At 70.3% G+C, this 191,683-nt stretch carries 172 protein-coding genes, 7 pseudogenes and 1 riboswitch; of the genes and pseudogenes, 81 read left to right on the top strand and 98 right to left on the bottom strand.

Annotated elements, in window-relative coordinates:
• From ACZ55A_RS15625 to ACZ55A_RS15610, 4 genes are all read right to left on the bottom strand, one after another.
• A partial coding sequence (locus ACZ55A_RS15625) for a hypothetical protein (protein WP_468839712.1) occupies positions 1-1,182 on the bottom strand: 1,182 nt, incomplete at its 3' end.
• Positions 1,179-1,820 carry a WhiB family transcriptional regulator gene (locus ACZ55A_RS15620; protein ID WP_468839710.1) on the bottom strand — a complete coding sequence of 214 codons (642 nt, stop codon included), beginning with the start codon at positions 1,818-1,820 and terminating at the stop codon, positions 1,179-1,181. The genes ACZ55A_RS15625 and ACZ55A_RS15620, both read right to left, overlap by 4 nt.
• Before the next feature lie 157 nt (positions 1,821-1,977).
• Positions 1,978-2,688, bottom strand: a complete 711-nt coding sequence (locus ACZ55A_RS15615) for a zinc finger domain-containing protein (RefSeq protein ID WP_468839708.1) — start codon at positions 2,686-2,688, stop codon at positions 1,978-1,980.
• Between the two features lie 2 nt (positions 2,689-2,690).
• On the bottom strand, positions 2,691-3,575 hold the full coding sequence (locus ACZ55A_RS15610) for a helix-turn-helix domain-containing protein (protein WP_397881675.1): 885 nt from the start codon (positions 3,573-3,575) through the stop codon (positions 2,691-2,693).
• Positions 3,576-4,207: 632 nt separating this feature from the next.
• On the opposite strand from ACZ55A_RS15610, the gene ACZ55A_RS15605 reads away from it, so the two are divergent.
• Positions 4,208-5,092 (top strand): helix-turn-helix domain-containing protein, encoded by an 885-nt coding sequence (locus ACZ55A_RS15605; protein ID WP_468839705.1) that lies wholly within the window; start codon positions 4,208-4,210, stop codon positions 5,090-5,092.
• Between the two features lie 168 nt (positions 5,093-5,260).
• Here the strand turns inward: ACZ55A_RS15605 and ACZ55A_RS15600 are convergent, their stop codons facing one another.
• Positions 5,261-6,514 carry an MAB_1171c family putative transporter gene (locus tag ACZ55A_RS15600; protein ID WP_397881998.1) on the bottom strand — a complete coding sequence of 418 codons (1,254 nt, stop codon included), beginning with the start codon at positions 6,512-6,514 and terminating at the stop codon, positions 5,261-5,263.
• A gap of 42 nt (positions 6,515-6,556) precedes the next feature.
• Positions 6,557-6,856 carry a hypothetical protein gene (locus ACZ55A_RS15595; protein WP_397881673.1) on the bottom strand — a complete coding sequence of 100 codons (300 nt, stop codon included), beginning with the start codon at positions 6,854-6,856 and terminating at the stop codon, positions 6,557-6,559.
• A 666-nt stretch (positions 6,857-7,522) separates the two neighbouring features.
• Here ACZ55A_RS15595 and ACZ55A_RS15590 point away from each other — a divergent pair.
• Both ACZ55A_RS15590 and ACZ55A_RS15585 read left to right on the top strand, forming a co-directional pair.
• Positions 7,523-8,173, top strand: a complete 651-nt coding sequence (locus ACZ55A_RS15590; protein WP_468839702.1) for an HAD-IA family hydrolase — start codon at positions 7,523-7,525, stop codon at positions 8,171-8,173.
• A 452-nt stretch (positions 8,174-8,625) separates the two neighbouring features.
• A complete protein-coding gene (locus tag ACZ55A_RS15585; protein ID WP_468839699.1) occupies positions 8,626-9,663 on the top strand; it encodes an HAD-IA family hydrolase in 1,038 nt (345 codons plus the stop codon).
• Between the two features lie 42 nt (positions 9,664-9,705).
• On the opposite strand, the gene ACZ55A_RS15580 is transcribed toward ACZ55A_RS15585, so the two are convergent.
• Entirely contained in the window at positions 9,706-10,662 is a 957-nt protein-coding gene (locus ACZ55A_RS15580; protein ID WP_468839697.1) for an XRE family transcriptional regulator, read from the bottom strand.
• A 577-nt stretch (positions 10,663-11,239) separates the two neighbouring features.
• On the opposite strand from ACZ55A_RS15580, the gene ACZ55A_RS15575 reads away from it, so the two are divergent.
• Genes ACZ55A_RS15575 through ACZ55A_RS15550 form a run of 6 tightly spaced genes read left to right on the top strand, consistent with a single transcriptional unit; the run spans position 11,240 to position 16,709 of the window.
• Positions 11,240-12,142: a dTDP-4-dehydrorhamnose reductase family protein gene (locus tag ACZ55A_RS15575; protein ID WP_397881669.1), complete on the top strand. Its 903-nt coding sequence runs from the start codon at positions 11,240-11,242 to the stop codon at positions 12,140-12,142.
• A 14-nt stretch (positions 12,143-12,156) separates the two neighbouring features.
• Complete coding sequence (locus tag ACZ55A_RS15570) at positions 12,157-13,377, top strand: SIS domain-containing protein (protein ID WP_468839693.1); 1,221 nt, start codon at positions 12,157-12,159, stop codon at positions 13,375-13,377.
• Between the two features lie 14 nt (positions 13,378-13,391).
• Positions 13,392-14,057, top strand: coding sequence for an RraA family protein (locus ACZ55A_RS15565; protein WP_468839691.1), 666 nt, complete (start codon positions 13,392-13,394; stop codon positions 14,055-14,057).
• Between the two features lie 11 nt (positions 14,058-14,068).
• Positions 14,069-15,130 carry a DUF2332 domain-containing protein gene (locus ACZ55A_RS15560; protein ID WP_468839688.1) on the top strand — a complete coding sequence of 354 codons (1,062 nt, stop codon included), beginning with the start codon at positions 14,069-14,071 and terminating at the stop codon, positions 15,128-15,130.
• Positions 15,131-15,145: 15 nt separating this feature from the next.
• Entirely contained in the window at positions 15,146-15,922 is a 777-nt protein-coding gene (locus tag ACZ55A_RS15555) for a sugar phosphate nucleotidyltransferase (protein ID WP_468839685.1), read from the top strand.
• Positions 15,897-16,709 (top strand): alpha/beta hydrolase, encoded by an 813-nt coding sequence (locus ACZ55A_RS15550; protein ID WP_468839683.1) that lies wholly within the window; start codon positions 15,897-15,899, stop codon positions 16,707-16,709. Before ACZ55A_RS15555 ends, ACZ55A_RS15550 begins: the two co-directional genes overlap by 26 nt.
• A gap of 27 nt (positions 16,710-16,736) precedes the next feature.
• Here ACZ55A_RS15550 and galE read toward each other — a convergent pair whose 3' ends face one another.
• The 5 genes and pseudogenes from galE to ACZ55A_RS15525 all read right to left on the bottom strand — a co-directional run bounded on the left by galE (position 16,737) and on the right by ACZ55A_RS15525 (position 20,615).
• Positions 16,737-17,732, bottom strand: coding sequence for a UDP-glucose 4-epimerase GalE (galE, locus tag ACZ55A_RS15545; RefSeq protein ID WP_468839680.1), 996 nt, complete (start codon positions 17,730-17,732; stop codon positions 16,737-16,739).
• Between the two features lie 351 nt (positions 17,733-18,083).
• Positions 18,084-18,380 (bottom strand): annotated as a pseudogene (locus ACZ55A_RS15540) (transposase); the annotation flags it as partial.
• A 65-nt stretch (positions 18,381-18,445) separates the two neighbouring features.
• Complete coding sequence (locus ACZ55A_RS15535; RefSeq protein WP_468839677.1) at positions 18,446-18,892, bottom strand: hypothetical protein; 447 nt, start codon at positions 18,890-18,892, stop codon at positions 18,446-18,448.
• Between the two features lie 34 nt (positions 18,893-18,926).
• On the bottom strand, positions 18,927-19,466 hold the full coding sequence (locus tag ACZ55A_RS15530; RefSeq protein ID WP_468839675.1) for a hypothetical protein: 540 nt from the start codon (positions 19,464-19,466) through the stop codon (positions 18,927-18,929).
• 240 nt (positions 19,467-19,706) lie between these two features.
• The gene (locus ACZ55A_RS15525; RefSeq protein ID WP_468839672.1) at positions 19,707-20,615 is read right to left on the bottom strand and encodes a hypothetical protein; all 909 of its coding nucleotides are present in this window, start codon (positions 20,613-20,615) and stop codon (positions 19,707-19,709) included.
• 137 nt (positions 20,616-20,752) lie between these two features.
• On the opposite strand from ACZ55A_RS15525, the gene ACZ55A_RS15520 reads away from it, so the two are divergent.
• Together ACZ55A_RS15520 and ACZ55A_RS15515 are read left to right on the top strand one after the other, a co-directional pair.
• Positions 20,753-21,070, top strand: a complete 318-nt coding sequence (locus tag ACZ55A_RS15520; RefSeq protein ID WP_468839669.1) for a hypothetical protein — start codon at positions 20,753-20,755, stop codon at positions 21,068-21,070.
• A gap of 62 nt (positions 21,071-21,132) precedes the next feature.
• Positions 21,133-21,909 carry a hypothetical protein gene (locus ACZ55A_RS15515; protein WP_468839666.1) on the top strand — a complete coding sequence of 259 codons (777 nt, stop codon included), beginning with the start codon at positions 21,133-21,135 and terminating at the stop codon, positions 21,907-21,909.
• 96 nt (positions 21,910-22,005) lie between these two features.
• On the opposite strand, the gene ACZ55A_RS15510 is transcribed toward ACZ55A_RS15515, so the two are convergent.
• Entirely contained in the window at positions 22,006-22,527 is a 522-nt protein-coding gene (locus tag ACZ55A_RS15510) for an NUDIX hydrolase (protein ID WP_468839663.1), read from the bottom strand.
• Positions 22,528-22,610: 83 nt separating this feature from the next.
• Between ACZ55A_RS15510 and ACZ55A_RS15505 the strand changes: the two genes are divergently transcribed.
• Complete coding sequence (locus ACZ55A_RS15505; RefSeq protein ID WP_468839660.1) at positions 22,611-23,030, top strand: NUDIX domain-containing protein; 420 nt, start codon at positions 22,611-22,613, stop codon at positions 23,028-23,030.
• A 590-nt stretch (positions 23,031-23,620) separates the two neighbouring features.
• Here ACZ55A_RS15505 and ACZ55A_RS15500 read toward each other — a convergent pair.
• Both ACZ55A_RS15500 and ACZ55A_RS15495 read right to left on the bottom strand, forming a co-directional pair.
• Positions 23,621-24,685, bottom strand: a complete 1,065-nt coding sequence (locus tag ACZ55A_RS15500; RefSeq protein ID WP_468839657.1) for a hypothetical protein — start codon at positions 24,683-24,685, stop codon at positions 23,621-23,623.
• Between the two features lie 253 nt (positions 24,686-24,938).
• Positions 24,939-27,116: a hypothetical protein gene (locus ACZ55A_RS15495; RefSeq protein ID WP_468839654.1), complete on the bottom strand. Its 2,178-nt coding sequence runs from the start codon at positions 27,114-27,116 to the stop codon at positions 24,939-24,941.
• 330 nt (positions 27,117-27,446) lie between these two features.
• Here ACZ55A_RS15495 and ACZ55A_RS15490 point away from each other — a divergent pair, with 330 nt between their 5' ends.
• Positions 27,447-27,605, top strand: a complete 159-nt coding sequence (locus ACZ55A_RS15490) for a hypothetical protein (RefSeq protein ID WP_468839651.1) — start codon at positions 27,447-27,449, stop codon at positions 27,603-27,605.
• A gap of 560 nt (positions 27,606-28,165) precedes the next feature.
• Here the strand turns inward: ACZ55A_RS15490 and ACZ55A_RS15485 are convergent.
• Both ACZ55A_RS15485 and ACZ55A_RS15480 read right to left on the bottom strand, forming a co-directional pair.
• On the bottom strand, positions 28,166-29,293 hold the full coding sequence (locus ACZ55A_RS15485; protein WP_468839648.1) for a hypothetical protein: 1,128 nt from the start codon (positions 29,291-29,293) through the stop codon (positions 28,166-28,168).
• Positions 29,290-30,573: a hypothetical protein gene (locus ACZ55A_RS15480; protein ID WP_468839645.1), complete on the bottom strand. Its 1,284-nt coding sequence runs from the start codon at positions 30,571-30,573 to the stop codon at positions 29,290-29,292. The genes ACZ55A_RS15485 and ACZ55A_RS15480 overlap by 4 nt, the downstream gene beginning before the upstream one ends.
• 231 nt (positions 30,574-30,804) lie before the next feature.
• Between ACZ55A_RS15480 and ACZ55A_RS15475 the strand changes: the two genes are divergently transcribed.
• From ACZ55A_RS15475 to ACZ55A_RS15465, 3 genes are all read left to right on the top strand, one after another.
• Complete coding sequence (locus ACZ55A_RS15475) at positions 30,805-31,344, top strand: hypothetical protein (protein WP_468839642.1); 540 nt, start codon at positions 30,805-30,807, stop codon at positions 31,342-31,344.
• A gap of 161 nt (positions 31,345-31,505) precedes the next feature.
• Positions 31,506-31,814, top strand: coding sequence for a 2'-5' RNA ligase family protein (locus tag ACZ55A_RS15470; RefSeq protein WP_468839639.1), 309 nt, complete (start codon positions 31,506-31,508; stop codon positions 31,812-31,814).
• Positions 31,815-32,108: 294 nt separating this feature from the next.
• On the top strand, positions 32,109-32,294 hold the full coding sequence (locus tag ACZ55A_RS15465) for a hypothetical protein (RefSeq protein WP_468839636.1): 186 nt from the start codon (positions 32,109-32,111) through the stop codon (positions 32,292-32,294).
• On the opposite strand, the gene ACZ55A_RS15460 is transcribed toward ACZ55A_RS15465, so the two are convergent.
• A complete protein-coding gene (locus ACZ55A_RS15460) occupies positions 32,269-32,862 on the bottom strand; it encodes a hypothetical protein (protein WP_468839634.1) in 594 nt (197 codons plus the stop codon). The two genes, ACZ55A_RS15465 and ACZ55A_RS15460, sit on opposite strands and share 26 nt — an antisense overlap.
• Before the next feature lie 598 nt (positions 32,863-33,460).
• Between ACZ55A_RS15460 and ACZ55A_RS15455 the strand changes: the two genes are divergently transcribed.
• The gene (locus tag ACZ55A_RS15455; RefSeq protein WP_468839631.1) at positions 33,461-34,024 is read left to right on the top strand and encodes a hypothetical protein; all 564 of its coding nucleotides are present in this window, start codon (positions 33,461-33,463) and stop codon (positions 34,022-34,024) included.
• A gap of 32 nt (positions 34,025-34,056) precedes the next feature.
• On the opposite strand, the gene ACZ55A_RS15450 is transcribed toward ACZ55A_RS15455, so the two are convergent.
• The 20 genes from ACZ55A_RS15450 to ACZ55A_RS15355 all read right to left on the bottom strand — a co-directional run bounded on the left by ACZ55A_RS15450 (position 34,057) and on the right by ACZ55A_RS15355 (position 57,549).
• Positions 34,057-34,191, bottom strand: coding sequence for a hypothetical protein (locus ACZ55A_RS15450; protein ID WP_468839629.1), 135 nt, complete (start codon positions 34,189-34,191; stop codon positions 34,057-34,059).
• Between the two features lie 113 nt (positions 34,192-34,304).
• Entirely contained in the window at positions 34,305-35,063 is a 759-nt protein-coding gene (locus ACZ55A_RS15445; RefSeq protein WP_468839626.1) for a hypothetical protein, read from the bottom strand.
• A 417-nt stretch (positions 35,064-35,480) separates the two neighbouring features.
• On the bottom strand, positions 35,481-36,155 hold the full coding sequence (locus ACZ55A_RS15440; RefSeq protein WP_468839623.1) for a hypothetical protein: 675 nt from the start codon (positions 36,153-36,155) through the stop codon (positions 35,481-35,483).
• A gap of 163 nt (positions 36,156-36,318) precedes the next feature.
• Positions 36,319-37,155, bottom strand: a complete 837-nt coding sequence (locus tag ACZ55A_RS15435) for an endonuclease/exonuclease/phosphatase family protein (protein WP_468839620.1) — start codon at positions 37,153-37,155, stop codon at positions 36,319-36,321.
• Positions 37,156-37,502: 347 nt separating this feature from the next.
• Positions 37,503-38,798: a methyltransferase domain-containing protein gene (locus ACZ55A_RS15430; protein ID WP_468839617.1), complete on the bottom strand. Its 1,296-nt coding sequence runs from the start codon at positions 38,796-38,798 to the stop codon at positions 37,503-37,505.
• Complete coding sequence (locus tag ACZ55A_RS15425) at positions 38,795-40,666, bottom strand: ABC transporter ATP-binding protein (protein ID WP_468839614.1); 1,872 nt, start codon at positions 40,664-40,666, stop codon at positions 38,795-38,797. Before ACZ55A_RS15425 ends, ACZ55A_RS15430 begins: the two co-directional genes overlap by 4 nt.
• Positions 40,667-41,618: 952 nt before the next feature.
• A complete protein-coding gene (locus tag ACZ55A_RS15420; protein ID WP_468839611.1) occupies positions 41,619-43,046 on the bottom strand; it encodes a glutamine synthetase family protein in 1,428 nt (475 codons plus the stop codon).
• Positions 43,043-44,467: an amino acid permease gene (locus tag ACZ55A_RS15415; RefSeq protein WP_468840121.1), complete on the bottom strand. Its 1,425-nt coding sequence runs from the start codon at positions 44,465-44,467 to the stop codon at positions 43,043-43,045. Before ACZ55A_RS15415 ends, ACZ55A_RS15420 begins: the two co-directional genes overlap by 4 nt.
• Positions 44,468-44,645: 178 nt before the next feature.
• Complete coding sequence (locus tag ACZ55A_RS15410; RefSeq protein ID WP_468839608.1) at positions 44,646-45,485, bottom strand: hypothetical protein; 840 nt, start codon at positions 45,483-45,485, stop codon at positions 44,646-44,648.
• A 173-nt stretch (positions 45,486-45,658) separates the two neighbouring features.
• Positions 45,659-47,509: a glycoside hydrolase family 15 protein gene (locus ACZ55A_RS15405; protein ID WP_468839606.1), complete on the bottom strand. Its 1,851-nt coding sequence runs from the start codon at positions 47,507-47,509 to the stop codon at positions 45,659-45,661.
• A complete protein-coding gene (locus ACZ55A_RS15400; RefSeq protein ID WP_468839603.1) occupies positions 47,493-48,644 on the bottom strand; it encodes a glycosyltransferase in 1,152 nt (383 codons plus the stop codon). The genes ACZ55A_RS15405 and ACZ55A_RS15400 overlap by 17 nt, the downstream gene beginning before the upstream one ends.
• 152 nt (positions 48,645-48,796) lie before the next feature.
• Complete coding sequence (locus tag ACZ55A_RS15395; RefSeq protein ID WP_468839600.1) at positions 48,797-49,711, bottom strand: aminoglycoside phosphotransferase family protein; 915 nt, start codon at positions 49,709-49,711, stop codon at positions 48,797-48,799.
• A gap of 690 nt (positions 49,712-50,401) precedes the next feature.
• Positions 50,402-50,965: a histidine phosphatase family protein gene (locus ACZ55A_RS15390; RefSeq protein WP_468839597.1), complete on the bottom strand. Its 564-nt coding sequence runs from the start codon at positions 50,963-50,965 to the stop codon at positions 50,402-50,404.
• Entirely contained in the window at positions 50,958-51,719 is a 762-nt protein-coding gene (locus tag ACZ55A_RS15385; protein WP_468839595.1) for an SDR family NAD(P)-dependent oxidoreductase, read from the bottom strand. The genes ACZ55A_RS15390 and ACZ55A_RS15385 overlap by 8 nt, the downstream gene beginning before the upstream one ends.
• Positions 51,704-52,840: a hypothetical protein gene (locus ACZ55A_RS15380; protein ID WP_468839592.1), complete on the bottom strand. Its 1,137-nt coding sequence runs from the start codon at positions 52,838-52,840 to the stop codon at positions 51,704-51,706. The genes ACZ55A_RS15385 and ACZ55A_RS15380 overlap by 16 nt, the downstream gene beginning before the upstream one ends.
• On the bottom strand, positions 52,837-53,985 hold the full coding sequence (locus ACZ55A_RS15375) for a glycosyltransferase family 9 protein (protein WP_468839589.1): 1,149 nt from the start codon (positions 53,983-53,985) through the stop codon (positions 52,837-52,839). The genes ACZ55A_RS15380 and ACZ55A_RS15375 overlap by 4 nt, the downstream gene beginning before the upstream one ends.
• Positions 53,982-54,560, bottom strand: coding sequence for a phosphoribosyltransferase domain-containing protein (locus tag ACZ55A_RS15370; protein ID WP_468839586.1), 579 nt, complete (start codon positions 54,558-54,560; stop codon positions 53,982-53,984). Before ACZ55A_RS15370 ends, ACZ55A_RS15375 begins: the two co-directional genes overlap by 4 nt.
• Positions 54,561-54,616: 56 nt before the next feature.
• Positions 54,617-56,416 (bottom strand): DUF4254 domain-containing protein, encoded by a 1,800-nt coding sequence (locus ACZ55A_RS15365; protein ID WP_468839583.1) that lies wholly within the window; start codon positions 56,414-56,416, stop codon positions 54,617-54,619.
• Positions 56,413-57,072 carry a hypothetical protein gene (locus ACZ55A_RS15360; protein WP_468839580.1) on the bottom strand — a complete coding sequence of 220 codons (660 nt, stop codon included), beginning with the start codon at positions 57,070-57,072 and terminating at the stop codon, positions 56,413-56,415. The genes ACZ55A_RS15365 and ACZ55A_RS15360 overlap by 4 nt, the downstream gene beginning before the upstream one ends.
• A 6-nt stretch (positions 57,073-57,078) precedes the next feature.
• Positions 57,079-57,549, bottom strand: a complete 471-nt coding sequence (locus tag ACZ55A_RS15355) for an NUDIX hydrolase (RefSeq protein ID WP_468839577.1) — start codon at positions 57,547-57,549, stop codon at positions 57,079-57,081.
• A gap of 225 nt (positions 57,550-57,774) precedes the next feature.
• Between ACZ55A_RS15355 and ACZ55A_RS15350 the strand changes: the two genes are divergently transcribed.
• The 5 genes and pseudogenes from ACZ55A_RS15350 (at position 57,775) to ACZ55A_RS15330 (ending at position 61,677) form a co-directional block, all read left to right on the top strand.
• Complete coding sequence (locus ACZ55A_RS15350) at positions 57,775-58,902, top strand: helix-turn-helix domain-containing protein (RefSeq protein WP_468840118.1); 1,128 nt, start codon at positions 57,775-57,777, stop codon at positions 58,900-58,902.
• A 19-nt stretch (positions 58,903-58,921) separates the two neighbouring features.
• Positions 58,922-59,491 carry a cysteine hydrolase family protein gene (locus ACZ55A_RS15345; protein ID WP_397881634.1) on the top strand — a complete coding sequence of 190 codons (570 nt, stop codon included), beginning with the start codon at positions 58,922-58,924 and terminating at the stop codon, positions 59,489-59,491.
• 4 nt (positions 59,492-59,495) lie between these two features.
• Positions 59,496-60,407 carry an FAD-dependent oxidoreductase gene (locus tag ACZ55A_RS15340; RefSeq protein WP_468839574.1) on the top strand — a complete coding sequence of 304 codons (912 nt, stop codon included), beginning with the start codon at positions 59,496-59,498 and terminating at the stop codon, positions 60,405-60,407.
• Positions 60,408-60,465: 58 nt separating this feature from the next.
• Positions 60,466-61,041: pseudogene (locus ACZ55A_RS15335) on the top strand (NUDIX hydrolase); the annotation flags it as partial.
• A gap of 168 nt (positions 61,042-61,209) precedes the next feature.
• Positions 61,210-61,677 (top strand): NUDIX hydrolase, encoded by a 468-nt coding sequence (locus ACZ55A_RS15330; protein WP_468840115.1) that lies wholly within the window; start codon positions 61,210-61,212, stop codon positions 61,675-61,677.
• A 4-nt stretch (positions 61,678-61,681) separates the two neighbouring features.
• Here the strand turns inward: ACZ55A_RS15330 and ACZ55A_RS15325 are convergent, their stop codons facing one another.
• The 7 genes from ACZ55A_RS15325 to ACZ55A_RS15295 all read right to left on the bottom strand — a co-directional run bounded on the left by ACZ55A_RS15325 (position 61,682) and on the right by ACZ55A_RS15295 (position 69,289).
• Positions 61,682-62,245, bottom strand: a complete 564-nt coding sequence (locus tag ACZ55A_RS15325; protein WP_468839571.1) for an HD domain-containing protein — start codon at positions 62,243-62,245, stop codon at positions 61,682-61,684.
• Between the two features lie 73 nt (positions 62,246-62,318).
• Entirely contained in the window at positions 62,319-62,753 is a 435-nt protein-coding gene (locus ACZ55A_RS15320) for an NUDIX hydrolase (protein ID WP_468839568.1), read from the bottom strand.
• Positions 62,754-62,960: 207 nt separating this feature from the next.
• Positions 62,961-64,271, bottom strand: a complete 1,311-nt coding sequence (gene hisS / locus ACZ55A_RS15315) for a histidine--tRNA ligase (protein ID WP_397881629.1) — start codon at positions 64,269-64,271, stop codon at positions 62,961-62,963.
• A gap of 54 nt (positions 64,272-64,325) precedes the next feature.
• Complete coding sequence (locus tag ACZ55A_RS15310) at positions 64,326-65,582, bottom strand: tRNA lysidine(34) synthetase (protein ID WP_468839566.1); 1,257 nt, start codon at positions 65,580-65,582, stop codon at positions 64,326-64,328.
• 36 nt (positions 65,583-65,618) lie between these two features.
• On the bottom strand, positions 65,619-65,792 hold the full coding sequence (locus tag ACZ55A_RS15305; RefSeq protein ID WP_468839563.1) for a hypothetical protein: 174 nt from the start codon (positions 65,790-65,792) through the stop codon (positions 65,619-65,621).
• A 172-nt stretch (positions 65,793-65,964) separates the two neighbouring features.
• Positions 65,965-67,251 (bottom strand): serine--tRNA ligase, encoded by a 1,287-nt coding sequence (serS, locus tag ACZ55A_RS15300; protein WP_468839561.1) that lies wholly within the window; start codon positions 67,249-67,251, stop codon positions 65,965-65,967.
• Positions 67,252-68,182: 931 nt separating this feature from the next.
• On the bottom strand, positions 68,183-69,289 hold the full coding sequence (locus ACZ55A_RS15295; protein WP_468839558.1) for a GIY-YIG nuclease family protein: 1,107 nt from the start codon (positions 69,287-69,289) through the stop codon (positions 68,183-68,185).
• Positions 69,290-70,395: 1,106 nt separating this feature from the next.
• On the opposite strand from ACZ55A_RS15295, the gene ACZ55A_RS15290 reads away from it, so the two are divergent.
• From ACZ55A_RS15290 to ACZ55A_RS15265, 6 genes and pseudogenes are all read left to right on the top strand, one after another.
• Complete coding sequence (locus ACZ55A_RS15290; RefSeq protein ID WP_468839555.1) at positions 70,396-70,677, top strand: helix-turn-helix domain-containing protein; 282 nt, start codon at positions 70,396-70,398, stop codon at positions 70,675-70,677.
• Between the two features lie 414 nt (positions 70,678-71,091).
• A complete protein-coding gene (locus ACZ55A_RS15285; protein WP_468839552.1) occupies positions 71,092-71,844 on the top strand; it encodes a tyrosine-type recombinase/integrase in 753 nt (250 codons plus the stop codon).
• A 116-nt stretch (positions 71,845-71,960) separates the two neighbouring features.
• Complete coding sequence (locus ACZ55A_RS15280; protein WP_468840113.1) at positions 71,961-72,656, top strand: glycosyltransferase family 2 protein; 696 nt, start codon at positions 71,961-71,963, stop codon at positions 72,654-72,656.
• Positions 72,657-73,140: 484 nt separating this feature from the next.
• Positions 73,141-73,293 (top strand): annotated as a pseudogene (locus ACZ55A_RS15275) (TetR/AcrR family transcriptional regulator); the annotation flags it as partial.
• 62 nt (positions 73,294-73,355) lie between these two features.
• Entirely contained in the window at positions 73,356-73,538 is a 183-nt protein-coding gene (locus tag ACZ55A_RS15270) for a hypothetical protein (RefSeq protein ID WP_468840143.1), read from the top strand.
• A gap of 341 nt (positions 73,539-73,879) precedes the next feature.
• A complete protein-coding gene (locus ACZ55A_RS15265; RefSeq protein WP_468839545.1) occupies positions 73,880-75,460 on the top strand; it encodes an alpha/beta hydrolase in 1,581 nt (526 codons plus the stop codon).
• A 1,052-nt stretch (positions 75,461-76,512) separates the two neighbouring features.
• On the opposite strand, the gene ACZ55A_RS15260 is transcribed toward ACZ55A_RS15265, so the two are convergent.
• On the bottom strand, positions 76,513-76,854 hold the full coding sequence (locus ACZ55A_RS15260) for a hypothetical protein (protein WP_468839542.1): 342 nt from the start codon (positions 76,852-76,854) through the stop codon (positions 76,513-76,515).
• Between the two features lie 464 nt (positions 76,855-77,318).
• On the opposite strand from ACZ55A_RS15260, the gene ACZ55A_RS15255 reads away from it, so the two are divergent.
• From ACZ55A_RS15255 to ACZ55A_RS15245, 3 genes are read left to right on the top strand one after another with little or no spacing between them, the layout of a single operon-like run.
• Positions 77,319-78,020, top strand: a complete 702-nt coding sequence (locus tag ACZ55A_RS15255; RefSeq protein WP_468839540.1) for a hypothetical protein — start codon at positions 77,319-77,321, stop codon at positions 78,018-78,020.
• Entirely contained in the window at positions 78,017-78,697 is a 681-nt protein-coding gene (locus ACZ55A_RS15250; RefSeq protein WP_468839537.1) for a DUF4166 domain-containing protein, read from the top strand. The genes ACZ55A_RS15255 and ACZ55A_RS15250 overlap by 4 nt, the downstream gene beginning before the upstream one ends.
• Positions 78,694-79,347 carry a TetR/AcrR family transcriptional regulator gene (locus ACZ55A_RS15245; protein ID WP_468839534.1) on the top strand — a complete coding sequence of 218 codons (654 nt, stop codon included), beginning with the start codon at positions 78,694-78,696 and terminating at the stop codon, positions 79,345-79,347. Before ACZ55A_RS15250 ends, ACZ55A_RS15245 begins: the two co-directional genes overlap by 4 nt.
• Before the next feature lie 178 nt (positions 79,348-79,525).
• Here the strand turns inward: ACZ55A_RS15245 and ACZ55A_RS15240 are convergent, their stop codons facing one another.
• The gene (locus ACZ55A_RS15240) at positions 79,526-80,197 is read right to left on the bottom strand and encodes a PadR family transcriptional regulator (RefSeq protein ID WP_468839531.1); all 672 of its coding nucleotides are present in this window, start codon (positions 80,195-80,197) and stop codon (positions 79,526-79,528) included.
• Between the two features lie 94 nt (positions 80,198-80,291).
• Here ACZ55A_RS15240 and ACZ55A_RS15235 point away from each other — a divergent pair, with 94 nt between their 5' ends.
• Positions 80,292-81,518 carry an FAD-dependent monooxygenase gene (locus ACZ55A_RS15235; RefSeq protein ID WP_468839529.1) on the top strand — a complete coding sequence of 409 codons (1,227 nt, stop codon included), beginning with the start codon at positions 80,292-80,294 and terminating at the stop codon, positions 81,516-81,518.
• Positions 81,519-81,645: 127 nt separating this feature from the next.
• Here the strand turns inward: ACZ55A_RS15235 and ACZ55A_RS15230 are convergent, their stop codons facing one another.
• Together ACZ55A_RS15230 and ACZ55A_RS15225 are read right to left on the bottom strand one after the other, a co-directional pair.
• Positions 81,646-82,140, bottom strand: a complete 495-nt coding sequence (locus ACZ55A_RS15230; RefSeq protein ID WP_468839526.1) for a peptidylprolyl isomerase — start codon at positions 82,138-82,140, stop codon at positions 81,646-81,648.
• Between the two features lie 82 nt (positions 82,141-82,222).
• Positions 82,223-83,209, bottom strand: a complete 987-nt coding sequence (locus ACZ55A_RS15225) for an alpha/beta hydrolase (RefSeq protein ID WP_468839524.1) — start codon at positions 83,207-83,209, stop codon at positions 82,223-82,225.
• A 464-nt stretch (positions 83,210-83,673) separates the two neighbouring features.
• On the opposite strand from ACZ55A_RS15225, the gene ACZ55A_RS15220 reads away from it, so the two are divergent.
• Entirely contained in the window at positions 83,674-86,637 is a 2,964-nt protein-coding gene (locus ACZ55A_RS15220) for an AfsR/SARP family transcriptional regulator (RefSeq protein ID WP_468839521.1), read from the top strand.
• A 241-nt stretch (positions 86,638-86,878) separates the two neighbouring features.
• On the opposite strand, the gene ACZ55A_RS15215 is transcribed toward ACZ55A_RS15220, so the two are convergent.
• Positions 86,879-87,907 (bottom strand): LacI family DNA-binding transcriptional regulator, encoded by a 1,029-nt coding sequence (locus tag ACZ55A_RS15215; RefSeq protein WP_468839518.1) that lies wholly within the window; start codon positions 87,905-87,907, stop codon positions 86,879-86,881.
• 147 nt (positions 87,908-88,054) lie between these two features.
• Between ACZ55A_RS15215 and ACZ55A_RS15210 the strand changes: the two genes are divergently transcribed.
• Genes ACZ55A_RS15210 through ACZ55A_RS15200 form a run of 3 tightly spaced genes read left to right on the top strand, consistent with a single transcriptional unit; the run spans position 88,055 to position 91,214 of the window.
• A complete protein-coding gene (locus ACZ55A_RS15210) occupies positions 88,055-89,380 on the top strand; it encodes an extracellular solute-binding protein (RefSeq protein ID WP_468839516.1) in 1,326 nt (441 codons plus the stop codon).
• Positions 89,381-89,385: 5 nt separating this feature from the next.
• A complete protein-coding gene (locus ACZ55A_RS15205) occupies positions 89,386-90,369 on the top strand; it encodes a carbohydrate ABC transporter permease (protein ID WP_468839513.1) in 984 nt (327 codons plus the stop codon).
• Positions 90,366-91,214 (top strand): carbohydrate ABC transporter permease, encoded by an 849-nt coding sequence (locus ACZ55A_RS15200; RefSeq protein WP_468839510.1) that lies wholly within the window; start codon positions 90,366-90,368, stop codon positions 91,212-91,214. Before ACZ55A_RS15205 ends, ACZ55A_RS15200 begins: the two co-directional genes overlap by 4 nt.
• A 6-nt stretch (positions 91,215-91,220) precedes the next feature.
• On the opposite strand, the gene ACZ55A_RS15195 is transcribed toward ACZ55A_RS15200, so the two are convergent.
• From ACZ55A_RS15195 to ACZ55A_RS15140, 12 genes are all read right to left on the bottom strand, one after another.
• On the bottom strand, positions 91,221-92,018 hold the full coding sequence (locus ACZ55A_RS15195) for a sirohydrochlorin chelatase (RefSeq protein ID WP_468839508.1): 798 nt from the start codon (positions 92,016-92,018) through the stop codon (positions 91,221-91,223).
• A 2-nt stretch (positions 92,019-92,020) separates the two neighbouring features.
• Positions 92,021-92,971: an ABC transporter permease gene (locus tag ACZ55A_RS15190; protein ID WP_468839506.1), complete on the bottom strand. Its 951-nt coding sequence runs from the start codon at positions 92,969-92,971 to the stop codon at positions 92,021-92,023.
• Positions 92,958-93,785, bottom strand: a complete 828-nt coding sequence (locus ACZ55A_RS15185) for an ABC transporter ATP-binding protein (protein WP_468839503.1) — start codon at positions 93,783-93,785, stop codon at positions 92,958-92,960. The genes ACZ55A_RS15190 and ACZ55A_RS15185 overlap by 14 nt, the downstream gene beginning before the upstream one ends.
• Positions 93,786-93,822: 37 nt before the next feature.
• Complete coding sequence (locus ACZ55A_RS15180; RefSeq protein WP_468839500.1) at positions 93,823-94,932, bottom strand: aliphatic sulfonate ABC transporter substrate-binding protein; 1,110 nt, start codon at positions 94,930-94,932, stop codon at positions 93,823-93,825.
• 213 nt (positions 94,933-95,145) lie between these two features.
• On the bottom strand, positions 95,146-96,501 hold the full coding sequence (locus ACZ55A_RS15175; protein WP_468839497.1) for a sulfate adenylyltransferase subunit 1: 1,356 nt from the start codon (positions 96,499-96,501) through the stop codon (positions 95,146-95,148).
• 2 nt (positions 96,502-96,503) lie between these two features.
• Positions 96,504-97,454, bottom strand: coding sequence for a sulfate adenylyltransferase subunit CysD (cysD, locus tag ACZ55A_RS15170; RefSeq protein WP_468840110.1), 951 nt, complete (start codon positions 97,452-97,454; stop codon positions 96,504-96,506).
• A gap of 50 nt (positions 97,455-97,504) precedes the next feature.
• Complete coding sequence (gene cysC / locus ACZ55A_RS15165) at positions 97,505-98,038, bottom strand: adenylyl-sulfate kinase (protein WP_468839494.1); 534 nt, start codon at positions 98,036-98,038, stop codon at positions 97,505-97,507.
• A gap of 20 nt (positions 98,039-98,058) precedes the next feature.
• A complete protein-coding gene (locus ACZ55A_RS15160) occupies positions 98,059-98,751 on the bottom strand; it encodes a phosphoadenylyl-sulfate reductase (RefSeq protein ID WP_468839492.1) in 693 nt (230 codons plus the stop codon).
• On the bottom strand, positions 98,748-98,939 hold the full coding sequence (locus tag ACZ55A_RS15155) for a hypothetical protein (RefSeq protein ID WP_468839490.1): 192 nt from the start codon (positions 98,937-98,939) through the stop codon (positions 98,748-98,750). The genes ACZ55A_RS15160 and ACZ55A_RS15155 overlap by 4 nt, the downstream gene beginning before the upstream one ends.
• Positions 98,936-100,633, bottom strand: a complete 1,698-nt coding sequence (locus ACZ55A_RS15150) for a nitrite/sulfite reductase (protein WP_468839487.1) — start codon at positions 100,631-100,633, stop codon at positions 98,936-98,938. Before ACZ55A_RS15150 ends, ACZ55A_RS15155 begins: the two co-directional genes overlap by 4 nt.
• 215 nt (positions 100,634-100,848) lie before the next feature.
• Positions 100,849-100,932: a putative leader peptide gene (locus tag ACZ55A_RS15145; RefSeq protein WP_350257049.1), complete on the bottom strand. Its 84-nt coding sequence runs from the start codon at positions 100,930-100,932 to the stop codon at positions 100,849-100,851.
• A 115-nt stretch (positions 100,933-101,047) separates the two neighbouring features.
• The gene (locus ACZ55A_RS15140; RefSeq protein WP_468839484.1) at positions 101,048-101,641 is read right to left on the bottom strand and encodes a GNAT family N-acetyltransferase; all 594 of its coding nucleotides are present in this window, start codon (positions 101,639-101,641) and stop codon (positions 101,048-101,050) included.
• 283 nt (positions 101,642-101,924) lie between these two features.
• Between ACZ55A_RS15140 and ACZ55A_RS15135 the strand changes: the two are divergent.
• A pseudogene (locus tag ACZ55A_RS15135) lies at positions 101,925-102,401 on the top strand (aminoglycoside phosphotransferase family protein); the annotation flags it as partial.
• Positions 102,402-102,423: 22 nt separating this feature from the next.
• Here ACZ55A_RS15135 and ACZ55A_RS15130 read toward each other — a convergent pair.
• The 3 genes and pseudogenes from ACZ55A_RS15130 to ACZ55A_RS15120 form a co-directional block, all read right to left on the bottom strand.
• Entirely contained in the window at positions 102,424-103,158 is a 735-nt protein-coding gene (locus ACZ55A_RS15130; RefSeq protein WP_468839481.1) for a class F sortase, read from the bottom strand.
• A 126-nt stretch (positions 103,159-103,284) separates the two neighbouring features.
• Positions 103,285-103,555 (bottom strand): annotated as a pseudogene (locus tag ACZ55A_RS15125) (LLM class flavin-dependent oxidoreductase); the annotation flags it as partial.
• 22 nt (positions 103,556-103,577) lie between these two features.
• Positions 103,578-104,867 carry a helix-turn-helix domain-containing protein gene (locus ACZ55A_RS15120; RefSeq protein WP_468839478.1) on the bottom strand — a complete coding sequence of 430 codons (1,290 nt, stop codon included), beginning with the start codon at positions 104,865-104,867 and terminating at the stop codon, positions 103,578-103,580.
• A gap of 278 nt (positions 104,868-105,145) precedes the next feature.
• Between ACZ55A_RS15120 and ACZ55A_RS15115 the strand changes: the two genes are divergently transcribed.
• Entirely contained in the window at positions 105,146-105,571 is a 426-nt protein-coding gene (locus ACZ55A_RS15115; RefSeq protein WP_468839475.1) for a hypothetical protein, read from the top strand.
• Positions 105,572-105,820: 249 nt separating this feature from the next.
• Here the strand turns inward: ACZ55A_RS15115 and ACZ55A_RS15110 are convergent, their stop codons facing one another.
• Positions 105,821-107,464, bottom strand: a complete 1,644-nt coding sequence (locus tag ACZ55A_RS15110) for an acyl-CoA dehydrogenase family protein (RefSeq protein WP_468839472.1) — start codon at positions 107,462-107,464, stop codon at positions 105,821-105,823.
• 18 nt (positions 107,465-107,482) lie between these two features.
• Between ACZ55A_RS15110 and ACZ55A_RS15105 the strand changes: the two genes are divergently transcribed.
• Together ACZ55A_RS15105 and ACZ55A_RS15100 are read left to right on the top strand one after the other, a co-directional pair.
• A complete protein-coding gene (locus ACZ55A_RS15105) occupies positions 107,483-108,472 on the top strand; it encodes a YihY/virulence factor BrkB family protein (protein WP_468839469.1) in 990 nt (329 codons plus the stop codon).
• A 180-nt stretch (positions 108,473-108,652) separates the two neighbouring features.
• Positions 108,653-110,020, top strand: coding sequence for an MFS transporter (locus ACZ55A_RS15100; RefSeq protein WP_468839466.1), 1,368 nt, complete (start codon positions 108,653-108,655; stop codon positions 110,018-110,020).
• On the opposite strand, the gene ACZ55A_RS15095 is transcribed toward ACZ55A_RS15100, so the two are convergent.
• Entirely contained in the window at positions 110,007-110,579 is a 573-nt protein-coding gene (locus ACZ55A_RS15095; RefSeq protein ID WP_468839464.1) for a hypothetical protein, read from the bottom strand. The genes ACZ55A_RS15100 and ACZ55A_RS15095 overlap by 14 nt on opposite strands.
• A complete protein-coding gene (locus ACZ55A_RS15090) occupies positions 110,576-112,279 on the bottom strand; it encodes an IclR family transcriptional regulator domain-containing protein (RefSeq protein WP_468839461.1) in 1,704 nt (567 codons plus the stop codon). The genes ACZ55A_RS15095 and ACZ55A_RS15090 overlap by 4 nt, the downstream gene beginning before the upstream one ends.
• Positions 112,280-112,519: 240 nt before the next feature.
• Between ACZ55A_RS15090 and ACZ55A_RS15085 the strand changes: the two are divergent.
• From ACZ55A_RS15085 to ACZ55A_RS15050, 8 genes and pseudogenes are all read left to right on the top strand, one after another.
• Positions 112,520-113,323 (top strand): annotated as a pseudogene (locus ACZ55A_RS15085) (CoA transferase subunit A); the annotation flags it as partial.
• A 222-nt stretch (positions 113,324-113,545) separates the two neighbouring features.
• The gene (locus tag ACZ55A_RS15080; RefSeq protein WP_468840106.1) at positions 113,546-114,337 is read left to right on the top strand and encodes a CoA-transferase subunit beta; all 792 of its coding nucleotides are present in this window, start codon (positions 113,546-113,548) and stop codon (positions 114,335-114,337) included.
• Entirely contained in the window at positions 114,337-115,557 is a 1,221-nt protein-coding gene (locus ACZ55A_RS15075; RefSeq protein WP_468840103.1) for a thiolase family protein, read from the top strand. The genes ACZ55A_RS15080 and ACZ55A_RS15075 overlap by 1 nt, the downstream gene beginning before the upstream one ends.
• A gap of 120 nt (positions 115,558-115,677) precedes the next feature.
• Positions 115,678-116,466: a protocatechuate 3,4-dioxygenase subunit beta gene (pcaH, locus tag ACZ55A_RS15070; RefSeq protein ID WP_468840100.1), complete on the top strand. Its 789-nt coding sequence runs from the start codon at positions 115,678-115,680 to the stop codon at positions 116,464-116,466.
• A complete protein-coding gene (pcaG, locus tag ACZ55A_RS15065; protein WP_468839458.1) occupies positions 116,466-117,125 on the top strand; it encodes a protocatechuate 3,4-dioxygenase subunit alpha in 660 nt (219 codons plus the stop codon). Before pcaH ends, pcaG begins: the two co-directional genes overlap by 1 nt.
• Before the next feature lie 61 nt (positions 117,126-117,186).
• Complete coding sequence (gene pcaB / locus ACZ55A_RS15060; RefSeq protein WP_468840097.1) at positions 117,187-118,596, top strand: 3-carboxy-cis,cis-muconate cycloisomerase; 1,410 nt, start codon at positions 117,187-117,189, stop codon at positions 118,594-118,596.
• On the top strand, positions 118,593-119,411 hold the full coding sequence (gene pcaD / locus ACZ55A_RS15055; RefSeq protein WP_468839456.1) for a 3-oxoadipate enol-lactonase: 819 nt from the start codon (positions 118,593-118,595) through the stop codon (positions 119,409-119,411). The genes pcaB and pcaD overlap by 4 nt, the downstream gene beginning before the upstream one ends.
• Before the next feature lie 117 nt (positions 119,412-119,528).
• Positions 119,529-120,716, top strand: a complete 1,188-nt coding sequence (locus ACZ55A_RS15050; protein ID WP_468839453.1) for a 4-hydroxybenzoate 3-monooxygenase — start codon at positions 119,529-119,531, stop codon at positions 120,714-120,716.
• Positions 120,717-120,723: 7 nt separating this feature from the next.
• On the opposite strand, the gene ACZ55A_RS15045 is transcribed toward ACZ55A_RS15050, so the two are convergent.
• On the bottom strand, positions 120,724-121,728 hold the full coding sequence (locus tag ACZ55A_RS15045; protein WP_468840094.1) for a PP2C family protein-serine/threonine phosphatase: 1,005 nt from the start codon (positions 121,726-121,728) through the stop codon (positions 120,724-120,726).
• Between the two features lie 322 nt (positions 121,729-122,050).
• Between ACZ55A_RS15045 and ACZ55A_RS15040 the strand changes: the two are divergent.
• The 4 genes and pseudogenes from ACZ55A_RS15040 to ACZ55A_RS15025 all read left to right on the top strand — a co-directional run.
• A pseudogene (locus ACZ55A_RS15040) lies at positions 122,051-123,103 on the top strand (NAD-dependent epimerase/dehydratase family protein); the annotation flags it as partial.
• Positions 123,089-123,844: a glycosyltransferase family 2 protein gene (locus ACZ55A_RS15035; protein ID WP_468840091.1), complete on the top strand. Its 756-nt coding sequence runs from the start codon at positions 123,089-123,091 to the stop codon at positions 123,842-123,844. The pseudogene ACZ55A_RS15040 and the gene ACZ55A_RS15035, both read left to right, overlap by 15 nt.
• On the top strand, positions 123,841-124,515 hold the full coding sequence (locus ACZ55A_RS15030) for a TIGR04282 family arsenosugar biosynthesis glycosyltransferase (RefSeq protein WP_468839451.1): 675 nt from the start codon (positions 123,841-123,843) through the stop codon (positions 124,513-124,515). Before ACZ55A_RS15035 ends, ACZ55A_RS15030 begins: the two co-directional genes overlap by 4 nt.
• A complete protein-coding gene (locus ACZ55A_RS15025; protein WP_468839448.1) occupies positions 124,512-125,243 on the top strand; it encodes a class I SAM-dependent methyltransferase in 732 nt (243 codons plus the stop codon). The genes ACZ55A_RS15030 and ACZ55A_RS15025 overlap by 4 nt, the downstream gene beginning before the upstream one ends.
• Here the strand turns inward: ACZ55A_RS15025 and ACZ55A_RS15020 are convergent.
• Both ACZ55A_RS15020 and ACZ55A_RS15015 read right to left on the bottom strand, forming a co-directional pair.
• Complete coding sequence (locus ACZ55A_RS15020; protein WP_468839445.1) at positions 125,171-125,737, bottom strand: hypothetical protein; 567 nt, start codon at positions 125,735-125,737, stop codon at positions 125,171-125,173. The two genes, ACZ55A_RS15025 and ACZ55A_RS15020, sit on opposite strands and share 73 nt — an antisense overlap.
• Positions 125,738-125,739: 2 nt before the next feature.
• Entirely contained in the window at positions 125,740-126,990 is a 1,251-nt protein-coding gene (locus ACZ55A_RS15015; protein WP_468839442.1) for a molybdopterin-dependent oxidoreductase, read from the bottom strand.
• A 114-nt stretch (positions 126,991-127,104) separates the two neighbouring features.
• On the opposite strand from ACZ55A_RS15015, the gene ACZ55A_RS15010 reads away from it, so the two are divergent.
• A complete protein-coding gene (locus ACZ55A_RS15010; RefSeq protein WP_468839439.1) occupies positions 127,105-128,520 on the top strand; it encodes a hypothetical protein in 1,416 nt (471 codons plus the stop codon).
• Positions 128,521-128,545: 25 nt separating this feature from the next.
• On the opposite strand, the gene ACZ55A_RS15005 is transcribed toward ACZ55A_RS15010, so the two are convergent.
• The 3 genes from ACZ55A_RS15005 to ACZ55A_RS14995 form a co-directional block, all read right to left on the bottom strand.
• Positions 128,546-128,797, bottom strand: coding sequence for a hypothetical protein (locus tag ACZ55A_RS15005; RefSeq protein WP_468840088.1), 252 nt, complete (start codon positions 128,795-128,797; stop codon positions 128,546-128,548).
• 214 nt (positions 128,798-129,011) lie between these two features.
• Entirely contained in the window at positions 129,012-130,205 is a 1,194-nt protein-coding gene (locus ACZ55A_RS15000) for a serine hydrolase domain-containing protein (protein ID WP_468839437.1), read from the bottom strand.
• A gap of 251 nt (positions 130,206-130,456) precedes the next feature.
• Complete coding sequence (locus ACZ55A_RS14995; protein WP_468839434.1) at positions 130,457-130,846, bottom strand: hypothetical protein; 390 nt, start codon at positions 130,844-130,846, stop codon at positions 130,457-130,459.
• 124 nt (positions 130,847-130,970) lie between these two features.
• Between ACZ55A_RS14995 and ACZ55A_RS14990 the strand changes: the two genes are divergently transcribed.
• Positions 130,971-131,594: an isochorismatase family protein gene (locus tag ACZ55A_RS14990; RefSeq protein ID WP_468839431.1), complete on the top strand. Its 624-nt coding sequence runs from the start codon at positions 130,971-130,973 to the stop codon at positions 131,592-131,594.
• 268 nt (positions 131,595-131,862) lie between these two features.
• Positions 131,863-132,270 (top strand): VOC family protein, encoded by a 408-nt coding sequence (locus ACZ55A_RS14985; RefSeq protein ID WP_468839428.1) that lies wholly within the window; start codon positions 131,863-131,865, stop codon positions 132,268-132,270.
• Here the strand turns inward: ACZ55A_RS14985 and ACZ55A_RS14980 are convergent.
• Positions 132,242-133,057: a lipase family protein gene (locus ACZ55A_RS14980; RefSeq protein ID WP_468839425.1), complete on the bottom strand. Its 816-nt coding sequence runs from the start codon at positions 133,055-133,057 to the stop codon at positions 132,242-132,244. The genes ACZ55A_RS14985 and ACZ55A_RS14980 overlap by 29 nt on opposite strands.
• Before the next feature lie 310 nt (positions 133,058-133,367).
• Between ACZ55A_RS14980 and ACZ55A_RS14975 the strand changes: the two genes are divergently transcribed.
• From ACZ55A_RS14975 to ACZ55A_RS14935, 9 genes are all read left to right on the top strand, one after another.
• Positions 133,368-133,754 (top strand): hypothetical protein, encoded by a 387-nt coding sequence (locus ACZ55A_RS14975; RefSeq protein WP_468839422.1) that lies wholly within the window; start codon positions 133,368-133,370, stop codon positions 133,752-133,754.
• A 759-nt stretch (positions 133,755-134,513) separates the two neighbouring features.
• A complete protein-coding gene (locus ACZ55A_RS14970) occupies positions 134,514-135,218 on the top strand; it encodes a 2Fe-2S iron-sulfur cluster-binding protein (protein WP_468839419.1) in 705 nt (234 codons plus the stop codon).
• The gene (locus tag ACZ55A_RS14965; RefSeq protein ID WP_468839417.1) at positions 135,215-136,264 is read left to right on the top strand and encodes an FAD binding domain-containing protein; all 1,050 of its coding nucleotides are present in this window, start codon (positions 135,215-135,217) and stop codon (positions 136,262-136,264) included. The genes ACZ55A_RS14970 and ACZ55A_RS14965 overlap by 4 nt, the downstream gene beginning before the upstream one ends.
• Before the next feature lie 155 nt (positions 136,265-136,419).
• Positions 136,420-138,531 (top strand): xanthine dehydrogenase family protein molybdopterin-binding subunit, encoded by a 2,112-nt coding sequence (locus ACZ55A_RS14960; RefSeq protein ID WP_468839414.1) that lies wholly within the window; start codon positions 136,420-136,422, stop codon positions 138,529-138,531.
• A gap of 219 nt (positions 138,532-138,750) precedes the next feature.
• Positions 138,751-139,296 (top strand): ATP-binding protein, encoded by a 546-nt coding sequence (locus ACZ55A_RS14955; RefSeq protein ID WP_468839411.1) that lies wholly within the window; start codon positions 138,751-138,753, stop codon positions 139,294-139,296.
• A gap of 131 nt (positions 139,297-139,427) precedes the next feature.
• Complete coding sequence (locus ACZ55A_RS14950) at positions 139,428-139,898, top strand: hypothetical protein (protein ID WP_468839408.1); 471 nt, start codon at positions 139,428-139,430, stop codon at positions 139,896-139,898.
• Between the two features lie 111 nt (positions 139,899-140,009).
• On the top strand, positions 140,010-140,438 hold the full coding sequence (locus tag ACZ55A_RS14945) for a hypothetical protein (RefSeq protein WP_468839405.1): 429 nt from the start codon (positions 140,010-140,012) through the stop codon (positions 140,436-140,438).
• Positions 140,439-140,538: 100 nt separating this feature from the next.
• Positions 140,539-141,714, top strand: a complete 1,176-nt coding sequence (locus ACZ55A_RS14940; RefSeq protein WP_468839403.1) for a PLP-dependent cysteine synthase family protein — start codon at positions 140,539-140,541, stop codon at positions 141,712-141,714.
• Positions 141,711-143,003, top strand: a complete 1,293-nt coding sequence (locus tag ACZ55A_RS14935; protein ID WP_468839400.1) for an MFS transporter — start codon at positions 141,711-141,713, stop codon at positions 143,001-143,003. The genes ACZ55A_RS14940 and ACZ55A_RS14935 overlap by 4 nt, the downstream gene beginning before the upstream one ends.
• Positions 143,004-143,067: 64 nt before the next feature.
• Here ACZ55A_RS14935 and ACZ55A_RS14930 read toward each other — a convergent pair whose 3' ends face one another.
• Entirely contained in the window at positions 143,068-143,988 is a 921-nt protein-coding gene (locus ACZ55A_RS14930; RefSeq protein ID WP_468839395.1) for a class I SAM-dependent methyltransferase, read from the bottom strand.
• A gap of 232 nt (positions 143,989-144,220) precedes the next feature.
• Between ACZ55A_RS14930 and ACZ55A_RS14925 the strand changes: the two genes are divergently transcribed.
• The gene (locus ACZ55A_RS14925; RefSeq protein ID WP_468839392.1) at positions 144,221-146,278 is read left to right on the top strand and encodes a phosphocholine-specific phospholipase C; all 2,058 of its coding nucleotides are present in this window, start codon (positions 144,221-144,223) and stop codon (positions 146,276-146,278) included.
• Between the two features lie 103 nt (positions 146,279-146,381).
• Here ACZ55A_RS14925 and metE read toward each other — a convergent pair whose 3' ends face one another.
• Entirely contained in the window at positions 146,382-148,715 is a 2,334-nt protein-coding gene (gene metE, locus ACZ55A_RS14920) for a 5-methyltetrahydropteroyltriglutamate--homocysteine S-methyltransferase (RefSeq protein ID WP_468839389.1), read from the bottom strand.
• A 173-nt stretch (positions 148,716-148,888) separates the two neighbouring features.
• A riboswitch (cobalamin riboswitch) is annotated at positions 148,889-149,075 on the bottom strand.
• A 124-nt stretch (positions 149,076-149,199) separates the two neighbouring features.
• On the opposite strand from metE, the gene ACZ55A_RS14915 reads away from it, so the two are divergent.
• From ACZ55A_RS14915 to ACZ55A_RS14905, 3 genes are all read left to right on the top strand, one after another.
• Complete coding sequence (locus ACZ55A_RS14915) at positions 149,200-150,252, top strand: aldo/keto reductase (RefSeq protein WP_468839386.1); 1,053 nt, start codon at positions 149,200-149,202, stop codon at positions 150,250-150,252.
• A gap of 199 nt (positions 150,253-150,451) precedes the next feature.
• Entirely contained in the window at positions 150,452-150,829 is a 378-nt protein-coding gene (locus ACZ55A_RS14910) for a cupredoxin domain-containing protein (RefSeq protein WP_468839383.1), read from the top strand.
• Positions 150,830-150,839: 10 nt separating this feature from the next.
• Positions 150,840-151,262, top strand: coding sequence for a hypothetical protein (locus ACZ55A_RS14905; protein WP_468839380.1), 423 nt, complete (start codon positions 150,840-150,842; stop codon positions 151,260-151,262).
• 21 nt (positions 151,263-151,283) lie between these two features.
• Here the strand turns inward: ACZ55A_RS14905 and ACZ55A_RS14900 are convergent, their stop codons facing one another.
• Both ACZ55A_RS14900 and ACZ55A_RS14895 read right to left on the bottom strand, forming a co-directional pair.
• On the bottom strand, positions 151,284-152,462 hold the full coding sequence (locus ACZ55A_RS14900) for a L,D-transpeptidase family protein (RefSeq protein WP_468839377.1): 1,179 nt from the start codon (positions 152,460-152,462) through the stop codon (positions 151,284-151,286).
• A gap of 208 nt (positions 152,463-152,670) precedes the next feature.
• Positions 152,671-153,852 carry a DUF6777 domain-containing protein gene (locus tag ACZ55A_RS14895; RefSeq protein ID WP_468839375.1) on the bottom strand — a complete coding sequence of 394 codons (1,182 nt, stop codon included), beginning with the start codon at positions 153,850-153,852 and terminating at the stop codon, positions 152,671-152,673.
• 344 nt (positions 153,853-154,196) lie between these two features.
• On the opposite strand from ACZ55A_RS14895, the gene ACZ55A_RS14890 reads away from it, so the two are divergent.
• Positions 154,197-155,501, top strand: a complete 1,305-nt coding sequence (locus ACZ55A_RS14890; protein WP_468839372.1) for a streptophobe family protein — start codon at positions 154,197-154,199, stop codon at positions 155,499-155,501.
• Positions 155,502-155,529: 28 nt separating this feature from the next.
• Here ACZ55A_RS14890 and ACZ55A_RS14885 read toward each other — a convergent pair whose 3' ends face one another.
• The 3 genes from ACZ55A_RS14885 to ACZ55A_RS14875 are packed head-to-tail and all read right to left on the bottom strand — an operon-like array spanning position 155,530 to position 159,518.
• Positions 155,530-156,579, bottom strand: a complete 1,050-nt coding sequence (locus ACZ55A_RS14885; RefSeq protein WP_468839370.1) for a serine/threonine-protein kinase — start codon at positions 156,577-156,579, stop codon at positions 155,530-155,532.
• Positions 156,576-157,151: a hypothetical protein gene (locus tag ACZ55A_RS14880; protein ID WP_468839367.1), complete on the bottom strand. Its 576-nt coding sequence runs from the start codon at positions 157,149-157,151 to the stop codon at positions 156,576-156,578. The genes ACZ55A_RS14885 and ACZ55A_RS14880 overlap by 4 nt, the downstream gene beginning before the upstream one ends.
• Before the next feature lie 15 nt (positions 157,152-157,166).
• Entirely contained in the window at positions 157,167-159,518 is a 2,352-nt protein-coding gene (locus ACZ55A_RS14875; RefSeq protein WP_468839364.1) for an ABC transporter ATP-binding protein/permease, read from the bottom strand.
• Between the two features lie 384 nt (positions 159,519-159,902).
• Here ACZ55A_RS14875 and ACZ55A_RS14870 point away from each other — a divergent pair, with 384 nt between their 5' ends.
• The gene (locus ACZ55A_RS14870) at positions 159,903-161,492 is read left to right on the top strand and encodes a nucleobase:cation symporter-2 family protein (protein ID WP_468839361.1); all 1,590 of its coding nucleotides are present in this window, start codon (positions 159,903-159,905) and stop codon (positions 161,490-161,492) included.
• Positions 161,493-161,582: 90 nt separating this feature from the next.
• Here the strand turns inward: ACZ55A_RS14870 and ACZ55A_RS14865 are convergent, their stop codons facing one another.
• Complete coding sequence (locus ACZ55A_RS14865) at positions 161,583-162,308, bottom strand: transcriptional regulator (protein WP_468839358.1); 726 nt, start codon at positions 162,306-162,308, stop codon at positions 161,583-161,585.
• Positions 162,309-162,963: 655 nt separating this feature from the next.
• Between ACZ55A_RS14865 and ACZ55A_RS14860 the strand changes: the two genes are divergently transcribed.
• Both ACZ55A_RS14860 and ACZ55A_RS14855 read left to right on the top strand, forming a co-directional pair.
• Positions 162,964-165,342 carry a glycosyltransferase gene (locus tag ACZ55A_RS14860; protein WP_468839355.1) on the top strand — a complete coding sequence of 793 codons (2,379 nt, stop codon included), beginning with the start codon at positions 162,964-162,966 and terminating at the stop codon, positions 165,340-165,342.
• Complete coding sequence (locus tag ACZ55A_RS14855; RefSeq protein WP_468839352.1) at positions 165,339-166,526, top strand: acyltransferase family protein; 1,188 nt, start codon at positions 165,339-165,341, stop codon at positions 166,524-166,526. Before ACZ55A_RS14860 ends, ACZ55A_RS14855 begins: the two co-directional genes overlap by 4 nt.
• Here ACZ55A_RS14855 and ACZ55A_RS14850 read toward each other — a convergent pair.
• The gene (locus ACZ55A_RS14850; RefSeq protein ID WP_468839349.1) at positions 166,502-167,161 is read right to left on the bottom strand and encodes a TetR/AcrR family transcriptional regulator; all 660 of its coding nucleotides are present in this window, start codon (positions 167,159-167,161) and stop codon (positions 166,502-166,504) included. The two genes, ACZ55A_RS14855 and ACZ55A_RS14850, sit on opposite strands and share 25 nt — an antisense overlap.
• Positions 167,162-167,535: 374 nt before the next feature.
• Between ACZ55A_RS14850 and ACZ55A_RS14845 the strand changes: the two genes are divergently transcribed.
• A complete protein-coding gene (locus tag ACZ55A_RS14845; RefSeq protein ID WP_468839347.1) occupies positions 167,536-167,757 on the top strand; it encodes a hypothetical protein in 222 nt (73 codons plus the stop codon).
• Positions 167,758-167,875: 118 nt separating this feature from the next.
• Positions 167,876-168,220 carry a VOC family protein gene (locus tag ACZ55A_RS14840; RefSeq protein ID WP_468839344.1) on the top strand — a complete coding sequence of 115 codons (345 nt, stop codon included), beginning with the start codon at positions 167,876-167,878 and terminating at the stop codon, positions 168,218-168,220.
• Between the two features lie 222 nt (positions 168,221-168,442).
• Here the strand turns inward: ACZ55A_RS14840 and ACZ55A_RS14835 are convergent, their stop codons facing one another.
• From ACZ55A_RS14835 to ACZ55A_RS14820, 4 genes are all read right to left on the bottom strand, one after another.
• On the bottom strand, positions 168,443-170,413 hold the full coding sequence (locus tag ACZ55A_RS14835; protein ID WP_468839341.1) for an APC family permease: 1,971 nt from the start codon (positions 170,411-170,413) through the stop codon (positions 168,443-168,445).
• Between the two features lie 329 nt (positions 170,414-170,742).
• Positions 170,743-171,234, bottom strand: a complete 492-nt coding sequence (locus tag ACZ55A_RS14830) for a hypothetical protein (RefSeq protein WP_468840085.1) — start codon at positions 171,232-171,234, stop codon at positions 170,743-170,745.
• A 145-nt stretch (positions 171,235-171,379) separates the two neighbouring features.
• Positions 171,380-172,561, bottom strand: coding sequence for a DUF2306 domain-containing protein (locus tag ACZ55A_RS14825; RefSeq protein WP_468839338.1), 1,182 nt, complete (start codon positions 172,559-172,561; stop codon positions 171,380-171,382).
• 91 nt (positions 172,562-172,652) lie between these two features.
• Positions 172,653-173,168, bottom strand: coding sequence for a helix-turn-helix transcriptional regulator (locus tag ACZ55A_RS14820; protein ID WP_468839335.1), 516 nt, complete (start codon positions 173,166-173,168; stop codon positions 172,653-172,655).
• Between the two features lie 196 nt (positions 173,169-173,364).
• Here ACZ55A_RS14820 and ACZ55A_RS14815 point away from each other — a divergent pair, with 196 nt between their 5' ends.
• On the top strand, positions 173,365-176,136 hold the full coding sequence (locus tag ACZ55A_RS14815) for a SpoIIE family protein phosphatase (RefSeq protein ID WP_468839332.1): 2,772 nt from the start codon (positions 173,365-173,367) through the stop codon (positions 176,134-176,136).
• Positions 176,137-176,214: 78 nt separating this feature from the next.
• Here ACZ55A_RS14815 and ACZ55A_RS14810 read toward each other — a convergent pair whose 3' ends face one another.
• On the bottom strand, positions 176,215-176,655 hold the full coding sequence (locus ACZ55A_RS14810; protein WP_468839329.1) for a J domain-containing protein: 441 nt from the start codon (positions 176,653-176,655) through the stop codon (positions 176,215-176,217).
• Positions 176,656-176,940: 285 nt separating this feature from the next.
• Here ACZ55A_RS14810 and ACZ55A_RS14805 point away from each other — a divergent pair, with 285 nt between their 5' ends.
• Both ACZ55A_RS14805 and ACZ55A_RS14800 read left to right on the top strand, forming a co-directional pair.
• On the top strand, positions 176,941-177,408 hold the full coding sequence (locus tag ACZ55A_RS14805) for a hypothetical protein (RefSeq protein WP_468839326.1): 468 nt from the start codon (positions 176,941-176,943) through the stop codon (positions 177,406-177,408).
• Positions 177,396-177,746, top strand: a complete 351-nt coding sequence (locus tag ACZ55A_RS14800) for a hypothetical protein (protein WP_468839323.1) — start codon at positions 177,396-177,398, stop codon at positions 177,744-177,746. The genes ACZ55A_RS14805 and ACZ55A_RS14800 overlap by 13 nt, the downstream gene beginning before the upstream one ends.
• 44 nt (positions 177,747-177,790) lie before the next feature.
• On the opposite strand, the gene ACZ55A_RS14795 is transcribed toward ACZ55A_RS14800, so the two are convergent.
• Positions 177,791-178,315, bottom strand: coding sequence for a DinB family protein (locus ACZ55A_RS14795; protein WP_468839320.1), 525 nt, complete (start codon positions 178,313-178,315; stop codon positions 177,791-177,793).
• A gap of 348 nt (positions 178,316-178,663) precedes the next feature.
• On the opposite strand from ACZ55A_RS14795, the gene ACZ55A_RS14790 reads away from it, so the two are divergent.
• The 4 genes from ACZ55A_RS14790 to ACZ55A_RS14775 all read left to right on the top strand — a co-directional run bounded on the left by ACZ55A_RS14790 (position 178,664) and on the right by ACZ55A_RS14775 (position 183,842).
• On the top strand, positions 178,664-178,963 hold the full coding sequence (locus ACZ55A_RS14790) for a hypothetical protein (RefSeq protein WP_468839317.1): 300 nt from the start codon (positions 178,664-178,666) through the stop codon (positions 178,961-178,963).
• A gap of 85 nt (positions 178,964-179,048) precedes the next feature.
• On the top strand, positions 179,049-179,207 hold the full coding sequence (locus tag ACZ55A_RS14785) for a DUF7196 family protein (RefSeq protein ID WP_468839314.1): 159 nt from the start codon (positions 179,049-179,051) through the stop codon (positions 179,205-179,207).
• Positions 179,208-179,391: 184 nt separating this feature from the next.
• Positions 179,392-180,333 (top strand): NAD-dependent epimerase/dehydratase family protein, encoded by a 942-nt coding sequence (locus ACZ55A_RS14780; protein WP_468839311.1) that lies wholly within the window; start codon positions 179,392-179,394, stop codon positions 180,331-180,333.
• An 89-nt stretch (positions 180,334-180,422) separates the two neighbouring features.
• Positions 180,423-183,842, top strand: a complete 3,420-nt coding sequence (locus ACZ55A_RS14775; protein ID WP_468839308.1) for an aminotransferase class I/II-fold pyridoxal phosphate-dependent enzyme — start codon at positions 180,423-180,425, stop codon at positions 183,840-183,842.
• A gap of 10 nt (positions 183,843-183,852) precedes the next feature.
• On the opposite strand, the gene ACZ55A_RS14770 is transcribed toward ACZ55A_RS14775, so the two are convergent.
• The 8 genes from ACZ55A_RS14770 to ACZ55A_RS14735 all read right to left on the bottom strand — a co-directional run bounded on the left by ACZ55A_RS14770 (position 183,853) and on the right by ACZ55A_RS14735 (position 191,459).
• Positions 183,853-184,431: a toxin gene (locus tag ACZ55A_RS14770; protein WP_468839305.1), complete on the bottom strand. Its 579-nt coding sequence runs from the start codon at positions 184,429-184,431 to the stop codon at positions 183,853-183,855.
• A gap of 12 nt (positions 184,432-184,443) precedes the next feature.
• Entirely contained in the window at positions 184,444-184,884 is a 441-nt protein-coding gene (locus ACZ55A_RS14765) for a helix-turn-helix domain-containing protein (protein ID WP_468839302.1), read from the bottom strand.
• Positions 184,885-185,228: 344 nt separating this feature from the next.
• Complete coding sequence (locus tag ACZ55A_RS14760; RefSeq protein ID WP_468839299.1) at positions 185,229-186,383, bottom strand: MAB_1171c family putative transporter; 1,155 nt, start codon at positions 186,381-186,383, stop codon at positions 185,229-185,231.
• 39 nt (positions 186,384-186,422) lie between these two features.
• Entirely contained in the window at positions 186,423-187,151 is a 729-nt protein-coding gene (locus ACZ55A_RS14755) for a TetR-like C-terminal domain-containing protein (RefSeq protein WP_468839297.1), read from the bottom strand.
• A 165-nt stretch (positions 187,152-187,316) separates the two neighbouring features.
• Complete coding sequence (locus tag ACZ55A_RS14750; RefSeq protein ID WP_468839294.1) at positions 187,317-188,567, bottom strand: GNAT family N-acetyltransferase; 1,251 nt, start codon at positions 188,565-188,567, stop codon at positions 187,317-187,319.
• 81 nt (positions 188,568-188,648) lie between these two features.
• Positions 188,649-189,515 (bottom strand): YwqG family protein, encoded by an 867-nt coding sequence (locus tag ACZ55A_RS14745; RefSeq protein WP_468839292.1) that lies wholly within the window; start codon positions 189,513-189,515, stop codon positions 188,649-188,651.
• Between the two features lie 47 nt (positions 189,516-189,562).
• On the bottom strand, positions 189,563-190,501 hold the full coding sequence (locus tag ACZ55A_RS14740) for an AraC family transcriptional regulator (protein ID WP_468839289.1): 939 nt from the start codon (positions 190,499-190,501) through the stop codon (positions 189,563-189,565).
• 34 nt (positions 190,502-190,535) lie between these two features.
• Positions 190,536-191,459, bottom strand: coding sequence for an NADP-dependent oxidoreductase (locus ACZ55A_RS14735; RefSeq protein WP_468839286.1), 924 nt, complete (start codon positions 191,457-191,459; stop codon positions 190,536-190,538).
• Positions 191,460-191,683 lie beyond the last annotated feature (224 nt).

Below are 191,683 nucleotides of genomic sequence, written 5' to 3'. Positions count from 1 at the left end.
GTCCGTGGTGGGCACGGTCCCCGTGTGGTCCCCGGTCCCGGTGTCGGTCCCCGGTTCCTGGTCCGTGGTGGGCACGGTCCCCGTGTGGTCCCCGGTCCCGGTGTCGGTCCCCGGTTCCTGGTCCGTGGTGGGCACGGTCCCCGTGTGGTCCCCGGTCCCGTCCTGGTCCCCGGTCCCCGTGTCACGCTCCCCGGTCCCGGGGACCGGTTCGCGCTCCGCGCTCGGTCCCCGGTCACCGATCGATACGGCGTCCCTGGGCGGACTGCCGATGGGGACCGTGGTGCTCTGGACCTTCGGTGAGGGGACCGTGACGGCGGGCCTTTGGTCGTGGAGCGGGGACCAGGGGGAGGGCAGCGGGACCGTGGCGAGCGCGAGTGCGTGCCGGCGGGCGGCGAGCTGGTCGAGTAGCTCGGCGCGCTGGAGGGGGTCAGTGCCGACTCCTGCCCGTCCGATTGCCTTCGATAGCCGCCGGGTGAGTCCTCGGCCGCGCCAGCCTTGCTGCTGCTTGGGGGTGCGTTCGGCGAGGCGGGCGGCGAGGGCGACGGCCCGGGCCGTGGCGCGGTCGCGAGTGATCTGTGCGGCGTCGCGGTCCCGGGCGGCAACGCCGAGGCGGGAGAGCAGACGCTCGCGCGCCTCCCGCCCCAGGGTGGCGACGAGGCCATGGGACGAAGCGCCTGGGGTACGCAGGCGCAGTTCGATGCCCATGGCCTGATGCCACAGCATCGCCGCCATGATCGGGCCGACGAAGGCGCGGACCGTGCCGCCGACGGGGCCGCTCTCGGCATAGGACGGGACCACCTGCACGCCGGTGATGACCCAGACCAGCGTCCCGGGTAGCCCGGGTGCCCCCTGGGTGGCCAGGTTCTGCCGGGCCATCAGCGCGGTGGCGAACAGCGCGAGTTCGGCTGCGGCGAACATGCCGATCCGCTCGGCGGTGCCGGCCATGTCCAGGTAGTCGGCTGCGAACCTCCACGAGGTGTCGGCGCTGTAGGCGGTGCAGCCGACCGCGGCAAGCGCGGCGACCTTGACTGCCGGGCTGCCGAGACGATTCTGCGTGCGCGTTTCCCGGCGGCGGACTGCCCAGCCGGTCAGGACCAGGGCGACGGCGGCGACGGGAATGCCGATGACGAGGAGGAGGGAGGGGTCCGGGGCGACACCGAAGGCTAGGTGGGTCAGGGTCATGCGGCCTTTCCGAGAGGGGCGCCCGTCGAGGGCGAGGACACTGGACGGGACACCGGCTGCTTCGTGTCGGGTCTGTTGGGCGTGGGCCGACTGGTCGTCCGGGCGGTCTGCGTCCTCTTCTTCTTGCGACGGGGCACGCCGAGGGTCCGGTCGCGGTCGAAGATCTTGAGGGCTGCCTGCCGCAGCAAGTCACGGGCGTGTTTGTGGCCGATCTGCAGGGCCGCGGCGAGCCGGTCGGTGCGCCAGCCCCGGACGTAGGCGTGGTTGATGACGACCTGGCGCTCGGACTCGGTCAGGTGCACGTCGCGTCCGTTGAAGAACGCGATCACGCGGCTGTAGTCGAGGCGTTGGGGCAGCCCGTCATGCCAGGGGCGCCGCTCGGCTTCGGTCAGCCCGCCCCACACGCCCTCCTTGAGGTCGTTCTCCAAGGCGTAGTTGAGGCAGTCACTGCTCACCGGGCACAGAGCGCACAGTTCCTTGGCGTCGGCGATGGCGTCGTGATCCCGGGGCAGCGGGAAGAAGGTGGCATCGGCGTCCTCGGGGTCCATGCCGTGGCACACACCGCGGGTGTGCCAGCTGGTGTCGCCGATGCTGCGCAGGCCGGTGGCCGGCGCGTCGTGGGTGGTGATGTGGCGCAAGGGGGTCTCCGATGTGCTGCCGCGTCGGCCGGTCGGGGTCCGGTGGCGGATGGACGCGGCGTCAGGGGCCGGCTGCGGCGCAGGGCGGGCGCCGCAGCCGGGGGACGGTGGTATCGCGTCGGTGCACCGGACGGGGTGTACCGACGGGGCGGGTCGATCAGGCCAGCGCGGGCTGCTGGACCGGCTCGGTCTCTTGGGCCTGCCGGGCGGCGGCGAGGTCGAGGCGACCAGGGTGCGGGGTGACTCGCGGGGCAGTTCCGCGTGCGCCGCCGTCGGGGGCGACCCGCCGACGGCGGCATGGTTCGCCGACCTGGGCCTGACACCACTCGCACCGGACGCCGAGGGCGTCGGGCTGGCCCTGGGCGACGGCTGCCTCGCGCGCCGCACGAGCGGGCCGGTAGGGCGCGAGGGCGACTCGGACCTCTGGCGGTATGCAGGAGCCGATCTCCCGCAGCCGCGCCTTCAGTTCCGGGTCGATCCGGCCGCTGGTGACTGCCCGGTACTGCGCGGGCTGAGCGCTTCCGGTCGCCACGGCGCGCCGGGTGCCGACCAGCTCGGCGGTCCAGGCCGCCTGGTCGTCCGGGTCGACCGACGGCGTTGGGTCGGTATGCCGGGCCAGCCGGTCACGCCGGTAGCTCTCCCACGGGCGAGCGATGTCCGCAGGCAGGACCTGATACGGCGAGACCCTGATGTGCTGCCGGGCGGCGGCGCGGGCGTCCCAGCCGTGCGGCGTGGTCATCGGGACGTCGCCGAGCAGCTCGTGCCACTGGGCGAGCTGGTCGCCGGCCTCGGCCTTGTCGGTGCGGCTGGTGCGGGGGTCGAGACGGCCGATGTAGGCGAGCAGGGCGGCGATTTCGCGGCGGTCCATGGCTACTCCGTTCCGGTCGGCTCGTCGAGGGCGGCGAGCAGGGCTGCGGTGTGGGCTTCGGCGCGGGTCATGCCGCTCGGCTGGGTGGGGCCGTGGCCGGGCACGGCGTAGAGCTTCGGGCGGCCTGGGGCGTGCTCTCTGGCGATCCAGGAGCGCCAGTCGGCTGCCCAAGCACCCGACGACCGGGGCTTGAAGTCGGCGCGGTGGGCACGCCACTTCGCGTCGGCGGCGGCGAGGCCCTCCTGGCCGAGGCGGTCGAGGTGGCCTTGCTGGCGGGCCCAGGTGTGGGTGTCTGGGTCGACCTGCCACTCGCTGGCCGGGGTGACGGTGGTACCACTACTGCTGTACCTACGGTTCACCTTCGGTTCACTACGGTTCTGGGGACCGGTTTCCGGTACATCGCTGTGCCGGTTTCCGGTACGCCGCTGTGCCGGTTTCCGTCGCGAGGTACCGGATTCCGGACTGGCCGGATTCCGGACCGTGCCGGAGGATTCCGGTACCTCACGGGGGCGGATTCCATACCGCCGCAGAGCCGAGATCCGCAGCGTCGGCCCGGCCTCGGGCTCGTCCATCGACGCGTTGTCGCCGTCCTGCTCCCTCGTGGCCTGCGCCATGGCCTTCGCGGCGAGGGGCAGCCGGTAGACCGTGCTGCGCTGGGGGCCGGTGAGGTCGTCGAGCTGCTCCAGCTCACCGCTGGCGAGCAGCCGGTCGAGGGCGTCGCGCACGGCGGACCGCGAGGCCCTCGTGCGCTCTTCCAGGCTGGTCAGGGAGGCCCAGGCGATGCACTGCTCGTCGGCTATTCGATCGGCGATCGACAGCAGGACCAGGCGCGCATTTCCCCGGCTTGAGGAGTTCTCCCACACCCAGTCGCGGGCTTCGCTGCTCATCGGCCGCTCCCGCTCATGAGGCGGGACCGGCGGTTCACCGAGTCCGTGGTGGGGTGCTCCGGCGCGTAGCAAAGTGGCGCCGAGGCGAAGGTGGTTGCCGCGCAGGCCAGGCAGGATGGCCTTTTGCGCAGGGCAGGAGGCATGCAACAATCCCCTTGCAGTGTTGCCACGCTGAAGCGCCCGGTGGAATGGGATCAGCGTGGTGATGGTGGGCAATCGCCGCCCTTGCCGGGGCGGCTATGCCGTTAAGCGTTCGGCGTCCGGGAGTTCCCGCTCTCGGGCGCCGCCGCTGTATGCGGACCTGCGACGTCGTGGGTCTGCCGTGCTCCTCGCATTCGTGCTGCCGGGCGGGCTGCCCGGGGACGACGAACATACGCACGGACCCGCGTCAAGATCCAGAGTTGGTTCTTAATCTCTGTACTAGTTGCAGAGCGTGAGGAGGGGAAGCGGAATGCACGCGCTCTTCCGTTCGTGGTCGATGGGCTCGGTCCGGCCGGCGGGCGCGATCAGCCAGTAGGCTGAGGCGAAAAGCGCCAAGACGGATGCCAGAGCAGCCCCCTCACCTGCCGTGATGCACAAAACCTACGCTAGGTGGGCTTGTGCATCAAGCGCGGGTAGGATTGCTCCCGTCGATGGCCGCGATCCACAGTCAGGAGAGTGCAGTGCCGGTTCGCCAGTTCGATGGTCGGCGCGTGCTGGCCGCACGGCGAGCCGCGAGACTCCAGCGCCACGAACTGGGGCGCATGCTCAGCCTGAGCAAGGACTCGATCGGCGACTGGGAACGGTGCGACAGCGCCCCCTCCCCCGAGCGCCTGCCGGCCCTCGCCGAGGCCCTGGGGCAAGACCTCGATGTGCTCTTCCCGCGACTCGGGCCACCGGATCTAAAGGATCTTCGCTGCGACTCCGGACACACCCAGGCAGAGGCCGCGCGGGCCCTTGGCATCAGCCGTCTTCCCCTGAGCAACGCCGAAGCAGGTACCCGTCCGCTGAACGCCGCCTACGTCCAGCCCCTCGCCGACCTCTACCAGGTGAGCCGCGAAGCGCTGGAGGCAGCGCAGGAGAGATCCTTCGGCAAATCCAGCGCCCCCGAGGCGGAAGACCGGCCGCCTCAGACCCTCGGTGAGAAGATCACCAGCTTCCTTCAGCGGAAGCCGCTCTCGGACGGAGAAATCGCGGAGGCAGTCAACACCGCAGCAGGCTTCCCTGCCCTTGACGCGGCAGGTATCGAGGCGCTGCGGACCGACAGCCAAGAGTCCGCCGAAGTCCAGGCCACTCTGCCTCCCGACAGCCTGTTCGCGGGGCTGGGGGCGGCCTTCGGCGTCCAGCCGTGGCATTTCGCGCCCGGGGAAGAGGTCGAGCGGCAGATCCTGGACCGGCTCCAGTTCCTGAGCCTCATGCGTAGCGACGGCGTCAGCGTGGCTGCCCGCGGCGCCAGCGAGGGAGTCTCGGCTGCCATGCTGGCGACGCTCAGCGAAGTTCTTGTACGCCACGAGAAGGCACCTCGCGAGGAGGACTAGGGTTTCCAGCCGACTCATGCCTCGTGTGGGCACACAGCACACGGGCGCCGCCCGAAATAGGGGCACTGCGGCCCCACCCACCAGTGGATCCTCCCGCAGTGGCTTGACCAGCAAAATCCCCCTGGCCAGCGACGGCCTGGCGGGCACCTGTGGCTTGGCGAGCTCCGGTCAGCTGGTGGTGAAGGGCCCCTGCCCTGCACTGGTTAGCGCTGAGTGCGTTACACACCTGTCCTGCTGACGCCCGCAAGGCGCGCCGGCCTCGGCCATCAGCTCCTCTGTCTCCTGCGCACGGATGCTGGCGTACGCGGCCTGCACTCGATTGAGCCAGGCAGCCTCACCGCGGCTGGTGCCGAAGGGTTTCTCCGGAAGAGGCTCGGTCGGCACCGTGGAGCGGCAGCCGCGGGTGGCCGAGGCGAGGGCGGCCTTGATCCAGTGAGCCTCCGCGGCTGGCTCGGCGTCGCTGTGGCTGAGCGCAGCCTCTTCCGCGGCCGGCCACAGCTCCGGTGTCGCGTGATGGCGCAGGAGGTTGACGGCGTCGCCGATTTCCTGGATCCACCCGTCCTGCCGCACATCCAGCGGGGGAGTCAAGCGGGTCATCTCTCGAAGGCGGGTGCCCGCCGGCTGGAACGTGACCTCGGGGAACGCCGTGGTCAAGTCACGCCGGAGCGAATGCAACCGCCACAGGGAACGCCAGGTACGCCAACGGTCAGCTGCCACATGGGTGGTGGGCAAACTGGCCCCGGTAGCGAACAGAGTCGCCGCCAACACGTTGAATGCGCTGCCCAGCTTTTCCGCGATCTGGTCGACGTTCGCAGGGGTGGGTGCGAGCATCGCGATCCACATGTACATCAGGCGTACCACTGCGTACAGGGTGTAGAGCCAAGTTGAGGCGGCACCCAGCGCCAATCCGGTGCGGAGCACCAGTGACTCGGCTTGACGGCTGACATGCGTCCACTGGTAGGCGACGGTCCAGGCGGACGCTCCCAGATAGAGGTAATAGCACGTCATGAAGGCCGCCGCTCCCCATTCGCCGGCGTGATCGGCGGCGAAGTCGACGCTGGGCTGCCTCCGGTCAATGGCAAGGAAGAACAGCACAATCATCGCCGGAACGACGGCGAAGAGCGACCGCCGTGCGATCCGGGCTACCTTCCGCGAGATGGCGATGTGTCTCGGGGCATCCTCGCCGGCAAGCAAGTAGCTGGTCACGGAGTAGTTCAGCATCGACAGGCAAGCTGCAATCGAGACCAGATATTTCACCAGTGCGTCGAAGTCGACTATGCCAAACTGCCCGAGGGCGTCCCTGATTGGGGGGAAGCGAGTCCATAGTGTGACGGCGAAGGCGGCACTGCAGCCCCACAATGCGCGACGGAGGGGGTCGCCATAGCGGGCCCCTGGCAGACGCCATAGCGCCACTACGGTCATCGCTAGGGAAACGGCGAGAATCAGAGAATTCAAGGCAGGCCCTTACGGCCGCCGCGCACGCGGCGGTGCCAGCGGATGCGTGAGGCTGGCTTCCATCACGCTGATGAGATCGGTGCCGAGCGCTGCTTGCTGCCGCGCCAGGCGCTTGATGAGAGAGGCGGAAAACTCTGCTTGGCGTTCCTCGTAGCTGTCGTAGTGCGCTCGCGCTTGGACCACTGGACTCTCTTCTCGGACGTCGGCGAGGAACGACCGGAACAGAGGGGGCAGCAGCTGCTCCTCCTCCTCTGAGGTCAGGGATTTGCCATGGCCGAACCACAAGTGAGCTATCTCGTGGATGATCACGTGCTCAGTCTGGTTTGGGGTGGGGCGCGGCCGGTAGAGGATGAATGTCGAATTCAAGCGCTCTACGCTGACGCGGAGTCCGCAAGCCGTTCGCATGTCTCCGTGCGCATCCGACACGGGGACGAGATGAATCTGGCACTCTCGGACCGCTTCGATCTCGGCGACGAGACCCGTGAGGCTAAAAGGGGAGGGAAGGGGGAGATCAGCCAGCTGACGCTCGCATCGCTTCCGCAATAGGCGCATCTCGCCGGCCCGGCGCAAGAGCCCCACCGCACCACCTTTCGACGGATCCCAAGTTTCCCGAACCCGAATGATTCCGCGTGCAACCTCGTTGAATGACCTTGGAATCAAAAGTGGAAGCCCTGGTTCCGCCTCGGGTTATGGGGATGATCCTAGGGCACGCGAGTGAACGTGCACGCTCCGATTCCCGGCCGCCCTGGGGGCCGCCAGCCGCCCTGCGTGCCTCCGTGTGGGGGGAGTTGGGCTTTCGCGGTCCGCGCATGGCCCTGCGAGTGTCTGAAAATGTGCGCTACGCCTCACCGGTTTTACGCGGCATCTACTTATCTATATCGGACGTATGCCTACTTAAGGTTCCCCTGCGGTGCGCTCTGCTCGCCTCGACCTCCGCACCGTTGGAGGGTGAGTGGGGCGGTATCGTCAATGAACATGAAGTTTTCGGCCGATGCCATCCTGTTCGATAGTGACGAAACTCTGGTTTCGTCCATGAAGTCGGTTTTCCGTTGTTGGTCGCAGTGGGCGGAAGCTCATGGCGTCACCATCGCGGAGATCATGGAGGTTCAACCGCACGGCCGACCCGCCGCAGCCATCGTGGCCGACCTCCTGCCGGCCGAAGAAGTCGCTTCGGCGCTAGCCCTACTCGAACAGGCCGAAGTCGATGATGCCGCCGCAGGGGGAGTTGAGCTGGTTCCCGGGTCGCGAGAGCTGCTGTCCACACTCCCGCTGGAGCGCTGGGCCGTAGTGACCTCGGGTACGCGAAGGGTCGCCAACGCGCGGCTTGCCGCAGCTGGCGTGCGCCCCGCACACGTCATCACGGTGGATGACATCACCCGCCACAAGCCCGACCCGGAGCCCTTCCTCCTCGCTGCTCAGCGCTTGGGCGTCGAGCCCCATCGCTGCATAGCCTTCGAGGATGCTCCGGCCGGACTCACGTCTGCGCGTGCGGCCGGGATGGCAACGGTGGCGGTGACCACGACTCATGACGCCAGTGCCCTTGAAGCCGACGTGGTGATCCCCGACCTGTCAGCTGTCACTGCGTGCACCACAGAATCCGGCCTAGAGCTGACCATCGCCGTTTGAAGCCTCGGAGTGCCGGGCGGCCGGAGGTACTGGCTGGCGCGGAGAGTTGCGCATGGCGATAGGCATTGTCAAGAGTTGTGGATCAAGCCGTTGGTCATTGTTGAGGTTGCTCCCACTCGGTCCGGGGAGTTCGTACTCGACTTCACCGTGCTCGGAGCCCTCGATCTGCTCCGGCCAGTCCCCGGTGAAGCCCGAGCTCAGATTCGCCGGCTGACCCAAAGCCGGGCACATGAGCCAAGAGGCCACCAGCGTTCGCCAGTTGCGCCCGGGATCCGGGACAGCCGTCGGGCCCGTGATCTCCCCTCCGTGGCGCCCAACGCATACGTCTTCGACGTGAATTCAGCGTGGAGCCATGCAGGTTCGGTTGTCGGCCGTTGGGGGTGTATCTCGCCGGTCAGCCCGATCGGCCAACGCCCGGCGGCTCCCGGCCCGCAGCCGCCATACTGCCTCCCATGCCGATGCCGCACACCCCGGTTCCGCCGCTCACCGACAGGGCCTCCCTGCTCGCTGTCGATCTCGACAACACCCTGATCAACAGGGACGCCGCCTTCCGGTCGGCTGCTATCGCGTTCCTCGCCGAGCACGACCTGCCCCGCGAGGACGTCGAGGTCATCATGGATCTCGACCGGAGCGGACACGCCCCCCGGCCCGTCGTTGTCGCGGCACTGGCGGAACACTGGGAAGGAGCCGTCTCGCCGGAAACGATCGCCGGATTCCTGCACCGCGGCCCAGCTGCCCATGTCGCCCTCGACGAGCCGGTTCATCGCGCGCTACTCGCAGTCAGGGCTGCCGGGGTGCCCTGCGTGATCGTGACCAATGGGCGTGCCGACCAGCAGGAGGAGAAGATCCGAACCGCCGGACTCGACAGTCTGGTGGACGGCTGGGTGATCTCCGAGTCGGTCGGATCCCGGAAGCCTGACCCGGAGATCTTCCACGCGGCCGCTGCCGTCGCCGGGCTGCCGGCCCTGGATCGCGCCAGCACCTGGATGATCGGAGACGCCGGCCATGCAGACGTGCGGGGAGCGGTCGAATTGGGCCTGCGCAGCGTCTGGGTCTCCGGAGGGCGGTCGTGGGCGGAGACCTCGTTTTGGCCTACCCACATCGCGGTTGACGTCGTCGAGGCCATCGCTCACGTGCTGGGGGAGCGCCCCCGCCTGATCCGAGACCGGGTACCCGAACTGGTGTGTCAGGCCGAGGGACGCCTTCCGGAGGTGTACCAGGCGGACGCGGCCGAGTTCCGCACACGGTTGCGGGACAAGCTGCGGGAGGAGGTGACGGCACTCCTCGCCGCGGACCCCGCCGCCACGGGCGTCGGCGAGCAACTGGCGGAGGTCCTGGAGGTCGTGCACGCCCTCGCCGCGGACCTCGGCATCAGCCCAGCCGCCCTGCAGAGCCTCCGCCGATCCACGACAGAGGCTCGGGGCGCCTTCGACGCCCGCACGATTTGGACGGGCCGGTACGCGTCCTCACAGGACGTCAGCCAGCCGTAGGCCGGGGTCTGGCCGGACGAGTCGCCGTTCGTTGCCAGGCCGTCACGCGGCGACGGCCGACGACAGGGCTTCGTACCGATGGACCATGCGCTGAGAGCTGACGGCGCCGATCAGACCTTCGGCCTGATCGAGCAGGTCCCGTGCCATGTCGCCGTCGCCGCACTTGTGGATGGTGTCGGCCAGGTCGAGAACGGCATGGAGGTGGTCGCGCGGGTAGTCGGGTGAAGCCGCCTCGACGCGCCGGCTCAGGAAGGGCACGGCCCGCGACGGCTGGTCGCAGGCGAGCCATGCCCGGCCGGTGACGGCGTCCACGGAGTCCTGCGTCAGCCAGGTCGCCCACCACGGTGTGCGCTCGTCGGGAGAACCGAGATGGAGAAGCGCTTCGTCGCGGAACCGGAGGACCGCCTCAGGATCGTGCCGCTGCCCTGCGGCGTAGACGCGCCGTTCGGCGATCACGGCTGCCACCGCGGACGGCAGCTCCGGCGTCCGCGAGGCGATGTCGAGCAGTGCGGCAGCATCGTTGTGGTGGCCCAGCCACGCGGCCTGATACGCGGCGGAGGCAACGAGATTGGACGTCGCGTGACGAGTGGTCAGCGACGTGCCGGTCTCGCGGGCCAGCCGCATCCCGGTGTGGTAGACGCGCTGAGCCTGAGGGTGCCGGCGGGCGTCGAAGAGCATCCAGCCGACCTGCTCGCTCAGCTCGATGTAGGCGGTCTGGAGCCGGTCGACAAGAGGCCCGTGGCCGCGGGCCTGCGCGACTACCCGGGAGGTGCTCTGCCAGATGCCGAGGCCCCAGGTGAGGTCGCCGCTGGCGCTCCCGGTGGTGTCGTCCATCTCCCGGAGGTCCCGCACGGCGCTCTCGATCGAGCCGACGAGCTTTTCGTTCAGGCGCGTGACGCCCGGCGCGGCGGCAGCCTCCGCGACAGGTCCGAGCAGGAGCGCGAGAGCGGGCGCAGTGGCTGCCGCTCCGGTGAGCATGAGCAGGTTCCGGCGGTCCATGATGTCTCCTTGGCTGATCTCGTGGAGCAGAGCCTCCAGGGGTGCGTCGCCGGGGGCGTCGAGGTGACGGTGACGAGTGCGGGGACGAGGTGTGTCCCATCCGACGTCGGACGCGGTAATACACCGTCCAGCCCTGGCTGTGAGCACGGCCAGGGCGTCCGCCTGGTTGTCAGGCTGTGGGTGAGAGGGGACCTCGCGCAGCCAGGGGTAGGCCGCCTTCAGGCTGAGGGGAGAACAGCCGCGGCGAGCACGCCTCTCGTTGATGCGGGCGATGAGCTGCTCAGGCCGCATCCCCAGTTGCTGCAAGAGGGCGGCGAGCACGGTGGCCGGCGGTGCGTCCAACGCTGCTGGCTCCATGGCACTCCAAGTCCGGCGGGGTCCTGGCCGGAAGGTACCAGCGCCGCGGCATGGCGGCAGGGGAGAGGACAACAGGACTTGGTGTACGTACACCGGACGTCAAATCCGGTGTCCGTTAACCGAGTTGGTGTGTGCACCTCGTTCACCGCAAAGACCTCTCGCGCTCACGAATCCGCCTCCGCTTGGCTGTCTCACCTCACAGACTTCGTGGAGGTGAGTGATGCGAGCAGTGATCTTCGGTGCTTCCGGTCTGCTCGGGCGCAGCGTGGTTTGCGCCTTCAACGACATGGCCGTGACGGGCACCTGCTTCAGCCGGACCGCCGGCGGGCTGGTCACGGTCGACGCCACGTCGGCCGACGACATCGAGCGCCTGCTTTCGCGGGACCAGCCGGACGTCGTCGTCAACTGCGTGGGCGAGCGCCGGCCCGAGGTGTGGGCAGAGACACCGGCTCAGGCCCGGGGCAGGAACGTCGACGCGGCTCGGCTGATCGCGGAGGGCGCCTGTCGGTACGGGGCCCGGCTCCTGCACATCTCCAGCGACTACGTCTTCGACGGGAAGGCGGCGCCCTACCGGCCCGACAGCCTCCCGAACCCGCTGAACGTCTACGGCCGGTGGAAGCTCCTCGCCGAGCACGCTGTGCGCGCCGCCTGCCCGGACGCGGCGATCCTGCGGCTGCCCGTGCTCTACGGGTCCGCGCAGTTCGCCGCCGAGACGAACCTGACTGAGATCGCCCGCCAGGTCAGCGCCGGGGTTCCGATTGAAATGGACGACGTGTGCGTCCGATACCCCACGCACGCGGACGAAGCCGCCGAGGTGTGCCGTCGGCTTGCCGGGGCGCTCCTTCGAGGGCAGCGCCAGGGATCCGTTGCCCACTGGAGTGCGGAGCAGGGCCTGACCAAGTACCAGATGGCCCAGCTGATCGCGCGCAGGTTCAGCCTGTCCGCCGGTCACATCCGCCCCGGGGAGGCGGACGCGGCGTCCGGTGACCGGCCGGTCGACTGCCGGCTCGACTGTCACGACCTGCCCGCGGCCCTCGGCCCGCTCCGCCGCCGGCTGTTCGGCACCGAGTTTCCGCCCGTGGTGGAGCCCTGGCTGCTTTCCGCGCGTCCCGCTTCGAGCTGAAGGAAGGACCCACCGTGACTTGCACTGTGTACGAGGACTTCGCCCGCGCGTACCTGACCGAGGTGGCCGCTGCTGTCCGCCGCATGCTCACCCGCGGCACCGCGGCCGCCGACCTGCTGAGGATGGCCACCGACAGCGGCGCCCAGGTTCGCGCCTTCGGCAACGGCGGTTCCTCCGCGATCGTCCGCTCGGCCCTCCTCCAGTTCCACGCCCACTCCGGTCTGCCGGTGAACGACTCGATGATGAGTCCGGCGACCATGGCCTACAGCGCCCAGCGGCAGGACTACCGAACGGTCTTCGCCCGGTCGCTCGCCACGGACATCCGCCGGGTGGACCTGGTCGTCGTCGCCAGCGTCAGCGGCCGGTCGGCCAACATCCTTGAGGCCGTCCGGCTCTGCGCGGACAACCGCGTGCCGGTGCTGGCGCTGGTGGGCGCCGACGGAACCCAGATGGAGCCGACCGACGGCATGGTCTGGGCGACCGGGACGACCGACCAGCAGATCAGCGAAGACGCCATGCTGACCGCTCTGACCCTGGCGACCGCCACCGCGCTCGACCCCCACAACGAGCCGCTGCCGGCCGGCCAGGAGCGGCACCTGCAAGCCCTGGCCGCCGTGGACACCGTCCTGCTGGCAGGCTTCCTGCACGACGCCACTGAGGCCGTCGCCGACGCGATCCGCAGCAGACGCCGGATCTACGTGCTGTGCCCCGACGGCGGCCCCCTCGCCCTTGCCGGCGAGCACTTCGCGCACAACCTCAGCTGGGACGCGCCCCTCGGCGTCGAGGGCGTGCAGTCGCCGCTCGTCATCTCCGACCCGTCGCTCGCCGACATGAGCGCGATCTACAACGACCACCCCGACCCCGCGCACGGCGTCCGCTACCAGCTCAGCAGTGCTTCCCCGCAGGACGTGGTCTTCCTCCTTGCCTACGACTCGGCCAGCAGGACGACCCAGGAGGCCATCAGCGCCGCTGCCGCGGCAGGCACCCGGCTCTTCCTCCTCCACCGAGACGGCCCCGGCCGACCCGGTACCGGTCAGAGCTTCACGCTGCCGGCAGTCGACAACTTCGCGCTGGCGGCCCTGGTGCAGTCCATCGCCCATCTGGTCTGCCGGGCCACGCGCGCCGCGCTGGCGGCGGAGCCCGGCGGTCCGGCCGTCGGGCTGTTGCCTGGCGACCTCATGGCGCAGGACCTGGCGCCGCTCCGAGAGCTCTCTGCCACCCCGCAGTCCCTGTGACGAAAGGTCCCACCGTGTCCGCACGCGAGATCCACACCATGTTCATCCGCCCCACCCGCAGCGAGATCGCCGCCCTGTCACGCCTCCCGGTCGCGTCGATCGTGGACGCCCTCGGCAAAACCGGCGCCCTGTCGTGCTGCCTGAAGCTCCAGACCCCCGGCCTGGTCCTGTGCGGCAGCGCCGTTACGGCTCTCGGCCCGGACGTGACCGTGCGCCGCGCGGCGATCGACCTCGCGCAGCCCGGCGACATCGTCGTGGTCGCGGCCGGCGGCAGCAAAGAGCGGTCCTGCTTCGGGGGCGTGACCGCCGAGCACATGCAGAGCCGGGGCATTACCGGCGTCCTGGTCGACGGCATGGTCCGCGACCTCTCGGAGCTGCGTCGCATCGGCTTCCCGACGGTCGCCCGCGGTGCCACCCCGCTCAACTACGACTACCCCGCCGGCCGCAAGGACGGCGCGGTCAACGTCCCCGTGGACATCGACGGCGTCCGCATCACGCCCGGAGACGTCGTGGTCGGCGACGAGGACGGAACCGTGGTCGTCCCCCGCGCCCAGGTCGCGGCCATCATCGCCAAGACCCAGGACGCGCTGACTGCCGAGGAGAAGAAGTGGTGGGCCCGCCGGGGCCAGAGTCTCGGCGCCGTTCAGCAGCTCGCCGACGCCGGCTACGAGATCGTCTGAGGAGACTTCCCGTGACCGAACACGCCCATCTCGCGGACATCTTCGAGCGGTTCGCCACCCAGCAGGCCGCGGGCAAGTCCCCGCTGTACGCCACCCTGTCCCGCACGGTCGCCCGTACCCCCGAGCTTCTCGACCTCGCGGCCGGCACCCAGCCGGGACAGCCGGCGCCCAACATGCTGCTCGGGGCCGTCCACCACATCCTCCGCCGCGGCGTCCAGCACCCGCTGGCCACCTACTTCACCGGCCACGAGGAACTGCACGAGGCCCGCGCCGACGCCCTGCTCACCGACTTCTGTCGACGGCACACCGGGCAGATCAGGCGGATTATCTCGACCCGCTCCGTGCAGACCAACGAGGTCAACCGCTGTGCCGTCCTCGTCCCCGCCTTCGCCGCGCTGCAGCAGCAGCTCGACGAGCGCCCGATCAGGATCGTGGACGTGGGCGCCAGCGCCGGTTTGAACCTGCTCTGGGACCTCTACACCTACGACTACGGCGAACACCGGCTCAGCCTGCCCGCCAGCGATCCGGACACGGTCCTCACCTGCGAGATGAAGGGCGCAACGCCGCCTCTGTCCCTGGACATCGCGGGGTTCGTCCGGCCGGTTGGGATCGAGCTCAGCCCGGTGGACGTCACCGACCCCGAGGCCACCGATTGGCTGGTCAGCCTCACCTGGCCGGAGCAGACCGCGCGGATGCGCACTTTGAACAGCGCTCTGGCGCTGGCGGCGCGGACCCCGCCGACGATCCTGGCCGGCCGGGCCGAGGACCATCTCGCCGACGTCGTCGCCCAGACTCCGGCCGACCAACATCTGTGCCTCGTCTTCTCGTGGTCGATCTACCAGATCTTCGGCTCACCCGGCGGCCGGGAGCGCCTCTCCGACACCCTCGCCGAGCTGAGCCAGCACCGCCCGCTCCACGAGATCTCCATCGGCCACTTCGGCAACCCCACCCCCCGCATGATCATGGCCACCTACGACGGAGGCGTCAGCCGCTCCGACGTCGTGGCCCACTGCGACGTGTACGGCACCTGGCTCGACTGGCTGGCCAAGCCGGCCAACCAGCCGGGCACCTGACAAAAGAGGAGAACCATGACACGCACGATCACCAGGGCGGTCGTGGCCGCCGGCGGGGCAGGGACCAAGATGGCCCCGGTCACCAGGATCATCCCCAAGGAGATGCTGCCCGTCGCTCGGACACCGATCCTGGAGCACCTCGTCCACGAACTGCACGTGGTCGGCATCAGGGACGTCCTCTTCGTGATCTCCTCACGCAAGAGCCAGATCCCCGCCTACTTCGGCAGCGGCGCGGCATACGGCATGGACTTCTCCTACCGCGTCCAGGACGACGGCGCCGGCCCTGGAACGCCCGTCCTCGCCGCCGAGACATGGACTCAGGGGCAGCCGTTCGTCCTCGCCTTCGGGGACAACCTGATCCGCGCGGCTGCCGAAGGCGAGGCGCCGCTCCGGCGCCTCGTCCACGGCGGCGCTTCGGACTGCTCCGTCCTGACCCGCCTGTTCGCCGCGGACAGCGTCCCCCCGCACGAGACCCTCCTGGGCGCGGCGCACCCGCCCAGGTCAGAACCCGGCCCGTACGCCATCGACTTCGACAAGGACCTCCTGGACCACACCGGCGCCCGGTGGGTACACGCCTGCGCCGCACGCTGGGTCCTCGGCCCCTTCGTCTTCGAGGCCCTGCGCGCATGCTCGCCTCGCCCCAACGGCGAGCTCTACCTCATCGACGCGGTCCGGCGCTGGATCAGCGCAGGCAACGAACTCCGGGCCGTGCCCCTCCTGCCGACCGAACTTCGGTTCAACTGCGACAACTGGGAGACCTACGCAGATGCCGTCGCCACCCTCCGGACCTGAACGCCCCGCCTCCCCACCCCGCCGCACACACCGCCTCGACGCCACCACCCGCCCCGCGGGCACCCGGATTCCCCTGGAGAGCCCGTTCCAGAGGCCCGGCACCCAGGTCACGATGATCCTGCCCAAGCAGCCCGTGCGGAGGGTCGTGCTGGCCCTGCCCGTCGAGAAGGGCGACGGGCAGAAGTACGGCCACAGCCTCGACGAGATCGCACGGCTCCCCGCGCACCTGCGCGAGGGAACCGCCTTCGCCGCGCCGACCTTCAGCGAGTCACCCTGGCTGGTCAACCACGCCACCCGAGCCGACGGCCGGCAGGAGGACCATCTCGTCCGCGTGGTCATGCCGACCGTCCTCGCCGTGCTCGGCGGGCAGGCTCGGCCGCCGGTACACCTGCTGGGGTTCAGCAAGGGAGGCTTCGCAGCCCTCAACCTGCTGTCGCGGCATCCCCGCCTTTTCGCCGTCGCCAGCGTCTGGGATCCCTCGCTGCTCAGCGAGCGGCCGCCCCACCCGCAGCTCGTAGACGTCGCCGGCAGCACCGCGCGGCTCGACGAGTACGACGTACGGCAGAACCTGCGCCACCACGCCCACGCCCTGCGCGGAGCCCGCCGCATCGCGCTCGGCGGCGTCGGCACGCTGGAGGCCGATTGGATCGCCGGCCACCAACTCCTGGGGAATCTCGAAATTCCTCACCACGCTTACCGGGACGCCCCGGCAGAACACCGTTGGGACGTCGCATGGCTCGCCCCGGCCATGGGGCACCTGCTCGCCCTCGAAGCCTGCCTGCGCTGAAGCCAGGGCTACCGGGGCGAGAGGAAGTCAGTCCTTCAGCATCTTGTCGCGCACCGGGATCCAGTCCAGGGCGGAGCGGATGCCTTCCTCCAGGGACAGCTTCGGCGTCCACCCCAGCAGTTTCTCGGCCCGGTCGCTCTTGGTGTACCCGCCGGCGACGTCACCAGGCCGCGGATCGGTGTCGACCGTGGCCAGGGGCGTGCTCACGACGTTGTTGAACGCCGTGCACAGCTCCCGGACGGTGGTGCCAGAGCCGGTGCCCAGGTTGATCGCGATCGACGGCTTTGACTCGGTGAGGATCGAGTCGAAGCGGTCGATCGCTGCGATGTGCGCCGCGGCGAGGTCCCAGACGTGCACGTAGTCGCGGATGCCCGTCCCGTCGCGGGTCGGGTAGTTCACGCCGGTGACCGGGAACGGCGTGCCCTCCTGGTGGGCCTGGATCAGCTTGCCCAGGGCGTGGCTGGGCCTCTTGAGCTGAAGCCCGGTGCGCAGCAGGGGGTCGGAGCCGACTGGATTGAAGTAGCGCAGCGACAGCACCCGCATCTTTCCGGCTGCGGCGATGTCGGCGAACATCTCCTCGCAGACCGCCTTGGTTCGCGCGTAGGGGCTCTGCGGCGCCAGCGGCGAGTCCTCGGTGACGGGGGAGCCGTCCTCAGCCTGGTAGATGGAGGCCGAGCTGCTGAAGATGAGGCGGTCGCAGCCGTTGCGGTTCAGGTGGCTGACGAACGCCAGGCTCTTGGTGACATTCGCCTCGTAGTAGCCGATCGGGTCCTCGACGGACTCCGGCACCACGATCAGCGCCGCACAGTGCACTACAGCCGAGATGTCCGGGTGCTCCGTGAAGATCCGGTCGATCAGGGCCCCGTCCGAGATGTCGCCCTCGTAGAAGATCCGCCCATCGGTGAACTCGGCGCGACCTCGAACGAGGTTGTCGAGGATCACCGGGGTGATGCCCGCGTCCAAACAGGCCGAAGCGACGGTGCTTCCGATGTAACCGGCTCCCCCGGCGATAAGGAAAGACACAATGATTCTCTTCCCGGCCTCGTTCCAGACCCAGTAGGCGACCGGCAGCAAGGCTAGCGGAGATCCGCAGGGGCCGCGGCGGTTGTGGCCAGTGAGGGACCGGGACGCCGAGGAGATCCGCAAGGTGCTGTGGAAGGCCAAGCGCAAGGAGTTCGGGAAGTCCGGCGGCGGTTAGTACTGCAACCCCATGTGTGGGTCGTGGCCCCGGCGTTGGTAGTGGCAGCGGCGGGCTCGGGCTCGGGCTTGGCTTCGGCGTCGGAAGTGTGACCAGTGCAGAAGGCGCTCGTTGGCATGGCGGCGAGGCGTGACGATGACGTGCCCGATCATCCGGCGGACCTTCGGGACGCTGAGTTCGATCATCAACGCGGCCGGCCCGATGGTGTGTTGCATCCTCCACGCGAGCCGGGCTCGCACATGGGCCGGGTCCCACGGGCTGGAGGTGATGAAGTGGGGCAGGGCCTGCCGGTTCCCGTCCTCACCAAGCCGGGCGGCCATCAGCTCGACCGACTTGCGCCCGCCGCCCGTCAGCAGCCCGCGCAGATACACCGATCCCCAGCGACGCTGATCCGCACGCGCGAACGGCTCGAACACATCCGCCGCGAAAACCTCCAGATCACACCGGACCGCAGCCAACTCCTCAGGCGTCACAACCGATCAACGGAACAACCGATCATCCGGACACGCCACCGACAACTGCACCTGACCAAGCCCTACTAGGAACCCGTGGGCGCCTCGGCCAGGAGCCAGAGCGTCGTCTCCGAGAGCAGTTCGGGCTCTGGGGGCCATTGCGCAGGCAGTTTGCGTCCAGTCAAGGCCCCAGCGTCCTGCAGCTCGGCACCGGGGGCGCAGATGGCGGATAGGAGCCCAGTGAACAGCCCAAGTCCGTAGGCGTGTTCGGCGTACAGGGCCTCGTCGGGTTGCGGGGGCTGTTGACCGTTCTTCACAGCGGCGGCGTCGTAGTGCGCCTGCGTGATCTTCACCGCGTGGAGGAGGTTGTCGCCGGTGAGGAATACGGTGAGCTTGGTGATGTCATCGATCATCCGGGCGGGCTCGCCGTAGTCGGAGGTGAGCAACAACTCGGTATCCGCTGGGCCGCGATCGGCGACGTCATCGAGACAGGCCAGTAGCAGGTGGACGGTGCCGGCGTCGTCGATGACCATGCCGAGGCCCGGGGCAGGCATGGTCTCGGGGAGGTCAGCGGGAACGTGGTCGATGGCGGTCGCCTGTAGAGGCAGGGTATTCAGGACACTGTGGCGGCCGCCGCTGCGCCAGGCTCCAAGGGCTGCGATGCGGGCCCCGTCCCGTCACTTCTGCGTTGGCGAGCATCCGCGCGATCTGGATCGGAAGGTTTCCGAACTCCTCCATGACGACGTCAAATGGGTCTACGTAGCTGGCTTCGCCGTCGGGTGCCGTTCCTTCGATGACGTAGCGGAAACCGCGCGGCGTGGTCTCGTCGTCCAGGACCTTCCATGACGCCCCGTGCTCGCGAATTCCGACATCCGCCACATACGAGGCCAGGTCATTGTGCAGGGTTACCCAGTCATCCTGCTCGAATTCGTCGAGTGGCAGCTTGGATGCGTAATCCTGCAGCGGGCCGATGAGGATCAGCGCGTCCTGCTCGTATTGCTCGGAAGGGACGTTAAGCATGTCGGCGATCCCGAGCACATTCTCGTGCGCGTCCTGGGCCCACTGTTCGAGGTTGGCCCGCGCCTGATCTGCCTCGGAAATCTGCATTCCTTCTCTCCCTAGTGATGTTCCACGAATATGATACCGGCCTCCTGGAGGTAGTCGCGCAATTCCTGTGAAGGTCTGCGTGAAGAAACACCCACCGCGGGTCGAATCCCGGGTCCATTCTTCGCAACGCCACGTCTTTGTGGATCTGTTCCTTGATGTGCTTGCTGAGCGGCACCTCGACATGCTGGGGCGCATGCTGGCCGGGGGCTACCTCGACCATGCGGTACTGCTGGTAGGTCTTCACCTCGACCCCGAGTGTCCGGCCGTCGGGCAACGGGACTGGTACGTCGACCTTCCGCCCGCCGGTGGCGGTGACGGGGTACTTGGGGGCCTGATTCGTGGGGACGGGTAGTGGGTCTCGGACTGGCCGCCGTACATCTTGCGGACGTGGTCTTCCCCTGTGGACCAGCGCTTGCGCTTGTCGCGCATCTTCCGCACCTGCTCCAGCGAGGGGCCGCCGTTGCCTTTCGCCAGTTGCCCTCGCCGTGGAGACGGTGGGAGAGCGGGGACCTCGTCACCGTTTCCGGTGCGGAACATGCGTGATGCGGAGCCGCGCGGCAGGCGCCCGCCGCCGGCCATAGCGAATCGTGGGGCGCCTAAGCCCAGGGATTCGAGGTGCATTCCGTCGAAATTCCTGAGTACGGTCTTGAGCTCGCCGGCTTCCGAAACAGCTCGCGCTGTACGGGCCGCGCCTCCGATGGCGCCTCCCATGAGGACACCGGTGACGCCCGCGTCTTTGATCTCGGCGACGTTGATGCCGTGCTGATCGCCCAGCAGATTCCTGCCGCCCTGTGCGACGACGACATCGACGGTGATCGCTTCGAGGCCGCCGATGGCAGCGGTTGCCAGGACCGTTCCGGCGATCTCGGCAATCGTGGCCGACACGTCGACGCCGGCTGTACTGGCTGCCGCGATGATGGCTTCGGTTGCGCCGGCAGCCGCGACTTCGCTGATTCCGCCGGTGAACAGGGCTAGCGCGGTGCCCGCAACGAGGACCACGCCGGCAATCTCCAGTTCGTGTTCGATCTTCCGCTTCGCATCAGCGATCTGGTCGAACTTGTCCAGCGCCTTGGCCGTGTCCCGGGCCGCGGACGCCAGATCGTCCAGATATCGCTTGCCCCCACCGTGGTACTTGCGCCAGAACGTCACCCTCAAGCGCCGGCTGGATCAGATGACACGAGAACACCGCTCGCTCCAAGAACGACTCGAAGGTTCCCGCTCAACCTGAGGTTCGCCGAGAAACGCATCGCCGACCTCGAAGTCCAACTTCTCGAACAGGGACAACCATGACCGAGCAGACCACCCCCGGCACGATTCCGCTCGACCGTCAGCAGGCCGAGAACCTGGCCAAGCTCCTTCGCCAGATCGAGCAGTTCCTCGATGAGTGCGATGAGCCTGTCGAGGAGGCACTCCGCCCACCTCGGTCTTCACCCGGCGAGCGAGGCGTTCAGCGCGGCCCTGTGCTTCCACGCGGACAACATCGAAGCCTTCCTGGCGGGCGGCGCAGAACCGTCACGGACATCTACACGACGCATCACCGCAGTTCAGAGCCAATCCGAACCCGTCGAGAGTCGGTAGGGGTGACGAGGGTCGACGGCATGTGACGAAGTCCCGTAGCTTGACCGGGAGTTCAGCAGCCGGTGGACGAACGTGACGGGGCGACGACATGGCAGGGCACGATCTGATATCGCGGATGCGCGACCACGGACTGACCCCGCGAGCGGGTGAGTTCAGCGAGCGAGACACCACAGACGGCATCTTCGGACTCTTTGAGCACGTTGGCTCCCACACCGCACGGCTCGTTCATAGCGCCCTGCTGGCTGGAGTGGAACCAGTTCAGCGGGACAGGATCATCAGCGGACACGAGCTGTGGAGCTGGACCCCGAACGCGAACCCAGGGCCCGACTTCGGCATCCTGAACGCCGACGACCGAGTCCTGGCCGTGTTCGAGCACAAGCGTGACGCCTACAGCAACGTCACCTCCTACGGAACCTTCCAAGGCCGCAGGCGTTTCAACGACGCCGTGGCCCAGTCGCTGACCATCCCGGAGCACACCCCCGGTATGCACACGCCAGAGGAGTGCCGGGGTTGCGAAGCACACTGGCACACCGGCCTTCGGAACGGCCGATGGGCTGCTGGAATGCCGCAAGTCGACTTCTACCGAAGCACTCCCGATAGATGGGTCAGGCCATTGAAGGATGGGGGCGGCAGCGTCCATCTGCCTGATCCCACCGAAGTTCTATGGGTCCTCCTCGACCGCCACGGCCGCACAGCGGAAGAGGCATTTCCCCATGCGCACACAGCAGCGGAATGGCAGACGACGAGCTACCGCGACTTCGCGCTTGGACTCTGGACCGCATACGAGTACGCGATGAACGACACGGCCGTCCCGATGGGTGCTGAACATGTCGGCAGAATCCTAGAAATGATCGTCTACCCATGACCGCCCGTTCGCCCACGGCCCGGTGGATCTGATGTCGCCGCAAATCACCCTCCCCCAGCCTGTTCCCGCGGTCCGCCGAGTGAAGGACGCCGCAGATCAGCGAGCGGAGACCTCACGCAGCCAGCGCGCGTGCTGACGGACACGCGACGCGTCCTCGGGGAAGTAGCTGGCCCAGTCCTCGTTCAAGGACGTCCACGCCGCCGGCTGTCCATTCTCTGCGACCAACGGCGTTGCAGCATCCACGATTGCGACGAACGACAGCCCAAGACTCGCCGACCACTCCCGGCGATAGGAGCGCACCGTGGCTGCGGCAGGTTCCGGCAGCAGTTCCGCCTCGATGCCGGTCTCCTCGAAGAGCTCGCGGCGCGCCCCCTCTCGGGGCGTTTCCCCTGGCTCAACGCGCCCACCTGGCGGGACCAAGCCCCGCCACCGATGCTGAACCAGCAGTATCTGAGCGAGATCCTCATCGAAGACCCACACCTCTGCGGCAAGAGGCTCCGAAGGCGCCTGGCCGTTGGCGGTGAGCCACTGGCCGGCGCCGTCGAACTCCATTCTTGCCAGCCGGACATCCGCTACTGCGGCCTCTACCACCCGGTGATCAAACGCATCATGAATCACCGAGACAACATAAGGCGAGGGTCTGACAACAGGCTGGCCCCGGACAACGTCCCGGACGCCGACGCGACGCATCGACGCAGGCCATGGACGATCCGAACGCCACACCGGTCGGTGAAGGCAGCGACTTCTACCTGCAGCGCCGCCGTGTCCTGCATCTGCCCGGAGGAAGCGGCGAAGGCCAAGATCCGCGCGATGCGGCAATGCGGGAGCTGGAGGAGGAGACGGGCCTGGTCGCTGGTCACCTGGAACTGCTCGGTGTCGTCGATCCGTTGCCCGCGATCACGACCGCGAGGACGCACCTCTTCCTGGCCACCGGCCTGCGGCCCGGAAGTGCACGCCGCGACGACACCGAGATCGGCATGACGGTGCAGTGGTGGAAGCTCGCCGACGCCATCGAAGCAGTCCGCGCCGGCCGGATCACCGAAGCGGGCAGCGTGAGCGCACTGCTCCTCGCCGGGCTGGCGCAGCTCACACAGCCAGGGACAGTTTCACCGACTGTGTGATGTCGCGTCCGCAGGAGGCGACCAGGATTGGGTGGAGTTCGGTCAGCAGGTCGACAAGGGTCCCCACATCTTTCGCGGCTTGCTCGAAATGAGACCATGTCCTGACTTTCTCGGGCAAAGGCCACTCTCGCGACATCGCGCGATATTCCTGGCTTTCGCCTGCTCTCGCATCCCGGTCGCAGTACTCCACCCAGTTGGAATGAAGGGCCCCAAGGCGTGCCGCTACGGCTTGGGTTCGGGACGCAAGGGGGGTCAGCTCATGATGTGGACCGACGTCGACCACAAGTTGACGCAATGCGTCAGCCACGTCGTTGCTGAACGTGACGGAACCGCCCACCACGGTGTCGGGGTGCCACTCCTGGGCGGGAGCTAGAACGGCGGATACAGCCCAAGACGTACCTGGGCTTTCCACGCCGCTGCCCGCGCTACCGCTTTCTTGCGGCCAAACAGCATCTCGCGATCCTCCCGCAGGGTTTAGGCGTCTCATTGTGACAACAGGCCATGGCTGACGTCACCCGTCGGGCTCGGGTACGACGTCCTGTGGAGTCTGCAGGCCCGTCGGTGGCAGCACGCGCGTCACCGAGCCCTGACTACGCCGTCGCAGCCGTGCACCGGGCGATGACCAGCGGCACGTCTTCCTCTCGCAACGCGAGGTGGTGGGTGGGTTCGGGGTCGTGCAGGTGCGTCGTGAGGACGATCTCCCACAGCTCGGCGCGCTGGTCGTCGCTGTAGTGCTCGGTGAGCTGATACCAGTGCATGATCACCTGCCAGGTGAAGCGCTGCGGCGCAGGGCTGGCCTGCCAGTCCATCTGAAGGTGGTGGTGGTCCTTCGCGGAGGCGATCGTGCGGCGCAGGTCGTCGGGGACGGCTTCCGGGTTGCTCGCGCGTTCCAGGATGTCGGCAAGGTCCTTGGCGCAGGTCGGCCGGGGCGGCAGCGGATCGTGGAGGCCGGGCGGGGGCCCGCCTTTGAGGGGTCCTGCCGGCCGCCGAGGCCAGCGGTGATCGTAGGAGCGCTTGAGCTGGTGCGCGTCGATCGGCTCCGCGTCTTCAGGGTCGTCGAGGTCGACGACATACCCTTCAGGCCCGACCATGGTCTGGGTGTCGTCGTCGGCGGCCCAGCCGGATTGGATCACGTAACCGAGGTGCCCTTTGAACTCGCCGCCGGTGACGCGGACACGTGTGAACTTGGGGAAGCCGCCCTGCTGAGCGATGATCGCGGCCTGGACGACGGCGGCCGACCAGTTCGTGCAGACTTCGATTGCCGGGTCGGGCAGGCCGGATGCGATTCCCCGGCTCATGCCGCCCCACCGAGGTTCCGGAGAGTCCGGCACCCAGTCGCTCTCGGCGCGGTGCGGCTGGCCCAGAAGTACGGAGCTGGAACCTCTCGTGGGGGCCTGGGGATCCCAGGTACGGGTCAGCCAGCGCCACGTCTCGGCCACCGGATCGCCGGGCGCTGCGGTACGGGAAAGGTCGTGGCCAGCCCCTGGCAGCACCCTGTTGACCAGGGTGTCGACGCGCCGGTCATCGGCAAGCTGCCACAGCACCGCATTCCACGAGATCGATGGGACCGGTTGGTCGTCGCGCAGGTGCAGGGCGTACAACACCATCGCGATGATGTTGCGCATCGCGACGTCGTCCCAGCACGTCTCGTCCATCCCGCCGATGTTGCGGGCGGCGGTCGCCTCGGTGGCGCGTCGTACGGCGTCGCCCCACGGATCGGCGGCTGGTGTGTGAGGGGGCATCGGCTGGCTCCTGCTGGGCTGTCGGTGCGTGGCCTGGAAGACGAATTCTGTGAACGTACCGGCGGGCCTGGCGCGTTTTCGAACCGTGGCGCTGCCGGATCGGCGGCGATGCCGGGTCTCCCGGGCCAGGTCACGTACGTGTCCAGGCCGCGGGCGCGGCAGATGCTCAGAAACGGATCATGTAGAACGATCGCTCGCCGAGGATGTGCTTGAGACCGAGGGTCAAGGCGGACTCGCGACGGCCGTCGTGGCCGTCGACGGGGCGGTCGGTGCGCAAGTGCCGCCACAGGCGGGCGATGGGGTCGTCGGCGGACTCGAGGTCGTGGCCGAGTCCTGTCAGTCGTGCACCCCACCGTCGTGGAACGTCCGCCGGGTCCTGGACGTTTTCGCCCGTATCACCCAGCACCAGCAGGCTGCGGACGTCGTCCGCGCCGATCTGGTCGACGCTGGTGTCCGCCTCGCGGGCCAGCAGGTACAGGGCGAGGGCCAGTCCTGCGCAGCCGTCGCTGATGCGCCCATCACCGACGTGGTAGCGCTCGAAGCGGTGGCCGGCCACGTCCAGGGTGCGTTGCCAGGCGTCCTGCCACAGCTGCGGGCCGCCTTCGGCGCGCCATTGCTGGAGGCGGTCCAGGACCGGCTGCCGGGTGGGCGCCCACCGGTCGCTCTCCTCCTTCAGATCGGCCACGAGGGTGCGCACGGCGTCGGCCAGCCTCCTGCCGTCCGTGCTGTCGCGTACGGCTGGCGTGGACAGGGCGTACAAGACCTGGAGGAGGAGCAGCGTCAGGTCGCGGCCGCCGTGCCGCTCGGGCAGCTTCGGCTTCAGGGCCGCGGTCAGGGCCTCCGAGAGGTCGTTGCCGCTCAGGTCGATGGCCTCGACGAGGGCGATGTCCTTGTTGTCCGGGCCGCGGTACCAGCTGGCGGCGCGAGCCTTGTGCTTGCGCTCCCGGTACTCCGCCAGCGGGGGCAGGAGGCGGCGGGCCGCGTAGGCGGGGTCCGCCTCGCACAGGATGAACCGCTTGAGCAGGCGGCGGCCCAGATCGTCGGGGCCGGCGTCGAGGGGCGACATCATGGTAATGCCGCAGCGGCAGTGCAGGGTGAGGGGATCACCCCAGCGCCCCTCGGCGAGGAAGGCGTCGCGACTTTTGCAGGCCGGGCATGCCAGAGCCTCCAGCCCAACTTCGTGGCCGTAGTTGGGCTCGCTGATGCTGGAGTCCTCGGAGATCATCTCGTTGACTCGCGAGATGCCGGCGTCCCACCGCTCCACAAGGATCCGGCCGGTGTTGATCTGCCAGGTGTGGTCGGCGGGGTAGCCGGCGGGGGCATCCTCGACGGGCTCGTCCTCGCGGTAGCCGATGCGGGGCAGGGCGACGCGACGCCCTTCCTCGGGGGTGGGCGCGGCAACCTGGGGCCGTGCGCTGTCGCTCAGGGCGGAACCTCGGTGCGCGATGGTGCACTCGTGATCAGTCTCGCGCAAGCCGTAGGGGCAGTCCTTCACGTGCATCGTGATCGTGTGCCGGGCGAAGGCGCACAGGTCGGCGAGGAAGTCGCTGTTGCTCCGGGCGAGGCGCTTGACCGGCACGGTCATGTCCTCGGTATGAGGCGGGGCCGCGAAGGTGCTCAGGATGGCCCCGGCCTGCTCCGGGGCCTGGAGCGCGGGCAGCGCGCGGGTGAAGACCAGGTCGATGAACTGCTCGACGGTCACCTGGTCCTGGCGGGCCTGGTGGTGGAGCACTGCGCCCAGCAGCAGTGCCAGCGCGTGGACGCCGTTGCCCGGCAGTCCCGCCTCCTGTTGCTCGAACGCGTACCGGTCCCACTTCTCGGTGAACTCCCGGCGGGCCACCGGCGCGGTCGTGAAGGCCCACTCGACGAGCAGCGCGCTGATCGCGCAGCACATCTCGGCCAGCGTCTCAACGTCGTCGATTCCGGTCGCGTTCGCGATGGTCAGCTGGCCGACGAGCAGTTCGATGGCATAGCTGGCTGCGGCCCGTCGCTCGGGGGCCGTGAGCTGCTCGCACACCTCGGTCAGCGGTTCGGCAGCCGTGATGGCCCGCACGAGTCGTTTGAACTCCGGCGCGGCCGGGCCGAACGGGTCGCCATCGTCGGTCATGTATGAGGGGAGTTCGCCTCGGTTCACGCGCAGTGCGGTCAGCCGCGACACCTCCACCAGGCGCGCCACACAGGCCGGATCGGCCGCGACGTCATCCAGCAGGCGGTCCACACACTGTGTGCAGCCCTTGATGGCCGCCCCCGTCAGGGCGCCGAGCAACTGCTCGTTAACCGCCCGTCCTTCGGCGTTGGTCGGGCCGCCGGGCAGTTCCACCGGTTCGTGCTTGTGCGCCCCCATCGCGGGCCCCTCTCAATCGACTCGACGCCACCCTAGTGCCGTGCCACTTCCGGCCTCGATGCCGCCTGAGCAGCCTGGCCGTACAAGCGGTAGCGCCCGCTGTCCGGCTGTCCATCGATGACTCCCGTTACCCCGCACCGCTGGCCTAGCCGAGTCGGACGTCAGGCGATCGCAGGCGCGTGCATCTTCGCCGCTTCCCAAACTTGCCCGAAGCCCAAGAGCTGACGACGCGGGCGGCAGCCCTCGTAAGTCTGGCTCCAAGCGCCGTGGAGACACCAACGTCGCTTTTCGCCCGCAGACTTGGAGGTCGCCTCGGTACGTTGACTTGCCATGAAGCCGTTCATCTTCAGGCACGGCCAGGGCCTGTGGCCCCAGAGCCCGGAGTTCTCGCTGCTACACGCCTACGTCGTGGTGGATATCGACCGCAACCCCGAACTTGCCGAACTCATCCGCTGTAGGTTCGCATTTCGTATGTCCCTTTCTCATTGACGGTGGCCCCTGTCCGACCCAAAGGACATTTCAATGAGACGAACTTCTGCCCTGTCGCATTGAAGCTGTCGGATTCCCACTCATTCTCATTCGTGCTCCGTGCCCCATAGGCGGCTTGTGGCAATGCTGAACTCGTTAAAGTTTTCGGGCCGATTTCGTGCTGCTGAAGGGCGCCTTGACGAAAGACATAGAGGCCCTCCGAACGAACCTGAGCCTGGCGGGCCTGGCTCCCGTGCGCGCCCCGGCCAGTCACGATGCTGCGCGGTGGTAGGCAGTACAGACCAGCGCCCGGTAGCCCCATTACGAGCCGGGGTAACCGGGCACGGCCGCGCGGGCGCGGCCGACTTCAGAACGCTCCGGCCAGCACCCCGGCGCGGAACGCCGCCCACTCCTTGGCGCCCAAGCACACCGCGTTCGGGCCTCCGATGCAGCGATCACGGGCCTCTTGCCCAGCATCAGGCAAGGGGGCTGCACTTCCAGCGGCCAATGCGAAGCTCGCAGTCAATGCCACCCACTTGGGGCATTGCTGACCTTCGCTCATTCGCATCGTGTGACCGGCTCTACGTCACGGGTTCGCCCAGGAATAGGGAACGGGCGCGCGCGCGGAAGCCGGTGTCCAGGCCGGCGCTGCTGACGAGGAATCCGACGACGTCAGCGGCGCGTTTGGCGGCGACGTCGTCATAGAGTCCGCCCATGTCTTCGGGCTTCTCGATGCGCTGGCCTAGGGCCGTCACGGACGTCGCGAGTTCGAGCATACGCAGGGCTGGGAGCACTGCTTCGGAGCGGATCATAATGCGCATAGCGAGTTCAAGCAGGCGGGGGTAGTAGGTCGGCAAGAGGTCGACGTGGACCTGTTCGGGGAGGGCACCGTCGCTTTTGATGCCCTCCAGCATCTGAGCCAGCCCCTGCTTTTCGCGGAGTCCCGCGGGGCCGCCGAAGAGGTATTCCTGCAGCCCTCGATCAGGGTCGAGGACATGGGTGGCGCGGATGTTCTCCACAGCGTGTGTGAGGGACATCAGATAGAGCCAGGTGCAGTCGAGCACCAGGGCCAGGTGCTGAGGGACGCGTGCATCGAGGTGTGGGGCGGCGGCGGCGAGTTCGTCGACCATCTGCAGCGGGTTGCGGTGCTGTTCAGTGATCCAGTAGGTGAATTCGCGGTAGTCGACCAGCGGCTTGAGGCGTTTATCGAGTCCGCTGAAGGCCCGCAGGACCGTGATGGCCTTGTCCGGCTGGAAGAGCCATGCGAGGGGTTCGGTGTCCAAGGCGAGAGGGCTGGGGTGGAGCTCCTCAAGGCGGGTGAGTTCGCTGCTTTGGAGAGCGGAGATCTTCAGGCGGCTGGTCAGCTGACGGGCGGCGTTGCTGAGGTCCTTCTCGCGGACCATGTAGGCGGCGTCGGCGGCAAAGAAGTCGGCGACTCCGCGGACCCAGAACATGCGGTTGGTGGAACCTTTGCTGCTGGTCTTGCAGTCCACGATGGCGCTTTGGAGGCGGAAGCCCCCGGCCACCGTGATGCCCAAGACGTCGAGGTCGGTGTACGCCTCGGGGCTGCCAGTGCGACGGCCTCGCTGGTTGGAGGGCGCGGTGTCGGTGGCGATGCTGCGGAGCTGGACGTCGAGGCGGGTGGTGTAGCCCATGCGCCACAGCAGGCGGCGTGAGGCGACCTTGAGGCCGAGATCGAGTTCGCTCATCGGGTGCGTCCCCTTCCCATGGCCGCGTCGATGACGTTCTGCCACTGCTTGGTGCTGACAGGTGCCTTGGCGCGGGTGCGGTGCATGGTCTGCATGGGGGCGCTGAAGCGCTGGCCGAGCGCCAGGGTCTGGCGGGCTTGCTCGTCTCCGATACGACCGGCCAGGTGCTCGCCGTAGGTGATCAGGTCGCGGGCGATGCGCAGGGCCTCCCGGTTGTCTTCGGTGTTGATGAAGCGTGGCCGCACCCAGCTGCCACCCGGCATCGAATCGGGGTCGAAGGCGATCAGTCCTGCGGCGTGCACAAGCCGGTACTGACGTTCGTGGGATCCGTGCGGGGCCAGAACACCGCGGTTGGGGTCGAGGAGCTTGTCGATGACGGCGACCAGTTCTTCGGGGGCGAGGCTGGTGTGGCCACCGAAATGCTGTCCGCAGCGCAGGCAGGCCAGAAGGGCCAGGGCCTTTTCCAGGACTGGCTTGCGGCCGCGCAGCAGTTCCCGGTCCAGCGTGTAGGGCAGGGCCGCGAAAGGCTGGAAGGTGTTGTCCGGCCGCTCCACGGCAGGGGCTATCAACAGGCCGCGGGAGATCGCGTCCTGCAGCAGTGGCTGATCCGGCCCGATGGGACGGCCCTGTTCACCGCGGACGGCGGCGAAAGCGTCGGCCAACTCGTCCGCGCCATGCTCGCGGATCAGGTCAGCGATCACCTGGGGGTTCTCGAAACCAAAGAACGGCGAGTAGAGCACATCACCGTCCGGCACCTGGATCCGTTTGACGATCTCGGACCGCTCCCCCACTTCCAGCAGGCTGGCCAGCGCGGCAGAGTCCACGCCCGCCTGGCTGACGACCTCTTCCTCCGGCACGGGGCCGTCCGCGAGATAGTCCACCAACAGCAGCAGCTGTTCCTCGGTCTCCGAAGGCCGACGCTCACGCCAGGCGTGTCCGAGCTTGGTGTACAGGTCGTCGTAGTACGGCACGCTCTCAGTGAACCGGGTGATCTTGCCTCCCGAGCGCTGCACGCCCTCGACGAAGCCCACCTCGTCTAGGGCCAGGACGACTTGGTCGAAGGCGAAAGGGTTCACATCCAGCTGTTCCGCCGCAACCGCTCGCAGCGCCTGGGCGTTGTCGATGACCTCCTGACCGCGGATCAGGGCGGCCAGGCTGGCGGCCATGCCTATCAGCTGCGTGTCCTCTAACGCAGTGAGGGACCCTGAGTTCGGATCCACGTTCCGCAGTCCCGCGTGCACGTCCTGGCACCGCAGTCCCTGATCGAACTCTTCCACCATTCCCCCTCGTTCATTACCAGATTCTCAATTCTCCCAGGCCAGAGGAAATTTCACAGCGCGAATCAGGGAACGTCCACGTGACGACAAGCGATGCGGCGCCGGGCCAGGGCACGGCGATCGGCGGAACGCTGGGGCAAGAGGAGGGACAAGATCGTGAGACAGAAGTGCCGTGTCCCACGAATGAGACGATCGAGAAGTCCCAGGTGGGCACAACGGAACGGGACATTCCGATTGAGGGCCTACATCCGCGGCGTTCGCGCCGCCACTAAGGACGATCCCCTCACGCACATCGGCGACAACTGGTTTCATATCACTCTCTATCAATTGTCCGAGAAGCCCACTGTCGAGGTCCCGGAAACCGAACGGCGGCCGCTCGTCGACGAGCTGACGAGGCGGATGACGGGCGTCGAACCCTTCACGCTCACGGTTGGCAGCCCTCTCGCGTACGGCTCGGGTGTCATTTTTGATCTCGGACCGGATGAGCCCCTGAACGCTCTACGCACCCGGACCACCAGCGCCTTTGAGGCGATAAGAGGCACTGCGGCGACATCGTACGAAACCGGCGTTCTCCATCTGACCGAGTCGTACGCCACGCAGGAGGTCTCACTGGACGACTTCCACCAGATTCATCGGCGAGTGCGTCGAGTTCGACCCAGCCATGCGCCTTTGCGCGTCGACGCCATCGAGCTTGTCGACGTTAGCGCCAACTCGGAGGAGAAGACCATCACGTGGAAGTCGATCGCTCAGATCCCACTCGGCGGCCGGCAATGAGGGGTCCGGGCGCCTGTGATCGTAGTCACATTGCGATGCCTGGCTGTCGCGCAATTCGACACTCTGCTCGCCCGGTGATCGCGACACGCACCGCCTCGCCACGCCCCCGGAATGCGACACGACTTGCGAGGGACACGGCCTGTGCCGCGACTTACTCCGGAGTGATCGCCGACGTCCATCCCGACGAGCCCCTCGACGACCTCCACACCGCCGTCCGCGCCGTCATCCAGGCCATTCGGGGACCCGGCGCGACGAGGTATCCGACCAAGGTCCCGCATCTCACGATTGGATACGCGACCGACGAATGCGACTCCGACCAGGTCCAGCGCAAGCTCCGAAGCAAGGTACGCCCCGGCCATGCCCCGATGCGGGTGGACGCCGTACACCTCGTGGACGTGACCGCGGATGCCCAGGCCAAGAAGATCACGTGGGACCACGTCGCGAGGATCCCGCTTGGTACGGGTCTCTGAGGACTGCGGGGGCCAGCCCGCAGGACGTGACTGCTCGGGGCGGGCGGCGATGTCGGCCGAGGTCCCTTGGGAACGTTCGCTGGATGCGGCGGGTGCCGTGGCGCTGGCCGCGTACGTCGCCTCGAAGCATCCAGGCGTTGATCCAGAGTGCTGGCGGACCTCTTCGTCGCTCGCGTCGGCGAAGCGAGGACCGGTCATCGCCCGTCCCGGCTCCGCGTCCTTCGCGCCGGTTCTTCTGGCCTTGCCGGGCGAAGGAGCCTGAGATCCCGGGTGTCCCGCCCCTGCCGGCCGGCCTTGCACGCGTCCCAGGGGGCGCTCGCCGCGGCCCACAGTGGTTACCCCTACCGGACCGCCCAAGCCCACGCCGACTTCAACGCACTCTCCCGCGAGGTCCAGATCCTGCTCGACCTGGGCCTCGCCTCGATGATCGCCACCATCCGCCGCGGATCAACCGTCATTGTCGCTTCGCGCGGACTCTGACGGAGAGCAGGTGGCCGGTGGGCAACAGGGAACCGTAGCGGCGGCCCGGCCTATGCAGGGTGTAGCTGCTGTCGGGCACCAGGCCGTCCAGCACGCGCTGCGCGGCAGCGTCGTCCGAGACCGTGGCGTGTGCTGTGTGGCAGTGGCTCAGGTCCTCGACCACCAGCTCGTCCACATCTGGCGCCGCCTTCCCGGCCCAGTCGGCCAGGGCCCGCAGCGCCTCCGCGGTGTCCGAGGTGGTCGTGGTGCGCTCCGGGAGATCGGAGTAGTTGGGCAGGTGCTGCGGCGCGGTATTGGTGAAGGCGATGATGACGGTGTTCTTCCACTGACCGCGCACCGAGGCCCCGTAGCGGGCCAGGCCCTCATCGACGGCGGGAACCTCCCTGATCTGGACTGCGATCTGATCCACCGCCACACGCTGGTCGGCCAGAGGCAACCGATGCGGAGTGGCGAGGGTGACGTACGGCGGGCTTGCGTACCGGGCGAAGGTAATGGTGAGCGGCGGCACAGCCCCGACGTCGTCCAGAAGCAAGGCCACCTCCTGAAGCTGCTGCGCGAAATCCCCCATGGCGCTCAGTCTGCCGCAGTCGGAGCCTTCCGTCACACATCGGCGGGCTCCCGCACCAGCGCCACAAGCGACGACCGCCACCGGCTCGTGCTCTGCCCGCTCGGTTCGGAGGGCGCGGTTAGGATCGGCGGATCCGCGCTCTCGGTAGCTGACACTCTCTACGGAAAGAGCCGGGGGGCACCAAGACGAAGGTGCCCAGTGAAGCGCGATAGCCCGTCAACTGCTGATGGCCAAGCGATCGGCCTGGCGCGGGCGCAGTGTGCGAACGGTATCGGGCGGTCTGCCGGCACTCGGAAACCGCGGACGACCGAAAGGGCGAACTATGACAAAACGAGAGCGCGGCGGACAATCTGGGTGACCGCAAGGTCTGGCCGGCACTGGTAGGCCGGGCGCCGCTCGATGCGGCAGCCGGTTGATCAGAGGGCGGTATGGAAACCTTTGCCGGTTCAACAAACCCCCGCAACATCATCGGCGCTCGCTGAACCGTCCAACTGGCGTGATGGAAAAGCCGTTGAGTCCGCGACGAACGGTCCGCGAGGCTGCGGCCATGGAATGTCCACACTTCACGGCACCGCCGCCCGATCCTGAACCTCCCACCGTGAACGCCTTCCTCTCCGCCGTCGATCGCGCCATGAATAGCAACACCCTGCTGCTTACGGCGGCCTGCGACGTGCCCGTCACAGCCGGCAACCGGCAGGACGTCCTACACGCCTTCCTGCGCAGCGCCATGTTCGAGCAGCTCATGCGCGCCGCTGACCGTCGCCGCGGGTGGTACAACCTGGCAGACGAGTGCGACGACCAGCCCTTCGAACGGCCGCTCCTGCGGGCCGGCTTCCGTGCCACGATCAGCTCGCTCGACCGTGCTGGCTTCCTGGCACGGCTTCGCTGGATGCTCTGCGAGGCATTCAGCCCTTACCGCCACCACTACCCGGCAAAAGAGGCCGAGCCACTGGTCCGCAACTTCGCCCGGGAACTGCTCGGTGCGGACGGACCGGCGTGGTCCTTCGCCGCCATCAGCCCTGACTTCCTGCGCACCACCGGCTACTACAGCGGCGAGGAGCCGCTGAGTCCGGTGTACTTCGATGGAGGCGCCTCCGACACCGCTACGGTCATTTACCGGGGCGGCGCTTTCCACCTGCTGCTGACGAATGGCTCGCCATGAGAGGGCGGCGGAGCAGTGGCGGACGCAGGCGGTCAGTGCGGGTGAGGAGGCGGGCAGGAGCAGGACCGCGTCTTCCAGGCCCCGGCCTCCAACTGGGCGTTGGTGAGGTTCGTGGCGATACGGGCGCGGTCCGCCTTGACGGCAGCCGGGGTGGGGTTGATCGCCATGACCGGCGCCTCGTGCCCGGCAGCACCCGGACTGCCTGAGCCCACGGGCAGCAGGCTCGGCCTCCGGCCGCCGTCTCGCTCTCCTGCACCGGGCGGCCGAAGGCCCAGCCCACTCACGCGTCGGGACCGTGTCGGCTGCCCTGATCGCGGCGCCCGCATGTGGTCGGCGCGACGTCATGCAGACGGATCCAGTGCGGTGCCGCACCTGGCAGGTCGATCCTGAATTCGACGGGCCACGGCACGACCAGCTGGTCGGCGGAACGGACCGTGATCGCGGGCGGCTGCGCTGTCCGCAAATGCCGGTCCAGCCGCCAAGCCGTCAGTGCGGCCCCGTACAGGGCCCGGATCGTGGCCTCAGGAGTGACCGGCGCTTCGGCGGTAATGTGGGCGGTGAAGCCGAAGGTAGTTCCGCAGCGTGGGTCCCCGCCGAAGTTCAGCCCGACCATCGTGCGTGTGGGGGCCGTCGACCACGGTGACACTGGCCTGGTGCTGGTCCAAGAGCCGCTGCATGAGCGTGTGCGGCCCTCGCCCACAGCCGGGGCCGCGATGTGGTCGGCCAGGGACCGCGCCTTGTCCTCGATCTCCCATGCGTCGCAGGCCCGCCGGTAGTCGTCGGCGCTCCAGGCGTCCGGCCCGTGAGACGGAATCCGTGCCGCCAGGGTCGGCCACGGCGGGGGGAGGGTGACCAGCGTCGGCGTGTACGCGGTGTCGGGCCAGTCCCTGTCGTCCTGCGCGGAGTCCTCGTGGATCTCAAGGCTGATGGTCGGGCAGTTAGTGGTACCGCGTTCCACAGTGGCGATGATCCGCGCGTACGGCAGGAGCCATTCGTAGAGCTCCCGGAGGCGCTGCTGCGCCTCGGCTCTGGCCGTCATTCCCAACTCCCCCTGTTCCGCTGGCCTGTGATCGGAACACGCTACTCCGGGGCGTGGCCGCGATGCGTGCTCGTGTTCACGGCTGTGGGTACCGTCCTTTGCGTCCGGTCGGCTGGCACGACCTGGTGGGCACGGCGTCGTACCGAGGTCACGCGAACGGCGGTGTGGAGGCGGCGGAGTGCCGGGTGTGGGTACGCACCCCGGAGCACGTGCGGCCGGCCGTCGGCATCGACTACGACCAGGTCGTCACCGAGCGGTTGGAGCGGTCGCTGCAGTCGGTCCGAGAGGTTCTCGGAGAGCGCCAGCGGACCGCACGACCCGGGGCCCAGGCCGGCTGTACGGCCGCGGTTCTTCCTGGACCTGTATGAGGCCCCGACGCGTAGGGCGCGGGCCAGTCTGCCTCCTCCTCGTCTCTGCTCAGCTGGCTTCGGCTGCCGTGACGAGCTCGTATCCCTCATACCAGCGGGGGTCGCGGACGGGCACCGGTGACATCCCCAGGGAGGGTGCGACTTCGGCCAGCGATCGGTAGTCGCCTCTGCGGCCCGGGGCCTGCCGCAGCCGGTAGTCCTGCACCGTGTTGTAGGAGCCGTCGGCGAGGTGCGGCGCATTGCGTGCGTGCCACAACAGGCATGCGAAGGCGCGGTACACCGAGCGGCGTACCCGGGACCACTGCTCCGGGTCGCTGTCGAGCACGTGCATCAGGGCGTGCCAGCGGTTGGCGTACGGTCCGGTGGGGGCTGGCCACCCAGTACCGCCGGGCGTGAGGACGGTCCCGTCCTCGTCTTCGTCCTCGATCCAGTTGCGTAGCTCGGACCCGAGCCGGTCCAGGTCCAGGTCGCCGATCGCGTCGCCGGTCCATCCCATCGCGATCCGGAGGGACTCCGCGACCGCGGCCACTAGGTGGTCGCGGGCCTGCGGGTCGTCTCGAAGCAGGAAGCCGCGGCCGGGCAGTACGGGGGGATCCTGGTCCCGGTGCCAGCGGACGATGGCTTCCGCCCATGGCCACGCGTCGGTGTAGGGGTCGCTTCCGCCGTGGGTGGCCCGGTATGCGTCGGTGAAGCGGGGCAGGACGGCGTGGGGGTCAAAGGCCATGGCCACAGTCTGCCCCACCGCCGGCCACGCCATACCGGAGAACGGGACCGCAGAGCTATTCCCCCGCAGATAGTCCGCAAACCTGATCGGATACAGCCGCATGGCTGCTGTCCGGCGGGCTGCCGCCCAACGCAGATGGGCGGCAGCCGAATTCCAGCGGCGTTCAGGTGTAGTCACGGATCAGGGACGTGTCGGCCTGTTCCAGGTCGAGTGTGAAGGCGACTCCGTAGTGGTCCGAGTGAGGGCCTGGGTCCACTATCCGGTAGTTCTTGATCGCGGGGACAAGCGTGGGAGTGACGTGGGCCTGGTCCACTCGTAGGAGGCCGGCCTTGCCGGTGGGTGCCAGCAGGGAGGCGTCGTTGCGGAGGGTGGCAACGTGGGCGGCGACGTCGGTGAGCTCACCGTCCATGAACGTTTGGCCGACGACGCGGTTGCCCTGCCAGGGGTCGGTGGGCTTCTTGCGCCGCAGGCAGCGAGAGGTTCGGTTGTAGGGCTGGACGAGGGACCAGTCGGGTTCTTCGTCACCCAGTGCCATGTGGTTGATGTCGCCTCCGATCAGGGCGATTCCGCCGTACCGGTAGGCGCGGGCGCACAGCAGTTGGGCCTCTTGGGCGGCGACGTCCGCGGAGTAGGGGGTCAGGTGTGTGCTGATCGCTACCAGCGGTTCCGGCAGGTCCTGTGAGAGGCCCAGGGGTTTGAAGCGGGGCGCGCAGTAGCCGTGATGCATCTCCGTGACGCTGTATTTCGTCTCGGTTGCCAGCAGTTCCAGGGCCTCAGGTTTCCAGGCGACCGCTGTGTTCAGGTTCCTTGATGGTGCCACCGCCAGTTCCATCCCGAGGGCCTGTTTCGCTGCCTCGGCGTTGTCGGGGTCTGCCAGCCAGTCGACTTCCTGGAGGAGGAGCAGCTGCGGACCGACGCCGCGGATAACGTCGAGCAGGCCTTCCCAGCGCCCGTCGATGTTGGCCCCGTACTGGGCGTTCTGGCTCATAACGGTCAACATGGTTCTGTTCTCCTTAGGGTGGGTCCTGCGGTCTCTGTGTCGAGGTGGTCGGTCGACGCCGAACGACGTGTTGATCGGCTCGCTTACCGGCCGATGCCCGTCTGCGCCAGGACACCGGCATCGGCGGTGGCCGCTCCGTGTGGCTCTTGGTCTGGCCACGGAACGAGCAGGCGAGGGCCTTGCCCAGCACGTATCCGGCGGGAAGGTAGTCAGGCGTGCCGGTGCGGCCAGATGGTCTCTGCATCTGGCGAGCCAGCTCTCGTCGAGCGGTTCGGACAGGATCAGCTCCGACCGAAGGCGGGCGATCTCGCCGGCGTCGGCAGGTGGGGCACGTCGGGGCAGGGGCATCATGCGTGGGCCCCCTTCGGCTCCGGGCTGGTTGGGTGGGGCAGGGACCAGGCCAGCTCCTTCTCGTCGCTGCCGACGCTGACCCACTGCTCGCCGTGGGCGTCGAAGTGGAGCCGGTATGAGGTCGGCGAACCGGCGGCCCGCCACCGGGCGGCGACGGTCTGGATCTCGTCCCAGATGTCCCGGGGCCCCCAGGCCGTTATCGTCCAGTCGCCAGAGGTGCCGGGGCGGGCGGTGAGCCAGGAGCCGCACGCGGGGGCGCCGATCATCAGGTGGTCGGCACCCCAGTTCCGCACCAAGCCAGGCCGGAGGGCCGCGACAGCCAGCCACAATCCGCGCGGCTCATCGGGCGGCGGTGCTGTGCGGCTGTGGAAGCTACGGCCGCCGTCACCGGCCGTGATCCGGTCCAAGAACGCCCGTGAGAGGAAGATCCGCTGGAAGCCGTGGCCGGGCCGGTGCCCAAATTCCACCGCCCGCAGTTCGCCCTCCACCCGACCGTGAGCGGTCCTGGTGATCACAGCAAGGCCCGGCCAGGACGGCGACGTGCCGGTCACGGTCGCCAGCACCCGACCGCCCGGGGCCAGCTGCTCCACCCACGCCCATGGCACCCACGGAACCGCGTACGAGACGAACACCCTGTCGTGCGGAGCCCGTTCCTCCCAGCCGGCCTCCCCATCACCCGTCACCACGGTCGGGCGGTACTCGAGTTCGGCCAGGTGCGTGCGGGCCGCCTCGGTTACGTGCGGATCGCGGTCGACGGTGACCACGCCGCGCTCGCCGCAGACCCAGCAGGCGACCGCGGCGGTCACGCCCGCGCCGGTGCCGACATCAAGAACCCGGTGTCCTGGCCCGAGATCCAGCTTCCGCAGCAGACCGGCGGTCATACCGACCGTGCTGGACATCGACGTGATCATCCCCCCGGACCGCGGACCGGGCACGCGCCCGAGAAGGGGTTCGCCGTTGTGCTGGATCAGCACACTCTCCCCGCCGTACAGCACTCCGAGCAGCTCCTCGCGGTCACCGGGCACAGCCCAGTCCAGCAGGTCCCACCGCGGCGTCCGCTCCTCCAGCGCGCTGCGCCGGACGTATGCCTGCGGCATCAGCACCTCACGGGGAAGGGAAAGCAGGGCATCGCGCACGAGGCCCGGGCCCAGCGCCCCTTCCTCCTCCAGCCGGGCAACCATCGCTGCCCGCGCGGCATCCGGATCCACCGCGATGCTCGGCTGGGGCGCCCGGGCTCCCGTGTCCTGGCGCCGCACCCGGCTTTCGGTCTCCGGCCCACCGTGGCGGCTCATGTGCGTGCCCCGCGGTGCTCGCCGTCACACTGGGATTCCTCAGAGGTGACCTGGTAGGACAACAATTGCTGGAACAGGCCCGGTTGCTGGGAGAGCTGTTGGTAGGTGCCTTCCTGCACGATCCTGCCCTCGTCGAGGACCACGATCCGGTCGGCCACGGCGACGTTGGTGATGCGGTGGGTCACCAGCAGTACCACCCGGTCCCGGGCCAGGTCCCGCAGCCGCTGGAAGATCCGGTACTCCGCCCTCGGGTCCAGGTTCGCGGTCGGCTCGTCGAGGACCAGCAGCCCCGCCTCTTTGAAGAACGCCCTTGCGAGAGCGACGCGTTGCCACTGCCCACCGCTCAGCTCCTCCCCGTTGAGCCACTCGCGGGCGAGGAGGGTGTCCAACCCGGCACCGAGCTTGTCGACGACCTCGTCGGCGCCGGCAGCCTCGCACGCCTCACGCACGGCAGTATCGCCGCGCGGCGATGGCTGCCCGAGGGTGACGTTCTCGCGCACGGTCAGGGGCCAGTGCGCGTAGTCCTGTGGCACCAGGGCCACCTGCTGCCACAGCGCCTGCGGGTCGGCGTCGCCGGCAGGGGTGCCGTCCCACAGCACCTGCCCGTCCGTGGGCAGGTACAGGCCGCTGACCAGCTTCGACAGCGTCGACTTGCCCGAGCCGTTGAACCCGACCAGGGCGGTGACCTCGCCACGGCGCAGAGTCAGCGAGACGTCGGACAGCGCGTCTTGGTCCTTGCCCGCATAGCGGTGGGAGACCGCCTTGAGCTCGATCTTCTGCGGCGGCTTGGGCCGGTGCGTGCCCCGGCGCATGCGGAACCCGCCGGCCTTGTCCAGGAATCCGCTCCAGTCGTCCATGTACAGCCCCGTGCGTACCGCCCGCGCCCCGATGGCCACCAGGCCGCGGACCGACTGCCCCACCGTCTGCAGGGCGAAGACGGCCGTACCGGCGTGCCCGACGCTGATGCGGCTGGTTGCCAGCAGCCACACGACCGCCGCCCACACCAGGGCCGAGCCCAACCCTCCGCACAGCGCGCCGAACAGGGACATGCGCGCCCCCTTGTCGGCTGCGGTGCGGTCCTCGCGGTTGATCCGGGCGACCGTCTGCCGATACCGGCCGGACAGGAAGCCGGCCATGGTGCCGGCGCGGATCTGGTCGGCGGCCTCGCGGGTGTAGATGTGCCAGCGCAGCACCGACAGCATCCGGTTGTCGCCGTTGCTGCGGAGGTTGGCCAGGTAGCGCACGCGTGCGGCGCTGATCTGGGCCAGGGCCTGCGGCAGGCTGGCCGCCACCAATAGCGGCAGGAGCACCCAGTGCACCCCGGCCAGCACGACGGCTCCGGCGAGGAAGGAGGCCGCCGAGGCGATCAGGTCCTGCCCTTCGTCAATCAGGTCCCCGGTGACCTGTGCTCCGCGGTCGGCGGCCTCGCGGTCGCGGTTGAAGTCGGGCTCGTCGTAGGCGCACAGCTCCACCTCTGCGCAGCCCGTCAGCAGCATCTGCTCGGCTTCGCGCGACATCAGCGGGCCCAGCCGGGAGGAGAGCCAGTTGACGGTGATCCCCAGGAGCGCTCGCACGCCGGATGCGCCGGCGAGCAGGACCACCGACGGCCACGCCTGCAGAAGCCGCTGGTAGACGTCCCCGCTGGTCAGCAGTGCGGTCAGGGTCCCGCTGATCGCGACCAGGCCCAGGGCCTGCATCACACCGGCGACCCCCTGGCACAGCAGGAGACCGACGGTCGCTGCCCGGTCGACCCGCCAGGCGAGGGCCAACGACCGGCGCACCAACTGCGGCAGGCGCTTGGCCATGTCGCTCATCCGGATCGACCGGCCGGCCGCTTCACGGCTGCCGGTCAAGTCCACGTACCGCATCTGCGACCCCGGATCGGTCGCTTCTGCGGCGGTGCCCGGCTTGGCTCCAGGGGGGACGTCATGTCCGTCCTGCCATCCGGCAGGTTTCGTGGCGGGCGGAGGCGGCTGAGGGGAGGTGCGCGGCCCCGGGACACGGTCGGTTGATGCGTCGGTGGGTTCGCTCATGCCCCCCACCCCGAATCCGGGCGTGATGAGTGGCGGGCACGGCGGGCCGCAGCGTCAACAATGCGCCCCAGGAAGCCCATGGGCAGATGGGGTTCCAGCCGTCGATGTTCGATATCGGTAGGGGGCATCACGGGGATGGCAATGGGATGCATGGTTCCTCCAGGGGAGTCACTGATGAGTACAGGTGCTCTAAGAACGGCCCCGATCGCACCCCCGTAACGGGTGCTTCGGAGGCAAATGCTGAACATGAGTTCCCATCACCGACTCGGGCTGTGCGGTTGTTGGTCTGCGTGCGACTTCGGGTGTTCGAACGGCTCGAATCGCTCCTCTGGGGTATTGCGGCAACGGGATTGACGGGGGTGTGATCTCAGCTCGAGCGCGGGTTGCGAGCGCGATCAATCCGCGCTTACCGGTGAGCCGTTCTGGCTCCGCTGAGACGTTGCTGCGGAGCAGCTGGCCAGCGGGGTGAGGTGCCCGCCGGGCTTCAGCCATGCCTGCGTAACGGCTGTCGAAGGGTGCGGTGCCCGATGAGTTGATTAGGGCCAGCCGGCGTCCTGTGCCACGAGCCACATGAGGCCCATCCACCCACTGGCGATCACGACGAAGACCAGGAACAGGAGGACGAATGTCGCGGCACGTATTGGCGGGTCAGGTTTTGGTGGCTCCGGCGGGGCATGCCCGTGGATGTGCGCTGTGCGTAGGCAATCAGGGCAGTTGGGGTGGTGCGTCATCGCAGGGTGGTCACCTCGCCGCGACGTGGGTGCTCTTCACGGAAGCCTCCTTGGGGTCATGCGCGGGTGAGCCAGCGGTGGCGTTCGGCGTCGGTGACGATGTGCTGGTGGTGGGAGATCTCCAGCTGGGCGAGGTGGGCGTAGTGCTCGACGACGGCGTCGCCGAGGGCGTCGCGGACGATGGCGCTGTTGCGGAGGGCCACCTGCGCCTGCTTCAGCGTGCTCGGGAGAGGTGGCCCTCCTTCCCGGTAGGCGTTGCCTGTCTCTGGCGGTCCGGGGGTGAGCGCGTTGTCGACGCCGTGGTTGATGGCGGCGACAGCTGCGGCGAGCGCCAGGTAGGGGTTGGCGTCCGCCCCGGGGACGCGGATCTCCAGGTGCCGGCCTTCGCCGTGGCCGACGACGCGTATGGCGCAGGAGCGGTTGTCGTAGCCCCAGCTGGCGGTGGTGGGCGCAAAGGAGTCGGGGACGTAGCGCTTATAGGAGTTGATGTTCGGCGCGTACAGCACAGCCATCTGCGGCAGAGCATCGAGCAGTCCAGCGATGGCGTGCCGGACGAGTGCGGACAGGGCGCCGTCGGTGCCGGTGATCGCGTTGTTGCCGTTCTTCCACAGCGAGATGTGCAGATGGAGGCCGTTTCCCACGCCGGTTGTGGGGGCTGCCATGAAGGTGGGGGTGAGACCTGACCGGCCGCCGATGGCGCGGACGGCGTGTTTGAACGCCAGGTGCCCGTCGCAGGCGGCAAGGGCCTCGCCGTAGGGGAACGTCACCTCCACCTGACCGGGGGCGCTTTCCGTTTTGACCGCCTCGACGGGAAGAGCGGCGCCGGCGAGGGCTGCCTGCAGGCGGCGGAAGAACCGGTCCGCGGCCGGCGGGTGGTCCAGGGCGTAATCCAGGCTCCCCATGGCCAGGGGCCGCAGATCCTGATAGCCGCTTTCGGCGGCTTCCTCGGGGGTTCCCTGGTAGACCACGAACTCGCATTCCAGACCCGCCTTGACGTCCAGACCATGGCGGGCCAGGCGCTCCAGCTGTCGGCGCAGCATCTGGCGCGGGGCCACCTCGACTGGGCTGCCCTCGTGGTCGACGGCGTCACCGAGGACCAGGGCGGTCTTCGGCATCCACGGAGTAAGGCGCAGCGTCGTGAGCGCTGGGGTGACGGCCAGGTCCTGATAGCCGGTGGCCCATGAGGTCAGGGCGAAGCCGCCGGCGGGGGTCATGTCGACGTCGGTGGCCAATACGTAGGCACACATGTCCGCCCCGCCCGTTGCGACGCGGTCGAGGAAGTGCCGCGCGCCGTAGCGTTTGCCCTTCAGCCGGCCCTGTAGGTCGGGGACAGCCAGCAGCACCGTGTCGATCCGTCCAGAGCTGACCAGGTGGCGCAGCTGGTCGAGGGATAGCTGGCTCGACGCGGCATGCCCCTGTCCTTGACCCGCAGGTGCGGCCAGAGGGGCATCGGCGCCGTTGCCGGAGTTGGCAGAGAACTTCACACGATCTCCTGGTCGAAGTGGTCGGAGGAGCGGTCGAGGCTCTGGGCGGGCATGTCGTAGGTGCGCTTGCCCGCGGCCCGCCACCACAGCCAGGCCAGCGACAGCACGGCGAGCAGCGCGAGGGGTGCGTAGTTGAAAGTGGCGACGGAGATCGGGCTGGTCTGGGGCAGGCAGAACAGGACGGTGACGAATGCCACCCAGGCCACAGCGACGGTGCCGACCGTCACGCCCCACCGGCCCAGGTTCCACGGTCCGGGCCGGAACCGGTGGCGGTGCTTGACGCGCAGGAAGATCGGGATGGCGTAGGCGGGGGTGATGCCGATGACGTTGATGCTGGTGATCGCCGCGTAGGCGGTCGGGCTGTACAGGCTCGGCACGGCGAGCAGGGCCGCGGTACCGACGGTCAGCCACACCGCGTGGCGGGGCGTACCGGTGCGGGCGTGGACCCGCCGCCACAGGCCCGAGCCCGGCAGGGCACCGTCCCGGCTGAACGCGAACACCATCCGGGAGGCGGCAGCCGTCTCGGCGTTGCCGCAGAACAGCTGGGCGACGATAACGACCAGAAGTAGCGCCTTCGCGCCGGACACTCCCAGGGCGTCGAGGAAGATCTGGGCGGGCGGAACTCCGGTCGCGGTGGCGCGGGTTGCGGCGTAGTCCTGGATGGCGAACGTGAGACCGGCCAGCAACGCGAACCCAGCGATCCAGGACCAGCCGATGGCCCGCATGATGCCGCGGGAGGCGCTGACCTGAGCGTTGGTGGTCTCCTCCGACAGGTGCGCGGAGGCGTCATAGCCGCTGAAGGTGTACTGCGCCAGCAGCAGGCCGATCAGCGTCACGTACACGGGGCTGGACCAGCCGGTGTGGTTGACGAACTCGCCGAAGACGAAGCCGGGCTCCTGGTGGCGGGCCGGGACGATCGCCAGCACGCCGACGATCACGGCGACGCCGGCCAGGTGCCACCAGACACTGATGCTGTTGAGGATGCTGACCAGCCGGACACCGAACAGGTTCAACCCGGCGTGCAGGGCGAGGATGATCAGGTAGATGACCATGGTCTTGCCCGCACTCGGCTCGAAGCCGAACTGCAGGTTCAGCCAGGCACCGGTGAACAGCGCGGCACCGTAGTCGATGCCGGCGATCGCACCGAGCAGTCCGAGCAGGTTGAGCCAGCCGGTGTACCAGCCCCATTTGCGGCCGCCGAGCTTCTCTGCCTGGTAATACAGGGCCCCGGACGTCGGGTAGGCGGAGGTGACCTCGGCGAGCCCGGCGCCGACGAACATCACCATCACGCCTACGGCGATCCAGCCCCACATCATCACCGCGGGGCCACCGGTGGTCAGACCGAAGCCGTACAGCGTCATGCAGCCGGAGAGCACGCTGATGACGGAGAAGCTGATTGCGAAGTTGCCGAACGGACCCATCCGGCGGGCGAGCACCGGCTCGTACCCCAGTTCGCGCAAGTACGCGTCATCCGGGGCACGCCGGGAGCGATCCGACCGGCGGTGCTGACCTAAGCGGAACACGAAACCTCCAGGAAGTGAAGAAAGGGGCGAATGGGCTGAACGTGCGTGTCAAGGGATGTGGCGAGGTCCGGCAGGGTCACGGACGAGGGCCGGCGCGTGGAGCCTTCCTGTGTGCGTAGGCCAGCGCTTCCCGGCGTGCCCGCAGCATCAGCTCCTGACCTGCGTCGTCTCCCGGGAGCTGGTCCTCCACCGAGGACCACGGTTCGCGGGTGGCGTAGGGCTCCATGGCTGTGAACACCTGGGCGGCTTCGACGAACTGGTGGCCTGCCCACAGCGCATACGCAAGGTGGCTCAGGTCGGTCAAAGACCGTAGAGAGGGGTTTGTGGTCTTGAACCAGTGGTGGAAGGCGTTGCGGGTGTAGGAGCGCAGTGGGTCCTCGGCCCACTGCCGTCGCCACAGCGGGTGCACCCTGCCGCGCTGCATCTGCTGGCGGCACTGCTCGACTTGAGCGTATGCCGGTAGCAGGAGCAGGGGCGATCCGGCGGGCGCCCACGATGCCACCCACCGTCCGAAGTCGAAGACCGCAGCCAGCCCGCCGGATGCCGGGGCGTCCCGGGAGAGCAGGACCTGCAGGATCCGGTGGAATGCCTCCCGGTTGAACGGATCCCGTCGGTGCACCTCGCCCAGCAACTGCCACGGCCCCGGCGGCAGCATCGGCTCCTTCGACGGCACACGGTGCTCCGGTCGCTGTTGACGCACATCGATCTGCGCGAGGGCCAGCAGGCACACCCACGGGACCGGATCGTGCGGAGCCCGGTGTGCGGCCATCTGCGCTGCATGTCGGCCACGGGTCTCGAACTCGGATACGGCGGTGTGTTGTTGGCGGTGGGCACGCAAGGCACGCTCCACGAAGACCCGGGCTCGCATGACCTGGGCGTCGTAGCTGTCCGGTTCCTCGGCCAGCCACACATCCATCACGTCGCTCCCGGCAGCGGTGACCGCCAGGACCTGAGTCCGAGACGTCCTCAGCGCCAGCGACCTCGTGGCGGACAACAGGTTCCGCGTGGCCGACCACCGTCCGGCTCGCAGCTCTACCAGGGCCACTCGCAGGTCATCATCGCTGCCCGCGGGGTGATATACGGGATACATCAGTACCCCTCGCGCCAGCTTGCGACGTCGCGGCATCTCATCCCTGCGTCGGAGAGGTGCGCCTCGCCGGCCGATATCCTGAGTGCTGTCTCGATCAGGCCGATGTGGCTGAACGCCTGCGGGAAGTTGCCCACCTGGCGCTTGAGCTTGGGGTCCCACTCCTCCGCCAGCAGGCCCAGGTCGTTGCGGAGTGAGAGCAGCTTCTCGAAGAGCTGGCGGGCCTCGTCGACCCGGCCGATCATCGCGAGGTCGTCGGCGAGCCAGAACGAGCAGGCCAGGAACGCGCCCTCCTCGCCCTCCAGGCCGTCCACGCCCACGCCCTCGCCGGCGGTCGGATAGCGCAGTACGAAGCCGTCCTCGGTGGTCAGTTCCCGCTGGATCGCCTCGATGGTGCCGATGACGCGCTTGTCGTCCGGGGGCAGGAAGCCCATCTGGGGGACGAGGAGCAGCGAGGCGTCCAGCTCCTGGGAGCCGTAGGACTGGGTGAAGGTGTTGCGCTCCTTGTCGTAGCCCTTCTCGCAGACGTCCCGGTGGATGGTCTCGCGCAGGTCCTTCCAGCGCTCCAGCGGGCCGTCGACGTCCCCGGACTCGATCAGCTTGACTGTGCGGTCCACCGCGACCCAGGTCATGACCTTGGAGTGCACGAAGTGCCGGCGCGGTCCGCGGACCTCCCAGATGCCCTCGTCCGGCTCGTCCCAGTGCTTCTCCACCCAGCGGATCAGCTTCAACTGCAGGCTGACCGCGTGGTCATCGGGTGACAGGCCGGAGGCGCACGCGACGTGGAGGGCCTCGGTGACCTCGCCGTAGACGTCGAGCTGGAGCTGGCCGGCGGCGCCGTTGCCGACCCGCACCGGGCGTGAATTCTCGTACCCGGGAAGCCAGTTGAGCTCGTTCTCGCCGAGCTCGCGCTCACCGGCGATGCCGTACATGATCTGGAGGTTGTCCGGGTCACCGGCCACCGCCCGCAGCAGCCACTCCCGCCAGGCCCGCGCCTCCTCGCGGTATCCGGTGCGCAGGAGGGAGGAGAGGGTGATCGCGGCGTCCCGGAGCCAGGTGAAGCGGTAGTCCCAGTTACGGACCCCGCCGATGCACTCGGGCAGTGAGGTCGTCGGCGCCGCGACGATCCCGCCGGTCGGCGCGTACGTCAGCGCCTTGAGCGTGATCAGCGAGCGGACCACCGCATCGCGGTAGGGGCCGTGGTACGTGCAGTGCTCGACCCACTCGCGCCAGAACTCCTCGGTGCCCTCCAGCGCCCCTTCCGGTTCCGCCACCGCCGGCGGCTGGTGGTGCGAGGGCTGCCAGCTGATCGTGAACGCGATCCGCTCGCCTGGCGAGACGGTGAACTCGGAGTCCACTGTTCCGTGGTGGGCGGTCGTAATTGCGGGGGTGTCCAGCCACACGGAGTCGGGGCCGGCAACCGCGACGGTCCGGCCGTCGACCGAGTGGACCCAGGGCACCACCTTGCCGTAGGCGAACCGCATCCTCAGCTCCGAGCGCATCGGAACGCGTCCGCTGACGCCCTCCACGATGCGGATCACCTGCGGCGCACCGTCCCGCGGCGGCATGAAGTCGATCACCCGGACCGTGCCGCGTGGTGTGTCCCACTCGGATTCCAACACCAAGCTGTCGCCTCGGTAGCGGCGGCGGTCAGCAGGCCGGGGGCTGGCGCCGGGCCCATGGGCCGGGCCGATGCGCCAGCAGCCGTGTTCCTCGGTGCCCAGCAGCGCCGTGAAGACCGCCGGCGAGTCGAAGCGGGGCAGGCACAGCCAGTCGACCGTGCCGTCCCGGCACACGAGCGCGGCCGTCTGCATATCGCCGATGAGCGCGTAATCCTCAATGGGCATGGACATGGGTTTGTGTCCGATCGTCGTGCGGGAGCGTTCCGCGGGTAGGCACGGCAGCAAGGAACCGCCGGGTGACACGGCCTTTGGTGAACAGGCGGGATTGTTCGTAAGCGGCCTGCGCGGCCTCGCAGTAGGCGCGGGGAGACGCGAGGAGAGCGCGGGCGAGGTTCAGCAGGGCACGAGGCCCGTGTTGCGGTTCGGCCAGCAACGCCCGTTCTCGCTGCGCTGGACCGATGAGGTAGGGCAGATTCCCGCTCCGGTATCCGATGACGGGGACTCCCACTGCCATGGCCTCAAGAGCCACCATCCCCAGTGAGCGGGTGGACGGCGTGATCACGATCGCGGCCCCCGAGAGCCAGGTCGGCACGGCATGCCACGGCAGCCCTCCGGACCAGCTCATGTGCGCTGCCAGATCCACCTGGCGCCGACAGGTCTCCGCCAGGACGACGCCGGCTGGTCCTGACTGCAGGTAGTGCGTTGCCGCCGCGACGCGCATCACGCAGGAGCTGACGGTGGTCTCCTGGTGCCGTGCCGCTCGCAGCAGGCCAACAATGCCGTTGGAGGTGTCACCTACCGCGGTCAGAATGCGGATGTCCCCGGATTGCAGACGGCCCAGCACACTGCCGGGACTCGGTTCGGGCGGTTCGTGGAGGAGGGCGTGAGGGACCACACGCCACGTCGATGTGTCCCAGCCACGTTGGTGCGCCGCGTCGAGGACCGCTGCCGTTGGGGCCAGAACGGCATCGGCCCGTGTCAGCGCTATCGCGTCGCGGTCGTCGGGCAGTCGGTCCACCGCCAGCAACCGGCACACCCCATCGGGGAGGTTCATGCGCAGCCGGCCCAGGCCCCACAGCGCGTCGGTGCACAGCACCGTGTCGATGTTGTGCCGGTCGATCAGCGAGCGCAGCTGACGCTGAAGTCCCCACGCGCCGACGCTGATTGCTTCCCGGAGCGTGTCTGGAGGGCAGGGCAAGCTGACGGGCAAGTCGATCTGCTCAATGACCACGCCCTCAAGCCTGGGGCCGAGCATTGGCGGGGCCGCGGTGACGATCACTGCCCGGTGTCCGGCACCCGCCAACCCGACGGCCAGGGCTGCGGCGGCCTTCACGGAGCCTGAGGCCGCGTTCATCTGCCAGGCCAAACAGACCACCAGCACGCTCCGGCGACCACAAGCGGCCGCCAATCCGCCCTGGCGGGGCCCAGGAAGCACGATCGCGGATTCCTCAGGGCGCTGCGGGGGCTGCCAGGGCCGGCGCAGGTCACGGGTGCGACGGGAGACTGCGCTAGGCATATTCACCAGCGCACCCCGTTCGCCAGCAACTTCAAGGTGCCGCGGGCGCGTTCGGTGACCTCGGGATCACGGACACGGACGCCCCGTACCAGATTGTCGACAGCATCTATCGCGGCCAGGGCCGGCAGCACCCTTCGCTCCGGACCCGTCAGCTCACGCCCATATCCGCTGAAAAACATTCGCCGAAGCCGCGGAGATTGCATCCACGGGCCGACAGCCAGCTGCACGAAATCGTCGACGGCCACCGCAGGCCGCGCCTGCCCGAAATCGAGCAGAGCAGCGCACCCGCTGGGCCCATCCCACAAGAAGTTGGGTTCCCGCACGTCACCATGGACGAATGCCGTAGGGCACGCCTCCAGCTGGGGCAGCTCCCTGACCAGGCGAAGCACCATCTCCTGCTCGTCATGCGAGAGGAGGGCACCGGCCGCAGCTACGCACTGCCCCGCGGATGCCGTCCGTGCACGCACCTCTGCCAGCACATCCACCGAGGCGCGGGGGGCGACCAGCGTGTCATGAAGCTCACGCAGCAGGTAGCCCGCTTGACGGTGCACCCGGATGAGGTCGTTCATATCGAGCACCGCTGGTGCCACCGTCTCACCGGGCACTGCGGTCAGGAGCATCGCCAGCTCGCCGGGATTCGCCGCTTGGAGCCGTGGAGCGCGGCCGGGACCGAGAGCAGGTACCGCGAATCTGTAAGCGTGGACTTCGCGGTCATAGGAGGCTTTCGTCGACGCAATCTTCAGGAAGAACCGGGTGCCGTCCGCACAGATCAGCTCCCACACCTTGGAGTTCGCGCGGCCCCGTGAGGCGTCCAGCACGCCCGTGATGGCGCCGAGCACACACGAGGCCCAATCGAGCACGCAGCCCGGAATGCTCATGAGCTGCTCGGGGCGGGGCATCTTGGTCACGTCGCCCACCCAGTCTCCGTGACACAGCGCCTGGCCGGTGCATGCCAAGCATGTGAGGCGTGCGCGGTAGCGGGGGCACGGAGACCGTGGAGCACGTAGTGGTCGTGCTCAAACACGAGGTCCGCGCGGATCGCGAGGTGACGGCTCATAATGACTCCTCGAAACAGCAGTTCGGACAAGTGGCCCGCATACGAGCCGGAGCGGACGGGGGCGGAGCGAATCCGGACGACGGTCAGGCAGCTGCGGCTCCGGACTGCGGTCTTGAAGCGCGCATCGCATCCATCTGTGCAGCAAGAGCCCAGATGTCGGTGAGAACGTTGCGATCTTGCGGAGGAGCCACAGCCGGAAGGGCCGACACCCACCGCGATGAAAGCGCTGGTCGTTGTACGGGCAGGACAGCTCGCGCCCCTTCACCCCCAGCCGCTCGCCCAGGAAACTCCCCCTGATCTCCGGACCCACGGGTACGTGAAGCCACCTGTGCCACTGGCACAGGAGTACTGGACCGACGGTCGTGCCGACTGGGACGAGAGCTTCAAGGGCTGCCCGCCCCGGCGAAGGCCGGATGGAAAGCACTGCCCAATCACGATCGGGCAGTGGATCCGGGTGGGGCCATTCGTCGAGTTGATGCCACCACGGGTATGTCGTGCTGATTCCAGTGGTCGATGAAGTCGGCGAGAACGTGGTTGAGGGCACGGCACATCACGCATTCGCGCTGGCGAAGCGGCGGATTTCGGCGAAGTTCCAGGGGGCAGCTGCCGCAGTGACGAAGGCGGCGGGACCTTCGTGGAGGTGGGCAAGCACGCCTAGGATCAGTTTGTGGGACACGACGAGGAGGGATCCATGGAGGCGCGCAGTGCGCCGTAGGAAGCAGGCACAGAGAGCCGCACGGATGTGGAGGTCGGCAAGGCTCTCCCCGTCCTCGAAACGGAGGCAGGGGTCGGTGAGTCGGCGGCTTCTCCACGCCTGGTAGCCGGGTGGGTAGGCATCGGGCGTGCGGCCGAGGACGCTGCTCGGAGCGCGCCACTCCGCCAGCAGCGCGGATGTGGCAACGGTCGGCAGACTGGTCAGGTGCGCGATGAGATCGGCGGTCTGACGGGCCCGGGGGATGGGGCTGCTGACGATGCCGGTAATGCCGTCCGGCAGAGGCAGGGCGCGTCGTACTTGGTCATGTCCTTCCTCGGTCAGCACTGCGCTGAACGGCGCATGGTGGCCGGGACGGTGGCCTTCGTAGGCGCCGTGGCGCATGAGCCAGATGTCAGCCAAGGATCCAGCCCCCGTCGATACGAAGGGTCTGGCCGGTGATGAAGCCCGCGTCGTCGGTGGCCAGGAAGGCGACGGCCGCGGCGACGTCCTCTGGGCGGCCCCGGCGCGGGACGCACTGACGGGCCAGCTGCCGTGCGGTCATGGCGACCGGGTCAGGGACGACGGAGTCCTCGGCAGCGACGCGTATGGAACCGGGCGCGACGCAGTTGGCGGTGATTCCGGACGCGCCGAGTTCGCGGGCGAGGGCGCGGGTGAGCCCTTCGAGCCCAGCCTTCGCGCTGATGTAGCCGCTCAGGTCATGCCGGCCTGCTGCGGCGAGGACAGAGCCGATCGTGATGATTCGTCCCCACCCACCGGCGGTCATGCCAGGCGTCAGCTCGTGGGCGAGGAGGTAGTGGCTGGTGAGGTTGGTGTCCAGCGCGTTCTGCCAACTGCTGGGAGTCGTCTCTGCCCACGATATGCGGGGGTACGCGCCGGCGTTGCTGACGAGGACATCGATCGTCTCGAACTGTTCGAGGGCTCGTCGGCAGAGCCGTCCGACAGCTTCGGGGTCGCGGAGGTCGGCCTCCAGAGGCAGTGCAGTGCCCCCGCTTCGAGCGATTCGTTCGACCACGTTGGCGGCGGCTGGCTGGTCGCTGTGGTGGGCGACGATGACGGCGGCGCCCTGCGCGGCGAGGCGCTGGGCGATGGCAGAGCCGATGCCGCCGGTGGCTCCCGTGACGAGGGCCGTGCGTCCGTTCAGAGGGCCGGGCATGGCGACTCCAGCGGGGAGAAGTAGGTGGCGGGATCGAAGGACGGGCTCATGGCCTCCGCCAGCCGGGCCAGGAGCACCAGCCGGTCTCCGGGGGCCAACTCGGCCAGGTTGTAGACGGCGAGGATCCGCATGGCCACGTAGGGGCGGAGCAGGTCGGCCAGGTTCGTGCCGGCCCAAAGCCGCTCGGCGACTGGCAGCACCAGCTGCTCCCAATAGGCGCTGATGGCAGCTTGCCGCGGTGCTGAGAGGTGCCATGCGTAGTCGAGGTGGACCGTGCTCGTGGTGCGGTCCACGGCGGCCCGCAGGATCCGCGGGGTGTTGGCCGGGATGTGATCGAAGGTGGCACGGTGGTCGGCGAAGGCGGCCGGGTTGTAGGTAGGGACCAGCCAGCCACCGAGGGCGGAGGTGTACCACAGGAAGTTCGCGAACTCGCCCGGGATGCTGTTGGGCCCGGCGGTGTCATAGTCGAGCCAGGCCAATGGGTGGGCGAGGTTGACGTCGGTTGGATCGCCCTGGGTGAGAGCCGCCCAGATTGGTTCAGGCGCGGCGAAGCGGTCATGCAGCCAGCGGAGGGTGGCGGCCCAGTCGAGGTGGAGCCGTTGGCCGTTGATGTTCAATGCGTACATGCCGAGGCGGGAGACCGGGATGTCGATGATGCTGGGGGCGACGGGGAAGTCCCGTCTGCGGTAGTAGGCGTCAAGGCGGCCACCGCGGGCCGCACGATCCCAGTACAGCTTGCGCACGACCTGGGCTTGGCCGGTCGGCTGTGCAGTGGTGAGGATGACGTTGCGATAGGCAGCGGTGAGCTGACGCATGTAGGCGTGGAGTTCACCGCTGGGTTCGTGCGCATTGAGGAGGTCGAGCAGGAGTCCGCGGTCAGGACCCATGGGGAGCCGCTCGTACGTGAGAACGTATCCGCCCGGTACCCGTAGGCGGGCGCGGAGGGCGGGTACGCGGTAGTGCTGGGCCAGGCGGGCGTGGCCGCGGATCTCGTCGCGGGCCTCGGCTGGGGTGCGCGTGTACTTCACGAGCAGCTGCTGGTCGAAGCAGTCGATGGGGAGGACCAGGTTGCGGGTAAAACGGCGCAGCGGGCCGATTCTCAGGTGCGTTCGTCCGGTCATCGCCTGCTCCCATCGAGTAGGTCGGCACAGAGCTGGGCGAGCGAGGCCGGAGTGATGGCCTCCATGTGGACGCCGGTATCCGCGGAGATGGCGTCGCGTACGGGGCACAGGTCGCCCTGGTGCATGCGGTCGGAAACGGCAGTGGCGATGGCGTGGTGGTGAGGGTGGCCGCTGCGCCATTTGCTGTGGCTGTGCCGGGCATAGAGCCCGATAACCGGCGGTCCGGCGCCGTCGGGCCTGCGGGCCAGCGCGGCGAGGTGGGTGAGACCGGTGTCGTTGCCGACGACCAGGTCGCAGTGAGGGAACAAGTCGACAAGGTGAAGGGCCGATACCCCGTCAAGGTGCAGGACCTGGACGTAGCGGCCAGGGCTTTCAGCTGCGGCGTGAACACCGCCGTTGTGGCCGCCGATCAGCAGCAGCTGGGCAGGGGCACCTCGCGCGTGGGCGATGCGTTCGGCGACCTCGATGAAGCGTTTCACCGTGTAGTCCTTGCGCTCGGGCCAACTGGTTGCGGTGATGGCGGCGATGGTCAGCCCGCTGAGCCAGCCCGCGTTCCTCAGCTGTTCCACCAGGCTGCTCGACCGGGCGGTGAGCGTGGGGGCAAAGGGAGCAGTGCCGGGCAATCGGACGCCGAGGCGGCGCTCCAGTGCCAGGAAGTGGCGTGCGGGCAGGTCGGGGTGGGCCCGGTCTCCCGCTGACCAACAGGGTGGCGTGGCGGGATCGACCACGACCGTCGCAGCCTCCGCCGCACGAGCCTCAATCCCGGGCCGGTCGCCGATAACAACACGGTGGCTGTTGGGTGGGGCGGCCGGATCCTGGGTGGCCAGGCCGCAGCGGGAGACCAGGTCGGAGTACGGACCGGTTGCGCGGACTATGGGTGCATCGGAGAGCAAGCCGATCCATTCGGCAAGGGCGCGGACGGCAGACAGGCCGAGCAGGGTGTCGCCGAGCTTCCCGTGGAAGGCCACCTCGACTTCGCCGCACCGGTCTAGGCGGTTGGTGAGTTCGACCGAAGCGGGGAGGGGAAGCGGTGCACCGACCGGGAGGTCATCGCGGTCGTATCCAAGCGGCGTGGTGTGGATGGTCGTGGTGGGGATACTGAGAGAGCCAGGGTGGAAATGGATCCCAGCTGAAAGGACCTTCACGTTTCTGCCTCGATCGTGGTGAGGGCGACCAGCGGGAGGCCGAGATCCTCGTTGAGGAGGCGGCGGGCCTGGCGCGTGGTGTCCTCCACGAGGCAGGCGGCAGCCAGCGGGATAGCTCCCGCCTCCCGGAGGGCCCGGGTGAGGTTGGCCAGCGTCTTGCCGGTGGTGACCTCGTCGTCCACCAGGATGATCCGCTGTCCCGGCCTGATGCCGTAGGCGAAGACGTCGGTGCGCATTGCGTGGGGTTCGCTGAAACGGACCGCGCCGTCGAGCGGGAGGTGCAGCTTCCAGGCGATCTTGTAGGGGAGCTGCGCGGCGGCGGCCAAGGACACGGTGGGCAGGATGCCGCCGGCGTCCAGGCCGAGGAGGAAGTCCACGGGACCAAGTTCTTCGGCGACGTGGTGCTGGATGCGCTGCCACAGGCAGGCGCCAGTGGTCGCGAGGGTTTGGGGGTGGACGGGATCCTCGAGGCCGTCCAGGGAATGGATGACGCGTTCACGTCGGCTGGGCGGACTGACATTCAGGCGTTCGACGATGCGGGCGGTGAAGGCCGGTGCGGCCAGAGTTTCGGGCATGGCGAAATTCCTGTGGGCGAGGTGGAAGAAGGAAGGAGCTGGCAGGCGGTGGCTCGTCAGGCCGCGAGCTGGACGGCGTACCAGGTCAGAAGCTGATCGACTGCCGTGATGACGGCCCCCAGGGCCTGCTCGCTGCGGCCATCGCGCCAGGCGGCGGAGATCTCTGCCAGGGTCGGCAGGGAGAAGCCGGGCAGCTCGGGCAGCCGGGAGGCAGCGGTGAGGATGCGGTCGGGACCGTTCTCCCACTGGTTGTGCTCGCGGAGGAGGAGACGGCAGGCCAGCACGAGGTGCTTGTACAGCTGCCGCAGCGTATCGGGGCCGGCGTCGGTGCGCAGGCGCCGCATGGTGAGCATCACCTGGGGGAGTTCGCGGACAGCGGCCAGAGCGAGTTCGTCCTGCGTGATGGCCGGCAGCTCCAGATCGGGTGCATGGTGAAGAACGGGTTGTCCCTGCTGAAGCTGGTACAGCGCGAAGGCCAGGCGCGGGGTGAGCCGCCGCGCGGTCAACTCGCCGGGGGTGACGAGAGTGAGTCCGAGAACAGCCGCATCGCCCAGTGCAGCCTGGTAGCGCTCCAGGGCTTCGGAGATCCTGCTGGTGACGTCGTGTTCGGCGACCACCAGCAGGTCCAGATCCGACCAGCCGGCGATCCAGGCTCCCTCGCCCGGACTCCCGGTCAGGGCCACCAGCTGCGCGGCCGGGCCGTTGGCGCGAAGGGCGTCGACGAAGTCGGACGTGGCCGACGCCACCGGCGCGGACAGACCCAGGCCGTACGGGGTGGCGATGCGAAGCCCGCCCGGGCCTGCGGGAGCGGCTATCCGCCGGAGTCGGGCACGCAGCGCGGCGATGCTTCCGGAGTTGTCGATCACATGGTCGGCGAGGGCGGCAACCTGGTGGGCGCCGCGGCTCATCTTGATCTCATCTTTGGCGGCGACGGCCTGGGCCGGCATTCCGGATCGCGACACCCGCACGGCGAACGAGGCGTCCAGATAGACGATCTGCAGCCGGTCGCCCATGAGCTGCTTGAGCTCGGCGATCGAAGCGTTGTCATGGACGGACTCGACGGTGAACAGTGGCGTGTCCACGTGCGCGTCCGCGAAGCGGTTCAGCTCGCCCAGGAGCATCTCGGCCTGGCGTCGCGCGGACAGCGCGTAGGGGTCCGAGAGGCCCTGACGGTGAGCCGCCTGGCGTAGGAGATAGCCGATCTTCAGGCGCTGGGCTCCGCAGGTTTGCCGGACGAACTCGGCGCTGGTGCTTTTGCCGCACTCGCTGAGGCCACCGAACGCAATTACCCTGCCAAGGTGACGGCTGGGCTTGATGTCGGCCACCTCGGAGTCGTCGCGACCGTAGAGCTTGTAGCGCGCCGGCGCGGGAAGGCGCTTGCGACCGCATATGACGTCGGCGACGAGCGCGTCGAGAGCGGCGGACAACTCCTCGCGCTGCTGGAGGAGCGCAGGAACGCGGCGCCGGGCCAGTTCATCACGCACCGAGACGCGCTCGCTGTGCCAGATCCGCAGGGTCAGTACCGACAGCCGGTCCACGACGGAAGCGAGCGTCTCGGTATGTAGCGGCGCTTCAGCGCGGCCTTCGTCCGCCAACGTCCCGAGGACTTCGTCTGCCCGTTCTGCCAGAGCATTGCGCTCGGCGTTGAGCTGGTCGATTTCGCGCTTGCAGTCGGCGACCTGCACGGCGGTCAGGCGCGCATCGCGCACCCGGTCCTCGGCGTCCCACAGGTTGGCATTGACGGTGTGGAGTCGGGTCACCGCGTCGTCGAGACGCCGCAAGTCCTTCTCCGACAACGTAGCGGTCGCCCGGGAAAGCCCCGGCGGAAGGACCAGGGGTGGGGAGTTCTGGGTCATCGGGGGCCCCTGCCTTTCAAAGAGGTCACTGGCAGGTGGGCGCTGACACAGCCGAGCACTGCGGTATAGACGTCGTCTGTGGAGCGGTCCTGGCAGTCCACGACCGCCGTGTATACGTCGTTGTCTGCTTGGCGGAGCAGTGCGGCGTGCAGCGCCCGTTGATACTCGGGGTAAATCCCGGTCCAGGGACGGCCTTCGCGGGCGCTAGTGATCGCATAGCTGCGGTCGGGATCACGCGATGGCAGGAGGAGAACGGAGGTTTCCGCTGGGGTAGGCCGCGCTCCGGCGATGCCAGCCACGGCGTCCAGTGCCTCCTGTACCGCCAGACGGTCCTTGACCACGCAGGTTGCGGCCGCCACGGCCAGGAGCATCGGAAGGCCCCGGTCAAGCAGTCCCGTCCGGCCGGTCTGGCGAGCAGCGGCCCTCTTGGCGTGGCCGGCCAGCAGCATCGTGGTCAGCTCCAGCGTCGTGGACGTCTCGAACCACCACGTGGCGTAGCCATTGGCCGCCACCCTGGCCCACGGCCCCGGGTCGTGCTCGTGGATTGCGCCCAGCGGCTGGAAGCCACTCCAGCTATCGGCCAGTTGCCGCAGCTGGGTCGTCTTGCCGACGTTGTCAGGCCCATTGAGGCTGACGAAGTTCGGAACGCTCTGCATCGGCCCTCACACCTTGCGGATCGGGGTGTCGAGGACAGAGGCGATCGCATCGGCGTTGGCGGAAATGAACTCGGACAGCTCCGGCGGCATGAGATTCAGTCCGCGAACGGCCTCGGCAGTAAACGGAACCCGGACCACCTCGTATCCGCCTCGTTCCGGCTTGGAGAACTCCGTCCCCGTTCGGGCAGAAAGGTCCATGGACGCCAGACGGGCCGCGAAGATGTGCTGGACGCCGACGCCACCGCCCTCCAACTCGTCGGTAATCAGGTGGATGAGTTCGGCGCGCTCCAGCATGCCGCCGAGTTCCTCGAACACCTCGCGGTGCAGGGCGTCCTCGATGGTCGGGTCTTCGTCCTCGATCCCGCCGCCGACCGACACCCAGTACGGCTCCCTGCCCGGCTTGGTGCGCTTGATCAGGATCAGCTCATCGCCATCGAGGAGGATTGCCCGAGCGTTCCGCTTGACGATCTGGGCCATGCCGATTACTCCTTCGAGTATTGGTACTTGGGCAAGCGGCCCCCTGAACAGGTGGAATCTTGTGAGGGGTTGCTCTCCGCCTGGTGCTCCAGCATGGAGCACTCCGGGACCGGAGCGGGATGCACAACTGCTGCACCAACGCCGTACCAACGCTGAACACCGCTCGCTACTCTGTGCGTTCGGCGCTGACACCCGGACAACGGACAGGGGGGACCGGCAGTGGTCATGGTGCAGCGATGGTCCGGACGCGAGGCCCGGATGCTTCGTGAGGCCAAGCGGATGAGCGTCCGTGACTTCGCCGAATACCTAGGAGTCAGCCCCCGTGGCGTCTCGAAGTGGGAGGCCGGCGGAGAGCTCTACTTCCCACGCTCGGCCTCGCAGGCCGTTCTCGATACTGCCCTCGCACGCGCCTCAGGCGAGGAGAAAGCACGGTTCGCGGAAGCCCTCGGCGGACCCGCCCAGAGGCCGTCAGCCGATTCGGGAATTCGGGTCGATTCCCACAAATTCCTGCCTGTTTTCATCGGTATCGACCATGCTCATCAGCTGCGCGGCCACATAACGGGGGATGCGGCAGCTGGCTGGCTGGAGTCGTCCTCTACGCACGTGGCGCACCCGGAAGCACCGACGTGCACCCTCCACGTGTTCGCCTGCGGTGTCGCCGTGTTCCATCTGATCCAGCCCCGGGAACCAGCCACTCTCACCGAACTGGCTGTGTGGCGCTACCGTTCCTACGCCTCCGACCTGACGTGGGCGAGGGCGACGATCCAGGAACTGCTGGATGCGGATCACTCCCGCGGGCCGAGCCCGCAGTACGTCCTCTCCCTCTACTGGCTCGCCTCCAGCCCATGGACCGGCAGGGAGTACGACACCGCTCTGCGCCTGCTGTCCACTCCATCGGTGCTCGTCGATCGTGGGGCGCCAGACGGCCCCGCACCCTTGGAGGGCTCGGTGGAAGAGAAGCTCCTGGCCACGGGATTCGACCATCCCGACATCGTCTCCTTCGGCGTACGCGGCGTCTCCACCGGATACGCGGGCTGGTCCGGAGTCTCCTACGCGTCCATTTCAGAGGAACGCAGCCTCACCGTCGATGAGCTGGTCGATTGTGAACTGACCGTCCAAGCCCTGTGGTGTTTCACTCATCAGGTTCAGCAACTGGTCGAGGACGGGCAGGATCCATCCATGCCCGAACGCTACGGCTGGCGCTTCCTGCGAGCCGCTTATTCCCGGCTCAGCACGGCACGCGCTCAGGAGACCGCGCAGCACTGCCTCATGCGGGAGGCCATCATGAACACCAGCGGCCTGGCCGAACGGCTTCGCGCCGCACAGGACGCGCTACGCGAAAGCGCCGGCTGAGAAGGCAAGGAGGCCACACATGGACCCCAGCAGTACAGCGCTGGTGGTGATTGACCTGCAGAACGGCTTCGTGAACCACCACAGCCGGCATGTCGTCCCCGCCATCCGCGACCTGGTGAACCGCTGGGCCGACGCAGACAGGCCGGTAATCTTCACCCGCTACTTCAACCACCCTGGAAGCCCGTACGAACGGTTCTTCCAGTGGAGTCGACTCCAGGGTGCCCCTGAGACCGATATCGTTCAAGAGCTTGCCGACCAAGCCGCCGGCGCGTACGCGATCATCGACAAGACCGCCTACACGCTGTTCACACCGGAAGCTACTGAACTGATCCGGACAGCAGGCTGGACCGACCTGGTGTTCTGCGGCGTGGCCACCGAAAGCTGCGTCCTGAAGTCTGCCGCGGACGCTTTCGAACACGGCTACGCGCCCAAGATCGTCACCGATGCCTGCGCAAGCGACGCCGGCCCGGAAACGCATGAAGCAGGTTTGCTCGTGGCACGCCGCCTCATCGGACCACGACAACTGATCACCAGCGACGACGTGATGAGAGAACTCTCAGCGCCTTGTAGTGCCGTGGTGCTGGAATAGCCCTATGGCTGCTACATCATCCCGTACCAGCGACACTGACTTGATCATTATCGGCGGAGGCCCAGCTGGCTGCGCCGCTGCTCGCATGGCCGCGAGCGTGGGCATGCACTCATTGCTCATCGAACCGGATGGCTTGTGCCGCAATCTCTACCGGATCACGGCGCTGAACAACGTCCTCGGCGGCTACATTAGCGGCCCTGAACTTGCCGACTCCATCACAGCGGACCTGAAGAGCACCGACCGGTGCCGCATCGAACTCGGTCACCGTGCCACCGAGATACGCGCGTTCGATGATCACGTCGCCGTCACCCTGGAGGCCGGCGACCGTCTGACCGCTCCACACGCAGTCCTGGCCACCGGTGTGGGAGCCCTCCAACCTCACGACGTCGCTTGGATCACGGTCCCGCCGAACTTCACCCTGCCGCCACTGTGGCAGGCAGAACCAAATGACTCCCAGGGCCGCACCCTGCTCGTCCTCGGGGGTGATCGCCCTATCGGTACCTTCCTGCGCGCTCACCCGGACATTGACACTCGTCTACTCGTGGCGTATCCAACAAGCGATGAATACAAAGTCGAGGAGATTCGCGACGACCCTCGTGTGACCCTCCTGCGCATCGATCACCTGATTCTGCGGCCGTCACAAGGGCCTGTGATCACGGCTGAGGCGCTCGCCCAAGAGGGGGAACGGAACACCGTCGTCGCCGACGCCGCGTTCCTCAGCATCGGCAGCGCTCCGATCGCCCCTCCAGGCGATCTCATCCGTGACGCCGCAGGCTACTGCCCGCCCTCTGACCAGCACCCCCGCATCATCATCGCTGGCGACCTGCGTTCGTCCCAATTCCAGCGGATCATGACAGCCATGGGCTCTGGTAGCGAAGCTGCCTTGCGTGCCTACTACGCCACTCGAAATACGTGATGCCCTGGAGTCGAGGCGAATTGTGCCCGCAAACTCGGGTATAGGGCGATGTGGCGTAATGGCCGCACGGTTGGATGCATGTCACCGCCTACGCCACACCTCTTCTTCAATCTGCTGTGTCACATTAGGCCAGGTCGTAGAGAGTGGCGCCACGGTCGTCCAGAAGGCGTGGAAGGACCGGGTCAGTGCGCTGAAGCCGAATGGCGAAATGGCAGGGGAGATATCTCGCATACCGCAGGATACGAGGACCGACATGACGTACACGCCACCGCTCTGGCCCGTCTCCGTGAAGGGCGTCGTGCTCGACGCATGGGATCGCGTACTACTGCTCAAGAACGAGCGGGACGAGTGGGAACTGCCTGGCGGTCGCCTGGAGGTCGGCAGCGCGGATGGCGCCGTACCGACGGATGCAAGCCCCGAGGCAGCACTGGAGCGGGAGATCCAGGAGGAGACCGGCTGGGAGGTCAAGGCGGGCCCGCTGATCGACGGAGGGACGTGGATCTACGAGCCCATCCCAGGGCGGAGAGTGCTGATTGTTACCTACGGCTGCACGGTACTGACCCCCGATCGGCCGCCGGTCATCAGCCATGAGCACAAGCAACTCGGAATGTTCACCGCCGATGAGGTGCCGGTTCTGAACATGCCCGACGGCTACAAGCAGGCAGTGACCGGCTGGTATGGCGTCGGCCAGTCGGCCCTTCACCGCGGCTTCGAACTCCGTTCGAGCGGTACGACCAGAGCTTCCACGCCGTCTGGAACACAGCGCGCCCCTGCGCGCCCGAGAGTCAGGAGCATCACCACAGTGGGCAGGACTGAGTACTACTACGACCCCAAGGCCCCCAAGGCCAACACACTGATCCCCGCCAGCAACCTGCTCGTCGTCAACACCGACGGCGAGATCCTGCTCCAGCGCCGCCGCGACACCGGCCAGTGGGCCCTGCCCGGAGGCGCCCAGGACATCGGCGAGAGCCCCGCCCAGTGCGCCGTGCGCGAGTGCGAGGAAGAGACCGGCATCATCGCCGAGGTCACCGGTCTACTCGGCGTCTACTCGAACCCGGAGCACATCGTCGCGTACACCGACGGCGAGATCCGCCAGCAGTTCGAGGTCGCCTACATCGGCCGCCCCGTCGGCGGCACACCAACGATCAACGACGAAGCCGACGGCGTGCGTTGGGTGCACCCGGACGACCTGGACACCCTAGACATCCACCCGAGCATGCATGAACAGATCGGCCATTACCTCGCCGGCACCTACCCGTACCTGGGGTAGCCCCTCAGAGCTTCACCCCCGCCTCGTCCGCCGCCGCACCCACCCGCTCCACACTGAGATGGATCTCCGGTGCGGCCCGGCGGATGAACCGCCCGACGACACTGTCCGCACCGTAGCGGCCCACGATGTCGCCGACTCTCTCCTCCGACGTCGTCCGCTCCCCCTCTGGCGTGGTGGTCATGTCGCAGTACACCAACGCGTCCACAAGCAGCCGGTCCTCAGGCAAGGGAAACTCGTCGGCCAACTCCGTACGGAGACCCCGTTCCTCGGCTTCCAAGAGAGCGAAGGAGTGGTTCGCCACCAGCCGTACGACGCGTGCATCCGCAGCTTCGACCCTACGGAGATGCCGCGCGCCGTCAAGCGGATGGAAGCCGGTAACAACGAGCGGCGGTGCATACCCGATGTCGTGCAACATGGCGGCTGCCTCCAACACCATGCCCTGAGTTCCCACGAGCGGCGCGAGCCGCCGGGCACAGGCCGCCACGCCCTGGGTGTGCTTCCACCTCCGAGGGAGGCTGTTGCGAAGAAGGACTTCCGCCAGCTCGTATGCCCACCCGACTGCCGTCACGCCTTGAGGATACGACCGTGATGGCGCCGATGCACACGGCTGCCTCGTGGGGTGGCCGTGACTGGTACAAGGATCAGTCGTACAGGCGTCCCAGCAGGGCGCCCTGGCCGGACTGCAAGATGTGAGCGGCCTCCAGCGGGATCCAGAAGCACTCGAAGTGCGTGGGCTCCTGCTCCCCGTCGTGGTCCTCCTGGCTCATCCACCGCTCCGGGCTGGGCTCGGTCAGCTCCAGGTGGAAGACGTGACGGTGCTGAAGTTCGAACCGGTACGGGCTGATGTCGTACTCGGTCTCGCCGAGCTTCCTCACGATCTTGAAGTCCTTCAGGCCGGTCTCTTCACGGGCCTCGCGAAGCGCCGCCGACTCCGGCGTCTCGCCCTCGCGGATGCTGCCAGCCGGGACCTGGATGCCGACCTCCTCGTAGCTGTACTCGGTGTGCCGGAACACCAGCAGCTTTCCGTCGCGTACGACGTAACACAGCACCTTGTCCTTGGTGACCTTCTCGGGCACGGGAACACCTTCTTCATTCGTCGGAACCGGTCGCGCACCCGGCAGCTTCCTTCGCCAGGGTCAACGGCGACGTGCACTCTGGCGAAGGAAGCCGGTGATCCCGAGTGGCCTCGACCACCCACCAGCGGGGGCGAATCAGGCATCGGTGCCGCAGCGCGCGCCCTGAATCCGGCCGCTGTAGCCCGAGGCGCTCGCTGACGGTCGGGGTCAGGGTCCTTCAAGCGTGTTGCGGAGGTGGGCGGCAGCCCTGGGGAGAGGTACCCGAGTCTGGTCACCGGATTGCATGTCCCGGAGTGTGACCTCCCCGGCGGCTTGTTCGTCGGGGCCGTACAGAACGGTGATTCGGGCGTTCTGTTCGTTGGCCCACTTGAGTTGCTTGGCAAGTTTCGTTGAAGTGCCCAGGTAGGTGCCCACGCGCAGGCCCTCATCGCGGAGTTCGGCGGCCAGGCGCATGAGGTCCTCTTCGCCGCCGAGCACTGTCAAAGCTACGTCGAGGCCACGTGGCTCCGTGAGCTGGGCGCCCTGGATGGCAAGGATGCGCTCGACGCCGATGGATCCGCCGCAAGCGGGGCGGTCAGGGCCCCCCAGGGAAGCAACGAGTTGGTCGTACCGTCCCCCGGCAGCAATCGAGCCCGGGTATCCGGCAGCCTCCACCTCGTAAATGACGCCTGTGTAGTAGTCGAGGCCGCGCACCATGCGGGGGGCGTAGGCAATGTGCTCGCTCGCGAGGCCGGCGCTGGTGGTCAGCTCGATGAGCCGGTCGACCTCGGCGAGCCCGGCCTTGCCCTCTTCCGTTGTGTCCAGTCGCTCCCGGACACGGTCTGGGGTATCGGCGGCAACGTCACCCACCAGGGCCTCGGCAACCTCAGGCGTGAGGCCCCGGTCCACGGTGAGTTCCTTGGCGACGGCCTCGGCACCGATCTTGTCGAGCTTGTCGAGCGTACCGAGGACGCCAGGGCCGCCGGCCGGGTCGATGCCGTAGACATCCAGCAGGGCGTAGAGCGCCTTGCGGCTGTTCACCATGAACGTGAACTCGTGCACGCCCAAGCCGTAGAGGCCCTTGGCGAGCGCCAGCACAATCTCGGCGTCGGCGAGCGGCGAGTGTGAACCGACCGTGTCAATGTCGCACTGGACGAACTCGCGGAAGCGCCCTTCCTGCGGGCGGTCGGCACGCCACACCGGGCCGATGGCGTACCGCTTGTAGGGGGTGGGCAGCTTCGCGCCGTGCGTGCCGATGACGCGAGCCAGCGGCACCGTGTGGTCGTAGCGCAGCGCGAGGTCGGCCTGCCCCGATGCCTCATGCACACCGCGCTTGAGGATCTTGAAAATCAGTTTCGACGCCTCTTCGCCGTACTTACCGGTGATGACGTCCAGATTTTCGAAGGCCGGCGTCTCCAGGGGGTCGAACCCGAAGCTTTCGAAAATCTGGGAGAGCGTGTTGAACGCTGCCCTCCGGCGACGTACCTCATCGGCCAGGAGGTCCCTGGTACCCGACGGCGTCTGAGCGGCCTGCCCCATGCTGGTGGTTCTCCCGGTGTCTGGCGAGTTGCGGCATCTGGGTCAGCCTGTATCCTACTGCGCTTGATCCGTCACTGGCTGCCACTGCGGGAAGTACCGATTCAGCAGCTCCAGCAGCTTCTTCTGCTCGTCTGCGTCTCCGTACCCGGTGTGCAGCAGTGGCGTCCCCATGACCGGAGTCAGCTCCTGCCACCCGTCGAGTTCGTCCATGAGCTGTGCCGTGCCGGTCATCAGTGACATCGACATCTGGGGGACGAGCGCGTCCAGGCAGTGAGCCATGTAGTAGATCGAAGAACGTCGTACAGCTGAGGAATCCACGCGCTCGCTGTAATTGACCTCGCTGTAGTGCGGGTAGCACGCGTCCAGCATGTTCTTCGGCACGTCCCAGACTGGCATCAGCACGTCCGTCGAACCGGTCCGGCGCTTCGGGAACGGCATGGGGCGACGCCCGTTCACGAGGCAGAACAGCAGCTCCGCCATGACGTCTTCGCGGTTGTAGCCGACGAGAAGCCGTGACCCGTTGACCTCCTCGCAGACCGCGCGGCCGGCAAGGTTGATGAAGAACGTTCCGAAGAAGTGGGCCAGATCAGCGGTGTAGCGGTCGGAGAGCTCCTCCCAAAGGCGCTCGGGGGACTCACTCATCCCCAGGAGCTGGACCATGTCCTTGGGGTACAGGACACGGTGCTCGAATCCCGCGTCGGAGCACAGCTCTCGGGCTCGGTCGGCCGCGGACTCGGGCCAGATCGGGGGCATGACCAGGGTGAAGCAGGTGATCTTGGAAGCATCCAGATTCTGCGTGCTCGCATATCGGCGCATGCCTTGCACCAGGGTGTTGCTGTCGCCGCCACCTGAGATGCCGGCGACCAGCGGGAGGGAGGCGTCCTGCCGGGTCAGGAAGTCTGAGATCTTCCCGAAGACGATGTCGCGCATGCCCTCGGCATCAACCAAGTGGACCCGGTGCGTCGGGTTCTTGGCCTCGTCCGCCCACTGGAAGTCGAACATCGCGGCAACCGCATCTTGGCTGTGATGCACCGTCTCCATCTCGTTGGGGCGCAGTGCGTCGATGTCCGTGTTGCGTATGCACTGCAGGATGACGTTGCGCCCCTCGGGGATCTCGCTGAGGGCCAGGGACATGGGTACGGCCTTTAAGGTGCCGTCGCCGGGTGCTTCATACGCTTGGAACAGCGACGGGGGGAAGCGGTTTGCCAGGAGAAGCTCCCCGAGCGTCAGTTTGTCCATGGGCTTGGGCTGCCGCACCCCAGCCGAAAACAGAAGCGTGACGTTTCCCCAGCTACTCACCGCGTACTCCATTCCCTGGCCCTCACCATTGACGTGCTCAGTTCCTGCTTAGATGTGCGCTGTCAGCGCAGGAACAGCCAGCACCTCTTCGACCCGCGCGCTGGTCATCCGGTCCATGCCGGCCTCGGGGAGAGTGCGCGTCATGATCTGTGCCAGATCATGTACTTCGGTGCGACCTTCCTGAACCTCTGTGGTCTCGATGGCCGTCAACTGATGGGGCATTACATCCTCCATACCTGTCGTCGGTTGGCCCGCAGCAGTGATCCCTGATAGCAGCCGAGCCAAACCACCACCGTAACAGTGTGCGAATACTTCATAGCTGACTGTGAGACGAGTTGGCTGGATGCCTTCGGCGCACCAGCCGGATCTCCGATGGCGTGGCGAGGCATCCGTGCTACCGGGCGGGAGGCGGCGCCATAACTTCGCACGGCATCCACTTTCTAAGGGCTTCAGGCACAGGGACCGTGCCATCCGCCCGCTGGTGTTGCTCGAGCAGCGCGGGCAGCAGGCGACTGGTCGCCAGGCCCGAGGCGTTGAGTGTGTGGACGAAGGCCGACTTGCCCTGGCGGGGCAGGTAGCGGATGTTGCCGCGGCGGGCCTGGTAGTCACGTGCGTTCGATGCCGAGCTGACCTCGACGTACGCCCCGATGCTCGGCAGCCACACCTCGACGTCGTAGGTCTTGGCCATGGCGGCGGTCGTGTCCTGGGCGGCCAGGCGCGTGACGCGGTAGTGCAGGCCGAGTCCGTCCACCAGCTCCTCGGCCTTGGTAAGGAGTTCCTCGTGCGCGGCGGCCGAGTCTTCGGGGCGCGTGAACTGGAACATCTCGACCTTGTTGAACTGGTGGCCGCGCAGCGTGCCCCGCTCTGCCGTACGGTAGCCGCCGGCCTCCTTGCGGTAGCTCGGCGTATAGGCGAAGTACTTCTTGGGCAGCTCGCTGCCGGCCAGCGTCTCGTCGCGGTGCAGATTGACCAGCGCGGTCTCGGCGGTGGGAAGCAGGAACTGCTCGGGGCCGTCCTCGCCGTGGCGCACGGTGAACACCTCGTCGGCGAACTTGGGGAACTGCCCCGCGGTGTACCCGGCCGCGTAGGTGAGCAGGTGCGGCGGCAGGACGAATTCATACCCGTCGCGCAGATGCGACTCGGTGAAGTAGTTCAGCAGCGCCCACTCCAGCTGCGCGCCCAGGCCGCGGTAGATCCAGAATCCGCTGCCGGCGAGCTTGGCGCCGCGCTGGTAGTCGACGAGCCCCAGCGTGCCCGCGAGCTCCACATGGTCGCGCGGCTTGAACGTGAACCGGGGTGGCTGCCCGACCGTGCGGACGGCCTCGTTGTTCTCCTTGCCACCGGCGGGCACCTCGTCGTCGGGCAGGTTCGGCAGCGGGTCGAGGAAGGCTCGGTGATCCCGTTCCAGTTCGGCAAGGTGCTGTTCGGCGGTGGCCAGCCATTCGGCGACGGTCCTGGCCTCGGTACGCAGGTCCTCGGCGGCCTCGCCTGCGCGCTGCCGCTGGGCGATCCTGCCAGAAAGCGCCCTGCGGTCGCCGCGTAGCCGTTCCACTTCGCTGCGGACCCGGCGAAGATCCGTGTCCAGGGCGAGGAAGGCGTCGATGTCGACCTGCATGGCGCGTTTGGCCAGCGCCTTTTGTACATACTCAGGGTTGGTGCGGATGAGGTTGATGTCCAGCATCGGCTGGAACTCCAATCGACCAGGCCCACCAGGTAGGCGTGATCCCTTGGGGGCGCGGGCGAGAAGGGGCAACTCGCGGTGCCACCGCGCCTTCACCGCCTGGTCCGGCGGCCTCGTTCACGACCCGGTGACGGGGGTCGGCCGGCGAGGCATTGGGCCGCCTACGGGTGGCCTTTCCTCCTCGCACTCGGGAGGGGATTCACTCCGGGGCGCGAGGCCGCCGTCACAGCGCTTGGCGGCTCTCTCGGCTCGCGTGATCCGGGGTTACTCGGCTCCGTCATCGCGTTGTCCCCAAAGGTAGGGCGGCTGTTGGTGCGTAGTCAGCGAATTACCCCGGGGGCTCGGAGCCACGAGTGGCGACTACCGCACCGCCCCTGCTCCGTGCACGCCGCCTACGGCGGCACCACCCCCTGGGGGCAGGCCGTGACCTCCGAGCTCGCCCGCGGCGGGACAAGTGGCCGGCAGCGCTGAGTCGGCCGGCCAATTGGTGGCAAGCAGGCCGTGGTCGACCATCTCGCCCAGAGAGTCCGCGACGAGGGCGCGGACTCCTGCTCCCAGCCGGAGAGGTGAGGTGGGAGCCCGTCGCAGCCTCTCGGCCTGGCATTTGTCCCTCGTCATCCAATCGAGGCGCTTGACAGCGAACCCAGCCGTTTCGGCTTCTATGACGGTGAACCCCGTCGTGCGGGGTGAGCACGCTAGGGATGTTGTGTGCCAGTACCGGCTGGGACAGGGCCGTGCCGTACGTCGAGGTGTTGTGCGGGCATGCCGTTCTCGGGCATCGACGGCGTCCGCTTCTGGACTGCACTACAGCCAGGTTCGAGGACGCAGTTCCGGTTCGGCCGTCGACGGTGAGCGCATTCTCCGGGGTTTGGCACTCGGGCGGCGACGACCGGGCATGCCAACTTCGAGTCGCGGCTGGAGGGTGATCTTCTCACTGGGGCGGCGAAGTCGTACTGCGATCAGGATTCTTGGCGGACGGCTGCTGGGGGATGGGCCGAGCGAGATCGGCGATCAGGGGCGAGGGTGGAACTCCAAGCAGCGCACCGTCGAGGAGGGGCGGCATGGCCGTCTTACGCTTCGCCTCCTCTTTGGCCTTGGCCTCGGCGCGCTGCTCCTCCGCGTGGGCTCTGACCTGCTGGACGTAGCCCATCAGGCACATCATGAGTGAGGCGAAGGCAAGAAAATAGGCGCTGGTGACGGCGGCCTGCGTGAAGTATGTGCGGGCGAAGGTCTCGATGTCCTCCACTGGGAGCCGGGAGAGGACAAAGTCCCGGATCAACTTGTCGAACCCAAGGGGGCCCCACAGCCAGTAGCCCACCACGGCGAGCATGGGCAGTTTCCGCACGGGCCAGATGTCCCGCGTGATCACGCGCAGCGTGAGGAACGCGGCGATGGGCATCGCGACGACCGTCACCAGGGCGAGGAGGACGAGGTTGGGCCAGCCGCCGAGGGCCGCTAACCTCGTTTTCCCGGCGGCAGCGCGCCGCGCGTGCTGGGTGGCGGCGGACTCATACATGAACGCCATCAGCCGGTTCATGTCTTCGCCGGCGGTGCGCCGCTTCTTGACCGGCACCTCCTCTTGGTCGTCGCCCCCCTCCTGCTCGGGCTCTGGGCGGATGACCCCGAGAACAACGTCCCGGACGATGCCAGCCAGCCGCTCCGGCGTGACCAGGTGCTCACCGCGCTCGGAGCGTGCACCAGAACGCTTGGGCGCGGTGCGTGCGTTGGGCCGGCTAGCGCGCGATGAAGTCCCGGAGCACTGGTGGACGGCGGCGGGAATCGCTCCGACTGGTTGCACGTCACCGAAATCGAACCACTCGCCCTCAACCCGGTGGTCGGCAAACGCCTGGTGCAGTAGAGCCTCCAGTTCGCGCCCGCCGGACGTGTACCACAGCACTTCGAGACGGTCAGGATTGCCGGTCTGCAGTTCCTTTAGCCGCTTCTCAGGGCTGACGCTGGTGCCGATCTTGACGCGGGTCGATCCGGCAGAGCCGATCACGTACACATATGAGTCGCCACCCGGCGTAGAGGAGGTCACGGCCACGACTGTACGGGGGGCCACTGACATCCCATGGGCCCTCGCGGGACTGCGCCTCGGGGTTGGCAACCACGCTCGCTCCTGTCGGACCTGCACTTCACTGGAGCCCTAGCGGGCAGAGGAGGCGCAAGGAGGCGCCTTGCCAACCAACTTAGTCGCCGTAGGTCAGCGGGCAGCGGGCGACTGGCTTCGCTGTCCAAGGACAGCATTCGCCCACGGCAGACGAGAAGGAGCCCCAAGGGACTGGAACCACCTCCGGGACTATGTCAACGTACAACGTCCCGGAAAACACCAGGTCAGCGAGGGGATGCGGAGTCTCGGATCGACCAGCGGACAGGTCGGCCGTGACGGTAGTCCGTACCCCTGCGCTGGTCGGTCTCGTCACCGAGGCCCCGATCGAATGGAGTCCCACCTGTCGAATGCCGCTCTCCGATCCGCCCGCTTCACTGCTCCCGTCCTCTTGGCGCTCGGCGCCCTGAACGTGTGGACCGCGTGCCAGCGAGAGGACTACGGCGCTCTCTCCACGGCACTGTGTCTCTGTGTCTGTGCGGCCGGGCTGTTCGGCGAGGACCTGGTGCAACGTGGCTACCGCCGCGATCGAGCGGTCCTCGTGCACATCGCGGTGCATCCCGGAGCCGCAATGCGGCACGTTGCCCGAGGCGTTGGTGCTTCCGAACGAGTCGTGGCCCGCAACCTCGACCGACTCACGGACGACGGACTCCTGGTGGTCGTCTCGGACGGCGCGACTTCCGCTCTCCGGTCGTACCGGCTGGCCTCCTGAGCATCGTGCGCTAGGAACGGTCCGTGAACCTTCTGTGCGGGCGCGCAACATAGACCACGATCGCCGGTTGGCCAAACCGGCGATCGTGACGACCATTGAGGGTGTTCGCAGCGGCTGTGCTTGGCGGTGGAGCCCTTGCGGACGCAGTCGGTAGTGCCGCAAGACGCAAGGAGCTAATGAGCGGCCCCCGCCTGCGGCTTCCCTGAAATCCGCAGCGCTGTTCGCTGAGAGGCAGCGATGCCTCCGCCGAGTCGGCGTGGGCTCCCGGCGTTGTTGATCCCGTTCTGTCGCCCCGCGCGCTCCTTTGCAAGGAACACCACCTCATGTGCCGATCCGCGATACCCCCTGCCCTGATTCGATCGCTCAGCCGTCTGCATGGGCGTCTGTCGTCACGTCGTGCAACTCGGAACTGACGATTGTGACTCCACAAAGCATGCTGACCGCGAAAGAGGCGGCAGATTTCCTGAACGTGTCCCTGACGTGGATATATCGCGATGCGCCGAAGCTGGGGCTAACTGGATACAAATTCGGCCGCGGAAAGAACGCCAAACTGCGATTTAAATACAGCGAAGTCATGAAATGGCTTGAGCAGCAGAAGATTCACTGACGCGCCAAAAGACCCAACCTAGGAGTGGCTGTATTGGATCCCGTTAAGCTTGCCCGAGGGATGGGGAGCTTCCTGAAGAACTGTTCTTGCTCGAAGCCCACGCGGTGCTCTCACCCATACACAATCCGCTACCGCGACTCTGCAGGTAAGCAGCGTGAAGAAACGGGCTACCCGACGCAAGACGCTGCCAAAGATCGCCTCACAGCAATCTACAACGATAAGCGCAACACGCCCATTTCTGTCGCTGAGGTCAGGGCTCAGCTAGGTCGAATGTCCTTCAAGGAGTATGCAGAGGATTGGCGTACCCGTCGGCGCGATATCGTTGAATATGCCACGGGTCCTGCCCATGAGACGTATCTGCGAGCACATTTGTATCCGGAATTTTCTTCTAGGAAGATGGAAACATTCGCTCCGATGATCCTGGAACGCTTCATCGCGACCATGGAACGGAACGATGTGCAGCTTGGAACACAGAGGAACGCGTACGGCCTTCTTCGTGCAATCCTGGCGGATGCCTATCGCAAAGGGGCAATCGGGGCGGACCCTACGCTCGGCGTCGTGCCCCCGAAATACATACCTGACCGGGCCGTAGTCCCCACAAAGGAGTACATAAAAGAGGCGGCGAGGAAAGCTGACTTCCAGCTGGCCATGCATATGCGGATGATGTATGGGTGTGGCCTGAGGAACGGCGAAGCTCGCGCCGTCAATATCAACAACATCGTTGCTGACGACGTGTATCGGGTGACGGAGCAAATACATCATGACACCTACCGGCCGGCTCCATTGAAGCATCGAGAGGCTGGCGAGTTTCGCGAAGTGCCGCTCCCGCGATCGGTCAAGGAAGCCATCGAACGATTCGTGGAGAGGCATGGGGTCTCGGAGGACGGGTACCTGCTTCGCGGGCCGACGGGATACTTCACGTACGCCATGGAGGCTCGGCGGGCTAGGAACCTTTTCAAGAAGGCGCCCCCTCCAGAGGGCATGACGTTGTACGGCTTCCGCCACTTCTTCGCATCGAACTGCTTGAGCCATGGCATCCCCATCACGGATGTCGCAGACTGGATGGGCCACCGCAACATCCAGATCACCTACCGCACCTATCGTCACCTGATGCCGGGTTCGATCGCCGCAGCGGCCAAGATCCTGGATCACGACTTGGCCGCGTAGAAGACGCGATCGCTGACCAGGTCAGTGGCTGGACGGTAACTGGACTGATGCTGACGGTTTGCTGACCCTCGGTGTACCCACTGCCGGTGTGACCTGCAAGAACGCAGATCTGATGCATCTGCGGCTTCCACTGGCACCGCCCCATCCAGGCACGCGCCAACAGCCCCATGGTCTGCTCGGGTTGCTGCTCGGTCTTCCGCCGCGACGATCTCATGTCCTTCGGCGGCTTCCCCGAACGCACCATCGTCGAGGACATGGACTACACCTGGTCCCAGCAGATCGCCGGCCGACGCGCGGTCTACGTCCCCGACGCGGTAGCCCTCGCCGCCGACCCTGAAGACCTCACCTACCTCCGCAAACAACTCTGGCGCTGGATGGCCGGCTTCTGCCAGAATGTCCGCCTCCACCTGGGCCGCCTGATCCTCCACAAACCCCTCCTGGCCCTCTGGGTCCTCCTCGCCCTCCTGGAAATCCTCAGCGCGCCCCTGTGGTGGGCCACCCCCTTCCTGGCCGCCGAAACCACAGGTCAGCCCCTCGCCACCACCGTCGCCTGGTGGGTCGGCGCCGAACTCCTCCTGACCCTCCCACCCCTCCTCTACGCCGCCCACCGCCGCAAACTCCCGCTCGCCACGGTCCTGTTGAACATCCCTTGCGTCTACGCCACCAAGGCCGTCAACCTCATCTACGCCTGGAAGGCCCTCATCGTGGAACTCCTACTCGTACCCCTCCACCTGGCCCGTGGCCTGACGGTCTACGAGAAGGGACGGGCTGATACACCGACGGCCCGGCCGGCATTCTCTGGGACGGGGTGACACGGGCTCGGTCCCGGTGGCGTCACAGAGCACCCCTCTCGGCGTTCCGCAGAGATCGGGAGGGGCATTGCCTGGTCGAAGTCGGGACCGGAACCGGTTTATCGGCTCCTGCACCTCCGGCGAGGGCAATACCGTAGGCGTGGGCAGAGACTGCCGCAGGGGACGTCGTTTTTCGTTTGAAACCCTCGGCCATGTGCTTCAGTGCTCGACCGCCGTGGATGCTCGGCAGCCGAAACGCCGATGACCAGGGGAAGTTCGTTGGCAGCCGACAGCAGGAGGTATATCTCGGCACCCGGCGTGCCCGGGTCCACCCGGGGCTCGGGCCTGTGAACTCTCCGTTTTCGCCCTCGGATGGGCGGAGACCAGGACCTACCAGGAGAGGGCGAGCTGCGTCCCACCACCCTGCGGCCGAACCTCTGGCGGCTCCGCCGCATCTGCCGGTCCCGACGCGACTTGCCAGTCCGGTGCCTACAACCTCTACACGGTGCTGTTCGGCGGTGTGCAATCCTTCGACCCGTCGGGCGCAGTCGGCACCAGTGACCCCATCCGGCCGCTCCTTGCGGCGATCGATCGCGCCTTGACGGAGTCCGTCCTCGCCGGCGAAGCGACGTTCATCGCCCTCTTGCTCTGGGTGACCCTGCACGGGCTGGTGACTCTCGAACTGGCTGGAGCCCTCGACGCCGCCACGGCCGAGGCCGCATGCCGATCGATGATTCCCGCGACGTGCGCGGCTGGACGACCCCGGCGGTCTTCCGCAGCCTTCGGCGCCGACCCCGCCCCCGTAACAGTGGTCGCGGCCAACTTCGCCACGGCCGCATCGCCGCCATCGACAATTACCTGTCGGATGTCGACGGCATGAGCGCCTTCTTCACCGCGCCCTGAGCTCGTCAATGCCGTCGCCGGGCCCTGCTGAGTAGCCGCAAGTGCACAACGGGATTCACGCAACCACGGTGAGATCCTTGAAAGTTCCGGCTCGAGTTCGCAGCCCAGCAGGCTGATTCGTGGCTTCGGACTGATGGTGTCGCTCCACGGCCTCGCTCTGCGGCCACTCGAACAAGGTGTGTGAAATACGGTCGTGGGTGTACGACTCCAGAACCATATGTCCCAGCAGTCCGTCCGCCCACAGGTGGACAAACTGTGTCCTGCTGAGGGATCCGCCCCAACTGCCGTGTGAGCAAGGGTGAGTGCGTCCCACTCGTACTGACCCGAAGGGCCTTCCCCACGTGCGAAGCAGACGAATAGCCCCCGTCCTGGCGGCGAGTGCCGTCGCGGCACTGATTCCGGCACTCACTCCGGCGACCGCCTCCGCCGTTGAGAACCCCTTGCAGCAGTACCTCAAGCAGAGACCGGCATGGCACCGCTGCGGCAGCGCAACCCCGGCCTCCTATCAGTGCGCCACCATCAAGGCCCCGTTGGACTACAGCCGCCCAGGCGGCAAGAACATTGACCTCGCGATATCGCGGATCAAGGCGAGCACCCCAGCCGAACGACGCGGTGTCCTGCTGCTCAATCCCGGGGGTCCGGGCGGTCAGGGCCTCAAAATGCCCCAGTCCCTGACGACCGAGCTCCCCAAGTCCGTGACGAGAAAGTACGACCTCATCGGCTTCGACCCGCGGGGTGTCGGCCAAAGCGCCCCCCTCAGCTGCGGTCTGACCGCCGAAGAGGAGAACTGGCAGCGCCCCTACAAGGCCGCGGCGTTCGCCAAGGACGTCAAGTGGGCCCGGACCGTGGCCGAGAAGTGCGACGCCAAGGAGGGCGACAGGCTGCGCCACATCACCACCCGCAACACCGCCCGTGACATGGACGTGATCCGGGCCGTGCTGGGCGAGAAGAAGATCTCCTACCTCGGGTACTCGTACGGCACCTATCTCGGAGCCGTCTACACGCAGATGTTCCCGCAGCGTACCGACCGGTTCGTACTGGACAGCGCCGTCGATCCCGCGCGGATCTGGCGGGGCATGATCCAGATCTGGGCGGAGGGCACCGAGCCCGCATTCACGAGGTGGAGCGAGTGGACCGCCCAGCGGAACACGACCTACAAGCTGGGCAACACCCCGGACAAGGTCCGCAAGGCCTTCTGGGATCTGGTCGCCCAGGCCGACCGGAAACCGATCGAGCTCAACGGCACCTCAATGAGCGGCGACGACATCCGCGCGGGTCGCGCCATGTTCTTCAGCGTGCGCGAGGCCGCCGAGGCAATCGTCGAGCTGAAGCAGGCCGCCGACGGCAGGGCCCCGGCCCCCACCCCTGACGCCGGGAGGCCCGAGCGAACCGCACCGCCGGCATTCGGCCGTGTCGTGCCCTCGGACAACGCCAACGCCAGCTTCTGGACAGTCGTCTGCGGCGACACCCGCGCCTGGCCGCGTGACCCCGAGCAGTACCGCCGCGACGCGGTCCGGGACAAGGCCAAGTACCCCCTTTACGGTGACTTCGCGTCCAACATCAAGCCGTGCGCGTTCTGGAAGAAGAACGGCAGCGAACCCGCCACCAAAATCGACAACAAGGCCGGGGCGCTCATTCTGCAGAACGAGTGGGACCCCCAGACGCCTCTGCCCAGTGGCCTCGGCCTGCACCGGGTGATGAAGGGCTCGAAGATGGTCACGGTCGCCGGGGGCGTCGGACACGGCATCTACGGCTCCAAGTCGTGTGCCGACAAGACGGCCACCGCGTACCTGACCACGGGCAAGCTTCCTGCGAAGGACGTGACCTGCCAGGCGCCCGCGCCCGATGGTAAGCGCAGCAGCGCCAACAAACTGCCGCTTCCCACTCCTCCGGGCATCCCGGGGATACCCGCCCGCTCCTGACCCGTTGCGGACGAGGTGACGTGGGGCTTCTGCCGAGCGGAGGCCCCACGTCACATGGACGCCGCCCGTCGTGGGCCGGTGAGTGTCTGACCGCCTGCCCCAAGAGGCGTGGACTGATGCTGACAGCTTGCTGACTTCTTGGCTGCGAGCGACTGCCCGTCCCGGCCCGACGCCGAGCGCGATGGCCCGCCGCCCCGTGGCGCGCACGAGGGTGGATATCCCTGCGGTCCCAGCTGATCTGTTGGGCACCCTCCGGATAACTCCGCGCCGCGCCGATCCGCTGAGGGGGGACGGCTCGGTCCTGACCGGGCCGACGCGCCGGACCGGCGCATGCGCACGCAGCAGGAGGCCCGTCAGCACCCGGAATGCCCGACTGGGCCGGGACAGGCCGAGCGTCGCGCGGACGTGCTCGGGCACCAGTGCGTCCATGAAGCTGCGGGACACGGGCAGTGGTACCTGCGGCAGGAGGTCCACGGCCAGCCGGTCCCGGTTGATTGGCCATCGCCACATGGTGGCCGCCCCTGCTGAATGCGAAGTGCTCCGCCTCGTAGCCGTCGAGGAACTCGACGAGCTCCGCATAGGACCCGGGATGTCAGAGCCACGCCGACCGTGGTGGCACTGGCGCCGTGCTTTCCTCCGCCGCATCGAGAATGCTGTCGCGTGCGCCCGCCGCCCGCTTCCCTGCCCGTGGCCGCTGCCCGGTCCGCCGGACCGGGCAGCGCTGTTGTCGGTTCCCGCGCTGCCACCGGTCGCAGCGGCGGCCGCTTCGGTCTTCACCCACGGAGGTGTCTTTCGCGACGAGGAGCACCTCGCCGACTTCCTCACCGGCGGTTTCGAGGACAGCGAGGAAGTCACCCCCTGGAATGCTCCTTGCAGCTGGAGGTGCTCAAGCGGTACTGGACGTCCCGCCCCTGAGACCAGCTGAACCGGTCCGATGACCGCGTTGGCGGAGAGCAGCGTCGATCGGTGCAGGGACCAGATCGCGTGACGGCGTCATGTAACCGTCTGGGCGGGCTCGCGCGACCCTCCAAGGTGGGCCCGGCGCCCGGCTGTCAGTGCGCATGATCCAGGACGCGCGGGCCGTCGATGCCCGGTCGGCCCCGAAAGGGCGGCGTGAGCACGAGCGGGGCGGGGCGCTCGGCCTCTCGCTGCTTCTGGGCCCGCCGCTGTTGCTCCTCCCTCTCCTCCCTCTCCGCCCGCCCCTTTGCGTCCAGGCGCAGCTCCAGTTCCGCCAGGGCGGAGTCCCGCTCGGCGCTCTTCTCGGGCGGTGCATGCATATGGACATCGCCCTCGAAGGAACCGGTCTGGATCACCAGGCCATGGTTGACCACTCCGCTGAACACGTTCGTGACGGGACGGTTGTTGACGTCGCGGCCCCGAGTGTCATCCCCCACACCATCGAAGGTACCGACGCTCCACCAGGATCACCATCAAGTTCCGCGATATGAAGACAGTTGGGTGCGGCCTTCCCTGAGGGAGGCCTGATCAACTCCGCCCCGCAGGAAGAGCTGCACGCATCAGCGATTCACGCGGGGGTGCGCCGATGGCAACGGTGCCGGACTCAGCTGCCTGCGTCGTCGGACGCATGCAGCGCGTCGCGGGGGGCCTCTTGGTGTCCCGTGAGGAGGGCCTGTCCTTGCTCCAGGCAACCCCTTCGCTCCGGCCAGCGGTGCCGTTGTACTGGCAGCGGCTTTTAAGAGCTTTAAGGCGCGAACGTTCGAGGCTGCCGATCTGAGCTACCTGCCTGCCGACCTACACGACTCCGGCGCCCGCCCTCGGCCACCCGGTTGAGCGACCGCTCAAAACGCCGTAGGCTCCGTTTTGAGCAGACGCTCAAATCGGTTGAGGGGGAGCAGCGTTGGGCTTGTACATCGAGGCGCTGATACGCGCCGATCTCGACGAACTGTGGGACCGTACGCAGCAACCGGGGCAGCACCGGCGCTGGGATCTGCGGTTCACGGACATCGACTATCTGCCGTGTGCGCCGGGGGAGCCGCAGCGCTTTCGGTATGCCACGCGGGTTCTACCGTTGCTGACGGTCGCCGGCGTGGGGGTTGCTGCCGGAGAGCGTCAGCGTCCGGACGGTACCCGGACCTCCGCCCTCCGCTTCTTCTCGGCGGATCCTCTCTCGCTGATCGAGGAGGGGCGCGGGTACTGGCGCTACGTTCCGACGGAGGACGGTGTGCGCTTTCTGACGGGGTACGCCTACCGGCCGCGCTGGGGCCGCTTCGGGCGCCTGGCCGACCGCCTCGTCTTCCGGCCCCTGATGGGCTGGGCCACGGCCTGGTCCTTCGACCGGCTGCGGTTGTGGTGCGAGCGCGGGATTCCGCCCGAGCGGTCGCTGCGGCATGCCCTGGGTGAGTGCGCCCTTCGGGTTCTGGCTGTCGTCCTGGCCGTCGTGGCCGTCCCGGTGGCCTCGCTCGCCGTTGCGGCGCTTGCGTTGCTGCTTCCACCGTTGCCCGTCACGCCGGCCGCCCGCCGCTGCCTGCGCCACCCGCCGGACCGCACGGGTTCCGCGCCCGCCCTGCTCGCCACCCTCGCCGCCCCGGAGCCGTCATGACGTCCCTCTTCCAGCGCGCCCTCGGCGCCGACTTCGACCGGCTCCACCCCCAGATCCGGCGGCGCTTCTCCGTGGGACTGGACAGCAACGAAGCCTGCATCGGGCGCGGCACCATGGACCGCATCTGGCACGGCCGCAGCTTCGTACGGCCGTTTCTCGCGCTCGGTGGCAGCCGCAATATCCTCCTCCCGCGGGCCGGGCGCGAGGTGCCGTTCACGATTGAGAACTTCCCCTACGAGGACTCGTACGGGCGTGAGACCGTCACCTTTGTGCGGACCTTCACCTTCCCCCGGCATGAGCGGCGGTTCGACGCCACCATGGTCTTCAGTCCTGAGCGCGGCTGCGTCGTCGACTACCTCGGCACCCACCAGCACCTCGCCACCGACCTGCACTTCGCGGTGGACGTAGACGGGGCGCTGGTCATCCGCTCCGGCGAGCACCGCTTCCGCGAGGGACGGGTCGACGTTCGGGTCCCGGACCTCATCGCGGGCGACGCCGTGGTGCGCGAGTCGTACGACGACGCGGCGCAGCGCTTCCGGATCCAGGTGTCCGTCACCAACCGGTGGTTCGGCCCGCTCTTCGGGTACACCGGGTCCTTCACGGCCGAATTCGTGGACGTCGAGGAGTACGGGGTCCGGGACGGTCTGCGGCCGGTGCGCGAAGAGGTGCGGGTATGAGTGCGGATACGCGTACGAAGTTGCTGGCCGGCGCGCTGCGCACGCTCACCGAGCAGGGCATCGCCAAGGTCTCCGCGCGCAGCATCGCCGCCGCGGCCGGGGTGAACCAGGCGCTGGTCTTCTACCACTTCGGCAGTGTCGACGAACTGCTCTCCGCCGCTTGCCGTTACGGCGCCGAGCAGCGGGTGGCCGTCTACCGCGAGCGGCTGGGCCGTGTCCGCAGCCTGGGTGAACTCCTCCAGCTGGGCCGGGAGATCCATGCCGAGGAGCGCGCGGGCGGAAATGTGGCCGTGCTCGCCCAGTTGCTGGCCGGAGCACAGACCCAGCCCCGGCTCGCCCCGGCCACCGCGGCGGGCCTCGCGCTCTGGATCGACGAGATCGAAGGAGTGCTCGGGCGGGTGCTGGCAGAGACGCCCCTCGCCGAGTTCGTCGATGTCGCCGGCCTGGCGCGCGCGGTCGCGTCCGCCTTCGTCGGACTGGAGCTGTACGAAGGGGTGGACGCGGACGGCGCCGGGCGGGCCCTGGACGCCCTGGACCAACTCGCCGCGCTCGTGGGCACGTTGGAGGAGTTGGGCCCGGTCACCCAGCGTGCGGTACGGGCCCGTCTGCGGCGCAGCCACGGTCGCCCGGGCGCCCGGGGCCGGTCGTGAGACGCCTCAGGCCGCGCTCGACGGCGCGATGCCGGCCCGCCCTCGGAAGGTGACGGCGAATCGCTAACGCTGCCGTCCGTCGGTCATGCCGACCGCGGCGGGCATCATCCGCCTGCCCGCCTGCCCGCCTGCCCGCCCCACGCCCGGCGGTCTGCCTGCCCGTCCGTCCGACCACCCCTCAACGCCCGACGGCCCGCCCGCCCATCCGTCCGCCGATCCAGTCGTACGGCCCTAGTCGGCCGAGGACGCCTCGGTGTGTGTCGAAGGCGGCGAGCATTTCCGGGGACCACGTCAGGGCGCCGTTGCGCAGGTCGTCGAGGACTGCGTGGACCCAGCGTTCCTCGGCGGTGAGCATGGCGTGCAGGTACTCGTCCTCGATGAGGGTCACGCGCGGGAGGCCTGAGCCGGCGTCGGTTGCCTGGCGGGTTTCGAGGGCGGTGCGCCGTGCGGCGAGGTGCTCTGCGCGTTTGTCCAGCACTTCCTGCGCCTCGGCCGGTGTGAGCATGGGCAGGTTGGACAGTGCCGCGGGGAAGACGGGGAACTCGTTCTTGGGTACCGCCAGCATCTGTTCCAGCCACTCTCGGGCGACGGCCCGGCCCTCGGTGGTGATCTCGTAGACGGTGCGCTCGGGGTACTGCTGGTCGCGCTCGGTCTGTCGTACGGCGATCAGTCCGCCCGTGTGCAGCCGCTCGATGGTGCGGTACAGGCCTGCCCGCTGGCCGACGTTGACCACCTGCTCCTTGCCCCACTGCTTGATCAGTTGCTGGAGGCCGTACGGGTGCAGGGGGCGGTAGTGCAGCAGCGCCAGCACGGTGAGGCCGAGCGGCGAACTCTTCACGGGAGCGGTCATGCCGATAAGGGTAGTGGGGAGGGAACTAGTTGCATTGAGACTAGGTGCAGTGCGACTATAGTGCATGAGCGCGGGCGGGCGCAAGGTCCGGCCGATGAGCGGCATATCCGTGGGAGGGGTCATGGGCATCCACGATGGTCGGCGCATCAGCGCCGGTGTGCGGACGGCATTGGTCATCGGGGGCGGGGTGGCGGGCCCGGTGACGGCGCTCGCGCTGCGCAAGGCGGGCATCACGGCCACGGTCCACGAGGCGTACCCCGCCCCGGCGGACGGCGTGGGCGCCTGGCTGACGCTTGCCCCAAACGGTCTGACGGCGCTGCGGGCGATCGGCGCCGACAAGGCGGTGGAGGCCATCGGGCAGCCGGTGCCCGGGGTGGTGATGGCGGACGGCGCCGGGCACCACATGGCCGGATTCGGCGGGTTCGCCGAACTCCCCGCAACCCTGGCGATGCCCCGCGCCGCGCTCTATCGGGCGCTGACCGACCACGCCGTGGCGGAGGGCGTCCACTTCGCCTACGGCAAGCGGCTGGTGGGCGCCGAGGAGACCCCCGACGGGGTCATGGCCCGGTTCGCCGACGGCACATCGGCGGCCGCCGACATACTGATCGGCGCCGACGGTATCCGTTCCACCGTCCGTACCTTGATCGACCCGCAGGCGCCCGGTCCGGAGTACGGCGGCGTGCTGAGCTTCGGAGGTCATGCCACGGACAGCGGGGTCGAGGCAGAGCCCGGCAGGATGTACTTCGCCTTCGGCCGCACCTTCATCGGCTACTGGCAGGGCCCGGACGGGCAGTTGATCTGGTTCGCCGGGCTGCCGGCCGAGGCGCCGCCGCGTCCGGACGAGGTGGCGCGGGTGCCGGCCTCCGAGTGGCTGGCCGCGCTGCGTGAGGCCTACGCGGGGCATGTCCCGGGTGAGCGGCTGCTGCGGCACACCGATCCCCGCACGCTGATCGCGGTCGGCCCGATGGAACGCATGCCGCCGGTGCCCCGCTGGCACCGCGGCCGCATGGCGCTGGTGGGCGATGCGGCCCATGCTCCCTCATCCAGCTCCGGCCAGGGCGCCTCGCTGGCCATCGAGAGTGCGGTCGAACTGGCCCGCTGCCTGCGTGATCTGCCGGCGCCCGCCGAGGCGTTCGCCGCCTATGTCGGGTTGCGCCGTACTCGGGTGGAGGCGATCGGACACCAGGCGGCCGCCGCCAACAGGGTCAAGGCCGGCAAGGCCGAGGCATCGGCCGCCGCCTTCCCCGCGCCGGAGCAGATGTTCCGCCCGCTCCACCTCCACCGGACCGACTGGGAGCAGCGGGTCACCGGCCGCGCCTGACGCACGGTGCCGGGGGCGTGGTAGGCAGCGTGTCCTGATGAGGTCTGTCTTCGTCAGCTCAGGGTGACGAAGACGGACCTCCGCCAGGCCGAGGCCATGGCGGAGGTCCGGTGAGAGGTCCGACCGACTACGCGTCGACGACGCCCGACTTCGCGATCTTGATCGTCGACCGGGTCTTGCCGCTGCCCGACCCCTGGCCCTCGATCGTCTTGACGACGTCCATCCCCTCGACGACCTCGCCGAAGACCACGTGCTTGCCGTCCAGCCAGTCCGTGACGATGGTGGTGATGAAGAACTGCGAGCCGTTGGTGTTCGGGCCCGCGTTGGCCATGGACAGCAGGCCCGGCTTGGTGTGCTTCAGCTGGAAGTTCTCGTCCGCGAACTTCTCGCCGTAGATGCTCTTGCCGCCGGTGCCGTCGCCCCGGGTGAAGTCGCCACCCTGGAGCATGAAGTCCGGGATGACCCGGTGGAACCCGGAGCCCTCGTAGCCGTAGCCGTGCTCGCCCGTGGCGAGCTCACGGAAGTTCCTGGCGGTCTTGGGGACCACGTCGTCGTACAGCTTGAAGACGATCCGGCCCGCGGGCTCGTCATTGATGGTGATATCGAAAAACACGTTGCTCATGCGGGTATCCTCACATCTTTCCTCCCGCCCGAGCACACCCGACCCACCCATCTCCGACGAGCCCGCACCGGATACCCTCCGGCTACGCCTGGCGGAGCCGGGCGAGGACGCCGTCGAGGTCGCGGAGGAACATCTCGGGGCGGATGAAGTGTCCGCCGGGCTCCTCGTGCGACTCGTGCGGGATGCCGGCATTGTCGAGGAGGCCGCGGAACTCGCGCTGGCCGGCGAGCACCTGGGTCTCGTTCATCGTGTCGAACCAGTTGATCGGGTCGGGGCTGGTCCCGGCGACCAGGAAGATCCGCTTGTTCCGGTAGCTCTCGATGCGCTCGGCCGGGTTGTCGGCGCTGACCCTGGCCTCGTCCCACCGCGGCGCGCCGTAGACCGTGCCACCGCCCAGGTCCAGGGCCGCGGAGGTCACGTTGGCCCAGTGGACGACCGCGCCGAGGTCGCGGCGCAGGCTGGGCGGGCCGGAATGGGCGCTCACCGAGGCGAAGTGGCCGTAGTACTTGGCCGCGTACTTCAGCGCACCGAAGCCGCCCATCGAGAATCCGGCGACGGCGCGGCCGTCGTACTCGGCGTACGTCCGGAAGTTCGCCTCGATCCACGGCAGCAGCTGGTCGATGTGGAACGTCTCCCAGTTCCGGGGCCCGGTGTTGGAGCTGACCGGGTTGGAGTACCAGCCCGCGTGCCCGCCGTCGGGCATCACGACGATGATCGGCTTGCCGGCGGTCCACTCGCGGATGCCCGCGCGGTCCCAGGTCATGAAGTCCTGGTCGGTGCCGCCGCCGTGGAACAGGTAGAGGACCGGGTAGGTGCGTCCGCTGGTGTGGTAGTCGTCGGGCAGCAGGACGTTGACGGCGGGCTGCCAGCCGATCGCGTCGGTGGCGAACCGGTAGTACCACATGCGGGGGTCGTCCCCGTTGTGTTCCACCACGCGCAGCCCGGAGCCGTCGGCCGCGCGGGCCGCCGATGCCGTCCCGAGGATGTTCGCTCCGCCAAGGGCAAGCGCCGCGGAGATTCCGCCGGCGGCTTTCAGGACGCTCCTGCGGGTGGAGTGGTGCTCGCTCAACCTGACCTCCTGGTCGGGACGTGGTGCCAACGGTTCGCTTGGTGCGGAAGCGGCTCGGTCTTGTGATGGGGGTGGAGGGGTGTCGGGCGTCGGGGTGGTGGGGCTGTTTGTGGTCCTGGTGCCGGTCGCAGCCGGAGCGAGTGACGGTCCCTCAGAACGGTTGCCTGGTACGTATGGAGGGCGTACCAGCCGTTGTGGAAGGCCGTCTCTCGCCGGGGTGCGATGGCCCGCCGCGCGCCGGCGCGTGAGCCGACCGCCGCGCCCCCGGTCGCCTCCCCCTCTCGCCGTTCTCCCTGCTTCCCCGCGGTTCTCGGTGTGACTTGCCAAGCATTGCGGGAGGCGCTGGAATACGGATGAAATCTCGATGATGCGTGAGCGGGGGCTTCGGGATGGACGGGGGCGTTCCTCAGCGGTTACGGATCGCGGTGCTCGGAACCGTGCGGGCCTGGCGTGACGGGAGGCCGTTGGACCTGGGGCCGGTGCGGCGGCATGCGGTGCTGGCCGCGCTGGTGCTGCGTCCGGGCACGCTGGTCAGCCATGAGCAGCTGCTCGACGACGTGTGGGGCGCGAAGCCGCCGAGATCCGGTCGCCAGGTGCTGCCGAGCTACGTCTACCGGCTGCGGAAGGCGCTCGATGCGGAGGGCGCCGGACGGGCGGGGTCGGTGATCCGCAGTGGCCGGGACGGCTACCGGCTCGTCGGCGACGAGGTGTTGCTCGATGTGGCGGAGCTCGCCGAGCGGATCGGTGCGGCCCGGCGCGCGCGGGCATCTGGTGACCTCGCCGCCGCGCGGGACCGGTACTCCGACGCGCTCGCCCTGTTCCGCGGTGAGCCCCTGGCCGGGGTGCCGGGGCCGTTCCTGCAAGGCGAGCGGCAGCGGCTGACGCAGCGGCTGCGTACGGTACAGCGGGAGCGGCTGGAGTGCCTGGTCCTGCTCGGCCGGTCCGCCGACGCCCTGGACGACCTCGCCGCGCTGTCCGCGTCCGATCCGTACGACGAGTCGCTGACGGCGCTGCGGATGCGCGCCCTGTACGGCAGCGGACGCCAGGTGGCGGCGCTCGGTGCCTACCAGGACATCTGCGCGCGGCTGCGCGACGAGCTGGGGGTCGATCCCGGCGCCGAACTCCGCCGGGTGCACCAGGCGGTGCTGCGTCGCGAGGACGAGCAGCTGCTCGGTCCGGCGGCGACGCGCTCTGCCGCTCAGCCGTCCCGGACCCACAGCGCCGTCACCGAACCGCCGTCGCAGCCCCACCCCGGCAGCGCGGCCGGCGCAGTGCCGGCCCGGCCCCGGGCCCGCCGCCCGGTCAATGAACTGCCGGGCGACACCGGCCGCCTCATCGGACGCGAGCGCGAACTGGCCCTGCTGACCGAGACCTTGCCGCCCGATGCGGTATCGGTCGTGGCGGTGGACGGTACCGCCGGTGTCGGCAAGACCGCGCTCGTCGTGCACGCGGCCCGTGCGCTCCGCGTCCACCACCCGGACGGCTGCCTGTTCGTGGACCTGCGCGCGCACAGCACTGGACGGCAGCGGCTCGCACCGCAGCGAGTGCTGCGCCGGCTGCTGCGCACGATCGGCGCGGCCGACAGCGAGGTGCCGGACGACCTCGACGAACTCACCGCCGCCTGGCGGGCCGCGACCAGCCCGCTGCGGCTGCTCCTCGTACTGGACGATGCCCTGGGCGCACAGCAGTTACGGCCGCTGCTGCCCGCCGGACCGGGCAGCACGGTGCTGGTGACCAGCCGACGGCGGCTGGCCGGCCTGGACGCCGGGCGACGGGTCACCCTGGAGCCCCTGGCAACCGGCGCCGCGGTGTCCCTGCTCAGGCACCTCGTCGGGGAGGACCGCGCGGACCGGGAGCCGGAGTCGACCCATGAGCTGGTCCGGCTGTGCGACGGGCTGCCGTTGGCACTGCGCATCGCCGGGACGCGGCTCCAGACCCGCTCCGCCTGGACGCTGGCGTACCTGGTGGACCGCATGGCGGGCGACGAGCACCGCCTCGGCGAACTGAGCGCCGGGGACCGCAGCGTGGAGGCGGCCTTCCGCCTGTCGTACGACCAGCTCCCGCCGGAGCAGCAGCGCGGATTCCGCACCCTGGGCCTCGCGCCGACGGTCGAGTTCGACCCGCTGACGCCGGCGGCCATGCTCGGCCGGCCGCCCCGTGACGCCGAGCAGATCCTGGAAGGGCTGGTCGACGCGAGTCTTGTGCAGCAGCCTCGTCCCGGCCGCTACCGCCTGCACGATCTGGTCCGGGTGCACGCGCGGCGGCTCGCGGACACCGCCCCCGACGAGAGCCGTGCGGCGCGCACCGGCGTACTCCGCCTCTACCTGGACGCGGGCCGGATCAGCAGCGACTGGGGCCCGGACGGTTTCCCCACCGGGCCCCCGCCCGCTGGAGCGCCCTTCGCGGGCTGGAAGGACGCAGACGGCTGGCTGGACGCGGCCGGCGGTGAACTCGTCGACATCGTCGGCCACGCCGCGGCGGCCGGCGAAGCCGACTACGCGTGCTGGATCGCCGAGGCGCTGAGCGACTACTTCCTACGGCGGGGCCGCTACCACGAAGGCCGGGCAGCGCTGGAGACCGCACTCGCGCACGCCGACGCGGCCACCGACCGGCGGATGGTCCCCGCACTGCGGAACTGCATGGGCATCACCGACATCCACCAGGGCCGCTACGCCCAAGGGCGCGCCTGGTTCACCGAGGCACTACAGCTCGGTCGCCGCAGCGGAGACCAGCGCGAAGAGGCCCGGGCCCTGGTCGGGTTGGGCGCGGCCGACCTCAACCTGGGCCGGGCCGACCAGGCGATCCCCCCGCTCACCGCGGCGCTGGAGCTGGCTCAGCGGCTCAACGACAGCTGGCTCGCCTCGATGGGGCTCTGCATCCTCGGCACCGTTCACCATCTCCGGGCGCGGTACGAGGAGGCGCTGGCCTGCTTCGCCGACGCCCATGCCCACGCCGAGAAGAACGGCAGACCTCGCATGCTCAGCAGGGCCCTGGCCTGCGCCGCCGACGTCCACCTCGGCCTCGGCCAGTACGGCGAGGCCAAGCAGCTGCTCCGCCAGGCCGCCGACCTGGTCGAGCAGGTCGGGGACGTCCTCCTGCACGCGATCACCCTGGCCCGGCTGGGCACGGCAGAGCTCGGCGACGGCAACCTGAGCGCCGCCGAAGCCCTCCACCACCAGGCGCTCTCCCAGCACCGGACACTCTCCCCCCTCACGGAACCCCACTGCGACCGGCTGGAGATGGACATCCGCTACCGCCTGGGCCGCACCTACTCCGCAGCGGGCCGCCCCGCCGAGGCACAGGAGCAGTTCCGCACCGCACTGGCCCTGCCCGCGGCCGCCCAGCACCCCGAGGAGCGCGCACTGGCGCTCGCGGGCCTCAAGGAGTGCAAGGAGCAGGCGCAGGGGGAGTGGGGGGAGTGGGGGTGAGCACGGGGGCGTTTTGCGTGCCCGGAGATCCTGTATGATCATTGCGTAACTCCGGCTCGCGGGCAGCGAGTCAGGGGTGATGCGTCTGTGGTCCAAGGAAAGACGTCCACCAACCGGTGGGAGATGCAGGTGCAAGGCCTGCCGGGCGCTCCATATAAGGTCCCTTCCTCATTCGAGGGAGGGACCTTTTCTGTGGGGCGTCGTCCCCTCGGTCGCCGCTCGCGCGAGAGCCCCCTCGCCCTTACGGACGGGGTGGTGGTGCCGTGCTGCCGCGGGGGACGAGTTCGGTGGGGAGCACGATATGGCGCTCGTGGTCGCCGTCGGAGCTGTCGATCACGGAGCGGGTGAGGCGTACGGCGGCGCGGCCGATTTCCGTGGCGGGCTGGGCCAGGGTCGTCAGGCCCATCACCGCGGCCATGACATGGTCGTCGAAGCCCATGACCGAAATCCGTCCGGGGACCGGGATGTTGGCCTCCCGGAGGGCTGCCAGCAGCCGGAAGGCCAGGTCGTCGGTCTCGGTGAAGAGTGCGGTCGGCGGTTGCTGGAGGCTCAGCAGCCGGCCCACGGCGGCGGCCATACCGCTGCCCTTCCAGTCGGGCACGCTGAGCACGAGTGAGTCATCGGGCTCGATCCCGGCCTCGGTGAGGGCCCGCAGATGGCCCGCGAGCCGGTTCTTGCTGCTCCAGGTGAAGCCCGTCGCGTCGGAGGTCTGGAGGAAGGCTATCCGGCGGTGTCCGAGGTTGAGCAGATGGCGGGTGCCGCGCTGGGCGGCGTCCGCGTCGTCCACATAGACGCTGGGACGGCCGGGGGCGTGCTGGCTGACGAAGACGAGCGGCATGCCCAGGTCGTCCAGGCGGGCACGCTCGGCGGGGGAGAGCGCGAAACTCACCACGAGGAGGGCGTCGGCGTTACGGCGGGCCGGCAACCGGTCGAAGAAATCGGCGCGTTCACGGACATCGGCGACGCTGTAGACCAGCAGGTCGAGGCCGGCCTCGCGCAGTGCCGGCGCCATGCCGGAGAGCGCCGCGCTCAGGAACCACGACTCCAGGTGCGGCAGCAGTACGGCGACCCGTCCGGTGCGCCCGGTGACGAGGCTGGAGGCGCTGCGGGTGATCGCGAAGGAGAGTTCACGGGCGGCCGCTTCCACCCGGGCGCGGGTCGTGTCCGAGACCGTCGGCAGTCCGCGCAGGGTGCGCGAGACGGTGGATACCGAAACCCCCGCCCGCTGGGCCACATCGGCCATGGTGGCCTCGCTCCGAGCTGAGGACATGGCGGGACGCTAGCACAGCGGAGTAATGACAGCGTTGGCAGAGGGTGACGTGAGGAATCTGTTGTTCATCCGGCGTTGACCTGGCGAAGAGCGCACTCCTAGCCTGCAAGCGCTGTCATCACGGCCGTCGACAGGTGAGGAGCGCTCATGGCCTTGAGCCGCAGAAGCCTGCTCGCCGGCGGACTGGCCGTGGGAGCCGGGCTCACCGGCGGTTGTGCGGGCAAGCCCCTGGGGAGTCTGCTGGACCGGGCCTCCCATGTACCGCGTACCCCCGCCACCCTCACCTGGTGGGTCTCCGAAATCCCCGCCCGGCACGGCCCGGTGGTGGCCGACCTGATCATCCGCGCCTTCGAACGCCGCCATCCGCACCTCCGGGTCCGGAAGGCCAACGCGCTGAGTACCACCGACGGCAATCGCGCCGCGGTCATCACCCAGCTCGCGGGCGGCTCGCCCACCCCCGACGTCTACCTCGGAGACACCACCTGGCCTGCCCAGTTCGGTGCCAACGCGCTGGCGCTGCCGTTGCAGACACTGCTGCCGAAGGACTTCTGGACCGGGTATCCGCCGGCCCTGCGACGGCTCAGCGAGTACCGCGGAGCCGTATACGCGCTGCCGTTCTTCACCGACAGCGCCTTCCTCTACTACCGCAAGGACCTGCTGGCCAAGCACGGCCTGCCGGTGCCGCGCACCTGGGAGGAGCTGCTGCGCACCGCGCGCACGGTCCAGCGCGCCGGTGACGTGCCGTACGGGTTCCTCTGGCAGGCCTCCGTGTCCGAGTCGCTGACCTGCAATGTTGCCGAGTTCCTGGCGGATGCGGAGACCCCCGTGCTGGACGGGACGGGCCGTGTGGCCCTCGACGGGCCGGGCGCGGAGCGGGCCTTTGCGCTGATGGGGGAGTTCACCGGGACCGGCGTCACACCCCGTACGGTCACCACCTACACGGAAGCCGACTCGCAGGACGCCTTCGTCGGGGGCCGCGGCCTCTTTCTGCGCAACTGGGCCTACGCCTGGGGCAACGCCGCCGACCGCTCGGTCTCCACGGTCGCCGGCCGGGTCGGCATCGCCCCACGGCCCGGCTTCGCGGACGGCGGTCCGCCCGGGGTGAGCTGCGCCGGCGGCTGGAGCAACTTCGTCAACCCCAACTCCCGCCACCTCGGAGCCGCGGTCGCCTTCGCCCGCTTCTGCGCCGGCGAGGAGGCACAGCTGATCCTGCTGAAGCACGCCGGGGTGATCCCCGCACTGGAAGGGGTGCTGGCCCGTCCGGAGGCGCGCGCGGCCGGCGATCCCACCCTCGCCGGGGTACGCGAACTGCGGCTCGTCGCCCGGCCGGTGCAGACCCCGTACTACCCCCAGGTCAGCAAGGCGCTCTACACCCATGCCAATGCCGTGACCGGCGGCCGGACCACGCCCGCCCAGGCCGTACGCGCGGCCCGGACCGACATCCGGACCGCGCTGGAAGGCAGGGCGCTGTGACGGCCATGACCAACCGTGGAGCAGTGACCCCGGCCCAGGACGGCGGGCGGACCGGGCCGCGGCGCCGACCGGCGCCGCCCCGGGGCGGTCCGGCCCTGGCGAGCCGGCGCCGCCGGGCCCGCACCGGCTGGTGCTTCGCCGCGCCGGCGCTGCTCACCATCGCCGCGGTGACGGTCTTCCCGGTGCTCTTCTCGCTGCTGCTGAGCTTCGCCGAGGTCCGCCTGGAGTACGGCGGCTTCCGCATCCTGTCGCTGACCGGCGACCACTACGCCGCGGTGCTCAGCAGCCCCGAATGGCGCCAGGCGCTCCTGTTCACCTTCGGGTTCACCGCCGTCACCGTGCTGCTGGAGCTGGTGCTGGGCACCGCCGCAGCCCTGGTACTGGAGCGGCTGGGCGCCGCCCGCGGCTGGATCCTGGCCGTGCTGCTGCTGCCCTGGGCGCTGATCAACGTGGTCGCCGCCCAGTTGTGGGGCTACCTCTTCAACGGCACCTACGGTGGGCTGACCTGGCTCTTCGAGCAGGTACTCGGCAGCAGGCCGGACATCCTGGGGCAGCCCGCCTCCGCGATGGGTGCCATGGTGGTGGTCGACGTCTGGAAGACCACGCCCTTCGTCGCCATCGTCGTCCTCGCCGGGCTGATGCTCATCCCCGGCGATGTCTACGAGGCGGCGGAGATCGACGGCGCCGGTGCCTGGACGACCTTCTGGAAGGTGACGCTGCCGCAGCTGCGCCCGATCATGGCGATCGCCGTCCTCTTCCGCATCCTCCAGGCCTTCGGCGTCTTCGACCTGCCGTTCGTGCTGACCCAGGGCGGCCCCGGCACCGCCACCCAGTCGCTGGCCATCCTCGGCTACAAAACGCTCTTCCAGAACCTCGCCATCGGCCGCGGCGCCGCGGTGGCGACCACCACCGCCGCCATCGTGATCAGCTGCTGCCTGCTCTTCCTGCGGGTCTTCCGGGCGCAGGCGGACGAAGGAGACCGGGCATGAACCGCCGGGCACGCACGACCGGACCCCGCCGGTACCTCAACGCGGTCAACCTCGGCGGTCTGGCGATCGTCGTGCTGACGGCCCTGCCGCTGTACTGGATGATCGCGGCGTCCTTCAAGGGCCCGGGCGAGATCAGCGCCGCCCCGCCGGCCCTGGTGCCGAAGGCGGCGACCCTCGGCAATTACACGGAGGCGTTCGTACGCAACGGGATCGGCCGCTGTCTGCTCAACAGCGTGCTGGTGGCCTCGGTCTCGACGGTCGCCGTACTGGGCCTGTCCTTCTTCGCGGGATACGCCCTGGCCCGTACCCCGCTGCGCGGCCGCGGCGCCGTGATGACCGCGCTGCTGATGCTCTCCGTCTTCCCGCCGATCGCGCTGGTCGTGCCGCTGTTCCTGCTGGAGCGGCAGCTGGGACTGCTCAACAGCTACGCGGGGCTGATCGTGCCGTATGTCGCGCTCAATCTGCCGTTCGCGATCTGGATCATGCGCAACTATCTCGTCGGCATCCCCCGTGAGCTGGAGGAGGCGGCCACGGTCGACGGCGCAGGACCGCTGCGCACCGTGCTGACCGTGATCGCACCGCTGGCCCGGCCGGGGCTGTTCACCGCGGGGATCTTCACCTTCACCGCGACCTGGGCGGAGTTCCTGCTCGCGCTGACCTTCAACAGCGAGGACGGCCACCGTACGGTCCCGGTCGGTATCGCGCTCTTCACCAGCCAGTACACCGTCCCCTACGGGACGCTCTTCGCGGGGGCGGTGGCTGCCACCGTGCCGATCGGCGTACTGGTCATGATCTTCCGCCGCTCGATCGTCTCGGGCATGACCTCCGGGGCGGTCAAGGGCTGAGGCCGCTCAGGCGGTCAGCGCGGTGAGCTCCCCGCGGGCGCCGGCCGCCACCGACTGGTCGTAGCGCCGCAGCAGGAGCCGGGCCAGTTCGGGGGCGGCGCCCAGGACGGGGGCGAGGAGGTCGGCGCGGGCCTCGCGGGCCCCGGCGGCGATCCGGTCCGGGAGGAACCCGGGGGCGATGACGTACGGGGCCACCGCCACCCGGTGCACGCCCTCGGCGCGCAGGGCCCGTACGGCGTCGGCCGTGCGGGGAAGAGATGCGGAGGCGAACGCAGGCCGCACGGCACACCAACCAGCGGTGCGCCGCCACTCCCGCGCGATTTCAGCGATCACTGCGCTCGCCTCCGGGTCGGAGGAGCCCGCCGAGGCCAGTACGACCCCGGTCGAGCGACGGTCACCGGGCCGCAGCCCGGCCTCCGTCAGCCGGCGCTCCAGCGCGCCGGTCAGGAGAGGGGAAGGCCCGAGCACCTCGGCCTGACGGATGGTCAGCCGGGGGAATCGCGCGGCGGCGTCGTGCAGCACCGCCGGGATATCGGACTTCGCGTGGAAGGCCCGGGTCAGGAGCAGGGGCAGCGCCACCACGTCCGGCAGGCCCGAAGGCGCTTCGCGCCGCCCCTCCGCCTCGGCCGCCAGCCGCTCCAGCACCCGGGGCACCCGCGGCGCATTGAAGTCGAGATGGCCGACCTCGACCCGCAGCCCCGGCCGCAGCGACCGGACCCGCGCGCAGAGCGCGGCGACCGTCGCCGCGTGCCGCGGGTCGCGGCTGCCGTGGGCGATGACGAGGAGTGTCGGGCGTGCGTGCATGTTCAGCTCTTGACGAGGAGGCCGCGGCTGCGCAGCACCCGCCGCTCGATCGGCGCGAAGATCAGCAGCTCGATGCCGATCCCCACGATGAGGATGAGCAGGATCGCGGCCAGCACCCAGGACATGTCCTGGAGCTCGCGGCCCTGTTCCAGCAGCTGGCCCAGACCGGTGCCCAGATCGGGCGCGTTGACGATGAGTTCGGCGGCCATCAGCGAACGCCAGGAGAACGCCCAGCCCTGCTTGAGACCGGCGAGGTAGCCCGGCAGCGCGGCCGGCAGCAGCACATGCCGTACCCCGGCCAGACCGGTCGCACCGATGGTGCGCCCTGCCCGGAGGTAGAGGGGGGAGATCTGGTCGACGCCCGCCACCAGGCCGTTGGCGATGGAGGGGACGGCGCCCAGCAGCACCACCGCGTAGATCGTGGCGTCGCTCAGCCCGAACCAGATGATCGCCGCCGGGACCCAGGCCACCGAGGGCAGCGACTGCAATCCACTCAGGATCGGCCCGATCGCCGCCCGTACGGCCTTGACCCTGGCGACGATCAGCCCGAGGACGGTACCGAGGGCGACCGAGGCGAGGAAGCCCAGCGCCCCACGGGAAACACTGGTCCACACAAAGCCCAGCAGGGTGCCCTCCAGCCACTTCTGCTGGAGTGAACGGGCCACGTCCAGGGGGCTGGGCAGCAGATAGTGCGCCTTCAGCTCGAAGTGGTAGGCGAGCTGCCACAGCGCGAGCACGATCGCGATGGCGATCAGCGGCGGGAGCGCCTTCGACACGGCGGTGCGCAGCCACGGCTGCCGCTGGACGACCCTGGACTCCAGGGCGTCGAGCCCGGCCTCCAGGCCGGCGAGGTCGGTGGCATCACCCGTCGTGGCGAGGGTGCGGTCGGAAGCGGCCGGGTCGGCGTCGGTCTGTGCCGCGGTGGACCCGGCCTCGGTCTCAGTGCTGGCCATGGCGGCGGATCTCCCCACGGAGCTGTTCGGTGATCTCGATGGACAGGTCGGCGACCGCGGCGTCCTCGATACGGCGCGGCTGCGGGATGTCCACCTGCCACTCGCGGGCGATCCGGCCCGGGCGGGAGGACAGCAGCACCACCCGCTGGGCGAGCCGTACCGCCTCACGGACGTTGTGGGTGACGAACAGGACCGAGAGGTTGCCCCCGGAGCTGCTGTTGTTCGCGTCGTGCCAGATGCGGGTCAGCTCGTCGTGCAGCACATCGCGGGTGATCGCGTCCAGCGCGGCGAACGGCTCGTCCATCAGCAGCAGTTGGCTGTCCTGGGCGAGCGCACGAGCCATTGCCACGCGCTGGCGCATCCCGCCCGACAGCTCGTGCACCCGCTTGCCGTAGGCGCCCTTGAGCCGGACGAGTTCGAGCAGCCGCTCGGCCTCGGGGCGGCGCTCGGCGCGCGGCACCCCGCGCAGCCGCAGCGCCAGTTCGATGTTGCGGCCCGCGGTCAGCCACGGGAAGAGGGCGTGCTCCTGGAACATCAGGGCCGGCCGGCCGCCGGGCGTCTCGATGGCGCCGGCGGACGGCGCGTCGAGGCCGGCCACGAGGTTGAGCAGGGTGGACTTGCCGCAGCCCGAGGCCCCCAGGAGGCAGACGAACTCGCCGGGTGCCACATCGATGGTGATGTCGTCCAGCACATGCTGCTGCGCGCCGGGACGGCCGAACGACTTCGAGACATGGTCGATGCGAGCCGCGTACGGCACGGTGGTGCCCGTGTCCGCCGTGGCGGGCTGCTGCTTGGTGAGCGTGGTGGTCGTCATCGGTGTCACCTCCTGGGGGAGTGCGGTGCGGTGGGGGCTAGTTGCTGCCGAGTCCGGCGTCGTCGACCGGCTGCTTGCCCTCGGACTTGAGCACCTTGTTCAGCAGGGTGAGGTCGTAGATGCCCTTCAGGTCCGGCGCCTTCAGCAGGCCCGCCTTGACGGCGTGATCGGCCTCCTGCCGGAGGGTGGCGGCCAGCGGGTCATCGGTGATGTCGACGTTCTTGAACGCCGGGTCGAGCACGTTCTCCGGCAGCGCCTTGCCCGCGATCTTGGAGTCGGCGAGCTGGGCGTTGAGCGCCTTCTTCGCCTCGGCCGGGTGCGAGCGGATCCAGGCGTTGGTCCGCACCGATGCCCGCAGCACGGCCTCGACGGCCTTCGGGTGGTCCTTGAGGAAGGCCTGGCGGACGATCACGTTCGTGATGACGAACTTGCCGTCCTTCCACAGCTTCTTCTCGTCCAGGAGCGTCTTGCCACCCGCGGCCACCAGCTTGGAGGCGGTGGGCTCGGGCACCCAGGCGCCGTCGATGGAGCCCTCCTGGAAGGCGGTCGGCGTCACCTTGTTGTCGGTGCGCTGGACGGTGACGTCACCCTTGCCGGTGGTGGCGTCGACCTTGTAGCCCTTCTCTGCCAGGTAGTTGAGCAGCGCCACGTCCTGGGTGTTGCCCAGCTGCGGGGTGGCGATCGTCTTGCCCTTGAGGTCGCCCAGGCTCTTGATCTTCTTGGGGTTGACGACGAGTGAGACGCCGCCGGAGGCCGAACCGCCGATGATCTTCAGGCTCTTGCCGTGCGACTTGGCGTAGCCGTTGATGGCGGGGGAGGGGCCGATCCAGCCGATGTCGATGGCGCCCGAGTTCAGCGCCTCGATCTCCGCGGGGCCCGCGTTGAAGACGGCGGGCTTGATCTCCGTGCCGCCCAGTTCCTTCTGGAACTGACCGTTCTGGAGGCCGATCAGGGGAGTGGCGTGGGTGGAGTTGCCGAAGAACCCGATCTTGACCTGATCGAGCCCATCGGTCTTGGCGCCCTTGGGAGCGACGCCGGCCGAGATGTCCTTCTTGGCCTGGGAGCCGTAGCCGCAGGCGCCCAGCGCACCGGTCAGCAACGGGACGGTGACAGCGGCCGCCAGCAGGCGGTGTCGAACGGCAGACACGGAGGATGTCCTCTCGGAGGGCCGGGGCAGTACGCGCCCCTCTAAGGCGCGCCCGGCGGAACGATGAATCTTCGGAAGGAGGGGGTGGGGGGTACGGAGTCAGGCGTCGTCAGCACACACATCGGCCGACTCCGCCCTGGCCGCTGCCGAGGGCGCCGCTGCCGATGCGGCCGCCCTCCTTCGCGAAGGTCGAGAACATGTCCTTGATCACGGTCAGAAGTCCCATCCGTCGTCGTCCGCCTCGGCGGCCGGAGCGGCGTCCGCGGCGGCCTCGGCGAAGGCGGTGCCCGCCATCCCCGCGGTCAGCGTCGTACCGTCCGCCGGGTCGATCAGCAGGAAGGAGCCGGTGCGGCGGGAGTCGGCGTAGGCGTCCAGCGCCAGCGGCTCTGCCGTGCGGATCACGACCCGTCCGATGTCGTTGGCGGCCAGCTCACCGGGCGACGGGTGCTGGGAGAGATCGTCCAGCGTCAGCCGGGACGGAATGTCCTTGACGATCGCCTTGACGGTGCGGGTGGTGTGCTTGAGCAGCACCCGCTGGCCGACGGTCAGCGGACGGTCGGCCACATGGCAGACGGTCGCCTCGATGTCCTGCGAGGTGCCCGGCGCGGCGGCGGTCGGGGCGATCAGGTCGCCGCGCGAGATGTCGAGGTCGTCGGTGAGCCGGACGGTGACCGACTGGGGTGCCCAGGCGACGTCAACGGCCTGGCCGAGTGCGTCGATCGCCTCGATGGTGCTCGTCCGGCCCGAGGGCAGGACGGTGACCGCGTCGCCGACGTGCAGCACGCCGGAGGCGATCTGGCCTGCGTAGCCGCGGTAGTCGGGGTGCTCCGCGGTCTGTGGGCGGATCACGTACTGGACCGGGAAGCGGGCCGGGTCGTCCGAGGGGTCGGCGACGACCGGCACCGTCTCCAGGTGCTCCAGCACGGTCGGGCCGCCGTACCAGTCCATGTTCGCCGACGGGGACACCACGTTGTCCCCGGCCAGTGCCGAGATCGGGATGGCGGTGATCTCCGGGACGCCCAGCGAGGCCGCGTACGAGGTGAACTCCTCGGCGATCGTGGCGAAGACGGACTCCTCGTAGTCCACCAGGTCCATCTTGTTGACGGCCAGCACGACGTGCGGGACGCGCAGCAGCGCGGCGACCGCGGCATGCCGGCGGGTCTGCTCGACCACGCCGTTGCGGGCGTCGACCAGCACCACGGCCAGCTCGGCGGTGGAGGCGCCGGTGACCATGTTGCGGGTGTACTGCACATGCCCGGGGGTGTCCGCCAGGATGAACCGGCGCCGCGGGGTGGCGAAGTAGCGGTAGGCGACGTCGATGGTGATGCCCTGCTCACGCTCGGCGCGCAGCCCGTCGGTCAGCAGCGCCAGGTCCGGCGTCTCCTGCCCGCGGCCCAGAGAGGCCCGCTCGACGGCCTCCAGCTGATCGGCGAGCACCGACTTCGAGTCGTGCAGCAGCCGGCCCACCAGCGTCGACTTGCCGTCGTCGACGGACCCGGCGGTGGCGAACCGCAGCAGCGAGGTGGCACCCGCGTCCACCACGCCCTCAACAGCGTTGATCGTGCTCATGGTTAGAAGTACCCCTCGCGCTTGCGGTCCTCCATGGCGGCCTCGGACAGCTTGTCGTCGGCCCTCGTCGCGCCCCGCTCGGTCAGCCGGGACGCGGCGATCTCCGCGATGACGGCCTCGATGGTGTCCGCGTCGGAGTCGACGGCGCCGGTGCAGGACATGTCGCCGACGGTGCGGTAGCGCACCTGCCGGGTCTCGATGGTCTCGCCGTCCTTCGGGCCGCCCCACTCACCGGGCGCCAGCCACATGCCGCTGCGGGCGAAGACCTCGCGCTCGTGGGCGTAGTAGATGGCGGGCAGTTCGATCTTCTCGCGGGCGATGTACTGCCACACGTCCAGCTCGGTCCAGTTGGACAGCGGGAAGACCCGGACATGCTCACCGGGCGAGTGCTTGCCGTTGTAGAGCTGCCACAGCTCGGGGCGCTGCCGGCGCGGGTCCCAGCCGCCGAACTCGTCGCGCAGCGAGAACACCCGCTCCTTGGCGCGCGCCTTCTCCTCGTCCCGGCGGCCGCCGCCGAAGACCGCATCGAAACGGTTCTTCTCGATGGCGTCCAGCAGCGGCACGGTCTGGAGCGGGTTACGGGTACCGTCCGGGCGCTCGCGCAGCTCACCGCGGTCGATGAAGTCCTGTACGGCGGCGACGTGCAGCCGCAGACCGTGCCGCTCCACGGTGCGGTCGCGGTAGTCCAGAACCTCGGGGAAGTTGTGCCCGGTGTCGACGTGCAGGAGGGAGAAGGGGATCGCGGCGGGCGCGAAGGCCTTCAGCGCGAGGTGCAGCATGACGATGGAGTCCTTGCCGCCGGAGAACAGGATCACCGGCCGCTCGAACTCACCCGCCACCTCGCGGAAGATGTGCACCGCCTCGGACTCCAGCGCGTCCAGGTGCGACAGCGCGTACGCGGAGTCGCCCTCGTGCCCCGGGCCGGTCTCGGTGAGGGAAGCAGCCGTGGTCACGCTGCGCCCCGTCGTCGTTGTCTGCGGCTGGGCGGCCGCGCGCGCGTCGCTCACGCCAGTCCCCTTTCGACGAGCAGCGCATGCAGTGCGGCTGCGGACTCCTGAACGGTCTGGGTGTGCGACTCGATGCGCAGATCGGGCGACCCGGGAGCCTCGTAAGGGTCGTCCACGCCGGTCAGACCGGAGATCTCACCGGCCGCCTGCTTGGCGTAGAGCCCCTTCACATCGCGCTCGGAGCACACCTCCACCGGGGTGGCCACATGCACCTCCACATACGCGGTGCCCTCGGTCTGGTGGCGCTTGCGCACCGCCTCCCGGCTGTCCGCGTACGGCGCGATCACCGGCACCAGCGCCTTGACGCCGTTGCTCGCCAGCAGCTCGGCCACGAAGCCGATCCGCTGCACGTTGGTGTGCCGGTCCTCACGGGTGAAACCGAGGCCCGCGGAGAGGAATTCGCGGATCTCGTCGCCGTCGAGCACCTCGACGCGGTGGCCCTCGCCGCGCAACTTTCCGGCCAGCTCGCGGGCGATGGTCGTCTTGCCCGCGCTCGGCAGACCGGTCAGCCAGATCGTGGCGCCCGTCATGGATATCTCCTGATGCTCTGTCATCCGTGCAGCCCGCACTCGGTCTTGTTGCTCCCGGCCCAGCGGCCGGACCTGGCGTCCTCGCCCTGAAGCACCCGGCGGGTGCAGGGCGCGCAGCCGACGGAGGCGTAGCCGTCCATCAGCAGCGGGTTGGTGAGCACACCGTGCTCGGTCACGTACGCGTCCACGTCGGCCTGGGTCCAGCGGGCGATCGGGGAGACCTTCACCTTCTGCCGCTTGGGGTCCCAGCCGACCACCGGGGTGTTGGCCCGGGTCGGCGATTCGTCCCGGCGCAGCCCGGTCGCCCATGCGTCGTACCCGGTCAGGCCCTCTTCGAGCGGCTTGACCTTGCGCAGCGCGCAGCACAGGTCGGGGTTGCGGTCATGCAGCTTCGGGCCGTACTCGGCGTCCTGCTCGGCCACGGTCTGCCGCGGCGTCAGGGTGATGACGTTGACGTCCATCACCTCGGCGACCGCGTCCCGGGTCCCGATGGTCTCCGGGAAGTGGTAGCCGGTGTCCAGGAAGACCACGTCCACGCCCGGGAAGACCCGCGAGGCCAGGTGCGCGACGACTGCGTCCTCCATCGAGGAGGTGACGCAGAAGCGCGGACCGAAGGTCTCGGTGGCCCAGGTGAGGATGTCCAGGGCGGATGCGTCCTCCAGGTCGCGGCCCGCCTGCTCGGCGAGCTGCTGAAGGTCGGTAGCGGTGGTCACGAAGTACCTCCGTCGGAAGCGGAAGGGGAGGGGCCGGTGGCTCCCGGGGCCAGCAGGCCCAGGAACTTCAGCCGGAACGCGCGGCTGCACGCCCGGCATTCCCACGCACCGTGCCCCTCGTCCTCGGAAGGCCGCAGGTCCTCGTCCCCGCAGTACGGGCAGTAGAACGGCGCCGCTCGCTCGCTCACTTCAGCGCACCCTCTTCCGCCCGGGCCGCCCAGGTGGCGAACCGCTCGCCCTCCTCGCGCTGCTCCTCGAAGTTGCGCAGCACCCGCTCGACGTAGTCGGGGAGTTCGTCGGCGGTGACCTTCAGACCGCGGACCTTGCGGCCGAACCCGGGCTCCAGGCCCAGCGCGCCGCCCAGGTGCACCTGGTAGCCCTCGACCTGGTTGCCGTTGTCGTCCAGCACCAGCTGTCCCTTGAGACCGATGTCCGCGACCTGGATGCGGGCGCAGGCGTTCGGGCAGCCGTTGAGGTTGATGGTGACCGGCTCCTGGAAGTCCGGCATCCGGCGCTCCAGTTCGTCGATGAGGGACGCGCCGCGGCCCTTGGTCTCGACGATGGCGAGCTTGCAGAACTCGATACCGGTGCAGGCCATCGTGCCGCGCCGGAACGGCGAGGGGTTGACCTGGAAGTCCAGTGCCTCCAGCCCGGCGACCAGCGCATCGACCTGGTCCTGCGTCACATCGAGGATGATCATCTTCTGCTCGACGGTGGTGCGCAGCCGGTCGGAGCCGTGCGCGGCGGCCAGTTCGGCGATCTTGGTGAGGGTGGTGCCGTCGACCCGGCCGACCCGCGGGGCGAAGCCCACGTAGAAGCGGCCGTCCTGCTGCTGGTGCACACCGATGTGGTCACGCCACTTGGAGACCGGCTGTTCGGGCGCCGGGCCGTCGAGGAGCTTGCGCTGAAGGTACTCGTCCTCCAGCACCTGGCGGAACTTCTCCGGACCCCAGTCGGCCATCAGGAACTTCAGCCGGGCGCGGGTGCGCAGCCGGCGGTAGCCGTAGTCGCGGAAGATCCCGACGACACCGGCCCATACGTCGGCGACCTCGTCCAGCGGGACCCAGGTGCCCAGGCGCTGGGCGAGCTTGGGGTTGGTGGACAGTCCGCCGCCGACCCAGAGGTCGAAGCCGGGGCCGTGCTCGGGGTGGACGACGCCGACGAAGGCCACGTCATTGATCTCGTGGACCACGTCCTGTACCGGCGAGCCGGATATCGCGGTCTTGAACTTGCGCGGCAGGTTGGAGAATTCCTTGCTGCCGATGTAGCGCTCGTGGATCTCGTCCACGGCCGGGGTGCCGTCGATGATCTCGTCCGCCGCGATACCGGCCACCGGGGAACCGATGATCACGCGCGGGCAGTCGCCGCACGCCTCGGTCGTGGAGAGCCCGACGGCCTCCAGCTTCTCCCAGATGGCGGGGACGTCCTCGATGCGGATCCAGTGCAGCTGGATGTTCTGCCGGTCGGTGATGTCCGCGGTGCCGCGGGCGTACTGCTCGGAGACCTCGCCGATGGCGCGCAGCTGGGCCACGGTCAGCCGTCCGCCGTCGATCCGGACCCGCAGCATGAAGTACTTGTCGTCCAGCTCCTCGGGCTCCAGGATCGCGGTCTTGCCGCCGTCGATCCCGGGCTTGCGCTGGGTGTACAGACCCCACCAACGCATCCGCCCGCGCAGGTCGTTGGGGTCGATCGAGTCGAATCCGGCCTTGGAGTAGATCGTCTCAATGCGTGTCCGCACATTGAGACCGTCGTCGTCCTTCTTGAACTGCTCATTGCCGTTGAGCGGCGTGAAGTGACCTACGGCCCACTGGCCCTCGCCGCGGTGGCGTCCGGCCTTGCGGCGGGTCGTGGCGGCTGCGGGGCTGTTCGGGTTGGCGGCCATGGAGGTACGTCCTTCTGGGCGGGCTCGAGGGATCGGGACCGGCGCCGGGCACCCGCGACGGCCTGCGCAGACATACCGAAGAGCGGCGCGTGGCGACGCGTCGGGAAGGTCTTCGGGCCGGGGGTTTCAGCGCGTCCGACGACGGTGGGGACGGCGGGGTGTGCGGTGGTGCTGGGTGCTGTCCGGGGGCAATGACCCCACAGGTGGGTACAGCCTCAGCCCGCCCGACAAATGGCGCTGGACATGCGGCCGAGGTCGACGTGCCGCCGACTCACCAAGGCAATTCCAGCTCGAGACATGACGGAAGCGTGGCACGCCGTTCTCCGGCCAGTCCACCGCTATCCAAGATATGGACAAAGCTGTCCCGCATCGCGAGACGCCGTGATGTCGGTCACTCTCCGCCGGGGACGGAGGTCATCCGGCCGCGACGGCCGTGACGGGTCCCGCGCCAGGCCACGGGCCCGGCGCCGGCACCTCGGGCTCCTCGGTCACCGTGGTGTCGTACACCCGGAACCCGCGCCGCCGGTAGTTGTCCATCGCATGCGTGCCGTCCAGGGTGCACGTGTGCAGCCAGACCCGCTTCGTCGGCGCCTGTCCCGGCCATCGCCCGGCCAGGTCCCAGGCCCGCTCGATCCCGTACGCCAGCAGGTACCCGCCTATCCGGCGCCCCCGGAAGGCCGGCACGAGGCCGAAGTAGACGATCTCCACGGATCCGTCCGGTGCCGCTTCGAGCTCGATGAATCCGGCGGGCGTACCGCGCTCGTACGCCACCCAGGTCTCCACCCCCGGCCGCCCCAGGTACTCCGTCCACTGCGCGTACGTCCAGGAAAGCCGGTCGGTCCAGGTGACGTCACCGCCGACCGCCGTATAGAGGAAGCGGCTGAATTCCGGCGAAGGCACCTCGGACCGGATGATGCGGACGCCCTGCTCGGCGGGCAGCTCCTGTACGGGGGACAGGTCGGCGCGCGAGGTCTGCTCGAGGTACCACGTGGTGACCGAGATGCTCATGCGGCCAGCACATCACATACCCAGGACGGTGCGGGAGCCAATTAGCCGGGCTGCATGGCCGGGAAGGGCCCCCGGCCGGGGCGGAACGCCGGGATCATCCACATGCTGAGACATTGGTTCACCGGGCGGAACGCGGAACGCCCCCTTCGCCGCCCGGGCCGGCTCACCCGGCCGCTGCCGCCGTCCGCTCACCGGAGGCGAGGGCCGGGAAAACGCGTTGCCGCCCGCCGTCCGGCTGCCTACGGTTCCGATCATGCTGCCTGCGGTGGAAACGGACGAAGGCGTCCTCGGCCCCGGAGACTGGGGCGCCTTCCTGGACCGCCGGCGGGCAGCAGCCGTGGAACAGCAGCGCGCCCACGGACTGCCCGCCGCCTGGCTGGAGCAGATCCCGGCGTTCCTGGACTCGGTCCCGCTGCCCCGCTCCCCGCACCGTTCCCTGCTGCACACCGAGGTCATGCAGCAGCACTTCCTGGTCGATCCCGACGGCTGGCGCCTGACGGGGCTCTTCGACTTCGAACCGGCCATGATCGGGGACCGCGCCTACGACTTCGTCGGTGTCGGTCTGTTCGTCACCCGCGGGGATCCGCAGCTGCTGGCCCGGCTCGTCACGTCGTACGGCAGTAGCTTCGAGCCCTCCCAACTGCTCGCGTACACGCTGCTGCACGTGTACAGCAACCTCCCCTGGTACCTGCGGGAGCTGCACGCACCCGCGGAGGGGACGCTGCGTTCGCTCGCCGGGGCGTGGTTCGGGACGGGGTGAGGCGGGCGGGGGCGAGGCGGTGTCACACCCGCCCGTCGCCCGTCGCCCGGGCGGTCATCCTGGCGAAGACCACCACATTGCCCGTATAGCCGGAGCCCGCGGCGTAGTTGCCCCCACAGGTCAGCACCCGCAGCTCGGGGCGTCCGGTGTCGGCGTAGACCCTGCGGGCGGGGAAGTTCCGCTTGTCGAAGACCTGGATGCCGTAGACCTCGAAGACCGCGGTCCGCCCGTCCTCACGGGTCACCCGGATCGTCCGGCCCTTCTCCAGGGCGCCCAGTCCGAAGAAGACCGCCGGTCCGCTGAGATTGTCGACATGCCCGACGAGGACGGCGGTGCCGCGCTCGCCCGGGGACGGTGCGCCCTCGTACCAGCCCGCCAGTTGAGGGTCCTCGGCCGGCGGGGCCTCGATCCAGCCGTCCGCGTCCAGGCCCACCGGCAGCACCGGGGCGGAGACCCTGAGCGAGGGGATCACCACCCGGGAGGGGGCGGAGCGGGGCAGCGGCGGCGGGGCCGGTCCTTCGGGCGGGGTGTCACCGGGAAATCCGGGGGAGAGCGAGGTGGCGGCCCCCGGCTGCGGCGGCCCCATGTCGTCGGACAGCCCGTTGCGCAGCATGCCGAACCCGACGAGGGCGATCAGCGCCAGCACGCCCCGTCTGGGCCGGGGCCCGGCAGCCGTCGGAGTCGCCCCGGATGCCGCCGGTGCCGCCGAAGACACCTCGGATGCCGCCGGCGCCTCCGGCCCGCCCGTCGGACTCATCGCTCACCTCCCGGCCCGCGCGCCCCGGGTCGCCTCATCCCCGGTCGCCAGGGATTACGGGACCACCCTTAGGCCCGTCCCGGGGGACGGCGACGGGGGCGGGCCGAACGGGTGGCGGCTGCGGCCGGCCGCATTGACCTGGGCCGGCAGCCGGGGCCGGCCGGTGCGTCCGGCCCGGACCAGGCCGCCTCCACATCACGGAACAGCCGGTCCATCTGCTGGACGGCAGTGCGGCGCCGAGGATGCCGTCGCCCCAGCGGGCGACCCGCTCCACCACGGCGGGTACGAACCCGCCGAACAGCACCTCGGGCCCGCCGGGCCGCGCCGGAGCGGGACCGATCGGGCCGGCCTCCGCGGAGAGCGGCTCACCGGACCAGATGCGCCGCAGGGTCGCCATCCAGCGCGGCGGCTCGTGCCCGTCACTCCCGCCGCGCCGCCGCCACCGCGGGTGCCAGCGAGTGCGGCAGCAGCCGGCCGGGCCGTCGCGGCAGCCGGAGTTCCACCTCCACCCCGTCGGCGAAGCGGTACGGCCGGTGCGCCAGCACGCCCCCGAGGTGGCGGCGCAGACGGGACAGTTCGGCGCGCACCGTGACCGTACGGCTGCCGTCACCGAACAGATCCTGGGCCAGTTCGGCGGCGCTGCGCCCCTCCGGATGCGCGGCGAGGACGAACAGCAGCTCGGCATGGCGCGGGGACAGCTCGTGCGACCAGCTGCCGGCCGGGCCGCTGACCGTGACCGTGGAGCCGTCCCGGCCGCTGACGTCCAGGACCACCCGGCTCGGCCCGGCCTCCCGCTCCGGCCGGCCGACCCGGATCAGCCAGCCGCCGGGCAGCGGCTCCAGGGTGCACGCCCCATAGCGCGGCAGCCACAGCGGCCCGGCCTCAGGCGTCTTGGGCAGCGCCACCCGGTCCGGCGGGGTCAGGCCCGTCACGCCCACCACCCAGCCTCTGGGGTCGACGGCCAGCGCCTGCCCGCCGAGCCGTGCCAGCACCGGCGCCGCGCTCGACCGCAGCCGCTCCAGGGACTGGTGGTGGCGGGTGCGCAGCTCGCCCTCCGCGAGCCGCGCGACCGCGGACACCAGCGAGAGCGTGGTGGGGTGGAAGGTGTGCGCGGGGCCACTGATGTCCACGGTGCCCAACAGCCGCCCGTCGCGCGGGTCGTGCAGCGGCGCCGCGGCACAGGTCCACTGATGGTGGCTGCGGAGGAAGTGCTCGGCGGAGTGCACCAGCACCGGACGGTGGGCCACCAGCGCGGTGCCGATCGCGTTGGTGCCGACGGCGTCCTCCGTCCAGTCCGCGCCCTTGTCGAAGCCGAGCCGGTCGGCCATCCGCCGTACCGGGGCGCTGCCCTCCCGCCACAGCACCCGGCCCTCGGCATCGGTGACGACCATGATCTGCTGGGCCGCGTCGGCGGTCGCCAGCAGCCCCTCGTGGAGCACCGGCAGCACCGCCGCCAGCTGTGACTTCTGCCGTCGGTGCTCCAACTCGGCCACCGACAGCGGGCGGTGGGGCGGTTCACCGTCCGGGTCCACACCGGATATCAGCACCCGGCGCCAGGACTCGCCGATCACCGCGCGGGGCGCGTCCAGCGGTGCGTCGGGCGGTGTCTCCCCCGCGAGCGCGGCCTCACGGACGGAGGCGAGCCGACGGGCCGTCGCGCGGATCTCCTGGGCCGACCAGATGGCGCTGTCGATCGGTCTGTCGCTCACGCTGTTCTCCGTTGTGCACTGTCCGCCGCCGTCAGGTGCCTGTCGTGCCGTCACCGGGCCGTCCTGGAAGGGCCATTGTCCCGACCGACCGCGGGGCACTGCAACGCTCTGCAACCGTTGTGGCCTATGACGCGGACGGGGAGGCTGATCCGAGCGGCCGATGGCTTCTCGCCACCACGAGGTTCGCCGGTCACCCGTCGGAGAACCCGCCGGTTGTCGCCGGGATTCCATCGGCCGCCACGCGCGACAACGGCACGGTGCGGGGGAGGGGGCTCACCATGGTGGCCGCTGCTCCGCGCGTCGTGGTGATCGGCGCGGGTGAGGGGGTGCGTGGCGCGCGGGCCGCCCGGCTGGCCGGCCACTACGGGGTCCCCCGGCTGCCCGCGGTGGATGTGCTGATCAAGCGTCAGCCGCCGCCCGCCGACGGCTATGTCATCGACAGCGCCCCCCAACTGCTCGACCGGGTGGCCGCGGCCGGCGGTCTGCTGGCCGCGCTGGCCTGCGCCGACCTCGTGGTGGTGCTGCGCGGGGCGGGCTGGACCGGCGCGGACGAGGCCTGCCGGGTGCTGCGCTACTACGAGGCGCGCGGGGCGCTGGCCGCCTTCCCGCCGGACGCACCGGACGGCGAGATCATCATGGCCATCGATGCGGCGCTGCGCGGGCGCACCGCGGCGGACGGGCCCGGGCCGAGGGACCTGCCGTAGGGCTTGTGGCGGGGATCGGCCGGCGGCCCGGTCCGGGATTCACCCCTGATGGCCCCTGAGACCGGGGAGCGGTGCCGAGTCGGCGCGGCACCGCTCCCTGACCGGCGCGGCGGCGGCATCCCCCGTCCCCGTCCCTTCGTGAGGCAACGGCCCGGAGGCGACGGGGAGCCGCCGCCGCGTCGTTGGCCGTACGGAGGGAGGCCGGCGGCCCCGCCACGGTGGACGGCGGCCGGCCACCGTGCCGCGGGCTCAGCGGTCGAGGACCGGCCGCGACCGGGTCACGATTGCCGCGAGATCCAGCGTGTGCGGCAGCGTCCCGAACGCGGCGCCCGCATCGCCGCCCAGCCGGGAGGCGCAGAACGCGTCCGCGACCTCGGGCGGTGCGTGGCGCACCAGCAGCGAGCCCTGCAACACCAGCGCCATCCGCTCCACCAGGCGCCGGGCCCGCGCCTCGGCGCCCTCCAGATCGGCGAGTTCGGTGAGCATCCCCTTGATCGCCCGGTCCAGCCGGTGATCCGCGCCCCGCGCCGTACCGATCTCGGTGAGAAAGGCGTTCAGCGCCGCGGGTTCGCGCCGCAGGGCCCGCAGCACATCCAGCGCCTGGACGTTGCCGGAGCCCTCCCAGATCGAGTTGAGCGGTGCCTCGCGCAGCAGCCGCGGCATGCCCGACTCCTCGACGTATCCGTTGCCGCCCAGGCACTCCAGCGCCTCGGTGACCACCGGCGTGCACCGCTTGGTCACCCAGTACTTCGCCGCCGGGACCGCCAGGCGCAGCAGGTGCCGGTCCAGCTCGGTGTCGGCGTCGTACGCCGCCGCCAGCCGCAGCGCGAGCGTGGTCGCCGCCTCCGACTCCAGCGCCAGATCGGCCAGCACATTGCGCATCAGCGGCTTGTCGGCCAGCCGGCCGCCGAACGCCTCCCGGTACGCGGTGTGGTGCAGCGCCTGCGCCACCGCCTGCCGCATCACCGCGGCCGACGCGCTGACGCAGTCCAGCCGGGTCGCCGCCACCATCTCGATGATCGTGGCGACCCCGCGCCCTTCCTCGCCGACCCTGCGCGCCCAGCTCTGCCCGTCGAACTCGACCTCCGCCGAGGCGTTGGAGCGGTTGCCGAGCTTGTCCTTGAGCCGCTGGATACGGAACGCGTTACGGCTGCCGTCCGGCAGCACCCGCGGCAGCAGAAAACAGGTGAGCCCGCCCGGTGCCTGGGCCAGCACCAGGAAGGCGTCCGACATCGGCGCCGAACAGAACCACTTGTGCCCGGTCAGCACGTACTCGCCGGCCGCAGCCAGCGGCTCGGCGCGGGTGGTGTTGGCCCGTACGTCGCTGCCGCCCTGCTTCTCCGTCATGGCCATGCCCGCCAGCGCACCGGCCTTCTCGGCGGCCGGCCGCAACTCCTGCTCGTACACCCACGAGGTCAGCAGCGGCTCCCACTCGGCGGCCAGCTCCGGCTCATGGCGGAGGGTGGGCACCGCGGCATGGGTCATCGACAGCGGGCAGCCGTGCCCCGCCTCGGCCTGGGTCCATACGAGGAAGCCCGCGGTGCGCCGGAGATGGCCGTCGGGCCGGGACCAGGCGGCGTTGAGTCCGGCGGAGACGGCGTGGCCGAGCAGCCGGTGCCAGGCCGGGTGGAACTCCACCTCGTCGATGCGACGGCCGTAGCGGTCGTGGGTGCGCAGCACCGGCGGATGTGCGTTGGCCTGCTCGGCCCATTTCTGGGCGTGCGCCGAGCCGGCCGCCTGCCCCAGCCGGCTCAGCTCCTCGCGTACCTCGTCGAGACGGGCGTCGGCGACATACCGGGTGACGCCCTCGGTGAGGGCCGGGTCGGTGGCGAAGACGTCATAGCCGACCAGCGGCGGGGGCTGGTTCGTGACCGTGTGAGTGGTGGCTGCCATGCCAGATACGGTAAGGAGGTGCAGCCGGCAAACGAACCAACCGAGCGGGCGGGCCGTCTGACCAGGGCCCGCGTGCTGTACCGCAATGTCTCCAAGCGCCGGCTGGTCTGGCTGCTGCTCAAGGACATCGTCCACTCCTGCATGACCTACCGGGTCACCGGTCTGGCCGCCGAGGCCGCCTTCTGGTGTCTGCTGTCGCTGCCGCCGCTGATCCTGGGACTGCTCGGTGTGCTCGGCTATACGCAGGAGTGGATCGGGCACGACACCCTCGACAGCGTCCGCCGGCACATCCTCGGCGCCGCCGGCACGGTGCTCTCCGACAAGGGCGTCAACGAGATCGCCCGGCCGCTGCTGAACGATGTCTTCACCGGCCGCCGCCCCGACATCATCTCCATCGGCTTCGCCATCGCGCTGTGGTCCGGCTCCCGGGCGCTCAATGTCTTTGTCGACACCATCACCATCATGTACGGGCTCGACGGCCGGCGCGGCATCGTCAAGACCCGGCTGCTGGCCTTCGTGCTCTACCTCGGAGGGCTGGTCGTCGGCGCCGTCGCGCTGCCGCTGATGGTGGTCGGCCCCGACACCGTCGTGGGCTGGCTGCCGGCCAGCGAGCACATCATCCGGGCGCTGTACTGGCCGGTCGTCCTGCTGGTGTCCGTCGCCTTCCTCACCACGCTCTACCACCTGTCCGTGCCGGTCCGCTCGCCGTGGCCGGAGGACATTCCCGGTGCGGTGGTCGCGCTCGGCATCTGGGTGCTCGGCAGCTTTCTGCTGCGGCTCTACCTCGTCTCGACGGTCGAGGGGCCCACGATCTACGGCTCGTTGGCCGCACCCGTCGCGGTACTGCTGTGGATCGGGGTTTCCGCCTTCGCGGTGCTGGTCGGTGCGGCGATGAATGCCTCGCTCGACCGGGTGTGGCCGTCGGTCGCCACGGCCGCGGCGCGCGAGGAGGTCGCCCGCCGGGCTGCGGCGAAGCGGGACGCCGCCGGCGACGCGCGCGACGACTGAGCGCACGCCCCATTGACAGCCCAGGACCTCGGGCGGATGATCCTGCCCACCACATTGCGAACGAAAGTTCACCTGGCGAACATCGTCTTCCGTGCACCCGCTCACGCCCGAGCGCCGCCTCCGTGCACGGCGCACCGCGCACCGCGCACCGCGTCCGCGACTCGTGAATCCGAGGTCCCCATGTCGCCCTCCAGTCCACCGCCGACCACCGGCACCCCCGCGTCCCCCGGCCGCCGCCACACCTTCCGCTCCGTCGCCCCCGTCCTCGCCCTGTGCTGGCTCGCGGTCTTCTTCGACGGGATGGACGTCAACGTCTACGGCGCCGTCATGCCTCATATGCTCGACGACCCCGGCCTCGGCCTCACCCCCGGCGCGGCCGGCACGATCGGCAGCTGGACCACCTTCGGCATGCTGATCGGCGCACTGAGCACCGGCACCCTCACCGACTGGCTGGGCCGCCGCCCGGTCCTGGTCACCAGCGTGCTGCTGTTCTCCGCGGGTTCGGCGGTCTGCGCCCTCGCCGGCTCGGCCGCACCGTTCGGCGCCGGCCGCTTCCTGGCCGGCCTCGGCCTCGGCGGCCTGATGCCGCTCTGTCTGTCGATGGTGATGGAGTTCGCCCCACCGCGCCGGGCCGCGCTCGCCACCGGCCTGCTGATGACCTCGTATCACGCGGGCGGCATGGTCGCGACGGGCCTGGGCCTCACGCTCGCCCCCGCGTACGGCTGGCGCTGGGTCTTCTGGGCCGGGGTGCTGCCCGCCGTCATCGCCGCGCCCCTGCTGCTGCGGCTGCTCCCGGAATCCCCCGGGGTGCTGCTCGCCAAGGGCCGTACCGCGGAGGCCGATGCGGTCGCCGACCGCTACGGCATGGCCCGCCCGGTCCCCGCCGATGCGCCGGCCCGAGGGGCCAAGGGCCGGCTGGACTCCGTCCTCGCCCTCTTCCGCCCCGGCGCCCGCTGGGCCACGCCCCTCCTCTGGCTCGCCTCGTTCTCCGGTCTGCTCCTGGTCTACGGCGTCAGCACCTGGCTGCCGCAGATGATGCGTGCCTCGGGCTACGGCCTGACGTCCTCGGTCAGCTTTCTGCTCATCATCAACGCCGGCGGCATCGTCGGCATGCTGATCGCCGGCCGCACCGCCGACCGCTACGGCCCGGTCAAGGTCTCCGCCCTCTGGTTCCTGCTGACCGCCGCCGGCGCCCTGCTCCTCGGCGCGCAGCTGCCGCTCGCCCTCACCTACGTCGTGGTCGCGGCCACCGGTATCTGGCTCTTCAGCGCCCAGGTGATGGTCTACGCGGCCGCCAACCGCGTCTATCCGGCCGCCGAACGCGCCACCGGACTGGGCTGGGTCACCGGCATCGGCCGCACCGGAGCCGTGGCCGGCCCCTGGCTGGGCGGCACCCTGGCCGCCTCCGGCAACGACCAACTGGGCTTCACCGCCTTCGCCTTGGCCGGTCTGCTCGGCGCCCTCGCCATCGGCCTGGTGCCCCTCGCCCGCCGCATCGGCCGCCCGGCGACGACGGCCACGGCACCGGCGCCGGTCAGCGCCGAGTAGCGTCCGGGGCCGCCGTGTCCGGACACCGGTGATCCGGGCACGGAATGCCGACGACGTGGAGCACGGGTTCGGCCGCGGCGTCGGCACCGGACGGCCCAGGTGTCCCCTCCGCCGCCTCGAACGTGAAGCTCACCCCGTGCTCCCCTGCGGTCAAGGTCAACTGGCTGCCGAAGGTGAGCGGTTCGTACGGCTGCCAGCCGCAGCCCCGGGCCTCCAGGGCCGCTACGACCCGCGCCCGGGTGACCTCCCCGGCGAACCGCCGCATCCCGGACCCGTCCACCGCCGGCAGCTCGACCTCGTCCCGCCAGGTCTGGACGCACACCGAGTCCACGGCCCCGCACCGGCACACCCCCACCTCCAGGTCCCCGAACCCGAAGAGCCTCGGCGGCCGCTGCCCGGGCAGCATCGCGAACGGCTCACCCAGCACGGCCGATACATCGGCCAGCGGTACGCCGCAGCGGGCGGGCCCGTACCGGCCGGTCAGGGCCACCTCGGCGAGGAGACCGGGAAGGCCGGCCGGTTCGGGGAGGCCGGCCGGGACCGTCGCCATGGGCGTCACAGCGCCGGAATCCTGGCGTAGCGGCCCGCCACCCGCAGGTCGGCCTCGATGGCCTCGGCGGCGGTGCGCAGAGCCGGCAGGATCGTTTCGCGGGCCTCTTCGGGGGTGCAACGGCCCGCGTGGGTCGAGACGTTGACGGCGGCGACGACCCGGCCGGTGCGGTCGTGGACGGGGACGGCGAGCGAGCGCAGGCCCTCCTCCAGTTCCTCGTCGACGAGGGCGTAGCCGTCGGTGCGGACCTGCTCCAGGAGGGCGAGGAGCCGTCCGGGGTCGGTCACGGTGTGGCGGGTGAGCGGTGCGAGGTCGGTGTGGGCCAGCCGCGCGGAGAGCTCGGCGGGGTGCAGATCGGCCAGCAGGACGCGGCCCATGGACGTCGGGTACGCGGGGAAGCGGGTGCCCACGGTGATGTTGACGCTCATGATGCGCACGGTGGGGACGCGGGCGACGTACTGGATGTCGTCGCCGGAAAGGACCGCCATCGAGGCGGAGTCATGCACCCGCTCGACCAGCGCGGCAAGGTGCGGCTGGGCGATGGTGGGCAGCGTCAGGCCGGAGAGGTGCGCAAAGCCCAGCTCCAGCACCTTCGGTGTGAGACGGAAGAGCTTGCCGTCGGTGGCGAGGTAGCCGAGGTGTTCCAGCGTGATCAGGGCGCGGCGGGCGGTGGCGCGGGCCAGGCCGGTGGCCTCCGCCACGGCGGTGAGCGGGAGTTCGGCGCGGCCGGCGCCGAATGCGGTGAGGGTGAGCAGGCCCCGGGCCATCGATTCGACGAACTCGGGGCCCAGTTCCTGCTTGGAGGCACGCATCCAGGTGGCGTGCGGGGGGTGCTCAGGGCCGGCGGGCGCGCCGGAGGCGGCGGACGGGCCGTCCTGGGGTGAGCGCAGCGCGTACTCCATCGCCGCGACCGTGTCGCGGAGGCGGGGGAGCACCGCATCGGGCAGCTCGGCCGCGCCGAGCCTGCTGGTGTGGCTGACGACGCTGAGCGCGCAGACCGTGCGTCCGGCGGCGTCCCGGACCGGCGCGGCGACGGCGACCAGGCCCGGTTCGAGGAGCTGGTCGTCGACCGACCAGCCGGCGGTGCGGGCGGCGGCCACCCGTGCCTCGAACGCCGCGGCCGAGGCGTCCGCGTCCTCGTCGGCGCGCCGCGGTGGTACGGCGGGGAAGCCGGCGTCCGTCGGGTCGGCCGCACGGCGTGCCCGCCAGCGCCGCCAGTCCGCCGTGTCCCAGGCGTCCGCGAACAAGGCGCCGGGCGCGCCGCGTTCGGCGGGCAGCAGATCGCCGATGCGGAAGGCCAGGGACATGGCGCGGCGGCGGGTCGCCTGGTGGACGAAGCGCACCCCGTCGCCGTCGGGTACGGCGAGCGAGACCGACTCGTCGAGCTCGTCGGCCAGCCGGTCGGCGAGCGGACCGAGCCGGTCGGGGAGTTCGGACGCGGCGAGGTAGGCGTTGCCGAGCTCCAGCAGCCGCGGTGCCAGCACCGCGTCCCGGCCCTCGGTCCGTACGTATCCGATCCGGGCGAGGGTGCTCAGCACGCGGTCGACGGTGGAGCGGGCCAGGCCGGTGAGACGCACCAGGTCGCCGACCGGCAGCCGGCCGCCGCCGACCGCCAGCTCGTGCAGCACGGACAGGCCGCGCATCAGCGGGCCCACCGCCTCCGGAGGCGGGGCCGGCGAGGAGGGGGCGGTGGGGACGGGGCGAGTCATGGGCCTCTCCATCGTGCGGTGATCTCGTCCGAACCGTACCCGGCGGACCGTTGACAGGGGTCGGGAGCGAGGGTCACACTCAATCTCGATACTGAACTTTAGTTCACTGCGCGAACAGACGGAAGTGGGCCGGCTGGACGCGCGCGAGCTGACGCGAACGAGCTGACACGAACGAGGCAGCACGAGCCGGTACGCCACAGCACGAGCCGGTACGACGCAGTACGACCCGAGGGCGAGGACATGGCCGACATCCGTTCCCTGCACGACGCCGTCGCTGAGCTGATCCATGACGGGGACACCGTGGCGCTGGAGGGCTTCACCCACCTCATCCCGTTCGCGGCGGCGCACGAGATCATCCGCCAGGGCATCAAAGGCCTCACGCTCGCCCGGATGACGCCGGACGTCGTCTACGACCAGCTGATCGGCGCGGGCGTGGCCCGCAAACTGGTCTTCTCCTGGGGCGGCAACCCCGGCGTCGGCTCGCTGCACCGCTTCCGCGACGCCGTCGAGAACGGCTGGCCCGCCCCGCTGGAGCTCGACGAACACAGCCACGCCGGTATGGCCAACCGCTATGCCGCGGGCGCGGCCCGGCTCCCGTTCGCGGTGCTGCGCGGCTACCGCGGCAGCGACATACCCACCCGTACGTCCACGGTCTCCACCGTCATCTGCCCCTTCACCGGCGAGGAGCTGGCCGCCGTCGCCGCCCTCAACCCGGATGTCACGGTCATCCATGCGCAGCAGGCCGACACGGCGGGCAATGTGCAGCTGTGGGGCCTGACGGGGGTGCAGAAGGAGGCGGCGCTCGCCGCCCGGCGCGTCCTGGTCACCGTCGAGGAGGTCGTCGACGGCGCGCTGGAGCCGCGCCCCGGCGGGGTCGTCCTGCCCAGCTGGGCCGTGGACGCGGTCGCGGTCGTCCCCGGTGGCGCGCACCCCTCGTACGCGGCCGGCTATTCGGTCCGCGACAACGCCTTCTACCGGGCGTGGGACGGCATTTCGCGGGACCGGGCGGCGTTCGGGCGGTGGCTGGCGGAGTGCGTACGGGGGGAGGGGCGGGCGGCCGGCCCTGCGGAAGAACTGGCCGGGCGGCGGGTGGCCGATCCGCCGGGGGAACCGGCCGGGCTGCGCGCGACCGATCCGCCGCAGGAACCGTCCGGGGCCGCCGCGCCCGCGCCCGCCGCACCCGCACCCGCCGCCGCACCCGCACCCGCGCCCCCCGCCGTCGCGGCCACCCCGGGCTCCGCCCCGCACTGCACCCCCGACGAGCTCATGGAGGTCAACGCCGCCCGTGCCCTGGCCGGCGCCCGCACCTGCTTCGTCGGCATCGGGCTCCCCAGCACGGCCGCCAACCTCGCCCGCCGTACCGTCAATCCGGACCTGGTGCTGATCTACGAATCCGGCGCCCTCGGCTCCAAACCGACCCGGCTGCCGCTGTCCATCGGGGACGGCGAACTGGCGGACACCGCCGACGCGGTGGTGTCCGTGCCGGAGATGTTCAACTACTGGCTTCAGGGCGGCCGGATCGACGTCGGTTTCCTCGGCGCCGCGCAGGTCGACCGGTTCGCCAACATCAACACCACCGCCGTCCGCCGCGGCCCCGGCAAGCCCGAGGGGCGCCTCCCCGGGGCCGGCGGCGCACCCGAGATCGCCGCCAACTGCGGTCAGGTCCTGATGGTCCTGCGGCACAGCCGGCGCAACTTCGTCGGCGCGCTGGACTTCGTGACCACCCTCGGCCACGGCAGCGGCCCCGGGGACCGCGCGGCGCTCGGGCTGCCCGGCGCCGGTCCGGCCGCGGTCATCACCGACCTCGGCGTACTGCGCCCCGACCCCGGCACTGCGGAGCTGGTACTCACCGAACTCCACCCAGGAGTGACGGTGGATCAGGTACGGGCGGCCACCGGGTGGGACCTCAGGACGGCCGGCCGGCTCGGCGTCACGGCCCCGCCCACCGACCATGAACTGGCCGCGCTGCGCGCCCTGAAGGCCGCGGCCGCCCGGACAACCCCCATACCCCCCACGCCCGTTGGCGCCCGCTCCCGGAAGGACACCGCAGCCCCGTGATCACCGACCGCCCCCGGGACGTCTATGTCGTCGACGCCGTCCGCACCCCGTTCGGCAAGTACGGCGGCGCGCTGTCCGGCGTCCGCCCCGACGACCTCGCCGCCCATGTCGTCAAGGCCCTCGTGGACCGGGCACCAGGCCTGGACCCGGCCAGGATCGACGATGTTCACCTCGGCAACGCCAATGGCGCGGGCGAGGAGAACCGCAATGTGGCCCGGATGGCGGTGCTGCTCGCCGGGCTGCCGGTGACCGTGCCCGGCGTCACCGTCAACCGCCTCTGCGGCTCCGGGATGGAGGCGGTCATCCAGGCCGCCAGGGCCGTCGCGCTCGGCGACGCCTCGGTGGCGGTCGCCGGCGGGGTGGAGTCGATGAGCCGGGCCCCCTGGGTCCTCCCCAAGCCCGAACGGGCCTTTCCTACCGGACCGGGCACCCTGCACTCCACCACCCTCGGCTGGCGGCTGACCAACCCCCGGATGCCCGACGCATGGACCGTCGCGCTGGGGGAGGGCGCGGAGCTGATCGCCGACCGCTACGGCATCACCCGCGCGCAGCAGGACGCCTTTGCGCTGGCCAGCCATGAGAAGGCGGCCCGCGCCTGGAAGGACGGCGCCTTCGACGCGGAGGTGGTGCCGTACGGCGACGACCCGCCGCGCGACGAGGAAGGGCACGGCGGCGCCGTGCGCGACGAGTGCGTCCGCGCCGACACCTCGCTCGATGCCCTGGCCAAGCTGCGGCCGGCCTTCCGTAAGGACGGAGGCACGGTCACCGCCGGCAACTCCTCGCCGCTCAACGACGGTGCCGCGGCCCTGCTCCTGATGGACGAGCGCGGGCTGCGCGCCACCGGATGCGCACCGCTCGCCCGGATCCGCAGCAGCGCGGTCAGCGGCATCGAGCCGCAGCTCTTCGGGCTCGGCCCGGTCGAAGCGGCCGGGCGGGCCCTGGAGAAGGCCGGATGCGGCTTCGACGCGCTGCGCACCGTCGAACTGAACGAGGCGTTCGCCGCCCAGGCCCTCGGCTGTCTGGCCGGCTGGCCCGGTCTCGACCCCGCCCTGGTCAATCCGCACGGCGGCGCCCTCGCCCTCGGCCATCCGCTCGGCGCCTCCGGAGCCCGGATCGTCGGCGCGGTCGCCCACCGGCTGGCGGCGGCCGGCTCCGGCACCGGGCTGGCGACGCTCTGCATCGGCGTGGGGCAGGGCCTGGCCGTCGTACTGGAGCGGTAGCCGCCCGCCCCCCAACCGCCCGACCACCACAGGGAGATGGCAGTCATGACCCTGACCCCACCCACCGCCCCCGTCCCCCCGTTCTGCACACCCGGCGCCCCGCTTCCCGGCCCCCGCCCGATGCCCGCCCTGGCCCCGCTCCCCACCCAGGACGACATCAGCCGCGAGATCGCCGCCCTGCACACCGCCGCCGAACGGGACCGCGCCCAGGGTGCCCCCGCCCCGCCGCACCCCGCGCGGGACTTCGCCCCGTACCGCAGCAGCACTCCCCGCCACCCCCACCGGCCACCGGTCGAGATCGACCACCGGGCCGACCCGGAGGCGGTGGAGCTCAGCGGGCCCGTCTTCGGCGTCACCGACGTCACCGAGCTCGACGCCGACCTCACCCGTCAGCACCCGGGCGAGCCGCTCGGCGAACGCCTCACCGTCACCGGCCGCGTCCTGGACCGCACCGGCCGCCCGGTCCGCGGTCAGCTCGTCGAGATCTGGCAGGCCAACGCCTCCGGCCGGTACGCCCACCAGCGCGACCAGCACCCCGCCCCGCTCGACCCCCACTTCACCGGCGTCGGCCGCTGCCTGACCGATGACGAGGGCCGCTACACGTTCACCACCGTCAAACCCGGCGCCTACCCGTGGCGCAACCACGACAACGCCTGGCGCCCGGCCCATATCCACTTCTCGCTCTTCGGCACGGCCTTCACCCAGCGCCTGATCACCCAGATGTACTTCCCCGGCGACCCGCTCTTCCCGTACGACCCGATCCTCGGCTCGGTCACCGACCCCGCCGCCCGCGCCCGGCTGGTGGCCGCTTACGACCACCAACTGTCGTGCCCCGGACGCTCCCTGGGCTACCGCTGGGACATCGTCCTGGACGGCCCGTCCGCCACCTGGACCGAGGAAGGCCGCTGATGCCCCGCCCCACCACCCGCCCGCAGTCCGACGCGGCGCCGGGCGCCCGGCCCGCCGCACCGCTCGCCCCGACCCCCTCGCAGACCATCGGACCGTTCTACGGCTACGCCCTCCCGTTCCCCGGCGGCGAGCAGATCGCACCGGCCGGCCACCCCGACACGGTCACCATGCACGGCTCGGTACGCGACGGCGCCGGCGCCCCTGTGCCCGACGCACTGCTGGAGTTCTGGCAGGCGGGCCCGGACGGGGGCCTGGCCGGCGCGCCCGGCTCACTGCGCCACGACCCGGCCACCGGCGCGGTGACCGGCCGCAACGGCCTGGACTTCACCGGCTTCGGGCGCGTCCCGACCGACGCCGACGGCCGCTACGTCCTGCGCACCCTGCCCGCCACCGCCCCCGCCGGACGCCCGGACGCCGCGCCCCACCTCGCCGTGTGCGTCTTCGCCCGCGGGCTGCTCCACCACCTCTTCACCCGCATCTACTTCCCCGAGCACGAGACCGCCAACGCCGCCGATCCGCTGCTCGGGCAGCTGCCCGCCGCCCGTGCGCGCACCCTGCTCGCCCGCCCGGACGGCCCCGGCCGGTACCGCTTCGACGTCCAGTTGCAGCAGACGGCGGACGGCACACACGAGGAGACGGTCTTCCTTGCCTTCCACTGACCGGCCGGAGCACCGGACCACCGCACCCGAGCGGCACGAACTGCCGTACGCCGAGGCCGATATGGGGCTGCTCGCGCCCTCCTGGGCCGGCTCCGCCGTGGCCGACACCACCGGCGACGCCGGATATCTGCGCGCCCTGCTCGACGCCGAGGCCGCGCTGACCCGCGCCCAGGCCGCCCTCGGCCTCGCACCGCACTCCGCGGCCGCCACCGTCACCGCGGCGGCCGCCGAAGCCCACGACCACGACCCCCGCGACCTCGCCCGACGCGCCCGCGCGGCCGGCAATCCGGTGGTCCCGCTCGTCGCCGACCTGACCGCCGCGGTCGCCGCCCGCGACCCCGAGGCGGCGGCCCATGTCCACCGGGGCGCCACCAGCCAGGACATCCTCGACACCGCCACCATGCTGGTCTGCGCCCGCGCCCTGGACACCGTCCTCGCGGACCTCGCCCGCACCGCCGAAACGCTGCGCCGTACGGCCGCGCGGCACCGCGACACCCCGATGGCCGGCCGCACCCTGACCCAGCACGCGGTGCCCACCACCTTCGGCCTCAAGGCCGCCGGCTGGCGCAGCCTGGTGCTCGACGCCCACGCACGGCTCACGGCCGTCCGGGCCGCGCTGCCCGCCCAACTGGGCGGCGCGGCCGGCACTCTCGCGGCATTCCACGCGTACGCGGAGGCCGAGGCGGGGACCGGACCCACGCCGCCGGACCTCGGCGTCCGGCTCCTCGCCGCCTACGCCACCGAGACCGGACTCGCCGAACCGGCCCTGCCCTGGCACACCCTGCGCACCCCCCTCGCCGATCTCGCCGGTGCGCTGGCCTTCACCGCGGGCGCCCTCGGCAAGCTCGCGGCCGATGTCCTCACCCTCTCCCGTACCGAGACCGGCGAACTGGCCGAGGGCAGCGGCGGGGGATCCTCCGCCATGCCGCACAAGGCGAACCCGGTGCGCGCCACGCTGATCGCGGCCGCGGCCCGTCAGGTCCCGGCCCTCACCGCGGTGCTGTACGGCTCGCTCGCCGCCGAGGACGAGCGCCCGGCCGGCGCCTGGCACGCCGAATGGCAGCCGCTGCGGGACGCCCTGCGGCTGGTCGGCGGCGCGGCGCGGGACGCCGCCGAGCTGACCGCGGACCTCCGGGTGCATCCGCGGCGCATGCGGCAGAACCTCGACGCGACCGGCGGACTGATCGTCACCGAACGCCTCGTCGCGGCCCTCACCCCCCTGACCGGCCGCGGCGAGGCCCGCAGCATCCTGGACGAGGCGGCCCGGCGCACCGCGCAGGAGGGCATCGGACTGTACGACGCCCTGCGCGCGGAGCTGTACGGGAACGGGGCCGCCGAGCCCGACCGCCCGGCCCTCCCCGACGCCCGCCTCCGCCAACTCCTCGACCCCACCGGGTATATGGGGTCCGCCGGCGCTCTCGTGGACCGCGCGCTGGCACGCCCCGTGCACGACCCGCAGGAGCCACAATGACCCAGCAGCCCGCCGCCCCGAGCGCGCTCGTCCATCACACCGTCGACGGTCCGGCCACCGCCCCGCCCCTCGTCCTGGGCCCCTCCCTCGGCACCTCCCTCGCCGTCTGGGACCCCCAACTCGCCGCACTTGCATCGAAGTTCCGTGTCATCCGCTGGGACCTGCCCGGTCACGGCGGCACCCCGGCCGATGCGGCCACGACCACCGTCCCCGGCCTCGCCCGGCGCGTCCTCGACCTCGCCGACGCCCTCGGCATCGACCGCTTCGGCTACGCCGGGATCTCACTCGGCGGCGCGGTCGGCGCCTGGCTCGCCGCGCACCACCCCGAGCGGATCGCCTCGCTCACCCTGATCTGCTCCTCGGCCCGCTTCGGCGAGCCCACCGCCTGGCACGAACGGGCCGCGCTCGTACGGGAAGCGGGACTCGGACCGGTCGCCGGGACCGCCGCCGGGCGGTGGTTCACCCCTCCCTTCGCCGGCTCCCCGCAGGCCGTGGCCCTGGTCGACGCGCTGCGCCGGACGGTCGCACCCGCGGGCTATGCGGCCTGCTGCGATGCGCTCGCCGACTACGACCTGCGCGGTGACCTGGACCGGATCACCGCCCCCACCCTCGTCGTGGCCGGCCGCGCCGACCCGGCCACCCCGCCCGCCCACTCCCGCGAACTCGCCGACGGCATCGGGGACGCGAGCCTCCTGGAGCTCTCCGGCGCCGCCCACCTCGCGAGCGTCGAACGCCCCGCCGCCGTCCTGGCCGCCCTCCTCGGCCATCTGGCGGCCCACCCGGCCGACGACAGCCCCGGCCCCCCCGTCCCGTAAGCCCAACGGCGGCGTCCCGGCCGCCCACACCGCCTCCGCCCTCGCCGACCGCCTCGCCGGCGGACACCCCGACGACCCGGACGGCCCGCCCCCGCACCCCGCGGAAGGAACCCCACAGTGACCCACCCCCGCCACACCACCGTCGGCATCATCGGCGCCGGACCCGCCGGACTGCTGCTCGCCCGCCTGCTGCACCGCTCCGGCATCGACTGCGTCGTCCTGGAGAGCCGAGACCGCGGCTACGTCGAACGGCGGCAGCGCGCCGGCATCCTCGAACAGGGCACCGTGGACATGCTGCGCGCCTGCGGGGCGGGGGAGCGGATGGACCGCGAGGGCCTGGTCCACGACGGCATCGAGCTGCGCTACGGCCGGCGCGCGCACCGCCTCGACTTCCCGGCGCTGACCGGCGGCCGGCGGGTGATGGTCTACGCCCAGACCGAGGTGGTGAAGGACCTGATCGCCCTCCAGCTCGCCGACGGGCCACCGCTGCTGTTCGGGGCGACGGCCACCGCCGTCGAGGGCGCGGACACCGACCGCCCGCTCATCCGCTACCGGCACGAGACCGGCGAACACACCCTCAGCTGCGACTACGTCGTCGGCTGCGACGGCTACCACGGGGTGGCCCGGCAGGCCGTGCCGGAGGGTGAGCGCCGTACCTACGAGCGCAGTTACCCCTACTCCTGGCTCGGTGTGCTCGCCGAAGTGCCGCCCTCCTGCGACGAGTTGATCTATGCGCACTCCGAGCGCGGCTTCGCCCTCTTCAGCATGCGCTCACCGGCCGTCAGCCGGCTCTACCTCCAGGTCCCCAACGGCACCGACCCGGCCGACTGGCCCGACGCGCTGATCTGGGACGAACTGGAGGCCCGCGCCGCCCTCGACACCCCCTGGAAGCTGGCGCGCGGGCCGATCACCGCCAAGTCGGTCCTCCCCATGCGCAGCTCGGTCACCGAACCGATGCGCTACGGTCGGGTCCTGCTGGCGGGCGACGCGGCGCACATCGTGCCGCCGACCGGCGCCAAGGGCCTCAACCTCGCCGTCGCCGACGTCACCGTCCTGGCCCGCGCCCTCACCCACCTCCACCGGACCGGCTCGACCGCACTGCTCGACACCTACTCCGACACCTGTCTGCGCCGCGTCTGGCGCGCCGAACACTTCTCGTACTTCATGACGACGACGCTGCACCCGGCACCGGACCAGAGCCCGTTCGACACCCGGCTACAACTCGCTCAGCTCGACCGGATCGCCCGCTCCCCGCACGCCGCGGCGGAACTGGCGGAGAACTACACCGGGCTGCCCCTGAAGTGAGGCCGGATCAGCGGTCCCCCCGGTAGCGGACCAGCAGCATCGCCGCGTCGTCGTGCAGCGGCCCGTCGGCATGCTCGACCAGGTCCTCGCGGACCGAGCGCAGCGCGGTCTCCGGGTCGGGGTCCTTGAGATGGGCGGCGCGGTCGTCGAGGGGGTAGAAGCGGCCCGCCGCGTCACGGGCCTCGCTGACCCCGTCGGTGTAGAAGAGCAGCTGGTCGCCGGGGGTGAACGGCACCTGGTAGGGGAGCGGGGTGCCGGCCCCGTTCAGGGTGAGGCCGAGCGGCAGGGCACGCTCGGGCGGCGCGGCGAAGGCGACCGCGCCGTCGGGGCGGACCACCAGCGGGGACGGATGACCGTAGTTGAGCAGCGTCGCGTCCGGACCGTCGCCGATCTCGGCGAGCACCGCCGTGACGAAGCGTTCACCGGACAGATGGCGGTTCAGGGCCCGTTCGACGCGTTCCCCGACGGCCGGCAGATCGGGCTCGTCGTGCGCGGCCTCCCGGAAGGCGCCCAGCACCACCGCCGCGCTCTCCACGGCCTCCAGGCCCTTGCCCTGCACGTCCCCGACGATGATCCGCACCCCGGCCGGCGAGGTCACCACCTCGTACAGATCGCCGCCTATCCGGGCCTCGGCCACCGCCGAGGTGTACGAGACCGCGATCCGCAGCGGACCCGCACTGCGCGGCACCGGGCGCAGCAGCACGCGCTGGGCGACCTCGGCGATCGACCGGACGCTGGCCAGCTCCGCCTCGCGGCGCTGGCGCATCACCGCGGCGACCACCCCGGCCGCGGTCACCCCGGCCACCGACAGCAGCGCGGTCAGCCCGCGGCGGCTGTCGAACAGCCCGTTGTAGACGCCCAGACCGAGGCACAGCACGGCCGCCGCGAGTCCCACCAGCGCGGTCCGCCGCCAGCCGCCGACCAGACCCGCGAACGCGGGCCCCAGGGACACCAGCGGCAGAAACCCCACCCCGGGCCCCGCGGTGAGATCGACGGCACCGACCACGGCCATGACCGTGTAGGGGAGCACGGACAGCACACGGGAGCCGGTGCGGTGCTCCCCGTTCTCCACGGCCAAGAGGTTCTCCGACGGTGTCGTAGGGGGCTACAGGATCCAGGGGGCGGTCGGCCGTCGGAGTGTCCGAAAACGGCCCCCCGGCCCCCCGGCTGAGCATATGCAACATATGCCGTACCGAAATACCTCGAATGGGCCTGTTACCGAATCGCAGTGGCTACGGTGATCCAGCGGTCACAGAGCCGCCGGATCTTACGGAGCCATGACGCGACGGTCGTGGCGCGCGCCGGAACGCCCTCCCGCGCCTAGCGTGACCAGCATGCGAGTACTGGTCACCGGCGGCGCCGGTTTCATCGGATCGCAGGTCGTCGAGGCGCTGCACACACGCGGCCATGAACCCGTCGTGCTCGACGCCCTGCTGCCCTCGGCCCACCGGGAGCCCCCGCCGCCGCGCCCGGAGGAGCGCCGGATCGTCGCCGACGTACGGGACCGGGCCGCCGTCGACGAGGCCCTCACCGGTGTCGACGCGGTCTGCCACCAGGCGGCGATGGTGGGCCTGGGCAAGGACTTCGCGGACGCCCCCGACTACGTCGGCTGCAACGACCTGGGCACCGCCGTCCTGCTGGCCGCGATGGCCGCGGCCGGTGTGCGCAAGCTGGTGCTCGCCGGATCGATGGTGGTCTACGGAGAAGGGCGCTACACCTGTCCCGGCCACGGCGTGGTGCGGCCGGGCCCACGGGCGGTCGCCGCACTGGACGGCGGACGGTTCGAGCCCCGCTGTCCGCACTGCGGCGCGGAGTTGCGGCCGGGCCTGGTCGGCGAGGACGCGCCCACCGACCCGCGCAATGTGTACGCGGCCACCAAACTGGCCCAGGAACATCTGGCCGCCTCCTGGGCACGGTCGGTCGGCGGCCACGCCGTGGTGCTGCGCTACCACAACGTCTACGGCCCCGGCATGCCGCGCGACACCCCGTACGCGGGCGTGGCCTCGTACTTCCGCTCCGCGCTGGCCCGCGGCGAGGCCCCGACCGTCTACGAGGACGGCGGCCAGCGGCGGGACTTCGTCCACGTCCGCGATATCGCGGCGGCCAACGCGGTGGCGCTGGAGTCCCTGCCGGACCGGGCCGCGGGCACCCTGACCGCGTACAACACCGGCAGCGGACAGCCGCACACCGTCGGCGAGATGGCGCGCACCCTGGCCGAGGCGTACGGCGGGCCGGCGCCGGTGGTGACGGGGGAGTACCGGCTCGGCGACGTACGGCACATCACCGCGTCCTCCCAGCGGATCGCCGACGAACTCGGCTGGCGGGCCCGGACCGGATTCGCCGAAGGCATGGCCGAGTTCGCACGGGAAGGGATGCGGGCACCGGCGTCCACGCCCGCCCCCGGAGTGACCGGCGCCCAGCCCCGCCCCTCCCGCCCCGCACCGGTCGACGTCGTACTGCCCTGTCTGGACGAGGCCGCCGCGCTGCCCTGGGTACTGGCGCGCATCCCGGAGGGCTGGCGGGCGATCGTCGTGGACAACGGCTCCACCGACGGCTCGGCCGAACTCGCCCGCGAACTCGGCGCCACCGTCGTCCACGAACCACGCCGCGGCTTCGGCGCCGCCTGCCACGCCGGACTGCTGGCCGCCGAGGCGGACATCGTCTGCTTCTGCGACTGCGACGCCTCGCTCGACCCGGCGCTGCTCACCCCGTTCGTCCACGCCGTCCGCGACGGCCAGAGCGATCTGGTGCTGGGCCGCCGGCTCCCCCAGGGCCGCGGCGCCTGGCCCCCGCACGCCCGCGCCGGCAACCTCGCCCTGGCCCGGATGCTGCGGCGGCGCACCGGGCTGCGGCTGCACGACCTCGGCCCGCTGCGCGCCGCCCGGCGCACCGCACTGCTCGGACTCGGCCTCACCGACCGCCGCAGCGGCTACCCGCTGGAGATGGTCGTCCGGGCCGCCGACGCCGGCTGGCGCATCGAGGAACGTGCGGTGCCCTACCGGCCGCGCGCCGGCCGCTCGAAGGTCACCGGCACCTGGCGCGGCACCTGGCACGCGGTCCGCGATATGCGCACCGTCCTCAACCAGCCGCCGCTGCCGCCCCGTACGCAGGAGACGACGCCCCGATGACCGAGCCCGCAGCACGCCGGGAGCGAGAGCGGCCCGGGCCGACCACGGTCCTGGTCATCGCCAAGGAACCGCTGCCCGGCCGGGTCAAGACCCGGCTCACCCCGCCCTACACCCCCCACCAAGCCGCCCAGTTGGCCGAGGCCGCGCTGCACGACACCCTCCAGGCCGTCCGCGCCATGCCCGCCCGGCGACGGGTCGTGGTCCTCGACGGCCGGCCGGGCAGCTGGCTGCCGGCCGGCTTCGAGATCCGGGCGCAGTGCGCCGGCGGCCTCGACGAGCGGCTTGCCGCGGCCTTCGCCGACAGCACCGGACCGACCCTCCTCATCGGCATGGACACCCCGCAGATCACCCCCCAACTCCTCGCCCCCGCACTGGAGTCCGGCGCCTGGAACGGCTGTGACGCCTGGTTCGGTGCGGCCGAGGACGGCGGATTCTGGGCGCTCGGCCTGGCCGCCCCCGACCCCCGGCTGCTACGGGGCGTCCCCATGTCCACCGACCGCACCGGGGCCGTCCAGCGCGCCCGGCTGACCGCCGCCGGACTCCGGGTGCGCGAACTGCCGCCGCTGTGCGACGTCGACACCGCGGACGACGCCGAACGGGTCGCGGCCGCCGCGCCCGCCGGACGGTTCGCCGCCACCCTCGCCCGGCTCAGGCGGGCCGACCGCCGATGAACACCACCACACCGCCCACCGCCACCGCCTGGGGCGCCGACCCGTACGCCGATGCGCTGCGCAGCGGCCGCGGCCCGCTCTTCCTGCGCCGCAGCGACGGCTGGCTGCTGCCCCTCGACGTCGAGCGCTGGTGCGCCGGGGCGGACGCCGCCGACCGCTCCGCGCTGCGCCGTTGCGAGGGCGCCGTCCTCGACATCGGCTGCGGCCCCGGACGGCTGGTCGCCGCGCTCACCGCACAGGGCCGGCGGGCGCTCGGCATAGACGTCAGCCCGGCCGCGGTGGCCCGCACCACCGCACTCGGCGGCGCCGCACTGCACCGCTCGGTCTTCGAACCCCTTCCGGAAGAGGGGAGTTGGGGCACCGCGCTGCTGCTCGACGGCAACATCGGCATCGGCGGCGACCCGCGCGCCTTGCTCGCCCGGACCGCCGAACTGGTCCGCCGGGCCGGACTGCTCATCGTGGAGACCACCCCCGCCGACCTCGACGAACGCGTCCAGGTCCGGGTCGACGGCGGCTACCCCGCCCGCCACGACGCACCCCGCGTACCGGGCGAACTCTTCCCCTGGGCCCGGGTCGGCACCCGCGCGCTGCTGCGGTACGCGGACGCCACCGGCTGGACGCCGGCCGAGCAATGGACCGTCACCGGCCCGGCCGGTCAGTCGCCGGGCGCGGACCGCTGCTTCGTCTCCCTGCGCCCGCGTCCCGCCGTCCCGGCCCGCCGCGGCTGAACCGTACGGCACAGCAGCCACCCGGCGGACACCGCGAACAGCCCGGCGGTGACCAGCAGCCAGCGGGTCAGGAACACCCCGGCGGGCAGCCCCGTCGCCGCCTCGTAATGCGCCGCCGAACCGCTCCCCGGCGAGCTCGCGATCAGCGGGAACCACACCAGCAGCAACAGCCCCGACAACGCCGCGGGGACCCGGACATACCCGGTCCAGGCCCGCTGCCGGGCACTCCCCGCCGTGTAACGGGCCAGCGCGCGGTCGGCGAACGCGTACAGCGGCAGCAGCACCAGATCGTGCAGCAGCGCCGCCCCCACGAACCAGACGACCACCAGCGGCCACTGCCCGCCGGCCAGCAGCCGCACCCCCGCATAGCCGGTGAGCGCGAACGAGGCGAGCATCAGCAGCAGATGCAAAGAACCCTCGCCGTACCAGTGGCGACGGGACAGCACCCGCCACACCCGGCCCGCCCCGGCCCGCCACCTCCCGCTGCCGCGCATCCTCACCACTCCCCGAACGTCAGCCGCACAACCCACTTGGTGTTGAGCACCCCGGGCGCCCCGGGGACGATGATCCGCGCCGGATAGCCGTGGTCCAGCGACAGCTCCGCACCGCCCACCCGCAGCGCCAGCAACGACCGCGGATCGCGCACCTGGTTGTCGCGCAGCGCGGCCCGCCGGAACGCGCCGTGCAGCTGCAACGACTCCACCAGCACACCGGGCGGCCGGTCCCCGAACCCCACCAGCGCCGCCAGGTCCCGCAGCCGTACCCCGCCCCACTGCTGATCGTCCGTCGACCAGCCCTCCACACAGGCGATCGGCAGCGCCGAGGTGTGCTGCGGCAGTCGCAGCAGCTCGGCGCGACCGAGCCGCACCCGGCGCCCGCCACCCTCGACCGTCAGCCGCCAGTCGTCGCCGGTGTCCCGGGTCCGGATCCCGACGGCCGCGGCCGACTTGTTGATCTGGAAGCCGTTCGGCCCGGTGCCCGGATCGCGGCCACCGTGCGGCGCCAGCACGGCGGTACGCCGCCACCACCCGCCGATGCTCTGCCCGGCACTCGTCGCGACCAGCAGCAGCGATCCGGCGCCGACCAGCAACAGCGCACCCCGCCGGGTCACCGTCGGCGCGGCAGGACGGGCGGCGACCAGCCCGGTGTCATCGGCCTCCGCCACCGGATCCGCCCGCTCCCGCAGCGCCCGTACGGCCCGCGGCACCCGCAGCACCACATGGGCGACGAACGCGCCGATGAACACCCAGGCACCGTAGAAATGCAGCGGATAGAACGAGCCCGGGAAGACGTACTCCAGCTGGATGTTCAGGATGCCGGTGACGAACTCGAAGAGCGCCCCGCCGACCAGCAACAGCAACGAGACCCGCTCCAGCGCATGCCCGACCGACCGGGCCGGCGGCAGGGTGAACAGCTTCGGGATCACCGACCACAGCTTCGCCAGCAGAATCGGCACCAGCGCCAGGCCGACGGTGACATGCAGACCCTGCGTGACCCGGTAGAGCCAGTACGGTCCGGTCGGCCAGCTGAACAGATAGAAGCCGAGCAGCCCCTTGCCGGGCGTCTTGTCGTTGACGCCACCGGCCAGATCCGGGTTGTACGCGGCGTACGACAGCAGGCCGGTGACGAACAGCAGCGTGATGCCGGCCAGCAGGACCACGCCGAGCACCGCGGTCAGCCGGGGACCGCGCAGCGGGCTGCGCCAGAACGACGGCGAGGTCGGGGGAGTGAGGTGACGGGCATTCATGCCGCGACGGTATGCCGCATCCGGTGCGCCGAGGGGGCTACGACCGATGACGAAAGTCTGACGTCAGCGGATCGGCGGCGCCGTACCGCCCGTCCGGCCCCCTAGCGTGCCGGTGTGACCTCGCGACCGACCTCCGACGCACCCGCCGGTGCGCACACGCCCGCGCCGCCCGAGGACCGCGCGGTGCGCCGCGCCGATCTGCTGGCCGCCGCGGCCGGCGCGCTGCTCGTCGCGGCTGCCGCGGTCATCGGCACCGTCATCGAGCACGCCAGCGGCAGCCTGCGCGTCAACTGGCCGCCGCTGTACGCCTCATGGTTCCCGCATCTGGGGCCCGGCACCCCCGCCGCCCTCGCGGTCGCCGGCCTCGTCCTCGCCTACGGACCACCGCTCGCGGCCCGGCTGCCCTGGCGTGCACTGGTCCTCACCGCCTGGGCCGCCACCCTGGCCTGGACCTGGTCGCTCGCCCTGATCGACGGCTGGCAGACCGGTATCGCCCGCCGCCTCACCACCGAGTACGAGTACCTGACCGTCATCCGCCGCTTCGACGCGCTCGGCCCGACACTGCGCGACTTCACCCACCACATCCTCAACAACGCGCCGGACCCCTGGCCCGCCCATGTCGCCGGACACCCCCCGGCCGCGGTGCTCACCTTCGTCGGCCTGGACCGCCTCGGCCTGGGCGGCGGCGCCTGGGCCGGCGTCTGGTGCCTCACCGCCGGCACCTCCGCCGTGGCCGCCGTCCTCATCACGCTACGGGCCCTCACCGATGAGCGCATCGCCCGCCGGGCCGCCCCGTTCCTCGTCCTGGCCCCGGCCGCCGTGTGGGTCGGCACCTCGGCCGACGGCTACTTCGCCGCGGTCGCCGCCTGGGCCCTCGCCCTGCTCGCCCTCGCCGCCACCCGTCGCACTCGGCACCCCACGGCCACCGCCCTGGCCGCCGGCCTCCTCCTCGGCCTGACCTGCTACCTCTCCTACGGCCTCACCCTGATCGCGGTGATCGCCGCGGCGATGCTGCTGCTCACCAGGAACGCCCGCCCGCTGCCCCTCCTGGCGACCGGGGCGGCAGCGGTCGCCGCCGCCTTCACCCTCGCCGGATTCAACTGGTGGGAGGGCTACCGGCTGCTGGTCGAGCGCTACTACCAGGGCGCCGCGGGGGTCCGCCCGTACGCGTACTGGGTCTGGGGCAATCTCGCCTGCACCGTGCTGATCACCGGCCTGGCCACGGTCGCCGGGCTGCGCCACACCCTCGCGGCGGCCCCCGCCGCCCTACGGCAGCTGCGTCCCACCGCCGGCCCGGTCCGCACCCCCGCCGGCCGGCTGACCGTCCTCGTCCTGTCCGCGCTGCTCGCCCTGCTGCTCGCCGACCTCTCCGGGATGAGCAAGGCCGAGACCGAACGCATCTGGCTGCCCTTCGCCGTCTGGCTGCCGGCAGCCTGCGCCCTGCTGCCCGCGGCCCGCCACCGCCACTGGCTGGCGGCGCAGGCCGCACTGGCGCTGCTCGTCAACCACCTGCTCTACACCGGGTGGTGAGGGCGCCCGGCAAGGGTTCGGGGCGTCAGGGCAGGTACGTATGGGCCGACTTCACCCGCCCGGGGCGCAGGATCCGGATCGGGCCACGGTTGCAGGACGGGCAGTCTGCACGGGTCAGCGGGGAGGGGACCCGGACACCGTGGGTGAAGTAGTTGGCGCGCCGATGGCCGCCCAGGTCCGTGGTGTGCCGGATCTCGTACTCCTCCTCCCATCCGTGTCCGCAGTGCAGACAGACGAACGCATACGCCTCGTGAACCGTCTCGGTGTCCCGTTCCATGGTCACCACGCCCTCTCCCCGGCCCCGCCGCGTGCCCACCGGGCCGGATGCATACCGCACCTCCCATTATTGCGCCGGGCAAACGCAAGCGCGGGTGCAGATTTCGCGGCAGGCGAGGACCGGACGTCGCCCAGCGCCGGGGGCAGTACCGGGGCCAGTACCAAGGTCAGCGCCGGGGGCAGTGCCGGGGCCTGCACCGGGGTCAGCTCCGGGGTCAGCGCCGGGCCTGTTCCAGCGCCTCGTACACCGCCGTGACCAGCCCGCCGTTGCGCGGATCGTCGCCGGTCGTGCCTCCGCCGTACTTGTTCATGGTGTACGCGTACGACAGCCGGTTCTCCGGGTCCGCGAAGGCGTACGAGCCGCCCGCCCCGCCATGCCCGAAGGCCCGCGGGTTGGGCCCCGCCTGCCCCCGGTGGTTGAGCATGTAGCCAAGGCCCCAGCGCAGGGAGACGCCCCCCGGGGCGAGCGCGTCGATGGTCAGATCCGGCTCGCCGGGCAGGCTCTGGGACCGCCGCATCGCCTCCAGGGTGGCCGCCCCGACGAGCCGGCCGCCCGCCAGCGCGCCGTACACCGTCGCCAGTCCGTGCGCGGAGGCGTGTGCATTGCCCGCCGGGATCTCGGCCGTACGGTAGGCGGCGCTGTTGACGTCGCCGGTGGGGATGGACGTCAGCGCCAGCATCAGCACGGCCAGCGGATGATCGGCGATCGACCGGAACGGCGGCTTCGGCGCACCGGGGAACTGCTCGGCGAGCCGCGCCTCGTCCAGCTGCCCGACCATGTCCGCGCAGGCCGCATGCTCCTCGACGGGCGTCCCGATGAACACCCGGGCACCCAGCGGCCCGGTGATCTCGCTGCGCAGGAACGCCCCCAGGGACTGCCCGGTGATCCGCCGTACGACCTCGCCGACGAGGTAGCCGAAGGTCACCGCGTGGTAGCCCTGTGCGGTGCCCGGCTCCCACCACGGCTCGGTGGCCGCCAGCACGGCGCAGACCGCGTCCCAGTCGTAGGCGCACCCGGCCGGCAGCGGCTCCCGGGGCGCAATCAGTCCGGCACGATGGCTGAGCAGCCAGCGCACCGGTATGTCCCGCTTGCCGGCCTGGGCGAACTCCGGCCAGTAGCGCGCGACCGGTGCATCGAGGTCCAACTCACCCCGGTCCACCAGGAGATGGGCACACAGCGCGGTCATCCCCTTGGACGTCGAGTAGACATTGACGAGCGTGTCACGATCCCAGCCCCGGCTGCGGTCCGCATCCACGTGCCCGCCCCACAGGTCGACCACCGCCTCGCCGTCCACGGTCACGCTGACGGCCGCGCCGACATCACCGTGCTCACTGAAGTTCCGCTCGAACGCCTCCCGTACGCCCGCAAAGCCCGGTGCGCAGTGGCCGCTGACGGTGGCTGGTCCCACGGTGGCTCTCCTCGCATCGTCCCTGTGCGGTCGTCCCGTACGTCGTACGCGCGTACGGCGTCCTCACCGGATAATCCGCCCGGGTCGATGCCCCTGGCAACCATATGAGCCCGGACGGCTCAGCGCGGCGTGTCCGACCGGGGGCGAGGACGGACGGTCAGGGGGTGGGTGCGGCGGGTGTGGGTGCGGGGTGGGTGTGGCGGGTGTGGGTACGGGGTGCGTGGGTGTGTGTGGGCGCTGTAGGGCCGGGGCTAGGGCCGGGGTGCGGGGGCCGGGGCGGGCGTGGTTGCGGGGGCGCGCACGATGGTTCCCATGACCACGACGACTGCGGCGACCACGGTGAGCATGACGCCTGCGACGCCTGCGACGACTGCGACGCCTACGACACCTACGACGACGGCGACGGTTACGGCGACGGCGGGCACGACGGCTATGGCGGGCACGACGACTGCGACGACCATGGCGAGTGAGGGGACTGCGACGACTATGGCGGGTGAGGCGATTACGGCGAGCGCGGTGACGGCGACGAATAGGGCGAGCGCGGTGACGGCGACGACTACGGCGGGCACGGTGACGGCGACGACCGTGGCGGGCACGGTGACCGCGACGACCACGGCAGCTCCCGGGGTTACGACGGGCACGGCAGCTCCCGGGGCTACGAGGGCCACGGCAGCTCCCGAGACTACGGGGACTACGGGCACGCCGCCCGCGACTCCGACAGCCGAGACTGCCGCCAAGAGTCACCTCGCCGCCGGGGCCGAGACGGTGGCCGTCGTCGAGGCCCTGATCCTCGTCGACCTCCAATCGGCCTTCGTCTCCGGCGACGGGGCCGTGCCCGACGCGGCACGAGTGCTCGACCGCAGCCGTGATCTGCTCGCCCGGGCCCGCACCGCCGGTGCCCTCGTCGTCCATTTGCAGAACGACGGCGAGCCCGGAACCGTCGACGAACCCCACACCCCCGGCTGGGAACTGCACCTGCCCGTCGAGCCGGGGCCGCGCGAGGTCGTCGTCCGCAAGACCATGGACGACGGCTTCGAAGAGACTCCGCTGGGCGTCCTCCTCGCCGAGGCCGGTGTCCGGTCACTGGCCCTGTGCGGAGTGCTCTCCGAGATGTGCGTCGCCGCGACCGCCCGCACCGCCCTGGACCGTGGCTTCCGTGTCGTCCTGCCGCACGACGCACACGCCACTTACGACATCCCCGCGGCCCCCGGCATCAGCGAGGTCGTCCCGGCCGCCATGTCCTCCCGCGCCGCCGAATGGGCCCTGGGCGACGAGGTCGAGATCATCGCCCACGCCACCGATGTCCCCTTCACCTCCGCCACTCCCCACCCCAACCACGCCACCGCAGCCCACCCCCGCCACTCCGCCGTTCCCCCCTCCGCCCCCTAGCCCTCCGCCCCCTAGCCCTCCACCCCCTAGCCCTCCACCCCCTAGCCCTCCACCCCCTAGCCCTCCACCCCCTCGCCCTCCACCCCCTCGCCCCCGCCCCTCCCCGCTCCCCCCCCTCGCGATCGATGAATCGGCTCCCCACCCCGACCGATGAATCCGCGGCTCCCACGCGGTCTACCTCACCGACCCCGTAGGCCGACAACCGTTGGCCTGCCCCCCAGGCTCACGCTGGCCCTACAGCCCGTCGGCCCCACATCCGGAGGACGCCATGTCTGACACCACCCCCTCGGCCCCCGCCGCCATCCAGCCCATCGTCGTCACCCCTGATGTCGGCCGTCTCCAGGCCTTCTACCGAGGTCTGCTCGGCGCCGAGGAGTTCACCCGAGTGCCCGAAGAGGGGCCGGCATTCTTCGTAGGGCTGCGGCTCGGCGGCTCGGAGCTGGGTCTCGTGGCGGACAAGGACGTCGAGACCGGCACCCCGACGCGCATCCTGCTCAGCTTCGCCGTCGAGGACGTGGACCGTCTCCTCGACAGGGTCGCACCCCTCGGTGGCAAGGTGCGCGGCCCGGCCAACGACATGCCCTGGGGCCAGCGGGTGGCCCACATCCAGGACCCCGACGGCAATGCGGTCAACCTCACCCAGCCGGTCAGTTCTGGTTCCTCTCCAATGCGTTGATGTAGGCGTGCATGAAGTGGTCGCGGACGCCGTCGGAGGCGGGTGCGAGCAGGTCGGCGGTGAAGCCCTTCGCGCGGTCCACCATGCCGGTGATCACCGGCATGGTGGTGTGGAGCGTGCCCTGTGAATCGATGTAGCGCACTGCGGAGACATGGTGGAACGGCTCCGGAGGGAGCTGCGGCACGATGTCGTTGTTGTTGACGAAGCGGTACATGCGGTCGGTGAAGGCCGTGTTGAACGCCTGCGACAGCAGCCGGTCGCAGGTACGCGGCTGGCCGAAGGTGTAGACGCCGGTGGCGGTCACATACGGCTCTTCGAAATGGAGCCGGGCGCCGGCGAGCATCGCCAGTGCGCCGCCGAGGCTGTGGCCGGTGAACCACACGGTCTGGCCGTTGTCCCCGAACTCGTCGATGGCGGCGCGCACCTGCGGCCAGATGCTGTCCAGCGCCTCGCCGAAGCCGTAGTGGACGTATCCCTTGCCGGCCGGCCCCGGCCGGGGTGGGGTCGTGGCGTCGGACAGCCAGTCACGCAGATTCGCCGGCTCCGTTCCCCGAAAGGCAGTGATGATCATGTGCTGACCGGCGAGGGTGTACGCCTGGGTGTCCTCCAGTGGGAACGGCGGACGGAATGTGGTGTGGTGGTGGCGCACCCGGTCGAAGCCCCAGTCATGGGCGGTGGCCTCGATGGTCTTCTCGTCCTTGTAGGCGAGTTCGGCGGCGCGAGCCATGCACAGTGCATGGCGAACGCTGTAGCTCGTGGTCTGCTGATCGATTGCGGCGCTGGTCAACGTGGTCTCCCCAAGCGGTCGTCGGTCTTCGGTCGCCGGTGGTCGCGGTCGCACTCCGGCGGTACTGCGGTTGGCGAGCGAGGCGCCTCCGGGAGCATGATCACGACGCCGGTGGGTACGCGTTCACAATCGATTACGGAGCGCTCGCTCTGACTACTCAGCGTAACGACTCTCTGTCGCGCCGCAAGGCTGCGCCCGTTTAAACCACTCGTTCGAGCCTCGGGTCGCAGACACCGGGCCGTCGGGCGAGCCTGGAAACGTTCGGCAGCCGGAGCACGGCCCGAGGACGGCCCAAGAGGAAGGCCCCACAGTGAACAGCGCGCAACAGGCATCACACGCGGAACATGTATCGGCCGAGGTGGTGGTGGAGCTGGAGAGCTGCGCGGCCCAGGACGCGCACGCCGTCTTCAGCGCGCTGCGCACCTCCTTCACCTCCGACCGGGCCCCCGACGATGTGCCCGAGGAGATGGAGGGGCCAGGGGCCACCGTGTGGACCTCGACCTTCGACGTGAGCGAGATCAAGGGCAAGGCCGAGCCCCGGCGGCTGACCGCGCCCGTCATGGTCAGCCTCCAGGGCGGCTACTGGGCGGTCGACCAGCTGTGCAAGGGCCTGGAGCCGGCGTTCGCGGTGCGCATCCTCGGCATGGCCGCCGGCGACCAGGAGAAGGAGGTCGAACTCCGCCTGGAATCCCGCTAAGGGAGCCCGAGACAGAAGCCGTGTCAGGGGCGGGGGTCACGGACCAGGGTCGGCTGGAAGCAGGGCCAGTGACGAGAACCCTGGCACGGGCCCGCGACCGGGGCTGGGTATTGGGGCCAGGGGCCGGGTCAGGGCCCGGACTCGGGCACCCGGCGCCAGGGTCAGCCCAAGGGCGAGGACGAGGGGGCGAGGCCCCGTCCTGCCCCGCGCCAGGTCCCGGCGCCAGGTCCCCGCCCCGCCGAGTCCTCCTGGTCTCCTCCCGCCCCTCCCGGCCCTCCTGTCCTGCCCCGCCCCCACCTCCGCCTCCGCCCCCACCTCCGCCTCCGCCTCCACCCCCACCCCTCAGGGTGGGCCCCCTCGTCACTGCACCCGCCCACCCCCCGAAGGGGGGTGGGCGGCGGGGAAAAAACAAAAAGGAGGTGGGCGGCGGGAAGGCGAAGCAGGCATACGGCGGGCCAAGGCGCAGCCGCGAGAGGCCCCCCGTGATACCCCGCCGCACAATCCGCCCCACGCCCCCGCCAACCAACCCACCGACCCACCCACCGACTGACCACCCACCGACGGACCGACTCACCCACCCGCCGACCCACCCCCCGACTGACCCACCCACCGACGGACCCACCCACCCACCGACTCACTCACTCACTCACCCACCGCCCCACCCGCCAACCACCCCCGCGGAAGTCCCCAACCGGCGCGTAAGTCAAAGCCGCAGGAAGATACAGACACGCACAAACCGCCTCGGAAAGGTATGAGCGAGTGGAGCCCACCAATCAGCCGGCGGACGCCGATGGCGCTCGGCCGGTGGTCGAGCAGCACTCCGAGCTGGTGCTGCACATCAACGGGAAACCGGAGGCGCTGACTCTGGACCACCGGACGACGCTCCTGGACGTGCTCCGTGAGCACCTTGGTCTCACCGGTGCCAAGAAGGGCTGCGACCACGGTCAGTGTGGCGCCTGCACGGTGCTCGTCGACGGGCGGCGCGCCAACAGCTGTCTGTTGCTGGCCGTGGCACAGGAAGGTCGGCAGATCACCACCGTCGAGGGGCTGGCCCAAGGGGAGCGGCTGCACCCCCTGCAAGAGGCCTTCCTGGAGAGGGATGCCCTTCAGTGCGGTTACTGCACCCCGGGCCAGCTCTGTTCGGCCGTCGGGGTGCTGGCAGAGGCGGCCGACGGCTTTCCCTCGCACGTCACCCCGCTCACCCCGATCACCCCCCTTGGTCAGGACACCGCGCGCTCCCCGGAAGCCGTGCTCGTCCCGGACCCGGCGCGCACCCCGGACCCCGCGCCCCCGCGAGCCCCGGTGGAGCTCACCCACGACGAGATCCGTGAGCGGATGAGCGGCAACCTGTGCCGCTGCGGCGCGTATCCCCGGATCGTCGAAGCGGTCGGCGACGTCAGCACCGGAGGTCAGGCCGCTGGTCAGCCGGCCGGGCGCTCCGCGGGCCAGGGGGTGGCCTCGTGAAGCCGTTCGGATACGTACGCGCGGGGAGCGTCGAGGAGGCCGTACGGGCCGCCGACGGCGAGCCGGGGGCGCGGTTCCTCGGCGGGGGTACCAACCTCGTCGACCTGATGAAGCTGGGCGTGGAGACGCCGCGGCTGCTCATCGATGTCACCCGGCTGCCGCTGGACCGTATCGAAGAGCTGCCGGACGGGGGAGTGCGGATCGGGGCGATGGTCCGCAACAGCGAGCTCGCCGCGTCCGTCCCCGTCCGCACCCGCTACCCCGTGCTGTCGCAGGCGCTGCTGGCCGGTGCCTCCGGGCAGTTGCGCAACACCGCGACCACCGGCGGGAATCTGTTGCAGCGCACCCGCTGCCTGTATTTTCAGGACGTCTCCAAGCCTTGTAACAAGCGCGCCCCGGGCACCGGCTGTCCGGCCCGTGACGGCGTGCACCGGGATCTCGCCGTCCTGGGCCACTCCGAGCACTGTGTCGCCACCCAGCCGTCGGACATGGCGGTCGCGCTGGCCGCCCTCGACGCCACCGTTCACCTGCACGGCCCCGACGGTGAACGCAGTGTGCCGGCGACCGACTTCCACCGGCTGCCGGACGACCACCCGGAGCAGGACACGGTGATCCGGCCCGGCGAACTGATCACCGCCGTTCAGCTGCCGCCCGCGGACCCCGGTGGGCGCTCGCGCTACCGGAAGGCCCGGGACCGCGCCTCTTTCGCCTTCGCGCTGGTCTCCGTCGGCGCCGTACTGGACGTACGGGACGGTGTCGTACGGCGGGCCGCGCTGGCGTTCGGCGGGCTCGCGCACCGGCCGTGGCGCGCCCGTGCGGCCGAGGAGGTGCTCCAGGGGGCGCCCGCCACCGAGCTCACCTTCGCCCGTGCCGCCGAGGCCGAACTCGCCGCCGCCCGGCCGCTGCGCGACAACGGGTTCAAGGTTCCGCTGGCCCGCAACCTCGCCATCGCCGTGCTGGCGGATCTGGCCGGGCTGACGGACCGGTCGGATCCCGAAGGTCCTGCGGGTCCCGAAGGTCCTGCGGATCCCGCCGTGCGCCGCTGACGGGCTCTGCACGATGCCGGCCGCTTCGGACGCATGAGCGCGGTGTTGCGGCGCTGCCCGGCGTGGCGCCGCATGCCGGCGACGGTCCCGCCCCCGTCAGGTCCCCGCCCCGTCCCCCTCCCCGCCCGACCGATCCCACCCCGAGGACTCGCCCCATGAACCCGCAATTCCCGCAAGGCCCACCCCCGTACCCCGTAGGCGCGCCACTCGTCCGGCGGGAAGGCCGGGAGAAGGTCACCGGCGCCGCCCGTTACGCGGCCGAACACACCCCTCCGGGCTGTGCCTACGGCTGGCCGGTGCCGGCGACCGTGGCCCGTGGCCGGGTCGTCGCCGTGGACAGCGCGGCGGCGCTCGCGCTGCCGGGTGTGTGTGCGGTGCTGACGCATGAGAACGCGCCCCGGCTCGCGGCCACCGACGATCCGACGCTGTCGGTGCTCCAGGAGGACCGGGTGCCGCACCGCGGCTGGTATGTGGCGCTCGCCGTCGCCGACAGCCTCGAAGCCGCCCGTGCCGCTGCCGAGGCGGTGCGCGTCACCTACGAGTCGGAGGAGCACGACGTACGGCTGTGGGACGGCCATCCGCGCCTGTACGAGCCGGAGACGGTCAACGGCGGCTATCCGGCGGTCCGTGAACGCGGCGACTTCGCAACGGCGTTCGCCGACGCCGAGGTCACTGTCGACGCCACCTACACCGTGCCGCCGCTGCACAACCACCCCATGGAACCGCACGCCTCCACCGCCTGGTGGAGCGACGGGCATCTCACCGTTCATGACGCCAGCCAGGGCGCCACGAAGGCGTGCGAGGACCTTGCCGCGCTGTTCAAGTTGCAGAAGAGCGAGGTCACCGTCGTCTCCGAGCACGTCGGTGGCGGCTTCGGTTCCAAGGGGACGCCGCGCCCGCAGGTGGTGCTGGCCGCGATGGCCGCCCGGCACACCGGGCGGCCGGTCAAAATCTCCCTGTGGCGACGGGAGATGCCCGCGGTCGTCGGGCACCGCGCGCCGACCATCCAGCGGGTCCGCATCGGGGCCGGCAAGGACGGCGTCATCACGGCCCTCGCGCACGAGGTGGCCACCCACACCTCCACCGTCAACGAGTTCGTGGAGCAGGCCGCCGTCCCCGCGCGCACCATGTACACCTCGCCCAACAGCCGCACCGCGCACCGGGTCGTCCCGCTCGATGTGCCGACCCCCTCGTGGATGCGCGCGCCGGGCGAGGCCCCGGGGATGTACGCCCTGGAGTCGGCCGTCGACGAACTCGCCGTCCTCCTGGACATCGACCCCGTCGAACTGCGGATGCGCAATGAACCGGACACCGAGCCGGACAGTGACCGCGCCTTCAGCAGCCGGCACCTGGTGGGCTGTCTGCGGGAGGGCGCCGAGCGCTTCGGCTGGCAGCCGAGGGATCCGCGGCCGGCCGTACGGCGCGAGGGCGATCTGCTGCTGGGTACCGGCGTCGCCGCGGCCACCTACCCGGTCCTGATCGCCGCCTCCGAGGCCGAGGCGCACGCCGCCGCCGACGGCAGCTTCCGTATCCGCATCAACGCCACCGACATCGGCACCGGCGCGCGCACCGTTCTCGCGCAGATCGCCGCCGCGTCGCTTGGCGTGCCGGAGGACCGGGTGGTGGTCGAGATCGGCAGCAGCGATCTGCCGCCCGCGATGCTGGCCGGCGGCTCGGCGGGCAGCGCGTCCTGGGGCTGGGCGGTCCACAAGGCGTGTACGGGGCTGCGGGCGCGGCTGCGGGACCACGTAGGGCCGCTGCCCGCCGAGGGCTTCACGGTCACCGCCGACACCCGCCAGGAGGCGGCCGAGGAGTCCCCGTACGCGCGGCACTCCTTCGGTGCCAACTTCGCCGAGGTGCAGGTCGACTCCGTTACCGGAGAGGTCAGGGTGCGGCGCCTGATGGGCGTCTACGCGGTGGGCCGGATCCTCAACGCCCGTACGGCACGGTCGCAGTTCATCGGCGGGATGACGATGGGACTGGGGATGGCACTGACGGAGGGCAGCGAACTCGACCCGGCCTTCGGGGACTTCGCGGAGTGCGATCTGGCCTCCTACCATGTGCCGGCCTGCGCCGACGTTCCGGTGATCGAGGCGTACTGGCTGGACGAGGAGGATCCGCACCTCAACCCGATGGGCAGCAAGGGCATCGGGGAGATCGGCATCGTCGGCACCGCGGCGGCCATCGGCAACGCCGTACGGCACGCCACCGGCGTCCGGCTGCGCGACCTTCCGCTCACCCCGGACAAGGTCCTGCCGCACCTGTGACGCAGAGGATCATGCGTGGGAGGCGAAAGGATCACGCAGGTGACGCAACGGGATCACGCGAGCGCGCGGGATTCCGCCAGCCCAAGATCAGTTGCGGATCCCCGGCATCCGGGTCACCATGACATATGACCCATACGTGATAAATGCTCACTCTTCGTGTTCGGGGTTCGTTGGTCCAACGAGGTGAAGGGCGTGAGCCTCGCGGTGAGGAGCCACGACATGACACTTCCCAGCGACCGGCACTACACGGTCGAACTGCATGCTTCGGCGGAGCGCGTACCGCAGATCCGGCGGATCCTCGCCGCGCATCTGCGGTACTGGGACCTTGAGCTCCATATCGAGCCCGTATGCCGGGGAGTGGCGGAACTCCTGACCAACGTCCATCGTCATATCGGCCCGGAGGCCCGCTGTGTCGTCGAACTCCGCTGGTCCGGCCGTCATCTCACGGCCTCCGTCGCCGACGAGGGGCCGCGGCTGCCGAAGCTGTCGAGCGCCGGCGGTGGCGGACTCTCCAGGGTCGCGGCGCTGAGTGACAGTTGGGGCACCTGTGGCACCCCGGAGGGCAAGGTCATCTGGTTCACCCGACGGGTCGAGGCGACCCGTAAGACCCCGCTGACCAGCCGTACCCCGCTGCGCAGCGTGCCCGACGCGAAGGGGCAGCCGGTGGTCCCGCCGACCGTACCCGTCGAGCCGCTGGTCGATCCGGCGCCCGGGACCGCCGACGAACCGGTCACGGCCCCGTCGCCTGCGGTGTCGGCGGCCTGACGTAGCGTCACTCTCGCGGCGAGGCGCCGACGCTCACCCCGTCCGCTCCCGCGCCTCGCCGACCGGCTGATATGCGTCTGCCGGGCAACGGGATTCCCGCGACCGTGGCCCGCCGCGGTTACCATCCCGGTATGGCAACGGCTCGATCGGTCAACGGCAGGCTGCGGAACCGCGGTTCAACGGTTCCGTTGCGGTTGCTGTGGCTGGTCGCGTTGCTGCTCGGCGTGCTGATCGGGCACGGCGCGCGGGCGGAGAGCGCCGAGGGTCATCTGATGAGCGCCGTACCGGCTGCCGTGCCATCGGCCGCCGCCGCAGAGGCGGCAGACACCTGGCTCGCGCCCGAGGACAGCGGTCGCTCCGCACACCGCGGTCACGCCGGTCACCCCGGTCACTCCGACCACCCCGGGCAGCACTCCCACGAACTGTGCGTCTCGGCCGCACCGCAACAGAGCGCCGCGGTGCCGACGCCGTGCGCCCGGCCCCTCGCGGGCGCCCCTGGTCAGGCGCCCGCCGCGGCCCGCAGCGGCGCCTCCGCGGACGCCGGTGCCACCGCCCTGCCACCCCTGCACAGCGCCACGGGCTCCACGGTCCAGCAGGTCTAGATTCCGGCCAACTCCGGATCACCCCCGCTGGTTTCGTGCTGATTCCGGCTGCCCGCCCGCGCCCGTGCACGCCCTGCCGGGACGCCGCGGCGGCGGCCGCACGGAGGACCCGTGCCTGCCCGCACCCCCTACCGCCGTCCCCGCTGCCCGGAGCTCCGCCCGGCAGCCCGTCTGACGCTGCCGTTGCTGCTGCTCGTCGGCCTGCTGTCGGGATTCCTGCCGTGTTCCGACGGCGCCGACGGGCATCACCACCCGGCCGTCCCGGTGGCGACCTCGTCACCGCAGCCCGCCCCCATGGCCGCCAGGGCCGACGGTCCGGACGACGGGCACTCCACCTCGGTGTGCGCACCCGGTTCGACCGGCCACCTCCCGCAGGGACGGCCGACCGGGGACACCGAGCAAGGCGCGCCCGCGTTCACCGGGGGAGCGGTGGTCGGGACGGCCGTCCAACAGGCGGCCGTACGCAGAGCATCCGCGCCCCAAGGGCGCGCACGCAGCGGCCGGGCGACCCTCGCCGCCCTGTGCAGGTGCCGGAGATAGGAGGCGACGGCCGCGTCCGGGCCCCGCGGCGCCGCTGCGCGCCCGGGGCCGACGCGGGAGATGCGTCCGCAGCCCTCCACACACGGAACGAGAGCACCTCATGCACGCTGTTCCCACCGCCGCCGGCCCTGGACCCTCCGGCATCCCGGGGTCCCCGATCACGGGCCCGGTTCCCGTGCCCGGAAACCGGGGGTCCTCCTCCGGCATCCCCGGCCTGGTCGGCAACACCCCCGTACTGCACATCTCCGCACCGCTCACCCCGCCCGGGCGCGGCTTCTGGGCCAAGCTCGAAGGCCGTAACCCGGGCGGCATCAAGGACCGGCCCGGTCTCCACATGGTCGAACGTGCCCGGGCCCGCGGCGAGTTGCGGCCCGGCGCCCGGATCATCGAATCCACCAGCGGCACCCTCGGCCTCGGTCTGGCACTCGCCGGGATGGTCCACGGCCACCCCGTGAGCCTGGTCACCGACCCCGGTCTGGAGCCGTCGATGACCCGGCTGCTGACCGCCTACGGCGCCCAGGTCGAGCTGGTGGCCGAGCCGCATCCCACCGGTGGCTGGCAGCAGGCCCGCCGCGACCGGGTCGCCCAACTCCTCGCCGAACACCCCGGATCGTGGTGCCCCGACCAGTACAACAACCCCGACAACACCACCGCCTATCTGCCGCTGGCCCTGGAGCTCGCCGCCCAGCTGGGCCATATCGACGTCCTCGTGTGCAGCGTCGGCACCGGCGGGCACTCCTCCGGCGTCTCCCGGGTGCTGCGCCAGCTCTACCCGGAGCTGCGGCTGGTCGGCGTCGACACCATCGGCTCGACCATCTTCGGACAGCCCGCCCGGCCCCGGCTGATGCGCGGGCTGGGCTCCAGCATCTATCCGCGCAATGTCGCCTACGACCAGTTCAGCGAGGTGCACTGGGTCGCACCGGGCGAAGCGGTGTGGACCTGCCGCCGGCTGGCGTCCTCGCACTACGCCACCGGCGGCTGGAGCGTCGGCGCGGTCGCACTGGTCGCCGGCTGGCTGAGCCGGACCCAGCCGCCCGGCACCCGTATCGCGGCGGTCTTCCCGGACGGGCCGCAGCGCTATCTCAGCACGGTGTACGACGACGAGTACTGCGCCGCCCACGGGCTGCTCGACGCCCCGCCGGCGGACGCGCCCCAGACGCTGAGCCGCCTGGGAGAGCGGGAGGTGACCTCCTGGAGCCGCTGCGCCGACGTCGTCGACCCGCTCGCCGCCCGGACCGGGACCGCCGCGGGCTCCGCACCGGAGGTGGCCCGGTGAAAGGCCTGATCACCCAGGTGCGTTCCTATGAGCGCAGCGTCCAGCTGCTGATGGCCAATCAGTTCACCATCAACCTCGGCTTCTACATGCTGATGCCGTACCTCGCCGCACACCTTTCCGGGACGCTCGGCCTGGCCGGCTGGCTGGTCGGACTGGTGCTGGGGGTGCGCAACTTCAGCCAGCAGGGGATGTTCCTGGTCGGCGGCACACTGGCCGACCGGTTCGGCTACAAGCCGCTGATCGTCGCCGGATGTGTGCTGCGTACGGCGGGCTTCGCCACGCTCGGGCTGGTGGACTCGCTGCCCGCACTGCTGGCGGCGTCCGCGGCCACCGGGCTGGCCGGGGCGCTGTTCAACCCGGCGGTGCGGGCGTATCTGGCGGCCGCGGCGGGGGAGCGCAGGCTGGAGGCGTTCGCGCTGTTCAACGTCTTCTACCAGGCGGGGATCCTGCTCGGCCCGCTGGTGGGCATGGTGCTGACCGGCGTCGGCTTCCGGCTCACCTGCCTGGTGTCGGCCGGCCTCTTCGCGCTGCTGAGCCTGGTGCAGATCCGCGCACTGCCGGCCCACGCGGACGGCGCCGCGACCGGCGGCCCCGGCCGGCGGGCCGGTGTGCTGTCGCAGTGGCGCGGGGTGCTCGCCAACCGGCCGTTCCTGCTGTTCTCCGGCGCCATGATCGGCTCGTATGTGCTCTCGTTCCAGGTCTATCTGGCGCTGCCGCTGGAGGTACGGCGCCTGGGCGGCGAGGGGCAGTTCGGTACGGCGGCGGTGGCGGCGCTGTTCGCGGTGTCCGGGCTGAGCACGATCCTGGCCCAGACCCGGATCACCCGCTGGTGCAAGGCCCGGATGCCGGCCGGACGCGCGCTCGCCTGGGGCCTGCTGACCATGGGGCTGGCCTTTCTGCCGCTGCTGGCGGCCGGCGCGCTGCCGGTGCCGGCCGAGGGCCCCGGACGCTGGGTGCTCGCGGTCGTCCCGCCCGCGCTGAGCGCACTGCTGCTCGCCCTCGGCACGATGATCACCTACCCGTTCGAGATGGACACCATCGTCCGGCTCTGCGGTGACCGCCTGGTCGCCACCCACTACGGGCTCTACAACACCATCTGCGGTATCGGCATCACCCTCGGAAACCTGCTCACCGGCGCTGCGCTGGACGCCTCCCGGGCGGCCGGTCTGCCCACGCTGCCCTGGCTCGTCCTGCTGACGCTGGGGCTGGCCTGCGGCGCCGCGCTGTACGCACTGCACCGCACGGGCCGGCTGACCCGGGCGGGCGGGCTGGAGGTGGTCACGGGCTGACCGACCAGGTGGCCGCCCCGCTCCGGTGACGGGCGGGGCGGCCACCGTCCAACCCGCCGACACCTCAACCAGCTTGGTCCGACTTCCCGCGCCGTGCCGTCACCAGCCACGCCGCACTGCCCAGCAGGACCCCGTCAGGACCCTGGTGTCCGGCCAGGGTCTCGCGCAGCGCGGCCAGCGCCTCGGCCCGCGCCTCCGGGCCGGTCTCGGCGAACATCGCCCGGCCCATCGGCATGTCCAGCAGCGTGGCCACCACCTCGTCCGGTTCGGACGCCATCCACAGCGGCTCGTCGAGGGCGCGGACCTCGATCTCCTCCAGGCCGGCGCCGGCCAGCAGCGCCCTGATCCGGTCGGGATCCTCGAGCGAGAACGGGCCCGCATCACCCGGCGCGCCGAGGTCCGGCAGCTGTACGTACGGGGCGACGGCGCTGAACGGCACGGCCAGATAGTCGTTCTCCCGCAGGCCGCGCCAGCACAGGAACGCCAGCCGGCCACCGGGGCGCAGGGCGCCGGCGATATTGGCGAACGCCGCCTCCGGATCCGCGAAGAACATCACCCCGAAGCGGCTGATCGCGCTGTCGAAGGCGCCCCGCTCGAAGCCGTGGACCTGCGCGTCGGCCTGCTCGAAGGTCACATGCCGCAGTCCGGCCGCGGCGGCCTGCCCGCGGGCCGCGTCCAGCATCTGCCCGGACAGATCGACGCCGAGCACCGCACCCTCGGTCGCGATCCGGCCCGCCGCCAGGGACGTGCCGCCGGTGCCGCACCCGATGTCCAGCACCCGGCTGTCGGCCCGCAGCCCGGCCGCCGCCAGCAGATGCGGGGTGAGGCGGCCGTACCTCCGCTCCTGGCGCTCCCGCTCCTTGGTCCAGTACTCCCCTTCCTCGCCGTTCCAGGCCTCCGCCTGCGCGGTGTTGCCCGCCGCGACGGCTTCTTCAGGCACCGCTCCGTCCCGTGAGCCGGCGCCCTGACCGTTGTCTCGCCCCATCACGTGCTCCTTGCCCGAATTGTTCGCCCCCTGGTCTCATACGGCCGCTCCGACCAGGGAGTTCGTTGCTCGTACCGCGATTTGTCACATCTGCGACACCCCCCCTTCCCTGGCACTCGTTCCTCTTGGAACACTCTGCTGGCCGTTGTCTTCTCACAGGTCGTGACACGACCACACAACACCGTCCCCCAATATCGCGAACTCCCCCACATTCGAAGAGGTTCCCAGACTTATGCCTGAACTCAATCGGCGTCGATTCCTCCAGATAGCCGGTGCCACGGCGGGCGTTTCGGCGCTCTCCGGCAGCATCGCCCGTGCCGCAGCCATCCCCGCCAAGCGGACCTCCGGCTCGATCAACGACGTTGAGCACGTCGTGATCCTGATGCAGGAGAACCGCTCCTTCGATCATTACTTCGGCACGATGAAGGGCGTCCGCGGTTTCGGTGACCCGCGCCCGGTGACGCTTCCCAGCGGCAAGCCGGTCTGGCACCAGGCCGACGGCGGCAAGGAGGTGCTGCCCTTCCACCCGGACGCCGAGGACCTCGGCATGCAGTTCATCGCCGGCCTCGACCACGACTGGGCCGGCGGCCACAAGGCCTTCAACAACGGCGCCTACGACCAGTGGGTGCCCGCCAAGTCCGAGCGGACGATGGCGTACCTCACGCGCAAGGACATCCCGTTCCACTACGCCCTCGCGGACTCGTTCACCCTCTGCGACAGCTACCACTGTTCGTTCATCGGTGCCACGGACCCGAACCGCTACTACATGCTGACCGGCTGCGTGGGCAACGACGGAACGGGCGGGGGCCCCGTCCTCGGCAACGAGGAGAAGGGGTACGGCTGGACCACGTACGCCGAGCGCCTGGAGAAGGCCGGCGTCTCCTGGAAGGTCTACCAGGACATCGGCGACGGCCTCGACGCGAACGGCAAGTGGGGCTGGATCGAGGACGCCTACCGCGGCAACTACGGCGACAACTCGCTGCTCTTCTTCAACCAGTACCGCGACGCCAAGCCCGGCGACCCGCTCTACGACAAGGCGCGCACCGGCACCAACGCCAAGGCGGGCGACGGCTACTTCGACCTCCTGAAGGCCGACGTCAAGGCCGGCAAGCTGCCGAAGGTCTCCTGGGTCGCCGCCCCCGAGGCGTTCACCGAGCACCCCAACTGGCCGGTGAACTACGGCGCCTGGTACATCTCGCAGGTCCTGGACGCGCTGACCTCCAACCCCGAGGTGTGGAGCAAGACCGCCCTGTTCATCACCTACGACGAGAACGACGGCTACTTCGACCACATCGTCCCGCCGTACGTGCCGTCCTCCGCCTCGCAGGGCCTGTCCACCGTGGACACCGCCCTGGACTACTACAAGGGCGACGCGAAGTACGCCGCCGGGCACTACGGCCTGGGCATGCGCGTACCGATGCTCGTCGTCTCGCCGTGGAGCACCGGCGGCTTCGTGAACTCGGAGGTCTTCGACCACACGTCGATCATCCGGTTCATGGAGCGGCGGTTCGGTGTGAAGGAGCCCAACATCTCGCCCTGGCGGCGTGCCGTCTGCGGTGACCTGACCTCGGCCTTCGACTTCAGCGGCAAGGACAGCGACCCCGCGTCGCTCCCGGGCACCGACGGCTACCAGCCGAAGGACCACGAGCGGCACCCCGACTACGTCCCCAAGGCGCCCGCCAACCCGGCCCTGCCCAAGCAGGAGTCCGGCTCGCGCCGTACCCGGCCGCTGCCGTACGCCCCGCTGGTGGACGGCTCCGCCGACCCGGCGGCCGGCAAGTTCACCCTGACCTTCAGCGGGGGTGCCGCGGCCGGCGCCTGCTTCCACGTCCGGTCGGGCAACCGCACCGACGGGCCCTGGACCTACACCACGGAGGCCGGCAAGAAGATCTCCGACACCTGGAACACGGCCTACTCCAAGGACGCCTACGACCTGTCGGTCTTCGGCCCGAACGGCTTCCTGCGCGTCTTCCAGGGCCCCGGCAAGACCGCAGGACCCGAGGTGACGGCCCGCCACGACAAGGGCACCGGCAACCTCAAGCTGACCTTGAAGAACGCCGGCAAGACCGACTGCAACCTCACGGTCACCAACGCCTACGACGGCACCAAGCAGACGTTCAAGGTGCGGGCCGGCGCCACCTGCGAGCACACCGTGGACCTGCGGGCCGGCAAGCGCTGGTACGACCTGACCGTGGTGTCCGACACCGACCGTACGTTCCTGCGGCGCCTCGCGGGGCACGTGGAGACCGGCGCGACCGGCGTCAGCGACCCGGCGTTCCTCACCGGCTGACACCCCCGCCACGCGTCCCGAAGGGCGCACGGTGAACGGGCCCCGCTGACCGGCAGCGGGGCCCGTTCCGTTCCGGCCTGCGCGGCGGACAGGCCGGACAGTGCTACAGCGCCGGGGGAGCCGGACGCGGCGCCTCGCCGCGGACCTCACGGGCCGCCGCCACCAGGTTCTCCAGCGCCGCACGCACCTCGGGCCAGCCGCGGGTCTTCAGCCCGCAGTCCGGGTTGACCCACAGCCGTTCGGCGGGGATCGCCTCAAGTGCGTTGTGCAGCAGGGCCGTTGCCTCTTGTGTGCGCGGTACGCGCGGCGAGTGGATGTCGTACACCCCGGGGCCCACCTCGCGCGGGTACCCGGCCGTGGCGAGTTCGCCGGCGACCTGCATATGGGAGCGGGCGGCCTCCAGGCTGATGACATCGGCGTCCAGGTCGTCGATGGCCGCGAGGATATCGCCGAACTCCGCGTAGCACATATGGGTGTGGATCTGGGTGTCGGCGCGGACACCGCTGGTGGTGAGGCGGAACGCCTCGGTGGCCCAGGCCAGATACGGCGCCTGGCCGGCGGCGCGCAGCGGCAGCGTCTCGCGCAGCGCCGGCTCGTCGACCTGGATGACCGCGCTGCCCGCCGCCTCCAGGTCGCGCACCTCGTCGCGCAGGGCGAGGGCCATCTGGCGGGCGGTGTCCGCGAGCGGCTGGTCGTCGCGGACGAAGGACCAGGCGAGCATCGTGACCGGGCCCGTCAGCATGCCCTTGACCGGCCGGTCGGTGAGCGACTGGGCGTAGGTCCACCAGCGCACCGTCATCGGCTCCGGCCGGGAGACATCTCCGGCGAGGACCGGCGGGCGGACGTAGCGGGTGCCGTAGGACTGGACCCAGCCGTGCTCGGTGGCGAGGTAGCCGGTGAGCTGTTCGGCGAAGTACTGGACCATGTCGTTGCGCTCCGCCTCACCGTGCACCAGCACATCGAGGCCGGCCTTCTCCTGGAAGGCCATCACCTCGCGGATCTCGGCCGCGATCCGCTCCTCGTACGCCGCGGTATCGAGGCGTCCGGCGCGCAGCCCGGCGCGGGCGGTGCGCACTTCGGCGGTCTGCGGGAACGAGCCGACGGTGGTGGTCGGCAGCAGCGGCAGGCCCAGGCGGGCGCGCTGGGCCGGGGACCGTTCGGCGTACGGCCGGTCGCGGCGGCCATCGGCGTCGGTGACGGCCGCGGCGCGGGCGCGTACCGCCGGGTCATGGGTGAGCGGTGAGCCGGCGCGGGCGGCCAGGGCGGCGCGGTTGGCGGCGAGTTCGGCCGCGATGGCGCTCGTCCCATGGGCCAGACCGCGCGCCAGCGTGACGATCTCCGCGGTCTTCTGCCGGGCGAAGGCCAGCCAGCGGGCGATCTGCGGATCGATGGCGCGCTCGGCGCCGGCGTCCAGCGGGACGTGCAGCAGCGAGCAGGAGGACGCCACATCGACCTGGCCGGCCAGGCCGAGGAGGGTGCCCAAAGTGGCCAGTGAGCGCTCGTAGTTGTTGAGCCACACATTGCGGCCGTCGACCACCCCGGCGATCAGGCGCTTGCCGGGCAGTCCGCCGGCCGCCGCCAGATCGTCGAGGTTGCCGGCCGCGGCGCCGGTGAAGTCCAGCGCCAGGCCGTCGACGGGCGCCTTGGCCAGCACCGGCAGCGCCTCGCCCAGCCGGTCGAAGTACGAGGCGACCAGCAGCTTCGGGCGGTCGGTGAGGGCGCCGAGGTCGCGGTAGGCGCGGGCGGCGGCGTTGAGTTCGGCGGGGGTGCGGTCCTGGACGAGGGCGGGCTCGTCGAGCTGCACCCACTCCGCGCCGGCCGCCCGGAGGGCAGCTAGCACCTCGGCGTAGACCGGCAGCAGCCGGTCGAGCAGCGTCAGCGGCTGGAAACCGGGCGCGGTACCGGGCGCGGGCTTGGCCAGCAGCAGGTAGCTGACCGGCCCGACCAGGACCGGGCGGGCGGCCAGGCCGAGCCCGAGGGCCTCGGTCACCTCGCCGACCTGCTTGGACGGGTCCGCGGCGAAGACCGTGTCGGGCCCCAACTCCGGGACGAGGTAGTGGTAGTTGGTGTCGAACCACTTGGTCATCTCCAGCGGCGCCACCTCCTGGGTGCCGCGGGCCATCGCAAAGTAGCCGTCCAGGGGGTCGGCGGCCACCGCGGCCCGGTGCCGGGCCGGGATCGCGCCGACCATCACGCTGGTGTCCAGGACGTGGTCGTAGTACGAGAAGTCGCCGGTCGGTACCTCGTCGAGGCCGGCCGCTGCGAGCTGCTGCCAGGTGCTCCGGCGCAGCCCGGCGGCGGTGGTGCGGAGGGCGTCCGCGCTCACCCGGCCCTTCCAGTAGCCCTCGATGGCCTTCTTCAGTTCCCGGTCCGGCCCCTGCCGGGGGTAGCCGTGCACGGTGGCCCGTACGGCCGCGGCCGCGGATGTGCTGGTCACGGAGCTCTCCTTCGCGAGCGTGTCTCCTGGGACCCCGGCGACGGGGGAGAGCGCGAAGGGATGGCCGACCGGGCGGCCGCGCGGGCGCATGCGCGCCGCCGTACCGCCTGCCGTGTCCGCCGACCCGCCCTCGAGGTCACCGAGATCACCCCGCGCACCGGTCGCGCGGGGGCACTGGCAGGTCTTCGGACTCGCGGGCACGTCCACCAAGGGCGGACATCTACTGGCCGTCGCTTCCCAGGCCCGCCGGGCCCAGTGCGTATGACGGCGGTCGTTCCCACACACCGCTGCGGGGCAGTCCCGGATTCCCACCGGGTTCCCTCTTACGACGCGCCTGCCTGGCGGACAGGGCGAACCAGTCGCGGTACGCACTCTAGGCGCTTACCGCCGCGCCGGTCACCCGCATTGCGCGCGCCTTGCGTTGGAGTGCGGTCGAACTCGTAGCGTGCGGACCACCAGCGGACGAAGGGAACGGGGAACGACCGTGCGTTACACACTGTTCGGCAGGACCGGCCTGCGGGTCAGCGAGCTGAGCCTGGGGACCATGACGTTCGGGGGCGAGGGGTGGGGCGCCTCCGAGGAGACCAGCGGGCGGATGCTGGACGCCTACGCGGACGCCGGCGGCAACTTCATCGACACCGCCAACAACTACACCGACGGCGTCGCCGAGCGGATCCTGGGGAAGTGGCTCGAAGGCCGCAGGGACAGCTTCGTCCTGGGCAGCAAGTACACCTGCGCGACCCACCAGGGGGACGTGAACGCGGCGGGCAACCACCGCAAGAGTCTGGTCCGGTCGGTGGAGGCGAGCCTGGCGCGGCTGCGCACCGACCACCTCGATGTGCTGTGGGTGCACGCCCGGGACCACTTCACCCCGGTCGAGGAGGTCATGCGGGCGCTCGATGACCTGGTCCGCTCGGGCAAGGTGCTCTACCTCGGCGTCTCCGACTGGGCGGCCTGGGAGATCGCACAGGCCAACACCCTGGCCGAACTGCGCGGCTGGACCGCGTTCGCCGGCTCGCAGCTGCGCTACAACCTGCTGGAACGCACGCCCGAGCGGGAACTGCTGCCGCAGGCCCGCGCCTTCGACCTGGCCGTGCTGGCCTGGGCGCCGCTCGCGGCCGGCAAGCTCACCGGCAAGTATCGGCGCGGTGAGACGGGCCGGCTGGACACCGCCGCCTCCCGCACCCGGGAGCACAACGAGGAGGAGACCATCACCGCGGTGCTGGAGATCGCCGAACAGGGCGGCTGGAGCCCGGCGCAGGTGGCGCTGGCGTGGCTGCGCAGCCGTCCGGGCAACATCGTCCCGATCATCGGCGCTTCCAAGGAGAGCCAGCTCGCCGACAATCTCGGGTCCGTCGAGGTCGCGCTGGACGGGGACGCGCTGGTGCGGCTCGACCGGACGAGCGAGGTACCGCTGGGCTTCCCGCACGACTTCCTGGGGCAGCCGGGCATCGTCGAGGGCGTCTACGGCGACCGCTGGGCCGACATCGAGGACCGGCGCTCGACCTACCGGCGTACGACGCGCGGGGTCAGCTGAGCGCCCCGGCGCCCGTTACGCCGAACGCCGCCGCCCGGATGGCCGGGTGGCGGCGTCTGCGCTCTAGTGAGGAGGGTGGCCCGCCCGGGACCGGACCGAAGGAGACCGACGCCCCATGAGGAACCGCCGCAGGAGGAACCGCCCTCTAGGGGCCGTCGCGCGGACGGCGCCGGCCGCGCTGACCGCCGTCCTTGTCGCCGTGGGCGCCGGCGGCTGCTCCGACGGCAACGGGGGCACCACACCCGAGAAGACCCGGACGCCCTCGCCCGCCCCGTCCGCAACGCACAGCCCCGGCGCCACCGGCCCGAGCAGTGCCTCTCCCGCGGCCGCGCGCATCGTCATCAAGGACTTCGCCTTCAAGCCGGCCACCCTGACCGTACGCCCCGGAGCCAAGGTCACCGTCGTCAACGAGGACTCCACCGCGCACGATGTGAGCGCCACCGGCCCCAAGGCCTTCGACACCGGCGACATCGGGCCGGGGAAGACGGCCACCTTCACCGCGCCCGCCAAGCCCGGCAACTACCCCTACCTCTGCGACATCCACCCGTACATGAAGGCCTCGCTCAGCGTGCGCTGAGGTGACACCGATGACGCCGACCCGTACCCCAGGAACACTGCTCGCGCGGCTGCTGGCCGCGGCCGGCCTGGCGCTGGTCGCCTATCTGCACGCGATGCTGGCCGGCCGCTTCGACGCGGTCGCCGCGACGGTCAGTCAGGGCACGCTCTTCCGCGTCGAGGCCGCGCTGGCCGCGCTCGCCGCCCTGCTGGTGCTGGTCGTGCGCCGGCCGGCCACCGATGCGTTCGCATGGCTGGTGGCGGCCGGCGGGCTGGCGCTCGTGCTGATCTACACCTATGTGGACGTCGGCAGGCTGGGCCCGGTGCCAAACATGTACGACCCGGGCCTGTCCCGTGACAAGAAGCTCACCGTCCTCGGCCAGGCCGTCGCCGTCGTGGCCACGACCTTTCTGCTGCTCACCCGTCGCCGGGGGCCGGGCCGGCACCGCAGATGAGCGGGCCGGCGGGCCGCGCCGCTACTTCAGCGCGCTGCGCTGCTGCCACTCCGACCAGCTCTCCTGCCAGACCTCCAGGCCGTTGCCGACCTCGGTCTTGTTGGGGTTGGTGGTGCCCTTCACCTCGACCGTGGCGCCGATCGGGAGGAAGTCGTAGATCTTCTTGGCGTCCGAGGTGGTCATGCCGAAGCAGCCGTGGCTGTTGTTCTCCACGCCGATCGACTTGTTCCAGGGGGCGGAGTGCAGGAAGGTGCCGGACGCGGTCATGTGGGTGACCCACTGTGAGGGCAGGCTCCACTCCGTGCCGTGGCCGATGGTGGACGAGTCCATCGTCTCCGCCGCGTTCTTGCTGCGTACGGTGTGCACCCCGCCGCGGGTCGGGTCCTGGGGGGAGCCCGCGGAGCCCTTGATGGTGCCGACGCTCTTGCCGTTCTCGTACATCGTCAGGGTGTGCGAGGGAACGTCGATGACGGCCTTGCGGTCGGTGCCGATGGTGAAGCCGAAGTTGTAGTCCCGGGCGAACCAGCCGCCCTGGTCACCGGAGTTGATTCCGGACAGTGCGCCCTTCACGGAGACCTTGGTGCCGGCCGGCCAGTAGGTCTTGGGCCGCCAGTCGATCCGGTCCTTGCCGGAGTAGTCCTTGACCCAGCCCCAGGCCCCCTCGACCTTGGGCTGGCTGGTGACCTTCAGCGCCTTCTCGATCTCCGCGCGCCGGTCCTTGGCTATCGGCTGGTCGAAGAGGAACGACACCGGCATTCCGGTGCCGACGGTCTGACCGCCGCCCGGGGTGTTGGTGAGCTTGTTGATCTTGTCGGCCTGCTCCGTGGTGAAGACGGAGGTGGCGGCGGACTCCTTGCCCTGCGTGGACTTCGCCTTGGTCTTCACCGTGTAGGTGGTCTGCGGACGGACCTTGCCCTCGGACTTCCATGCCGTGCCGCCACCGGTCAGCGTCCCGGTGACCGTGCCGCCCTTGTTGTCCTTGACCTCGACCGAGGTGAGCTTTCCGCCCTCGGCCCGTACGGATATCGCCGAGCCGAGCTTGACCGACTTGCTGCCCGCGGCCGGGGTGACGGTCACCTTGGCCGCCGGCTCGTCCGCCTTCGACGAGTCGGCTCCCCCTCCGCACGCGGACAGCAGTCCGGCCGCCGCTATCAGGGCGGGTATGTACCGGGCGGGGTGGCGACGGAGTGCGGCGTGCACGGGAGTCCCTCCAAAGCAGACAGCTGGCAGTGGCGGGTCCAGGCCCCGTGAGGGCGAAACCGTCAAAGGCTGCCAATGCACCCGCCGCATATGCAGAGGGGCTGTCGGCCGAGGTGGTTGTCCGGTGCACCGGATATTCAGGACACAGTTCGATATCGAGAGGGCACCCGCCCACGGCGGGTGCCCTCTCGTGTCAGGTGGTGGAGCGTCAGGTGGACGGCGGGGTTTCGTGGCCGCCGGTGGTGGAGTCGCCACCGGTGGTCGACTCGCCGCCCGTGGAGGACTCGCCGCTGGAGTACTGGCTGCCCGTGGTGCCTTCCGTGGTGGTGCCGGTCGTCTCGCCCGGGCTGCCGGTGGTGTTGGTGCCTCCGTTGGTCTCCGTCGGGGTCTCGCCGCCCGGGGTGCCGGTCGTGCCGGTGTTTCCGGGCTCCGACGGGGCGGTGCCGGTGGAGCCGGGGGAGCTCTCGCCGGGCGGCGGAGGCTCGTAGGGCGGGGATTCGGGCGAGGTCGGCCCGCTGGGCGTTTCGGCCGGCGGGGGCGCCGGCCGGTCATTGCTGCCGTCGTCACCCGCGGGGCGCTTGAACCACTGGCCCGTCTTCGGGTCGCGCAGGGTGAATTCCTGGATCGCGGTCTTCGCCGGCTTGACGACGACCGCGTTGCGGGCGTTGTAGCCGGGCCACTTGTTGCCGACGGTCTTCGAGTCCTTCAGCTGCTGCGGGGGAGTGAGCGGATTCCCGCACTTGCAGCGCACCCGCGGGACCCCGTGCGGGTCGACCAGGACCGCGGTGCCGGCCTGGAGCACCGACTGGAAGGGGTAGGCCTTGCCGTCCTTGAAGCCGTGGTTGGTGACCCGGGTGTCGTAGGCGAGCTGTACGGGCGTCAGCGACCGCAGATAGGAGGGGACCGTGTTCGGCGGGCGGCCGAGGACGCCGGCGAACGCCCGGTTCCTGGCGGGGTCGCTCTGGAGGTAGCTGATCTGCTTCTCGACGTCACAGCTCGCGTTGTTCCGGGTGCCGCCGTAGAGGCCGGGGGTGGCGCCCGAGACCGTACTGTTCGTGGCGCCGGGCGACTTGGTGGGCGTGGCGGACGGGGTCGCCGCTGACTCCTTCGCCGACGACTTGGTGACCGGGTTCTGGCCGGTCGCGGCGGCCGGTTCGGCGAACACCTCGGTCTGGCCGGTGCCGCCCGGCCGGGTGAGGACGACCACCACGATCACGATCGCGACCACGGCCGCCGCGATGATCGCGACCCGTGGCGCGGACCGCCACCAGGGCTGGCCGCCGCCGGCTCCGCCGCCCCCTCCGCCGCCGTAGCCGCCGGGGCCACCGGGCGGGGCGGGCGGTCCGGGGCGGGACGGTTTCGGCTGCCGCTGCCAGGGCCCCGAGCCCACCTGAGTCGGCTCGTGCGAGGGGCCGGACGGCGTGCCGGACGGGGCACCGGACGGGGCACCGGACGGCGGGCCGGAGAGTGGGCCCGACGGCGGCCCCGTCGGGTGGCTGTCAGGCGGCGGTGGAGATGTCACGGGTCGGGTCCCTCTTCCGGCGCGTGGGCCATCCGACGATGCGAATTTTGCCCGTATTTGTCGATGTCGAGACCATTGTGTCCCCTGGGATGCCACTCTCCGCAAGCGGTACGCCACACGGCGTGCTTACGGTGGGGGGTGTATGCGTGGGATGTTGTGGATGTTCTGGATGCCGCGAATGCGGTGAGGCGACCGGAAGGCCGGGAGGCAGTGTGAGCCATCTGCGAGGTCCCGCATCCACCGAACCTCCCGGCCCGGTATCCGCCCCGGGCCTGCCACCCGCCGTCCGGGCCTGGGTCCACGCGCTCGGTACGGCCCTGGCCGGCATCGTCACCATGATCGTGGTCGCCGCGCTCGGCCTGTGGGCGGCCGGCGCCGCGGACCTCCCGGGCGGGGCGTTCCCCTCGGTGGTCGCGGCCACCGTACTGATCGCCGCCGGCGGCTCGGTCAGCCTCGCCGGTGACGTCGGGATCATCGGGCAGGCGGACGCCACCCTCGACGCCGTACCGCTCTCGGTCACCCTGGCGGGCGCGCTGGTCACCGCCGCCGTCTTCCTGCTGCCGCTGCGCCATCGCGCGGTGGCCGGCACCGGGGAGCTGCTGGGCCGGATTGCCCGTACGGTGGTGTGCTGGCTGGTGCTGCTGTTCCTGCTCGCGCTCGCCGCCCGGCACGACTTCCGGATCTCGGTGGGCAACGACCTCGCCGATGAGATCGGCGCCGAGCTGGGCAGCACCCCCACCGTCGGCTTCCGCGCCGAACTGCCTGCCACGCTCGGTGTGGGACTGCTGTGGGTGCTGGCGCTGCTCGTCCTGACCTTCCTCGTCTCGCGCCGGGCGCCGCTCTCTCCCGGGCTGCTGCACTTCCAGGACTCGGTACGGCCACCCGCCTTCGCGATGCTGCTGACCCTGCTGGTCTACGCCGCGGTCGGGCTGCTCGTCGGCATCGTCGAGCTGTTCACCAGCGGGCGCCCGGCGGACACCTTCGCGGTGATCTTCCTCGGGCTGCCGAACCTCGCCTGGATGGCCCTGGGCATCGGCGTCGGCGGCGGCTGGGAGGGCCATGTCGACAAGGCGATCGGACTGCCCATGCCGCAGGCCCTGGACGCCGTGCTGCGCACCCACGGGCAGCGCACCCTCGACCTCGGCTCACTCACCGAACAGGACGGCCGGGCCTGGCTGCTGGTGGTGCTGGCGGCCGTGGTGCTGCTGGCCGCCGCCTTCACCGCCGCGGTCCGCTCGCCGGCCCGGCTGCCGGCCTGGCGGCACGCCGTCGAGATGGCCGTCGCCCTGGCGCTCACCCTGCTCGTCGTCGGGCTGCTCACCCGCATCGCCGCCCACTACGGGCTCTCCCTGATCGGCGTCGGGGACCTCGGCGGAAACCTCGGCGGCGAGGTCACCGTGCAGCCGCAACTCCTCCGCCTGGTGGGTGTGGGCATCGCCTGGGGGCTGGTCACCGGCTTCCTCGGCAGCCTGCTGGCCCGGGGCGTACGGCACCACGGCGAGGTGGCCGAGCCGTAGGAGGCCTTCCCCTAGGGCTGGCGCCCCGCTACTCCCTGGGGCGGCCGGGGAACACCGGAGTCGCCCAGCGCGGCGGTGGCGGGGGAGCGGCGCTGCGCCGGCTGCCCGTCTCCGCCGGGGGCGCCGCCTGATCCACCTGGGTCTGCGGATGACCCGGGGGGCCGGGCGGCGGCTCGGGCGGCATGGCCCGGCCGGCCGCGCGGAGCGCCGTCACAAAGCCCCGGCAGGTCTCGTAGCGGTCGTCGGGGGCCTTGGCCAGGGACTGGGCGAACACCGCGTCGACGGCCGGCGGCAGGTCGGGGCGCAGACTGGTCACGGGAGGCGGGGGATCGAACTGGTGCGCCCACAGCAACGCCATGTCGTCATCGCGCCGGAACGGCGGGAAACCGGTCAGCATCTCGAAGAGCACACAGGCCAGGCTGTAGACATCGCACCGGCCGTCCACCGGGCGGCCCGAGATCTGCTCGGGCGCCACATAGTCCAGCGTGCCGACGAACTGCCCGACGCTGGTGAACCCGGTCAGCGACAGCGACTTCTTCGTCAGCCCGAAGTCGGTCAGATAGGCGTGCTCGGGACGGTCGGTGTCGGTGCCCTCGGCGATCAGGATGTTGCCCGGTTTGACGTCCCGGTGCACCAGGTCGTGCGCATGCGCCGCGTCCAGCGCGGAGGCCACCTGTAGGGCGATCCGGCACGTGGTCTCCAGTGGCAACGGGCCGTCGCGTTCGAGCAGCGCCGCCAGATCCCGCCCCTGGACGTACCGCATCGCGATGAAGAGGATGCCCTCGGTCTCCCCCGCTTCGAAGACCGGCACGATGTGCGGATGGTCGATGGCCGCGGCCACCCGCGACTCATGGACGAAGCGCTGACGGAAGGTGTCGTTACGGGCCAGCTCGGGCGCCAGCAGCTTCACCGCCACGGTGCGGCCGAGCCGCAGGTCCTCCGCCCGGTAGACCACCGCCATCCCGCCCCGGCCGATCTCGTCCAGGAGCTGGTACTCGGCGATCCGGCGTCCGCGCAGCCCGGAGGAGTCGGGGGCGGTGGAGCGCTCCCGGCTCCGGTCGGCCGGCTCACCGTTCACCCGGCCTCACCCGGCGGCGCCGCGGTCGGTTGCGCCTGTGCGGCGGGCGGTGGCCGCGGCGGTGACTCCTCGCCCGAACCCCGCGACGACGGCCGGGAATCCACCGCGTACGTCTGGAGCGACACCCCGTCGCAGTAGCACCAGCGCTCATGCCGTACGTCGTACAGCCAGAGCGCGTCGCCGTCCACGACCACGCCCAGCCGGCAGCCACGCGCCCGCTCGGCGAAGGACTCGCCGTCCAGCTGTCCCGCCGCCAGCTCCTCGACCAGCCGCCGGTAGCGGCCCAGTTCGCCCTCCACCGCGCCCAGCAGCGGCCGGGGATCGGCGGTCCGGGCGGCGGGCTGTCCGGCGGCCGGCGGCTCGCGCGGTACGGACAGCAGCCGCCGCCCGTCGACCCAGGCCGCCCAGCCGTTGGAGCACAGCGCCAGCGCCCAGTCCCCGCGGCGGTCGACGACCTGGACGGGCAGCAGCGGATCGAGCGGTGAGCTCGGCAGCGACGAATCCGGTGCCGACCAGGTCGGCATCCCGTCAGGCGGCACGACATGGCTGGGAACGAACTCGGGAGTGGTCACAGGCGGCTCCTCGCGCTACTTGCGCATGATCTCGGGCTCGTGCCGCCGCAGCAGCTTGGTGACCAGGAACCCGAGGATCAGTGAGAGCACGATCATCATGCCCATGTTGAGCAGCCAGACCGCCGGCTTGTGCTGGAAGATCGGGTCCGCGGTGACGCCGCCCGGCACCAGCCGGTGCAGGTCGATGGTGCCCGCCATGGCACCCAGCGCCCACCGGGACGGCACCAGCCACGCCAGCTGCTCCAGCCCTGGTACGCCGTGCAGTTTGAGCAGCGCACCGCAGAACACGACCTGGATGATCGCGAGGAGGACCAGCAGCGGCATGGTGACCTCCTCCTTGCGCACCGAGGCGGAGACGAACAGGCCGAGCATCATCGCGGTGAACGCCAACAGCGCCACGGCAAGGGTGATTTCGATCAGCGGCGGCATCAACACCCCTTTGCCGCCGGGCGCATTGATCTTCACCCCGATCAGGCCGACCATGGTCAGCACCACGGCCTGGACGACGGTAATCACACCCAGTACCAGCACCTTGGACATCAGATACGCGGACCGCGACAGGCCGACGGCTCTCTCCCGCTGATAGATCGTCCGCTCCTTGACCAGCTCGCGTACCGCGTTGGCGGCACCGGTCAGCACCGCTCCGACGCACAGGATCAGCAGCGCGTTCAGCGCCGAATCCGGGGTGAGGGCGGAGCCCGCCAGGGCGTGCGCCATCGCCCCCATCACGAAGGGCAGCGCGACCATGATGATCAGGAAGGTCCGGTCGGAACTCAGCGCCGCGGCATAGCGCCGGACCAGGGTGAGCAGCTGTGCGCCCCAGCTCTGCGCCTTGGGCGGCTCCACCGATCCCTTCGGCGCCTCGGGGGTGCGCGGCGGCTGGTGGGTTTCCATGGCGATATAGCGCCGGTGCAGCGGCGAGCCACGGTAGGCGCCCGCCCAGTCCCGTTCCCGGTCGTTCTCGAAGGCCTCGAAGGCTTCCGGCCACTGGGTGAACCCGAAGTAGCTCAGCGCCTCGTCCGGCGGCCCGTAGTAGGCGATCGTCCCGCCCGGCGCCAGGACCAGCAGCCGGTCGCAGACGTCCAGGCTCAGCACGCTGTGGGTGACGACGATGACGGTACGGCCGTCGTCCGCCAGGCCGCGCAGCATATGCATCACGGAGCGGTCCATACCGGGGTCGAGGCCGGAGGTCGGCTCGTCGAGGAAGAGCAGCGACGGCTTGGTCAGCAGCTCCAGGGCCACGCTCACCCGCTTGCGCTGGCCGCCCGAGAGGCTGTGGATGTGCTGGTTCGCCCGCTGGTCGAGGCCCAGTTCATGGATCACCTCGTCGACCCGCGCCTGCCGCTCGGCCTTCGCGGTGTCCTCGGGGAAGCGCAGCTGCGCGGCGTAACCGAGGGCGCGGCGCACGGTCAGCTGCTGGTGCAGGATGTCGTCCTGTGGCACCAGGCCGATGCGCTGGCGCAGCTCGGCGTAGTCACGGTAGAGGTCACGGCCGTCGTAGAGCACCGTGCCGTCGTCCGCGGGGCGCAGCCCGGTCAGCGCGTTGAGCAGCGTCGACTTGCCCGCGCCGCTGGGTCCGACCACGGCCAGCAGCGACTTCTCACCCACCGGGAAGGACACCCGGTCCAGCAGCGTCTTCCGCGTCTTCTGGCCGCCGTCGACCCATACGGCCAGGTCCTGCACGTCCAGCGAGACCTCGCCGGTGTCGATGAACTCCTGGAGCTCATCGCCGACCAGGGCGAACGCGGAGTGCCCGATGCCGACGATGTCGCCGGGGATCATCGGGGCCCGGTCCACCGGCTGGCCGTTGAGGTAGGTGCCGTTGTGGCTGCCGAGGTCGACGATCTCGAAGCCCTCGGGGCCGGCGCGCAGCTCGGCGTGCCGGCGGGAGACCGAGAGGTCGTCGATGACCAGGTCGTTGTCGGCCGCGCGGCCGATCCGGGTGGTCCGGGCGGCCGGGAGGGGCCGTACCGAGCTGGGGCGGCGGAAGGTGTGGGTGCCGGCGGGGTGCGAGACGGCGGAAGGACGCTCGACCCGGGACGGGCGCGGCGGCACGGAGAGCACCGCACAGGGGCCGTCGGCGGGGTTCCCGAACCGGATCACACTGCCCGGCCCGACCCCGGTCTCCTGGACGCGCCGCCCGTCGGCGAAGGTGCCGTTCGTGCTGCCCTCGTCCTCCACCATCCAGTGGCCGGCCCTGGTCCGCAGGACCGCGTGGTGCCAGGAAACCCTCGCGTCGTTCAGCACGACCTCGCCCTGCGGGTCCCGCCCTACGTGGTAGACGCGGCCGGGCCTCATCACCTGGGTGCCGCCATCGGACTCGACGACAAGTTCAGGCGCGGTGGGCGTATCCGGCCGCTCAGCCATACCAGAATTTTACGGCGGCGGAACCTGTCCCGCCTGTTCACACCGCACCGCCCCCGCTCGCAACATCCCTGGCCAAAACGGCAATTCGGGGCAGGATCCCCCTTTGCGCGAGCGCATCCGACCGATTACTCGCGAGAAACGGCACAGGTCAACTAGGGTGAGCGTTCGATTAGCCCTACTTGCAAATTCCAAGGAAATCCCGGGCTTTGCCGTGCTGATCGAAGGAAGTCCTGTCGAACCAGGACACAAAGTACAGCGTAGCTACGTGGTGTCGGCGACACCGCTCAACGTCGGCTTGGTAAGACCCAGCCGGCCCGTCCGCCGCGCGCGGCAGGACGGTGCCGGTCCCTTCTTATTCACCTACCTCCTGAAGGCAAGGCAGAGATGGCACGAGTCTCCCGACAAGGCCCCCAGCAGTTCTCCCGGCAGCAGGCACACCCCGTCGACGAGGTGCTCCCCGTCGGCAAACTCGCCGTCTACGGTTTCCAGCACGTCCTCGCCTTCTACGCGGGCGCGGTCATCGTTCCCATCCTGCTCGGAAATGCCCTGGGGCTCTCCCATGACCAGCTCGTCTATCTGATCAATGCGGACCTGCTGACCTGCGGCATCGCCTCGATCATCCAGGCGCTGGGGGTATGGAAGATCGGCGCCAGGATGCCGCTGGTGCAGGGCGTCACCTTCACGGCGGTGTCGCCCATGATCGCCATCGGTCAGGGTGCCGGCGGTGGCACCGCCGGGCTGCTGGTGGTCTACGGCGCGGTGATCACCGCGGGCATCGCCACCTTCCTGTTCGCGCCGTTCTTCAGCAAGCTGGTGAAGTACTTCCCGCCGGTCGTCATCGGCACGGTCCTCACCATCATCGGCCTGACGCTGATTCCGAATGCGTTGCAGGACGCGGCCGGCGGCGCGCAGTTGATGGGTAAGCCCGAGTACGGCGACCTCAAGAACCTCGGATATGCCCTGGGAACCCTGCTGTTCATCCTGGCCGTCGTCCGGATCGGCAAGCCGTTCCTGAGCAGCCTTGCGGTGCTGCTCGGCCTCGTCGCCGGCACTGCGGTCTCCTGGTTCCTCGGTGATGCGGATTTCAGCGCGGTGCAGAAGACCGACTGGTTCGGCGTCAGCACACCCTTCCACTACGGAATGCCGAAGTTCGAGCTGTTCCCCATCATCGCGATGGTCGTCGTCATGCTGATCACCATGGTGGAGACCACCGGTGACGTCTATGCCATCGGTGAGATCACGCGTAAGCGGGTCGACAATGAGACCGTCGCCAACGCGCTGCGCGCCGACGGTCTGGCGACCGTGCTCGGCGGAATTCTCAATTCTTTCCCCTATGTGGCCTTTGCCGAAAACATCGGCCTGGTGCGGATGTCCAAAGTCATGAGCCGCTTCGTGGTGGTCGCGGCCGGCGGCTTCATGATCGTCCTCGGGCTGGTGCCGAAGGTGGGCAGCCTGGTCGCGGCGATTCCGCATCCGGTGCTCGGCGGCGCCGCAATCGCGATGTTCGGCATGGTCGCCACCGTCGGTATCCAGATCCTGGGCAAGGTGGACCTCCGCGAGGAGCGCAATGCGCTGATCTTCGCCGTCAGCCTCGGCGCCGCGGTGCTGCCGACCACGGTCGCGCCGTTCTTCGAGCGGATGCCGGAGGGCGTCCGGGCGGTCCTCAACAGCGGTATCACGCTGGGCTCTCTGACCGCGATCCTGCTCAACCTGTTCTTCAACGTCCTCACCCGCCGGTCGTCGATGGAGATCGACTGGGACGAGATCGAGGGCGACGAGGAGACGCCGGACGGGTCGCAGCCGGTGGGCGTGCCGGAGCCGGCCGGTGCGTATGAGCCGACGGGTGCCCACGAACCCGCGGACTCCTACGGCCCGTACGGCCATCAGCAGGGCCAGCAGGGCCAGTACGGGCAGTACGACCAGCAGGGCCCGCACAGCCCGCAGAGCCCGGACTGGGGCCTCCCGCCCCGCTGAGACCGCGAACGGTACGCGTAAGGGGCGGGCCCTCACCGGCCCGCCCCGCACTCGTCCACGTCCCGTCCCGCTCCGCGCCCCGTCCTCCCGTCAGTGCATGACCACGGTGTTGAACGGCGGCGCCTCGCCCGCCTCCCCGATCAGCTCCCAGAAGTGGTCCACCAGCCGGCGCAGATACGCCGAGCGTTCGGCCGCGACCTCCTTGAGCCGGGAGTTGTCGTTACGTGCCACCACGTGCCCCATGTAGCGCTCGGAGAACTCCGCGAACTCCCCGTGCATCGTGCGCAGCGCATCGCTCACCCGGGTCTTGTTCAACGTGGTGATCCCGACGACCGCGGCGACATGGGCCTTCCAGCGTCCCTCGATCGCCGACCGCAGATGCCCGGCCAGCTCCTCGTCCCGCCCCATCACCCCGATGAGCTTGCGCAGCGACAGCCCCAACGCCCCCACCAGTGCCTTGGTCTGGCGGTAGTCACCGTTCCACTGCTGGGCCTCCTCCGCCGCCCGGTACATCGCCGGGTCCATCCCGATCAGCTGCGCCAGCCGCTCCACGCCCAGCTGCCGGGCCATCCGGTGCTCCGCCAGCGTCCGCGGCTCGACACCCATCAGCGCGGTCGGCGCGCACCACAGGACATCGGCCAACACGAACAGCTGCTGCTCGGACGGTGCTTGGGAGCCGTACTCCCAGGCCTCGATCAGCTCGGGGTGCACGGGCGCGCCGCAGGCGGCCATGGCCTGGGCGACCTGAGCCGTACTCAGGCCCACCCGGGCCCGCGCGGATCTGGCCTCGGCGGGGGAGAAGGGAGTTCTGTACACGTACGGGACACCTCGCTGCACCCGGCGAAGGAGGGGTGCCTTGGGGGCGGGGACATGGAGGAACATCCAGGGGCGGGCAGATTAACAGATGGTCGATAGGTACGAACCTCCAGTCACCCTTCGAGTTGAAGGCGCCGGCCCGAAGGGCGGTCAGGGTTGAGAAATCTGCACGAGTTGCCCGATTACCCCCCTCAACTCGCTTACCGGGTATAGCCGATACCTCGGGGCTTACGGGGCGGTAGGCGGTCTTGAGATCACAGAGCCGTGGGTCTGTAATGTGAGCGTTACGCAGATGACGGTGTGGTGTCACAGTGATCCACGAGGCTGGGCGTTGCCGGTCAACCCCGCCCTTAGGGGTCGGGCGGCACCACATCCGACATCCGGTCCTCCCCCACAATCCGATAAGGATGGGACCCTTCATATGCGATCAGTGCTGGAACGCGCCTGCGCGTCCCAAGGCTTGGAGTCTGCATTAGCAGCCGCGCGCCCGCGCGCCCTCGTCCGTCCCGCTGAGAGACGGACACCCCGGGTCACCGCGGCGACCCGCATGTCATGCATCTGACAGCCGGCTGACGGCTGGAAGGTCCGGAAGCGCCCCCTGCGCGGCGACCGGACCCGCTTTCGCATGTCTCCTGGCACGAAAGGACATCCCCAGGTGCTTACTTCGCACCAAGACAACGCTCAGGGCTTCCCCACGGCCCTGCTCGACGACCTTCCCCACACCGGCCATGACGAGCCGGTCGACCACCTCCCCAACGGCGGGCATGTGCTGGTCGTCGGCGCTCCCGGACCGCGACTGGAGCGACTGACCCGCACCCTGCGCGCCACCGGACACGACGTGAGCCACGCCCCGCCCGGCGAGATCGACCGGCGGATGGGGCAGGCGCACCCCGACGCCATCGTGGCCCTCGACGAACACGGTGACCGGCACGAAAGCGGCCTCGAGGTGATCCGCGAGGTCCGCACCGCCCCCGCCGGGCGGGCGCTGCCGCTGCTCATGGTCACCGCTACACCGGAGCCCGCAGGGGTCGTCGACATGCTCCGCCAGGGCGCCGACGACTGCATACCCGAGGCCTCCGATCCGGTCGAGCTCTCCGCCCGTATCGAGGCCAAGCTCCGCCGGGTCCCCGTACCGGTCGAGAATCTCCAGCGCGATCCGCTCACCGGGCTCTACTCCCACCCGCACTTCCTGGACGAACTCGACCGCGAACTCCAGCGCCCCGAAGCGGCCCGGCACGGCGGGGTGCTCGCCGTGGTCGGGGTGGCCGAGATGGCCGCCCTGGAGGCCCGGCTCGGGCCGCGGGTGCGCCGTGAGGTCGCCGAGCGGCTGGCCGGTGTGGCCGAGCGGCTCGGCAGCTTCTGCGACCGGCTCGGCTGGGACGACGACGGCAATCTGCTGATGCTGCTGCCCGGCGTCGACGAGGAGACCGCCCACCGCGGCCTGGAGAAGTTCGCCGCCACGGTGGCCGGCACCCGCTTCATCGTCGCCGACGAGAACGTCCGCCTCACCCCGGCGATCGGCTGGCTGCCGCTGACCGGATGCGCGGACGGCACCCAGGCCACCGGCCAGGCCCGGGACGCCGTACAGGAAGCGCTCCGGCACCGGGATCTGCGCCCGGTCCGCTACGCGCCCTGGATGCGTGGCGCACCGCACCGCCACCGGCGCCCGCCGCTCAGCACGCTGATCCGTCCCGCCCTCTCGGCGCTCTCGCCGGTCCTGGCGCTGCTGCTCGGCGTCGCGGTGCCGTTCATGCTCTACCAACAGGCGTACCAGCTGGGCTGGGACCTGGGCTCTGCCATGTACTGGGTGGTGGTGGGCGGGCTGGTGCTCTCCGCGCTGCTGATCGTCCTGGAGTGCCTGTTCTCGCTCGACGCGGCGGCCCGGCCCGAGAAGCCGGGAGCGCCCTACCCGCCGGCCAGCGCGGTGATCGCCGCGTATCTGCCCAATGAGGCCGCGACGATCGTCGAGACGGTCGAGTCCTTCCTCCGCCTCGACTACCCCAACGAGCTGGAGATCGTCCTCGCGTACAACACGCCGCACCCGCTGCCCGTCGAGGACACCCTGCGCGAGATCGCCGCCCGCGACCCACGGCTGGTGCTGCTGCCGGTCGCCGGCTCCACCTCCAAGGCGCAGAACGTCAACGCCGCGGTCACCCGTGTCCGTGGCGAGTTCGTCGGCATCTTCGACGCCGACCACCACCCCGCACCGAGCGCCTTCAAGGACGCCTGGCACTGGCTGTCCAACGGCCATGACGTCGTCCAGGGCCACTGCCTGGTACGCAACGGCGACAGCTCCGAGGTCGCCAAGCTGGTGGCGGTGGAGTTCGAGGCGATCTACGGCGTCAGCCACCCCGGCCGCACCCGGCTCTACGGCTTCGGCGTCTTCGGCGGCTCGAACGGCTTCTGGCGCACGGACCTGCTCGCCCGTACCCGGATGCACGGCTCGATGCTGACCGAGGACATCGACTCCACCCTGCGCGCACTGGGCGAGGGAGCCCGGTTCGCCGTCGACCGCACCCTCATCTCCCGGGAGTTGTCGCCCACCACGCTGAAGGCGCTGTGGAACCAGCGCTCCCGCTGGGCACAGGGCTGGCTCCAGGTCTCGCTCAAGCACCTGTGGCGGGCGCTGCGCTCACCGGTCTTCACGGCACGTCAGAAACTGGGCCTGTTCGTCCTGTTGGGCTGGCGTGAGGTGCAGCCCTGGCTGACCCTCCAGATCCTGCCCATCCTGATCTACTCGATATGGAAGGCCGGCGGCCCGCAGCAGCTCGACTGGGCGGTACCGGTGTGCGTCCTCGCCGTGCTCTTCACCCTGGCGGCCGGCCCCGTACAGGCGCTCTTCGCCTGGCGGCTCGCGGCCCCCGAACTCCGGGCGCGACGTGGGTGGTTCTGGTCGTACTTCCTGGTGTCGACCTTCTTCTACAGCCACTTCAAGAACATGGTGGCCCGGCAGGCCCACCTCAAGGAGGCGTTGGGGGACCGCCAGTGGCGGGTCACCCCCCGGGCCGCAGTCAAGGCGGTGGCCCGCCGATGAGCACCGAAGCCGCACCGGCCCGCAGCCGGGCCGGTGCCATCGACGGCTTCCGCGGCCTCGCCGCGCTGAGCACCGTCGCCTTCCACGTCTGGCAGCAGTACTTCCGCTACGACGCAGCGGGCAGCCATCCGCCGGTCGACAACCCGGTGCTGGGCGCGGTCCTCTCCCTGGAGGTCATCGACCTGTTCTTCGTGCTGTCCGCGTATCTGCTGACGCTGTCGTACGCGCGGGCCGCCATCGACGGGCGCTCGACGAAACCGGCCCGGCTGTTCCTCTTCCGGCGGGCGATCCGGATCCTGCCGCTGTACGTCCTGGCGGTCCTGGTCGTCTGGGCCACCCGTAACCCCACCCTGCCGGGCAACTGGCGGGACCTGGTGGAACATCTCACCTTCACCCACGTCTTCGACCAGCAGCGGATCTTCTACACCCTCGGTCCCACCTGGTCGCTGTCGCTGGAGGTGCTGTTCTACCTCGCCCTGGTGGCGCTGGGGCCGCTGGCGGTCCGCGCCTGCCGTCCGCTGCGGCAGCGGCGCAGCCGGGTGGCGGTGTGCGCGGCGGGGTGTGCGTTCCTGTACGCCGCGCCGCTCGCCTGGATCGCCGTCGCGCACTACGTCTTCGGGGTTCCGCACACCGACTGGGTGGTGTACTTCGGTCCGCAGGCCCGGTTCGGCGGCTTCGCGGCCGGGATGGGCCTGGCGGTGGCGACAGCCGCCCTCGGTGAGCGGGGGCGGCTCGGTCCGCGTACCGCGCTGCCGCTGGCCGGGCTCGCGCTGGCCGGGCTGTTCGCGCTCTCCCTGGACTCCGGACCGGAGAACTTCACCTTCACCTTCTACCACCCGCTCGCCTCGGTCCTGTGGGTGGTACTGCTCTTCAGCACCCTCCACGTCAGCCAACAGACCATCTGGCAGGGCCTGTTGACGTCCCGTTGGCTGACCGCCGTCGGACTGGTCAGCTACAGCCTGTTCATCTGGCACGAACCGGTGATGCTCCAGCTGCACAACGCCGGTCTGCTGCCGGCCGGCCAGGCGGGCTTCCCGCTCGCCCTGCTGATCGTGTTCCTGGTGGCGGTGCCCACGGCCGCCGCCAGCTACTGGCTCATCGAGTACCCGGCGAGCCTGCTGGGCCGCCTGAAGGACACCCGCGGCCGTCCGCGCGAGTTCTATCCGGAACCCGCCACCCGCTGACCGCGCTCGGCACACGCTTCGCCGGGGACCCGCGCCGTGCGCGCCGGGGCCCCGGCGAAGATCTTGTCGAGGTGGTGGTCCAGCGTCTGCCGTACGTCCTCAAGACTGCGCCGGTTGTGCAGTACGTCCCCGCCCAGTCCCACCGCCCCGGCGACCAGCAGATCCGCCTCACGCCAGGCGTCGAGACCGGGCGCGGTCCGGCCGGCCGACTGCGCGGCCGCGATCAGCTCCGCCACCAGCCGTTCCAGGGGCTGTTCGGCCGCCAGGAAGACCTCGGCGAGCGCGGGATCGGTCAGGCTGCGGGCGTAATAGGCGGCGAACACCCTTAGTGCGGTGGCGCGTTGGGCGTCCACCGGCAGGAACTCCTCCAGTACCTCGCGCAGCAGGGCGCGCGGGTCCGCGGGATCGGGCCGGACACGGGAGCGGGCGATCCGCGCATTCTCCTCATGGAGCAGATGCAGCGCGTCGACCAGGAGTTGATGCTTGCTCGCGAAGTGGTACTGCACCGCGCGCAACGACACCCCGGCCTCGGCCGCCACCTCCCGCAGGCTCGCGGCGTGCAGTCCCCGGTCGGCGGCGATCCGCCACAGCGCCTCGGCGATCCGGCGCCGCCGCCGGCCGCGGTCACCGCTCACGGCTGGCTGCCCGGCCGCCGGGGGAGGCGTCTGCTTGCGCCGCCGGTACGCCTTGGCCTGGCAGCTCCGCGAGCAGTACAGCGCGGGCCGGCCGCGCCCCGCCGGACTGAGGGCCGCACGACACATCCGGCACACGGGCCCGGTCACCCGTCCCCCACTCCGGTCCGTCACGCGTTCCTGTTCCGTCACGCGTGCCTTTTCCTCACGCACAATTCCCCTCCCGGATCCCTGAAATAGTGTGACGTAATGCGAATCTGCCTTGAATTCAGGCGCCTGACTCTCTTTACCCAATGGTACGTTCGTAACGTGACGCGGGGACGCAAAAGGCAGTGCGTACCCCGCGGCGAACTCTCAGCGGGGACTTTGGGGGACCAATGAAGTACGACGTCCTACAGATCATCGGCGCGGCCGTAATGGTGGTCTTCGCCCAAGGGGCGATCCGGCTGCTCCTCGACCACGACAACACCGGGCTCCTCGGCCGGCTCGGTACGGGCTTCGGGCTCACGCTGGCCGCCCATGGGGCGCTCATCGCCGTCGGAGTCCTGCTGACCTGCTGGTCACACACCCGGGCGAAGGCGATCGGCCGACGGAACTGACCCGCCCGGCACCTCGCGTGTGTCCTTCGGGCAGATCGCTTCCGCGAGGCGTGTCATATCGATGGCGGAAGAAATCCGCCGCCGTATCGAATGACCAAGAACACTCTGGGAGCGCGTCATGACCGAAGGTCTGGAAACCATCACCTTTCCCGTAAGGGATCTGGCCGCGGCCAAGGACAGATTCAGCCGGCTGCTGGGCGCACAGCCCTATATGGACGAGCCGTACTACGTCGCCTTCCGGGCCGGCGGCAACGACCTCGGCCTGGACCCCAACGGCCACCGCAAGGGGCTCACCGGCCCTGTCGGCTACTGGCGGGTCGAGAACATCGAACAGAGCCTCAAGGCACTGACCGATGCGGGCGCGGAGCTGGTCCAGGAGATCCAGGACGTCGGCGGCGGCAAGCGGATCGCCTCGGTGAAGGACCCGGACGGCAACGCCATCGGGCTGGTCCAAGCGCCGTAGGGGGGTGGGCCTTTGGCGTGCGGGGCGGCGCCGTCGCGCGTTTTCGGCTGCCCTATTTTTTCCCCGCCGCCCACCCCCCTTCGGGGGGTGGGCGGGTGTAGTGGAGAGGTTCGGCTGAACGGGGCGCGGCGGAGGGGTTCCGCCGGCGGTTGCGTCGTGTCGGGAAGGGCGGTGGCGGCGCATCCCGCGCCGGGCGCCCGGTGGGACGCGACAGCCGGGCCGTCAGCCGACGTGTACCCGCGGCCGCCGGGCCGGGTCGGGCTCCGCGCGGCGCAGCACCTCCCGGGCGACCGGTGCGACCTCACCGTCGCCGAAGACCAGGAACCGCAGCAGATGGCTGAACGGATGACCCTCGGTCCAGTTGAAGTACGCGTGCGGGACCTGACCGGTGCGCTCGCGCAACTGCATCAGCACCGCGGCGATGGTGTTGGCCACTCCCGCGCCCTCCACCCGCAGAATCTGCGCCCCGTACCGCTCCTCGCCCTGGACGTGCAGATTCGTGGTGAAGTCCGAGGAGTCCCGGACGGTCACCTCCAGGAACAGCACCGGACGGCCGTCGGGTATATGGGTCTCCTCGCGCTGGCTGTACTCCTTCTCCCGGTACTCCTCCGCGTCCCGCTCGTCGGGTTCGTTGGCGATCACCCGCAGCGGTCCGGCCGCGATCGCGGCGTCGATCAGCCGCTCCGCGGTCTCGTCGAAGTCGACCTCTACGGCGCGGAGTTCGAAGGCCCGGTGGACGCGGGAGGCGAACGAGGTCAGCAGGATGCCGAGGATGAACAGCAGCGCGATCTTCAGACCGTCCGGCCGCTCGATGACATTGGCGATCAGGGTGTAGGCGAAGACCACGGTGATGGCGCCGAAGCCGATGGTGGCCGCACGGTGGTGCCGGTGGCGGGCGGCGACGGTGGAGGCGAACGACGCCGAGAGCATCAGCACCAGCACACCGGTCGCATACGCCCCGCTCTGGTCATCGACGCTGGCGTTGAAGAAGAAGGTGATGCCGAAGGCGATGGCCATGAAGATCAGCACCAACGGGCGCACCGCCCGGGTCCACTCCGGGGCCATGCCGTAGCGCGGCAGATAGCGCGGTACGAGGTTCAGCAGTCCGGCCATCGCCGAGGCGCCGGCGAACCAGAGGATGGCGATGGTGGAGACGTCGTAGACGGTCCCGAACGCCTCGCCCAGGTACTCGTGCGCCAGATAGGCCAGCGCACGGCCGTTGGCCGAGCCGCCGGTCTCGAACTCCTTCTGCGGGATCAGCAAGGTCGTGGCCAGGCTCGACAGCAGCAGGAAGCAGCTCATGATCAGCGCCGCGCTGGTCAGCAGTCGGCGGGTGCCGCGGATCCGGCCGGCCGGCTTGGCGTCGGTGTCGCCGGACCCGCCCCGTACCTGCGGCATCACCGCGACACCGGTCTCGAAGCCGGACATGCCCAGCGCCAGCTTGGGGAAGACCAGCAGCGCCACCCCGACGATCGCCAGCGGCGAGGAGTGCTCGGCGGTCATCGCGCCCCACCAGTCGCCGACCACGACCGGGTGCGTGAACACCTGCCAGGCAGAGGTCGCCAGCACGACGATGTTCAGCACCAGGTAGATCCCGACGAGTGACACGGCGATGCCGATCGCCTCGCGGAAGCCCTTGAGGAAGACCGCACCGAGGGCGGCCAGCAGCACCAGGGTGATCCACAGGTTCGCCCCGTGCAGCGCCGCCGGGGCGAACGGGTTCTCCACCACGTGCGCCGAGGCGTCCGCGGCCGACAGCGTCATGGTGATCACGAAGTCCGTGGCGGCGAACCCCAGCAGCACCAGGACCAGCAGCTTCCCGGCCCACCAGGGCAGCAGCCGCTCCAGCATGGCGATCGAGCCCTCGCCGTTCGGGCTCTCCTTGGCGACCCTGCGGTAGACGGGCAGGGCCCCGAACAGGGTCAGCGCGATCAGTACGAGCGTGGCGAACGGCGAGAGCAGCCCGGCCGCCAGCGCGGCGATGCCCGGCTGGTAGCCCAGGGTCGAGAAGTAGTCGACACCCGTGAGGCACATGACGCGCCACCAGGAGTGGCCCTGGTGTTCGGCCGGCGGTGTGCCGTGCGGACCGGGGTGGCGGGCGGACTGGCTGCTCAGTCCGTCCAGCAGCCAGCCGCGCCACCGTTGGGAGGTGGGCGCGGCAGGCGGGGGTTCGGCCTGCGTGGGGGTGGTCATGCGGGTTCGTCCTGCCGTTCGTCGGTCGTCGGTTCGAGCAACGAGGAGCGAGTATGCATCACCGGGTACCCGGTTCCCCGCCCCGCCCCGCGACCGACGACAACAAGGCGTCCACGGCCCGTGCGCCACGTCACACTGACGCAGCGTCAGGCCGCGTAAGGGCAGCATCAGGGCCGCGTCAGCACCGCGTCAGGGTACGTCCTTGCCCCGTACGGATGGCGTTAAAAGGCCGTTAAGGTGTCCCGCACCCGACCCGGGCGCCCTTTGACGGAAGGGCGCTCGCCGGGAGTTGGGGCAGCGGACCGACGGCCTGTCCGAGAAGCCCCGCACTAACGGCAGTGGCACCGGCACCAGCCGTGGTGCCGATGCGTCATGGCCCGCCGCGCCCGCTTCGCCGCCGCCCGCCGCCGGCGGCCCGGTGCGCTCAGAAACCCGAGCCCGATGCCCAGCATCCAGCTGTCCTTGGCCAGCGCGGTCCCGTCCTGGGTCGGCCGCACACTGCCGGACTCACGCATCCCCGGCAGCCGCAGATACAGGCCGACCAGCCCGCTGGAGAACCCGGTCAGCGCCAGCCCGGCCACCCGGGTCGGCACGAACGGCGTCAGCAGCGCACTCCCGACCGCGATCTCCGAGCACGCCAGCAGCCGGTTGAACCGCTCGGCGGGGATCCTCCGCAGGAACGGATACGCCGTACAGGCCATGCCGTGCAGGCCCTCGGCGGCCGCCGGGTCCGCATGCAGTTTCGTCAGCCCGGAATTGAGGATGAACGCACCCGTGGCCAGTCGCGGAGCCACATCACGCGCTTCGGGCAGCAGCACCATCGGAGCCTCCCGCATCGGGTCGTCGGCCCCTCCACCGAGCCTAGGGCCTGCCCGGTGGATCTGCGCGGGCTGGCCGGTCCGCGCAGCTCCCCCGTCACAGCGGGCGCCCCGGCCTCGGTCTCCCCGCCGATCCGAAAGACCCGCCCTAAGCGGCCGGCGACGGGGTCCGGCCCGGGTTGTGGGCGGCGGCGGCCGGACTCTCCCTCCGGGCCGGCTCGCGGGCATACATGAGGCGCAGGCTGACCACGGCCGTCGCGGCGAACGCCAGCATCCCGCAGCCGATGGCGACTCCGGCGGAGAGCGCCGCCTGCCGGTCGAGCCCGCCGTACCGTGCGAACGCTAGGGCCGCGGAGGCCGAGAGCGCGGGGGCCAGGCACAGGGCGGCGAGGTGCAGCCGCCACTCCTCGCGCGCCCAGCTTCGTCCGGCCCGCCCGGCGCGCCGCTGGCGGACCAGCATCACCGCGTACGTCGCCGCGTACGGGAGCAGATACGCGAGCAGCAGACGCCGCCCTCCGGCGCCCCACCCCAGGTAGGAGCGGATGATCCAGGCCAGCGCGGCCGCCCCGGCGAGATGGGCCCCGGCGAGCACCGGCGTCGGCACCCACGTGCCGGGCACCCCGGAGGCCGTCGCCCGTTTGTCCATCGTGCGGGAGGCGAGCAGCGCCCCGAAGGCGACCACGGAGCCCAGGTGCATGATCGCGACCCGGTTGATGTCCGCCATGGACAGCCCGGGGAGCAGCCACGGCAGCGCGCCCCACTCGAGGCGCAGCAGCGGCGCGGTCATCAGGAAGCCGTAGCACAGCAGCATCCACCGCTGGTGCAGCCCGGGGAACCGCCCGACGGCGGCGACGATGCCGAACGTCGCACTCAGTACGGTGCCCACCAGGATGGTGGCGAGCACGATCCAGAACGCCGCCCCGCTGAACGCATCGCCCGGCGCGGTGCGCACCAGATAGAGCGCGGCGCCCGCCATCGAGACGTACACCGTCACCGCGAACACCACCCCGACCACCCGGTGCAGCCGGGTGCGCCGCCGTACCGCGGAGAGCAGCTGGACGGGCCCGAGCAGCATCAGCGCCCCGCCCAGGACCGAGTGGACGATCATCGCGGCCAGGCTGCGCCCGTACGGCCCGGTGCGGGTCGCGACGGCGTCGGCGACATAGCGCGGTGACACCGCACGGGACAGGACCCACTCCCCGAACGCCGGCGCGCCGCGGTGTGCGTACGGCCACAGCTCGGTCATCGCGATCGGCGCGTAGCCCACGCAGACGGCCACCACGGCCAGGGTCGCCACGCGGCGCCAGGAGACCCTCCTCGGACGGTTCACGACGGCTCCCTCGCATCCCGATAGTCCTTTCTGGACTATGGGGAACGTAGGGGCGATCCGTCGTAGGGGGCAACGGTCAGGGCGGCGGCAATCACGAACCGCGTTGTTCCACCCACTGCCAGAAATCGACCATCATCCGCTCATAGCGGATCCCGAACTCCAGCGCCTCCCGCTGTCCGCGCGTCAGCAACGCGCCGACGCTCTCGGCGAGTTCCTCGTAGTCCGCGAGCGTCCGGTGGTGCTCGGTGAGCTGCACCGGGGCCAGCACCTCCGGCTCGGCCCCGAACCAGAGCTTCAGGATGCCGCGCTCGCGCGCCTCGACCGGCACAAAGGCCGGGTCGGCGAGCCAGTCCTCCAACGCCGCCTTGCCCGCCGCGGTCAGCTTCATCAGCCGCCGGTTGCGCCCGCCGGCCTGCCGGTGCTCGGACAGCAGGCCGGCCTCCACGAGGCGGTCGCACTGCGCGTACACCTGCGCATGCGGCATCGACCAGAACGGCGCCACCGTGCGGGCGGCCTCGACCTTCACGTCGTACGGACTGGCCTCGCCCAGCTTGTCGATGATGCCGAGCACGAGGAAGGAGGGCGTGGTCAAACGGGCGTCAGCCATGCCGCGACCGTATCGCGACGGCCGGCCCGGGAACCCGGTCGCTCTGGGGGCGCAGCGCGGGGCACCGGTAGCCCGGCCGTCGCCGCCACGGCCCACATGTGTCGCCCGACCCCGCCCCGCGAGTCGTCGTACGGCTAACCGGCACCCCGGCGTGGTGCGTATATGAACACATCGGGTGCAAGGTAGATATTGAGACATGGCCCGAATCTCCGGCCGCTTCCCGTGGCCACCGTCGCGGCGCTGGTTCACCGGTCGGCGCCCGGGCCGCAGCGACCGGCGCGAGCCGCACAACGGCTCCCCGAAGGCATCGGGGCGGCGGTTGCGCTCGGTGGTGGACGTCCACAGCGTCGCCGGTCAGATGTTCCTGCTCCAGATCCTGATCGTGCTGCTGCTCGTCGTGGCCGCGGTGGTCACGCTGCTGGTCCAGGCGCGGAGCGACCGCTTCCAGAGTGCGCGTGACCGTTCGGTCGCCGCGGCCGAGGCCTTCGCCCACAGCCCTGGTCTGGTGGACGTGCTGCACAGCCGCAATCCGTCCGCGGTGCTCCAGCCGCTGACCGAGGACGCACGCAAGCGCGGCGGCCTGGACTTCGTCGTCGTCATGAACCGGGCCGGCATCCGCTACACCCACCCCAAGCCGAACCTGATCGGGAAGCGCTTCGTCGGCACCATCGGGCCGTCGCTCGCCGGGCACGTCACCGTCGAAAGCGTGCGCGGCCCGCTCGGGAACGAGGTCCAGGCGGTCGTCCCGGTCAGGGACAAGAGCGGGGCGGTGGTGGCCCTGGTGTCGTCGGGCCTGAAGGTCAGCCGGGTGAGCAGCGCCATCGACGAGCAACTGCCGGTGGTCCTCGGCACCGGCGCCGCCGCACTCGCCCTCGCCACCATCGGCACCGGCCTCGCCAGCCGCCGGCTGCAACGCCAGACCCATGGCCTCGGCCCGGCGGAGATGACCCGCATGTACGAGCACCACGACGCGGTGCTGCATGCCGTACGGGAGGGCGTGCTCATCGTCGGCGCCGACCGGCGCGTCGTGCTGGTGAACGACGAGGCGCGCCGGCTCCTCGGGCTGGCCCCGGAGGTGGAGGGGCGCAACGTCACCGACCTCGGCCTCTCGCCCCGGGTGACCGACCTGCTGGTCTCCGGGCGGGTGGCCACCGACGAGGTGATGCCGGTCGGTGACCGGCTGCTGGCGGTGAACAACCGGCCCACGGACCGCCGGGGAGGCCCGCCAGGCAGCGTCGCCACCCTGCGGGACTCCACCGAACTGCTCGCCCTCGCGGGAAAGGCGGAGTCCGCCCAGAGCCGGCTGCGGCTGCTGTACGACGCGAGCGTGGCCATCGGCACCACCCTCGATGTGCGGCGCACCGCGGAGGAGCTTACCCAGGTCGCCGTGACCTGGTTCGCCGACTACGTCACGGTCGACCTCGCCGAGCCCGTGCTCAGCGGTGAGGAGCCACCGGCGGGGGCGTACCGCGAGGCGCCGGAACTGCGCCGGGTGGCGCTCGCCGGTATCCGCGACGATCACCCCCTCTACCCGGTCGGCGAACTCCACCGGTACCCCGCCACCACCCCGATGGGCACGGGATTCGTCACCGGACGGTCCGTCCTCGTACCCGATCTGCGGGTCGCCGACGACTGGCGCGCCGAGGACCCGGAACGCCTCCAGCTGGTCGTCAACTACGGATGCCGGTCGTTCCTCACCGTTCCGCTCCAGGCGCGTGGTGTCCTCATGGGGGTCGCCAACTTCTGGCGGGCCGCAGAGCGTCCGGCCTTCGAGGAGGGGGACCTGTCGCTGGCGGAGGAGATGGCGGCGCGGGCCGCCGTATGCATCGACAACGCCCGCCGCTTCACCCGCGAGCACGCCATGGCCGTCACCCTCCAGCACAGCCTGCTCCCGCGCGGCCTGCCCGAACAGAACGCCCTCGACATGGCCCACCGCTACCTGCCCGCACAGACCGGGGTGGGCGGCGACTGGTTCGATGTCATCCCGCTGCCCGGCGCCCGCGTCGCCCTGGTCATCGGCGATGTGGTCGGCCACGGGCTGCACGCCGCCGCCACGATGGGCCGGCTGCGTACCGCGGTGCAGAACTTCTCCACCCTCGACCTGCCGCCCGACGAACTCCTCAGCCACCTGGACGAGTTGGTCAACCGCATCGACCACGAGGCGGCCGCGGCGAACGAGGACGTCATGATCGCGGGCGCCACCTGCCTGTACGCGATCTACGACCCCGCCAGCGGTGTGTGCACCTTCTCCCGCGCCGGCCATCCCCCGCCGGGGCTCGTCCACCCCGACGGGACCGTACAGTTCCCCGACCTCCCGGCCGGCCCGCCGCTCGGCCTCGGCAGCCTGCCCTTCGAGGCGGCGGAGCTGCGCCTGCCCGAGGGCAGCAGCATCGTCCTGTACACCGACGGTCTCGTCGAGGACCGCAGACGGGACATCGACACCGGACTCCAGACCCTCGCCACGGCATTGGCGCACCCCGAACGGACCCCGCAGGAAACCTGTGAGGCCGTGCTCGCCGCCCTGCTCCCGGACCGCCAGCGCGATGACATCGCCCTGCTCGTCGCGCGCACCCGCCGACTGGCTCCCGACCGCATCGCGGAGTGGGAGGTCCCCTCCGACCCGGCGGCCGTGGCCGACGCCCGGGCGAACATCTCCCGGCAACTGGCCCGCTGGGACCTGGAGGAGACGGTCTTCACCACCGAGCTCATCCTCAGCGAGCTCATCACCAACGCCATCCGGCACGCCACCGGCCCGATCCGGGTCCGGCTGCTGTACGACCGCACGCTGATCTGCGAGGTCTCCGACACCAGCAGTACCTCCCCGCACCTCCGCTACGCCGCCGCCGAGGACGAGGGCGGCCGCGGCCTCTTCCTCGTCTCCCAGCTCGCCCAGCACTGGGGCACCCGCTACACACCGGAAGGCAAGATCATCTGGGCAGAACAAGTCATCGGCCAGGCGCTGCTCTGACCGGCCTGCTCTCCGCGGCCCGGGCCCGCACCGGGGCCACGGGGCCCCGGTGCGGGACGGCGCGGAAGCCGTCGCCCGTCACAGCCATGGGCGCGCCTCCTCCCACAGCCACGTCAGGATCCGGTCGAGCGGGCCTGAGGCCGGCCGGTCGTCCTGCGTCGTGCGGTACTCCACCCGCACCGGGCCGATCCGCACCTCGAGGTGGCCGCCCCGTACCACGGTGGGCGGTACGGCCGGGGTGCCGTACGTCCGGACGACACGGACATGCACCGGGCGGCCCGAAGCGGCGGAGCGCTCACGGCCGGCGTCGTAGGCCGCGCGCCGTTGCGGATCGCGGAGGGTCTCGTAGGCCTCGACGACCTCGGCAAAGTCCTCTCGCGCCGTCGGGCGGTCCGGGCTGGTGTCCGGGTGCAGGGCACGCACCAGCCTGCGGTATGCGGTGGTGATCTGTCTGGCCGACGCGGAGGGCGGGAGGCCGAGTACCGCGTAGTGGTCGCGCGGGGGCTGCCGCCCGGGCATCGCTCTCACCTCCTCGCCGGGCGAAGCGACCTGCCGGGCGGGACCCCTGGCAGGGCCCGCCTCAGGCCGGCCGATACCGAGAGAACCTCCTGCACCACTTGCATAGAACCTGAGAGGAGCCTTGTCAATATGTCCCATATGCGGGTATACGAGGTGTGGGGTGCGGGGCCGGACCGGGAGCTCACCGGCGGCCTCCGCCGAGCGGTCCGAGGCCTCCGACTCGGGCGGCCGGCCGGCGCCCGGCTCCTCTGTCACACCTCGACCTCGGGACGGGAGGTGAACACCATGATCACAGAACTGGCCGTGGAACGTGTGGAGTTCACCTGTGGCCGGTGCTGGAACCAGTGGAGCATCGACTACGACGTCCAGCATTACCGGGACGACGAACAAGGCGACTGGGAGTACTTCTCCCGCGACGGCGTCGTGGTCTCCTCTCCGTACACCCCGGCCGGTGCGCCGCCGTGCCCCCAGTGCGGCCACCGCTGGGTGGGCCGCATCATCGCCCGCCGGTCCACCCCGACACCGCCCGGCCCCCTCCACACCCCCCGCGAGAAGATCTCCGAGGCAGCCGGACACCGCCCCGAGCGGCACGGCGCCCCGCTGCTCGGCGCCGGATCCCACCCCCAGCCCGAACAGCTCGGCCCCCCCGACGACACACCGGCAGCGGCGGCGGCAGCGGCAACGGCTGAGGACGAGGAAGAGAACGAGGACGAGGACGAGGACGAGGACGACGTGAGGCAATGGCGCGGCTGACGGTGGACGGCGACGAGCTGGTGGTCCGCCTGGCGTGGTGGGAGAAGATCACGGCCGGGCGGAGCACCGTACGCGTCCCCCTGGCGGCGGTCGAGAACGTGACGGTGCAGCCCGACTGGTGGCGGGCCCTGCGCGGGACGAAGGCCCGGGGCGTACAGATCCCCGGCGGCCTGTACCTCGGGACGCGGCAGTACGGCGGCGCCCAGGACTTCACCGCGATCTGCCCGCACCGCGGCCCGGTCGTCCATGCCGACCTGCGCCCGCCGTCACCGTTCGCCCGCGTCGCCGTCACCACCCCGCGGCCGCAGCAGACCGTAACCGCGCTACGGACCACGTAGGACGTGTCCACCGGCCACGAGGGCGGGCTCCACGGCCCGCCTCCTCACGCCCCTGTGACCCCGTCGATGCACTCCCGGATCAGGTCCGCATGTCCGTTGTGCCGGGCGTACTCCTCGATCATATGGACCAGGATCCAGCGCAGTGAGACGCCTTGATCGCCGACATGACCGGCCTCGTCCGCCGAGAGCCGGCCGGAGTCCTCCAGCGAGGCGTCGGCGATCAGCTCACGGTTCCGGTCAATCTCCGCTCGCCAGATGCCCAGCACCTCATCGAGCCCGCGACCGGGAACGAGCGCAAATCCGTCCCCCTTACCCTCCTCGAACACCACGGGCACCTCACGTCGCCCGAACACCCGCTGGAACCAGTTGCGTTCCACCTCTGCCATGTGCTGAACGAGGCCCAGCAGCGTCATCGATGACGGTGGGACCGGGGCCAGGCGTACTTGGTGATTGTCCAGCCCCTGGCATTTGAGGGCCAATGTGGCACGGTGAAAGTCCAACCAGGCTTCCAGCACGGCACGTTCGTCCCCGTGCGGAGGCGGCACAGTTCGTCCGTCGGGTGTCATCATGCACCTCACCCTCGCACAACGCGCGGAAAGAGCAGCCCGAGGACCGGGAACCGGGAACCGCCGGACATGGGGTGATCCACGCCGAGGTGCGCAGAGGAACGACCGAGGTCAACGCTACGCCATTCGGGTGTAATTCCCGTGAGTGATATGGCGCGGTGTCCACGGCGTGGCTCTAATGGCTGTACCGACTGTGGGGTGCCCATCCTCCGTCGGGGGCAAGCCAGCGACTTCTTGGCGTCGTTGTGCGTTCTTGGGCACCCCGGCGGATGGACTTGCGCGAACACTGCTGTCTGTACAGCTGCTTGCGGTAGCGCCCCACACCGAACTCTTCGCAAAGGGGCTGCTTTCATGACGGTAGGCATGAGCCTTGCAGAGTTCCTTCTTGCCCTCGGCACTACGTGTCGTATCACCCGGTTCCTCACCAAGGACACGCTCGCGGCGGGGTTTCGTTCATGGGTCGCCGATCGCTGCGGCGACGACTCCAAGCTCACCTACCTGGTCAACTGTAGCTGGTGCGCCAGCATTTGGGTCGCAACCGCAGTCGCCCTGTCCGCCTACCGCCTCGATGGTTCGCTGTGGCTTCAGGTGCCGGAAACTGCTCTGAGCCTTTCCTACCTTGCGGGAATTTCTTCGCGGTGGCTGGACTGATGCCGAGGGGTGGTGGGGCTCGGAGTTGATGTGACATCAGCGGGGGAGAGCAGTTGCGCTGCGATGAATCGAAGGGAATCCGGGAATGCCTTGTAATTGCGGTGGTGGAGCTCCTCAGCCGGTGATCATTTACCAGCTGAATCTGCCGGACGGAAGGATCTATCAATACTTCACGTACCAAGAAGCGGAAGCGGCCAACAGGCGCGCGGGTGGCATCGGAACCATCACAACCACTACCCAATAGCGGCCCCTTGAGGGGGCGGCAGAGTACGCGGACGGTCGCGCTTGCGTGCCGGCGTACGGTCGCCCCGGAGGCGGTGACCTTCACCGAGGGGAAGTTGACCGAAACCATGGGCATCCGCCTCCGGGTGGCGCACCCCTGACTCACCAGACGCAGGAGAAACACCCATGGACGCTAGTGTGCGCGGGTGAGCCTTTATGTCGTTCTAGGATTCGGGCCCGCCGGGGCGGCCACCGCTCGGTTGCTGGTCGAACAGGGTCATTCGGTACGCGTCGTCACCAGGTCGGGCCGAGGCCCGGAGCCCGGTATCGAGCATGTCGCGTTGGACGCGACGGACAGCAAGCAACTGATCGAGGCCGCGCAGGGTGCGGCCTCGATCTACAACTGTGCCGCACCGCCCTACCCCCGCTGGGCGAGTGACTGGCCGCCGCTGGCCTCGTCGGTCTGCGCGGCGGCCGAGGCGACCGGGGCCGTGCTGGTCATGCTGGGCAACCTCTACGGCTACGGTCCGGTGGACGGCCCCATGACCGAGGAGCTGCCGCTCGCGGCGACCGGCCCCAAGGGGCGGGTGCGCGCCGCCGTGTGGAAGCAGGCGCAGCAGCTGCACGAGCAGGGCCGTATCAAGGCGGTCGAAGTGCGGGCCTCGGACTTCTTCGGGCCCGGTGTGACCGACGGCGGGCACCTGGCCGCACGCGTCATGCCACGGCTGCTGCGCGGCAAGCCGGTCTCCACGCTCGGGGATCCGGACGCCCCGCACAGCTGGAGCTATCTCCCCGATGTGGCCAGGGCGCTGGTCGAGGTCGCGGGCGAGGAACGGGCCTGGGGACGGGCCTGGCACGTTCCGACGGAGCCCGCGCTGTCCACCCGGGAGATGGTCGACCGCCTTGCCGCTCAGTCGGGAACGGCGCCGGTCGCGGTGCGCAGGCTGTCGCCGGCCGTACTGGGTGTCGCGTCGGTGTTCTCCCCGCTGATCCGTGAACTGAAGGAGGTCCGCTACCAGTTCGACCGTCCGTTCGTCGTCGATTCGAGCGCTTACGAAGCCGCGTTCGCGGTACGGGCCACCCCCGTCGACGAGCAGATCAAGGCGACGGTGGAATGGTGGCGTGAGCGACTGGCCGGCACCGGGTGACAGCTGTGACAGGACACGACTCCATAGCGGGTTCAGCGGGTTCAGTGGGTTCAGCGGGAGCGCGGCGCGATGACGTCGCGATCGTGGGGATGGCCTGCCGGTTTCCGGGCGCGCCGAATGTGAACCAGTACTGGCGGCTCCTCACGGCCCCGCAGGCGCAGTTCTCCACCGTCCCGGCCGCGCGGTGGCGTGCCGCCACCTTCCTCAGCGACAACTTCCGTGACGCGTCCGCGGCCTATACGGACACCATGGCGCTGCTGCCGGACGTGAGCCACTTCGACGCGGTGCACTACGGCATCCCGCCGCGCCGGGCCAGATCGATGGATCCTCAGCACCGGATGCTGATCGACCTCGCCCGTGAGGCGATCCAGGACGCAGGGTGGGAGGCCGAGGGCTTCGACCGTGAGGAGACCTCGGTGATCACATCGCTCACCGAGAGCGGGTACCGCGAGCTCAGCACCCTGCACATCCGGATGCGGCAGCTGGCCGGCGGCGAGTTCGGGGCATCGGCGAGAGATCCCCGGTGGCCGGAGATGGTCCGCGCGGTCGACGGGCTGCACGGCACCTCGGTGGCCGGGCTCCTGCTCAACATGGGGCCGAACACGGTCAGTTCGGTCTTCGATCTGCATGGCGAGAGCTATGCGCTGGACTCGGCGTGTTCCGGTGGACTGATGGCCGTGGCCAACGCCGTTTTCGCGCTGCGCGCGGGCCGATGCCGTATCGCGCTCGCGGGTGGCGCCCAACTGATACTCACCCCCGACCTGTTGGTGGGGCTGTGCCGGGTCGGCGCCATCTCGCGCAGCGGCAGATGCCTGCCGTTCGGCGCGGACGCCGATGGCTTCGTCCTGGGAGAGGGCGGCGGGGTCCTGGTGCTGCGGCCGCTGGCCGATGCACTGGCGGCCGGCGACCGGGTCTATGCGGTGATCCGGGGTGTGGGCACGGCCAATGACGGGACCGTGCAGGGCGGTATGCAGCCGCAGGCGGCCGGTCAGCTCAGGGCACTGCGCCGGGCCTACCGCGATGCGGGCCTGGCCCCGGAATCGGTGGGCTATCTGGAGGCACACGGCACCGGGACCACGGTCGGCGATCCGGTCGAGGTCGGTGTCCTGCGCGAACTCCGCGGTGAGCGGGGCGCGCCCGCCTTTCTCGGCGCGGTGAAGGCGGTGGTCGGGCACTCGCTCAACGCCGCGGGGATCGCCGGACTCATCAAGACCGTACTGGCCGTGCACCGGGGCGTGGTACCGCCGCAGCCGGAGTTCGATCTGGCCGACCGTTCCGGGCTCGACGCCGCACGTCTGACCATCCCGACGACGCCGACCGGATGGCCGGAGCCCGGGCAGCCGCGCCGGGCGGGGGTGAGCGCCTTCGGCTTCGGCGGCACCGGTGTCCATCTGGTGGTGGAGCAGTGCGGTACGCCCCCGGCCCGCCCGACAGAGGACGGGGGGCCGCACCTCCTGGTGCTCAGCGCCCGCGACCGGGCCGGACTGGCCCGTTACGCCAGGGAACTGGCGCACACCATCGCCGGCGACCAGCCGCCACTGGCCGCGGTGGCGGACACCCTGGCGCACCGGGCCCCCTTCGCGGAACGACTTGCCGTGGTGGCCGAGGACGCCACTGACGCCGTCGGCAAGCTGACCGCGGCCGCCGAGGCCGTGGCGGCGGGCCGTACCGGAGATCTCGGGCCGGGACAGGTGGCCGGCACGGTGGTACTCGGTGAGCGGCCCGAGGCCGCCGTTCCCGCGCCGGGCGAGCTGCCCGCCGACGCACCGAAGGCCGCGTTGGCCCAGCTCGCGCAGCGCGCGGTCAGTGGCCCGGGACTCCGCCCGGTGAGGGAGCGCATACCCCCGTGCACCCTGCCGCCGAGTCCGCTCGCCCCGCGCCACCACTGGGCGGTGGACGCGTCGGCTCGCGAGGGCAGCGGCATCCCCACCCACGCCGACAGGGCCGTGGGGGAGGACGGGACCGGCCTGGTGGACCCGCCCGAGGCGGCGCCCGCGCCGGTGCGGGCCGGTGGCGCGGCCGCCACCTCCCTCGTGCTCGAAGAGGTGTCGCGGACCGGCGTCTTCCCTCTCTCCGACCTGAGCGAGCGGATGGCGCTGGTGACCGATCTCGGCTTCGACTCGCTGATGCTGCACGAGCTGGAGGTCAGCATCGGCAAGCGGATACCGGGCTTCCGCAGCGAGGAGATCTTCTCGCCCGGCATCACCATCGAGCGGCTGATCGCGCTGGTCGCCCCGCACCTCACGGAGCCGCCGGCCCCCGGTGAGCTCCTGCCCCAGGAGACGCGGGCGGACCGGTACGCCGGGACGGCGTGCGTCGATGACTTCCCGGAAGTGCGGCAGTTCGAGGAGCGCCTGACCTCGATCACCAGCAGCGGTGCGGACTTCCCGTACTTCCGGGTCCATCAGGGCAACATCCGCGATACGACCGTGATCGGCGGCCGGGCGTACCTGTCCTTCGGCAGCTACAACTACCTGGGGCTCTCCGGCCATCCGGCGGTCAACGAGGCCCTGCACGAGGCGGTGGACCGGTACGGGTCGTCGGTCTCCGCGAGCCGGGTGCTCTCCGGCGAACGGGACCTGACCGTACGGCTGGAGCGGGGGCTCACCGACTTCCTCGGCGTCGGGGACTGTCTGGCGCTGGTGAGCGGCCATGCCACCAATGTCACCGCGATCGGGCACCTCGTCGGCGCGGGGGACCTCGTGGTGCACGATGCGCTCGCCCATGACAGCATCCTTCAGGGCTGCGCACTGTCCGGGGCGGCGCGGCGCCCGTTCGCCCACAACGACATCGGGCAGCTGGAACACATGCTGCGGCTCAACCGGTCCCGGTTCAGGCGGGTACTGATCGCCGTCGAGGGCGCCTACAGCATGGACGGCGACCTGGTCGACCTGCCCGCCGTGATCGAGCTGAAGAAGCGCTACGGCGCCTTGCTGATGGTCGATGAGGCGCACAGCATCGGCACCGTGGGTGAACGCGGCCGTGGCGTCGGCGAGTTCTTCGGCGTCGACAGGGCCGACGTGGATCTGTGGATGGGGACCCTGTCCAAGGCCTTCGCCAGCTGCGGCGGTTACCTCGGCGGCTCGGCCCGGATGGTGCGGTGGCTGCGGCACACACTGCCGGGCTTCGTCTACAGCGTCGGCCTGACCCCGGCCAACGCAGCCGCGGCGCTGGCCGCCACCGAGCTGATCGTCGCGGAACCGCACCGGGTGCGTACGCTGCGGCGGAACGCGGAGCTCTTCCTCGGCCTGGCCGCCTCGGCCGGTCTGGCGACGGGCTCCAGTGCCCACACTCCGGTCGTGCCGTGTGTCCTCGGCGACTCGGCGCGGACCCTGCGCGTCGCGGACCGGCTGTTCGACCGGGGTGTCATCGCCGATCCGATCTTCCACCCGGCCGTCGAGGAGGGGCTCGCGAGGCTGCGGTTCTTCGTGACCAGCGACCACCGTGAGGACGACATCCGACGGGCCGTGTCGATCCTGGCCGAGGAGGTGGCAGCCGCCGGGGGATGAGTAACCCACGTCAGATCAGCGTCTGTTCGATCCGGCTGAGCATGGCGTTCTTTCCGGATTCCGCGCCTTCCCCGGCTTCCTCGGCCGGCGGCGCACCATGCCGTTCCTCGGTGCTGCCCATCTGCTGGGAGAGCAGATAGGCGATGATCTCGGCTTCCTGTTCCTGAATGTCGTCGTAGGTCGCGCGCAGGAGCATGTCACGCACGAGGTCGGGGTCGAGGTTGGGGAAGAGGAAGCGGGCGCTCGCCTCGTCCAGCCAGCCTGCCCCGCGATGGCAGCAGATGATGTGGCCCAGCTCGTGCAAGATGATGTGCTCCTGATGCGCGCTGGTCGTGTTGGCGTCGTAGAAGATCAGGTCCTCGTCGCGTGCGGCGACCCACATACCGCACGGCTGCGACGCGGGCATCTGCATCGGGACCAGCGTGATCGGGCGGTCGCGGACCTCGCCGAGGTAGCGGCAGAGCTCGGCCACATCGGACACCTCCGGCAGATCGAGTTCGGCGATCCGCCGCGCGCCGGCCTTCCGTAGCTTCTTGAGCTGACTGCGGCGGTCGTGATCGACCGACCGCCCCTGACCGGCGCCCCTCACCCCCCGCGCCCCCTACTCCGGGTCCGAGGGCTCGGTGACGGGCGGAAGGCCCTGCAGCTGCCGGTACTGGTCCATGATGGCGGTGATGGCCTGGAGGTTCTCCTTCTTCATCCCTGCCGCCCGCATCGCCACGGCGCGGACCCCTGCCTGCCGCAGCGCCTCGATGGCGGCGACCTCGCTGAGTACGGACTCGGCGACCTTGTCGTCGAAGAAGTAGGCGACGGACACACCGAAGAACCGCGCCAGGGCAGCCAGTAGGTCCGGTGAGGGATTGGAGCGTTTACCCGTCCGCAACTGCGACAGATACACACCCCCGACCCTGAGTTCGGGGTTGGCCCGCTTCAGCTCCTCCGCCACCTCGGCATTGGTCCAGTGCTTGCCCTTGGGGCGAACCGTCTTGAAGAGGTCGTCCAGGCGCACTGCCAGCATGGGCCGGTCGTCAGTCTCGGACATTGCGAACCTCCCGTCACCCCCTCGGATTTGCCCTTGGCTATCTGTCAGTTTCGCAGATTAGCGGTCAGTTGACAATCGGCCCCGACTCCGCCAACGTGGACCTTGCCGATAGCTGCCAGCTAACTTCGCTCACGGGGGTAGCCGAGTTGGCTGCCAGTCATGTCGGCCCGGCCCGGCCTTCGGTGGATCGGTCAGGCCGGGGTCGGGCGGGACAAGGCAAGGACAACACCCGCCCGGCTCGACAGGAAAAAACGGGGGAGCCACCCGGGGGGAACGGGGGAAAACGGGGGGCGTAACGGGGGAAACCTGCCCGGCCTGACGGGGGACAGACCGGGCAGGAGCTCTCAACCCACGCTGCCGATTTTACGGTAGGCGGCTGCGACCTTGGTGAGCCACGCGACCTCCGCGCTGAAGTTGTCCGTGTCGCGGTCTTCGAAGTCGGCGACGTCCTTGTTGTCATCGGGGATGGTGCCGGTGCGCTTGGCGTGCAGGGCTTGTCTGATCTGTGCCGCCTCGGCGAACGCCTGCCGGGACTCCTCGTTCGCCCCGTCCTCCGCTCCGTCGGCACCGTTGGCGGCGCGGTCGATATAAGGCCGCAAGTCCCGCCATCCGTCGCGTATTTCGATGACCCGCCGGTGGAGACGGTAGTTGAGGTCGGAGACCGAAGCCCCGGGCGGCTCCAGGACGATGTCCGGGGAGGACTCGTACAGGTCCCGCCAGAGCGGATAGAGGGCCCGGTAGGAGCGGTAACTGCGCGCCCAGTCCAGCAGTTTGGCGGCCGACGTCCCCCAGGAGGAGATGGTCAGGCTGAGCGAGAGGGTGACGATGCCCACCGCGCTGAAGACGTTGGCGGCGATCTGCCAGACGCCGATGTCGATCCCGCACGCGGCGGTCAGGATATTGACCGTCCTGGCCAGGCAGTAGAGGAAGAGGATCACCGCGGCGACGGAGAGCAGCCGCAGGGCCTGCCGCAGCGAGGCCTTACCGGCCATACGGGCGTAGGGGCCGCACTGGCGGAAGATGGTCACGCACGGAACCGCCTGGGAGACGATGAAGACCAGGAGGTAGGTGAGGACCAGCGGCCGGCCGCTGCCGGTGTTGAAGTCCGTAGCCGGCCTGCCCGGGCCGTCGGCGATGAAGAAGAGCGCGATCAGCAGCGCGTTGAGGGCGATGCCGGTGAGCACCCAGTAGCGGGTCTTCCGTACCGCCTCCTCGGTGGCCGACGCCCAGCGCAGCAGGATGATCTGCGCGCTGACGCAGAAGGCGACCGCCGCTATATGCATCACCAGGATGGCGAGGTTGCCGACGCCCAGGAAGCTCTTGCTCCCCATGGCGACGGCACCCATCGTGAAGGTGAGGCACTGGAGCAGGAGAGTGATCACCAGCGTGCGGTAGGCGTTCTCCCGCCAGCTGCGCCGTACTTGGCACAGCCGGTAGACGAGCGCGGCATACGACGAGAGCGCCGCAATGACGAAGCAGAGGGTTCTAGTGGTGTTCACGGCCTGATTCCCTGCCGGTGCCGCGCACGCGGCGAACGGTTAGTCGTTGTTCTCGCCCAAGGGAACCACGAGTCCGATGCTTTCGGCCGCCACGGCGATGGCGAAGTCGAAGAACGCGGACTCGTCCCGGACGCTGTCGTGGGTACGGCTGAAGACCTGGAACACCAGGAGCCCGATCAGATTGCTCCACAGCACGATGCCTCGCTCGATGATGTCCGAGAACGGTGCCTCGGGCACGCCGCCGAAGAGCTCCACGGCCTCCGGCAGGAGCAGCGGCGGCCCGGGCACCGCCCGCCTGGGCGGGGTGAGTTCACCGGCCTCCAGCGCCGAACGCACAATGCCGGCCAGCACCGCGGGGGTGCGCGAGGCGGGCGGGACGGTGTCCTGCGGGGCGTGGTAATCCGGAACGGGCGAACCGTAAATCAGCGTGAATGCGGCCGAGTTGTCGAAGGACCACTGCCGCAGTGCACGAGTCACCGCGAGAAGCCGCGCGCCCGCCGACGCCCCGGCGTCCCTGGCGTCCTGATCGGCCTGCTCCATCGCGGCGCCGGACTCGTTGTAGGCGTCGATCACCAGCGCCGTCAGCAGGTCGTGCCGATGCGGGAAGACGGCTTCCACATCGGTGACGGCAAGACCGCTGCCCTCGGCCACGGCATCCAGCGACAGCCCTCCGGCGCCCAGTTTCCCCAGCAGTTGGCGCGCGGTGGCCTTGATGACCGCCGGTCGCCCGCTGTTCTCATCGACGCCGCTCGTTCCGGAAACATCCATGGCCAAACCGTACCTGTCGGCTACAACGGCCCTGGGCGCCATCGCCCGTAAAGCGTCGGCCATGCGCTGTGATCCGGCCATCTGCCAACTCCCCTTTCTTTCCCGGCTCTTGTCTTCCCGCCTCATCCCCGCCTCCCCCCTGAAGCTACGCGGGGCCCGCAGGGGTCAGTACGCGGGGAAGGCCCAGCCGCCCGGGTAGAACGGCTCCCGATCCGCGCGGAAGGCGGTCGTTGCCCGGGCCAGCGCGCCCGGCCTCAGCTCCTGGACCAGACCGGCGGCCGCGAGCGAGGCGAGCGTGGTCCCGCCGAGGAAGGCCGCCCCCAGTTCGGCAGCGGTCAGCCGCAGGTCGGCGGGGGCGTCCGTACGCTCGCAGACGACTGTGGCGCCGTCGGCCCGCATACGGTAGCGCCCGGTGTTCCACGGGCAGAAACCGTCCCGGACGTCGAGGACGAGATCGAGCGGTGTGGCATAGCGACGTCCGGCGAGCGCCCGGTCCACGTCGACCAGGCGCACCCACAGACGGTCAACCGGTGCCGAGCGCACCGCGCGTGGGTCGACCAGCAGGTGTGTGAGGGGCTCGTCCACCGCCCCCTCGTACTCGATCCACGGCACCAGGTCGATTCCGGCCAGGAAACGCCACAGCGCGGCATACGCCTGCCGGCAGGTCGCCGCCAGCTCCACGACTTGGACCGCGCTGTTGTTGTCACCGAAGACGTCCCGGCTGCTCTTGATCCGATAGAGCACGTACCCGGTCGCCCCACCAGAGGCGTCCTCGTGGACGGCGAAGCGCAGCGCGCTCGCCCCGGCACGCGCCGGCGGATCGTCGAGCAGGCGCCTGTCCCAGGAAGTGGGAGTGCGGTCGGACCAGCCGGCCGTGCCAAGGCGCACCTGGTCGTAGACCTTCTCGATCAGTGGGCGGGCCGCCGCTCGCTGAAGGAGCCGGAGGGTCCCGTCGCCGAAGTCGGTTCCGGGCCGGAAGAGCATGGCGCGCTTGTCGCACCTCAGACGGGCGCCTCGCGTGGCCGGGCCGTAGCCGAAGCGGCCGTAGATGGCGGCTTCGGAAGGGCGCAGTGCAGCGATCGGCTCGCCGCCGGAATGATGGAGGTCGGTGAGCTGCCTGCGCATCATCGAGGTGAGGATGCCACGACGCCGGTGGGTGGGGGCCACACCGACCCAGGTGACGCCCGCGACCGGCATCACAGCGCCGGGGACGGTCAGGCACCGGGGAGCGGCCGCGGTGCCTCCCACGGGGGTGGTCCCGTCGAAGGCGGCGAGCGTACGGTCCAGCTCGATCACGGCGCGTTCGCGGGCGAGTTCGTCCTCGGACCGGTCCTCGCCGTACGTGTCGGCGACCATGCGGGCCCAGGCTGCGAACTCGCCGTCGGTGACGGGGCGGAGCGGGTAAGGGTCGGTCATCGCGCCTGTGTAGCCGACGGAGCGCCGACAGGCGAATGAATTACGGGCCGTTCCTCCCTGTTCTGGGCCTGGGCACTCGCGTCAGCTGCACTGCCAGGTGAACATCGCGCGGTCGAAGCGGCGTTCGGCCAGGTCTTCGGGGCGTATGAGCCAGTAGAGAGCACCGCAGTCGCCCCACATCATGTCGGCGTCGTCATCCGTGTCGAACTGGGCGAGCAGCACCCAGCGGAGCGCTTCGTCCTTGATGCGGGGGTCATCCCACGGGGGACTGCCCAGCGCGCCGCGGGCGACCTCGGACTCCACCTCGTCCTGCACCGGATGCGCATGGCCGCCGATGCGGTGTTCCGTGCCCTCGGAGTGGTCCCACAGGGCCTCCTGGAAGTCCTCGCCCCACAGCGGGTGGTCGTCGGGCATCGGCGCGAACTCCCGGTAGACCAGCGGATGCCACAGGTACGGTGCCGTCGTCTCCACACGCGCCGTCAGCGGTACCTCGGGGTACGGCCGGATCCCCTCCGGCGCCGTCCGCTCGGCGACCGGGACGCCTGCCGGTATGTACAGCACACGTGCTCCCGCCCAGCTGTCGGGCTCATCGGGCGCGACCACCGCGCAGCCGTCGTCCAGTTGCCCGTCGAAGTAGAAGAAGGCCAGCGTGCCGTCTGTCGGCAGGGCGATGTCGAGGGCGGTGGAAGGGAGCACGGCACAGTCGAGAGAAGCGATGAAGGAGAGTGGGCCGTGCCCCTCCCATATCGGCCACTCCTCGTTCTCCGGCAGCTCCGGCAGTCCGCCGAGCCGGCCGACGACCGGGTCCGTACGCACATCCGTCGCCTTCTCCAGGCGCAGGCCCGGCCGCAGCAGTCCGATCCACCGCTCGGCGATCTCATCGGGCAGGTGCTCGCGAGCGAGTGCGTGCAGTACGTCGTCGGTGCTCTGTGCCATGGGAACTGTCATGGGAACGATGATGCACGGGACCACTGACAACGGACCCAGGGCGCCCTCTAGGCCGCCCTGGCCTGGCGACGGTAGCCGCCCGGGGCCAGGCCGTACTCCCGTTTGAAGGCCTTGGCGAAGGCGAACTCCGAGCCGTAGCCGGTGCGGGCGGCGACCGTCGCCAGTGGGGCGTCGGACTCGCGCAGCAGACGGGCGGCGGTCGTCATGCGCCAGCGGGTCAGATAGGCCATCGGCGGTTCGCCCACCAGCGCGGCGAACCGCCGGGCGAAGGCGGCGCGGGACAGCCCGGCCCGCCGGGCCAGCGACTCGACCGTCCACTGGGCCGAGGGGTCGTCGTGAATGGCCGACAGCGCGGGCGCCACCGCCGAGTCACCCAGGGCCGCGGCCCACCCCTGGGCGGCGGTCGGGGGCTGATCGTCCAGCCAGGCCCGCAGGATGTAGAGGAGCAGCGAGTCGATCAGGGCGGGGACGATGCCGTCCGAGCCGATGCGCGGGTTCTCCAGCTCGGAGCCGAGGAGCTGGACGGCGGCGCTCAGCTCCGGATGGCGGCCGTGCCGCGTCGGCAGATGGATCACCTCGGGCAGCTGACGCACCAGGGGGTGCGGGCGGCCCTGGTCCAGGTGGTAGTTGCCGCACAGCAGGCTGGTCTCGGGGCCCTCGCCGCCGATCGTGACCGAGCCGATCGGTGAACCCCCTTGGAACTGCTCCGCCTTGGGCTCCTCGGCCGGGGTGGAGGGCTGGTCGGCGAGGATATGGCCCCGCCCGTTGCGCAGGAAGACCACATCGCCGGGGCTCAGCGGGATCGGCTTCAGATGCGGTGGTGCGTCATCGAGGGGGACCAGCCAGCAGGTCCCGTACAACACCACATGGAACCCGGCGCCTGCGACCGGTGGCAGACGCAGGCCCCAGGGGGCGCGGCCGTTGGTCCGTACGGACGCCGGGTGCCCGGTGCGCATCGAGGCCAGCGCCTCGGTGAGGATGTCCATCCGGCCTCGCCCTCCCTGGTGCGGCCCGTCGCGGTCAGACCGTCAGGACAATCTTGCCCTGTACGTGTCCCGAGCCGACCAGCTCATGTGCCTTACCGGCCTCCTCCAGCGGGAACGTCTCCTGGACGTACGGGCGGATCAGGCCGGCGTCGACCAGCTCGGCGATCGCTTCGAGTGCGGCGTAGTCCGGCTCGACCGAGATGCCGGCGAAGCGCCGCCCGGCCGCCTCGACGCGGGCTGCGAGCTCCGGGTTGCCGTGTTCCAGGATGCTGATGAGTACGCCGCCGGGGCGCAGGGCGCCGAGCGAGAGATCGCCCTGGGCGGTGGAGTCGAGGACCACGTCGGCGTCCTTGACGACCTCGGTGAAGTCGGTGGTCCGGTAGTCGATGATCTCGTCGGCGCCGAGGCCGCGGACGAAATCGTGCCGAGCCGCACTGGCGATGGCGATGACGTGGGCGCCGCGTGCCTTCGCGATCTGCACTGCGAAGTGGCCGACGCCACCGGCCGCCCGCTGGATCAGTACCCGGTCGCCCTCCTTGACGCCTGCCGCCTGCACCAGGCCCTGCCAGGCCGTGAGCGCGGCGAGGGGGAGGGCAGCGGCGTGCACATGGTCGAGCGAGGCGGGCTTACGGGCCACCTGGCGGGACGGTACGGCGACGTACTCGGCGTAACCGGTGGCGGCGCGGGGGAAGAACGGCATCCCGTAGACCTCGTCGCCCACCGCGAACCTGGCGCCGGGTCCGGCCTCTTCGACCACCCCGGAGATGTCCCAGCCCACGCCGAACGGCGGCTCGCCGAGCAGCGGGAAGGCGCCGGACCTGACGGCCACGTCCACCGGGTTGACCGCACTGGCGTGGACCTTGACAAGGACCTCGCCGGACAGCGGCTTCGGCCGCTCGGTCTCCACCACCTCGAGGACCTCGGGGCCGCCGAAGGACTTCTGGATCACTGCGCGCACGGTAACTCTCCCTGGTTTACGGCCGGTTGATTCGATGTCCGGCTCGGGTCTTGCTTGATGTCCTCAACACTAGGGAGATCGAACGAGCCGCAGAATGGCCTTCCGTCTCGGCTGCATGTCCCAGCGTCTTGATGATGGGTGCTCTCGGCCATACTCGCCGCAGAGGTTGATGGCGCCCTGGGTGAAGGTGAAGCGCTCGGTCCGGGTGACGGGAATCGAATCCG

This window comes from Streptomyces sp. NPDC034111 (assembly GCF_055575375.1).
This window is presented reverse-complemented; position numbering and strand designations above follow the sequence as displayed.

Excerpts from the sequence above, each read along its gene's own strand:
- ACZ55A_RS15615 (WP_468839708.1), bottom strand. The coding sequence starts at position 2,688 with ATGGACCGCCGCGAAATCGCCGCCCTGCTCGCCTACATCGGCCGTCTC.
- ACZ55A_RS15610 (WP_397881675.1), bottom strand. The coding sequence starts at position 3,575 with ATGAGCAGCGAAGCCCGCGACTGGGTGTGGGAGAACTCCTCAAGCCGG.
- ACZ55A_RS15605 (WP_468839705.1), top strand. The coding sequence starts at position 4,208 with ATGGCCGCGATCCACAGTCAGGAGAGTGCAGTGCCGGTTCGCCAGTTC.
- ACZ55A_RS15600 (WP_397881998.1), bottom strand. The coding sequence starts at position 6,514 with ATGACCGTAGTGGCGCTATGGCGTCTGCCAGGGGCCCGCTATGGCGAC.
- ACZ55A_RS15590 (WP_468839702.1), top strand. The coding sequence starts at position 7,523 with ATGAAGTTTTCGGCCGATGCCATCCTGTTCGATAGTGACGAAACTCTG.
- ACZ55A_RS15585 (WP_468839699.1), top strand. The coding sequence starts at position 8,626 with ATGCCGATGCCGCACACCCCGGTTCCGCCGCTCACCGACAGGGCCTCC.
- ACZ55A_RS15580 (WP_468839697.1), bottom strand. The coding sequence starts at position 10,662 with ATGGACCGCCGGAACCTGCTCATGCTCACCGGAGCGGCAGCCACTGCG.
- ACZ55A_RS15575 (WP_397881669.1), top strand. The coding sequence starts at position 11,240 with ATGCGAGCAGTGATCTTCGGTGCTTCCGGTCTGCTCGGGCGCAGCGTG.
- ACZ55A_RS15555 (WP_468839685.1), top strand. The coding sequence starts at position 15,146 with ATGACACGCACGATCACCAGGGCGGTCGTGGCCGCCGGCGGGGCAGGG.
- ACZ55A_RS15550 (WP_468839683.1), top strand. The coding sequence starts at position 15,897 with ATGCCGTCGCCACCCTCCGGACCTGAACGCCCCGCCTCCCCACCCCGC.
- ACZ55A_RS15535 (WP_468839677.1), bottom strand. The coding sequence starts at position 18,892 with ATGGTCATCGACGACGCCGGCACCGTCCACCTGCTACTGGCCTGTCTC.
- ACZ55A_RS15530 (WP_468839675.1), bottom strand. The coding sequence starts at position 19,466 with ATGCAGATTTCCGAGGCAGATCAGGCGCGGGCCAACCTCGAACAGTGG.
- ACZ55A_RS15520 (WP_468839669.1), top strand. The coding sequence starts at position 20,753 with ATGACCGAGCAGACCACCCCCGGCACGATTCCGCTCGACCGTCAGCAG.
- ACZ55A_RS15515 (WP_468839666.1), top strand. The coding sequence starts at position 21,133 with ATGGCAGGGCACGATCTGATATCGCGGATGCGCGACCACGGACTGACC.
- ACZ55A_RS15505 (WP_468839660.1), top strand. The coding sequence starts at position 22,611 with ATGGACGATCCGAACGCCACACCGGTCGGTGAAGGCAGCGACTTCTAC.
- ACZ55A_RS15500 (WP_468839657.1), bottom strand. The coding sequence starts at position 24,685 with ATGGACGAGACGTGCTGGGACGACGTCGCGATGCGCAACATCATCGCG.
- ACZ55A_RS15495 (WP_468839654.1), bottom strand. The coding sequence starts at position 27,116 with ATGGGGGCGCACAAGCACGAACCGGTGGAACTGCCCGGCGGCCCGACC.
- ACZ55A_RS15490 (WP_468839651.1), top strand. The coding sequence starts at position 27,447 with ATGAAGCCGTTCATCTTCAGGCACGGCCAGGGCCTGTGGCCCCAGAGC.
- ACZ55A_RS15485 (WP_468839648.1), bottom strand. The coding sequence starts at position 29,293 with ATGAGCGAACTCGATCTCGGCCTCAAGGTCGCCTCACGCCGCCTGCTG.
- ACZ55A_RS15480 (WP_468839645.1), bottom strand. The coding sequence starts at position 30,573 with ATGGTGGAAGAGTTCGATCAGGGACTGCGGTGCCAGGACGTGCACGCG.
- ACZ55A_RS15460 (WP_468839634.1), bottom strand. The coding sequence starts at position 32,862 with ATGGGGGATTTCGCGCAGCAGCTTCAGGAGGTGGCCTTGCTTCTGGAC.
- ACZ55A_RS15450 (WP_468839629.1), bottom strand. The coding sequence starts at position 34,191 with ATGGCGATCAACCCCACCCCGGCTGCCGTCAAGGCGGACCGCGCCCGT.
- ACZ55A_RS15445 (WP_468839626.1), bottom strand. The coding sequence starts at position 35,063 with ATGACGGCCAGAGCCGAGGCGCAGCAGCGCCTCCGGGAGCTCTACGAA.
- ACZ55A_RS15440 (WP_468839623.1), bottom strand. The coding sequence starts at position 36,155 with ATGGCCTTTGACCCCCACGCCGTCCTGCCCCGCTTCACCGACGCATAC.
- ACZ55A_RS15435 (WP_468839620.1), bottom strand. The coding sequence starts at position 37,155 with ATGTTGACCGTTATGAGCCAGAACGCCCAGTACGGGGCCAACATCGAC.
- ACZ55A_RS15430 (WP_468839617.1), bottom strand. The coding sequence starts at position 38,798 with ATGAGCCGCCACGGTGGGCCGGAGACCGAAAGCCGGGTGCGGCGCCAG.
- ACZ55A_RS15425 (WP_468839614.1), bottom strand. The coding sequence starts at position 40,666 with ATGCGGTACGTGGACTTGACCGGCAGCCGTGAAGCGGCCGGCCGGTCG.
- ACZ55A_RS15415 (WP_468840121.1), bottom strand. The coding sequence starts at position 44,467 with ATGGGTCCGTTCGGCAACTTCGCAATCAGCTTCTCCGTCATCAGCGTG.
- ACZ55A_RS15410 (WP_468839608.1), bottom strand. The coding sequence starts at position 45,485 with ATGGATGTGTGGCTGGCCGAGGAACCGGACAGCTACGACGCCCAGGTC.
- ACZ55A_RS15405 (WP_468839606.1), bottom strand. The coding sequence starts at position 47,509 with ATGTCCATGCCCATTGAGGATTACGCGCTCATCGGCGATATGCAGACG.
- ACZ55A_RS15385 (WP_468839595.1), bottom strand. The coding sequence starts at position 51,719 with ATGCCCGGCCCTCTGAACGGACGCACGGCCCTCGTCACGGGAGCCACC.
- ACZ55A_RS15380 (WP_468839592.1), bottom strand. The coding sequence starts at position 52,840 with ATGACCGGACGAACGCACCTGAGAATCGGCCCGCTGCGCCGTTTTACC.
- ACZ55A_RS15370 (WP_468839586.1), bottom strand. The coding sequence starts at position 54,560 with ATGCCCGAAACTCTGGCCGCACCGGCCTTCACCGCCCGCATCGTCGAA.
- ACZ55A_RS15365 (WP_468839583.1), bottom strand. The coding sequence starts at position 56,416 with ATGACCCAGAACTCCCCACCCCTGGTCCTTCCGCCGGGGCTTTCCCGG.
- ACZ55A_RS15360 (WP_468839580.1), bottom strand. The coding sequence starts at position 57,072 with ATGCAGAGCGTTCCGAACTTCGTCAGCCTCAATGGGCCTGACAACGTC.
- ACZ55A_RS15355 (WP_468839577.1), bottom strand. The coding sequence starts at position 57,549 with ATGGCCCAGATCGTCAAGCGGAACGCTCGGGCAATCCTCCTCGATGGC.
- ACZ55A_RS15350 (WP_468840118.1), top strand. The coding sequence starts at position 57,775 with ATGGTGCAGCGATGGTCCGGACGCGAGGCCCGGATGCTTCGTGAGGCC.
- ACZ55A_RS15345 (WP_397881634.1), top strand. The coding sequence starts at position 58,922 with ATGGACCCCAGCAGTACAGCGCTGGTGGTGATTGACCTGCAGAACGGC.
- ACZ55A_RS15340 (WP_468839574.1), top strand. The coding sequence starts at position 59,496 with ATGGCTGCTACATCATCCCGTACCAGCGACACTGACTTGATCATTATC.
- hisS (WP_397881629.1), bottom strand. The coding sequence starts at position 64,271 with ATGGGGCAGGCCGCTCAGACGCCGTCGGGTACCAGGGACCTCCTGGCC.
- ACZ55A_RS15310 (WP_468839566.1), bottom strand. The coding sequence starts at position 65,582 with ATGGAGTACGCGGTGAGTAGCTGGGGAAACGTCACGCTTCTGTTTTCG.
- ACZ55A_RS15305 (WP_468839563.1), bottom strand. The coding sequence starts at position 65,792 with ATGCCCCATCAGTTGACGGCCATCGAGACCACAGAGGTTCAGGAAGGT.
- serS (WP_468839561.1), bottom strand. The coding sequence starts at position 67,251 with ATGCTGGACATCAACCTCATCCGCACCAACCCTGAGTATGTACAAAAG.
- ACZ55A_RS15285 (WP_468839552.1), top strand. The coding sequence starts at position 71,092 with ATGATCCTGGAACGCTTCATCGCGACCATGGAACGGAACGATGTGCAG.
- ACZ55A_RS15270 (WP_468840143.1), top strand. The coding sequence starts at position 73,356 with ATGCCGATCGATGATTCCCGCGACGTGCGCGGCTGGACGACCCCGGCG.
- ACZ55A_RS15250 (WP_468839537.1), top strand. The coding sequence starts at position 78,017 with ATGACGTCCCTCTTCCAGCGCGCCCTCGGCGCCGACTTCGACCGGCTC.
- ACZ55A_RS15245 (WP_468839534.1), top strand. The coding sequence starts at position 78,694 with ATGAGTGCGGATACGCGTACGAAGTTGCTGGCCGGCGCGCTGCGCACG.
- ACZ55A_RS15240 (WP_468839531.1), bottom strand. The coding sequence starts at position 80,197 with ATGACCGCTCCCGTGAAGAGTTCGCCGCTCGGCCTCACCGTGCTGGCG.
- ACZ55A_RS15235 (WP_468839529.1), top strand. The coding sequence starts at position 80,292 with ATGAGCGGCATATCCGTGGGAGGGGTCATGGGCATCCACGATGGTCGG.
- ACZ55A_RS15230 (WP_468839526.1), bottom strand. The coding sequence starts at position 82,140 with ATGAGCAACGTGTTTTTCGATATCACCATCAATGACGAGCCCGCGGGC.
- ACZ55A_RS15215 (WP_468839518.1), bottom strand. The coding sequence starts at position 87,907 with ATGTCCTCAGCTCGGAGCGAGGCCACCATGGCCGATGTGGCCCAGCGG.
- ACZ55A_RS15210 (WP_468839516.1), top strand. The coding sequence starts at position 88,055 with ATGGCCTTGAGCCGCAGAAGCCTGCTCGCCGGCGGACTGGCCGTGGGA.
- ACZ55A_RS15205 (WP_468839513.1), top strand. The coding sequence starts at position 89,386 with ATGACCAACCGTGGAGCAGTGACCCCGGCCCAGGACGGCGGGCGGACC.
- ACZ55A_RS15200 (WP_468839510.1), top strand. The coding sequence starts at position 90,366 with ATGAACCGCCGGGCACGCACGACCGGACCCCGCCGGTACCTCAACGCG.
- ACZ55A_RS15195 (WP_468839508.1), bottom strand. The coding sequence starts at position 92,018 with ATGCACGCACGCCCGACACTCCTCGTCATCGCCCACGGCAGCCGCGAC.
- ACZ55A_RS15190 (WP_468839506.1), bottom strand. The coding sequence starts at position 92,971 with ATGGCCAGCACTGAGACCGAGGCCGGGTCCACCGCGGCACAGACCGAC.
- ACZ55A_RS15185 (WP_468839503.1), bottom strand. The coding sequence starts at position 93,785 with ATGACGACCACCACGCTCACCAAGCAGCAGCCCGCCACGGCGGACACG.
- ACZ55A_RS15175 (WP_468839497.1), bottom strand. The coding sequence starts at position 96,501 with ATGAGCACGATCAACGCTGTTGAGGGCGTGGTGGACGCGGGTGCCACC.
- cysC (WP_468839494.1), bottom strand. The coding sequence starts at position 98,038 with ATGACGGGCGCCACGATCTGGCTGACCGGTCTGCCGAGCGCGGGCAAG.
- ACZ55A_RS15150 (WP_468839487.1), bottom strand. The coding sequence starts at position 100,633 with ATGGCCGCCAACCCGAACAGCCCCGCAGCCGCCACGACCCGCCGCAAG.
- ACZ55A_RS15145 (WP_350257049.1), bottom strand. The coding sequence starts at position 100,932 with ATGTCTCGAGCTGGAATTGCCTTGGTGAGTCGGCGGCACGTCGACCTC.
- ACZ55A_RS15140 (WP_468839484.1), bottom strand. The coding sequence starts at position 101,641 with ATGAGCATCTCGGTCACCACGTGGTACCTCGAGCAGACCTCGCGCGCC.
- ACZ55A_RS15130 (WP_468839481.1), bottom strand. The coding sequence starts at position 103,158 with ATGAGTCCGACGGGCGGGCCGGAGGCGCCGGCGGCATCCGAGGTGTCT.
- ACZ55A_RS15115 (WP_468839475.1), top strand. The coding sequence starts at position 105,146 with ATGGTGGCCGCTGCTCCGCGCGTCGTGGTGATCGGCGCGGGTGAGGGG.
- ACZ55A_RS15110 (WP_468839472.1), bottom strand. The coding sequence starts at position 107,464 with ATGGCAGCCACCACTCACACGGTCACGAACCAGCCCCCGCCGCTGGTC.
- ACZ55A_RS15100 (WP_468839466.1), top strand. The coding sequence starts at position 108,653 with ATGTCGCCCTCCAGTCCACCGCCGACCACCGGCACCCCCGCGTCCCCC.
- ACZ55A_RS15090 (WP_468839461.1), bottom strand. The coding sequence starts at position 112,279 with ATGACTCGCCCCGTCCCCACCGCCCCCTCCTCGCCGGCCCCGCCTCCG.
- ACZ55A_RS15080 (WP_468840106.1), top strand. The coding sequence starts at position 113,546 with ATGGAGGTCAACGCCGCCCGTGCCCTGGCCGGCGCCCGCACCTGCTTC.
- pcaH (WP_468840100.1), top strand. The coding sequence starts at position 115,678 with ATGCCCGCCCTGGCCCCGCTCCCCACCCAGGACGACATCAGCCGCGAG.
- pcaG (WP_468839458.1), top strand. The coding sequence starts at position 116,466 with ATGCCCCGCCCCACCACCCGCCCGCAGTCCGACGCGGCGCCGGGCGCC.
- pcaB (WP_468840097.1), top strand. The coding sequence starts at position 117,187 with ATGGGGCTGCTCGCGCCCTCCTGGGCCGGCTCCGCCGTGGCCGACACC.
- pcaD (WP_468839456.1), top strand. The coding sequence starts at position 118,593 with ATGACCCAGCAGCCCGCCGCCCCGAGCGCGCTCGTCCATCACACCGTC.
- ACZ55A_RS15045 (WP_468840094.1), bottom strand. The coding sequence starts at position 121,728 with ATGGCCGTGGTCGGTGCCGTCGATCTCACCGCGGGGCCCGGGGTGGGG.
- ACZ55A_RS15035 (WP_468840091.1), top strand. The coding sequence starts at position 123,089 with ATGCGGGCACCGGCGTCCACGCCCGCCCCCGGAGTGACCGGCGCCCAG.
- ACZ55A_RS15030 (WP_468839451.1), top strand. The coding sequence starts at position 123,841 with ATGACCGAGCCCGCAGCACGCCGGGAGCGAGAGCGGCCCGGGCCGACC.
- ACZ55A_RS15025 (WP_468839448.1), top strand. The coding sequence starts at position 124,512 with ATGAACACCACCACACCGCCCACCGCCACCGCCTGGGGCGCCGACCCG.
- ACZ55A_RS15020 (WP_468839445.1), bottom strand. The coding sequence starts at position 125,737 with ATGCGCGGCAGCGGGAGGTGGCGGGCCGGGGCGGGCCGGGTGTGGCGG.
- ACZ55A_RS15015 (WP_468839442.1), bottom strand. The coding sequence starts at position 126,990 with ATGAATGCCCGTCACCTCACTCCCCCGACCTCGCCGTCGTTCTGGCGC.
- ACZ55A_RS15005 (WP_468840088.1), bottom strand. The coding sequence starts at position 128,797 with ATGGAACGGGACACCGAGACGGTTCACGAGGCGTATGCGTTCGTCTGT.
- ACZ55A_RS14985 (WP_468839428.1), top strand. The coding sequence starts at position 131,863 with ATGTCTGACACCACCCCCTCGGCCCCCGCCGCCATCCAGCCCATCGTC.
- ACZ55A_RS14960 (WP_468839414.1), top strand. The coding sequence starts at position 136,420 with ATGAACCCGCAATTCCCGCAAGGCCCACCCCCGTACCCCGTAGGCGCG.
- ACZ55A_RS14955 (WP_468839411.1), top strand. The coding sequence starts at position 138,751 with ATGACACTTCCCAGCGACCGGCACTACACGGTCGAACTGCATGCTTCG.
- ACZ55A_RS14950 (WP_468839408.1), top strand. The coding sequence starts at position 139,428 with ATGGCAACGGCTCGATCGGTCAACGGCAGGCTGCGGAACCGCGGTTCA.
- ACZ55A_RS14940 (WP_468839403.1), top strand. The coding sequence starts at position 140,539 with ATGCACGCTGTTCCCACCGCCGCCGGCCCTGGACCCTCCGGCATCCCG.
- ACZ55A_RS14930 (WP_468839395.1), bottom strand. The coding sequence starts at position 143,988 with ATGGGGCGAGACAACGGTCAGGGCGCCGGCTCACGGGACGGAGCGGTG.
- ACZ55A_RS14925 (WP_468839392.1), top strand. The coding sequence starts at position 144,221 with ATGCCTGAACTCAATCGGCGTCGATTCCTCCAGATAGCCGGTGCCACG.
- ACZ55A_RS14905 (WP_468839380.1), top strand. The coding sequence starts at position 150,840 with ATGACGCCGACCCGTACCCCAGGAACACTGCTCGCGCGGCTGCTGGCC.
- ACZ55A_RS14875 (WP_468839364.1), bottom strand. The coding sequence starts at position 159,518 with ATGGCTGAGCGGCCGGATACGCCCACCGCGCCTGAACTTGTCGTCGAG.
- ACZ55A_RS14870 (WP_468839361.1), top strand. The coding sequence starts at position 159,903 with ATGGCACGAGTCTCCCGACAAGGCCCCCAGCAGTTCTCCCGGCAGCAG.
- ACZ55A_RS14855 (WP_468839352.1), top strand. The coding sequence starts at position 165,339 with ATGAGCACCGAAGCCGCACCGGCCCGCAGCCGGGCCGGTGCCATCGAC.
- ACZ55A_RS14845 (WP_468839347.1), top strand. The coding sequence starts at position 167,536 with ATGAAGTACGACGTCCTACAGATCATCGGCGCGGCCGTAATGGTGGTC.
- ACZ55A_RS14840 (WP_468839344.1), top strand. The coding sequence starts at position 167,876 with ATGACCGAAGGTCTGGAAACCATCACCTTTCCCGTAAGGGATCTGGCC.
- ACZ55A_RS14835 (WP_468839341.1), bottom strand. The coding sequence starts at position 170,413 with ATGACCACCCCCACGCAGGCCGAACCCCCGCCTGCCGCGCCCACCTCC.
- ACZ55A_RS14830 (WP_468840085.1), bottom strand. The coding sequence starts at position 171,234 with ATGGTGCTGCTGCCCGAAGCGCGTGATGTGGCTCCGCGACTGGCCACG.
- ACZ55A_RS14820 (WP_468839335.1), bottom strand. The coding sequence starts at position 173,168 with ATGGCTGACGCCCGTTTGACCACGCCCTCCTTCCTCGTGCTCGGCATC.
- ACZ55A_RS14815 (WP_468839332.1), top strand. The coding sequence starts at position 173,365 with ATGGCCCGAATCTCCGGCCGCTTCCCGTGGCCACCGTCGCGGCGCTGG.
- ACZ55A_RS14810 (WP_468839329.1), bottom strand. The coding sequence starts at position 176,655 with ATGCCCGGGCGGCAGCCCCCGCGCGACCACTACGCGGTACTCGGCCTC.
- ACZ55A_RS14805 (WP_468839326.1), top strand. The coding sequence starts at position 176,941 with ATGATCACAGAACTGGCCGTGGAACGTGTGGAGTTCACCTGTGGCCGG.
- ACZ55A_RS14800 (WP_468839323.1), top strand. The coding sequence starts at position 177,396 with ATGGCGCGGCTGACGGTGGACGGCGACGAGCTGGTGGTCCGCCTGGCG.
- ACZ55A_RS14795 (WP_468839320.1), bottom strand. The coding sequence starts at position 178,315 with ATGATGACACCCGACGGACGAACTGTGCCGCCTCCGCACGGGGACGAA.
- ACZ55A_RS14790 (WP_468839317.1), top strand. The coding sequence starts at position 178,664 with ATGACGGTAGGCATGAGCCTTGCAGAGTTCCTTCTTGCCCTCGGCACT.
- ACZ55A_RS14785 (WP_468839314.1), top strand. The coding sequence starts at position 179,049 with ATGCCTTGTAATTGCGGTGGTGGAGCTCCTCAGCCGGTGATCATTTAC.
- ACZ55A_RS14775 (WP_468839308.1), top strand. The coding sequence starts at position 180,423 with ATGGCCTGCCGGTTTCCGGGCGCGCCGAATGTGAACCAGTACTGGCGG.
- ACZ55A_RS14765 (WP_468839302.1), bottom strand. The coding sequence starts at position 184,884 with ATGTCCGAGACTGACGACCGGCCCATGCTGGCAGTGCGCCTGGACGAC.
- ACZ55A_RS14755 (WP_468839297.1), bottom strand. The coding sequence starts at position 187,151 with ATGGATGTTTCCGGAACGAGCGGCGTCGATGAGAACAGCGGGCGACCG.
- ACZ55A_RS14750 (WP_468839294.1), bottom strand. The coding sequence starts at position 188,567 with ATGACCGACCCTTACCCGCTCCGCCCCGTCACCGACGGCGAGTTCGCA.
- ACZ55A_RS14745 (WP_468839292.1), bottom strand. The coding sequence starts at position 189,515 with ATGACAGTTCCCATGGCACAGAGCACCGACGACGTACTGCACGCACTC.
- ACZ55A_RS14740 (WP_468839289.1), bottom strand. The coding sequence starts at position 190,501 with ATGGACATCCTCACCGAGGCGCTGGCCTCGATGCGCACCGGGCACCCG.